The organism is Rhizobium sp. 1399, from assembly GCF_031455475.1.
GTDB lineage: Bacteria > Pseudomonadota > Alphaproteobacteria > Rhizobiales > Rhizobiaceae > Rhizobium.
In genome coordinates this window covers 1-165800 of the sequence record NZ_JAVDSU010000014.1, presented here as the reverse complement: position 1 = coordinate 165800, position 165800 = coordinate 1, and the positions used below count along the sequence as shown (strand labels likewise).

At 60.8% G+C, this 165800-nt stretch carries 176 protein-coding genes and 7 pseudogenes; 99 read left to right on the top strand and 84 right to left on the bottom strand.

Annotated elements, in window-relative coordinates:
- Nucleotides 1-257 precede the first annotated feature (257 nt).
- Entirely contained in the window at nucleotides 258-1328 is a 1071-nt protein-coding gene (locus tag J2X71_RS31805; RefSeq protein WP_310388656.1) for a class I SAM-dependent methyltransferase, read from the bottom strand.
- Nucleotides 1329-1507: 179 nt separating this feature from the next.
- On the opposite strand from J2X71_RS31805, the gene tnpB reads away from it, so the two are divergent.
- Nucleotides 1508-1960 carry an IS66 family insertion sequence element accessory protein TnpB gene (gene tnpB, locus J2X71_RS31800; RefSeq protein WP_310388632.1) on the top strand — a complete coding sequence of 151 codons (453 nt, stop codon included), beginning with the start codon at nucleotides 1508-1510 and terminating at the stop codon, nucleotides 1958-1960.
- Here tnpB and J2X71_RS31795 read toward each other — a convergent pair.
- Nucleotides 1952-2698, bottom strand: a complete 747-nt coding sequence (locus J2X71_RS31795; RefSeq protein ID WP_405049776.1) for an NADPH-dependent F420 reductase — start codon at nucleotides 2696-2698, stop codon at nucleotides 1952-1954. The genes tnpB and J2X71_RS31795 overlap by 9 nt on opposite strands.
- A gap of 94 nt (nucleotides 2699-2792) precedes the next feature.
- On the opposite strand from J2X71_RS31795, the gene J2X71_RS31790 reads away from it, so the two are divergent.
- Nucleotides 2793-3170, top strand: a complete 378-nt coding sequence (locus J2X71_RS31790; protein ID WP_310388630.1) for a helix-turn-helix domain-containing protein — start codon at nucleotides 2793-2795, stop codon at nucleotides 3168-3170.
- A 119-nt stretch (nucleotides 3171-3289) separates the two neighbouring features.
- Nucleotides 3290-3814, top strand: a complete 525-nt coding sequence (locus J2X71_RS31785) for a BA14K family protein (RefSeq protein ID WP_310388628.1) — start codon at nucleotides 3290-3292, stop codon at nucleotides 3812-3814.
- A gap of 61 nt (nucleotides 3815-3875) precedes the next feature.
- On the opposite strand, the gene J2X71_RS31780 is transcribed toward J2X71_RS31785, so the two are convergent.
- Nucleotides 3876-4067, bottom strand: coding sequence for a DUF6494 family protein (locus J2X71_RS31780; protein WP_310388626.1), 192 nt, complete (start codon nucleotides 4065-4067; stop codon nucleotides 3876-3878).
- A gap of 241 nt (nucleotides 4068-4308) precedes the next feature.
- Here J2X71_RS31780 and J2X71_RS31775 point away from each other — a divergent pair, with 241 nt between their 5' ends.
- Nucleotides 4309-5514, top strand: coding sequence for an MFS transporter (locus tag J2X71_RS31775; protein WP_310388624.1), 1206 nt, complete (start codon nucleotides 4309-4311; stop codon nucleotides 5512-5514).
- Here J2X71_RS31775 and J2X71_RS31770 read toward each other — a convergent pair.
- A complete protein-coding gene (locus J2X71_RS31770; protein WP_310388622.1) occupies nucleotides 5511-5888 on the bottom strand; it encodes a helix-turn-helix domain-containing protein in 378 nt (125 codons plus the stop codon). The two genes, J2X71_RS31775 and J2X71_RS31770, sit on opposite strands and share 4 nt — an antisense overlap.
- Nucleotides 5889-6012: 124 nt before the next feature.
- Here J2X71_RS31770 and J2X71_RS31765 point away from each other — a divergent pair, with 124 nt between their 5' ends.
- Entirely contained in the window at nucleotides 6013-6597 is a 585-nt protein-coding gene (locus J2X71_RS31765; protein ID WP_310388620.1) for a glutathione binding-like protein, read from the top strand.
- Between the two features lie 87 nt (nucleotides 6598-6684).
- Here the strand turns inward: J2X71_RS31765 and J2X71_RS31760 are convergent.
- The 3 genes and pseudogenes from J2X71_RS31760 to J2X71_RS31750 form a co-directional block, all read right to left on the bottom strand.
- Nucleotides 6685-7069: pseudogene (locus J2X71_RS31760) on the bottom strand (RidA family protein).
- Nucleotides 7070-7130: 61 nt separating this feature from the next.
- Nucleotides 7131-8024 carry an NAD(P)/FAD-dependent oxidoreductase gene (locus J2X71_RS31755; RefSeq protein WP_113325721.1) on the bottom strand — a complete coding sequence of 298 codons (894 nt, stop codon included), beginning with the start codon at nucleotides 8022-8024 and terminating at the stop codon, nucleotides 7131-7133.
- Nucleotides 8017-8232: a hypothetical protein gene (locus J2X71_RS31750; RefSeq protein WP_162748203.1), complete on the bottom strand. Its 216-nt coding sequence runs from the start codon at nucleotides 8230-8232 to the stop codon at nucleotides 8017-8019. The genes J2X71_RS31755 and J2X71_RS31750 overlap by 8 nt, the downstream gene beginning before the upstream one ends.
- 73 nt (nucleotides 8233-8305) lie before the next feature.
- Here J2X71_RS31750 and J2X71_RS31745 point away from each other — a divergent pair, with 73 nt between their 5' ends.
- The 3 genes and pseudogenes from J2X71_RS31745 to J2X71_RS31735 form a co-directional block, all read left to right on the top strand.
- A complete protein-coding gene (locus J2X71_RS31745) occupies nucleotides 8306-8953 on the top strand; it encodes a TetR/AcrR family transcriptional regulator (protein WP_113325720.1) in 648 nt (215 codons plus the stop codon).
- Between the two features lie 35 nt (nucleotides 8954-8988).
- The gene (locus tag J2X71_RS31740; protein WP_310388615.1) at nucleotides 8989-9852 is read left to right on the top strand and encodes a class I SAM-dependent methyltransferase; all 864 of its coding nucleotides are present in this window, start codon (nucleotides 8989-8991) and stop codon (nucleotides 9850-9852) included.
- Between the two features lie 91 nt (nucleotides 9853-9943).
- Nucleotides 9944-10229 (top strand): annotated as a pseudogene (locus J2X71_RS31735) (transposase); the annotation flags it as partial.
- A gap of 203 nt (nucleotides 10230-10432) precedes the next feature.
- On the opposite strand, the gene J2X71_RS31730 reads toward J2X71_RS31735, so the two are convergent.
- Nucleotides 10433-10864, bottom strand: a complete 432-nt coding sequence (locus J2X71_RS31730; protein ID WP_310388613.1) for a RidA family protein — start codon at nucleotides 10862-10864, stop codon at nucleotides 10433-10435.
- A gap of 84 nt (nucleotides 10865-10948) precedes the next feature.
- Between J2X71_RS31730 and J2X71_RS31725 the strand changes: the two genes are divergently transcribed.
- Nucleotides 10949-11668, top strand: coding sequence for a WYL domain-containing protein (locus J2X71_RS31725; RefSeq protein WP_310388611.1), 720 nt, complete (start codon nucleotides 10949-10951; stop codon nucleotides 11666-11668).
- 9 nt (nucleotides 11669-11677) lie between these two features.
- On the opposite strand, the pseudogene J2X71_RS31720 reads toward J2X71_RS31725, so the two are convergent.
- A pseudogene (locus J2X71_RS31720) lies at nucleotides 11678-12436 on the bottom strand (IS5 family transposase).
- A gap of 106 nt (nucleotides 12437-12542) precedes the next feature.
- Nucleotides 12543-13139 carry a nucleotidyltransferase domain-containing protein gene (locus J2X71_RS31715; RefSeq protein ID WP_310388609.1) on the bottom strand — a complete coding sequence of 199 codons (597 nt, stop codon included), beginning with the start codon at nucleotides 13137-13139 and terminating at the stop codon, nucleotides 12543-12545.
- A gap of 368 nt (nucleotides 13140-13507) precedes the next feature.
- Here J2X71_RS31715 and J2X71_RS31710 point away from each other — a divergent pair, with 368 nt between their 5' ends.
- Nucleotides 13508-13912, top strand: coding sequence for a PAS domain-containing protein (locus J2X71_RS31710; RefSeq protein ID WP_310388607.1), 405 nt, complete (start codon nucleotides 13508-13510; stop codon nucleotides 13910-13912).
- A gap of 260 nt (nucleotides 13913-14172) precedes the next feature.
- Here the strand turns inward: J2X71_RS31710 and J2X71_RS31705 are convergent, their stop codons facing one another.
- Nucleotides 14173-14550 (bottom strand): VOC family protein, encoded by a 378-nt coding sequence (locus J2X71_RS31705; protein WP_113325099.1) that lies wholly within the window; start codon nucleotides 14548-14550, stop codon nucleotides 14173-14175.
- Between the two features lie 214 nt (nucleotides 14551-14764).
- Between J2X71_RS31705 and J2X71_RS31700 the strand changes: the two genes are divergently transcribed.
- A complete protein-coding gene (locus tag J2X71_RS31700; RefSeq protein WP_310388604.1) occupies nucleotides 14765-15484 on the top strand; it encodes a transposase in 720 nt (239 codons plus the stop codon).
- A gap of 152 nt (nucleotides 15485-15636) precedes the next feature.
- Here the strand turns inward: J2X71_RS31700 and J2X71_RS31695 are convergent, their stop codons facing one another.
- Nucleotides 15637-16761, bottom strand: a complete 1125-nt coding sequence (locus J2X71_RS31695; protein ID WP_310388652.1) for an alpha-hydroxy acid oxidase — start codon at nucleotides 16759-16761, stop codon at nucleotides 15637-15639.
- Nucleotides 16762-17042: 281 nt separating this feature from the next.
- Complete coding sequence (locus J2X71_RS31690; RefSeq protein WP_310388602.1) at nucleotides 17043-17984, bottom strand: NmrA family NAD(P)-binding protein; 942 nt, start codon at nucleotides 17982-17984, stop codon at nucleotides 17043-17045.
- 73 nt (nucleotides 17985-18057) lie between these two features.
- On the opposite strand from J2X71_RS31690, the gene J2X71_RS31685 reads away from it, so the two are divergent.
- A complete protein-coding gene (locus J2X71_RS31685) occupies nucleotides 18058-18867 on the top strand; it encodes a helix-turn-helix transcriptional regulator (RefSeq protein WP_310388599.1) in 810 nt (269 codons plus the stop codon).
- Between the two features lie 9 nt (nucleotides 18868-18876).
- Here J2X71_RS31685 and J2X71_RS31680 read toward each other — a convergent pair whose 3' ends face one another.
- Nucleotides 18877-19761 (bottom strand): LysR family transcriptional regulator, encoded by an 885-nt coding sequence (locus J2X71_RS31680; protein ID WP_310388596.1) that lies wholly within the window; start codon nucleotides 19759-19761, stop codon nucleotides 18877-18879.
- Between the two features lie 175 nt (nucleotides 19762-19936).
- Here J2X71_RS31680 and J2X71_RS31675 point away from each other — a divergent pair, with 175 nt between their 5' ends.
- The gene (locus tag J2X71_RS31675; RefSeq protein WP_310388594.1) at nucleotides 19937-20395 is read left to right on the top strand and encodes a DUF3237 domain-containing protein; all 459 of its coding nucleotides are present in this window, start codon (nucleotides 19937-19939) and stop codon (nucleotides 20393-20395) included.
- 82 nt (nucleotides 20396-20477) lie between these two features.
- Here J2X71_RS31675 and J2X71_RS31670 read toward each other — a convergent pair whose 3' ends face one another.
- The 3 genes from J2X71_RS31670 to J2X71_RS31660 all read right to left on the bottom strand — a co-directional run bounded on the left by J2X71_RS31670 (nucleotide 20478) and on the right by J2X71_RS31660 (nucleotide 23103).
- A complete protein-coding gene (locus J2X71_RS31670) occupies nucleotides 20478-21053 on the bottom strand; it encodes an AAA family ATPase (RefSeq protein ID WP_310388592.1) in 576 nt (191 codons plus the stop codon).
- Nucleotides 21054-21247: 194 nt separating this feature from the next.
- Entirely contained in the window at nucleotides 21248-21982 is a 735-nt protein-coding gene (locus J2X71_RS31665; RefSeq protein WP_310388590.1) for a phosphotransferase, read from the bottom strand.
- Nucleotides 21983-22110: 128 nt separating this feature from the next.
- Entirely contained in the window at nucleotides 22111-23103 is a 993-nt protein-coding gene (locus J2X71_RS31660) for an NADPH:quinone oxidoreductase family protein (RefSeq protein ID WP_310388588.1), read from the bottom strand.
- 124 nt (nucleotides 23104-23227) lie between these two features.
- Between J2X71_RS31660 and J2X71_RS31655 the strand changes: the two genes are divergently transcribed.
- Nucleotides 23228-23860: a helix-turn-helix domain-containing protein gene (locus tag J2X71_RS31655; protein WP_310388586.1), complete on the top strand. Its 633-nt coding sequence runs from the start codon at nucleotides 23228-23230 to the stop codon at nucleotides 23858-23860.
- A 111-nt stretch (nucleotides 23861-23971) separates the two neighbouring features.
- On the opposite strand, the gene J2X71_RS31650 is transcribed toward J2X71_RS31655, so the two are convergent.
- The 3 genes from J2X71_RS31650 to J2X71_RS31640 form a co-directional block, all read right to left on the bottom strand.
- Nucleotides 23972-24475: an AAA family ATPase gene (locus J2X71_RS31650; RefSeq protein WP_310388584.1), complete on the bottom strand. Its 504-nt coding sequence runs from the start codon at nucleotides 24473-24475 to the stop codon at nucleotides 23972-23974.
- A gap of 107 nt (nucleotides 24476-24582) precedes the next feature.
- Nucleotides 24583-25488, bottom strand: a complete 906-nt coding sequence (locus J2X71_RS31645) for an alpha/beta hydrolase (protein WP_310388582.1) — start codon at nucleotides 25486-25488, stop codon at nucleotides 24583-24585.
- Between the two features lie 254 nt (nucleotides 25489-25742).
- Entirely contained in the window at nucleotides 25743-26189 is a 447-nt protein-coding gene (locus J2X71_RS31640) for a MarR family winged helix-turn-helix transcriptional regulator (protein ID WP_007819006.1), read from the bottom strand.
- Nucleotides 26190-26257: 68 nt separating this feature from the next.
- Here J2X71_RS31640 and J2X71_RS31635 point away from each other — a divergent pair, with 68 nt between their 5' ends.
- Nucleotides 26258-26632, top strand: coding sequence for a VOC family protein (locus J2X71_RS31635; protein ID WP_310388578.1), 375 nt, complete (start codon nucleotides 26258-26260; stop codon nucleotides 26630-26632).
- A gap of 25 nt (nucleotides 26633-26657) precedes the next feature.
- On the opposite strand, the gene aac(6') is transcribed toward J2X71_RS31635, so the two are convergent.
- From aac(6') to J2X71_RS31620, 3 genes are all read right to left on the bottom strand, one after another.
- The gene (gene aac(6'), locus J2X71_RS31630; protein ID WP_405049777.1) at nucleotides 26658-27134 is read right to left on the bottom strand and encodes an aminoglycoside 6'-N-acetyltransferase; all 477 of its coding nucleotides are present in this window, start codon (nucleotides 27132-27134) and stop codon (nucleotides 26658-26660) included.
- A gap of 77 nt (nucleotides 27135-27211) precedes the next feature.
- Nucleotides 27212-28417 carry a sodium/glutamate symporter gene (gene gltS / locus J2X71_RS31625; RefSeq protein ID WP_310388574.1) on the bottom strand — a complete coding sequence of 402 codons (1206 nt, stop codon included), beginning with the start codon at nucleotides 28415-28417 and terminating at the stop codon, nucleotides 27212-27214.
- Between the two features lie 135 nt (nucleotides 28418-28552).
- Entirely contained in the window at nucleotides 28553-29233 is a 681-nt protein-coding gene (locus J2X71_RS31620) for an LssY C-terminal domain-containing protein (protein WP_310388572.1), read from the bottom strand.
- 287 nt (nucleotides 29234-29520) lie between these two features.
- On the opposite strand from J2X71_RS31620, the gene J2X71_RS31615 reads away from it, so the two are divergent.
- Nucleotides 29521-29994 (top strand): hypothetical protein, encoded by a 474-nt coding sequence (locus J2X71_RS31615; protein WP_007818989.1) that lies wholly within the window; start codon nucleotides 29521-29523, stop codon nucleotides 29992-29994.
- A 49-nt stretch (nucleotides 29995-30043) separates the two neighbouring features.
- Here the strand turns inward: J2X71_RS31615 and J2X71_RS31610 are convergent, their stop codons facing one another.
- Nucleotides 30044-30700, bottom strand: coding sequence for a glutathione S-transferase family protein (locus J2X71_RS31610; RefSeq protein ID WP_007818982.1), 657 nt, complete (start codon nucleotides 30698-30700; stop codon nucleotides 30044-30046).
- Between the two features lie 393 nt (nucleotides 30701-31093).
- On the opposite strand from J2X71_RS31610, the gene napE reads away from it, so the two are divergent.
- The 7 genes from napE (at nucleotide 31094) to J2X71_RS31575 (ending at nucleotide 36810) form a co-directional block, all read left to right on the top strand.
- Nucleotides 31094-31303 (top strand): periplasmic nitrate reductase, NapE protein, encoded by a 210-nt coding sequence (napE, locus tag J2X71_RS31605; RefSeq protein WP_029868513.1) that lies wholly within the window; start codon nucleotides 31094-31096, stop codon nucleotides 31301-31303.
- A 10-nt stretch (nucleotides 31304-31313) separates the two neighbouring features.
- Nucleotides 31314-31814 (top strand): ferredoxin-type protein NapF, encoded by a 501-nt coding sequence (locus tag J2X71_RS31600; protein ID WP_310388566.1) that lies wholly within the window; start codon nucleotides 31314-31316, stop codon nucleotides 31812-31814.
- The gene (locus J2X71_RS31595) at nucleotides 31807-32088 is read left to right on the top strand and encodes a chaperone NapD (protein ID WP_310388564.1); all 282 of its coding nucleotides are present in this window, start codon (nucleotides 31807-31809) and stop codon (nucleotides 32086-32088) included. Before J2X71_RS31600 ends, J2X71_RS31595 begins: the two co-directional genes overlap by 8 nt.
- Nucleotides 32063-34567, top strand: a complete 2505-nt coding sequence (napA, locus tag J2X71_RS31590) for a periplasmic nitrate reductase subunit alpha (RefSeq protein ID WP_310388562.1) — start codon at nucleotides 32063-32065, stop codon at nucleotides 34565-34567. The genes J2X71_RS31595 and napA overlap by 26 nt, the downstream gene beginning before the upstream one ends.
- A complete protein-coding gene (locus J2X71_RS31585) occupies nucleotides 34537-35031 on the top strand; it encodes a nitrate reductase cytochrome c-type subunit (protein WP_310388560.1) in 495 nt (164 codons plus the stop codon). The genes napA and J2X71_RS31585 overlap by 31 nt, the downstream gene beginning before the upstream one ends.
- Nucleotides 35028-35735 carry a NapC/NirT family cytochrome c gene (locus J2X71_RS31580; protein WP_113323512.1) on the top strand — a complete coding sequence of 236 codons (708 nt, stop codon included), beginning with the start codon at nucleotides 35028-35030 and terminating at the stop codon, nucleotides 35733-35735. Before J2X71_RS31585 ends, J2X71_RS31580 begins: the two co-directional genes overlap by 4 nt.
- A gap of 139 nt (nucleotides 35736-35874) precedes the next feature.
- Nucleotides 35875-36810 carry an alpha/beta fold hydrolase gene (locus J2X71_RS31575; RefSeq protein ID WP_405049775.1) on the top strand — a complete coding sequence of 312 codons (936 nt, stop codon included), beginning with the start codon at nucleotides 35875-35877 and terminating at the stop codon, nucleotides 36808-36810.
- A gap of 77 nt (nucleotides 36811-36887) precedes the next feature.
- On the opposite strand, the gene J2X71_RS31570 is transcribed toward J2X71_RS31575, so the two are convergent.
- Nucleotides 36888-37088, bottom strand: a complete 201-nt coding sequence (locus tag J2X71_RS31570; protein WP_310388556.1) for a hypothetical protein — start codon at nucleotides 37086-37088, stop codon at nucleotides 36888-36890.
- Between the two features lie 12 nt (nucleotides 37089-37100).
- On the opposite strand from J2X71_RS31570, the gene J2X71_RS31565 reads away from it, so the two are divergent.
- Nucleotides 37101-37304, top strand: a complete 204-nt coding sequence (locus J2X71_RS31565) for a hypothetical protein (RefSeq protein ID WP_310388554.1) — start codon at nucleotides 37101-37103, stop codon at nucleotides 37302-37304.
- A gap of 155 nt (nucleotides 37305-37459) precedes the next feature.
- Here J2X71_RS31565 and J2X71_RS31560 read toward each other — a convergent pair whose 3' ends face one another.
- Nucleotides 37460-38035 (bottom strand): hypothetical protein, encoded by a 576-nt coding sequence (locus J2X71_RS31560; protein ID WP_310388553.1) that lies wholly within the window; start codon nucleotides 38033-38035, stop codon nucleotides 37460-37462.
- Between the two features lie 218 nt (nucleotides 38036-38253).
- Between J2X71_RS31560 and J2X71_RS31555 the strand changes: the two genes are divergently transcribed.
- A complete protein-coding gene (locus tag J2X71_RS31555) occupies nucleotides 38254-38511 on the top strand; it encodes an MliC family protein (RefSeq protein WP_310388551.1) in 258 nt (85 codons plus the stop codon).
- 216 nt (nucleotides 38512-38727) lie between these two features.
- Here the strand turns inward: J2X71_RS31555 and J2X71_RS31550 are convergent, their stop codons facing one another.
- Nucleotides 38728-39099, bottom strand: a complete 372-nt coding sequence (locus tag J2X71_RS31550; RefSeq protein ID WP_310388549.1) for a hypothetical protein — start codon at nucleotides 39097-39099, stop codon at nucleotides 38728-38730.
- Nucleotides 39100-39110: 11 nt separating this feature from the next.
- Nucleotides 39111-39974: a LysR family transcriptional regulator gene (locus J2X71_RS31545; RefSeq protein WP_310388547.1), complete on the bottom strand. Its 864-nt coding sequence runs from the start codon at nucleotides 39972-39974 to the stop codon at nucleotides 39111-39113.
- An 82-nt stretch (nucleotides 39975-40056) separates the two neighbouring features.
- On the opposite strand from J2X71_RS31545, the gene J2X71_RS31540 reads away from it, so the two are divergent.
- Complete coding sequence (locus J2X71_RS31540) at nucleotides 40057-41028, top strand: quinone oxidoreductase (RefSeq protein WP_310388545.1); 972 nt, start codon at nucleotides 40057-40059, stop codon at nucleotides 41026-41028.
- Nucleotides 41029-41089: 61 nt separating this feature from the next.
- Here the strand turns inward: J2X71_RS31540 and J2X71_RS31535 are convergent, their stop codons facing one another.
- Entirely contained in the window at nucleotides 41090-41623 is a 534-nt protein-coding gene (locus J2X71_RS31535; protein ID WP_310388543.1) for an alpha/beta fold hydrolase, read from the bottom strand.
- Between the two features lie 103 nt (nucleotides 41624-41726).
- Between J2X71_RS31535 and J2X71_RS31530 the strand changes: the two genes are divergently transcribed.
- A complete protein-coding gene (locus J2X71_RS31530; RefSeq protein ID WP_310388541.1) occupies nucleotides 41727-42200 on the top strand; it encodes an Lrp/AsnC family transcriptional regulator in 474 nt (157 codons plus the stop codon).
- Between the two features lie 43 nt (nucleotides 42201-42243).
- Nucleotides 42244-42372: pseudogene (locus tag J2X71_RS31525) on the top strand (IS5/IS1182 family transposase); the annotation flags it as partial.
- A gap of 18 nt (nucleotides 42373-42390) precedes the next feature.
- Here J2X71_RS31525 and J2X71_RS31520 read toward each other — a convergent pair.
- Complete coding sequence (locus J2X71_RS31520; protein ID WP_113323520.1) at nucleotides 42391-42591, bottom strand: hypothetical protein; 201 nt, start codon at nucleotides 42589-42591, stop codon at nucleotides 42391-42393.
- Between the two features lie 669 nt (nucleotides 42592-43260).
- Between J2X71_RS31520 and J2X71_RS31515 the strand changes: the two genes are divergently transcribed.
- Nucleotides 43261-44409 (top strand): helix-turn-helix domain-containing protein, encoded by a 1149-nt coding sequence (locus J2X71_RS31515; protein WP_310388539.1) that lies wholly within the window; start codon nucleotides 43261-43263, stop codon nucleotides 44407-44409.
- A gap of 300 nt (nucleotides 44410-44709) precedes the next feature.
- Entirely contained in the window at nucleotides 44710-45159 is a 450-nt protein-coding gene (locus tag J2X71_RS31510; RefSeq protein ID WP_310388537.1) for a DUF4168 domain-containing protein, read from the top strand.
- Between the two features lie 190 nt (nucleotides 45160-45349).
- Here J2X71_RS31510 and J2X71_RS31505 read toward each other — a convergent pair whose 3' ends face one another.
- On the bottom strand, nucleotides 45350-46114 hold the full coding sequence (locus tag J2X71_RS31505) for a serine aminopeptidase domain-containing protein (protein WP_310388534.1): 765 nt from the start codon (nucleotides 46112-46114) through the stop codon (nucleotides 45350-45352).
- Between the two features lie 147 nt (nucleotides 46115-46261).
- On the opposite strand from J2X71_RS31505, the gene J2X71_RS31500 reads away from it, so the two are divergent.
- Entirely contained in the window at nucleotides 46262-46816 is a 555-nt protein-coding gene (locus tag J2X71_RS31500; protein ID WP_310388532.1) for an NUDIX hydrolase, read from the top strand.
- A 215-nt stretch (nucleotides 46817-47031) separates the two neighbouring features.
- Here J2X71_RS31500 and J2X71_RS31495 read toward each other — a convergent pair whose 3' ends face one another.
- Entirely contained in the window at nucleotides 47032-48627 is a 1596-nt protein-coding gene (locus J2X71_RS31495) for a serine hydrolase domain-containing protein (RefSeq protein WP_310388531.1), read from the bottom strand.
- Between the two features lie 251 nt (nucleotides 48628-48878).
- On the opposite strand from J2X71_RS31495, the gene J2X71_RS31490 reads away from it, so the two are divergent.
- The gene (locus tag J2X71_RS31490) at nucleotides 48879-49379 is read left to right on the top strand and encodes a GNAT family N-acetyltransferase (RefSeq protein ID WP_113323526.1); all 501 of its coding nucleotides are present in this window, start codon (nucleotides 48879-48881) and stop codon (nucleotides 49377-49379) included.
- 86 nt (nucleotides 49380-49465) lie between these two features.
- Here J2X71_RS31490 and J2X71_RS31485 read toward each other — a convergent pair whose 3' ends face one another.
- Complete coding sequence (locus J2X71_RS31485) at nucleotides 49466-50212, bottom strand: glucose 1-dehydrogenase (RefSeq protein WP_113323527.1); 747 nt, start codon at nucleotides 50210-50212, stop codon at nucleotides 49466-49468.
- Nucleotides 50213-50318: 106 nt separating this feature from the next.
- On the opposite strand from J2X71_RS31485, the gene J2X71_RS31480 reads away from it, so the two are divergent.
- Nucleotides 50319-50663, top strand: a complete 345-nt coding sequence (locus J2X71_RS31480) for a helix-turn-helix domain-containing protein (protein WP_310388527.1) — start codon at nucleotides 50319-50321, stop codon at nucleotides 50661-50663.
- Nucleotides 50664-50722: 59 nt separating this feature from the next.
- Here J2X71_RS31480 and J2X71_RS31475 read toward each other — a convergent pair whose 3' ends face one another.
- The 5 genes from J2X71_RS31475 to J2X71_RS31455 form a co-directional block, all read right to left on the bottom strand.
- On the bottom strand, nucleotides 50723-51373 hold the full coding sequence (locus J2X71_RS31475) for a LysE family translocator (RefSeq protein ID WP_310388525.1): 651 nt from the start codon (nucleotides 51371-51373) through the stop codon (nucleotides 50723-50725).
- A 126-nt stretch (nucleotides 51374-51499) separates the two neighbouring features.
- A complete protein-coding gene (locus tag J2X71_RS31470) occupies nucleotides 51500-52198 on the bottom strand; it encodes an HAD family phosphatase (protein ID WP_310388523.1) in 699 nt (232 codons plus the stop codon).
- 101 nt (nucleotides 52199-52299) lie between these two features.
- Nucleotides 52300-53052 (bottom strand): SDR family oxidoreductase, encoded by a 753-nt coding sequence (locus J2X71_RS31465; protein ID WP_310388521.1) that lies wholly within the window; start codon nucleotides 53050-53052, stop codon nucleotides 52300-52302.
- A gap of 112 nt (nucleotides 53053-53164) precedes the next feature.
- On the bottom strand, nucleotides 53165-53542 hold the full coding sequence (locus J2X71_RS31460) for a cupin domain-containing protein (RefSeq protein WP_310388519.1): 378 nt from the start codon (nucleotides 53540-53542) through the stop codon (nucleotides 53165-53167).
- 78 nt (nucleotides 53543-53620) lie between these two features.
- A complete protein-coding gene (locus tag J2X71_RS31455; protein ID WP_310388517.1) occupies nucleotides 53621-54376 on the bottom strand; it encodes an SDR family oxidoreductase in 756 nt (251 codons plus the stop codon).
- A gap of 281 nt (nucleotides 54377-54657) precedes the next feature.
- Between J2X71_RS31455 and J2X71_RS31450 the strand changes: the two genes are divergently transcribed.
- Nucleotides 54658-55011 carry a helix-turn-helix domain-containing protein gene (locus tag J2X71_RS31450; protein WP_310388515.1) on the top strand — a complete coding sequence of 118 codons (354 nt, stop codon included), beginning with the start codon at nucleotides 54658-54660 and terminating at the stop codon, nucleotides 55009-55011.
- Nucleotides 55001-55498, top strand: coding sequence for an SRPBCC family protein (locus tag J2X71_RS31445; RefSeq protein WP_310388513.1), 498 nt, complete (start codon nucleotides 55001-55003; stop codon nucleotides 55496-55498). The genes J2X71_RS31450 and J2X71_RS31445 overlap by 11 nt, the downstream gene beginning before the upstream one ends.
- 95 nt (nucleotides 55499-55593) lie before the next feature.
- Here J2X71_RS31445 and J2X71_RS31440 read toward each other — a convergent pair whose 3' ends face one another.
- From J2X71_RS31440 to J2X71_RS31415, 6 genes are all read right to left on the bottom strand, one after another.
- A complete protein-coding gene (locus tag J2X71_RS31440; protein ID WP_310388512.1) occupies nucleotides 55594-55977 on the bottom strand; it encodes a VOC family protein in 384 nt (127 codons plus the stop codon).
- A 338-nt stretch (nucleotides 55978-56315) separates the two neighbouring features.
- The gene (locus J2X71_RS31435; RefSeq protein ID WP_310388510.1) at nucleotides 56316-57035 is read right to left on the bottom strand and encodes a hypothetical protein; all 720 of its coding nucleotides are present in this window, start codon (nucleotides 57033-57035) and stop codon (nucleotides 56316-56318) included.
- Between the two features lie 12 nt (nucleotides 57036-57047).
- Nucleotides 57048-57467, bottom strand: coding sequence for a heme-binding protein (locus tag J2X71_RS31430; protein ID WP_310388507.1), 420 nt, complete (start codon nucleotides 57465-57467; stop codon nucleotides 57048-57050).
- A 6-nt stretch (nucleotides 57468-57473) separates the two neighbouring features.
- Nucleotides 57474-58193 (bottom strand): hypothetical protein, encoded by a 720-nt coding sequence (locus tag J2X71_RS31425; RefSeq protein ID WP_310388505.1) that lies wholly within the window; start codon nucleotides 58191-58193, stop codon nucleotides 57474-57476.
- A gap of 27 nt (nucleotides 58194-58220) precedes the next feature.
- Entirely contained in the window at nucleotides 58221-59051 is an 831-nt protein-coding gene (locus tag J2X71_RS31420; RefSeq protein WP_310388503.1) for an alpha/beta hydrolase, read from the bottom strand.
- A 141-nt stretch (nucleotides 59052-59192) separates the two neighbouring features.
- On the bottom strand, nucleotides 59193-60176 hold the full coding sequence (locus tag J2X71_RS31415) for an MDR family oxidoreductase (RefSeq protein WP_310388501.1): 984 nt from the start codon (nucleotides 60174-60176) through the stop codon (nucleotides 59193-59195).
- A 121-nt stretch (nucleotides 60177-60297) separates the two neighbouring features.
- Between J2X71_RS31415 and J2X71_RS31410 the strand changes: the two genes are divergently transcribed.
- Both J2X71_RS31410 and J2X71_RS31405 read left to right on the top strand, forming a co-directional pair.
- The gene (locus J2X71_RS31410; RefSeq protein WP_310388499.1) at nucleotides 60298-60708 is read left to right on the top strand and encodes a helix-turn-helix domain-containing protein; all 411 of its coding nucleotides are present in this window, start codon (nucleotides 60298-60300) and stop codon (nucleotides 60706-60708) included.
- A 291-nt stretch (nucleotides 60709-60999) separates the two neighbouring features.
- Nucleotides 61000-61707 (top strand): annotated as a pseudogene (locus J2X71_RS31405) (adenylate/guanylate cyclase domain-containing protein); the annotation flags it as partial.
- 38 nt (nucleotides 61708-61745) lie between these two features.
- On the opposite strand, the gene J2X71_RS31400 reads toward J2X71_RS31405, so the two are convergent.
- Both J2X71_RS31400 and J2X71_RS31395 read right to left on the bottom strand, forming a co-directional pair.
- Nucleotides 61746-62813 carry a D-alanine--D-alanine ligase family protein gene (locus J2X71_RS31400; protein ID WP_310388497.1) on the bottom strand — a complete coding sequence of 356 codons (1068 nt, stop codon included), beginning with the start codon at nucleotides 62811-62813 and terminating at the stop codon, nucleotides 61746-61748.
- Between the two features lie 26 nt (nucleotides 62814-62839).
- Nucleotides 62840-63460 carry a C39 family peptidase gene (locus J2X71_RS31395; protein ID WP_310388496.1) on the bottom strand — a complete coding sequence of 207 codons (621 nt, stop codon included), beginning with the start codon at nucleotides 63458-63460 and terminating at the stop codon, nucleotides 62840-62842.
- Between the two features lie 133 nt (nucleotides 63461-63593).
- Here J2X71_RS31395 and J2X71_RS31390 point away from each other — a divergent pair, with 133 nt between their 5' ends.
- A complete protein-coding gene (locus tag J2X71_RS31390) occupies nucleotides 63594-65093 on the top strand; it encodes a PLP-dependent aminotransferase family protein (RefSeq protein ID WP_310388494.1) in 1500 nt (499 codons plus the stop codon).
- A gap of 253 nt (nucleotides 65094-65346) precedes the next feature.
- Here J2X71_RS31390 and J2X71_RS31385 read toward each other — a convergent pair whose 3' ends face one another.
- Complete coding sequence (locus J2X71_RS31385; RefSeq protein ID WP_310388492.1) at nucleotides 65347-67728, bottom strand: autotransporter outer membrane beta-barrel domain-containing protein; 2382 nt, start codon at nucleotides 67726-67728, stop codon at nucleotides 65347-65349.
- 480 nt (nucleotides 67729-68208) lie between these two features.
- Nucleotides 68209-68565, bottom strand: coding sequence for an antibiotic biosynthesis monooxygenase (locus J2X71_RS31380; protein ID WP_310388491.1), 357 nt, complete (start codon nucleotides 68563-68565; stop codon nucleotides 68209-68211).
- 115 nt (nucleotides 68566-68680) lie between these two features.
- On the opposite strand from J2X71_RS31380, the gene J2X71_RS31375 reads away from it, so the two are divergent.
- A complete protein-coding gene (locus J2X71_RS31375) occupies nucleotides 68681-69568 on the top strand; it encodes a LysR family transcriptional regulator (protein WP_310388489.1) in 888 nt (295 codons plus the stop codon).
- Between the two features lie 72 nt (nucleotides 69569-69640).
- On the opposite strand, the gene J2X71_RS31370 is transcribed toward J2X71_RS31375, so the two are convergent.
- Nucleotides 69641-70111, bottom strand: a complete 471-nt coding sequence (locus J2X71_RS31370) for a hypothetical protein (protein ID WP_037071742.1) — start codon at nucleotides 70109-70111, stop codon at nucleotides 69641-69643.
- Between the two features lie 193 nt (nucleotides 70112-70304).
- On the opposite strand from J2X71_RS31370, the gene J2X71_RS31365 reads away from it, so the two are divergent.
- The 3 genes from J2X71_RS31365 (at nucleotide 70305) to J2X71_RS31355 (ending at nucleotide 71942) form a co-directional block, all read left to right on the top strand.
- On the top strand, nucleotides 70305-70502 hold the full coding sequence (locus J2X71_RS31365) for a hypothetical protein (RefSeq protein WP_310388486.1): 198 nt from the start codon (nucleotides 70305-70307) through the stop codon (nucleotides 70500-70502).
- A gap of 140 nt (nucleotides 70503-70642) precedes the next feature.
- Nucleotides 70643-71293, top strand: coding sequence for a pyridoxamine 5'-phosphate oxidase family protein (locus J2X71_RS31360; protein ID WP_310388485.1), 651 nt, complete (start codon nucleotides 70643-70645; stop codon nucleotides 71291-71293).
- Nucleotides 71294-71372: 79 nt separating this feature from the next.
- Nucleotides 71373-71942 carry a GNAT family N-acetyltransferase gene (locus tag J2X71_RS31355; RefSeq protein ID WP_310388483.1) on the top strand — a complete coding sequence of 190 codons (570 nt, stop codon included), beginning with the start codon at nucleotides 71373-71375 and terminating at the stop codon, nucleotides 71940-71942.
- 106 nt (nucleotides 71943-72048) lie between these two features.
- On the opposite strand, the gene J2X71_RS31350 is transcribed toward J2X71_RS31355, so the two are convergent.
- Together J2X71_RS31350 and J2X71_RS31345 are read right to left on the bottom strand one after the other, a co-directional pair.
- Entirely contained in the window at nucleotides 72049-73044 is a 996-nt protein-coding gene (locus tag J2X71_RS31350; protein ID WP_310388481.1) for an alpha/beta hydrolase, read from the bottom strand.
- Nucleotides 73045-73210: 166 nt separating this feature from the next.
- Nucleotides 73211-76030 (bottom strand): AAA family ATPase, encoded by a 2820-nt coding sequence (locus J2X71_RS31345; RefSeq protein ID WP_310388479.1) that lies wholly within the window; start codon nucleotides 76028-76030, stop codon nucleotides 73211-73213.
- Nucleotides 76031-76347: 317 nt separating this feature from the next.
- Here J2X71_RS31345 and J2X71_RS31340 point away from each other — a divergent pair, with 317 nt between their 5' ends.
- Nucleotides 76348-77586, top strand: a complete 1239-nt coding sequence (locus J2X71_RS31340) for an alpha-D-ribose 1-methylphosphonate 5-triphosphate diphosphatase (RefSeq protein WP_310388477.1) — start codon at nucleotides 76348-76350, stop codon at nucleotides 77584-77586.
- A gap of 58 nt (nucleotides 77587-77644) precedes the next feature.
- On the top strand, nucleotides 77645-77812 hold the full coding sequence (locus tag J2X71_RS31335) for a hypothetical protein (RefSeq protein ID WP_310388476.1): 168 nt from the start codon (nucleotides 77645-77647) through the stop codon (nucleotides 77810-77812).
- A 12-nt stretch (nucleotides 77813-77824) separates the two neighbouring features.
- On the opposite strand, the gene J2X71_RS31330 is transcribed toward J2X71_RS31335, so the two are convergent.
- Nucleotides 77825-78421 (bottom strand): TetR/AcrR family transcriptional regulator, encoded by a 597-nt coding sequence (locus J2X71_RS31330; RefSeq protein ID WP_310388473.1) that lies wholly within the window; start codon nucleotides 78419-78421, stop codon nucleotides 77825-77827.
- A gap of 89 nt (nucleotides 78422-78510) precedes the next feature.
- On the opposite strand from J2X71_RS31330, the gene J2X71_RS31325 reads away from it, so the two are divergent.
- Entirely contained in the window at nucleotides 78511-79386 is an 876-nt protein-coding gene (locus J2X71_RS31325; protein ID WP_310388471.1) for an alpha/beta hydrolase, read from the top strand.
- Between the two features lie 224 nt (nucleotides 79387-79610).
- Here J2X71_RS31325 and J2X71_RS31320 read toward each other — a convergent pair whose 3' ends face one another.
- Nucleotides 79611-80129: a DUF4440 domain-containing protein gene (locus J2X71_RS31320; protein WP_310388470.1), complete on the bottom strand. Its 519-nt coding sequence runs from the start codon at nucleotides 80127-80129 to the stop codon at nucleotides 79611-79613.
- Between the two features lie 106 nt (nucleotides 80130-80235).
- Here J2X71_RS31320 and J2X71_RS31315 point away from each other — a divergent pair, with 106 nt between their 5' ends.
- On the top strand, nucleotides 80236-81201 hold the full coding sequence (locus J2X71_RS31315; protein WP_310388468.1) for a LysR family transcriptional regulator: 966 nt from the start codon (nucleotides 80236-80238) through the stop codon (nucleotides 81199-81201).
- A gap of 43 nt (nucleotides 81202-81244) precedes the next feature.
- Here J2X71_RS31315 and J2X71_RS31310 read toward each other — a convergent pair whose 3' ends face one another.
- On the bottom strand, nucleotides 81245-82579 hold the full coding sequence (locus J2X71_RS31310; protein ID WP_310388648.1) for an MFS transporter: 1335 nt from the start codon (nucleotides 82577-82579) through the stop codon (nucleotides 81245-81247).
- A 179-nt stretch (nucleotides 82580-82758) separates the two neighbouring features.
- Here J2X71_RS31310 and J2X71_RS31305 point away from each other — a divergent pair, with 179 nt between their 5' ends.
- The 3 genes from J2X71_RS31305 (at nucleotide 82759) to J2X71_RS31295 (ending at nucleotide 85253) form a co-directional block, all read left to right on the top strand.
- A complete protein-coding gene (locus J2X71_RS31305) occupies nucleotides 82759-83658 on the top strand; it encodes a LysR family transcriptional regulator (protein ID WP_310388466.1) in 900 nt (299 codons plus the stop codon).
- Between the two features lie 227 nt (nucleotides 83659-83885).
- On the top strand, nucleotides 83886-84281 hold the full coding sequence (locus J2X71_RS31300; RefSeq protein WP_310388465.1) for a hypothetical protein: 396 nt from the start codon (nucleotides 83886-83888) through the stop codon (nucleotides 84279-84281).
- 45 nt (nucleotides 84282-84326) lie between these two features.
- A complete protein-coding gene (locus J2X71_RS31295; protein WP_310388463.1) occupies nucleotides 84327-85253 on the top strand; it encodes a helix-turn-helix transcriptional regulator in 927 nt (308 codons plus the stop codon).
- Between the two features lie 31 nt (nucleotides 85254-85284).
- Here the strand turns inward: J2X71_RS31295 and J2X71_RS31290 are convergent, their stop codons facing one another.
- Nucleotides 85285-86079 (bottom strand): metallophosphoesterase, encoded by a 795-nt coding sequence (locus tag J2X71_RS31290; protein WP_310388461.1) that lies wholly within the window; start codon nucleotides 86077-86079, stop codon nucleotides 85285-85287.
- 264 nt (nucleotides 86080-86343) lie between these two features.
- Between J2X71_RS31290 and J2X71_RS31285 the strand changes: the two genes are divergently transcribed.
- Nucleotides 86344-86979, top strand: a complete 636-nt coding sequence (locus J2X71_RS31285; RefSeq protein WP_310388459.1) for a glutathione S-transferase N-terminal domain-containing protein — start codon at nucleotides 86344-86346, stop codon at nucleotides 86977-86979.
- 131 nt (nucleotides 86980-87110) lie between these two features.
- Here J2X71_RS31285 and J2X71_RS31280 read toward each other — a convergent pair whose 3' ends face one another.
- On the bottom strand, nucleotides 87111-88238 hold the full coding sequence (locus J2X71_RS31280; RefSeq protein ID WP_310388457.1) for an alpha/beta hydrolase: 1128 nt from the start codon (nucleotides 88236-88238) through the stop codon (nucleotides 87111-87113).
- Nucleotides 88239-88632: 394 nt separating this feature from the next.
- Here J2X71_RS31280 and J2X71_RS31275 point away from each other — a divergent pair, with 394 nt between their 5' ends.
- Together J2X71_RS31275 and J2X71_RS31270 are read left to right on the top strand one after the other, a co-directional pair.
- Nucleotides 88633-89133, top strand: coding sequence for a GFA family protein (locus J2X71_RS31275; RefSeq protein WP_310388455.1), 501 nt, complete (start codon nucleotides 88633-88635; stop codon nucleotides 89131-89133).
- Nucleotides 89134-89398: 265 nt separating this feature from the next.
- Nucleotides 89399-90577, top strand: a complete 1179-nt coding sequence (locus J2X71_RS31270) for a sulfite oxidase (RefSeq protein ID WP_310388453.1) — start codon at nucleotides 89399-89401, stop codon at nucleotides 90575-90577.
- A gap of 66 nt (nucleotides 90578-90643) precedes the next feature.
- Here the strand turns inward: J2X71_RS31270 and J2X71_RS31265 are convergent, their stop codons facing one another.
- Nucleotides 90644-91540: a LysR family transcriptional regulator ArgP gene (locus J2X71_RS31265; protein WP_310388451.1), complete on the bottom strand. Its 897-nt coding sequence runs from the start codon at nucleotides 91538-91540 to the stop codon at nucleotides 90644-90646.
- A 100-nt stretch (nucleotides 91541-91640) separates the two neighbouring features.
- Here J2X71_RS31265 and J2X71_RS31260 point away from each other — a divergent pair, with 100 nt between their 5' ends.
- Genes J2X71_RS31260 through J2X71_RS31250 form a run of 3 tightly spaced genes read left to right on the top strand, consistent with a single transcriptional unit; the run spans nucleotide 91641 to nucleotide 93845 of the window.
- On the top strand, nucleotides 91641-92249 hold the full coding sequence (locus J2X71_RS31260; RefSeq protein WP_310388449.1) for a LysE/ArgO family amino acid transporter: 609 nt from the start codon (nucleotides 91641-91643) through the stop codon (nucleotides 92247-92249).
- Nucleotides 92250-92292: 43 nt separating this feature from the next.
- Nucleotides 92293-92928: a LysE family translocator gene (locus J2X71_RS31255; RefSeq protein ID WP_310388447.1), complete on the top strand. Its 636-nt coding sequence runs from the start codon at nucleotides 92293-92295 to the stop codon at nucleotides 92926-92928.
- Nucleotides 92929-92942: 14 nt separating this feature from the next.
- Nucleotides 92943-93845, top strand: a complete 903-nt coding sequence (locus J2X71_RS31250) for a dihydrodipicolinate synthase family protein (RefSeq protein WP_310388445.1) — start codon at nucleotides 92943-92945, stop codon at nucleotides 93843-93845.
- Between the two features lie 200 nt (nucleotides 93846-94045).
- On the opposite strand, the gene J2X71_RS31245 is transcribed toward J2X71_RS31250, so the two are convergent.
- Nucleotides 94046-94969: an NADP-dependent oxidoreductase gene (locus J2X71_RS31245; protein WP_310388443.1), complete on the bottom strand. Its 924-nt coding sequence runs from the start codon at nucleotides 94967-94969 to the stop codon at nucleotides 94046-94048.
- A complete protein-coding gene (locus J2X71_RS31240; RefSeq protein WP_310388441.1) occupies nucleotides 94966-95433 on the bottom strand; it encodes an ester cyclase in 468 nt (155 codons plus the stop codon). Before J2X71_RS31240 ends, J2X71_RS31245 begins: the two co-directional genes overlap by 4 nt.
- 96 nt (nucleotides 95434-95529) lie before the next feature.
- Here J2X71_RS31240 and J2X71_RS31235 point away from each other — a divergent pair, with 96 nt between their 5' ends.
- The 3 genes and pseudogenes from J2X71_RS31235 to J2X71_RS31225 all read left to right on the top strand — a co-directional run.
- Entirely contained in the window at nucleotides 95530-96468 is a 939-nt protein-coding gene (locus tag J2X71_RS31235; protein WP_113322115.1) for a LysR family transcriptional regulator, read from the top strand.
- Nucleotides 96469-96758: 290 nt separating this feature from the next.
- A complete protein-coding gene (locus J2X71_RS31230) occupies nucleotides 96759-97766 on the top strand; it encodes an MBL fold metallo-hydrolase (RefSeq protein WP_310388438.1) in 1008 nt (335 codons plus the stop codon).
- Nucleotides 97767-97996: 230 nt separating this feature from the next.
- Nucleotides 97997-98104: pseudogene (locus J2X71_RS31225) on the top strand (LysR family transcriptional regulator); the annotation flags it as partial.
- Nucleotides 98105-98191: 87 nt separating this feature from the next.
- On the opposite strand, the gene J2X71_RS31220 reads toward J2X71_RS31225, so the two are convergent.
- The 3 genes from J2X71_RS31220 to J2X71_RS31210 are packed head-to-tail and all read right to left on the bottom strand — an operon-like array spanning nucleotide 98192 to nucleotide 103389.
- Entirely contained in the window at nucleotides 98192-101233 is a 3042-nt protein-coding gene (locus tag J2X71_RS31220; RefSeq protein WP_310388436.1) for an efflux RND transporter permease subunit, read from the bottom strand.
- 12 nt (nucleotides 101234-101245) lie between these two features.
- Entirely contained in the window at nucleotides 101246-102316 is a 1071-nt protein-coding gene (locus J2X71_RS31215; protein WP_310388434.1) for an efflux RND transporter periplasmic adaptor subunit, read from the bottom strand.
- Nucleotides 102313-103389: an efflux RND transporter periplasmic adaptor subunit gene (locus tag J2X71_RS31210; RefSeq protein WP_310388431.1), complete on the bottom strand. Its 1077-nt coding sequence runs from the start codon at nucleotides 103387-103389 to the stop codon at nucleotides 102313-102315. The genes J2X71_RS31215 and J2X71_RS31210 overlap by 4 nt, the downstream gene beginning before the upstream one ends.
- A 103-nt stretch (nucleotides 103390-103492) precedes the next feature.
- Between J2X71_RS31210 and J2X71_RS31205 the strand changes: the two genes are divergently transcribed.
- Nucleotides 103493-104110, top strand: coding sequence for a TetR/AcrR family transcriptional regulator (locus tag J2X71_RS31205; RefSeq protein ID WP_310388429.1), 618 nt, complete (start codon nucleotides 103493-103495; stop codon nucleotides 104108-104110).
- Nucleotides 104111-104350: 240 nt separating this feature from the next.
- Here the strand turns inward: J2X71_RS31205 and J2X71_RS31200 are convergent, their stop codons facing one another.
- A complete protein-coding gene (locus J2X71_RS31200) occupies nucleotides 104351-104701 on the bottom strand; it encodes a DUF2200 domain-containing protein (RefSeq protein WP_310388427.1) in 351 nt (116 codons plus the stop codon).
- 62 nt (nucleotides 104702-104763) lie between these two features.
- Entirely contained in the window at nucleotides 104764-105729 is a 966-nt protein-coding gene (locus J2X71_RS31195) for an MBL fold metallo-hydrolase (protein WP_310388425.1), read from the bottom strand.
- Nucleotides 105730-106266: 537 nt separating this feature from the next.
- Between J2X71_RS31195 and J2X71_RS31190 the strand changes: the two genes are divergently transcribed.
- Both J2X71_RS31190 and J2X71_RS31185 read left to right on the top strand, forming a co-directional pair.
- Nucleotides 106267-107010: an SDR family NAD(P)-dependent oxidoreductase gene (locus J2X71_RS31190; protein WP_310388423.1), complete on the top strand. Its 744-nt coding sequence runs from the start codon at nucleotides 106267-106269 to the stop codon at nucleotides 107008-107010.
- Nucleotides 107007-107915: an RNA polymerase sigma factor gene (locus tag J2X71_RS31185; RefSeq protein ID WP_310388421.1), complete on the top strand. Its 909-nt coding sequence runs from the start codon at nucleotides 107007-107009 to the stop codon at nucleotides 107913-107915. The genes J2X71_RS31190 and J2X71_RS31185 overlap by 4 nt, the downstream gene beginning before the upstream one ends.
- 156 nt (nucleotides 107916-108071) lie before the next feature.
- Here J2X71_RS31185 and J2X71_RS31180 read toward each other — a convergent pair whose 3' ends face one another.
- Entirely contained in the window at nucleotides 108072-108902 is an 831-nt protein-coding gene (locus J2X71_RS31180) for an SDR family NAD(P)-dependent oxidoreductase (RefSeq protein WP_310388418.1), read from the bottom strand.
- A 65-nt stretch (nucleotides 108903-108967) separates the two neighbouring features.
- Nucleotides 108968-109537 (bottom strand): TetR/AcrR family transcriptional regulator, encoded by a 570-nt coding sequence (locus J2X71_RS31175; RefSeq protein ID WP_310388417.1) that lies wholly within the window; start codon nucleotides 109535-109537, stop codon nucleotides 108968-108970.
- 560 nt (nucleotides 109538-110097) lie between these two features.
- Here J2X71_RS31175 and J2X71_RS31170 point away from each other — a divergent pair.
- Both J2X71_RS31170 and J2X71_RS31165 read left to right on the top strand, forming a co-directional pair.
- Nucleotides 110098-110451: an antibiotic biosynthesis monooxygenase gene (locus J2X71_RS31170; RefSeq protein WP_029868635.1), complete on the top strand. Its 354-nt coding sequence runs from the start codon at nucleotides 110098-110100 to the stop codon at nucleotides 110449-110451.
- Nucleotides 110452-110618: 167 nt separating this feature from the next.
- Nucleotides 110619-112625, top strand: coding sequence for an ABC transporter ATP-binding protein/permease (locus tag J2X71_RS31165; RefSeq protein ID WP_310388414.1), 2007 nt, complete (start codon nucleotides 110619-110621; stop codon nucleotides 112623-112625).
- A 66-nt stretch (nucleotides 112626-112691) separates the two neighbouring features.
- Here J2X71_RS31165 and J2X71_RS31160 read toward each other — a convergent pair whose 3' ends face one another.
- From J2X71_RS31160 to J2X71_RS31150, 3 genes are all read right to left on the bottom strand, one after another.
- On the bottom strand, nucleotides 112692-113318 hold the full coding sequence (locus J2X71_RS31160; protein WP_310388412.1) for a cysteine hydrolase: 627 nt from the start codon (nucleotides 113316-113318) through the stop codon (nucleotides 112692-112694).
- A gap of 395 nt (nucleotides 113319-113713) precedes the next feature.
- Nucleotides 113714-113860 (bottom strand): hypothetical protein, encoded by a 147-nt coding sequence (locus tag J2X71_RS31155; protein ID WP_310388409.1) that lies wholly within the window; start codon nucleotides 113858-113860, stop codon nucleotides 113714-113716.
- Nucleotides 113861-114018: 158 nt separating this feature from the next.
- Nucleotides 114019-116766: an autotransporter domain-containing protein gene (locus tag J2X71_RS31150; RefSeq protein WP_310388407.1), complete on the bottom strand. Its 2748-nt coding sequence runs from the start codon at nucleotides 116764-116766 to the stop codon at nucleotides 114019-114021.
- Nucleotides 116767-117112: 346 nt separating this feature from the next.
- Here J2X71_RS31150 and J2X71_RS31145 point away from each other — a divergent pair, with 346 nt between their 5' ends.
- The 3 genes from J2X71_RS31145 (at nucleotide 117113) to J2X71_RS31135 (ending at nucleotide 119067) form a co-directional block, all read left to right on the top strand.
- A complete protein-coding gene (locus J2X71_RS31145; RefSeq protein ID WP_310388405.1) occupies nucleotides 117113-117949 on the top strand; it encodes a helix-turn-helix domain-containing protein in 837 nt (278 codons plus the stop codon).
- 80 nt (nucleotides 117950-118029) lie between these two features.
- Nucleotides 118030-118431 (top strand): hypothetical protein, encoded by a 402-nt coding sequence (locus J2X71_RS31140; RefSeq protein ID WP_310388403.1) that lies wholly within the window; start codon nucleotides 118030-118032, stop codon nucleotides 118429-118431.
- A gap of 198 nt (nucleotides 118432-118629) precedes the next feature.
- Nucleotides 118630-119067 carry a VOC family protein gene (locus tag J2X71_RS31135; protein ID WP_310388401.1) on the top strand — a complete coding sequence of 146 codons (438 nt, stop codon included), beginning with the start codon at nucleotides 118630-118632 and terminating at the stop codon, nucleotides 119065-119067.
- Between the two features lie 79 nt (nucleotides 119068-119146).
- Here the strand turns inward: J2X71_RS31135 and J2X71_RS31130 are convergent, their stop codons facing one another.
- Nucleotides 119147-120031 carry an AraC family transcriptional regulator gene (locus J2X71_RS31130; RefSeq protein WP_310388399.1) on the bottom strand — a complete coding sequence of 295 codons (885 nt, stop codon included), beginning with the start codon at nucleotides 120029-120031 and terminating at the stop codon, nucleotides 119147-119149.
- Between the two features lie 301 nt (nucleotides 120032-120332).
- On the opposite strand from J2X71_RS31130, the gene J2X71_RS31125 reads away from it, so the two are divergent.
- The gene (locus tag J2X71_RS31125) at nucleotides 120333-120803 is read left to right on the top strand and encodes a nucleoside deaminase (protein WP_113324838.1); all 471 of its coding nucleotides are present in this window, start codon (nucleotides 120333-120335) and stop codon (nucleotides 120801-120803) included.
- A 14-nt stretch (nucleotides 120804-120817) separates the two neighbouring features.
- Here J2X71_RS31125 and J2X71_RS31120 read toward each other — a convergent pair whose 3' ends face one another.
- A complete protein-coding gene (locus tag J2X71_RS31120) occupies nucleotides 120818-122638 on the bottom strand; it encodes a heavy metal translocating P-type ATPase (RefSeq protein ID WP_310388646.1) in 1821 nt (606 codons plus the stop codon).
- Between the two features lie 463 nt (nucleotides 122639-123101).
- On the opposite strand from J2X71_RS31120, the gene J2X71_RS31115 reads away from it, so the two are divergent.
- From J2X71_RS31115 to J2X71_RS31100, 4 genes are all read left to right on the top strand, one after another.
- Nucleotides 123102-123614 carry an adenylate kinase gene (locus tag J2X71_RS31115; protein WP_310388396.1) on the top strand — a complete coding sequence of 171 codons (513 nt, stop codon included), beginning with the start codon at nucleotides 123102-123104 and terminating at the stop codon, nucleotides 123612-123614.
- A 338-nt stretch (nucleotides 123615-123952) separates the two neighbouring features.
- Entirely contained in the window at nucleotides 123953-125185 is a 1233-nt protein-coding gene (locus J2X71_RS31110; RefSeq protein WP_310388644.1) for an HlyD family efflux transporter periplasmic adaptor subunit, read from the top strand.
- Nucleotides 125167-127161 carry a glycosyltransferase gene (locus J2X71_RS31105; protein ID WP_310388394.1) on the top strand — a complete coding sequence of 665 codons (1995 nt, stop codon included), beginning with the start codon at nucleotides 125167-125169 and terminating at the stop codon, nucleotides 127159-127161. Before J2X71_RS31110 ends, J2X71_RS31105 begins: the two co-directional genes overlap by 19 nt.
- 193 nt (nucleotides 127162-127354) lie before the next feature.
- Nucleotides 127355-129115 carry an adenylate/guanylate cyclase domain-containing protein gene (locus J2X71_RS31100; RefSeq protein WP_310388392.1) on the top strand — a complete coding sequence of 587 codons (1761 nt, stop codon included), beginning with the start codon at nucleotides 127355-127357 and terminating at the stop codon, nucleotides 129113-129115.
- A gap of 68 nt (nucleotides 129116-129183) precedes the next feature.
- Here the strand turns inward: J2X71_RS31100 and J2X71_RS31095 are convergent, their stop codons facing one another.
- On the bottom strand, nucleotides 129184-129756 hold the full coding sequence (locus tag J2X71_RS31095) for a TetR/AcrR family transcriptional regulator (protein ID WP_310388390.1): 573 nt from the start codon (nucleotides 129754-129756) through the stop codon (nucleotides 129184-129186).
- A gap of 156 nt (nucleotides 129757-129912) precedes the next feature.
- Between J2X71_RS31095 and J2X71_RS31090 the strand changes: the two genes are divergently transcribed.
- The 6 genes from J2X71_RS31090 to J2X71_RS31065 all read left to right on the top strand — a co-directional run bounded on the left by J2X71_RS31090 (nucleotide 129913) and on the right by J2X71_RS31065 (nucleotide 135903).
- Entirely contained in the window at nucleotides 129913-130482 is a 570-nt protein-coding gene (locus J2X71_RS31090) for a DUF308 domain-containing protein (protein ID WP_310388388.1), read from the top strand.
- A gap of 298 nt (nucleotides 130483-130780) precedes the next feature.
- On the top strand, nucleotides 130781-132199 hold the full coding sequence (locus J2X71_RS31085; protein WP_310388386.1) for a calcium-binding protein: 1419 nt from the start codon (nucleotides 130781-130783) through the stop codon (nucleotides 132197-132199).
- 351 nt (nucleotides 132200-132550) lie between these two features.
- Nucleotides 132551-133714, top strand: coding sequence for a M20 aminoacylase family protein (locus J2X71_RS31080; protein ID WP_310388384.1), 1164 nt, complete (start codon nucleotides 132551-132553; stop codon nucleotides 133712-133714).
- A 211-nt stretch (nucleotides 133715-133925) separates the two neighbouring features.
- Entirely contained in the window at nucleotides 133926-134099 is a 174-nt protein-coding gene (locus J2X71_RS31075; RefSeq protein ID WP_310388382.1) for a hypothetical protein, read from the top strand.
- Nucleotides 134100-134466: 367 nt separating this feature from the next.
- Nucleotides 134467-135393, top strand: a complete 927-nt coding sequence (locus J2X71_RS31070) for a PhnA-like protein (RefSeq protein WP_310388642.1) — start codon at nucleotides 134467-134469, stop codon at nucleotides 135391-135393.
- A gap of 24 nt (nucleotides 135394-135417) precedes the next feature.
- Nucleotides 135418-135903, top strand: a complete 486-nt coding sequence (locus tag J2X71_RS31065; RefSeq protein WP_113184288.1) for a ferritin-like domain-containing protein — start codon at nucleotides 135418-135420, stop codon at nucleotides 135901-135903.
- Nucleotides 135904-135986: 83 nt separating this feature from the next.
- On the opposite strand, the gene J2X71_RS31060 is transcribed toward J2X71_RS31065, so the two are convergent.
- Together J2X71_RS31060 and J2X71_RS31055 are read right to left on the bottom strand one after the other, a co-directional pair.
- Nucleotides 135987-136565 carry a TIGR00730 family Rossman fold protein gene (locus tag J2X71_RS31060; protein ID WP_310388379.1) on the bottom strand — a complete coding sequence of 193 codons (579 nt, stop codon included), beginning with the start codon at nucleotides 136563-136565 and terminating at the stop codon, nucleotides 135987-135989.
- Between the two features lie 123 nt (nucleotides 136566-136688).
- On the bottom strand, nucleotides 136689-137984 hold the full coding sequence (locus J2X71_RS31055; protein ID WP_310388377.1) for an ATP-binding protein: 1296 nt from the start codon (nucleotides 137982-137984) through the stop codon (nucleotides 136689-136691).
- Between the two features lie 260 nt (nucleotides 137985-138244).
- Between J2X71_RS31055 and J2X71_RS31050 the strand changes: the two genes are divergently transcribed.
- Together J2X71_RS31050 and J2X71_RS31045 are read left to right on the top strand one after the other, a co-directional pair.
- Nucleotides 138245-139171: a LysR family transcriptional regulator gene (locus J2X71_RS31050; RefSeq protein WP_310388374.1), complete on the top strand. Its 927-nt coding sequence runs from the start codon at nucleotides 138245-138247 to the stop codon at nucleotides 139169-139171.
- Nucleotides 139172-139295: 124 nt separating this feature from the next.
- Nucleotides 139296-139868 carry an EF-hand domain-containing protein gene (locus J2X71_RS31045; RefSeq protein ID WP_310388372.1) on the top strand — a complete coding sequence of 191 codons (573 nt, stop codon included), beginning with the start codon at nucleotides 139296-139298 and terminating at the stop codon, nucleotides 139866-139868.
- Between the two features lie 91 nt (nucleotides 139869-139959).
- Here the strand turns inward: J2X71_RS31045 and J2X71_RS31040 are convergent, their stop codons facing one another.
- The 4 genes from J2X71_RS31040 to J2X71_RS31025 all read right to left on the bottom strand — a co-directional run bounded on the left by J2X71_RS31040 (nucleotide 139960) and on the right by J2X71_RS31025 (nucleotide 144581).
- Complete coding sequence (locus J2X71_RS31040) at nucleotides 139960-142344, bottom strand: calcium-binding protein (RefSeq protein ID WP_310388370.1); 2385 nt, start codon at nucleotides 142342-142344, stop codon at nucleotides 139960-139962.
- A 309-nt stretch (nucleotides 142345-142653) separates the two neighbouring features.
- Entirely contained in the window at nucleotides 142654-142968 is a 315-nt protein-coding gene (locus J2X71_RS31035; RefSeq protein ID WP_310388367.1) for a hypothetical protein, read from the bottom strand.
- 15 nt (nucleotides 142969-142983) lie between these two features.
- Nucleotides 142984-143643, bottom strand: coding sequence for a L,D-transpeptidase (locus J2X71_RS31030; RefSeq protein ID WP_310388365.1), 660 nt, complete (start codon nucleotides 143641-143643; stop codon nucleotides 142984-142986).
- The gene (locus tag J2X71_RS31025) at nucleotides 143640-144581 is read right to left on the bottom strand and encodes a glycine betaine ABC transporter substrate-binding protein (RefSeq protein ID WP_310388641.1); all 942 of its coding nucleotides are present in this window, start codon (nucleotides 144579-144581) and stop codon (nucleotides 143640-143642) included. Before J2X71_RS31025 ends, J2X71_RS31030 begins: the two co-directional genes overlap by 4 nt.
- 465 nt (nucleotides 144582-145046) lie before the next feature.
- Between J2X71_RS31025 and J2X71_RS31020 the strand changes: the two genes are divergently transcribed.
- Nucleotides 145047-145832 (top strand): YdcF family protein, encoded by a 786-nt coding sequence (locus tag J2X71_RS31020; RefSeq protein ID WP_310388364.1) that lies wholly within the window; start codon nucleotides 145047-145049, stop codon nucleotides 145830-145832.
- A 44-nt stretch (nucleotides 145833-145876) separates the two neighbouring features.
- Here the strand turns inward: J2X71_RS31020 and J2X71_RS31015 are convergent, their stop codons facing one another.
- The gene (locus J2X71_RS31015; protein ID WP_310388639.1) at nucleotides 145877-147805 is read right to left on the bottom strand and encodes an adenylate/guanylate cyclase domain-containing protein; all 1929 of its coding nucleotides are present in this window, start codon (nucleotides 147803-147805) and stop codon (nucleotides 145877-145879) included.
- Between the two features lie 223 nt (nucleotides 147806-148028).
- On the opposite strand from J2X71_RS31015, the gene J2X71_RS31010 reads away from it, so the two are divergent.
- From J2X71_RS31010 to J2X71_RS30965, 10 genes and pseudogenes are all read left to right on the top strand, one after another.
- Nucleotides 148029-148826, top strand: a complete 798-nt coding sequence (locus tag J2X71_RS31010; RefSeq protein WP_310388363.1) for a glycosyltransferase family 25 protein — start codon at nucleotides 148029-148031, stop codon at nucleotides 148824-148826.
- Between the two features lie 111 nt (nucleotides 148827-148937).
- Nucleotides 148938-149468: a GNAT family N-acetyltransferase gene (locus tag J2X71_RS31005; protein ID WP_310388361.1), complete on the top strand. Its 531-nt coding sequence runs from the start codon at nucleotides 148938-148940 to the stop codon at nucleotides 149466-149468.
- Between the two features lie 101 nt (nucleotides 149469-149569).
- Nucleotides 149570-150049 (top strand): GNAT family N-acetyltransferase, encoded by a 480-nt coding sequence (locus J2X71_RS31000; protein WP_310388359.1) that lies wholly within the window; start codon nucleotides 149570-149572, stop codon nucleotides 150047-150049.
- Nucleotides 150050-150259: 210 nt separating this feature from the next.
- Nucleotides 150260-151447: an arabinose transporter gene (locus J2X71_RS30995; protein ID WP_310388356.1), complete on the top strand. Its 1188-nt coding sequence runs from the start codon at nucleotides 150260-150262 to the stop codon at nucleotides 151445-151447.
- A gap of 436 nt (nucleotides 151448-151883) precedes the next feature.
- A complete protein-coding gene (locus J2X71_RS30990; RefSeq protein ID WP_310388354.1) occupies nucleotides 151884-152156 on the top strand; it encodes a hypothetical protein in 273 nt (90 codons plus the stop codon).
- A gap of 39 nt (nucleotides 152157-152195) precedes the next feature.
- Nucleotides 152196-152750 (top strand): alpha/beta fold hydrolase, encoded by a 555-nt coding sequence (locus J2X71_RS30985; RefSeq protein WP_310388352.1) that lies wholly within the window; start codon nucleotides 152196-152198, stop codon nucleotides 152748-152750.
- Between the two features lie 86 nt (nucleotides 152751-152836).
- Nucleotides 152837-153046, top strand: a complete 210-nt coding sequence (locus J2X71_RS30980) for a hypothetical protein (protein WP_310388350.1) — start codon at nucleotides 152837-152839, stop codon at nucleotides 153044-153046.
- Nucleotides 153043-153360: a hypothetical protein gene (locus tag J2X71_RS30975; protein WP_310388348.1), complete on the top strand. Its 318-nt coding sequence runs from the start codon at nucleotides 153043-153045 to the stop codon at nucleotides 153358-153360. Before J2X71_RS30980 ends, J2X71_RS30975 begins: the two co-directional genes overlap by 4 nt.
- Before the next feature lie 358 nt (nucleotides 153361-153718).
- The gene (locus tag J2X71_RS30970) at nucleotides 153719-154219 is read left to right on the top strand and encodes a hypothetical protein (RefSeq protein WP_310388346.1); all 501 of its coding nucleotides are present in this window, start codon (nucleotides 153719-153721) and stop codon (nucleotides 154217-154219) included.
- Nucleotides 154220-154259: 40 nt separating this feature from the next.
- Nucleotides 154260-155144 (top strand): annotated as a pseudogene (locus J2X71_RS30965) (LysR family transcriptional regulator); the annotation flags it as partial.
- Nucleotides 155145-155270: 126 nt separating this feature from the next.
- Here J2X71_RS30965 and J2X71_RS30960 read toward each other — a convergent pair.
- Together J2X71_RS30960 and J2X71_RS30955 are read right to left on the bottom strand one after the other, a co-directional pair.
- The gene (locus J2X71_RS30960; RefSeq protein WP_310388344.1) at nucleotides 155271-155747 is read right to left on the bottom strand and encodes an NUDIX domain-containing protein; all 477 of its coding nucleotides are present in this window, start codon (nucleotides 155745-155747) and stop codon (nucleotides 155271-155273) included.
- A gap of 201 nt (nucleotides 155748-155948) precedes the next feature.
- Complete coding sequence (locus J2X71_RS30955) at nucleotides 155949-156758, bottom strand: SDR family NAD(P)-dependent oxidoreductase (protein WP_310388342.1); 810 nt, start codon at nucleotides 156756-156758, stop codon at nucleotides 155949-155951.
- A 48-nt stretch (nucleotides 156759-156806) separates the two neighbouring features.
- Between J2X71_RS30955 and J2X71_RS30950 the strand changes: the two genes are divergently transcribed.
- Nucleotides 156807-157199 (top strand): helix-turn-helix domain-containing protein, encoded by a 393-nt coding sequence (locus J2X71_RS30950; protein ID WP_310388340.1) that lies wholly within the window; start codon nucleotides 156807-156809, stop codon nucleotides 157197-157199.
- 82 nt (nucleotides 157200-157281) lie between these two features.
- Here J2X71_RS30950 and J2X71_RS30945 read toward each other — a convergent pair whose 3' ends face one another.
- Nucleotides 157282-157494 carry a cold-shock protein gene (locus J2X71_RS30945; RefSeq protein ID WP_007818490.1) on the bottom strand — a complete coding sequence of 71 codons (213 nt, stop codon included), beginning with the start codon at nucleotides 157492-157494 and terminating at the stop codon, nucleotides 157282-157284.
- A gap of 910 nt (nucleotides 157495-158404) precedes the next feature.
- Here J2X71_RS30945 and J2X71_RS30940 point away from each other — a divergent pair.
- From J2X71_RS30940 to J2X71_RS30930, 3 genes are all read left to right on the top strand, one after another.
- Nucleotides 158405-160087: an arylsulfatase gene (locus J2X71_RS30940; RefSeq protein WP_310388337.1), complete on the top strand. Its 1683-nt coding sequence runs from the start codon at nucleotides 158405-158407 to the stop codon at nucleotides 160085-160087.
- A 262-nt stretch (nucleotides 160088-160349) separates the two neighbouring features.
- Nucleotides 160350-160949, top strand: coding sequence for a J domain-containing protein (locus J2X71_RS30935; RefSeq protein WP_244430578.1), 600 nt, complete (start codon nucleotides 160350-160352; stop codon nucleotides 160947-160949).
- 144 nt (nucleotides 160950-161093) lie between these two features.
- Nucleotides 161094-161309, top strand: coding sequence for a hypothetical protein (locus J2X71_RS30930; RefSeq protein ID WP_310388335.1), 216 nt, complete (start codon nucleotides 161094-161096; stop codon nucleotides 161307-161309).
- Nucleotides 161310-161318: 9 nt separating this feature from the next.
- On the opposite strand, the gene J2X71_RS30925 is transcribed toward J2X71_RS30930, so the two are convergent.
- Both J2X71_RS30925 and J2X71_RS30920 read right to left on the bottom strand, forming a co-directional pair.
- A complete protein-coding gene (locus J2X71_RS30925) occupies nucleotides 161319-161597 on the bottom strand; it encodes a hypothetical protein (RefSeq protein ID WP_310388333.1) in 279 nt (92 codons plus the stop codon).
- A gap of 411 nt (nucleotides 161598-162008) precedes the next feature.
- Complete coding sequence (locus tag J2X71_RS30920) at nucleotides 162009-162359, bottom strand: hypothetical protein (RefSeq protein ID WP_007818485.1); 351 nt, start codon at nucleotides 162357-162359, stop codon at nucleotides 162009-162011.
- A gap of 362 nt (nucleotides 162360-162721) precedes the next feature.
- Between J2X71_RS30920 and J2X71_RS30915 the strand changes: the two genes are divergently transcribed.
- From J2X71_RS30915 to J2X71_RS30895, 5 genes are all read left to right on the top strand, one after another.
- Entirely contained in the window at nucleotides 162722-163015 is a 294-nt protein-coding gene (locus J2X71_RS30915) for a hypothetical protein (protein ID WP_310388330.1), read from the top strand.
- Entirely contained in the window at nucleotides 163012-163326 is a 315-nt protein-coding gene (locus J2X71_RS30910; RefSeq protein WP_310388329.1) for a DUF1476 domain-containing protein, read from the top strand. The genes J2X71_RS30915 and J2X71_RS30910 overlap by 4 nt, the downstream gene beginning before the upstream one ends.
- Before the next feature lie 232 nt (nucleotides 163327-163558).
- Nucleotides 163559-164395 (top strand): dienelactone hydrolase family protein, encoded by an 837-nt coding sequence (locus J2X71_RS30905; protein WP_405049774.1) that lies wholly within the window; start codon nucleotides 163559-163561, stop codon nucleotides 164393-164395.
- 310 nt (nucleotides 164396-164705) lie between these two features.
- Nucleotides 164706-165038 carry a hypothetical protein gene (locus J2X71_RS30900; protein ID WP_310388327.1) on the top strand — a complete coding sequence of 111 codons (333 nt, stop codon included), beginning with the start codon at nucleotides 164706-164708 and terminating at the stop codon, nucleotides 165036-165038.
- Between the two features lie 162 nt (nucleotides 165039-165200).
- Nucleotides 165201-165491: a GIY-YIG nuclease family protein gene (locus tag J2X71_RS30895; protein ID WP_310388634.1), complete on the top strand. Its 291-nt coding sequence runs from the start codon at nucleotides 165201-165203 to the stop codon at nucleotides 165489-165491.
- Nucleotides 165492-165800 lie beyond the last annotated feature (309 nt).

Sequence of the window (165800 nt, the reverse complement as noted above, 5' to 3'; positions counted from 1 at the left end):
TCCCCGGGGCGGCCACCTCGGGGATCATCCATGCTTCCCATCCAGTAAAGCACGAAACCAACAGACAATTCCTGTGCTTGTCACAGGAATCCAGCCACCGCGCGTCTGCGCGGTGAATGACTCATGCAGTGAGAAGAAAAGTCTCTCCTGCCCAAGGACTTGGGCAGGCTGGATTCCTGTGACATCCCTCGTGCCGGCACGAGGAGGGAATGAGGGAGTGGTGGTGACTGCGCCGTACTAGCTCGACCCAACCCCACTCAATTCCGCACCTCGAAGATCATGTTGAACGGCGTTTCACTCGAGCGGCGGAAGTGGTGATATCCCGCATCCATCGCCACCTTGCGCAGTTTCATCTCGCCCGCCTGCGCGCCAAGCCCGAGGCCGACTTCCTGGGCCATGGAGGCTGGCGTGCAGATCATTGTCGAGGCGCCGTAATAGACGCGGCCGACGGGGTTGAGGTTGTCCTTCAGGCCGTCATGGGCGAAGGGTTCGACGATCATCCAGGTGCCGTCCTTTTTCATCGTCTCGCGGATATGGCGGCCGGCGCCGACAGGGTCGCCCATGTCGTGCAGGCAGTCGAACATCGCCACCAGATCATAGTCGCCGGCCGGAAAATCCTTGGCCGATGCCTTGCTGAAGGTCACCCGGTCGGCGACACCCGCCTCCTTTGCGGCGCGCTTTGCCCGCTCGATCGACGGACCGTGATAATCGAAGCCGTGGAAATGCGATTTCGGGAAGGCCTGGGCCATCAGGATCGTCGAGGCGCCGTGGCCGCAGCCGACATCGGCGACTTCGGCCCCGCGTTCCAGCTTTTCCTTCATGCCCTTCAGCGCCGGGATCCACTCCGTCACGAGATGGCTGTTATAGCCCGGCCGGAAGAAGCGCTCGGTGCCGCGGAAGAGGCAGGTGCTGTGCTCATGCCAGCCAAGACCGCGCCCCGTTTTGAAGGCTTCCTCCACCTTCGGCTCGTCCATCCACATGGATTGCACGATCTCGAAGGCGCCGCCGAAGAAGGCGGGGCTGTCCTCATTGGCAAAGACCAGCGCCTGTTCGGGCGTCATGGCAAACTTGTTGGACGCTTCGTGATAGGTGATGTAATCGGAGGCCGCCATGGCGGCCAACCATTCGCGCACATTGCGTTCCGTGAGGCTGGTCGTTTCCGCAAGCTCCATCGAGGAGCGCGGCCGCCCATCCATCATCGCCTTGAACAGACCGAGATGATCACCGAGCACGACGAGAACGCCGGAGACACCAGCCCCGAGATCGCCGACGAGACGACCGACGAGTGCATCGACTTTCTGCATGTCAGGTTGCATGCCGTTCGGCATATCGGTTTTTGGCTTGGCCTGTTTTGATTTCCCAGCTTTCGGCAGATCAGTATTAGGCATGGCATCCTCCTCAAGATGCGCTAACCTCAGCCCGATAGATCGACCCTGTGGAGATTCTAGGCCGAGGCGCGGGGCAGTCAATGCTGCATTCGGGTGACACGGGCGGGTGACGGGAGCGGGTGACGGGAGCGGGTGAGGGCGGGGTGGAGAGCCTAGAGGCGGTTTCGTTACTATCCGCCTGGAAGAGGGAGCGTCTGTCGACCGGATTGCTGCTATCGCGCGTGCTTGCGCGGTTCCAGTATGATCTCTCCGTCGAACTGTGTGCGATCATGGTGGCGACCAAGCCGGTCGACTTTCGCAAAGGCCATGATGGTCTGGCGGCACTGGTCAAGAACGAGCTGGACAAAGACCCATTTACTGGAACGGTCTTCGTATTCCGATCTCGCAAAGCAGACCGACTGAAGCTGATCTATTGGGACGGCGGCGGATTGGTGATGGCCTACAAGCGGCTGGAGGAACACACCTTCACCTGGCCGGGTGTCAGAGACGGCTTGATGGCGGACCCGCGCGGATATGATCCTCCTACTGGTTTTCTGACACGACTTTTTGTCATGGTGTCCACCTCAGGTTAGTGGGTTGAGCGAGCGGTTCATTGCCACGACATCATCATGGGTGGGGCTCGTGCCTAGCGTTGCCATTTTGCTCATGAGTTGGTCTCGCTTTTTGGGCGCTTCACCCTTAACCGCTGCATCGAGCGCCTTGCGCATGGTGACCGCGTCGTAATCGCAGCAATATCCCGGCGTCGACGGCTGCTGCCGCCATGACTCTGCAAGCGGTCCACCATCAACGGGGTCGAATCCAACCTCGTTTACGATCCCCATGACAAGCTGCTTCGCTGCGTCATCATCTCCGGCGACCGCTACGGCCAGCCGACCGTCCGTCCCTTCAGGTTGACCGAGTTCCGCCAGAGAATGCGCAAGGATGTTGTTGTACGCCTTGATGACGGGGCGGCCGAGTTGCCTGGAGACCCATACGCTTTCGACCTCGCCCGCATTAAGCTCGGTGATTTGAGGGTCTCGCAGACCCGGATAGTAGTTGCTGGTGTCAACGACAGGGACGCTCGCAGGCACGTCTTTGAAGAGGTCTTTCGGCAGCTTCTCGATAGCGGGAAGCGGAATGGACATGATGACCAAATCCGCGCCATAGACAGCTCCGTTCGTGTCAGTCGCCGTGGCTCCGATCTCCTCCGCGAAGGGCCGAACAGCGTCAGCGCCCTGGGAATTTGCTACCCTGACCTCATGCCCCGCGGATGCGAGCTTGCGGGCCAAGGTGCCCCCAATATTGCCAATGCCGATGATGCCGATTTTCATGCTGAGGCTCCTGTTGTCCTGGCCACCAAGATAATAGATGCTACGATATCAACAAGAACCGACAGATAAGTGGGTTACCCACTAAAAGGTAAGTATGGCGCAGGATCGGGACTGGAAGTGCGGAGACCCTCAGCAGCATCGCAAATGGGCGGAAGCGACCACGGACGCGCTGCGCGTGCTGGAAGGCAAGTGGAAGATCGTCATCATCTGCCAGTTGTTCGGAGCCAAGGAGCCACTTCGCTTTTCCGAACTCGAAAGGCGCTGCGAAGGCGTGAACCAGAAGATGCTGATCCAGCAACTGAAGGAACTGGAGAAGGACGGCATACTAACCCGAACCGTCTATCCCCAAGTGCCGCCGAAGGTGGAGTACGAGCTGACCGAGATGGGCAAAGCCCTGGGACCCTCGATGGCCGAACTTATTGACTGGGCCTACATGCGCAGGGAGCGACTGGCGAATCAAGAAGCGACGTGACCAAATTGTGGGGTTAGGACGCCGCTTACGGAACACCGTCCCGGCTTGGAAATTAAGTGCCACGCCGTCCTTTTCGCGTTATAATAATCGGCTGCGATTTAGACGGAAAGGTGAAGCCAATGAAGAGGCTCGCAATCATTGCCCTGTCGCTCACGGCGGCGCTGACGAGCGCCCCGCCGGCCGAGGCGTTTCCCACCATTGTCGCCCCTGATGTCGAGGCGCTGCAGGCGCAACCGGTGCGCTACCGTGGCGGCTATGGCGGCTACTATGGCGGCTATCACGGCGGATACTATCGCCACAATGGTGGCGATGGCTGGGGTTGGGCGCTCGGCGGCCTGGCCGCAGGCGCGATCATCGGCGGAATGCTGGCGCAGCCTAGATATTATGGCCCCGGCTACTACGGTCAGGGCTACTACGATCGGGGCTACTACGGCTCGACCTATGACGGTCCGTACTACTACGGCTCGACGCGATATTACGCGCCACGCTATTATGCGCCACGCAGTTACCGCCGGACCTACTACTATGGCGGCAATTCACATGCACGCTGGTGCTTTGCGCGTTACCGGTCCTACAGAGCTTACGACAACACGTTCCAGCCCTATCACGGTCCACGACAGGCGTGCGTCTCGCCGCGCTATTGATGGCCGCGTCGAGCGGCTGACGTTACATCATCGCGTTGCTTTGATCGCGTCGTTCGCCTGCCTACGGAAGTTCGATTTCGCCGTCCACGACGTGGTTGAGGCCGGTGCCTTCCGATGTCAGCGTCATGCGGACTTTCAGCTTTTTACCACCGATCTGCCCGTCACGCACCGTCTCCTCGATCTTGCGCTGTGAGGTCACGCCGACTTCTTTCAGAAACTTGCGGATCGACATGTTGAAGGCGTCTTCGCTCATGATGGAATCCTCTGTGTCCGGAAGGGATTGTAAGGGAAGGCGAGCGATCAGGAAAGCTGGGGGAGGTGCGGTGTCGATAATCAACCCGAGCAGGGAGATCGACTGGTTTCGTGGGCATGCTAAAGGCGGCGCAGAACAAACCTTCCAAAACCGGTACCCATCACCGCATTAGGGATTCGCTGTCACAAAACTGAAGCAGTTAAGTTGCTAGTGATTTGCAATTGCAAATCAGGAATCATGTATGACCGAGTCCGGATCGGAGACGAAGATTCTGCTGCCCTTGATCGCGCTGTCGGTCGCCCAGCTGATAGGGTGGGGCGCGGTCAGTTTCCCGGCGGTCGTCAGCCGGGACATGGCGGCGGATCTCAACGTCGATATATCGACGGTCTTTGTGGGGACCACCGTTTTCTACGTTACGATGGGTGCCTGTGCTCCTTTCCTCTCGCGCCTTTTTACGAGCGTTGGAGCGCGTCCGGTCATGATCGGCGGAACGATCATGTCAGCCTTTGGCCTGGCGCTCGTGTCATTGTCGCATTCGCCCATCACTTATTTCCTGGGCTGGCTGGTTCTCGGAGCCGCAGGAAGCGCCAGTCTCACCACGCCGGCACATATCCTTCTCAACGAGATCGCCGGCCGGAATGCCGCGCGGGCGATTGCGAGCCTGGCGCTGGTTTCCGGCTTGTCCGGCACAGTGTTCTGGCCTCTCACCTCGTTCCTGTCGGAAGAGATTGGATGGCGCGGCACGTGCGAAGCCTATGCCGTGGTCATGATCACGGCCTGCCTGCCGCTCTACATTTTCGGCCTGCCGCGCCGGAGCAAAGCCACAGCGGCTACCAAGGCGACGAGATCTCAGGGTTCGGCAAAATCATATGACCGGACATTTTATCTCATCGTCGCTGCCATCGCGTTCAATGCGTTCATCACGTTCGGCTTCAGCTCCATTCTGATCGAGCTCTTGAAGGCCGAGGGCCTGAGCCCTGCACAGGCGCTCACTTACGGCTCTGCGCTCGGCATCGTGCAGATCTGTGCCCGGGGGCTTAATATCATCGGCGAAAAACGGTGGGACGGCGTGACGACGGGGGTCGCTTCGTCGGCAATTCTGTGCGTATCGCTGGCCATCCTTTCGATCGCTCAGGGCTCGCCGGTGGCCATCGCCGTTTTCCTTGTGCTCTATGGAATGGGCAGCGGGGCGCTCGCCGTCGCAAGGTCGACCATTCCGCTCGTTTTCTATGACAAGGGTGAGTTTGCAAAGGCGCTCTCGCGGATCGCCCTGCCATTGAACTGGATCTCCGCCATCTCTCCACCCCTGTTGATTTCCCTGATGACCAATCTCGGGAGCAGGGCGGTGTTGATCCTGTGTCTGGTCTGCTCCTGCAGCGCTATCCTCGTCCTGCTTCTGCTCAGGGGCCGCCGCCCTGTCAGTGAAGCAGTCGCCGGCGCATCCTAGAATTTCTCCTCCCGACTGGTGTCGTAGCTCAGGCGGTTATCCTCGATATTTTGCCTGTTTTCGGCCGCCCAGTCGGCGAGCTGCCGCACGGTTTCCGACAGGGAGTGCCCGAGCGGTGTCAGCGTGTATTCGACCTGCGGCGGCGTGCTGGGGTGAACGGTTCTTTTGATCATGCCGTCGCGTTCCAGCGTCTTGAGCGTCCGCGTCAGCATCTGCTGCGAAATGCCGCCGACCTCGCGCTTGAGCCCGTTGAAGCGCAGCGCGCCCAGCCGAAGTGCGACGACGACCTGGATCGTCCATTTGTCGCCGACCCGGCTCAATATCTCGCTGACACCCCTGCAGTCGGCTCCTGCCGGCCTGGCAGTCACATCCATCTGACCAGCTCCCAAAGATATGCTTTTGACGGATAATTTTAGGTCTCATAAATGGCCGTGGTCAACATTGTAGACCTTATCTCCCGGCGCAAAAGCGGAGATGGGTCACCACCAGGAGACCATCATGAACCTCTTCTACTATCCCGGCGCCTGCAGCCTGGCCGATCATATCGCGCTCATCGAGACCGGGCTTTCCTACAGGCTCATCAGCATCAAGCATGACAAGAAGACGGAGGACGGCCGCGATTTCCTTTCGATCAATCCGAAGGGCTATATTCCCACGCTCGAACTCGAGGACGGAACGATCCTGACCGAGAACCAGGTCATCCTGAACTATATCGCCGAGAAGAGCGGCAAGCTCCTGCCGGGAGATCCCATCCTTCGGTGGCGGGCGCTCGAGGCGCTCGCCTTCATGTCCTCCGAGATCCATTCAAGGTACCAGCCCTTCTTCAGGAATTTCCCCGAGCTGGAAAAGGAGCGTGCTCGCGAAAAGCTCGCGCAGGCCTTCGCGATCCTGGCCGAGCAGATGGGCGACAAGACGTTCCTTGTCAGCGACGAGATGACGGTTGCCGATTGCTACCTGTTCTGGGTGCTGATGGTCGCGCCCAGGAGCGGCGTCGAACTGCCGGAGGCGCTCAGCAGGTCCTTCGATCACATGCGGGCGCTGCCTTCGGTGATCCGGGCGTTTTCGGAGGAGGGGCTCGGCTGACGCTCCCCGGCCGCGCGTCGCTCGACAGGCGGTCCGGCTGGCCGGGAAAGGCGCAGCCGGCCAGCCATTATTTGCACGGGCGGGGGCTCAATCCAGGAGAACCACAGCCTCAACCTCGAAGAGCATGGGATCGATGGCGAGCTTCGGCACCGGAACCAGCGTCAGGAAGCGTATCGCCGAACATCCGCGTTACATTCTCCGTCAGTACGCCCAACTTCGACATATCGTGGTCGACCACGTAAACCGTCAGTTTCACCACTTGGTCCAGGCGGGCGCCAAGCGCGTCGAGCACGGCGGCGAGGTTCGCGTAGGCCTGTCCCACCTGTGTGGCGAAGTCCGGCGAGAGAGCGCCGGTCTGGTCCTGACCGCCACGGCGGCCGAGCTCGGCAAGGAAGGGCTTCGCGGTCGGCGGATGGTCCGGGAAGCCGTGCAAGACGATCGTCGGTTGACCATCGGGATCATCACCCTGCAGCGCGTGAAAGGTGCCGTGTGGTAGGTCGAAAGTGACGTGTTCGAACTCCACGTGTGTCTTCTCAAACCAGCATCGACTGCTGGGCGGAGATACCCGCCGTCGCGCCGTACGATGTTGCCGTGGTGACCGAGGCCATGGCTGGGTTGGCGAGGTCGCCGGCGGCGTAGATGCCGGGCGTGCTGGTTTCGCGGCGCTCGTCGACCTTGAGGGCGATGCCGAGGGGCGTATCGACCGTGGCGAGTCCCAGTGATTCATGCAGGCTTGCGGACGGCTTGTTGCGCGGATGCGCGAACAAAATATCGACTGCGACATTGGGGGCGGTATCGAGCTTGACGGTGGCATTATGGCCCCCGTGACGGGCGATTTCGGTGATCCGGCCATCAACGACAGGTATGTTGCGGCGCGCGAGATCGGCCCGGATATCGGGTGCAATGTCGTGACCATCGGCGAAGACGGTCAACGTGTCGGTCCAATCGTGGTACAGCCTGACATAATTGTGCGACGGCGGGCCGGACCAGACGAGGCCCCAATGCTGGCCGGCGACTTCAAAGCCATCGCAATAGGGGCAGGGCACGATGGATGTGCCCCAGCTTTCGGCAAAGCCCGGAACGTCAGGCATCTGGTCGGCAACGCCATAGCTCAGGATCAGGCGGCGCGCCCCGAGGCTTTCGCCATCGCCAGTGAGGACGGAGAAATTGTCGATGGTGCCGGAGATGCTGTCGGCCCGGGCATTGACCAGCTTGACCGTGGGATAACGCGCCAGTTGCTGCCGCGCCTCGGCCAGGATGTCCAGCGGTGGCTTGTGATCGTGGCCGAGCAGGCCATGCGAGTGGCCGGCGAAGCGGTTGCGCGGCAGGCCGGTATCGAGAACGGTGACCTTGCGGCGGGCGCGGCCGAGCTGCAGGGCGGCGGCGAGACCGGCAAAGCTGCCGCCGATGATGATGACGTCATCCATGGTGATGAGCTCCGTGGTGTGGATGGAAGGGGTTGGGCTGGGCCTGGCGCGAAATATCGTCCAGCGATACGCGCTCGAGACGGGCAGCGAGCAGGGCTTCGGCATCGACGAGAAAGTCGCCCATCACTGTGTTGACCGGCCGGACGATGCCGCATTCGATATCGCCGGGCGGCCCAAGGGAAGCTTGATTTGGAGGGCACCTACGCATTGGCTTGCACCTTTTAGATACTATATGGTATCGTAAGTCAAGAATTAGGATACTGTCAAGGACTGGATTTGTCGTGACCGAAAACAGCCAGGGCCGGCGCGGCCGGCCCGCCAACGAGGCGCTTGGCCAAACGATAGTCGACGCCGCGTGCGAACTCTTTGTGGAATTGGGTTTCCAAGCGACGACATTGGACAAGGTCGCCCAGCGAGCGAGGATATCCAAGCTCAGCATCTATCGGCACTTCGAGAACAAGGAGGCGCTGTTCAGTGCGGCCATCGCGGCCCACTGCCATCAGTTTGCACCACAGGCTCTTATTGAAGGCGTCGACGGTTCGGCAGAAGATCAGCTGATGGCGGTGGGAACATCCCTGCTTCGCACGCTGTTGAGCCCGGACGTCCGCAGTGTCGAAGCCATGATCATGGCCGACAAGACGAATCAAAAGTCGTTAAGCAAGCTCCACTACGAAGCCGGCCCCGCCTATGTCATTGCCCAAATCGAGGCCCTGTTGCGTCAGTTGCACGCGAAGGCGGTTCTGAACGTGCCCGATCCTCTCCGGTCCGCCCGCTTGTTTGCCGCGCTTATCAAAGGATCCGATCTCTTGATTATCGCACGCTTCGATCAGGCGAGAGCAGAGGACGACAACGAAATCGAATCCTATTGCCGGTCCGCCGTCGCCATGTTCGTCGCCGCACACGGTGGGAACGACCACGCGGGCGGATAGCCTGGTTAAGAACGGATCAGAACAAAGGATATGGCATGACGGAGAAAAATGTTTATCAGGTGGCCGACTGGAAAGGCCAAAGCGGGGAGCGCTGGGTCACTTACCAGGCCCGGCTCGATGCCATGATGGCGGTGTTCGGCCAGGCCGCGATAGAAGCCGCCGGGCCCGCCATGGGCGAACGCGTGCTGGACGTCGGCTGCGGCGCGGGGGCGTCTAGTCTGGATCTGGCCGCCCGCGTCGGCGCGGGGGGCCATGTGCTGGGCGTGGACATATCCGAACCGCTGATCGGCAGAGCGCGCGCGCGAGCGCCGCAGGATACGCCGGCCGTGTTCCAGGTCGCCGACGCCAGCAGCACCGAATTGCCCCAGGGCGCGTTCGACATCCTGTTCTCGCGCTTCGGAGTGATGTTCTTTGACGATCCTACGGCGGTCTTCACTCATATGCGCCGTGCGCTCAAGCCGCGCGCGCGGGTCGCTTTCGTCTGCTGGCGCGGCATGGCCGAGAACGATTGGGTGCGCTTGCCGATGGGGGCGATGAAGGGCATCCTCCCGCCGATGACGCCGCCCGGTCCCGAAGCCCCCGGCCCGTTCTCGTTTGGCGACCAGGGGCGGGTGGCGCGTATTCTAACTGTGGCTGGCTTCACCGATGTCGCTATCGCGCCATTCGATGCCTCCATCCCGTTCGGCAAGGGGGAGACGCGGGACGCGGCGCTCGACGACGCGGTGAAGATGACACTCGAGGTCGGCCCGCTGGCGCGCTCTCTCGCTGATCAGCCCGACGATATCCGCGCCCGCGCCTCGGCTGCGGTTCGTGCCGTCTTCGCGGGCTGCCCCGGTGAGCGGTCGGTGATGATCGACGGCGCGGCGTGGATCGTCACGGCGCGCAATCCGGCAAGCTGACAGGGATTAATACGCCCTCTTGCTGAGTTAGACACTTGAGCTTCCCAAATGACGATGAATCAGAATCTCTGTTGCAAACGGGACGTTTGCGATGGGAGCAGCGATTTCATTACGGGCGGATTTTGACGCGGAAGGTCTTCGGCGTCTGGCCCGCAAGAGCAAGCATGCGGCGCAGGCGCGTTGTCTTTTGGCGCTTGCCTTGATCTATGGCGGAGGCTCGCGCTGCGGATGCAGCGCGTCTTGGCGATGTCACCCTTCAGATCGTGCGTGACTGGGTCTTGCGGTTCAATGCGAATGCCCCCGACGGGCTGATCGATGGCAAGGTTCCCGGACCCAAGTCACGCTTGAACGATGCGCAGCGGACGGCGCTGGGTGCTGATGGTCGCGCCCAGGAGCGGCGTCGAACTGCCGGAGGCGCTCAGCAGGTCCTTCGATCACATGCGGGCGCTGCCTTCGGTGATCCGGGCGTTTGCGGAGGAGGGGCTCGGCTGACGTTCCCCCGGCCGCGCGTCGCTCGACAGGCGGTCCGGCTGGCCGGGAAAGGCGCAGCCGGCCAGCCATTATTTGCACGGGCGGGGGCTCAATCCAGGAGAACCACAGCCTCAACCTCGAAGAGCATGGGATCGATGGCGAGCTTCGGCACTGGAACCAGCGTCTGTGCCGGAAGCGTATCGCCGAACATCCGCGTTACATTCTCCGTCAGTACGCCCAACTTCGACATATCGTGGCCGACCACGTAAACCGTCAGTTTCACCACCTGGTCCAGGCGGGCGCCAAGCGCGTCGAGCACGGCGGCGAGGTTCGCGTAGGCCTGTCCCACCTGTTTGGCGAAGTCCGGCGAGAGAGCGCCGGTTTGGTCCTGCCCGCCTTGCCCTGAGATAAAGGCCAGCCGACCAGCAGCAGGGGTGATGACCGCTGTGCTGTAGCCATTCGGTGTCGGGTCGTGCAGGTGGGAAGGGTTCACGATGATCGGCTTTGCAGCGGTCGTGCGTGTTTGATCTAGGGATGTCATGATCTGTATCCTTGTCGGGTTGCCATGACCTGCCTAGAGTGAATCGGTGCCAAATTTTGGCACTGAATGTGCTAGGGTGCGCAAATGAACATCCGCCTCAGACACGACGCCATCGTGCGCATCCTCCGGCGCAACGGAAGCTCGACGGTCAATGATCTGGCGGAGGAAGTTGGCGCTTCCAGGCGAACGGTGCTGCGCGACATCGGAGCGCTGCGTGACCAGGGCTTCCTCATCCATTCCGAATCCGGCCGAGGTGGCGGGCTGCAGCTCGACCCGGAGTCGGTGCAGACCACTACCCGGCTCTCCGTGATCGAGGTGTTCGCGCTCCTGATCAGCGTAGCGGCCGTGCGCGCGGCCCGGTCCCTTCCTTTTTCCGATCTCGCCGATGCGGGGCTCGCGAAGATCGAAAGGGCGCTTTCGGCAGACAAGGTGCGAGACCTGCGCCGGCTTCTCGACTGCCTGTATGTCGGGCAATTGTCGCCCAGGCAGGACGTTTCGGACATAGGTTCGATCGACTCCGGGCTGCTGCCGGCCTTCGAGACGACATTTCTCCAGCGGCTGCATCTTCGGTTCCGCTACCATGACGCCAAGGGGATGGAAACACTGCGCGAGGTTGAACCGCAGGCCATGCTCATCCTGCCGCCACTTTGGTATCTCGTCGCCTGGGATGCCGCCCGCGAGGATTTCCGCCACTTTCGCATGGACCGGATCAGGAAGCCGGAGATTGTGGAGGGCACGCAGTTTCGTCGACGGCACGTACCCTTCGAAGATGATGTTTGCCCTTTCGGCGAAATGGCACGCTAGGCTCAGGACTCATTTGCCGAGCCAGAAGATGACTGTGGCGGCGATGCAGATGGCGCTAAAGAAGGCGTGTGCGGAGCGGTCGTAACGGGTTGAGATGCGTCTCCAATCTTTGAGCTTGGCGAACATGTTCTCGACCTTGTGCCGCTCCCTGTACTGAGACTTGCAATATTTTGCGGGCGATCTGCGTTTGGCTCGTGGTGGAATGCAGGGCGTGATACCTCGTTCCGCGAGAGCTTTTCGGAAGGAGTCACTGTCATAGCCTTTGTCTGCAATGAGTGTTTCGGCGTCTGGTAGCATCGGGTAGATCAGAGCGGCCCTTGTAGTCGCTCATTTGGCCTTCGGTGAGAAGAAAGATGACTGGTCGGCCGGCGCCATCGCATACTGCATGAAGCTTGGAGTTCAGCCCGCCTTTCGTGCGACCGATGCGACGGGGCGAATCTCCTTTTTCGAGCAAACTGGCGGCAGTCCGGTGCGCCTTGAGATGGGTGCTGTCAATCATCATCCGGCGGGCGGCCCGCTCTCAGCCGCAAGGTTAGCGAAGACGCGGTCGAAGACCCCCATACGGGACCAGCGAACGAACCGGTTGTAAAGCGTCTTGTGGGGTCCATAGGACTCAGGCGCATCCCGCCATCGCAGACCATTTCGGATAACATGGATTATCCCACTGCCGATGCGGAGGTCGTCCACACGCGGAACCCCACGAGACTTCGGAAAGTAGGGGACTATGCGCTTCAGCTGTGTCTCGGTGAGCCTGAATTGATCGGACATCGGCAGATCCTCCTGCCGCGCTTGAAGCACGACGCTACATCGGATGGAATCCAGCTGTTCAGTCAAGATTCGCTCTGCGGACGGAGCCTGCGTTTGTAGTGTTCCCTTATAAACGCGCTATCCATTCATGCTCGGGATGCAGGGCCTCTAGCCAGAGGCGCAGATCAAGCTTTTCTTGGAAATTGAGTTTGGGGAGCGCGGCCTCGAAGTCGCGCTCGTCTTTCTCTCTACGGTACTTTGCCTTGAAGAGCAGAACGTTGGCCGGTGCGAGATAGGGAGTACCCAGTTCGTTCCTTCGAACAGCGGCCGCTCTGGGCATTTGGATCGAACGATCACGTTTGTACGCCCAGACTTCCGGCGTTCCCCGCTCCACCATCATATCAATACGCCAGAAACCGGCGGCTGTGTCAGCGCCCCAAAGCTGCCACAGGTCTGCCGGTGACCCAGCGTTTGGGGCGAGGTAGGAGAGCTTCCCCTCCCTTACCTCAAAGAAATCCAGCTCGGACAAGATTTTGCGGCAACCATCTATACCGGCAGGTAGAACGGCGAATTCCAGATCTTCATGCGCCCGGGTCTGATGGCCGTGCCACAGGTCCAAAGCCCAACCACCGACGACATACCACTCTGATCTCCAGTGTCCAAGACGTGCATGCAGCTCATCTGGCGACCAGGCATTCCAAGAATCTTCTGGGAGAGGGTTCATACGGAGGACCAGACTCGGGTTGGGACGGCTTCAGGCGTCTTGTTGGGCCAACGTCCGATCTGACGCAATAGGATCGAGACCGTCATCCGGGTCTTTCGCCCGGTTTATAGGTCCTGACCCTAGGCATCAGCGAGGTCGAAACATTCTATACGTGAAGCGCAAAGGACCTTCTCCGAGGTTCTAAGGGCGCAGAGAAAAACATAGTCATCCAGCAGGCCGATCCGTGCAGTCTCGGCGGCACGGGCATCATCTCCAGGTCGCTGACCTGATTGCGCCGGCGACCTGCGCCGTATTGCGGTCAATCCTGCCTTGAAGTTGTCCGGCAAACCTTTAGTTTTAACTAAAACAGTCGCGGGAACATGCAGGCAATGACTGGGCAATCCGTTCACTCGGTCGGGATATTCGAGGAAGTAGCTTGCGATGCCGGGATCTATACCTGGGATATCGTCAGGAACCTCGTCTTCGCAGACAGCGCGCTCGCCGAGCTTTTCGGCCTCGATGCTGCCGCCACCGTGCGCGGCCTGCCGCTGGAAGACTATCTTGCGCGCGTCCATCCCGATGACCGGCCGGAACTGGCAAAGAAGATCTCAGAAGTGCTCGTTGCCGATATCGCACAGCAGAATACCTACCGTGTCTGGGGCAGGGACGGGCGGTACCGGATGGTCGCTGCCTTCGGCCGAGCCTTTCGCGATCAGAGCGGATCACCCATTCTCTACTCCGGCATCGTCGTGCCGGTGGCCGAGCGCGAGCAGGATGGATCGCTGGCGCATTAGGCGGCTTTGCCGTCAATTCGCACTCGACCGATCTTGCGGTTTTGCCACGGGTCGCAGACGACGCGAAGCTCCAACTTCTGCGCAGGGATATTCGGGACAGTTAGAAGTTGCCTGAACCGACAGCCTGCCGATCTGTCGCGAAACTCAGGCAGACCGTCCCAAAGCCTCCTGGCGATTACTCATCGGAGTTTTCGGGACGGTCTGTGGGAGTTTTGCGAACGCCGGACAGAAGCCATTCCGCCCGGCCTCGGAAAGCGGCCTTAGATCACTTGGCCTACATCGATACGATTCCCGTCCGGGTCCTCGAATACAAATGATCGCAGGCCGTAATCCTTGTCCTGAAGGCTTTTGATGATCCTTGCCCCATGTCGCTTGCAAATAGCATGGAGAGCATCAATGTCATCCACCATCAGGTGGGCAACATTGAAATCCGCAGCTTTGTGGCCCGGCTGTAAGGTCAGGTGCAGTTCACCCTGATCGCGCTTCAGGATCATGAAGCCGACAGGATTGCCGTTCTCGAAAATCTTCTGGAAACCGAGAACCTGGGTATAAAAATTATGGGACTTGCTCATGTCCCTTACGGGGAGCGTGGCGGCAATTCGTCCAAAACGGACACCGTGACCGGCGATATCGTTCATCGCAGAGCCTCTGATTGCAAAGCCGCGATCCCATCTCCAGACGGTGCTGGTCGATGTGGCGCGCTTCGTTGTTTGAATCAGCAGGACGGTGCCTACAAAGTATATCTAACTTACGTCGGTCCGTGGCGGAATAGGGAAATTGTCGAAAAAGTCCCGGTGACCGCCCCAAAACGCTGACGACCAGATCTCGCTGACCGATCCGGATGCCCGTGCCATGGCGCGCATGACGAAGGTCGGCGTCGGCTACAACATCCAGCTTGCCGTGGATGTGAAGCACAAGCTGATCGCCGAACAGGTCTGCAATCAGGTGCTGGATATGGGGCTTCTTGCGCCGACGGTCGAGGCGGCGATGGACACGCTCGGTGTTGAGACGATCGAGGCGGTGGCAGACCGAGGCTACTTCAAGATCGAGGATATCGAGGCTTGCGAGAAGGCCGGTATCACCGCCTATGTTCCCAAACCGATCCGCGGTCTGGCCGTGGCCGAGGGTTTCTTCTCCAAGGAGCAATTCCGCTACGATCCGGACAAGGACATTTACATTTGCCCCGCAGACCAGGAGCTCTCACCCCGTCACTTTGGCAAGTCACGTGACAATGTGAAGATCGACTACGTCAACCGCGACGCCTGCAAGGCTTGCAACCTGCGCGAACGCTGCACCAAAAGCTTCCGTCGTGTGTCCCGCCTGGAGAACGAAGCGGTGCTTGACCGCATGGCGTTGCGTCTCGCCGCACGACCCGACATCCTCGACCGGCGGCGCGAAAGCGTCGAGCATCCATTCGGCACGATAAAACAGTGGATGTATCAAGGCGCGTTCCTGATGCGCAGGCTGAAAAACGTGCGAGGGGAGTTCAGTCTGACGGTGCTCACCTACAACATCAAAAGGGCCATCGCCCTTGTCGGTGTGCCGGGTCTGATCGCCGCCGTGAGGGCGTGATCGGTGAGAATCCGCCTTCTAGACGCACGAAAACCACTGAAAGTACGCAATTGAGGCCACATGCCGCCCCAAGGAACTGATGATCGGAAAATCTCCGGGAAATCTTCACCGACCAGCGCCGAGCGCCCACAAAACCTCATGCGCGCCGCGTTTTAAGACAGTCTGCTGGAAATTCGCGACAGATCAATCAGCGGAAAAGCGCTCAAGGCGCTTGGTATGGCGACCGGGGCTGCCGGGTGCAGATACGATCGACCCAGTTCCCCAATGGTCGGGACGCCAAGCAGAGCCATCGAACGAAGCATTTCGTCTTCCAACAGCTCGAGCATGCGAATGATTGCCGCTTCGCCTCCCGCAGCGAGGGCATAGCACTGCATGCGGCCAAGACCTACCAAGTCCGCGCCTATCGCGAGAGCCTTGATGATATCCGATCCCCGACAGAAACCTCCATCGACCATCACCCTTGCCCGGCCGGCTATGGCGTCGATAATTTCAGGCAGGGCGTCGATTGTACCACGCCCATGGTCGAGCTGACGGCCCCCGTGGTTTGAAACATAAATCCAATCCACTCCATGATCGACCGCAATACGAGCATCCTCGGCCGTAGCAATACCTTTGAGCGCGAGCGGTATATTGTAGCTGTCCTTGATCAACTTGACGGTTCGCCAATCAAGGGCGGCCTGGTGGGACTGATCGGGCCGCTTTGCTAATCCGGCCGTGCGATAGCGGTTGGCAATGTCTCGATCGCGGCGAGCGAGAACGGCGCTATCGACAGTCAGGCAGATTGCGGCGCAGCCACATGCAAGCGCGCGCCCCACGTATTCATGCACGAAGCCATCGTCGCCTCTGACATAGAGCTGCGCCATTCGTAGGGCCGATGATGCGGCCTCGGCAACGGCCTCAAGCGGCGTGCAGCCTGAGCTGAGCATGTGGCCTATGTCAAAAGCTTGAGCGGCCTTTGCAACGGTTGCGCCGCCGCCATCGCCAAATAGGTTCAATGGGCCGGTTGGCGCGAGAAATACTGGCAGTCGCAGCTTGCGGCCGAAGTACTCGACCGAGAGATCGACGGTGCTGACGTTGCGTAACACGCGCGGTTTGAACGCGATCGAATCAATGGCCAGACGGTTGCGTTTGAGCGTCGTCTCCGTTTCCGCGCCTCCTATGAGGCTGTCCCACTTTTCTTTTGGCAGAACCTGGTGCGCTTTTACGACGATCTCGTGCAAATTCTCGAATTCGTCAGAAATGGAGACAGCTCCTGCAACCTCATTTCCTGCACTCATCGCGCCTCCTAGACGGTGGTTTTCGCAAAAGTCCCGATTAGAGCGATACTTGTTTTCCTGATTTCTGCGGCATCCCAGAGTAAGCCGTTTAGGAACAACCGCAATGACTGCTTGCCGCGCCAAGCGGTTGAGGCTTTCGTCGGTCTTCATGCCGCCCCTTGGAGCACCGTGCGTCCATTCGGACGCACGGTACCCGCATGTTCCTTTGCCAAGCGTCGCTCGACAGGCGGGTCCGCCTGGCCAGGGAAACGTTACTGATGGGCCGATACTCGGCTTCCCAACTATTCCTTTGCGCTCCACATATGAAATGTCTCGGGTTCGTCTCCGTCCGCAACCGACTCCAGGTAACGCGGCTTCCAGACGTCTCTGATGAACGTTTCCATCGTGGTGGGCAGCGACGGGCGAACCTCACGCTCACCCTGGAACCGCACCAGGCCATCGTTCAGAGCGTCGGCGGTCAGGGTGTCATAGTGCCATCTCTCTGAAGTCCCGAAGCGCTTGAGAAATTCAGCTTCCACGTCCTTGCGCGTTCTTTCGATGTACCGGTACTCCACCGGCCGGCCGATCTCTCTGTCGATGATCGCGGCCAATTCATTCATCGAGATATCTTCCGAGCCGACCTCGCGGATCACCCGGTGCTTGCCCGTCGGATTTGTCAGTTCCCTGGCCGCAAGCCATGCGATGTCATCCGTCGCCACCCAGGGCATCTTCAGATCGGGCTTACAGGACCAGGCGATGCGACCATATCTGGCAACCGGCGCCGTCCACGCCAGCGCATTCTCCATGAACCAGGCAGCGCGCAGATGGACCAGGTCGATATTGGTAAGTTCGTTCAGCTTCTGGTCCAGATGGTAGAAACACTCGAAATGGCCGGTCTTCCCGTTCACGTCCGATCCCATGGCCGACAGGCTCACAGCCAGCTTGACGGGGGAATTGCCAAGCGCATCGACGAAGCGTTGGGCAACCACGGGATAGTGGCCTTCAAGGTTGTTCCAGTCGGTCTTGACCATCAGGAACGCGGCATCGGCATCCTGAAAGAACTTGTCGAGCGCTCCCGCACCCGTGTCAAAGCTTCCGAGGAATGGCTCCGCGCCGATTTCGGCCAGTGCCTCAAGGGCTGGACCGCCCCTCGACAGGGCCTTTACCTGATGCCCTGCGCTCAGCAGGTTTCGGGTGAGTTGGGCGCCGATCCTGCCGGTTGCGCCGACGACAGCAATTCGCATGATAGTCTCCATCGGGTTGTTGATGCCCGCTTGTAGCGAATTGCAGTGCACGCGAATTTGGAGATAATGCCATATGATCTCCAAATCGGGCCAATCCGCTAGGACGCTGCGCCCCTGCAGCGTGGACTTCGATCCCGACCCCGACCGGTTGGGTCGCCCGGCGGTCGCCCTGCATGTCGACTTCAGCGACTACCAAGCCGAGGTGCCGCAGCACCAGCACCGGCAGGGGCAGCTCATCCTTGCCTTGCACGGGGCCGTCACCTGCAGGGCCGCAAACGGCCTCTGGATTGTCCCGCCGGACTGCGGGATCTGGATCCCGGGCGGCGTGCCGCACAGCAATCAGGTCACGTCCAACGCTCGCCTGTCCTACCTGTTTGTCGAACCGGATGCTGCGGCCCTGCCGCAGGAATGCTGCACGCTGTCCGTTTCGCCGATGCTGCGCGAGATGATCCTGCGCCTGGCGGATGTGCAGGGCAGCTATGCTCCTGATGACCATGTCGGCCGTCTCGTGCGGGTCTTGCTGGACGAACTGGCGCTCATGCCGAAAGAGGGGCTGGAGCTGCCGGTGTCCAGCCACCCGAAGATCGCCATGATCGCCGCTGCCCTGACGGCAGAGCCGAGCGACCGCCGCACCCTGGCGGAATGGGCCGCCCATGTCGCCATGAGCGAGCGATCCCTGAAGCGGCTGATGGTTCAGGAAACGGGGCTGACCTTCGGCCGGTGGCGGCGGCAGCTGCACCTGGTCATCGCGCTGCGCGAACTCGCCAGCGGCGCGACGGTCCAGAGGGTGTCGAGCGACCTCGGCTACGAGTCCGTCACCGCCTTCATCGTGATGTTCAAGAAGGCACTCGGGACAACACCGACGCGCTATTTCGCAACGTGACCGACGGGCCTAGCTCGGCAGGCGGTCAGTCTGGCTCAAGAGCGGCGCGTAAGCCTCCTCGTGAAGCCAGGCGCAGAGCTGGCGAGGCGCGAGACGGGGGTCGTCGGCACGCATCAACGCAAAATGCCAGGCCGGCCCGCTCAGGACATAGGGGAAAGGGGCGATGAGGAGGCCCTTTTCCAGGAGCGGGCGAAACAACAAGGGCGACAGAAGCGCGACACCTGCGCCTGCCACCGCTGCATTGGCGTCAAGCTCGTGCGTGGGGTAATCGACTGCCGCAAACCGCAGAGCCTGCGGAATCTCGCTTTGAGCGGCCCTGAACCATGCCTGCCAATCCGGATGCGGCAACAGCTCGAAATCGGCGAGCGCCTCCGGCCTGTCCAGGGTCCGCGTTCCGAGCAGAAAGGGGGCCAGCATGGGCGTCACTTCAACCGGCGCGAGCCGGTATTCGTCAAACCCTTCCCAGCCGCCACGACCCGTCCTGATGGCGACGTCAAACGCGCTCGGGTCGCGAATATCGGCGGAGACGTCGACCTCGATCGGCGATCCGCCTGCCGAAGGATAGCGCGCCAGCCTAGGTGCCAGCCAGCGAGAGGCGAATGTCGGAGGCGCCGTCAATCTGAGTGGCGGCGTCGCAGCCTGAAATTCATCGAGCGCGCCGGCAATGCCATCCAGTGCGTGGCGAATTCGGCCCGCCAGTTGAGCGGCCGCAGCCGTCGGCACGACGCGTCGCCCCGCGCGCACGAACAATGGCTGGCCAAGCTCGGCCTCCAGTGTGCGGATACGGAGACTGACGGCCGCAGGTGTCAGACACAGCCTTTCGGCGGCGCGGGCAAAGCTGGAGGCGGAAACGCATGCTTCCAGAATTCGCAGAGATTCCAACGGCGGCCGCATGATCTCTTCTCTCTTGATGAGTTTTGCTTGTGAAGGTGCCAAGCAAAGCGCGTTTTGGGAGCAGGGCGCCTTCAGCTAGAGCTTGTCGCGCAAACCCGAAGACCTGAGGCGCGGCGAGCGGATCTGAAGGATCGCGACACGCTCCAGGGCTCAAACAAACAATAGGCGATCCGATATGGCCCTGCAATCTCGGCACTTAATGACACTCTTCATGACACTTCATCCGGCGCTTGAGCTCGGCCAGACGCCAGCCGGTAGCCGGCGTATATTTCCCGTCTCCGGTGGACATTTCCGGGGTGAGCGACTGAAAGGAGAGGTATCGCCGCTGATCGGCTCCGATCTCCTGCTCGGCCGCGGGGACGGCACATTTCAGCAGGATGTCAGGCTCCTGCTCGCCGCTGACGACGGCGGTCTGATCCTTATGACCTATCGCGGCGTCAGGCGCTCCTCCCAGAGCGTCGACGAGCGTCTTGCGAATGGCGAGGCGGTCGACCCCTCGGAATATTATCTGCGAACAACACCCTATTTCGAGACGGCCGCACCACGGCACGCGTGGCTCAACCAAATTGTCGCGGTTGCGCAAGGCGGCCGGCACGCGGGTGGTGTCGAGTACGATATATTCGAGATTCTATGAATTCAGCCGTCCGCTTCCGGCGCATTTCCCGTGCATTCCGGAATGGGTAGACGACAGCTCTCGGGCCGTCGCGGTCATTGCGTTATCGAGCGATAGGTCTGCCCGAGAGTTGAAGGAGCCGGTCCATCTCGCGATGAGAGTTGAGCACGGCTACCGGAACGTCCGGCCCGTAACGCTCGATTTGCATCACAAAAAGCGGGGCGTATTTTTTCTCGAAGTTCCAGATGTATGACAGGAAGTCTCGATCTGGCAGTGGCTCGGGGCACCCTTCAGCCATCGCCGGGCGAACTGAACCATAGAAACGAGATACGCGCTTCAACAGACCAATCAGTGCAACCCATCTCGGCAATCGAACCCACAGAACCAGATCAGTTCGCGGCAATCTCAGGTCGAAGGAAGACGCTCCACTGCCGTCCATGACCCATCGGTCACGTTGGACCATATCCGATATGATTGCTCTTTGCTCGCTACGATCACGCTCTATCCAGCCTGGCAGCCACCGCACATCTCGGTCGAGTGATTGGAATTCCAGGCGGTGCAAATCCGCGATCTTTGCAGAGAAGGTTGTCTTGCCGCCTCCCGAACATCCAATAACGAGAACACGCTCGACTGTCGCCAAAAGGCTGGCCGCATCCATCAAAGAAACATATCGAGGCATCGAAGCGTCATCTTGCCGAACTTGGACCAATATGTTGGGGATGCCAGTATCCCAGCGACGTAAACCCGCAGAATCGCAGTGGTGCAAGCGCAAAGGTTGCACTCCGCTGAGCCCGGCGTAAAGGCTGCTTGTGGTGCAATGCCGTAGCCCGCGAGGTTCCGGCATGGATACGACCCGTCGATCCGCCGAACTGCTCAGACCGCTCGAACTTCGGCAAGCCGCTTGACTGCGTACTCGTCCTGCCAGCAGACGGCGGCTTCCCATGCGGCTGACGCTTGCGCGGCGATGTCATGCGCGCCGTCGTCGAGATCGGCAGCGTTGCCGGGCAGTACCAGGTCAAGGTCGGGGACGTCGACGTGTGACTCATCCCAGTCGATCAACGCGACCCGATCTGCGCTCATGCGGACGTTGCCAGGGTTGTTCGGGTTGCCGTGGACGACGCATGTCTGACGCCCGATTAGCCGCGCCCAGGCTGCTCGGCATCTGACAACACCCTCAGGCGGCATCGCGGAAAGGTTGATCCTCGTTCCGGTTTCGGCATGCAGGAGATCGGTCGACGATCGCCAGCATGGGCGCTGCGGCCAGCCCTGCGTCAAGCGATGCAGCTCGCGGAGCGTATCGGCCACGCGACGCCAGTCGGACTCCGTCTCGGGCGGTCCGCCCTCCACGTATTTCATCACCACCAGACCGTCCACGAACAGCCGGCCGTCAGCCGTCGGGATCGGCACTGGAACGGTCATGCATTCACGGTCGAGGTGTCGGAGTAGCTCGGTTTCCCACGCGAGATCAGCATCGGTCCTGGAGCCGAGACGGCCGACTGCAATCTGCCCGTGGATGCGAACGCTCCACACGTCGTTGGCAACTCCACCCGTAAGTGGTTCGATGCGAACCGCATCTTCACCCCATTGCCCGAGTGCTTCCCATCCCATTGGCGGTATCCTTGGCGGCCACAATGAAATTGACGGAAGAGATAGGGAAGGTTTGCGACGCCACGATGTCCTCTGGTGGCGCAATGCGGTCGAGGCTTGAGGGACCACTATGGCCCACGTTAGTGGGTTCAGAGCCGCAGCGCCAACTTGCCGACGCTGGAGCGGCTCTCCAATGCCGCGAGCGCCTTTGGCCCGTCGGTAAGTTCGTAGACGGTTGGCTGGACGGGGGCCAATACGCCTGCGCCGATAAGCGCGAACAGTTCGCCCATGACTGCACCGAACATCTGCGGCGCGGCCCGGATCAGCACCCCCATGTTAAAGCCGATAATGTGGACCTGATGTTTATAGACGAGGTCCCAATTGGTGAGCGGTGCTTCGCCGGCGGGCAGCCCTGTCACCACGACGCGGCCGGTGACGCGTCGCGCGGATGCCAGGCTGGCCTCGAAGGTCTTACCGCCGACCGACTCGATGACCAGATCGGCGCCGGCGTTGCCGGTCAGACGAAGCACTTCGGCGGCGATATCGGCGGTACGGGAGTCGAGGATGTGATCGGCACCTAGGGATTGCACGATCTCGTGCTTCTCCGATGAGGCCGCCGCAATCACCGTTGCGCCGTAGTGCTTGGCGATCTTGACTGCAGCTTGGCCGGTAGCGCCTGCCGCTGCATGGATCAGCACGGTCTCACCCTTCTCGATCTGCCCGAGCAGCTTTAGCGCTGCCACTGCCGTTGGCAAGTTCACGACCAGGCCAAGCGCCTGCTCGTCCGACCATCCCTTGGGTACTGGTACTGCGGCAATCGCCGGAAGCACCATGTAGTCGGCAAAGGCACCATATCCGACCCCGATGACATGAGCGCCAGGCGCCACTGTCGTCACGCCTTCACCCAGAGCCACGACTTCACCCACCCCCTCGAAACCCGCAATGTATGGAGGCTGCGGGCCTGCGCGAAACTTGCCGTAGGCCTGGGAGATGTCGGCCATGTTGACACCACCGGCGGCGACGCGGATGAGGATTTCGCCTCGACCGGCAACCGGCACCGGCGCATCGGTGATCATCCGCAGATCCCGCGGGCCATTTAGGGATGTCTGCTGTAACGCACGCATGAAGGCGGGGACGGTCATGGGACTGGTCCTTGTTCAAGGCTATAGCGAGAATTTTTTGTCGATCGATAAATAAATAAAATGCATGGCGGTTCGACATCCGTCAAGTTATAGTTTGTCGATCGACAAACAAATCGGAGAAGAGATGGCGACGCGTGGCAGGCCACTGACATTTGACCGGGACGTCGCTTTGCGCAGCGCAATGGATCTGTTTTGGGAGCGCGGCTACGAAGGAACCTCCATGAAGGACCTGAGCGAGGCCATGGGAATTGCTTCGGCCAGCATCTATGCGTCCTTCGGAAGCAAGGAAGCCTTGTTCCGCGAAGCCGTGGCCCTCAATGCCGCGACCCAGGGGCAGCCCCCGAGGGTAGCGCTTCGCGAGCAGACCACGGCCTACAAGGCGATACACGCGATGCTGCGCGCCGTGGCCGATACAATCACCATTCCCGGCTCGCCGCGTGGATGCATGCTGGTCCTTGCGGCGCCGACCGGCGCGATAGAAAACCACCCGGTACGCGAATTCCTCGCCGACATTCGCAGGGCGCAATTCGAGGAGATCAGGGAGCGGCTGGTCAGAGGGGTCCATGACGGCGACCTCGCTGCCTCGACTGACAGCCTGACGGCCATCGCTCGCTACTATACCACCGTGATGCACGGTCTTTCAGTGCAGGCGCGCGACGGCGCAAGCCGTGCCGAACTTGAGACAGTCATCACCATGGCCATGGCCGCCTGGAAGACGCTGGCACCGGATGCTCCAGAACGTCATCAACCGAATTAGGCCGCGGGCACAGCAAGGGCACCGGGGAGGGTAGGTACGCCCGCTTTTGGCGCGTTCCGGCCGATATACTCGTCTGGTGTCGCCTCTAAGTGGTCATCGCACGGACACTCTCTACATATGCGCGCCGATCTCAGCCCTGTTCCTGAGGATTATTTTGGAACCTGCATATGCGTCGAATAGCTTCTGATGCCCTGAATAGGAGGTCGAAGAATTCTCGCGCTGGCGATATTCTTTTATCCACTCGATCAGTTCTTTGAAACCTTCCTCGCTGCCGCCACCTTGAGTGCCCCTAGCTGTTGCATTCGCGACGCATTCATCTTCGGGAAGGTCGATCCACACCAACGTCGTCACTCGTCCCAGCACACCCTCTGCCAGCCAGCCATAGACCCCTTCCATCAACCAGGCCTCTGCTTTTGCAGCTTCAACGACCTCGTTGAACACGAGTCGATTGTTTCGCGCTACGCCATACTGACCGGGAGCCCAACGCAGATCATCGAGATGGATCACTGGACGGCCGATCAAGATACCAATCTGACGAGCGAGCCAGCTTTTACCGGTCCCGCCATTCCCGAAGATCAATATCCGCTGTAGTTGTTCTTGCTGGATTGGACACATGGTTCTCCCCGGACAGGCGCAGTTGGCGAGAAAAGATCATGAAATAAATATGACCGCAATCGGCGCGAAGCGGCCGAAGTCATTCGTCTGCCTCCGGTCTGAAGCGGTCATAGCGAAGTCGTCGAGGCTGTCTTTGATAAATCGAGGATAGCTGATGCGAAGGCATAAGGTGCCTCCTGCGGTAAATTGTGGCCAGCACCGGGTATAATCCGCCGCTCGTATGTCGCTTTGAAGTGGCGTTCATCGAGGTCGATCTCCGCCGGAGGATCGACTCCATCGTCCCCACCTTGAAGAACAATAGTCGGCACCATGATGTCCGGCTGCCTTGCCAATCGACCTTCTATAGCAGCAACACTAGGATCGCCGGGGCTGTTGCCGAAGCGATGCGTGTAAGAGTGAATGACAACATCGACGAAATCGGGATTATCGAAAGATGAAGCAGTGCGGTCGAAGGTTGCGCTATCGAACATCCATGTCGGTGACCAGATTTTCCAAATGAATTCGCAGACGCCCCGGCGGTTTTGTTCCAACGCCTTGCGACCGCGCTCCGAGTGAAAATAATACTGATACCAATATCGAGCTTCTTCCTCCGGCGGCACGGGCTCTCCAGCTTGAGCGATGTTCTGAATGTTGTAGCCCACTCCGCAGCTTACCAAACCGCATACCCGAGTTGGCCAGAGAGCCGCTACGATGCAAGCTGCACGCCCGCCCCAGTCATACCCGCCAAGAAAAGCGGCCTCTATTGAGAGTGCCTCCAACAGTGCCATCAAGTCCGTGCCTAGAGCAGCTTGTTCACCGGAACGCGGGGTGTTTTCGGAGATAAACCTCGTGGCTCCGAAGCCTCTGAGAAAGGGCACAATGCAGCGATGGCCAGAAGCTGCCAGTATTTCTGCCGTCTTTTCGTAGGCGTATGCGTCGTAAGGGAAACCATGTAACAATATGGTTGTTACCCCATCCGCCGGGCCTGTGTCGAAATAGGCAATATCCAGCGTTCCAGCACGGACTTTTTTCATCTCAATGTCCCTTTGGAGAGAATCTCACCTAGAACAACATCGCGCCTCTTTCAATCCTGCAGAATAGGGGGTTGGACGGACGCAATGACCGCTTTTAGCGCCAAGTGATCAAGGCTTTCATCGGCTTTCGGCCTCAATCGGACGATTGCCCGCCAGCTGATACGGCCAGGAACACTGCCTTCTGCGCCTCGAAAGCGCGCTTATATGCGAGGCTCGACCGTGAAGCCTCTTCTGCCGTTTATCAGCGGCGGACTTCACGGCATGGCCTCTGCTATCCGCAGCAAGGCTGAATAGATGATCTCGGGATCATCGGGTGCAACGGCATTTCGGACCAGGCCTTCGGCGTTGGCGACAATCTCGTGGGCCGCACGCAAGGCCGACCGGCCGTCCGGCGTCAGTTCGGTCGTAAGGACCCGCCCATGTACCGGGTGGGCCATTCGCTTGATGAGGCCGTCCCGTTCGAGTGTCGCTATGATGGACTGCATCGTCTGCGGTGTTACGAAGGCCCGCCGCGCGAGCTCCGCACTTGACAGGCCTGCGCTGACCTCAAGCCCCGCCAGCACCGAGTATTGCGGGGTCGTCAATCCGATGTTTCTAAGTTCGGTGTCGAGATGGCCCCGCAGCGCTTGCTGCGCCCGCTTCAGCGCATATCCGAGCGAGCGGTAGGTGTCATCAACAGGCGGATCAATCAGGCTGGACATATCAGGGTCCTTATATTATATCAGGGCCCTGACGATACTGCGTCAGGTATAAAAAGGAAAGATAGCTCATGCCTCGCCTCATTGGACCGGATTTCATCGGGATACAGACAAAGGATCTGGACGCCGCACGGAGCTTCTATCGGGACATTGTCGGGCTTACGCCATCGGCAAAAGCCCCTCCAGGTGCGGTTGTTTTCGAAACGCACCCCATCCCATTCGCCGTCCGCACGCCGATCGAGGACTTTGACGACACGGCGAAGCTAGGGGTTGGCATCGCGATCTGGTTTGGCTGCGACGACGCTGACGAATTGCACGCTCATCTGTGCGAGCGCGACGTGCGGATAGCTTTCCCGCCGAAGGACGGTCCCTTCGGACGCTATTTCGCCTTCGTCGATCCATTTGGCTATACGATAACCGCGCATACCCTTCCGACAAGTGACTGAAACGGCCCCGGAAGGGCAAGACGGACTACAGGGTTTTTCGGAAGAACACGACGCGCTGGGTCTCCGCAAATCCTAATGCAGCATGGAGCGCATGGCTGGCTGCGTTCTCAAGCGGCGCGTCGGAGCCAAATTCGACGCATCCAAGCGATTTTCCCCATTCGGCAACCGCGTTGCACAGCAACCGCGCAATACCCCTTCGCCTGTCAGCGGGCCGGACATAGATCCCTTCAAGGAACAGGACTGGTGAGCTACTGCATCCGTTCACATAATCATGACGTAAAGTGGCCTCTGCAAGCCCGATAGCTTCATTCGCATCATTTCGAGCGATGAACGCGGCTGCTTTTCCATTTCCTGAAAGAAACGACCGAACCAGCTCGGCACAATGGTCTTCAAGTGAATGATGCGGCCATAGCGCAATGCGAAGCTGCGCCCATGGCTCAACATCTTTTATGGTCCCAATCTCAATAATCGATTCCATATCGCGGCTCCTTCCTTGTCGCAAAAATCCCAATTAAAGCGACAGTTTTTGCGACAAGTGAGTGCGCAGAACGCTTCACGACGATATTTCCGCGGGACCAATCACCGAACAAGGAACCCAAGCACTGCCGCGTTTGCAAGGTCGATGAAGAATGCGGAAACGAGCGGCAGGATGATGAACGCGATGGTCGCTGCTCCGTGGATCTTGGTGACCGCCGTCATGTTGGCTATTGCCGTCGGGGTTGCTCCGAGCGAAATCCCGCAAAAGCCGGCGGAAATGACCGCCGCATTGTAGTTGCGCCCCATGGCCGGGAACACAACCAGGATGATGTAGACGACGGCCACAAGCGTCTGCACGGCCAGCACGATCGCGAGCGAAAGGCCGAGCCCGCTCAGGCCCCATAACTGCATGCTCATCAAGGACATCGCCAGGAATATGTTCAGCGAGAGATCGGATATGAGCGCGAGACCTCGGGTGTGCGTCGGCCAGGGCAGGCGCGGCGCCAGGATCGGAATGCTGTTCGTCATCACAATGGCGGTCAGCAGACAGACGACGAACAGCGGAAGATTGATCCCGGCTTCGAGGATAATCTCGTGTAGGGCGTAGCCAATGATGATCGCGATATTTGTCACCAGCAATGTGCGCAACAGGCTGATGTAACTGACATCATCTTCGTGGTCACCAACGGCATCCCGCGGCACCCCGATCGTCAACTCCTCGTCCTTGGGGCCGCTCAAGCCATTCCGGGTGATCAGATACTGTGCGATTGGTCCCCCGACGAGGCTGGCGACGACCAGGCCGAGCGTAGCGCTGGCAATGCCGATTTCGAGAGCATTTGTGAGGCCGAAACGGCTCGACACGATCGGAGCCCAGGCAATCGTCGTGCCGTGTCCGCCGATCAGCGAGGTCGAACCGAGAAGGATTGCCATGCCTTGTGGAAGACCGAGCACCTCGCTGGCCCCCATGGAAACGAGGTTCTGGATCACAAGAAACGCAAGCGTGACGGCCAGCAGGATGAGAAACGGCTTGCCTCCGGCAAGAAGATCGGAGAGCCGCGCGTTCAGGCCAACGCCGGTGAAAAAGTAAAGCAGCAACAGGTCGCGAGCGCCAAGCGCGAAGCTGATCTCCATGCCAAGGAACTCATAGGCGACGAGCGTCACGAACGCTGCCAGGAGCCCGCCGGTGACTGCCTCCGGGATGCTCCAGCGGGTGAGGGCGGGGATGAGCCGATTGAGGTTCGCGCCCGCGAAGAACACGAGGATCGCTATGGTGAACGACAGCAGTCCCGGGACCTGTATTGTCGACATGTGCCACCTTCACCGCCAGACGCGCCTTGTCGGTTGCAAAACACTGACACACGCGCTTTGACTGAACCAGCGAAAATATTGGTTCGCCCCTCGCTGCTCCCAGGACACCATCTCGCACCTGGCTTCTGCGGCCTGCTACTGGTTTCGAAGCACGCCGACGAGAGCCTTTCCGTCGGTGAAATAGGGATCGCCGCCTCCGTTGCGGCCGTCTTTGGTCGCTCCGATGCCATTGATCTCATAGCTCGACAAAAGTTGCCCGGCCTTGAGAAGATCGCTGATGACAAGGTCTCGCTCTGCGTCGACATCAGGGCCGATATGATGCGTGATTTGACCGGTATCGTGGCTGAAGCCGACGCCCCGATCAAAACTTGCCGAGCCTAGCCAGTGCGGGCGGCCATTTGGGCCGGTTTGTTCGGTCAGCCAAAAACGAACATGGTTGCGTTCGTCGGCGCTTTTGCCCACGGGCTTTTCGAAAGCCAGATCCTGTTTTCTGCCCTCAAAAAACAGTGGGCTGACCGGCGCATCGAGATCAGGCCGATCAAGCACCACGCTCAGTCCGATATCGATCGATGTGCGCAAGGTAATCTTATCGGCAGGATCCCATCCGGCAGCCGCGAACGCCCGGATGACCTCTTCCTTCGAACCGACAAGACCGACATTGATGGGGTCGCCGGGAATACCCTGCTCGGTGGTCGTGACCATGTTGCCAACCTTGGCAACGCGGTCGGCATCGTGAAAAATCCATATTTCGGGAATGACGAAATAGGCAAGCAGCAAATATGTGAACAGCAGGGCAGCCACGGTGCTCGTCGCCATGCGGATTTTCGTGCGATGAAGCATTGGAAATCCCCCGATTGCCAGGGAGGATCATACGCCGAACATGCGGCGGCGACATTCATATTTTGCAGTTGGCTTCGGCAGCAACTGCCACCGACCGCTTGTGGCGCAAAGCGGTCAAGGCTTTCGCTAGCTTTCGGCCCGAAGCGAACATAGAAGCCCGGATTTTTTAGGACGGCTTTGTGCTCCCAGGTCGGTCGTTCGTTTGCCACCACCTCAACCGAGTCTATGAACAAGGTATTGCCAGATAATCAGGCGAGGGGCTCATGGAAAGCTACCGGAAATTGCTGGTCTTAGGGATGAACGAGGCAATTAAGCAGGGCAGGATATCCCTTGCTGCCCCGCCCGATGATGGTCCAAGCGACGAGGATGGTCACCTGTTTGCCGGTATTGCCGGACATCCGTCCGTGGTACTCTGGGAAAGCATCAGCTTCGGCGAGCTGCGTGTTTCGGTTTGGTGGAACTACGACCACTCGAAACACCCTCAAGCCGAATGCTCAGGAAACGCACGCGAGCGGTTCGGTCACAGCAGGCCCTTAGCCGAGAAAGTCCATTACCCGAAATTTGTAGGCGCGACCGCAAGCGCCTGGCTTGAACGGAAAACCGGGAAGCATCTTCAGGGAAATGGCAAACACTATGTATTCGACACCTATCTTCGGGCTGACATGAAGGAAAAGCTTCATGCTATTCCCGATCCAAAACCGGAAGGCTACGAAGCCGAGGGGCGATTTTTCCTGTAGATTTCGCCGCGCTCTGCAACGGCTTCGCCGCCCATCGACCCTATCAGGACTATTGCCCGCCAGCCGATACAGCCAGGAATACCGCCTTCTGCGCCTCGAAGGCGCGCTTATATGCCGGCCGCGACTGCCCGCGTGTGATATAGGCGCAGAGGTTTGGATATTCATCCAGCAGGGTCGACCCCTCCAGCCTCAGCAGCACCGAGATCATCTGCAGGTCGCCGGCGGTGAAGTTTCCGTCCAGCCAGTCGGCGTCGCCAAGCCGGGCGGAGAGTTCGCCGAGCCGCTTGCGGATGCGGTCGTTGACGTAGGCCAGACGCTCTTCGTACCAGCTCTCCTTGCCCTCCAGATATCTAGCGGTTTCGCGGTCGACGATGACGGGTTCCATCGTGGAGACGGCGGCGAAGATCCAGGCGATGGCGCGGGCGCGGCCATTTTCATCCTTCGGCAGCAGGCCGGCATGATGCTTGGCGATATGAAGGACGATAGCGCCGGATTCGAAGAGGGCGAGATCGCCTTCCTCATAGGTCGGAATCTGCCCGAAAGGCTGAAGGGCAAGATGGGCCGCCTGCTTCATCGCCTTGAACGAGACAAGGCGAACTTCGTAGGGCTGCCCGACTTCTTCGAGCGCCCAGCGAACGCGCATGTCACGCGCCAGACCCTTGCCGCGATCGGGCGAGCGTTCAAAGGCGGTAATGGTAATCGTCATGATCGTTCTCCTTCCTGTCCGTCTGGAAGACGAGCGGGCGGGCGGGAATCCGACAGCGGGATGATGGAAATAATCCCCGCGCGCGGGCCAAGCGTAGCCCGACCGTGCGCCATCGCTCACCCTTGGAACGATAGCGCGTGCCGGTCACAAAGAACGAGGCCTGGCAGGGTGCGTTGGTCCGGCAAGGCCGGGTCGGCCGCTCGGTGGATTCAATCCGTCGACTGCCTGCTTTGATCTCTGTCAAGGACTGCCGAGCGGGCGTGCGATACACCGTTCTCGCATAGCCGATTTCCCGATCGCGAAGCGCTGGCGCAAGTCGCGATAACAGATGGAGATTGGCTGGACACGCTTAAGGGGTTATACCGGTAGCGTCAGCAACTCTGGGGAGGCGTTGTGGCTCAAATCACGGATACTGGTGGAGAGTTCAGGAAGAAGCGCCGGCGGGAGCTGTTGACCTTCGCCGTGCTTGCTTTCGGCATCTGGCCCGTTGTCGCTGTCGGGGTCGTCGGCGGTTATGGCTTCCTGGTCTGGATGTACCAGATCGTCAATGGGCCGCCGGGACCTCATGAGGTCAAGCCCGCGCCTTCGGCCTCGGTAGAGTGAGGATCGGGTCATGGTTCTCGCAACGCGCACCCGACGTGGCTTTCTGACCGGCAGATCCCCGGAGGATCTGGATAGGATCTTGCCTCCCGGAGCGAGTGAGACATCCGTTCAAAACTGTTCGGGCTGCGGCGCCTGCGTCGATGCCTGTCCCACGAAGATCATTTCGATCCGTTCGGGCATTCCGGCCGTGGATTTTCGGCAGGGAGGATGCACCTTTTGCGGCAAGTGCGCGGAACGATGTCCCGAGAATGTCTTTCCGGCTGGTTCTGCAGGCGGCTTTGCCCATTATGCGGCAATTGGCGATGGGTGCCTGGCCAATAATTACGTCGACTGTCAGGCCTGCCGTGATTGTTGTCCGGCTGGTGCGATCCGGTTTCGGCCGCGGCTCGGCGGACCGTTCGTTCCCGAACTCGCTGCGGCGGCATGTACGGGATGCGGCGCCTGCATTTCGGTCTGCCCGGCCGATGCAATCACGATGAATCCCCGTCATCCGGAGGCTGCTCATGTCTAACAGCCGGCATCACGTCTCCAGTGCCGTCGTCATCACGCGCCCGGAACTGACCGAAGATGTCGCAGCGCGTCTCGCTGCAATCGAAGGGGTCGAGGTTCACGCGACGGGACCGGGCAAGATCGTCGTCGTGATCGAGGGGCCGCATTCCGGCGTGCTCGGGGAAACGCTCATCGGCATCTCGGGGATGGACGGCGTGCTCGCCGCCCACATGGTTTTCGAACAGGCATTGGAAATAGAGGAGACGATCGATGACGACCGAACTCACGCGGCGTGATCTCCTGAAGGCGCAGGCGGCGGCAATCGCCGCTGCGACCGCAGGCCTTGCCGCGCCCGCCTCGGCACAGTCGGTGCCCGGCGGAGTGGCGGCGCTGGAGATCAAATGGTCGAAGGCGCCTTGCCGCTTCTGCGGCACCGGCTGCGGCGTCATGGTGGGCGTGAAGGAGAACCAGGTCGTCGCGACCCATGGCGACATGGAGGCCGAGGTCAATCGCGGCCTCAACTGCGTCAAGGGCTACTTCCTCTCCAAGATCATGTACGGCAAGGACAGGCTTACGAGCCCGCTCCTGCGCAAGCGGGACGGCGTCTACGCCAAGGACGGCGAGTTCGAACCCGTTACCTGGGAAGAGGCCTTCGATGTGATGGCGGCGCAGGCCAAGCGCGTGCTGAAGGAAAAGGGGCCGACGGCACTCGGCATGTTCGGCTCCGGCCAATGGACCATCTTCGAAGGATATGCCGCGACCAAACTGATGCGGGCGGGCTTCCGCTCCAATAACCTCGATCCCAACGCGCGTCACTGCATGGCTTCGGCAGCGGTGGCTTTCATGCGCACCTTCGGCATGGACGAGCCGATGGGATGCTACGACGATTTCGAGAACGCAGACGCCTTCGTGCTCTGGGGTTCGAACATGGCCGAGATGCATCCTATCCTCTGGACGCGCGTCGCCGACAGGCGGCTCGGGCACGAGCATGTGAAGGTCGCGGTCTTGTCCACGTTCACGCATCGCAGCATGGACCTTGCCGACATACCCCTGATCTTCAAGCCGGGTACGGATCTCGCGATCCTGAACTACATTGCCAACCACATCATCCAGACCGGCCGCGTCAACCAGGATTTCGTCGACAAGCATACCAAGTTCATGAAGGGGACGACCGACATCGGCTACGGCCTGCGTCCCGACAATCCGCTTGAAATGAAGGCCAAGGGGGTGGCGGACGCTGCCAAGATGGAGCCGATCGATTTCGAGGCGTTCAAGGAGATGGTCTCCGAATACACGCTCGAAAAGGCCGTCGAGCTTTCGGGCGTCGACAGCGCCTTCCTGGAACAGCTCGCCGAACTCTACGCCGATCCCAAGACCAAGGTCATGTCGCTGTGGACCATGGGCTTCAACCAGCATGTCCGGGGCGTGTGGGCCAATCAGATGGTCTATAACCTGCATCTGCTCACGGGCAAGATTTCCGAGCCGGGAAACAGTCCGTTTTCGCTGACGGGACAGCCGTCCGCCTGCGGTACGGCCCGCGAGGTCGGCACCTTTGCCCACCGCCTGCCGGCCGACATGGTCGTCACCAATCCGGAGCACCGCAAGCATGCCGAGGAAATATGGAAGCTGCCGGACGGGCTGATCCCGGAGAAGCCCGGTTATCACGCCGTCGAGCAGGATCGCATGCTCCATGACGGGAAGCTGAATTTCTACTGGGTGCAGGTCAACAACAACGTCCAGGCCGCGCCGAACACCAGCAACGAGACCTATAAGGGATATCGCAATCCGGACAATTTCATCGTCGTCTCGGACGCCTATCCGACAGTCACCGCCATGAGCGCCGATCTGGTGCTGCCGGCGGCCATGTGGGTGGAGAAGGAGGGCGCCTACGGCAATGCCGAACGGCGCACGCATGTCTGGCACCAGCTGGTCAATGCTCCGGGCGAAGCCCGCTCCGACCTCTGGCAGCTGGTGGAATTCTCCAAGCGCTTCACGACCGACGAGGTCTGGCCTGCCGAGATCCTCGCGAAGAACCCGGAATACAAGGGTAAGACGCTCTACCAGGTGCTCTACCAGAACGGAAAGGTGGACGAATTTCCCCTGTCGGACGTCTCGCCCGAATATGAGAACCGGGAGGCCAAGGCCTTCGGCTTTTACCTCCAGAAGGGGCTGTTTGAGGAATATGCCGAGTTCGGTCGCGGGCATGGACACGATCTTGCGCCCTACGACATGTACCATCAGGTGCGCGGCATGCGCTGGCCGGTCGTCGACGGCAAGGAGACGCGCTGGCGCTACCGCGAAGGCTACGACCCCTATGTCAAGCCAGGCGAGGGGCTGAAATTCTACGGGCAGAAGGACGGCCGCGCGGTCATTCTGGCGGTGCCCTACGAACCGCCCGCCGAGTCGCCTGATGACGAGTTCAATTTCTGGCTCGTGACGGGCCGTGTTCTCGAACACTGGCATTCAGGCTCGATGACGATGCGTGTTCCCGAGCTCTACAGGGCGTTTCCCGGCGCGCGCTGTTTCATGAACGGAGACGACGCCAGGAAAATGGGCATCAATCAGGGGGCGGAGGTCCGGATCCGGTCGCGGCGCGGCGAGATCATCAGCCGCGTGGAAATTCGCGGGCGCAATCGAATGCCGCATGGCGTGATCTTTGTCCCGTGGTTCGACGCCAGCCAGTTGATCAACAAGGTCACGCTCGACGCCACCGACCCCATCTCCAAGCAAGCGGATTTCAAAAAATGCGCAGTCAAGATTCTTCCCGTCGCCTAATATCAAGGCGCGTCTGGGCGATCGCGGCCGTCGCCCTTCTCCTGTTCACAGGCACCGTCACCGTGGCGCAGATGGTGCCCTCGTTGTCGGGCAACGAGAATCCGATGGAGAGCAAGGAGGCGAAGCCGGTTCCCAAATGGGTCGTCGATGACGTCAGGAAGATGCGGAATTATCCGGACCAGCCTCCCATCATCCCGCATTCGATCGAGGGCTACCAGCTGACGGTGAACGCTAATCGCTGTCTTTCCTGCCATCGCCGCGAGCTGACCGAAGGCTCCGGCGCGCCGATGATCAGTGTTACGCACTTCATGACCCGCGAAGGGCAGATGCTGGCCGACGTCTCGCCTCGGCGATACTTCTGCACCGCCTGCCACGTGCCTCAGGCGGATGCGAAGCCCCTGGTGCCGAACAGCTTCAAGGACATGAGCGAGCTGGGCTTCAAACCTGCGGGAAGCGAGCAATGATCGGCAAGATAAAGGCGATAGTACTCTGGTGCTGGCGCTTGTTGAGCTCGCCGGCAACGACACTCAGTCTGGCTTTCCTGACGCTTGGCGGCTTCGTCGGCGGCGTCATGTTCTGGGGTGCATTCAACACCGCGCTGGAGACCACCAACACCGAGGCCTTCTGCACCGGCTGCCATGAAATGCGAACGAATGTCTACGAGGAGCTGAGCCGCACGGTTCACTTCTCGAACCGCTCGGGCGTTCGCGCCACATGCCCGGACTGCCATGTGCCGCACCAATGGACCGACAAGATCGCCCGCAAGATGCAGGCGTCGAAGGAAGTCTGGGGCAAGATATTCGGGACGATCAACACGCGCGAGAAGTTCCTCGACAAGCGGCTGGAACTTGCCCAGCACGAATGGGCGCGGCTGAAGGCCAATGACAGCCTGGAATGCCGGAACTGCCACTCGATGGGCGCTATGGACCTGACGAAACAGACCGTGCGCGCCGCTGACATCCACACGCGATACCTGCTCCCGGGCAAGGCGACCTGCATCGATTGCCACAAGGGCATCGCGCATGAACTTCCTGACATGAAAGGCGTCGATCCGGGCTGGAAGGTTCCGGCGGAGCTGATGGGCAGGAATGCCGATCCTGGTTGGCATGAGCGGGCCAAACTCGCGGCCTATCTCGGCACAGCGGATGCGGTGGCCGTCGATTACTGACGGCTGCCGCCTTTGCCGGAATATCCTGAGGAGGGCAGGGCAGGTGTCCGACTGATGGTCCGGTGCCCTAACCATCTGAAAGCGGCCTGATTTTCAGGGGCGGGGGGAACGTTTTTCCGGCGTTTGCGTTTGGCCCGGCATGATCTACGTCCAGCCTCTCCCTCCACCGACCGTCTCCCCGCAGGTTGGCAAAATCATTCAAACCGGTCGCGAGCAGATCCATATGCTCGAAAGTGGAGGCGCAAATGGAAATCCCGTCGTGCTGCTGCATGGCTGCGGCAGTATCGCCGAGGAGGTGATGATGCCGTTTTCGGGCAGCGGCCTACACATCATCGCGCCCGACAGGCCGGGCTACGGTTTCAGCCAGGCACTGCCCGCCGGTGAGCGCGGCCCGCGTGGCCAGTCCTTCTGGCTGGAGCGTTTCCTTGAGGCGCTGGAGCTGGACAAGGTCGTGGTGGCCGCCCATTCGATCGGTTGTGCGGCAGCACTGCATCTGGCCGCCCGCCGGCCGGATCTCCTGAAGGGCCTGTTTCTCATCTCGCCCTGCTGCCGGCCCGTTCCCTTCAAGCCGTTCATCGTGCTGCGCAGCGCCGTGGCACCCTTCGTCGGCCCGGTCATCCGCCAGCATGTGATTGCCCGCTGGTCGTCCTATTTCCTCGAGCGCGGCTTGCGCGCCTCGTCCTATCCCAATCCCGTGACAGCAGAGCTTTCCACCCTGCCGGCCATTCATATGGTCAATGCCGCGTCGATCGCCACCATGGCCGAGGAGCTCTGGGCCTTCAACGGCGACATGCAGCCGCCCGAGGGCCTGCCTGCCGATCTGCCGGTCTCCGTTCTCTTCGGGCGCGAAGACCGGATCATCGACCCCGGCTGGCATCTCGACTGGCTCCATGAGCGGCATCCGGCGCTCACCGTCGAACTGCTCGACGATGTCGGCCACATGCCGCACCATGTCGCGCCCGATCTGGCCCTGACGATGCTCTGCGATCTTGCGGGCAAGACGCCTGCCGATATTGCGGGCAAGACGTCTGACGAAACCGGGGAGGCTAGCCAGCCTGTAATTGCGGTGGCTTAGCCCGAAGGGCCGCGCAAAAAAAGACCCGCCTGGCTAAGGCGAGCCGAAAGTTCCTGCCCTGGTCGGGCATGGGGATGTCAAACGGAGGAAAGAGCCTCGCTGCTCCGGGCCTGCGGAGCCGCAGGCTGGGGAGGAACGCTTTCGCCGGCGCGGCGGGCCTGCCGCCGGCTGGCGGTATCGAGCAGGGTCGCGAAGGACGCAAGGCTGATCCTGTCGGCGCGCAGCATCTGGCGGATCAGCGGATCCCTCAGCATGTCCGATGCGGTCATCTCATTCATCGCAGGTCCTCCATGTCCGAACCTATGGTAGGTGTTATTTGTAAAGAATACATGTCAGGGTGGTGGCAAAAACATGGCAAGGGCGGCGAGCGTTCAAAGACGGTAATGGAAATCCTCATGGCTGTTCTCCTTGAGCTCTCTGTCAAGAAGACGCGCGAGCGGGCGCGAATTCGACAGCCGGTGCCATTTTTCGCCATCGCTCACGCAGAAAAATGACCGTCAGCCCTGGGCGCCGAGCCAGGTCGCAGCGCGCCTAGCTCTGGCCAGATGGGAGCTTTGACGGCGGCGAGCCTGTCGCGGCAGAGAATCCTTCCGGAGGTGCATCGATGTCGCCATCGAATGCCAGTCAGCTCGCACGCCAGGCGATGGCTCTAGGGATTATAGAAATATCCCACCGCTGCCAGATTGTTCAGATTGTCTTGCAGGTGCGAGACCTGCAACAGGATCAGGGCCTTGCCATCGGTCGAATAGTAGTTGCCTGCCTTCTGGGCGTTGGCGCGCCACTCCTTTTCCCAGGTCCCGCCGCTGCAATCCAGTCCAACCGGAGGATGGGCGGTATTCAGAACATATCGCTCGAGAATATCCTTGGGCACCGGGGTATTTGCCCAGTCCCCATACTTCAATCCATCAGGCCCTTTCAGACCAGCCGGTAGTGCTGCGATGCCATTGTGTCGGATGTCCTGGGTTTGCGACCAAGACAATTGATAAATCACTGCTCCGCACTCTCCGGCACCATCCGGCAGTTGCGTCGAACCGTGGGCCTGCCGCTGATTTATATTATATTCTGACGGCAATACCGAGGTCCATTGACGTCCCCTGGCCGTAGGCAGCGAGGCCAGAATAACGATCGCAAAGAAGGAAACGACGGACCATGAGATCAGGGTATAGGGTCGCACGCTCAAACGCTTTCTCTCAAGCTCAAACGCTGCATGTAAAACATTGATCAACGCATGCCTTGACGTGAGCCCGCGACGAAAACATCCGCACAGGGTATGAAATCTGCGATCAGGTGGCAATGTGCCCTTGGGGCCGCAGGCTTTGCCAGAACGGACGTCGAAGCCACGGCCGTCATCTGCTGATAGCCTCACACATGTTCCAACCGAGGGAGACGGGCACGAGCAGAATGAAGAATGGTATTTTGGCATTGGCAGGTGCGGTGTTCTTGATGAGCCTCACTCCGGTATCTGCGGAGGACAAGACGGGCGTGATCTATCGCTGCGACGATGGCAAGGGTGTCACCACAAGTTTCCTGACTGCGAGCAACGAGGCGCTGATCACCACGGACGGGCAGACCTTCCGCCTGCCGCAGGGCTTCTCCGGTTCGGGTGCGCGTTACACCGACGGGACCGCGCTGTTCTGGATCAAGGGTAACGACGCCCAGCTGGAAGTGCCTGGACGGTCGACCAGCTGTCACGTGCAGTAATCCGGAATGCAATAAGAGAGGCGCCCGAAAGGGCGCCTTCCCGCAATCAGCTTCCGGGGCAGGGCGGTCAGTTGGCAACAGCCATGCCGGCCTCCACCTCGACGATCGCCCGGTTGAGCAGGTCAATCTCGTTGAGGCGGTGGCCGCCCTTGTTCGCGGCGCCCTTCCGCAGTGAGGATTTCGCCGCCAGTAGCGAATTGAGTGCCGATTTCGATGTCAGAAGCTAAACCTGGTTTGGACGAGGACCGGTTTGCCGCTGCGATCATCGATCCCGAACTTTCCGACAGTTCCGGTCTTCGGCAGGCCGAAACACGAGCTACGCAGCACATAGGCGGTGATCGCAGTCGCCTTGTTCTGCAGGCGGTAATCGGTCAGGATCTCGAATGTGACAGTGGCCCCGACGCCGGCATCGGTATCGGCCCCAGCCATTTCCTCGACCGCGACGATACGGCCGATGAAATACCAGTATTCGCCACGCAGTGCCCTCGGATCGGCGCCAGGATTTGCTAGATCATAGGTGATCAGGCCCTGACATGCCCAGGCTGTGGCCGGCAGCAGGGCCAGAAGCAATGCGATCGCCCATTTCATCGGCCAGCCTCTCACCACGCCACCGTCTTCAACGCTTCCATCACCACCCGCACCGAGGGAATATCCCTAATCTCATTGTGCACGACAAGCCAGATTTCCCGCCTGAGCGGGTTTTCATCCTCGATGCGCTCTAGCCCAGTGATGCCCGAAACCGCGAAATCCGGCAGCAACACCACACCGCCGCCAAGCCTTGCGGCGGCGGCCTGAAACTCCAGAACCGATGAACGGATCGCGATCGGCCGGCCGGCGGCGAGTTCGAAGAGGCGCAATTGCTGCGGCGAGGCATTCATGCCTTCGTCATAGCCGATGAAGGTCCATTGCGCCTCCGGCACGGTTTCGAGATAGGCCTTCGATGCATAGAGGTGGAAGGCCATTTCGCCGAGCTTGGTGATGGCATAATCGCCATCTTCGGGGCGCGACATGCGCACGGCGATATCGGCCTCGCGGCGGTTCAGCGAGGCGAGGCGCTTTTCGCCCACCAGCGTGATCTCGACGCCCGGATGCTCACGCCTGATGGCGGCCACGGGCTTTGCGAGAAGCACGCTCGAAAGCGCTGGCGGGGCGCTGATCCTCACATGGCCGCGCGTCTCCGTGGCGCTCGCCCGGCCGAGCTGCTCGATGGCTGCCATCTGCTGGGCGACGAGGGTGGCGTGCCTGGCAATCTGCTCACCATCCGCGGTCAGAATGATGCGCCGCCCGCGGCGGTCGACGAGCTTGCGGCCAAGGCCTTTCTCAAGGGCGCTGACGCGCCGGCTGATCGTCGCGTGCTCGACGCCGATCTGTCTTGCGGCGCCGAGAAAGGTTCCTGCCTGCGCCAGCGCCAGGAAATGCCTCAGGTCGTCCCAGTCTATTTGTGTGAATTCTTTCCCAATCATTGTGCGACAATAGGGAATTTTCACACATAAGGCTATCGGCTAGTTTGCTTGCATCAAGTTGCTCCATAGAGGAAAACGACCGATGCCCGACCAGATCATCCTGCTGAATGCCCCCGGCGACATCTCCCAGTTCCGGCTGCAGGATCAGCCGTCGGAGTCCCCCGGTCCCGGCGAGGTCAAGATCCGCCATCAGGCGGTCGGCACCAATTTCCTCGATATCTATCACCGCAAGGGCCTCTATGCGCTGCCCTCCTATCCCGCCGTCATCGGCGTGGAGGCCGCGGGTGTCGTCGAAGAGGTCGGTGCCGATGTCTCGGGCTTCAAGCCGGGCGACCGCGTCGCCTATGCCGGACCGCCCGCCGGCGCTTATGCCTCCACCCGCATCATCGCGGCCGAAAGGGTGATTGCGCTTCCCGATGCGGTATCGGCCAAGGTGGCAGCAAGCTCGCTGCTCAAGGGCATGACGGCCTATATGCTCCTGAGGAAAGTCACCAATGTCGGGCGGGGCAGCACCGTGCTGATCCATGCCGCCGCCGGCGGGCTCGGCAGCATTCTCGTGCGCTGGGCGAAATCGCTCGAAGCCACCGTCATCGGCACGGTCAGTTCGCCCGAAAAGGCGGCCCTTGCCACCTCCTATGGCGCCGATGACCTGATCATCGGGCGAGGGGCCGATATCGTCGCCGAGGTGAAGCGGCTGACGGGCGGAAACGGCGTCGATGTCGCCTATGACGGTATCGGCGGCGACATGCTGTTGAAGAGCATCCGCGCCGTGCGCCCCTTCGGCACGGCGATCACCATCGGCCAGGCCGCCGGCCCCATTCCGCCCGTTGCCGTGGAAGAGCTTCGGCCCGGCAAGTCGCTCTCGCATCCGAGCATCATGGCCTGGTGCGCCGATGTCGGACGATACCGCGAGGCGGCAGAGGCTGCGATCGCCGCGATGGAAAGGGGCATCGTCTGCGAGATCGCTGCGGAATATGGCTTGGCGGAGGTTGCGAAGGCGCATGAGGAGATGGAAACCGGGCGGTCGGCCGGCAGCATATTGCTCCTGCCGTGATGCTTGCCGAGGGTTGGGTGGCGAGCGTCGCCACCTCATTCCTCTCTAGAGGCGACGCGGGTTACAGGCGGCTTGCGAAGTTTCTCAGGAGCGCCAGGCCTTCCGGCCAATCGCCGAGTTCGCTTTGGCCGTTGATGTGGCCAGCCGCACCGATCACCTTCAATTCGCTTCCCCATTGCCCAGCCCGTGTCTCGACATAGGGCAACGAACCATAGGGATCATCGGTGCTTGCCACGATGAGAGACGGAAATCGAAACCGTTTCCGGGGTACCTCTGCGAAGCTTACAGCCTCTGAGGGAAAAGCCGGAGACGCCGGATCCGGCACGGCGACCAGCATTGCCCCCTTGATCGGCAGATCAGAAACCTGATGCCAATGTGCGACGAGCAGGCAGGCGAGGCTATGAGCCACGAGAACGGGTGGCGTCCGCGCGGCATGCACGGCCTGCTCCAGCGCCGCGATCCAGTCGGAAAGATCCGGCTCGTCCCAGTTCGCAGGGTCGAAACGACGGATGGAGGGATCGGCGCTCTCCCAACGGCTTTGCCAATGGAACTCGCCGGAATTGCCGATACCCGGCAGATGGATGATTTCGGTCATGTCTGGCCTCTCGTGATTATCGCGCCAACATGACCGTTTACTCAGAGTGGATAAATTGGCATTCATCGGAAAAACTCGTCGCAAACCGATGGATTCAAAGTCGATGGCGAAATTCGATAGTCGTGCCGAGCTCGATCCAACCGACATTGCCATGATCGAAACCCTGCAAGGCGACGGGCGCATCAGCGTTTCCGAACTTGGGAGAAGGGTCGGCCTCTCGCAGCCGGCAGCATCGGAACGCCTGAAGCGGCTTGAAGAACGCGGCATCATCAGCGGCTACAGGGCTGTCATCGACCCTGCTTCGGTCGGGCTTGGAATGATGGCGATCATCCGCCTGCGCACCACGCACGAATATATCAAGACTTGCTTGAAGCAATTTTCGGAAATGCCTGAAGTCATTGAGGTTCTCAGGCTGACGGGAGAAGACTGTTTTCACCTGAAAGTCATCGTGCCGTCGCCGGCGGAGCTGGAAAGCATCGTCGATGCCGTTGCCCGCTACGGCTCGGTCAACACTGCGATCGTTTTACGCAGCGAGCCCAGCAAACGGATCGGGCGCGAGCTCATGATGAAGGGCTGATTTCGCAGTAATCGCGATAGAGGTGCCGTAGCGAAAGCTGGGGCGATGGCGCGACGAGAGCTTCTTTGCCAAGCTCAAACAGCGGCGTCGTATCGCAACGCGATACGACGTACTCGCCGCCAACTTCCCCGGCTTCATCAAGCTCGCCAGCAGAATGATGTGGCTTACATGACGAATTCGTCACTGCAGTCTAGTTCGATCTCACCGTTTTGCTGGCGATCAGCATGACGAGCTCTTCGGAGGCATCCGCAAGCGCCAGTGCCAATTCCGCTGCTGACCATCCGTGTTTCTGCAGATTGGTGAGCATTCCCATCATTGCGATTTCGACGTCCCTTCTGCAGTTCGAAGTCTGTTTCAATTCGATGTGGTTCTGGTCTTCCGTCGTGATCATCTTAGCCTCCGTTTGCCCATAAGAGGGCAGTTCGCATCAGAATTCTCCAGGTTCGATAGAATGGGGTTGCGCGTCAGCATCAGGCTCATACGCATCGACTCAATGGCGCCTGAATTTGCGCGCAACCCCTCGCTTCGTCCCACTTGGCCTTGCTAACGATCGCCTCAATCCTCCCCCAGTTGAGTGATCAAGGAAGCCTCCGCAGCCGGTTATAAGTATTCTTTTTGGCGGCTGCAGGTTGTGTGACGAAGAGTCTCTGCAATGGGCCGAAGCTTATGCAGAAAACGCACGAATATTGCCCGGGTAGTTCACGACTACCTTCTCGTATTATCGTGTTTTTTCTTGAGTTCTTGCCGTTTCACCTGGAATTGCTCCATCTCTATGGGGCGCTGGCAGGTGAAGTATTCTGGTCTATTCCGTTCTCATTCGGGAATTAACCGTGCTTATTTAAATACAGCCATGGGACGCAATTGTCGTTATCCGCGCGTCCTGAAAATTATCGTTGCGTACATTTCTGATCCAAAGGGATTATGATAAACAACTTATGGAGGTGGCTGCTTGCCGATTCCCGGCTAGGGCGGTTTCTGGCGGCGATTTTGCCGCAAAAACGATTGTTCACTCTCAATTTCAACGGCCCGGTCGGATCGATTGGCACGCTGGAGGGATTGGATGGCTACGGGTTCTGGATCTGGAGATCACCCCGCTGCGGGGCAGGCATGGCCGGCCCATCTGGAGCGGCGGCGCTGGCCGCGCGAACCGGCCATGGAGAAGGAGCGACTTCAGGATGTCGCGCCTGCGCTGGTGCCCCTGCGTTTCTCGACGAGGGATCTGCCGGCGAAAGACCAGTTCCAGGCCTGGCGTGCGCATATGGCGCCGCTCGTGGATGTCCATCTGCCGGATGGAAAATCACCCGACGACGGGTTTCTTGCCGAACAGATCGGCTGGCATCTCGGCAGCGTGCTCATCGTCCAGCAGCACACACAGGCGCATAGCTATATTCGCGATCAATCCATGCTCCGTTCGAGCCCGATAGACCATTGGAACGTCGGCCTGCTTCGCAGCGGCCGGATCTGGACCGAGGTCAGCCGTCACGTTACGGAAACCGGTGCCGGCGAGGTATTTTTCAGATCTCTCAGCTATCCCTATCGCGGGCGGATGACCGATTGCGCCGCCGTGCTTGTCTTCCTGCCCTATGAATTGCTGGCCGTGGATGCAAGCCTTCTCCAGGGTGCCAACAATACGCTTCTGTCCGGTAGCCTGGCTGAATTGCTCGTCAGCTATATCACCGGTCTGGAAACGAAGCTGGGCAACCTGACGGCTGGGGAGGTGCCGCGGATCATACAAACGATCGCCGACATGGTCGTTGCATGTGCTGCCTCGTCCATAAGGTCGGATACGGGTCAAGTCCAAGGCAGCATGGGAATGATGGAGCGGGCGCATCGCTACATTCACCTCAACCTGCAATCAGACAATGTGACGCCCGACTCCATCTGCCGCGCCCTGGGCATCTCGCGCACGCGGCTCTACCAGCTGTTCGAAGCGAGCGGGGGAGTGCTGAATTATATCCGCAAGCGGCGACTGCTGCAGGCCTATGCGGATCTCAGCAACCCGGCCGATAACAGGCCAATCTCCGAGATCGCGGAGGCCGCCGGTTTCGTCGTCGCTGCCAATTTTACGCGCGCTTTCAGCCACGAATTCGGATTGAGCCCGCGTGAAATCCGAAGAACCGTGGCAACCGAGCGCCCGGCTGTTCCGGCTGCGCGTTCCACACGGCATCACGGGACAACGATCGGCGATTGGCTGACGCTTGCAGGCTGATCCGATGTCATGGCGGAGGCCTTGGCTCAGCCAAGTCTGAGATCCACCTCCGGATGCAACTTCCCGGCGGGAGACCTCCAAGAACGCCAGCCTCGTCAACTAGCACCGGATTTATCCGCGCCGAGCCGGCATGTCGATGGTCACAAAGCTGCCGCTCAATCGTCAGCAAATTGCCCCGCCACCGCCGCACAGTGCCCTCTTAACGGTCCATCGTTGCGACCTCGCCAGCCTCAAGCGGCTGAGCGATCGACCGAGGCGGTCCTGCTGCCGATCAAATCATGCACGTGAAAAGGAATGACTATGATCACTCGTTACACACCCGTCGCAACGATGACCGCTGCGGTCTTCAGCCTGCTTGCTCTCAGCCCGGCATCCGCCGTGGACCTAGCCCAGGCGCAACAGCAGCCGCCGGCGCAGGGCCAGGCGCCGATGCAGGGGCAGACTGGCGACAATGGTGCAGCCGCCCCTGTCAGCGATCAGAAAATCGAGGCCTTTGCCGTTGCCTATCAGCAGGTCGACAAGGTCAGGCAGGAATATTCGGCCAAAATCGGCGCGACGAAGGACGAGGCTGCGAAGCAAAAGCTGCAGGAAGAAGCCAAAAAGCAGATGGTCGACACCGTCGAAGCCTCTAACGGCATCTCTGTCGAGGAATACTCGTCGATTCTGACGGCAGCACAGAGCGACCCGGCTCTCGCCAAGAAGGTTCTGGAAAAGATCGGCACCCCGCCGCCGGCGCAGCAGCAGCAATAGGGTTGCGCGCTTCTGCATAATCCTTAAATCGGAGAGGATTACGTCGAGGAGTACACCTCGATCACTGGGTCAAGGTCAGCACCATCCTGGCCTGGCCCCCCCCGATCGCTGAGTATCGCTTTGCGCCTTTGGTACAGCGCGTCAACAAAGGGAGGAGCTACATCCCTGCTTGGCGGCCTAAGAACAGCGGTTACAGACTATCCAGGTAGTGATCGAGATGGTTCGACCACAATGCCGGCTTGTACATCAGGGCATGGCCCGCGGCCGCCGCAATGAACTTCCCCTGTCCGCCCGCCGAGCGGAACCTTTCGAAATTTCCCCGGCAGTGCTCAATCCGATAGTACTGGTCATGCGTGCCGTGCAGCCAGAGCGTCGAAATTCCGGCCGATGCTCCGCGTTCGAAGATGGCCGGGTTGACGATTTCATGGTTGGCGCAACCTCGGCCGAGCCAGCCACCGTTGAAATTGACAGCACCCCGGAAGATCGCCGGCCGCATGCCCGCATAGGCGATCGACAGGATGCCGCCGCGCGAGACGCCCGCGATGACAAGTCGGCTCTGATCCACATCCGACCGCTCGCGCAGATGGCGCACGACAGCATCCACATCCTCAACGGCCCGCTCGAAGCCCGCAATCGCAATCTCGACATTGCAGGAATAGCCGGAACCATCAGGAGCAAGTCCCTCTCCATAATTTCCGCCTGATTTGCCTCTGCCCCGGCGTTGCAGAAAGAGGATCATCCAGCCCCGTTCGACGAAATGGTTTGCCACGACAGCCGGAGACAGCGTCCTTGAGTAGAGGGACTTATTGTGGCCCCGTCCGGTAGAACCATGGTTGAAGACGATGGTCGGATATGGTCCTTCGTGCCGGGGCCTGGCCGCAACAATTTCCAGTCGGGCATCTGGCTCGCCGGAGGGGATGAAATATTTCTCAAGCCTGGTGAGAGCTGTCGCCATCTGGATTCGCGCCCGATTTCCGCCGACGCAAATTCCCACAGGCCATTCGAAAACTGCAATGAATTTCGCAAGGCATGTGCCATGGCCGACCGGCGTGCATTGAACTAGTCTTCGGAATCGGAGAGTTCGAAACGGGAGAATTTTCGAATGGACGATGGCTGGAAGGTGGTTGAATCCAGGACGATCCTGCAGGATCGGTGGCTGAATTTGCGGGCCGACGATTGCCTGACTTCAGGTGGAGTGACGATCTCTCCCTATTACGTGCTGTCCTATCCCGACTGGATCAATATCGTTGCGATCACCCCGGACGATCGCCTCTTGCTTGTTCGCCAATATCGACATGCGGCCGGCAAGTTCTTCCTGGAAATACCGGGAGGCGGCCTCGACGAGCGGGACGCGGATAGCGAAAAGGCAGCCCGTCGCGAACTGGAAGAGGAAACCGGCTACATTGCCCAAAACTGGCAATTGATCAGCACGCTTTATCCGAACCCGGCCTCTCACACGAACCGTCTTCACACCTATCTCGCAACCGGCGCCGAGCAAAAATATCAGCAACGCCTCGATGCGGGCGAGGAGGGCCTGACCGTTCATGCCCTTCCCATTGCGGAGGTGCTGGACGGATTGCAGACCGGCCTCATCGGCCAAGCCCTTCACGTGTCGTCCATCCTCCTTGCGCTCCGGGCTGCCGGACGGTTAGAGTAACAGCCAGGGCGCGCCGGTGCGAGATGGCAAGGTCGGAGAAAGCGCCTTGCGATGGTCACTGATATCAGAAGCTCTGCAGACTGATCCCCTTCGCAACACTATCGATGTAATGATCGAGATGGTTCTTCCACAATGCCGGCTTGAACAGCAAGGCGTGGCCCGTGGCGGCGGCAACGAATTTCCCCTGCTTACGTTGTATGTCACGAGCGAGCAGATCAAAGCCGGTCGAAGCGGAAATTGCGGATGCGACCGCTGTTCATCAGCAGGCCGTTCACCCGGCCGTCTCCGTCGCGGGTGAAGGTGAACCGGTCGCCATCACCGAGAAAATGGTCCGGAGCGACGGCTGTCAGTGTGATTTCTCGGGACTTCACTGATTTGAATACCAGGCGCGCCTCCCTGACATTAACCTCATAGGGCATGTCGTTTTCGACCGGACGATAGGAGCCGGCCAAATCGGCAAGCTCTGTTGGCGAAGGCGTATATGCCGGCAATCGCCGGTATTGATATCCGCGCTTGCCGTCGAGATAGGACGTCAGCTCGGTCGCGGGCTCACCTTTCTGTTGCTCCAACTCGATCTCATAGTTCGGGAAATCGCTGAAGCGGAAACGACGATCATCGACTGCTTCAAGGGCATAGCTGCCATACTCGATGTCATAGCCTACCAGCAACTTCCCTTCATGCGGCGCGAGACGGGCAACGCGGCCGGCTAGTCGCGGCTCGGCGTAATAGCCGGTGAGCAGTTCCAATGCATCCGCGTCGGGCTGTGGGAACGCGCTCGGCGCAGGTTCTGGTACCGGCTGCAACACATCCGCGAGGTAGATATCGGCGATCTGTCGAACGAGATTGCTGGGTACGATCGACCCGAAATTCGCGAGGATCGCCACGGAGAAATGCTGCTCGGGAAAGCGAATGAGATCGGAGCGGAAGCCGGCATCGCCGCCGGTATGTTCGACGATCGTTATGCCGCGATAGCTACCGATGCCGAGGCCCGAGGCATAGCCGATTTCACTCCCATCGTTCAGCCGGCCGCGTTTGAGCATCTCTGCGATGACATCCGGACCTCCCACACGCGAATGGTAGAAATTTTCGTCCCAAAGCGCGAGATCTTCGACGGTGGTCAGCAGGCTGGTCGCGCCCACAGTGTTGAAATTGGTGTTCGAGATCTCCACCCCGAACTCCGTCTTCACATAACCGTCGGCGACATTCCTGACGACCTCGGCGTAGTTGTCGCGAAAGAACGTATTGCGCATGCCGAGGGGTTCGAAAATCCGGGCCGAGGTAAAGGCACGCAGGGACTGGCCGCTGACCGCCTTCACGACTTGTGCCAGCAAGGCATAACCCGTGTTACAATAGAGATGTTCGTCGCCGGGCTGGAAATTCAGATCTTGCTGGCGGGAGACGACGGCGAGGATGTCGTCGTCGGTGATCAAGTCCTTGGAGTAACGCCAGCCTGCGAGGGCCAGCAATTCCCAATGATCGCGGATACCGCTGGTATGGTGGAGCAGATGTCGCAGCGTGATCGGCGCGCCGAAATCAGGCAGGTCGGGCACGTATTTCCGCACGGCATCATCGAGCGACAATTTTCCTTCTGATGACAGCAGCAGGATTGCAAATGCCGTGAACTGTTTGGAGACGGATGCCGAATGGAAGACAGTGGACGGCCCGATCGCGATGCCATAGGCCAGATTGGCCATGCCGAAGCCGCGCTTATAGACAACATCGCCATCGCGTATGACCGCAACCGCGCAGCCGGGCGATTCTTGATTATTCCAGGCCTCGAATAGTTGATCGACGCGTTCGGCTTCCGTCATCCGTTTCTCCCAGATCATTTTCATATGGCAAGGAAGCGGAGAGCTGAATCTTTCGATCGTAAGTTTGTCGAAGCATCACTATCCATCTTCGCACTAAACGCAACTATGGAGGGTCAATTCGATCCTTGCAATGGACGATCGTACATAGCGATGTGATTGCGACACCGCTTACGCTTCTTCTCCGCAGGCCATGTGAGACGTCGATTTCATGAACCGGGTCTGCTATCGATCGGCAGTTGTTGAGTCCCCGCATGGTCCGTCTTCTCGTCACATATATGGAACAGCTTGCGCCCCCGCAGGGCGGTGCATTGTCGTCTCCGCTTGCGGCCGCTGGCATCGCGGAGGAGCGTCCTGATGCGGACGACTATCTCAGCCTCTATCAATCCATAGGGGTGCCCCTGCAATGGGACGAGCGTCTCCGGATGACAAGGGAAGGGCTTCTGGCGTTTCTGCGCAGCCGTTCCACAGCGCTCTACATTTTGCGGCACGACGGACAATCGGTCGGGCTCTGCGAATTCGTGGGCGTGGGCGAAAGGGATGTGGAGCTGAAGCATTTTGGCCTCGTTCCCGAGGTCCAGGGCCGTCGTCTCGGGCCCTATCTGTTGGATTGGTCCCTCAGGGCGATATGGGCTCATCGGCCTGATCGCGTGTGGCTCCACACCGACACCTGGGATCATCCTAAAGCCAAAGCCACCTACGAGCGCATCGGCTTCAAGGCCTATGCCGAAGTCTGGGAAGAGTTTCCGGGCTGATCCCGCCTCGCAAGCCAGCGCATGCACCGGCAACCGGGGCAGGGTGCGTGCTCCCTGAGAGAGCACGCAGCAGCATCAATCGTCAATCAGCGGAAACCGCCGGCGGCGACCAGTCGCTCGCCAGTCAGCCAACCGGCATCATCAGAAGCGAGGAAGGTCGCGACCGTGGCGATGTCGTTGGGCTGGCCGATGCGCCCGAGCGGGGTCTGTGCCACCGCGGTGTGCTCGAAATCCGAACCGATGACGCCTGCAGTGTGCGTGCCTTCGGTCTCGACGATGCCGGGAAGGATGGCGTTGACGCGGATCTTGCGCGGACCGAGCTCCTTGGCGAGCACGCCGGTGATGGCGTCCACGGCTCCCTTGGTGCCGGTATAGACGGCCGAGGCGGGGGGAGTGAGGCTCGTTACCACGGACGAGATGTTGATGACGCTGCCGCCCTCGCCAATGTGTTTGACAGCGGCCTGGGTGGTCAGCAGCAGGCCCAGAACGTTCACGTTGAACTGGCGGTGGTAGTGTTCCTCGGTGATCTCTTCGATCGCCCCGAATTCGTAGACGCCGGAATTATTGACCAGCACGTCCAGACGGCCGTATTCCCTGACTGCGGCGTCGATCAACCCTTGCGCCTGTGCCGCCTTGGAAACATCGCCCTGTACCGCGACGGCCTTGCCGCCGGCGGCAGTGATCGTCTCGACGACAGCGTCTGCACCCGCCTTGCTCGACGCGTAGTTCACCACCACCTTTGCACCTTCAGCGGCGAACGCCTTGGCAATCGCAGCGCCGATCCCCTTGGAGGCCCCTGTCACGACGGCGACTTTTCCAGCAAGCTTAGACATATCAATTCCTTTCGACCTGGATTGCCGCCGGGGTTGACGGCATTGTTCCATAGTTCAGAAATTCGGAACTGTTGATCTCGATTTCAAGTAGCCCTATATAAAATTCATGAGACCGCTTTTTCATCCAGCCGTCGAGGATTTGAAGCCGGAAGCGATCCTGTATGCGCTCTCCGATCCGGAGCGTGTGGCGATCTTCGCGCAAATCGCAGGCCTCGGCTCCAGCGGCACATGCACTGCGCTTTCCAATCTCGGGGGCCGAGTCATCCCCAAATCATCGCTGTCGCAGCATATGAAAGTGCTGCGCGAGGCCGGGCTTATCCGGGGCGAGCGTCAAGGAGTGGAGATGCGCAACCATTCGCGCTGCCAGGAGGTGGATAGCCGTTTCCCCGGTCTCATCGGGGCCATCCTGAGCGCCTACGGACGGCCACCGGCAGCAACGAACGCAGGCTGATCACCTGATGACATCGCGGTCTGGCCGCCGCCAGCGACTTTCAAGGGAAGCCAGACGGGCTATTTTTTCTGATTGCCCGCAAAAGCGGCCGTCAAGCCAAGGCCGATGTAGACGAAGCCACTAACCCAGCGTTCAGCCTTGAGATAGACGGGACTGCGCTTTAGCCAGGTGCCGGCGGTGCCGGCAGCAAGGGCATAGGAGCTATCCGTCAGAACGCCGATCGCCGTGTAGAGAATCCCGAGAAAAGCGACCTGCATTGCCACATGGCCACGGTCGATCTCAACGAACTGCGGCAGGAAAGCCAGAAAGAACAGCGCTGTCTTCGGATTGAGGAGGTTGACTATAAAGCCCTCACGAAAGATGCGCATACGGCTGCGCGTCGGTAAACCTCCCTTGACGTCGGGAATGCCCGACGGGCCGAAGAGCTTCTTGAGGCCAAGCCAAATCAGGTAGGCCGCGCCGGCATATTTCACGACGCTGAAGGCGAGCGCAGACGATGCCAGGAGAGCCGACAACCCCACAGCGGCGGCGACGACATGAACAAGTGTGGCCGTGTGGATGCCAAGGATGGAAACGAGGCCGGCAGAACGGCCCTGCTCGACCGAGCGCGCGAAGATGTAAAGGACGGCGGGTCCAGGTACGAGAAGCAGCACGAGCGTGGCGCTGACGAACAGGCTGAGATTGGTTGCGCTGGGAATTGCCAAATCCATGATTGTCTTGCTCCGTTTCCTATGACAGTAACGATAGCATTGGGCTGCGTGCAAGGCGAGGTATGCGTATCCGACAGCGCGCCGCGCTGTGGTTCAGCTCGCCTCAATGCGGCTTTGGCTCCGCGCTTATGAGTCTGCGGCCCAGCCGACGAGGTCAATCAAACTGTTCGAGATCAATTCCCGTACAACATGAAGATCGGCCACTATGCATTCGCACAGGCCGGAAATATCTCGATCAGGCTGAACGAGGTCCGGCACCATGATGGTCATGGCTCCCGCACTCGACGCGGAAAGAACCCCGTTGCGGGAGTCCTCAAGTGCTACGCAATCACCAATGGGCAAGCCTAGCCGCTCAGCGGCCAGCAGATAAGGGGCGGGGTGTGGTTTTCCCGCGATGTAGTCGCCATACGCAACAATGGTTTTGAAGCGACCTTGCAGGCCGGCTGCGGAGAGGTGCGCCTCTACAAGAGCCCGATTTGAAGAGGTGACAATCGCTGAAGGTATCTGTTCGGCTTCGAGGAGAGAGAGAATTTCCGGCAAGCCTGGCTTTGTTCGCAAATCCGTTTGAGCCATCTCTTCAAACAGCTCCGAAGCATGCCTCCAAAAATCCTCTAAAGGAGCGTCCTTTCCGAATTGCGCCAGCAAAAGTTCGCGAACAGCGGGAGCGGGTAAACCAATTGTTTCAAGATAGACGGATTGAGGCAATTGAAAGCCGGCGTGTCGAGCAGCCGCTATCGTCGCATCGCGATACAGAGTTTCGGTGTCAAAAATCACCCCGTCCATGTCGAACAAGACGGCTTGGGGGATACGGGGCAGGCGCATCATCTATGAACCTGACAAGAGCGAGGTTTCCTTGGTCGCATCCGTATTGCCACGACGGCCATGAAAACACAAAAGCGCTGTCAGCCTCGGGCCGGAATTGCCCCCTAACTGGCCATGGACTGGTTCAGCCAGTCTTCGAACCTTATAGGACCGACATGGGCGAGGTGAAGCGGCAGCAATGTGTCGTCGTTCAGTTCGACGCCATAGTAGCGCGCGGTCTCGTCGGTGATTACCGGGCGCATGTCTTCGTTGGCTGCGACAAGCATGCGGGCGATCTCATCGAGGGCGAACTGCTCCGGTCCCGCTATTTCCACCGTATCGTTCACCGGAGGTTCCAACGCCAACCGGGTGAGCACCTCCGCGACGTCATCGGCAGCTATCGGCCGCACGGAGGCGGAAGGAAGCCGGATACCGTCATCACCTGCCGCCATGTCGATCACGCCGCTGATGAACTCGAAGAATTGTGTCGAGTGGACAAGCGTATAGGGGCGCCGGGCCGCCTTGATCAGGTTCTCCTGCACCATCTTTGCGCGGAAGTAGTCGCTCTCGACAAGGCGAGGGGTCCCGACGATCGACAGGGCGAGATAGTGGCCGACCCCTGAATCTGCGGAGGCGGCCAGCAGATTTCGCGTGGATGTCCTGAAGAACTCCAACGCGGAATTGTCTCCGAAGGATGCAGCGTTCGTGACGTCGATGATGGCGTTCGCGCCCGTGAGCGAGGTCCTCAGGCCTTCCCTTGTCACGCTGTTCACTCCGAAAGTGGGGGATGCCAGGACGACTTCGGCCCCCGCCTGCCGGAGGCTTTCAACGAGGCGCGTCCCGATGCGCCCGCTCGCTCCCATGACCGTTACTTTCATCGATCCGCTCCATATTTTCGCCCCTAACCTCGGTCGCAACGATCAAAAGCCGGGACGATGCCGGCGCTGGCTCGGCCGGTACCGCAAAAATTCGGCGCTTGGAGTGCCTGCGTCATTTTACCGGCATCACCACCGGTGCGCCCTTTTTCTTGACCAGCACGACGATGAATTTCGCCGGTTTCGTCTTGCTCGCGTTGCGGCTGATCAGGTGGATGTCGGAAGGGCTTTCGTAGAACGTATCCCCTGGAGACAAGGTAACCTCTTTTTCTCCCTTGACCTGCATCACGATCGAACCTTCCAGCACGTAGACGAAGGCGTCTGCCTCATGCTTGTGAATCGGCGAGGAGCCTCCCGGCCCGTAATCGACCGAAATCATGAGACCCTCCTTGCCCGGATAGTGCGGAAGATCCTTGCTCATGAGCGATTTTACCTTCGCTGTGTCCTCGGCGGCGATAGCCAAGGTGCCGGAGAGGCAGATGCTGGCTGCCACCAGCGATGCGGATAGGGCGGAATTCATCGTCGTAACCCTCTTCGTTGCCGTGCAAGAATGCGTGTCGGGAGCTTCGAGCTACCTGGACTGCTGGGACTGGCGAAACCAGTCTGCAAAGCCGATCTTGCCGAGCCGCGCGCCCTCGTCGGGCACGAGCGAGCGATCGTCCAGTTCCGACCCGAAATAGCGCGCGTGAACATCCGCCTCGACTGTCCGCGGATCATGGATCGCCTTCAGATAACGGCCGATGATCTCGTTCATGCGGAAGCGCTCCGGACCTGCAATTTCGATCATCCCGTTGACCGGCCGTGCAAGGGCAACATCCGCCACGATGTCGGCAACGTCGTCCGAGGCTATGGGTTGGAAGGCTGCAGGCGAGAGCCTGGCCACAGTGCCGACGGTCGCCTCATCGGCGATGCCCTTCAGGAATTCCATGAACTGGGTGGAATGAATGATCGTGTACGGGATCGGCGATCCCTTGATGAGCCTCTCCTGGGCCAGCTTGGCCCGGAAATAGCCGTTCTCCGGCAGCCGTTCCGATCCGACGATAGACAGGGCGATATGGTGTTTCACGCCGGCGTCGCGTCCTGCGGCGAGCAGATTGCGGCCCGATGTCTCGAAGAAGTCCAGGACTGCCTGGTCTTCCCAGGACGGCGCGTTTGAGAGATCGACGACCACGTCGGCGCCGGCGAGCGCGCTCGCCAGTCCTTCCCCTGTGATGGTGTTGACGCCGGTTTTCGGGGATGCGGCCAGTACCTCGTGGCCCTTGTCGCGCAGACGCGCTGCGGTCTTCGATCCGATGAGGCCGGTGCCTCCGATAAGTACGATTTTCATAACGGGTTCTCCTCCCGCGACCCTCTTGGGCCGGAGTTCCAGGTTACGATCGCGAAAGCCGACACAGCCGCGAGAAATTCCATGCTTGGATTAAGTGAAACACATCGACTGTCGTCGCCACGGTCGGCTTAGGCCGAGGGGCGATCTCGCATCGCGCGGGTATATTGTTCCCATATGAGATCGGGGGCAACCATAATTGGCGAAAGGCAGAGGCGCTCGATCAGGCAAGATCGCCCGGTCCCCTTGCGCGCCGATCGTCCCTGCGCTATACACTGAACCAAATGGTTCAGTATTCGAAAGCCCGCCTCGATGCCTCGTTTGCCGCGCTCTCGGACGCCACACGACGCGGCGTTCTGGAGCAGCTCGGACGTGCGGATGCCTCGATCACAGACCTTGCCGAGAAGTTCCACATGACGCTGACCGGCATGAAGAAGCATGTCGGCGTGTTGGAGCAGGCGGGGTTTGTCATCACGGAGAAGGTCGGGCGCGTGCGCACCTGCAAGCTCGGCTTGCGCCGGCTGGAGGAAGAGGCGGCATGGATCGAGGCGTACCGCCAGCTCTGGGACGCACGTTTCGACGAATTGGACAAGATTGTCGAGGAACTGAAACGGAAGGAGAAGGACGATGGAGAGTAAGCCTACCCCCATGAAGAACCCCACGACGGTGGAACGGACGTCCGAGCGTGAGCTCGTCGTTGTCAGAACCTTCAACGGCCCGGCACATATCGTGTTTGCGGCGTGGACCAAGCCCGAGCTGTTCATGCGGTGGTGGGCGCCGAAGTCGATGGGCGTGCCCATGCTTTCCTGCGATATGGATGTTCGCGTCGGAGGTGGCTACCGTGTTGCGTTTGGCCACGATGCCTCGAGCGCCATGGAATTCTTCGGCAAGTATCTCGAAGTGATACCGAACGCGCGCCTGGTCTGGACGAATGAGGAAAGTGATGACGCTGCCATCACCACGGTGACCTTCGAGGAAAAAGGCGGCAAGACGCTGCTGGTGCTGCACGAACTCTATCCCTCGAAGGAAGCGTTCGACGCCAATTCCGGGGCGGAGGGCGGGATGCCCGAGCAGTTCGAGCAACTGGACGAGCTTCTCGTTGCCCTCGGCGCGGGAGGGGCATGACGTCGCCGATCTCGCGGGTGGCGCGGCGAAGACTGAGACAGTGCAGTCCAGCCTGAAGACCACGCCCTATAAATTTCAGGGCCGCCGCTGCGCAGCTACTTTTTCGGCGGCTCGAACAATTCGACGGCATTGCCCGCGGGGTCTTCGACGAGGACCTGCTTGCCGCCAAACCCGGTGACGATATCGTTGCGAAATCTGGCGCCTGATGTCTTCAGGCGTTGGACCTCGTCTTCGATATTGTCGACCTCTATCTGGATGCGGTTCCATCCGCCGGGTTCGGGCCGGCGTCCATCCGGCATGGGCTGGGAGGCGCCGCCTTGCCCCGTCGTGCCGTTCACGAGCAGGCGAAGATCGCCCCTGGTGAGCATGGCGAAGCTCGGAGCCGGATGCATGGTGAGCGCGAAGCCGAGCGACTGCGTATAGAATGCAATCGCTGCATCGACGTCGTCGACGATATAACGAACGCTGACGGTAGCCATATCAATTCCTCCTTCGGACAAAGTAGGGTGGTGGCAGCGGCAGCAAAGAGTTCGGCAGGAGTTTGGCTTGCAACCGCCAAGCGGATCGTCGGTCCATCGAAACATCGACCCATGGGAGAATATCTCTCGTCAGTGCAGTCGATCATGATCCGCGCCACCATACTCAGAAGATGCAGACGCGCTTCACGACATCATGGACCATTTGCGAGGAGACATCGAGAAGGTCGATGAGCCGCAACTCAAGGCCATGCTCGACGCTTGCCTTGAAATTCAAGGCGCGCTGCTCATTTGCAGCCTCAAGCCTGCAGCGCGCGCGAACACGCGCTGCGGAATTTTCGTTACTCGAAACGGAAGTCGGACAGGTCGACGGAGACGATCAACGGTTCGGTCAGCGCGATGCCGTCGCTTCCACGCGGAAAGATGCGCATCTTCCCGGGCAGGAGAATTCCTTCGACAGACACGTAATCGCTCAGGTACCGGGCCGCTGCATTCCTGCCCTGGATGTCCACTTCGTAGTCATGCCGGACCAGAATCCCGGCGTCGTCGAAATAGAAGATCTGCTCGGCGCTGTGTGTCGCGATCTCGTCCGGAAAGGTGACATGCAGCCGCCGCCAGGTCTTTCCGTTCTCATGCCACGGCTCGATCTCCCTCGATGTAACCCCTGAGCGCTTCAGGATGAAGGGCGACGTCAGGTAGGTCCACATCGTGTAGCCAGCAAAATAGGCCACCTGGGGATCGCTCCACGGCGTCTCCATCAGATAGCCTTCAAAAGACTGCCGTGGGTTGATCAGTTCTTCGACGACGGTTCCATCAGCCGTTTCAATCGCCACACGATCAGGCGTGAATGCAGACCGGTGCTGCGTGGGGGCGAAAGGCCAGTGCGAGACCCGCTCGCGCTTGAGGTCCACCTTGACGTTGCAGTTCTCCAGGACCGTCGGCTTCCCCTTCAGGCCCCATAGCACGCCGCCCTGATACAGCCTGGCCGTCAGGGAGGAGAACTGGTTGAAACGGTTCAGGCCGCCATGCGCTTCGATCGCCAGATTGACGAGATCGGTCATTATGTACTCCAGTCACTTGCTGAGATTGAAGGCGGCGAGCGCCGCCTCGGCGATTGCGATGTCCTGTTCGACCGAGCCGCCGCTCACGCCGATGGCGCCGATGACATTGCCGTCAAGTTCGACAGGAAACCCGCCGCCGAGGATCACGTATCGTCCGCCTCCCACGTTGCTTACCGAAAACAGCGGCTGGCCGGGCTGGATCAGCGGAACGAAGGCGGAGGAGGGCGCGTGGAAGGATCGGGCGGTCGTGGCCTTTCCGAGGGCGAGGTCGAACCCGCCAGGCCATGCGCCGTCCATCCTGATCATGGCGAGGAGATCGCCCCCGCCGTCGAGGATGGCGATGGTCGCCCTGACGCCGGTCTCCCCGGCACGCGTTTCCGCGGCCGCGATCATCCTGCGTGCGGCCGCCAGATCGAGTCTTGGATGTCGCATGACGTGTCAGGCCAGACTTATATCAGAGAGGTCGATGGAGACGACCAGCGGTTCGGACAGGCTGGAACCATCCGGCAGGCGTGGATAGATCCGGCGCTCGGTCGGGAACATCAGGCCCTGAACATTGACGTAACCGCCGATATAGTGGGCGCCCGGCGTGTTGCCGGCGATCTCGACGTCGTAGTCATGGCGCTTGAGAAGCCCGGCCTCGTCGACATAGAGGGTCTGCACCGTGCTATGGGTCGCGATGCTCTTGGGGAAGGTCACCCTGAGACGCCGCCACGTTTCGCCATTCTCATGCCAGTCCGCAATCTTTTCGCTTTCAATGCCCGGTTGAGCAAGAAGGAAAGGCATGTTGAGGTAGGTCCACATGGCAATGCCGGCAAAATAGGCGAGCTGAAGCTCCGTCCACGGCGTTTCGAGTGCATGGCCCGCAAAGGAGCTGCGCGGGTCGGAAAGCGTGTCGAGATCGCTGCCGGCGGAATCCCTGAGAACGACCCTGCCGGGCTCGAAGCGGCTGACCTTGCCCTCGGGGCCAAACGGCGCGTGCGATGCCCATTCTTCCCGCAGACCGACCGTGACATCAGTCTCGTCGAGCTTCCCAGGATGACCCTTCAACCCCCAGAGTGCGCCGCCCTGCCTGAGGTGGGCCGTGAGCGAAGAGAACCTGTTCCAGGTCTCGAGACCGCCGTGAGCGTCGATGATCTTCTGCGCCAATGCATTCATTTTGGTACTCCTTAAAAGAGATGACGCTCAGGCGTCGAGGAAGGTCTTGACGTGCGAGACGAATGTCTCCGGATACTGGAAAAGCGCGCCGTGGCCGGAATCCGGGTAGATGATCAGCGTTGCGTTGCTCATCGCCTTGAACATCTCGTAGGCGTTGACCGACGGAAACATCGTGTCGTCGCTGCCGTGGACGATGAGCGTCGGCTGCCCGATCGCCTTTAGCGAGGCATGATGCGGGTCGCGCTCAGAGCACCATGCGATGATCGACGCTGCTTGCGGATCGCTGACGGTATCTGCGCTATCGGGATCGCGGTCCTGCCTCCGGGCGAGGGCGCGGTCGACGAAGGCCTCGCCGGCTCGCTGGCTTTGCGCCGACGGGGTGAAGAACAGCGGAAGCCTTACGTCCTGCGCATCTTTTGCGAAAGCCTCCCCGACCACCTGCAGCAGATGTTCCTCGCCACCTTTCGGCGCGGTGCCGGCCAGGATGATCCTGCGAACCTTGACCTTCGGCCGGACTGCCATCAGCTGGGCAAGGAAGCCACCGAGGGAAAAACCGAGCAGATCGACCTCGTCGAAGCCGAGCGCGGCTATGAAGGATTCCGCGTCCGCCGTCTGTTGCTCGACATTGTCAGGCGTGGCGCCTGACGATCTGCCGACGCCCGCATTGTCGAAGACGATGACGGTGCGCTCCGCCGCCAGCGCATCGACCAGCGCAGGATCCCAGGAATCCATCGTGCCGGTGAAGTGCTGCAGAAGGATCAGCGGCGTGCCTGCATCAGGGCCGAGGCGGCGGTAAGCGAAGCGGATTCCATCCGCTTCGAGATACTGCGTGGGCGCAGTCTGCAGTGAATCGGTCATGTCAGTTCCTTTCGGGGGAGGTTTTCAAGTATCGGGGCGCGCGTCATCGCCGTCCGGTTCCAGGGGAGCCATCCGCCATGCTGCGCGAATTGTTGGGGCCGACCCGGAGCGGTTCGGCGGTTGAGGGGATTGCGGAACCGCTCAGCTGTTCACGTCGACCAGCGTGCGGCCGCGGACGCGGCCTTCCAGCATCTCTGACGCAATCCTCGGCACATCGGAGAGACTGGCCTGCGTGATCGTGGATGCCAGCTTGTCGAGGTCGAGATCCGTCGCAAGCCTTGCCCATGCCTTCTGGCGGATCGCCATCGGCGCGTTCACGGAATCGATGCCGGCGAGCGTGACGCCTCGCAGGATGAACGGGAGGACGCTGGCCGGAAGGTCGCGTCCGCCCACGAAGCCGCAGTTCGTCACCACGCCTGCGTATTTCGTCTGGGCAAGCACGTTTGCGAGCGTCCGGCCGCCGACGGCGTCGACCGCTCCCGCCCACCGCTCGGCAGCGATCGGCGCACCCTCCTGCGCAAGCATTGCCCGGTCGATCACTTCGCCGGCGCCGAGCCGCTGGAGATAATCGGTCTCGTTCCTCTTGCCGGTGGAGGCGACGACGCGGTAGCCGAGCCTGGACAGAATGGCGATCGCGATGGAGCCGACGCCGCCGGACGCGCCCGTGACGAGGACTTCTCCTCGTTCAGGCTCCACATCTCCATGCTCCAGGGCAAGCACGCTCAGCATCGCGGTGAAGCCAGCCGTGCCGATCGCCATGGCGTCCCGCGTCGAGATCGAGGCCGGAAGCTTGATCAGCCAGTCCGCCGGCACGCGCGCTTTCTGCGCGAACCCGCCATGATGCGTCTGGCTCAGTCCCCAACCTGTCGCGACGACCTTGTCGCCGGGGGCGAAGCGGGCGTCGCGCGAGCTTTCGACGGTTCCCGAAAAGTCGATGCCTGATATCAGCGGAAAGGTCTGGATGATCCTCTGCCCGGCGAGAGCGAAGGCGTCCTTGTAGTTTACCGTCGACCAGTCGATCGCGACCGTGACACTGCCCTCCATCAGGATATCGTCCTCAACCGTCTCGACGGTTGCCGTTACGCCGTCTGCCGATTGCCTTGCGAGGATTGCTTGAAAAGACACGAAATCGTTCCTTCTTGAAATGATTTCGCTGTTGTATGTGCACTCGGAAGTCATTGAAAGAACGCACAATTACAGCCTATACTATCAATTATGTGCGTGAGGACCGAAGAGGACACCGTCGATGCGACCCAAGCGACTCCAGCCCAAGAGCGGATGTTCCGTCGAACTCACCGTCTCCATCATCGGCGGAATCTGGAAGCCGACGATCCTGGCCAACCTTCTGATGGGCAAGAAGCGTTTCATGGAACTGAACCGTCTCATGCCGGACGCGACCCACCGGGTTCTGACGCTCCAGCTGCGGGAGCTGGAGGCTGATGGCCTGATAACGCGCCACGTCTTTCCGGAGGTCCCGCCGCGCGTCGAATACGAGGCGACGCAGCTTGCGCGCTCGCTGGTGCCGATCCTTGGCAACCTCAGGGACTGGGGGGACCGATATCGCGAGGAACAGCAGAAACTTCCAGAACTGGATCCGCTCTGCCCGGCCGATGAAGCGCCGGTTTCCGCTGGTCGCAGAGCCGCGGCAGCCCGCTAGATCAGGAGCAAAACTCGGGAGACGTTCAGGCAATCGGCAGCTTTCTGCGCGGTAGTCTGCAAACGCCTGTTGCCGGTTGCTCCGAAAACGGTGCGCAGCTTCGCTCGCTTGTCTCCAATGCCGGAATGTGATGCACTGCTTGAGGGGAAAACCCGGGCTTTTGCCGCGAGCACCCAACTCACAGGTACGGTTCTATGCGCAAACTGGCTGCCGTTCTCTGTATCGATGTCGCCGGCTACAGCAAGCTGATGGGGCGCGGAGGCTGGCACGCTTTCCCGCGTCAAGGCGGCGTTTGCGGCATTTGATCCTGCATTGGCGCGCCACCATGGTCGCATCGTCAAGCTGATGGGCGACGGCGCCCTCATCGAGTTCGCGAGCGCAGTCGATGCGGCAGTCTGCGCCATTGCGCTTCAAGGCACGGCTTCAGCAACCGATCTGACGCTTCGTTTCCGCATGGGGCTTAATCTCGGAGACGTGATCGTCGATGACGGCGATCTCTTCGGGGAGGGGGTCAACATCGCAGCGCGGCTGCAGGCGCTCGCCCAGCCTGGCGGTATCGTGCTCTCCGAAACGGTGCGCGAACACGTGGCGGGAAAATTGAATGTCGCTCTTGAAGACCTCGGGACGATCTCGCTCAAGAATATCGAGCGCCCCGTCCGTGCCTTCGCCGTCCAGGGTGAGGCGCCGGCACAAGCTTCCGCCAGCCGCGAGCGGATCGGGATCTGCGTCCTGCCTTTCGCCAATATCGGCGGCGATCCGGAGCAGGACTATTTCAGCGCAGGCGTTACCGAGGATATCATCATCGATCTCAGCAAGCTCTCGTCGCTGACGGTCGTTTCCCGCGCGACATCGTTCAGCATCAAGGCTCAGAGCGCACGCGCCATCGCCCAGCAGCTCAATGTGGCCTATATCCTCGAAGGCAATGTGCGCAAGGCCGGTGAACGCATCCGCCTCTCCGCCCAGCTGATCGACGGAGCGAACGACGGTGCCGCGAGTTAGCCCCTCCCACCCGTGGGGAGGGGTTTAAGGCTGAAAGCTCAAGCGCCCCTTGCCAACCCATGCTCCACCAGCCGGTCGATGACCTCCGCATAGGCCACACCGCTGGCGGCCATCGCCTTGGAATACATGCTGATATCGGTAAAGCCCGGAATGGTGTTCACCTCGTTGACGACGAAGCGCATGTCTTCCATCACGAAGAAATCGACGCGGGCCATGCCGTCGCAGCCGAGTGCGCGGAAGGCGCGGGCGGCCATGTCGCGGATCCTGGCTTCGACATCGGCGGGAAGCTCGGCGGGCACTTTCAGGGCTGCACCATTTTCATCGAGATATTTGGCGGTGTAGCTGTAGAAGCCGTGGCTTTCGGCGGGCGCGATCTCGCCGGGGCGGGAGACGAAGAGGCCGCCTTTTGTATCTTCCAGCACGCTGCATTCGATCTCGCGCCCGGCAATGAATTCTTCGGCGATGAGCTTTCGGTCGTGGCTGAAGGCTTCGGCAAGGGCGGGGGCGAATTCCTGGCTGCCCGAGACTTTTCGCACGCCGACCGAGGAGCCCTGGCGGGCCGGCTTGATGAAGAGCGGCAGGCCGAGCGCGCCTTCGAGCGCCTCAAGCGCGGGCGGCGCTTCCTGATCGAGTGTCACCGAACGGGCAACGGGCAGGCCGGCGGCCTTCAGCAGCTGCTTGGCGATATCCTTGTCGAGCGCCGTTGCCGAGCCCAGAATACCGCAGCCGGCAAGCGGCACGCGCGCCACCTGGCAGAGGCCCTGGACCGCGCCGTCTTCGCCATGCAGACCATGCAGCACCGGGAAGACGATATCGATCCTGCCGGCTTCGGCCGCCTTTCCATCGGGCGCGATCGCCAGCAACCGTCCACGCCCGCCGGGCACGAGGCAAAGCTCGGTGCCGGAGGAGGGCTTGTCGAGTTCGCCATCGGCAAAGCGGCTTTGCAGCCAGCGCCCGTCCTTGCTCACATAGACGGGCAGGGCGTCATAACGTTCCGGATCGAGGGCGCGCATCACATTGGTCGCCGACATGATGGATACGTCGTGCTCGCTGGAGCGGCCGCCGAAGAGCACGGCAATGCGCAGCCTGGATTGGGAAGAGCTCATGAAAATCTCCTTGAAAACAAAAGCCTCTAAAGGCCGACCGCGATGCCTCTGTTGGCAAAGAAGCGGTCGAAGGTAGGAAGCGGCAGGATGACATCGGCCTGGCTGGCGCGGTCATGGCCGGAGGGATTGTGGAAGCGCACGCTCTCCTCATCGGCCGCCGTCACCAGCACCAGATGGCCGCCCTTGCCAGGCGGTTCGCGCTCCGGCCAGCGGATGGCGCTGCTGACCGAGGCGATGAAGAAGCTGTTCTCTGCGAGGATCTCGGGAATGGTTTCCACCTGCACCTGTGTCCTCACATCGGCGACAAGCCCAAAGCGTTCGTGCACGAAGGTCACGAAGGGCGCATAGATCAGCCCCTTGATCGAGGCGTCCGCCTCGTTGATCACATAGCCGCCATAGCTGGTGCAGGCCCTTGCGAGCGACAGGATCGGATGCGCCTCGCCGCGGGCGGCCAGGATCATCTTCAGGCAGGCCATGCCGCAGACATTCACCGCCCAGCGCGCATATTCCTCAATCGTCTCGGCGCCGGAATTCTTCCACCTGACATCGCGATGCAGGGCGGCAGCACCTTCGGCCAGCACCGGCAAGGTCATCTCGGGCGTTTCCCACTGGCTGAAATAGGGCACGTCGAGGCTCAGTTGGTTCATGTCGTCTCCGTCAGGCACTGCGATTGCGAATCCGCTTGAAAGTGGCTCAATCTAAATGCAGTTTAGTGTATCTTTGAAGATCCACTTTGCTTGTCGCGCGTGGGCCACTTGAACCAGCCATTGGGGAGCTTTGATGACGCTGACGAGAAGACGCGAAGGGCCATCGGCTTCGTTCCGGCCCACGATCGATCCGTCGTCATCGGCGCCTTTGCCGCGCCAGCTTTATCTCTCGCTGCGCAACGCCGTCGCCGAAGGCCGGCTGACGGGCGGGCAGCGGCTGCCCTCGACGCGGCTCGCCTCGGCGGAATGGACGATCTCGCGCGGCGTCATTGCCGAGGCCTATGAAATCCTGATGTCAGAGGGTTTTGCGGTCGCCCGCCACGGCTCCGGCACCTATATCGCCTCGTCCATTCCCGAGGGTGCGGCGCGCATGGATCCATCAGGTGCAGGCAGCGCGCAGGCGATCCGCCGCGGCGTCTCGGCCGCCGCCACTGCTATCCTCACGCGCGGGCCAAGCCTCGAGCCGCAGAAGGCACTGCCATTCGTCACCGGCCGCATCGCCCATGACGAGCGCACGGCGCGGCTGCTCAACCGCATTGCCGTCAGGCATATGAACTATGCTTTCGAAGGCTATGGCGATATCCAGGGCGAGAGGGCGCTAAGGGCGGCGATCAGCGCGCATCTCGCGGTGTCGCGCGGCGTGCGCTGCAGCCCCGACCAGATCTTCATCACGGCGGGAACCCAGCAGGCGCTCGACCTTGCCTTCCGCGTGCTGATGACGCCGGGCGATAGGGCCGTCGTCGAAGATCCGTGCTATCCGCCGGCCCGGCAATGCCTGGCGCTGAATGGCATCGATGTCGTCGGACTGCCGGTCGATCGTGATGGCATCGACATCGCGCGGCTGCTCGACGGCACGCTGCCTCCGCCTGCCGCCTTCTATGTGACGCCCTCGAACCAATATCCGGTCGGTTCCGTTCTCTCGCTCTCGCGCCGTCTCGGGCTTCTCTCTTATGCAGAGGAGAACGACTGCTGGATCATCGAGGATGATTACGACAGCGAATTCCGCTACCAGGGCCACCCGATCGCCTCGCTGCACGGCCTCGATAAGGCGGGCCGCGTTCTCTACACCGGCACCTTCAGCAAGGCGCTGCTGCCGAGCCTGCGCATCGGCTACCTCGTCGTCCCCGCCGATCTCGTGCCCGCCTTCCGCGCGGTACGCCCCGCCGTCGATCGCTGCCCGCCAAGCTTCCAGCAGCGGGTGATCGCCGATTTTCTGGAGGAGGGCTATTTCCCGGCGCATCTGCGGCGACTGAGGGAGCGGCTCCGGGCCTCGCGCGATATGCTGGCCGGGTTTCTGGGGGAGCGTTTGGCGGAGCATGTGGCGGTGCTGTTGCCGGACCAGGGGATCAATCTCACGGTTCGCAGCGTGGGCAGCTGGAATGACGACACCGCTGTGTCCGCTGCAGCGCTGAAGAAGGGTGTCGTGGTGATGCCGCTGTCGCGGATGAATGTGGTTTCGACGGACAGGTCGCGGCTGCTGCTCGGGTTTTCGGGGCTTTCCGAGGAGGAGGCGGATATGGGGACGCGGGTGCTTGCCGAGGTGTTCAGGGGCGGGGCGTTTGTGAAGGGGTAGGTTCGAGCTCCTGCGGTGCTGAAGACCTCGCCCCAAACCCCTCCGCACAAGGGGGAGGGGCTTAATCTGCCGCACCCGCTTTCCACATCTTCAACGTTTCGGGAGGAGGGCAGCGGTGCCCCAGGTTAGCCCCTCCCCCTTGTGGGGAGGGGTTGGGGAGGGGTTTTGACGCGGTAAAGACCTGATGGTCGACAAATTATAAGGTGTCGGAGGCTTCCTACGCCATATGGAGATTGGCCGCTTCCGCCCCCCTTCACCACTTCACGCGCAATCCGGCGGTTCCGCTGACGGCATAGCTATCGCCGAAGTCCTTCAGCGAGGATTTTGCCGCGACTTCGCCATAGAGCGAATAGCGCTCGTCGTTCCAGATATACGAGCCGCCAAGCGTCAGGCCTGCCCAGACCGGATCGTTCTTCGTTTCGAAACCAGTGCCGGAGACATCGACTGCCGTGCCATCCAGGAACTCGCCGTAGAGATTGGCAATGCCGTAGATTTTTGCGCGCGCCGTCTGGCCATCGGCCCGCTGCCAGCTCTCCTCGCGGTCGAGCGCCACGCCGAGCCGGCCGACCAGACTGTCGCCGTCATCAAGCGAAACCCGTGCGCCGAACCGGTCGTCGAAGCTGTCGAAGTCGACGGAGGAATAGACGAGTTGCGCCTGGGGCGTGATCGACCAGGACCCGGAGGTTGCGAAGCGCCTGCCGGCTTCGAGGCTCAGCGCATAGCCGAAGCCATTGTTGCCGTTCTCCATGGCGCCATCGACGAGATCGGATTTCAGGTCGCTGTCATACCAGGTGAGCTGGCTCTGGGCGTCGACGTAGAAATCGTTTTCGCCATACCAGGTGAGCGTCGCGCCCACCCCATAGCCTCTCGTGTCGATATCGCCATCGCCGTAGACCGAGCCAATATCGCCGGAAACCGTGCCGTAATGGACGGTCAGGCCGCCGATCAGCCGGCCGGCCTGGTCCTGGTAGAGCTCGCCATCGAGACCTCCCTCCAGCTTGAACAGATCGTAGTCATAGGTGGTGCCGCTCGTGCTTGTGTCCGGCTGGAGGCCGGCATGGGTCCCCTCGGTGCGAAGCCAGATATTGTCAGGACCGCTCGTCGGCGTCGCTTTGCCTTCGTCCGGCCAGGTGCGGTCGCCGATGCGCTGCTGCAGCGTGGAAAGTCCGTTGAGAGCGAGCAGGAGTCGCGGATAGGCTTCGTAAAGCGGAACGCCGGGCTGATAGAGTGGGGCTGCGGATGCGCCTGATGCGGCCGGATTGACCAGTGCCGAGCGAAGATACCAGTCGCCATCGGCCGGGGTTGCGATGCCGTTCTGGTAGAGCCGATAGGCGTATGCACCGCCGACCACGGCCTGATCTCCCTGAAAAACATAGTCGCCGAGCAGCGAAAAATTTCCGGCCGAGCTGCCGCCGACATCGACGATCTTGATGCCCTCGACGGTTTGCGCCCCGCCGCCGCCGAGATTGGTGACCTTGACGTTGGTGGTGCCCGACGTGTTGCCCGTGACGACAAGGCGGTCGGTCGGCGAGGCATCGCCGCCGAGCACGCTTTCGATAAGAAGCGTGCCGCCATTGCCGATATAGTTGCCCGATATCGTCAGCGTGCCGATCGAATTGCCGGGGGAGACCGTGCCCGAGTTCGTGACGTCACCAAAGATGGTACCGCTGCCGCCCAGCGTGCCGAAGTTGGTGATATCGCCGATGATGCTCGAAGCGGCGCTGTGGTCGCCGATCAGCAGTGTTCCGTCATAGATCGTCCAGTCCGTCGCGGTGGTGCCGACACCAGTGAGCAGCCAGGTGCCGGTGCCGGTCTTCTCGAAGATGTCGAAGTTCTGGTATTGCGCGGCGGCGCCGATCGCGGAGACGTCGAAGCTGTCGCTGCCGGTGCCGCCGAGACGCAGCGTGTCAGTGGTGGGCGTGATACCGGCAACGACGTTACCTTCGATCACCGACCCGGCCCGCAGCTCAAGGGTGAGTGTGCCCGTCGTCGCCGCAACTGAATGCGTGATCGCATTCGGCTGGCCCGCGCCGGCCCGGATTGTGCCGCTGTTGATGATGGAGAGATTTGTGTTAGCTGCGTTGCCGAGGATGGCGGCCGCGCCCGTTCCGCCCTCGATTGTACCTGTGTTGGTAATGGTGCCCGCGCGGTAGCGAATCCCGGGGCCACCGGCAGCTCCGCTTCCGCCGCGGATCGTTCCGTTGTTGACCAAAACAGGCGCGGCGCCGGGTCCTCCGAACTCGAGACCGGCCCCCCCGGGGCCACTCACGCTGCCTCCTCCCAGGATAGCGCCATTGTTGATGACCGATGCCCCAAAAGCTAGGCGCACCGACCCCCCGCTTCCCGCAGCCGCGTCGCCGCCTTTGAAAGTCCCCTTCAATATATAGGTCCCACCGCTGTTCCCCTGCAGGGCCACCGTGGTGCCAGTGGTTGCGCCAGAACCATTCAAGCCGGAAACGGTAAACCCCTGCGTATCGATCGTGATAGGCTTGGTGGAATTAGCCAGGCTGGTTGAGTTCACGAAGAAGCTGCCCGTCAACCTGATGGTTGCACTGGCATCACCATCGAGATTCGCGGCGCGGATGGCGTCGTCCAATTGCCCCTGGGTGCCGGCGGTGTATTCCCCCGCCGCCACGAGAGTCGGCAGACAGCAGGCAATAGCCAAGGCCGTGGCGCTAACGCCGGCAAGGAGGGTTCGTTTTCCGATAGTTGCTATGCCCGCAGCGCCGCCGCCCATGTCTGTCACCGATAAGTTGTTTCTAATATATGCATACGCTTACAGGATGTGTCTGCGCGGGTTCGGCCTGTCCCGCAAGCGATCAGCCGATCATAAAGCAGGGCGTGATGTTCCAAAAGCGACGGGTTGTTGCCGGGCGGCAACAGGAGTTTCAAATGCGACAGTTTTATAAATCAATATGTTAGGGTTTTGGTAACTTCCGGCTGTCGCCGTCGCAAAACGGGCAAGCAGGCTCTGCGGTTCCCCGGAGGCGATTCGGTCAGGATTTTGACAAACCGGAGGGCGCGAGCGTGGTCAGCGCCGGCAAAGGGAGGGTCCCTCCGCCGGATTTCTGTCGGCCGGGCGCATTCCATCCGGAAATGGACCCGGTCATCATGCTCACCCGGCCGTTTCGCGCTTCGGGAGCACAAGGTCCGCGACCGTATAGGTGTGGAATTCGCTGCTGGAAACCGTGTCCAGCCGCTTGAACTTTTCGGCGAAATCAGGATCGGAGAAGAACTCGCCGACATTGCCGGCTTCCTGGATCGCCTCGATGTTGACGACCGTCAGGCCATCGCTGCTCTTCGCCAGGCTGCTCCAGAGAAAACCTTCCTTCCGCTCGGCGACGTAATGCACCACGTCCTGGATGATCTCGAAGGCTTCCTCCTGCTTTCCGGGATGGGCATGAATGACGTTGACGATAAAGGTCGTGGGAACGGGAGCGTCTGCAAAGGCGGCGATCGCTTTGGTGTTCATGAAGATCTCCATTTGAAGCGCACGGACGAAATGGCCGCGGCAAGGTCTGGATATCGGACGGCAAATATCGGAGAAATGGGCCGGTATTCTCAACAGATCGGATATTTTTTCCGCAATGGACAGGCTCGGCACATCAGGCATTTTCGTTCAAGTCGCGGAGGCCGGGAGTTTCGTGGCTGCCGGCCATCGCTTGGGCATCTCGGGCTCGGCAGTCGGCAAGGCGATCGCGCGGCTGGAGGAAGAGCTCGGCGTGCGCCTGTTCAACCGCTCGACCCGCAGCATGGCCCTGACGGAGGAGGGCAGCTTCTTCCTCGAAACATGCAGGCGCATTCAGGCCGAATATGAAGAGGCACGGGCGAGGCTTTCGAGATCGCATTCTGTGCCGCGGGGCCAGCTGCGTGTCAGCCTGCCGCTCGCCGGCATGCTTCTCATGCCGACCATATCGTCCTTCATGGCAGCCTATCCGGAGATCAATCTCGATCTCGATTTCACCGACCGCCTCGTCGATGTCATCGAGGAGGGATTCGACGCGGTTATCCGGACCGGAGAGGTCAGGGATACGCGACTGATGAGCCGCAAGCTCGGCACATTCCGGCACGTGATCGTGGCCTCGCCCGAATATCTCGCGACCTACAGTCGTCCTGATGTGCCTGAGGATCTGCTCGATCACCGGTGCCTGCACCATCGCTTCGCCAATTCCGGCAGGCTGGAACCCTGGCCGCTGGTGCGCGACGGCATTGCGCTCAAGCTCGATCTGCCGGTGACCACGGTGGCGAGTACGCTGGAGCCGCTGATCTATCTTGCCGAACGCTCATTCGGCATCACATGCCTTCCGCCTTTCGCCGTGGCGTCGGAGATCGCCGAAGGCAAGCTCGTCCGGCTGCTGGACGATCATCTTGACGATACGGGAACCTTCAGGGTTCTCTGGCCGAGCAGCCGGTATCTGTCACCCAAGGTCAGGGCCTTCGTCGACTATATGGCCGCCAACCTGTTCAGCGCATGAGGTGTTCATGGGCGCTTTGATCCATTCGGCAGGCTGCTATGCAGCTCTTGCAGGAGCAGTTGCCGCCGAACCTCAGGACTGTCTGCCCATGCTCTGCGACATGCGACGGCTATGTACGGATTGCGCATGCCAGATGGCCGCTCCAACCCAAAAGATCGAGAACAACGCCAATGGCAGCAATGACCGGAGAGATAACCAGGCCGCCGTGTCCAGGAACGGCGCTGTCGTGCCGATGATTATCACGCTGACGAACGAGCACAGGGATAATCCGAGATAGGTCTGTCGCCATTGCGACGATGACAGCAACGATCGGCGCTCGAACAAGAGGTTTTGAACGAGGCTGGATTGCGCAGCCAAGGCTGCAAATATGATGGCAGCCGGCAGGAGCGATAGCGACAGCCGAAACTTGACGGAAAATTCAGTTTGTACAAACAGGGAATATGCCGATGCGTATATTCCGTAGGTGATGCCGGCATTCAGCGCCAGAACAACAATCGAGCGCCAGAAGATATTCCAGAAAACGCGAACAAGAACGATCGGCATTCTTTCATTCCTTTTGTCGTAAATTTCCGGCTGAAACGAGACCTGTTTTCCTGACTCTGCAACTTCGCAGAATAGGGAACTTGGCGGTGACCGCAATGACGCTCCCGTCACTCGACTGCCGAAGAAGGCGGCTTTTGCTTGCTGCGCAGGAAGAGCGCACTTACTTTCCCTCGGGCAGACGAAGGAGCCCGCAATGACCCGAGGCAAGCCGAGCATAGAGGCCGAGCAATATGCCGTACCCGGCAAGCCGGGAGCGGACGGCAAGCTGGCACTTCATTCCTTTCGTTACGAGGTCTTTGATCTGCCTGCACTGGTGGGGCACACCGAACAATGTCACGATGCGGGAGAAATGATGACGGTTGCCGTTAGCGCTGCGAGAGACGGGGACTGAGGGCAGGGCAGATACCTGCATTCACGAACCTACTTCGCTTCCCAGGATACCGCGGCTTGACGAACGCCTCAAATCTGAGGTACGTACGTCATTACCTCGGACGCGATCCGTCCGACAGGGGGCTGCGGGAGGAAAATGGAATGAAGGAGTTCAGTGTCGATCCAAAATTTGTCGTGAGGGATGAACAGGCTCTTCGAGAACTGTTTCAACCGACGCATGCTCTGGCAGCTCAGAAGTGTATGGGCGCGCTCGACAAGCACGCTGAGGAGTTCATCAGGCGATCGCCATTCCTGTGCATCGGCACCCAGAACCAGGATGGCAAAGCCGATGTCAGCCCTCGCGGCGATCCGGTCGGCTTCGTGAAAATCCTCGATCCGCACACATTGGCGATCCCGGACCGACCGGGCAACAATCGCCTCGATACGCTGGCCAATATTCTCACCAATCCCAGCGTTGGACTGCTCTTCATCATTCCGGGATTTGACGACACGCTTCGCGTGAATGGCGAGGCCAGGCTCGTGACCGACCCTGATATTCTTGGGGATATGGGCGTCGGCGATCGTGTGCCCAAGCTTGCTATATTGGTCAAGGTGGGCGAGGTTTTCCTGCATTGCGCCAAGGCATTCAGGCGCTCTCATCTGTGGAACCCGGAGCACTTTCAGGATCGCAGCGAGATGCCCTCGCTTTCAAAGATCATCCTGGATCAGACGACGGGCGCTCCGACCGATGATATCGAAATGCGCAAGATAGATGACGCACTCGAAGACGCCTACAGGAAGTCGCTCTATTGACGGCTCCTGACTGGACTGTCGGTATCGGCTGAACCGCGGCTGCGATCTGGCCGGTCTATTCGAGTTGGTTGGAATTTGGATGTTGGACGGACGCCCAATCCTGGTCATGCCGGACCTTGAGAAGCTCTCGGGGTATGAAGCGGCGCTGGCGAAGGGCTGGTCGCCCGACCCGCGGCGCATTGGAGATACTGGCTTCATCGAAGCCGAACTTCAGGACCTTCGTAATGATCCCGCGGCATATCTCGACAAGCTGATGGGGCGACATGCTTCGGCCAAACCGCAGATCAGCGATACGGCCATGGCGCTCACCAATCACACGTTCTGGATTTGGGATGGGGAGTTCTGCGGCAGGATCGACCTGCGCTATCTGCCCGTCACCTGGACGGTTCCCGACAGCATTCCGGGACATGTCGGATACTCGGTGGTGCCCTGGAAACAAGGCCGGGGCTACGCCACAGCCGCGCTCGATGCTCTGCTCCAGTTCGCAAAATCCCTGGGGCTGAGTGAGATCGACATTCTCTGCAACGAAGAGAATGTCATTTCCCGCGCCGTCATAGAGCGAGTTGGCGGTCAGCTGATGCGACGCGCGCCCCATCCCTCAGACAGGCCCGAGCAGCAGAAGCTGTTTTTTAAGGTTCCACTGATCTAGAGCCATTCCGTTTTCTTCGAACTACCGGGACCGTCACCTGGGACAGGCAAGGATCAATGCAAGCCAGCGACGCGGCGCGCTGATGGCCGCCGCGTCGCCGCATCGATCAATGCGTTGCGGGTTCGAGATAGCGGCGCAGATTGTCGCTGATCTGTTCGATCGCGGCTTCCGTGGAAGGCACATTGCGGATTGCGTTCAACAGCACGAAGTCATGGATCGTGCCGTTGTAGCGGGCCGCAGCCACGGTCACGCCGGCTTCCTTCAGTTTGCGGGCATAGGCCTCGCCCTCGTCGCGCAGCGGGTCGTTCTCGGCAGTGATGACGAGTGCCGGCGGCAGGCCCTTGAGCTGATCGATGCTGGCGCGCAGCGGCGATACATAGGGGTTGTCGCGGGTCTTGGCGTCGGGCGCGTAGAGATCCCAGCCGTATTTCATGAATGCGCGCGCCAGGAAGCGCTGCTCTCCATATTCGTGATAGGAGCCCGTATCGACGCTGGCATCGGTCGCGGGGATGAGAAGGGCCTGGAAGCTGATCTTTGGGCCGTTGCGGTCCTTGGCCATCAGCGTCAGGGCCGCGGTCATGTTGCCGCCGACCGAATTGCCGGCAACCGCGATCCTGCTGCCATCCGCGCCGAATTCACCGGCGTGAGCCGCCACCCATTTCAGCACGGCATAGGATTGATCGAGCTGAGTGGGAAAGCGTGCTTCTGGCAGGGACGTATATTCGACGAACACGCCGACCTGGCCGGAGCCGACCACAAGATCACGCAGCAGGCGCTGGTGGTTTTCAAAATTGCCGACGATCCAGACGCCGCCATGAATGAAGAGCAGCACGCCGGGTTCGCCGGTAATGTGCTCGGGCTTCATGATGTAGATCTTCACGCTCAGACCGTCCTGGGTGATGGTCTGCTCGGTCGTGGTCACGCCTGACATGTCGACCGGCGTCATGTTCTGAAGCCCGGTAAGGATCTCCTGGGGCTTGGGCTGCGGCAGTTCCCAGAACGGGCTCGGATCCTTGTTGATTTCGGTGAGGAAGGCGCGGACCTGGGGGTCGATCCGCGGGTCGGTCGCGGCGTCGGGCGCCGCTTGAGCGGGCTGAATCATGAGAGTTGCTCCGAGGCTGAGGGTTGCGAGTAGGGGCAAGAATTTCACGGTCTTTCTCTCCGGGAAGGTTGCACGCAGCCGCATTGGTAGCCCCCGGCCGGAAGCTTCCGCTTCTGTCAAATGACCAGTCTGGCGACTGGTGGCCACTCCGGTGACAGGTCGGTGGTCAGCTTTCAGGCGTGATGGCGTCAGTCAGAATGGGACGCAGCCCCGAGCGCGACGTGACGCCGGTCTTCGCAAAGATGCGATGAAGGTGGTAGCCGACCGTGCGGTGCGACAGATAGAGTCTGGCGCCGATTTCCTTGTTCGACAGACCCTCGGCGGCAAGCTGGGCGATATGAAGCTCCTGTGGGGTCAGCGTCTCCCAGACATATTCGGTTCGCTTGCGGCTCGCTTCTCCCGAAGCGCGCAGTTCCTCGCGCGCACGCTCGCTCCAGGGCAGGGCGCTCAGCGCATCGAAGATGTCACGGGCCTCGCGTAGCGGCGCTCTCGCATCGGCGGACCGCCGCTGGCGGCGCAGCCATATGCCGTAGGCGAGCAGAAGACGTCCCCTCAGGAAAGGCCATTTGCTTGCGCAGGGCCCGAGACCCTGCAGGTAGAACCGCTCGGCCTCCGCAGGTGTTGCGAGCAGTGCCTTGCCGTAGGAGAGCATCGTTTCGACCCACGGCACTGGCGACGGACCGGCGACACGCTGCATCTCCTCGATCACTTCCTCGGCCGTTTGGGCATGTCCGGAGAAGACTGCGGCCTCCACGAAATCAGCAAGACCGAAGAATTGCAGACCGGAGTTGAAAGCCGGATCGGCGGGGATAAAAAGACGCCGCAGATGCTCGTAGGCCTCCCAATGCCGGCCTGCGCCGATGGCGGCCGTGCCGCGTGCAATCTGCAGCATTGCCAGCAGGAAACTCGCGCCGACCGAGACGACCAGGCGTTCTGCCTGGGCCGCATAGGCCTGTGACTGGTCCAGATTGCCCATCATGCCCGCAAGCCTCGCCTTGACGATCGTGGCCGCGGCAATCCAGAGCGTTCCTCCCGTTTCTTCGGCGAAGCGAACGGATTCCTCGGCCTCCCGCATCGCGCCCGTCCAGTCGCCGACTTCCATCTCTGCCCAGGCTTGAGCAAAAAGCACGCGCGCGAGGTCGCTGAGCCGCCCCTGATCGCGCAGGGCGGCAGCCGAATAGGTGAGCAAACCGACGCCAAGGTCGAAGGCGCCGATGACATTGGCCGTACTGCCGAGAATGCGCGCCGCGACCGGGTTGCCGCCGCTCGTGCCGGCAAGCTGCTGGAGCTTGCCTGATATCTCGCCCCCGAGGTGAAGCGGCTCGACGTAAGCGGATATGGCGATCAGGCGTGGATCGGTGTCGGGCAATTCGAGCCTGTTTGCCGCCATCAGGATGGTTTTGCGAAGATCCCCATCCGCATTGCTCCACCAGCAGCGTTGCGCGGCGCGCCAGAGCAGGTTGCTTGCCAGATCCGTGGCGCCGGCAGCATTGGCCTCAGCGGCGAGGCCAACCAGACTGGGGATTTTCGCGGGGTCGTTGACCATCGGAGGCTGACCCATCTCGCGGCACCAGCCGATCCGCGCCGATGCGACAGGATCGGGCTCGCTGACATTGGCCTGGCGCAGCAGTCGCTCCAGCAAGTCCGGCTGGCCGAGATCGGCGGCAAGCTCGGCGGCGCGCAAGAAACGGTCGCTCCTGGCTCGCGGTGTACCGCTCAGCGCCGCCGCCTTTTCGAGAACCTCGATTGCCATGGCGACGGCACCTTTGCGCAAGGCGCGGCCGGCCATGACATCATATTCGCCCGCCAGTTCCTCATCCGGTCCGATCGTTGCCGCCGCACGATGCCATAAATGCCGGTCCAGCTCTTCATGAACGATCTCGGCAAGAGCGGCATGGATCCGGTGCCGCGTCGCCAGATCTGCCGCCTGGTGCATTGCCGAACGCACCAACGGATGCCGGAACCGCACCTCCGTTTCGTCAAGGTCGATCAGCCTGGCGGCAATGGCGGGCGTCAGAGTACTGACATCCACTTCTTCGCCCAACACGGCTTTGCCCGCGCGCAGGATTTCGTGGAGCGATGTCCCGTCGTTTTCCGCCGCCACGAACAGCAGCATCCGGGTTGCAGCGGGAAGATCGGTCAGCCGGGACGAGAAGGCGCGTTCCAGGCGTTCCGTCAGTGGAAGCCATGTCGTATCCTTGATATCAGCCGCTCGCCTGTCGCGCGGCAGTTCCAGGAGGGCGAGGGGATTGCCCGCGGCCTCCTGGAGGAAGCGGCTGCGCAGGTCGGCCGAAAGATCAGGCGCATGGGCGTCCAGCAGGTGCTCGGCATCGGCTTCGCCGAGCCCCGAAAGCCGAAGCCGCAGATGGGAGGGATCGTCGAACAGGCGGTCGAAGCCATCGCGCATGGCCACGAACAGGACGATAGGATCCGAACTCAGCCTGCGTGAGATGAAGGCCAGCACCTCATAGGTCGCCTCGTCCAGCCACTGGACGTCGTCGGCGATGAGCAGGATGGGCCTGCGCGCAGCACTTTCCGTCAGAAGGGACAGTGCGGCGAGCGCCACCAGAAAGATGTCGGGTGCGCCCGTGTCATCATGCATGCCGAAAGCGGAGAACAAGGCAGATCGCTGACGGGGAACCAGGTTGACGGCCTCCTTCATCAGCGGGCGGAGCGCCTGCTCGAGCGCTGCGAAGGGCAGATGAACCTCGGCCAGAACGCCGGTCATGCTCAAGACCGTCAGATCGCGTTCGCGGGCCTGATGCCTGGCCCGTTCGAGGAGGGCGGATTTTCCAATCCCGGGCTCGCCGCTGATCACGAGCGTCGATCCGCCCTGATCGATCCGCGCGATCATCTGGTCGATCAGGGCAATGTCGCGATCCCGGCCCTTCAGGAATTCGGGCCCGGAGACGTGTGCAGACCGGGCGGGCGCGCCCTTGCTTTGCCTGCGCCGTGACGACCCGATCTTTTCCGACTGCTTGGCCATTAATTTAACGCTGCTTGCTCTGATCCGCGCGGAGGAATGCAAACGAATCGAATCCCGGACTATGGTTCAGCAACTGCCGACGCGTCGCCTTGTCATTGAGCGTGCCATTCGCAGACATATCCGTAAAGCAGCTTCCACCCGGGCAAGAAGAGCCCGGATTGAGGCGAGGAGGAGGGAGCGCTGCCGCATGCGATCAAATAGTGCCAACGCACAGCGACGTTCGCAAATTTGTCATATCCGCTGGTTAGAAGCGGCGGCCTGCGCGCAGCCTGTCGAGGGACTCAGCTGCTGCGCCTCTTTTTTTCGGAATGAGACCCATGCAAAACAATCCGGCAGTGATTATCGAGGGTGCAACCGTGGTTTTTGGCGACCGTCTGGAGACCGCCTCCGTGCGTGTCGAAGACGGCCGGATCACTGATATCGACGGTGCGCGCGACGGGGCGGATCCTATCGATGGACGAGGCCATCTGCTCGGCCCGGCTTTCGTGGACATTCATGGCGATGCCTTCGAGCGGCAAGTCATGCCGCGGCCCGGCACGATGCTGCCGGTCGCGGCCGCGCTGCTCGAAACCGACCGCCAGCTTGCCGCCAACGGCATCGCCACGGCCTATCATGCGCTGACGCTCAGCTGGGAGCCGGGGCTGCGTTCGGTCGAAACCGGTTATGCCATCGTGCGTGCGCTCGACGCGCTCACGCCCCGGCTGACGGTGGACAATCGCGTGCAGCTGCGCTGGGAGACCTTCTGCTTCGAGGCGATCGACCTCATTCGCGAGGCGCTTGCCGGTCCGCGCCTGCCGTCGATTGCCTTCAACGACCACACCTCGATGGCGATGCTGCATCCTTCGACGCCGCTGCAGGAACGGCCGTTCGACCTCGATCCGGCCTTCCCGACAGTCGATCCCGAAACGCCTGCCTTCGCCGAGAAGATGGGGGAGCGCGCCAAGCGGGCGAAAATCCCGGTGGCGGACATGGTGGCACTCGTGCGCAACATGTGGGCGCGCCGTCCGCAGGTGCCAGATGCAATCGAGGAAGTGGCAGCGCTCGGCCAGGCCTCGGGCGCACCGATGCTGTCGCATGACGACAGCCAGATCGAAACGCGCGACTTCTTCCGTCTCCGCGGTGCCAGGATCTGCGAATTCCCGATGAACCGGCGGGTGGCGCGGGCCGCCCGCGATGCCGGCGACTTCATCGTCTTCGGCGCACCGAACGCGACGCGCGGCGGCAGCCATCTCGCGTCGATCGGTGCGGCCGACATGATCCGCGAAGGGCTCTGCGATATTCTCGCCTCGGACTATTATTATCCGGCGATGCTGCTCGGCCTTGCAAGGCTCAAGGCCGATGGCGTGGCACCGCTCCACGCGCTCTGGCCGCTCGTCTCTGGCAATCCGGCGCGCGCCTCCGGTCTTGCCGATCGCGGCGTCATCGAGGTCGGGAAGCGGGCGGATCTCGTGCTGGTCGATTGGCCTGATGGTGCTGCACCCGCCGTTCGCCGCACCTGGGTCGGCGGCCGGGAAGCCTATCGCGCAGCACCTGCGGGTGAGTTGGCAATGGCCTGACCGCGGCGACCTATCGCCGTAAGCTGTCCAACGGATTGCTACGCGCTATATCGCAGATATGGAAACGCTCTATGTCCTGCTCATCTTCGCAGTAGCCATCGCCATCATCTATCTGGCCGGCAAATGGAACACGTCCGACGTCGACCATTATATGGGCTTCGACAATCTGCGTTCGCCCAACAAATCGAAAGCGTCTGATGGCGACAAGGATGCGGAGAAGGAATGAGGCCGCTGGCGCCTAGCTGAAGCCTCTCGCCTGCACACCAGCGATGACCTCGTCCGAGACCTGCCGCAGTTCCTGCCGCGAGGCGCCGTCATATGCCTGGACGGACAATCCCTGCAGGACGGCCACAAGATAGCGGGCGAGCGAAACCGCATTTTCCTGATCCAGCCATCGCCCGAGCGTCTCTGCGATCATCTCCCGCATTGTGTTTCGCCGCTCTGCCGTTTCGCGCGCCAGGTCCGCATGATCAGGCCCGCACTGGATCAAGCCGCTTGATATCATGCAGCCGCGCTCCCCGGCTGGGTCGGTAACGGCGTCGATCGCCTTGTGCAGCAGCGTCTCGATCGTCTCCTGAAGGGTCGTGGCCGTTCTGATATCCCACACCGGCCCCCGCAGGCCGAAATAGCGATCGAGCGCCTCGCGGTAGAGCCCCGCCTTGCTGCCGAAAGCCGCATAGAGGCTTGGGGGCGCGACGCCGATTGCGGCCGTCAGGTCGTTCAGCGAGACCCCCTCGTATCCATGCCTCCAGAAGAGGCGCATGGCGATATCGATCGCCTGATCCCTGTCGAAGGTTCGCGGGCCGCCGCGACGTGTTTTCACAACCTTATCCATAGTGATCACTAAAGACCGCTTGACAGCAAAAAGCAAGCCGTTAGTTTGTAGTGATCACTAAACATAAGGATTTTGGCATGATACGAATAATGCGCGGAATTTGGGTGGTGGTCCTGCTGATGGGCCTGTCTTCCATGGCGATGGGCGCGGAGAAGAATTACACGGTGAAGGCGCCTGATGGCGTCGAGATCGCGGTTCAGGAATCGGGCGATCCCGCCGGGCTGGCGATCGTTTTCATCCACGGCCTGCTTGGCAGCCATCTGAACTGGGACATGCAGGTAGGCAGCGCCAATCTGCAGAAATATCGGCTGATCACCTATGACCTGCGCGGCCACGGCCTGTCGGGCAAGCCAGATGATGCAGAGGCCTATCATGACGGGCGCCGCTGGGCCGACGATCTCTCGGCCGTCCTCAAGGAGACAGGCGCGAAAAATCCCGTTCTGGTCGGCTGGTCGCTCGGCGGTGTCGTGCTCTCCAACTATCTTGCCGCCTATGGAGACGATGGCCTTGGCGGCATCGTCTATGTCGACGGCGTCATCGAACTCAACGCCGCGCTGATCACATCGCATCCTGATGTCTATGCGGGCATGGCTTCGGATGATCTGACAGTGCACCTCGATGCCGTCAGGACGTTCCTTGGCCTGTGTTTCGAAACCAAGCCGGATACGGCGACGTTCGAACGGCTGCTGTCAAATGCCGCGATGGCCTCGTGGATCATGACGCGGACCGTCCCGTCGATGACCGTTTCTGCCGGTTTGCCTAAAGCGCGTGTGCCGGTTCTGTTGCTCTATGGCGGCAAGGACGTTCTGGTCAATGTCGAGCCGAGCATCGCAAGAGCGCGGGAGCTCAATCCGGCCGTTCAGACCAAGATCTATCCAAAGTCGGGGCATGCGCCATTCCTGGAAGAGGCGCAGCGCTTCAATGGCGATCTGGCGAAGTTCAGAGATGCGATTGCCAGCGAGTGAATTTGGAGAGAGGGGGCAGGGCTGGTGGCGCGGCCCACCCCAACCTCCTCATTCCTGTGCCCTCGTGCTAGCACAAGGGATGTCACAGGAATCCAGTCTGCCCAAGTCCTTGGGCAGGAGAGACTTTTTTCTTTTGAGGCGTATGAGTCATTCGCCGCGCAGACGCGCGGCGGCTGGATTCCTTCGACAAGCACAGGAATGAGGGAGCTGGGGAGATCGCTCCCCTATGCCCCGCGCCCGAGTGCCGCCGATTGCTCCAACGTGATGGCATGGCCGAGCGGATCGGCGTGGCGGTGGGCAAGCCGCCACTCTCCGCCCTCCCGCCGGTAGACGAGCGTCACCCGCAGCGCCCAGTCCTGCGCGGGCAGGCCGCCGACTTCGACATGGGCGCGCTCGATGACGGCGAGCACGATCATATCGGTGCCGGCATAGGTCTCGACAACTTCCTGTTTCAGCGTGCCGTTCCTGAAAAACTGCCGCATGCCATCCCAGGTCTTCTCGGTGAAGCCGGTCTCGTGAGACGGCGTGCCACCGAAGGGTGACATCAGTGTGAAGTCCTGCGTACGTGGCACAAGCGCCCGGTAGGTATCGACATCGCCGCGCATCAGCGCGGCATTGGCCTCTTCCGATATCCGGGCAAGATTTGCTGCCGGCATATCCGCGTTGCTGTCGCCGACATTACCGGCAAGGGACGCAAGACCAGCGGTGCCGGCAACGAGAAGGGATCGTCGAGACGGTGACATGAGATTTCCTTTGCCAGCCTGGAGTTCGGAGACGCGGCTGCGGCGCCCGCATGCTCCAGAAATGCCAGTTCCCCGATGCTGAAGCCAATGATATGATTTCAGCAATATGCTGAATGAAACTGATCTCTCGCGCGCCGATCTCAATCTCCTCGTGCTTTTCGAAGCCGTTATCGAGGAGGGCCATGTCGGCCGCGCCGCCGACCGGCTGAATATCTCAGCGTCAGCCGTCAGCCACGGGCTTGGACGCCTGCGGCGGATGCTCAATGATCCGCTGTTCGTAAGGACGCCCAGAGGCGTGGTGGCGACGGCCCGGGCGATGGAGCTTGCCGCGCCGGTTGCCGAGATCCTCGCCAGGGTGCGAAGCGTGATTGCGACCGCCGAGCCGTTCGATCCGGTAAGGTCGAGCCGCCGGTTCACGCTCGGGGCGCCGGATGGCGTTTCCGCGGTCTTCCTGTCCGCGCTGCTTGCCGGATTGGAAAAGGCGGCGCCGCAGATCGATATCAGCATACGCCAGCTGCTGCCGGAACAGGGCGAAAGCGCGCCTGCGCGGGCCTGGCGCAATGCTTTTGGCGATCTGGAAGCCCGCGCCATGGATATCGCGGTGGTGCCCGCCGATGATATCCCGGCGCGCTTTCACAGTCTCACGCTCTACGAAGAGGATTTCGTCATCGCCATGCGCGCCGGCCATCCTTTCGCGCGGGAGGCGACGCTCGACCGCTATATCGGGATGCGCCACCTCGTCGTTTCGCTTGGTGGTGATCCGCACGGCTTCGTCGACACGGCGCTTGAACAGCGGGGCTTGAACAGGCGGATGGCGCTGACGGTGCCGAACTTCATGTTCGCGCTCGCCATCGCCGGCGAGAGCGACATGCTTGCTGCCGTCCCCCGTCGCTTCGCCGCACTCTACGCGCCGCGCTTCGACCTGGTGACGGTGGATGCGCCTTTGCCGCTGCCGCGTTTCCGGCTGAGCGCCGTTGCCCCGCGCGCGGCGATGATGGATGCCGGTCTGAGCTGGTTGTTCGGGATGCTGCTATCGGCATGTGAGGTCGGGCGTTCTGCGGGATCGGTCTGACCAGGAACGAACGAATGCTTTCGGCCCCTGGCGAACAGAATGCTCATCGACTGCTCTCTCCAGATTGTCCCGCCAGTTCGTAGCGGGCGCGGCTCAGGCTGACCAGGCTGGCAATTGCCGCGCAGCCAGCCGACAGGACGACCGCAAATTCGAGCGCGGCGGAGAGCGGCAATGTCGCGAAGATGAGCGACATGAAGATTCCGCCCAGGGTCTGGCCGAGAAGCCGTGCGGTGCCCTGCATGGCACCTGCCGCGCCGCTTCTGGATTTCGGAGCCGAGAGAAGCAGAATGCGGTTGTTCGGCGTCTGGAACAGGCCGAAACCCAGGCCGGCAATCACCGTGCCGACCAGAAAGGCAATACCTCTCGGATCGGGTGGGCAGAGAGCTGCCACAAGGAGGCCGACACCCAGCAGTGCGCCGCCTGTCGCGCAAAGCCATGCGGTCTTGACGCGGTTTGCCAGACGTCCCGAAAATGGCGCGATGATCGCGGTCGCAACCGGCCAGGGCATCATGTAGAGACCGGCCAGAACCGGAGTCATGTGCAACCTGTGCTGGAGATAAAAGGGTAGCGCGATGTAGCTCAGCATCTGGCCGCAGAAGCAGGATACCGATGCGATCACCGCCACGCGGAATGCAGGTGCCGCCAGGAGATCGGTCGGAATGATCGGGGCGTCGCTGTTGCGTTCCAGGCGCAGCAGTATGACAAGGCAAGCTACCGAGGCGGCAATGAGGACCGCGCCACTTGCCGGCGCAGTCGCTATCCGGTCGGTGCCGCAGAAGAAGAGGATGAACATCGATGTGTTGGCCAGCAAGGCCTTGGTGTTCAGCTTTCGGTTCGTGCCCTGCATCTTGCCCAGCAGACCGCCGCTGAGAAGTACAATGATGCCGAGCGGTATGTTGACCGCAAAGAGCCAGGGCCAGGTCGTGACGGAAAGAATGGCGCCGGCAATGCCTGGACCGGCAGCGGAAGAAATTGCGATGACCATTGCATTGATTCCGATGATCGGACCCAGCATGTGCTGCGGCAAGGCTGAGCGCAGGTTCATCATGGCAAGCGCCATGATCGCGCCCGCGCCGAGGCCTTGCGCGAAACGGGCAAGGACCAGCAAGGAAAGGTCACCGGCGAAGGCGCAGGCAGCCGAAGCCGCGGTGAACAGTGCGACGCCGATCAGGAAGACCCGCCGCGCGCCATAGATTTCCCCGAGCGCGCCACACGGAAGAAGGGCGACCAGCACGGCCAGCTGATAGGCTGAGACGACCCATACGGTGCTGCCCGCTTCCACGTGCAGCGAGAGCGCGATCGAGGGCAAGGCGACGTTGGCAATGGCGCCGTCCAGAACGACAAGAACAGCTGAGAGAAGGATGAGTGCGATGGCCATGTACTGTCTAGGCGATGCCGGGCCATCCTGAGAAATCGGTACGGTGGAGGCGAGGGACATTGAGAAACTCCCAATCGTTATCGGATGGACGACTAGTTAGGCCTTGCCGACTGCGAGCGCCAGACGCAACGAAATCAAACAACTGTTGCATGAAACGCCATGCGTGAGTAAATGGAGTCATGCCCGATCTCGACCTCAACCTCCTGGTGGCACTGGATGCGCTGTTGCGCGAGAGAAGCGTATCGGCCGCCGCGCGTCGGCTTGGCCTCAGTACATCAGCCATGAGCCGGACGCTGTCACGCTTGAGGACTGCGCTCGGCGATCCGATCCTTGTGCCGGCCGGGCGCGGCATGGTCGCAACGCCCCATGCCCTGGCGATTGCCGAAGACGTGCATTCGTTGAAAGAAGCTGTGAAAGCGGTGCTCAGTCCGCCGTCGACCGTGGAAATCCGCGAGGTGCGCCGCGATTTCACCATCCGTGCCAATGAGGCGTTCGTGCTTATTTTTGCCGCGGGCCTGAGCGCTGCTGTGGCGAACGCGGCACCAGGGATAAGGCTTCGATTTGCGCCGCGATCGGACAAGGACGTTCAATCCTTGAGAGACGCGGCCGTGGATCTGGATATCGGCGTCCTGCCGACGGAGAGCGGGGAACTGCGTTGCCAGACCCTTTTCGAAGACCGGTATGTGGGTCTTGCAAGGACAGGACACCCGATTTTCGATGCAGATGAGATCACGGTCGAGAGCTATGCCGCCTGGGGCCACGTACTTTTTTCACCGCACGCGGATTTTGCCGGTCCGGTCGACAGGGCGCTCGCCGAACTCGGCGTCCACCGCGATGTCAGACTGATCGTGCCAAGCTTTCCAGCGGTGATCGCAGTTGCGGCGGCATCCGATTTGATCGGCGCGATTCCGAATTCTTATCGTAAATCCGCCGCAACAAGCCAGATCAGGACGTTTGACCTGCCGGTAGCCGTGCCGGGATTCGACATCGTCCAGGCGTGGCACCCGCGGATGGATGCAGATCCCGTTCATCGTTGGCTGAGAGCGCTGATCTTTCAGACGTTCAAGTCAATGAACTGAGTGCGCATTCGATAATTGAAGAAGGACCGCTATCGGCGCAAGGCAGACGCTGTCAGTCGCCATGTGCGCCTTGCTCTCCACGGGCTCATGCGTCACGGCAAGCTTCACCCATCGCAGTTGCCCAAACTTGGCCGATCCCCGGCATTTGTTGGCAGCTTCGCGAAATCCGGCTCCCGTCCGGAATGCTAGTCTGGCCTCACTTGCTTCCATTTCGAAAGGCCGCTGCCGTGCTTCTGGATCGTTCCCGCCTGCCTGTCGTCTTCATCCGCACCAATGCCGATGCAGAAACCTCCATCAATGACCAGATCGAGGCTCTCTTGGAGGAGCGGCGGCCGTTCGTGCTGGTCACGGATCACGCGCCTGACGATCACGAGGAGGAGACGCAGGAGGAGCGCAAGGAGCGGGCGCTGTTTTTCAAGAGGATCAAGGATCGGATGAGGGCCTATTGCCGGGGCATGATCGTCATCGATGGCGGCAGGCCGACATCGGCCGCGATCAAGATTGCGGCGGCCACGGCCGGAAAGGCGTTTGGTTTCGCGATCATCTTTGCGGCAAACGAAGACGAGGCGGAGCGCAAGGGGCGGAGCCTGCTCGGCAGCAGGGACGATGCGTGGCTTCTGTGATAGAGCGAGGTGCCTTCGGTGTGAATTTACCGACGAGGATCGACAATGGATATTCCAGAGACATTTGACCCGTCGGCGATCGATGAGGTGTTGCGCCCGGCCTTCAGTTTCATCACCGAGGCGAGTTTCGTCGGCGAGACGGAGCCGCATCGTCATGGCAAGGCGCAGCTGCTTTACGTGATGAGCGGCGTGCTGACGATGAGGGCGGCCGGCGGTGTCTGGACGGTGCCGCCGAATTGCGCGCTGTGGATTCCGGGCGGCACTTCCCATAGCGGGCGTGCCTGCGGCCATATCAAGATCGGCAATCTCTATGTCGACGCGAAACTGACCGGTGACCTGAAGGACGAATGCGGCATTCTCTTCGTCCAGCCTTTCCTGCGCGAGTTGATTTTTCGCCTGGAGCCGCGCCCGGATAGTCCGGATATGGCGCAAGACCGTCTTCACCGTCTGGTCGGCGTGCTTCTCGATGAGCTGAGGGCAGCACCGCTCGAGCCGATCCATCTGCCGATGCCCACCGATCGCAGGCTGCAGCGGCTCGCCGAAGCGATGGTCGCCGAACCTGGCCTGCGGTTCACCATAGACGAATGGGGTGCGCGGGTTGGCGCAAGCAACCGGACGCTCAGCCGCCTGTTCCAGCGGGAAACGGGAATGTCCTTCCTGCGCTGGCGACAGCAGCTGCATATCGGCGTCGCCCTTCAGCGCCTGGCGGCGGGGCAGCTCGTGACCGTCATTGCCGGCGATCTCGGCTACGAGAGCGTCAGCGCCTTCATTGCCATGTTCCGCCGCATGCTCGGCACGACGCCGACGCGCTATTTCAGCGACCAGTTGCCGGCAAGCCCGCACAGGCTGGAAATCACGGCGGATTGGCGCGCGGAACCGGGCGAAGGCGATCGCCGGAATGAAGAGACGGGCCGGGATATTGCGAAGGGTTCCACGTCCAATCTGGTGCCATTCAGACGAGAGCCGAATTGATCCCGTTTAGCCCGTCTCGCTCTGCCCAATCCTAGAAAAGCATATCCGCATTATCATGAGACCGGTGGAGGGGCCGGCCTTCCTGAAAACGGCACGGACCGGGGCGGACTTCCGTTGCCTGCAGCACCGCCACATCGCCGGATGGGCTGATGTGGAGCGCAGAGAGGATATTCGTCGCGAAGGCGCCGGTATCGATGGCAATCCGGTTCGGGAAGATCTCGACGCGTTCGCTTGCGGTAATCGTGTGCCCATGGACGACGATCTTGCCGAATGAGGTGCTGGCGTTCAGGAATTCGCCGCGAATCCACATCAGCGTATGCGCATCCTGCTCGGCCAGGGGAATGCCGGGTTTCAGGCCGGCATGGACGAGGATGTGGTGGTCGAGTTCGACATAGCGTTCCGCCGCGCGCAGGCATTGCAGGCGCTCGTCTCCAAACCTGCTGCTGATCTCATCTGCGGTGATGGCTGCCTCAAGGGGCAGGCCGTAGGACAGCATCGTCTCGCTGCCTCCGAGGTCCCGCCAGTGGTTTACGAGATCTGCCTGAACGGCCGGGTCCGTCTCGTCGAGGATCTGAAGAGGGAGGGCGTCGTGGTTGCCGCGTATCAGCTTCGAGCCCGGTCTGTCGCGCAGCGTCCGGATGACGAGATCCATCGCTTTGCGGCTCTCCGGCCCGCGGTCCATGATGTCGCCGAGGAAGACGATCCGGTAGTCGATCGTCTCGTCGCGCGCCTTGCCGGCAATGCCGGAGAGCATCTTCTCCAGCAGGTCGGCACGCCCGTGGACATCGCCGATGGCGAATGTGTGCAGAGAAGCGTTCCCGGTCATCGATGACTCCCTTGTCGCACTCGGTATGGCATTGTTTATGAGCTGCGCCCAGCCCCCAACTGAAATGTGGAATCGAACTCGATACTGCCGGAGAATCCCCTGCGGTGCGGGGGTATTTTGGGCGATTTATCTTGATGGAGATATCTTCGCGAAGCAGTCTGCGCACTTATTCGTCGCGAAACGCTGATTTTTACGGCGTCGCGGAATTCATCTGTAAAACTGTCGCTTTCATTGGGACTTTCACCGCATTCATTCGAGGATCAGATGCTATACACACTACATGCCGCACCGGGCTCATGCTCTTTCGCGCCTCACATCGTACTGGAGGAAATCGGCGAACCCTACTCACTTGCTTTGATGTCTCCGGGGCATCCAGAAACTAAAACTGATCAATTCCGCCGACTAAACCCGAAAGGCCGCATTCCCGTCCTCACCGCTGACAATTTTATCCTGACGGAAGCGCCGGCAATCCTCGTCCATCTCGGGCTAACCAACCCTGGTGCCAAGCTCTTGAGCGCAGATCCGGAAGCAATCGTTCGATCGATCGAATGGTTTAACTGGCTGTCAGGCACGGTGCATGCCGTCGCTGTTCGAATGATTTGGCGACCGGACTATTTCACCGACGATGGCGAGTATGATTCGTTGATCGCCAAGGGCAAGCAGCATCTTTCTTCAGCCTTCGCGCTTATCGAAAGCAGACTGAACGAGCGTCTCTGGGCCGTGGGAGACCACTATTCCGTGGTCGATCCATATCTGCTGGTGTTCTATCGATGGGGAAATCGGATGCACATAGACATGCAGAATAGCTATCCAGCGTGGACCAGACATGCCCGCCGTCTTGAAGACAGACCGGCCGTTCAAAACGCGCTTTCTCAAGAAGGTATCTCACTATGGGAATGAGGTACTTTCTCGGAACTTGTTTGTCGTGCATCGCCTGATTTCCGGCTAGTGGTTGGGGAGGGGTTTTGATCGGACAGAAGCTTCGCGCGAACGCCGGCTTCAGGTTCAAAACCCGGCCGAATTGATCCCGTTCATCCGCTTCTCCCGGCCCTCCTGACGATCCGCCACCTGGATTGCCCGATTGCCTGGCGATTGGCGATCTTTTCGGCCGGGGTGCCGGTGAGGACCGCCTTTATGTCGTCGCGCATCTGCGGGAAGACGCGGTAATATTGATGGTTCTCCGGCTCTGAGAGCTCGAGTATGGCGCTGACGTCGACCGCCGATACCTTGTCGCTGATCGTGCCCATATTGTCGGGGCCGTCTGCGCCGAGGCGCGGTCCGTTGAATTTTGTGCCGCTGCTGAGCGTGCTGAGAATCCAGTCCTTCTCGGAATAATAGACGGTGATCGACCGGCAGATCCGCGGCAGGAACTTGAATTTCTGGGGATCGTCGAAGGCATCGGCATCCTCGTCCGCGGCAGCCAGGATCACCTTGTCGAAATAGCGGCGAAGGGGCGATGACGATGTGCCATCGAGCGAGGTCATGGCACTAACGGTCGAGAGTGTCGGGGAGGGCGGTTCGGGCAGTTTCATCAGCGCCTGCAGCGCGTTTCGCATCACATAATTGCCCATGCTGTGGCAGATGAGGTGAATGGCCTGGTTGCAGCGCTCTTCCTCGCTGAGCTTGTCGACGAAATCGCTGAGGCGACGCAGGGTTCGGGCGATCGCGATGCCTGATGCCGCCGCGGTCTTGCGATCATGGGCGTAATCGCCAAACGGTGTGGGTATGGGCAGGAGCGAGGCAATCGACGGCCAGGAGAAAACGAACATGTTGACGTCGAGGCCGTAGAAGGCGCTCAGCCAGCCGGCGCGCTCGATGGAATCGACGAAACTGTTGCTGAAGCCATGGATGAAGGCGATGGTTGGCTTGTCATCGGCCTTCATCGAGGCGCGGATGGCATCGAAGATCGTGTCGCTGCCAAGCGTCGGCGCCTCGCCTTCGGCAAAGAGAAGCTGCTGGTTGGCGACGGCGAGCGAGCCCGGCACGAGCACGTTCGTCTTCCTCGACAGATTGACGTTGACCTTGGCGCTGCCGTAGCGGACATCGATGCCGCTGGTCGGCCCGAGTTCGGAACCGAAGCCGATGATCCGCTGATGCTGCGGATCCGTGGGGTCAAGGAGGGGCTGACGATTGGTTGCGAAGTAAACCGTCTGAATCATGATCCTCTCCACGTCCAGATGGCACGACCGCCTCAGAGATCGCTACCGACAGCATAACTATCAGGCCACGCTCCCGTTGCACGAAGAGCGCATAGCAAACAGACAGTAAATCTCGCTAGGCCACGCGTATTAATTGCGCCAAGACCAAGTGGATTTTGCAGTTTCCAAGTTTTACGTGAATATTTCCTCAAGAATTAGCTAATACAATTTTTTGGCGATTGCAACAGGAATCGGGTTATCCCGGAGTTCGTCCGAGAATTCATGTGGTTCCGGCATGATCCATGCGAAGAACCGTTCGACGATCCACCGAGAGAGTATTCCTCTGGCTGGACGATCAAAAGACGAAAATCTAAAAGAAATTAAACCCAACCCGCCTCTTGAAGGAGGAGAAAAAATGAAACGCATCGAGATGGAGGTGAGCGGCGGCTGCCAGTGCGGCGCCGTGCGCTATCACGCAACCGCTATGCTCGACAATTCGCATCTCTGCCATTGCCGCATGTGCCAGAAGGCCTCGGGCAACATCTTTGCCGCGCTTGTCGCCGCGCCCGATGATGCACTCACCTGGACACGCGGCAAGCCTGATGTCTGGAAGAGCTCGGAGCTTGTCGAGCGCGGATTCTGCGCCAATTGCGGCACGCCATTGTTTTTCCACCACCTCGAAAACGGTCGCACCAACCTGATGATCGGTTCGCTTGATGACCCGCACGCCTTCTCGCCGCGTGCCAATACCTGCACCGAGAACATGGTGAAATGGTTCGATACGATCACCGGCATAGAAAATACCGGTGCGACCGAAAACAACGGCGCCGACTGGGCCGCGGCAATCAAGGAGAGCAGCAACCAGCACCCCGATCACGATACCACCGCATGGGTGGTGAGGGGGCGTGATGGCTGAGGCCTATTCCGGCGGCTGCCAGTGCGGCGCTGTCCGTTGCCGCTATTCAGGCTGAGCGCGGTTTGATGATAGATGGCGGGCTGGGCCGGCTGTTGGCATTCTGCTCCGGCATGCGAAGTCTGGCGTTCTGGTGGACTGGTCTGACTTGGAGCGAATGACCGCTTTCGGCCCTTTGCTGCCGTTCGAGGTCGATCCGAGAGACGTACGGTATGTGCTAGAATGCGGCCCGAAGGCGGAATGCGACAGACGCACTGCGAGGGGCGGTGTGATCGAACCGGAGTTCGTGCGACCGAGAGCCGACGTTGTGCTCTTTGAAGGGGGAGACGAGTACGCGATGCCGACACCACAGCAGCCCAGTCTAATAGTTCGACAGAAATCCCCAGAGAATATCGAGTTTCCGTTTGCGTCGCTCTCCGATTGGCTGATCCCAACCGAGCTGTTTTTCGTGCGAAATCATTTCCCGTCGCCGGACCTCAATGCGCGAGACTGGAGATTGCGGGTTGGCGGGGCGGTGGAGCGGCCGATCGAACTTGACCTCGACAGCATCAAGGCGATGCGGAGCACGACTTTCACCGCCGTCGTCGAGTGCGCGGGGAACGGGCGCGTCTACTATGAGCCGCCGAAGGAGGGATTGCAGTGGCAGAATGGAGCCGTCGGCAATGCTGCCTGGACAGGTGTTCTTCTGCGCGAGATTTTGGAAATGGCGGGCGTCAAGCGAACCGCATGTGAGGTCCTGCTCGCAGGCGCCGACAGCGGCGTCGTCGACGCGAACAAGAAAACGGCTTCTCCCGGCCCCATCGCTTTTGCGCGCAGTTTGCCGCTTGAGAAGGCCATCGCTGACAGCACGATCCTTGCCTATTCGATGAACGAGCAGCCGTTGACGCGCGATCACGGCTACCCGCTACGCGCGGTCGTGGGTGGCTGGTTCGGCATGGCTTGGGTCAAGTGGGTCACTGATATCACGGTTGTGGAGCAACCGTTCCTTGGCTACTGGCAGGCGCGCGACTATTTCCGTTGGGAGCGCAGCCTCGGGGAACCCAGGCTGGTCCCCCTTGCGGAGATGGAGGTCAAAGCGCAGATCGCGCGTCCCGTACAGGGGGCGCGTCTCATCGTCGGCCAACCGTACCGGATTTTCGGAGCCGCCTGGAGCGGAGAGGCTGCTGTCCGGCAGGTGCAGGTCTGCACCGGGGATGGCAGGGGCTGGCGCGAGGGAAAGCTCCTCGAAACAGAACGTCCCTTTGCATGGCGCTTGTGGGAATACATGTGGACCCCTGAAGAAGTGGGGCGATATATACTGCGATGTCGCGCGATCGATGGGGCCGGGTCCGCGCAGCCCGACCTCCAGCGTTCCGACTGCGAGAGCTACGTGGCCAATTGGATCATTCCGGTGGAGATCACGGTCGTTCCCGAGCCACAGACGTACGAGGAGGAATTCGTGATCTAATCACCGCATGGGGCGGAATGGCGGCTTTTGGCCCAAAGCAGACGCTGTTGTCCCCACGCGTCACCCTCACACCAGCGACCGCCTCGCCACATCGATCACTTTTTGCGTCAAACCCGCAAGCCGGTCTGCAGCAAGCCGGCTGATCTGCCAGTAGAGCACGACATCAAGCGGTGTGTCGGGGATCAGTTCGACGAGGCGGCCGGCTTTGATGTGGTCCTCAATCAGCTGGATCGGGCTCATGCCCCAGCCCATGCCGAGCAGGCTCGCATCGAGAAAGCCCTGTGTGGCCGGCAGCCAGTGCGTCGGCACGTTGACGTCGGTCGCCAGTGTGCGGCGGATCCATTGCGCCTGCAGGCGGTCCTTCTGGTTAAAGGTGAAGGAAGGGGCGCGGGCAAGCGCTTCAGGAGTGACGCCATCAGGGAAATAGCGGCGGACGAATTCGGGGCTCGCGGTCGCATGGTAGCGCAGCGCGCCGAGCGAGTAGCGGCGGCAGCCGGAGACCGGCTTTTCCATGCTTGTGACGGCGGCGATGACGCGACCGCGCTCCAGCCATTCGGCCGTGTGGTCCTGATCGTCGACGGAAATGTTCAGGAGATAGTTCGAGCTTTTCGAGAAATCCGCCATCGCCTCCAGAAACCAGGTGCCGAGGCTGTCGGCGCTGGTGGCGATCTGCAGCGTGACGCGCTGTTCGGGACTGTCGCGGTCGCTCAGCGCCGGCAGGTGTTCGAGCAACTCGCTCTCCAGCATGCCGACATTTTCCATGTGCCGGCAGAGCCAGTCGCCCTTTTCCGTCGCCGTGCATGGCGTACCGCGCACGACGAGGGCGGCACCCAGCCGCTCTTCCAGCTGCTTGATGCGCTGCGAGACTGCCGATGGCGTGACGTTCAGGACGGCGGCGGCCTTTTCGAAGCTGCCGGTCTGGACCACGGCAAGCAGCACGCGAAGGGCGGGATAATCGATCATGGGTAAGCTGCGCTTAATTGACGTAAGGATGATTAATTAGCTTAATGTCGCCGATCAGTCTACGGAGCGGCTCAACAACGCGACGGAAGCCTCTGATATCATGAATTTTACGACCTATTTCACCGGCTTGGCCGCCGGCCTCAGCCTGATCGTGGCGATCGGCGCGCAGAATGCCTTCATCCTGCGCCAGGGGCTGCGCAATGAATATGTTTTCGCCGTCTGTCTTGCCTGCGCTCTATCAGATGCGATCCTGATCGTCGTCGGCGTCACCAGCCTGGCGCAGGTGGTGAACCTCATGCCCTGGCTCGATCCGGTCATGCGCTATGGCGGGGCGGCATTCCTCATCTGGTATGGGGCAAAAAGCCTTTATTCGGCGGTGTGGTCTTCGGGCGCATTGCAGGTTTCAAACGGGGCGGGGGCAAGCTTCGGCAAGACCATGGCCATGTGCCTGGCGCTCACCTGGCTCAATCCGCATGTCTATCTCGATACGGTGATCCTGCTCGGCACGATCTCGACGCGCTTTGCCGGCCATCAGGCGGCTTTTGCCGCGGGGGCCGTGAGCGGCTCCTTCCTGTTCTTTTTTTCGCTGGGATATGGTGCGGCCTGGCTTCGTCCCATCTTTTCACGGCCGGTTTCCTGGCGCATTCTCGAAACCATCATCGCTTGCGTGATGTGGCTGATCGCGTTCAAGCTCCTGAACGGCATGTGACGGCCGCATACGCTCCAAGCGCATTCGAATTTGGGAAATCAGAATGTCCGTCGATCCGCATCATCTCGCCCTCGTCTTCACCGCCTATATCATCGCCGCAGCCAGCCCAGGCCCCAGCAATATGCGCATCATGGGCGTGGCCATGCATCAAGGGCGCCAGTCCGCATTGATGATTGCCGCCGGTGTGGTCAGCGGCTCGCTCTTCTGGGGCTCGATGGCGGCGACCGGCGTTTCCGCCATTCTGGCGCAATATGCCCAGGCGCTTGTTATCCTGAAGATAGCAGGCGGTTTGTACCTGCTGTTCCTTGCCTACAAGGCCGGCAAATCCGCCATGACCTCTGACGAGAAGCAGGGCAGGCCGCTCGATGCCATCAGGCCGGCTTTGGGCTTCAGCCTCTATCGCCGCGGCCTCCTGATGCATCTGACCAACCCGAAGGCGCTGCTCGGCTGGATCGCGACCATGACGCTCGGCCTCGGCCCGGGTGCGACGCCGACGACGGTTGCCGTCATCCTCGCAGGCTGCGCTGTTCTGAGCATCACGATCTTCTGCGGTTATGCGCTGGTTTTCTCCACCGCGCCGATGATCCGCATGTATCGCCACGCGCGGCGCTGGATCGAGGGCACACTGGCGCTCGTCTTCGGGGCGGCCGGCATGAAGCTCCTGCTGTCGCGCGCATAAAGAGGACGTTCCCGATGCCGCTTTTTCACGGTCTTTCCGCATTTCCGATCACGCCATCAGATGCTTCCGGCATTGTCGATACCGACGCGCTCGCCACCCTGCTTGCCCGCATCCAGGCCGCGGGCGCCGATTCCATCGGCCTGCTCGGCAGCACCGGCGGTTACGCCTTCCTGTCGCGCGATCAGCGGCGCCGGGCGGTTGAAACGGCGATGTCTGCCGTCGGCGGCAAGATCCCAGTCATCGTCGGCGTCGGAGCGCTTCGAACAGACGAGGCGCAGGCGCTCGCAAAAGATGCGCGGGAGCTCGGGGCGGATGGCCTGCTGCTGGCGCCGGTCTCCTACACGCCGCTCACCGATGATGAGGTCTACGAGCATTTTGCAGCTGTGGCCGATGTCGGGCAGTTGCCGCTCTGCATCTACAACAATCCGGGCACGACGAAATTTACCTTCAGCGTCGAGCTGATCGCCCGGCTCTCCAGGCTCGGCACCGTCAAGGCGGTGAAGATGCCGCTGCCCGCCAATGGCGATATCGCAGCAGAGATTGCAAGTCTCCGTTCGGTGATACCTGATAATTTCGCTGTCGGCTATAGCGGCGACTGGGGTGCTGCGGATGCGCTGCTGGCGGGTGCCGATGGCTGGTATAGCGTGGCGGGAGGCCTGCTGCCCGCCGAGGCCCTGAGACTGACGAGGGCGGCGCAGGCGGGCGACACTAAAGAGGCGGGACGCATCAACGAAGCCTTCGCGCCGCTCTGGGCGCTATTCAAGGAATTCGGCAGTTTCCGCGTCATGTACACCATTGCCGATCTCATCGGCCTCGGTCGGTTTGCGCCACCGCGGCCGGTGCTTGGCCTTCCGGAATCGGCGCGTGGGCGCGTGCGCGAGGCGCTTGAACGCCTCGGCGCCGCAGTCGGCCGCTAGGGTCCCGTACCCAACAGGCTTGCGTGCTTGGCGAAGCGTCGCGACAAGATATGACAGCTCGACCGAAGCTTTCTTGCTGCCGCGTCATCAGCAACAATCAGCGGTTCTTGAAGCGCCGGTCGCCGGTCTGGGCGAGGGACTTGATCGTCGATAATGCACTGAGGGAAACGCCACCGCGGTATGCAGTGGCGTTGCTGTGTCTAGTCGAATGCGACGATGATCTTGCCGCGAGCGCGACCTGATGCCTGATGCTCAAAGGCGTGGGCAAGGTCGAGCGACGACACTTTCTGATCGACGAGAACCTTCAGCGAACTCGCGTCAATAGCTTCGACGATCTTTTCAAGACGGCTTCGGTCGGAAGCATGGAAAACGAAGCTCGCCGCTACATTATGCGCCTTCGCGAGCGCTTCATCCGGTGGCGCGGAGGTAGCCAGGAGATATCCGCCCGAGCGCAGGACGTTGAACGATCGCTGCTGGGTTTCACCGCCGATCGTGTCGAGCACCACATCGATGTCAGACACCTTGTTCACAAAGTTCTCCGACCGATAATCGATCACCTGATCCGCGCCGAGCCGGCGGGCGATGTCGATCCCCGTTCCCGATGCTGTCGCAATCACGTGTGCGCCGACAGAACGGGCAAACTGAATGGCAAAACTACCGACGCCACCGGCACCCGCATGCACCAGGACGCGTTGACCGCGTTTCAGATCCGCGACTTCGAACAGTGCCTGCCACGCGGTGCCCGCCGCTGTCGGAATGCCTGCTGCTTCTTCGAACGATACCTTTTTCGGCACGCTGACCAAATAGTCATCTCTGACGACAGCGAATTCGGCAAACGCGCCGCCGCTTGTCGTGTCGAGGCGAGCCAGGACTTCGTCGCCTTTGCGCCAACGGGTGACGTCGCTTCCTGCGTATTCGACGGTGCCCACAAGGTCGGTGCCCAAGATGTAGGGGAATGCCAGCGGGAAGAACGCATGCATAAACCCACGCTGCAGCTTTACATCGAGCGGATTGAGGCTTGCCGCCTTGATACGCACGAGAACCTCGCCCGGGCTGATATCTGGCGTCGGTACGTCATCGACGACCGGCGCAGCGTTATAATTGCCAATGCGGAAGGCTTTCATCGGGTCGTCTCCTCCGCTTGGACAGGCCATGCGCCAACCTGAAACAGCCAGCCGAACCAGTCCTCGAGATGCCAGGTGTGCGTAAGCATGCCGTTGTCGATGTGGTGGAATTCGTGAATGGGCATCCGAAAGGATCTACCGGTTGGAGCGATGCCGAACCATTCGCCGGTATGGGTCCCAGTAATGACTGCACGGACGGCAGCGCGACCTGGTGCGCCGATGATCTCCAGGATCTGGATCCTGATGTCCGGAAAGGCCGCGACAAATTCTCGGATAAGGGGTTTCATGCCATCGCGACCCGGCTGCTGGTGCGGTGCAAGAGGGATATCCTGCCAGTCCGCCGTAACGGCTTTGTCGAGAAGGTCCGGGTTCCCTTCGCTGAAGGCCCGGTAGAGCGTCTCCACGGCTCGCAGTTCTTCCGGCGAAATGCCGAAAACACTCGGTTTATTTTCGGTAGTTTCCATAGTTGCTTCCCTTGCTGAGGATGTGGCGTGGGAAGACGTTATCCGACGGCGCGTCATGCTTGAAATCGATATTGAGTATGTGTAATTATCCATTCTATGGATTTGCACGGTATCGATCTTAACCTGCTCGTTGCCTTCGACGCTCTGATGGCCGAGCGAAGCGTCACCCGCGCCGGCACACGGATCGGGCGCACACAGCCGGCCATGAGCGCGGCCCTTTCAAGGCTACGAACCTTATTGAAAGACGAGTTGTTTATTCGCGGGCCGAATGGGCTGCAGCCGACGCCGCGCGCCCTCGATTTAGCCGAGCCGCTCAGTCATGCACTGGCCGAGATTCAGCGGACGCTTGAATTCACCCAAGGCTTCGACCCATCCACCTCGACGGTCAGTTTTTCTCTGGGTCTATCCGATCACCCAACCTTCGTCCTGCTGCCAAGTCTTCTTGAAGCCCTGCGCGAACAGGCGCCAGGGATTACATTGCGCATCCGCAACTTCACGGCGCGTGACGACGCCATCAGCATGCTTGATTCCGGGGAGGTCGATCTCACCATCGGCGTGCCGCCTTCGCCGACGGGCAGAATTCTCAATCGACCTCTGTTTCAGGAAGGGTTCGTCTGCATCGTTCGAAAAGGGCACGCCGTCGCGTCGGCGCCGTTCGACCTCAAGACGTTCCTCGGACTTTCTCACCTGTTGGTCTCGCCGGAGAACGACCGATTTGGACTAGTCGATGCGGCCCTGGCGAAGCAAGGCCTGAAGCGGCGCCTTGCGCTGACGCTCCCGCATATGTACGCAGCGCCCCTGTTGATTGCTCGTTCCGATATGATCGCGACGCTGATGGGAGGCGTGGTTCTCGCATCTGGACACTCGCACGAACTCTCGATCCTGCCACTACCGCTCGAGCTGGAGCCTGTCCAGTTCGTCCTGTCGTGGCATCGGCGCAACGATGTTCATCCTGCCCAACGATGGTTCAGGGACTGCATCGCATCCCTCTCGATGTCACTGCCTGCCCTCGGTGACCGTTCAACGGCTGACTGACGGTCGACCCATAATTCGGGGCGTTACGCCTGGCATTTAGGGCGCGCTCCAGCCCGCTACAGGACTACGCTCGGCATCTTGCAAGCATCAATTTTCTCAATTCATTCAATCCTGTAGTTCAGGAGTAGGGCATCTACGCCAAGCACTCATCATAAAGGCCGTGGATGGCAACAAATACAGGAAATCAATTTGCCGAATGGTTGGGTGCTGCTCATCCTGCAAAATGTGCAGACGCGGCTTTTCTCCGATTTGGAGAGGCGGCGCGATTGGAACATAGATGAGGAAAATCGATGGAACCCGCAGACCCTAAAACAAGCAGCCTGGTTGATAGACGGCTCTTGCTGAAGCTCTCCATGGCCGGTGGCTTGGCCGCCGTCGTTTCGCCGCCAGGCGGGGCGCAGGCGCAAGACGCGCAGCCGCTTCTGGCCGCGCGGCCTATGCCGATCGTCGATACACGCTTCCCCGCTGAGATGGCGCCTGGCGTGTTTGTCCTGCCTGACAAACGGATACCACTCGTCCCAAATATCGGCATCATCGTCGGTCGCGAAAAGGTGCTCGTCGTCGATTGTGGGATGGGCGTCGAAAACGCAGAGAAGGTGATGCGACTCGCGGGGCAACTTGCTCCAGGCCGGCAGATCGTCCTGACGGTCACGCACGCACATCCCGAGCACGGTTTCGGAGCGCAGGTGTTCAAACCGGACGGACGAATCTACTACAACGCCACCCAGCGCGATTACCTCCAGCGCTCCGGTGCGACATTGCTTGATGGCTTTCGTACCGGCGTTCTTCCGCCTACGCAGAAGCACCTGCTGGACGGCGTCGTGCTTACCCCTCCCGACGAAACTTATGACGGCGCCCAGGCAGTATTGGACCTTGGCGGTCGGATGGTCGAATTCCGCACCTGGGGCACAGCGCATACTCCGGGTGACCAGATCATATACCTTCCCCAGGAAGGCATCGTCTTTGCTGGCGACCTACTTGAGGAAAGGATGTTTCCGATCGTTCCTCTATTCCCGCCAATGATCACCTCAGGCGACATCGATGTCGCGCGGTGGGAGATTGTCTTGAATGATATTCGGCGCCTCGAACCACGGCTGATCGTGCCCGGTCACGGCAATCTGGGCGGCGTGGAAATCGCCGAGGATGTGCTCGCCTACTTCTCGGCGATGCGCAGCCTCGTTCGGGCTGGTGGGCGTTCCGTCAGCGATCTCCAAAGCGAGATCCGCGCGAAGTATCCGACTTGGGAAAACAGCGAGTTCATCTCTCCGGCCTTGCAGTATTTCCAACAGGGCGCCTGACAGCCAAACGCATCATACGCCGAGCCATGTCGGATCAGACCGAATACCATGTGGCTTATTGGTTGCCGCCGCCACTCGTGCGGCGGCACATCATCGGCGAAGGGGCATGCTCGTCGCAATCCGCCGCCGCTTCATCCCTGTGTCTTCTTGCGGACGTCAGGGACGAGGCGGATATGTGCCAGCGCCTGGGTGACGATCAGACGGCCGGTTGCGCCGAGGATCAGGATCTTCCATCGCGGCGGCTGCTGAGCACCCGCGTATCGGCCTTTCTCGATTATCTGAAGGAAGCCTTTCCGATGGGAACGCCCGACGAACTGGCGGCCTATATTGGAGGATGAAAGGGAGGCGTTAACGAGATGGATTGCAACGCGTTTTAGTCAGCGGGAGGGGGCCCGTCCGGAGTGATCCGGACGGGCCTTATGTTGTCAGGCCTCGCGGGGTATTCGAAACCAGGCAACATACAAAGCAGGCAGGAAGAGCAGCGTCAGGACCGTGCCGACGACAATGCCGCCCATCATCGCGTAGGCCATCGGCCCCCAGAATATCTCCCTGGAGATCGGGATCAGCGCGAGCGTGGCTGCGGCCGCTGTCAGCATGATTGGACGCATTCGATGCTCCGTCGCTTCGATAACGGCTTGCCAGGGTGGCATGCCCTCGCTTCGAAGATGCTCTATCTGCACGACAAGGATGACCGAGTTGCGGATCAGAATGCCGATCAGCGCCAGGACGCCGAGGATTGCGACGAACCCCATGGGCGAATTGCTGAACAGCAGCGCTGCAACAACGCCGATCAGCGCGGTGGGGGCAACGGCGAAGACCAGGAACAGCCTGCTGAAACTTTGCAGCTGGATCATCAGGATCGTCGCCATGATGAACAGCATCAGCGGTGCGACGGCCACGATCGGCCCCTGCGCTTTGGCGCTTTCCTCGACCGAACCGCCGTCAACAATGCGGTAACCGCTCGGAAGGCCCTTGCGGAACTCATCGACTTTCGGCTGCAGTTCGGCGACGATCGTTGCCGGCTGGGTCGGTCCCACCACCGCGGCCTTGATGGTGATGGTCGGCGTGCGTGTGCGCCGCCATATCGTCGGCTGCTCCAGTTCGTAATGGAAATTCGCAACCGCAGACAAGGGCACGGACTTGCCATTGGAGCCGGCAAGCTGAAGGTTCTGCAGCGTCTCGATCGAACCTCGCTCCGAGGTCTGGGCTCGGCCGATCACATCGACGAGATAGATGTCATCGCGGATCTGCGTGGCAGCCGATCCCTCGACGATGCTGTTCAGGGCCGTTGCAATATCCTGCGACGAGACACCCAGCTGGCGCGCCTTGTCCTGGAGCACATCGACCTTGACCACGCGCGATGGTTCGTTCCAGTCGAAGGTCATGTTGGACAGCAGCGGATGCGGGCCGACGATGCCGGCAAGCTGGTGGGCGATGTCACGGACCTTCTGGATATCCGGCCCGCTGACGCGATATTGCACGGGCTTGCCGACCGGCGGGCCGATGTCGAGAAGCTTTACGAAGGCGTCGGTTCCGGGGAAGGTTTTCGTCAGATATGCCTGAAGCTCGCTTTTCACCTTGTCGCGAACGTCGAGCCCCTTGGTGACGATCACCGTCTGGCCGAACGAGACGTCGGGGGTCTGCACATCATAGGACAGGATGAAGCGGGGAGCCCCTTGTCCGACATAGCTCGTCCAGTGATCGATATCCCCGTTGTTGGCCAGCATCTCGCTTTCGAACCTGGCCATCTGCCTGTTCGTCTCCGAAATGGAGCTGTTCTGCGGCAGGTTCCAGTCGACGATCAGTTCGGGCCGGTCGGAGGAGGGAAAGAACTGTTGCTGCACCAGGCTCATGCCGCCGATCGAGAGGGCAAACACTGCCAGCGTTGCGCCAATGGTTATCCAGCGCCAGCGCAGGGCCAGGCCGAGGAGCCATGCGAAGATGCGTGCAAAACGGCCTTTCTGCTCATGATGCGATTTCATGGTCTTCGGAAGGATGGTCACGCCGAGCAAGGGTGTGAACAGGACCGCGACGACCCATGAAACCAGGAGCGATACGGCGATCACCACGAAAAGGGTGAACGTAAACTCGCCGGCAGCACTGGTATTGAGGCCGACGGGGATAAAGCCCGCGACCGTCACCAGCGTGCCTGTCAGCATCGGGAAGGCGGTCGAGGTGTAGACGTGTGTCGCCGCCTTTCGGAGATCATCACCCACCTCCAGGCGGGCCACCATCATCTCCACGGCAATCATTGCATCGTCGACCAGAAGACCAAGGGCGATGATCAGTGCGCCCAGCGAAATGCGCTGCATCGAAATGCCGGTATAGGCCATGACGAGGAAGGTGATCGCCAGCACGAGCGGAATGGAGATGGCAACCACGAGTCCCGCCCGAACGCCGAGGCTGATGAAGCTGATCGCAAGCACGATGACGATCGCCTCGAACAGCGCACGCGTGAAGCCCGACACGGCCTCGTCCACGACGGCGGGCTGATCGGAAACGCGTTCCACGTCTACGCCGATGGGAAGGTCGGCAGTGACCTGCTCGATCTCCTTGTCGAGCGCTTCACCGAATTCAAGCAGGTTTGCGCCGGTCTTCATGCCGATCGCGAGCCCGATCGCCGGCTGGCCGTTATAGCGGAACAGTGCGGAGGGCGGATCGACGTAGCCGCGCTTGATCGTGGCGACATCGGTCAGCGGAAAGAAGCGATCGTTGACACGAAGATTGATCGCCTTGAGGCTTTCCTCTGAAGTGAACTGGCCGCTGACCCGCAAGGCGATACGCTCGGGACCGGCGTCGACGAAGCCCGACTGCGTCACGGCATTCTGCGCCTGCAGCGTCTCGATCACCGATTGCTGGTTAAGCCCGAGAGCGGCGATCTTTCGCGTCGAAAATTCGAGATAGATGGCCTCATCCTGCGCGCCGATAATGTCCACCTTGCCGACATTGGGAACGGTCAGCACTTTTGCGCGCGCGTCCTCGACGAGATCGCGAAGCTGGCGCTGTGTCAGCCCGTCGCTCGTAAAGGCGTAGATATTGCCGAAGACATCGCCGAAACGATCGTTGAAAAACGGCCCGATAACGCCGCTCGGGAAATCTCCCTTGATGTCGCCGATCATGTTGCGTACGCGCATCCAGATGGCATTCACATCCTTGGCCTTGGTCGTCGGCAGCAATTCCACGAAGATCGTCGTCTTCCCGGCAACCGTCTCGCTGCGGGTGAAATCGAGCGATTCCAGTTCCTCGAGTTTCTTTTCGACGCGGTCGGTGACTTGCTTGGTCACTTCCTCGGCTGATGCACCAGGCCACTGCACCTGGATGATCATGGTCTTGATAGTGAAGTTGGGATCTTCCTCGCGGCCGAGACCGATATAGGAAAAGGCGCCGGCCAGAATGAAGACGATCATGAAGTACCAGACGAGTGAACGATGTTCGAGCGCCCAGTCGGACAGGTTAAATTTTTTCACGGGGATTTTTCCTCAGTCTACTCTGACGGCCTGGCCATCGACTAGTTTGTGAACGCCGGCAATGACGACGCGTTCGCCCGGGCTGATGCCCCCGGCGATGCGAACGGAGCCTCCCTCGCCGACGTCTCCGTCGATCCCGATCGCGCGGATGGAAACCTTGGCGGCAGCGGGATCGACCACCCAGACGTTCGGCTTTCCGTCCTTGATCAGGATGGAGGAGGAGGGGAGCAGGATCGTCGGCTGAGCGTCGACGGTTGCGGTTGCGGTTACGACCGAGCCCAGGCGAAACGCGGCGGGAGGATCGATGAGCGTTATTTTTGTGCGTCGCGTGCGGGTCGTCGCCTCGGCTTCCGGTGCGATCTCCCTGACGGCGCCGCTCGCACGGATGGTCGGGTCCAGCTGGAGAGCAATCTCGAAGGGCGATCCCACCTTGAGGCCGTCGAAGCTTGCGACCGGTATGTCGATCACCGCATCGCTCTGTTCAGGGCGGGCGATGGTCGCAATGCTCTGGCCCGCGGCCACGACCTGGCCGACTTCGGCCGAAGTCGCCGTCACGACGCCGTCGAATTCCGCCCTGAGCTGCGCGTATCCGAGCTGCTCCTCGGCCTTGTCCAGATTGGCTTGGGCCTTGGCAACCGCGGCAGCGGCACTCTTGCGCCCAAGTTCGGCCTCTTCGTAGGCCGCCTCGCTTCCCGATCTGCTCTGGAGCAGGGACCGCTGGCGTTCCTCGGTGGATGCGGCATTCGCGAGCTGCGCCTGCGCATTGGAAAGCTCGGATTGCGAACTTCTGACCGCAAGTTCCAGCGCCAGCGGATCGATGGCAGCAACGACATCGCCCTTCTTCACGACGTCGCCGACGCTGACCTTGCGGGCGATGACCCGTCCGAGGACCCGAAATGCCAGCTGGGTCTCGATCTTGGCCTGGACCGTGCCTGGCAGGGTCAGTGCGGAGGCTGCGGTCGACTTGACGACAACGGAAAGGACGGGACGCGGCGGCTGCTCATGTGCTTCTTCCTGCTTCTGGCAGGAGGTCAGCAGCAGTGATCCGACGATCGCAAGGCCGGCTGTGATACGGATATTCATTCTGCGGCTCCCTTGCCGTATGCGACGACCTCGCCTGGTCGCAGGAACTTCGTGCCGTCGACGACGACGATGTCTCCCGGGGAGACACCCGCGCGCACCGCAAAGCGGCCGGTCTCATAGTTGGAGACATCGATCGGGTGGAGCGACACGCTCGATGAGGCGGGGTCGACGATCCAGACGGCCGGCTGGCCGCTCTTCGAGGCCATGGCCGACCACGGCAATTCGATTGCATCCTGCGCTACGGAGCGGAAGGAGCCGACAACAGGTGCGCCAAGCTGCATGTCCGCCGTGCCTTCGAGACCCACCTTGACCCTGATCGTTCCGGTCGACGGGTCGATCGTCGGCGAGATCTCGCGCACGGAGGCTTCTATTCTGTGAGATGGCGCCGAGAGGGTGCTGACGGCGACCGTGTTTTCAAGGTTGCGGCCGAGATAAAGGGACTCGAAGACATTGAAGACGGCGTCGCGCGGTCCATCATGGGCAAGCGTGAAGATGAGTTGCGCCGCCTGAGCAACCTGGCCAACCTCGGCATTTCTAGCGGTGATGACGCCATCGGCATCGGCGCGCAGTTCCGTATAGGAGAGCGCGTCTTGTGCCGTATCGAATTGCGCCTGCGCCAGTTTCACGCCGCCCTCAGCCGTCAGCAGCGCCTCCTGGGCTTGATCGAGTGCCGCGCGGGTCGCAACCTGCGTCTTGAAAAGGTTCTGCTGCCGGTCGAACGCGAGCTGGGCCTGCGTCTGCTGGGCAAGCGCCGATTGCAGGTTGGCGGTGGCGACGCCGAGATCGGCTTTCTGTTCTTCGGCGTCCATGCGCGCGAGCACCTGTCCCGCCTTCACCGATGAGCCGACATCGACGAGACGCTCGACAATGCGCCCGCTGACCCTGAAGGAAAGGTCGCTTTCGACGCGTGCGCTGACTTCGCCTGTTATGGCGTTGTTTTCGACTGTTGGCGTGACCTTGGCCACGACAGCCTCCACATTCTTTGGCTTTGCCTCACTCGCGCTTTGCTTTTCGCATGAGGCAAGCGCGACTGCGCTGACGCCCAGCCAGGCGGCAACAAGGACAGTTTTCATGATTTACCTCTTGCATCGGTTCGGCAGACGAATAATATTGACTAACCCATTAGTCAATGAAAATTTCTTGACGCCCGACCACGAAAAACGCTCAAGGTGAGCCGTGCCTGATACGAAGAAATTGACGCGCGCCGAGCAGAAGGCTCGCCGACCCATAGAGATCCTGGACGCTGCGTTTGAAGAATTCGTCGAGCGCGGCTATGTCGCGACACGTGTCGAAGACATCGCCAGCCGGATCGGGGTCACGAAGGGAACCGTCTATGTTTACTTCGAAACCAAGGAACAGCTTTTCGAAGCGATGATCGGGCATATTTCGACGCCGCTGGAAGGCCTGTTGGCGCGCGCAAACGAACAGCAGGGGACTGCTGCGGAGCGGCTTCAGAAGACGATCGAGCTGATCTACGATCTCGTGGTCAGGGACCGCAGATTGCGCGAACTGATGCGGTTCATTATCGCCGAAGGTTCACGCTTCCCCCAGATCGTCGACAGGCATCACGAGGCATTCATCGATCCTCTCGACTGGCAAATGCAGTCCCTCATCGATGACGGCGTAAGGCTTGGCGAATTCCGCTCGGCGCCGGCTGCATTCTCCGATGCAGTCGTGGCGCCAGCCATCACCTTCCTGTTCTTCAAGCTTCTCTTCGACGAGCGGCGGCCCCTGGACAGGGATGCCTACCTGAAGGCGCATGTCGATCTCGTGCTGCATGGACTGTTGGCCTGATCGGCAAGGCCGGCGCGAAATCCATTCGAAGTCGATCACCGTCGAATTTCGGTCGAGTCACACTTTTAGACGCTGGCCCGCCATAAATCGCAGATGGCGATAACTCTTTTAATCTCGTTGGAACGTTGTTGTTGCGACCGTCGTCGAACGGTCGAATCCGGCCAGAATGAAGACTGAAAGCCCGCCGTTATCCTTCTGAGATGCGGATTGGTCGACTGAAGCCGCGGGCCGCGGCCGCGGCTATGCCCGCAGGATCTTCTCCATCGTCTTTCCCTTGGCGAGCTCGTCGACCAGCTTGTCCAGGTAGCGGATCTCCCGCATGGTCGGCTCCTCGATCTCCTCGACGCGCACGCCGCAGACGACACCTGTTATCAGCGACCGGGAAGGGTTCATCGCCGGCGCCTGCGCAAAGAAATCCTCGAAACTGGTTTTCTGCGACAGCTCATCGTCCAGGCTCTCCGGGCTGTGCCCCGTCAGCCAGCAGATAATCTCATCGACCTCCGCTTTGGTGCGGCCCTTCTTCTCGGCCTTGGCGATATAATGGGGGTAAACGCTTGCGACGCTGATCGAATAGATACGATGCTTCGTCATGCCTCCTCCCAGACGTTGCGCATCTCGCGACGGCGCGGGCAGCTTCCCGTTGCACGATCTTTTCAGACGCCATGATAGACGAGGCGCGTGAACAATTCGGGGGTAACGAGGAACTGCCCCCATTTCGCATCGAACTCGGCCGTAGGCTTTGCGGCAATGACCTCGTCGATCGGCTTTCCGGCGGCTTTCAGTTTGGCGACGTTCCCACGGATATCGACCAGCATCGTCCTGTACTCGACCAGCTCCGGCTTGTTGCTGACGGGATGACCGTGACCGGGGATGACGATCGTGTCGTTGGCGACATTGGCCAGGATGTCCTCGACCGCCTTGATCATTCCGTCGATCCCGCCGCCGGTCGAATAGTCGATGAACGGATAGATGCCGTACCAATAGAGGTCTCCGGCGTGGACGATGTTTGCTTCGCCGAAGGTGACAGAGATGTCGCCATCGGTGTGAGCATTCGGATGATGCTTCAGCATCAGGGTGGATTTGTCGAGCTTGAGGGACATCTCGTCGGTGACGGTTTCCGACGGCACGGCGGCGAGCGGCGGTCGCGGGAACTCGTAATCCCAGTCTTCGACCCTCACGACTGACATCAGGTGTTTGCAAGTGTTTTCATGCGCCAGAATGGCCGCGCCCTCGGCGTTCAGCCATGCGTTTCCATCCGTATGATCGAAATGCCAGTGCGTGTTGATGAGATGACTGATCGGCTGTTTGCCAAGTCGGGCCAGGGCCTCGAGTATCCGGGGCCGGGACGCGGTGATGCCGCCATCGATGAGGACCTTTCCGTCCGCCCCCGTCAGGACGGCGATGTTTCCGCCCGATCCTTCAAGGATCGATACGCCGGCCCTTGCCTTATGTACCTTGATCGGGTCCTTGGCGGCGGAGTCGCGGATCAGGTCGACAATGCCCTGAGCCTTCGCGAATACCTGTCTTGGGGTGAGCCAGCCTCCCGATGCAGCGAATGTCGAGGCGGCCATGCAGCAGAGACAAAACCCGCGACGGGAAAGTCTGAAATCCTGGGTCATCTGGCAGGTCCTTTCCGGAATGGCGGCGGGGCTGCAGGGGTCAGGATGAAGACGCTTCCCCGCCTGGGGTGATGATTTCGGGATGCGTGGAGCACATGCCGTAGAGCAGCCGATTGCACGGTTTGAGCGTGCTGTTTTTCTTGATCAGCTTGATAGACGAAAAAGCGGAGCCGGCGATGGGAACGCTCTGGTCGTCATCGTCGCGCCTGGGGGCCGCAGATGCCCCATCAGATCGTTGTTCCCCCTCGCATGATAAACCCCGGACGGAAGCTCTCAATGCAGTTGCGCGAATGTACAATATCAGAAAATTGCGCGCAATCATCCGCGCCTTCGCGGATGCCGTTGTTTCGGGAGGGCGAAATCCATGGCCGCTTCCGTTCCAGGCCGATATCGATCACCGCCGAATTTCGGTCGAGCCAGATCTTTAAACGCCGGCCGCCACAAATCGCAGATGGCAGTGACTCTTTTTGCCTCGCTGGAACGTCGTAGTTGCGACCGTCGTCGAACGGTTGGACCGACCCGAATGAGGACTGAGAGATGGATCTGGACGGAAAGCGAATTGTGGTCGTCGGCGGGAGCCGCGGTTTGGGGAGGGGACTCGCCGAGGCGTTCGTGGCTCGCGCAGCCGACGTCACCGTGGTCGCCCGAAATGCGACGGCCGCGCAGGGGGCAGGCGAGCAAGGGACCGTCACCGCCATATCGGCCGAGGCAACCGATGTCGACGCGGCATGGCGGATCATGGAGCAGGCGCGACCCGATCTCGTCATCATGAATGCCGGTGCGGAACCGCCCATGGAACGCATCGACCGGATTGGCTGGGAGGCATTTGCGACCAACTGGAATGTGGACGTCAAGGCCGCGCTGCACTGGGTACAAGCGGCTCTTACGTTGCCGATGGCGCCGGGCGGGCTTGTCGTGCTGGTCTCCAGCGGAGCCGCCGTGCAGGGGTCGCCGCTATCGGGCGGCTATGCGGGAGCCAAGCGCGCGCAGTGGTTCATTGCAAAATATGCCGAGGGCCTGTCGGCGCAACTCGGCCTGGGTCTGCGGTTCCGGGTCATCGTTCCCCGGCAGATGTTTGCAGGAACCGGTGTGGGCGATACCGGCATCGCGGCCTATGCCGCGGCGGCGGGTCGGACATTTGCCGAACAGGCCGCCACCTGGCCGGACATGACGCCGCGGGCTTTTGGCGATATGGTCGCCGACCTGGTCGGCAGGACGGGTCTTACCGAGGCCATGGTCTACGCGGTGCGTGGGGATACGGGTGTGACGGTCATCGAATGACAGAAGACGCTGCTCTCGAAGACGAAGAGAGGAAAACTCTGCTCGCAGCGCTCGCGAGCGAAGCGGACGCGCTTCGCCCCGAACTGCACCGCTATGCTGCCCGTCTGGTGGGTTCTGTCATCGACGGCGAGGATGTGATTCAGGACGCGTTTGCCAGGGTATTTGCGACGGCTGGCTCGATCCCGCCGGGCACGCCGCTGCGACCCTGGCTGTTTCGCATTGTCCATAACAGAGCCATAGATGCCCTGCGCCAGCGCAGTACGCTCCGGTCGGAGCCCCTTGAGATGGCTTTCGGTCTGGCCGATATCAGCGCCGTCGGTCCGGAGGACGCGCTGATCCGGCAGGACGCGGTGCGGGTGGCCCTCGGCCACTTTGCAGAATTGCCGGTGCCGCAACGCAGCGCTGTCATCCTCAAGGATGTGTTGGGAGAGTCGCTTGCCGACATCGCAGCGCTGCTGGAACTGAGTGTCGATGCCGTCAAGGCCCATCTGTCGCGCGGTCGGGCGAGATTGCGCGCCATCTCCGACGTGCGCTCCGAGGTTCCTCCACCACCGAGTCCCGAGGTCCTGAACTTTGCAGCGCTATTCAACGCCCGAGACTGGGATGCTTTGCGCCGCATGCTGGCGCAGGATGTTCGGCTTCGTCAGGCGCGACGGCCGGAAATCTCCGGTGCCGCCGACGTCGGTCGATTTTTCACCTACTATGCCGAATATCCGCCGGTCAGGATCGAACCGGCCTGGCTGGAAGGCCGGGAAATCTTGCTGGTATCAGCCGAACCGCCTGATGGTCCTTCCTATTTCATGCTGCTCGAATGGCGGGAGCAAAAGATAAGCCTGATCCGCGACCATCGCTATGCGAACTATGTCATTGAAGGTGCTGAGGTCATGCTGGCCGCATCGCGGTGACCGGCATTGATCGAGACGCGCTTTCTTAAGGTCCGCACTGCGCCCTCATATCAGACGTGGAGCCCCGGTTATCGTTTCCTGAAAGCGGACGTCGTCGGGGGCTACCCGACGCTCGCTTTCTTAGTGAGCGGGCGCCGGCATTGCCGGCGCCACTCGTTAATCAATGTCGGTCGAGCGACTGATCGCGGCCCATTGATTTGCTATCGCAGTACGGGCCGCTTCGGCTTCCTCGATGCGCGTGATCGCGTCGCTGCCGAGGATCAAATGCTCGGGCAGGTCGTCGCGTCGCGAGAGGTCGAAGATGACTTGGGCGACCTTGGAAGGGTCGCCAGGTTCGTTGCCGGCATAGTTCTCGGTCATCTTCATGATCAGGCCGATAGTGGGGACGTACTCAGGCAAAAGTTCGGGTACGTGGCCTCGGGCTACGCGCGTCCAATTGGTCCTGATGCTACCGGGTTCGATCGCCACGGCCTTGACGCCGAAGTTGGCTACTTCCTTGGCGATGGATTCTGTGAAGCCGCTCACCGCCCATTTCGCCGCGCTGTAAGCACTCGAACCGGCACCGCCAAAGCGTCCCGAGCTCGAGGATATGTTGATGATGTGTCCAGACCGTTGCGCGCGCATGACTGGCAAGGCCGCTCGGGTAAGGTTCACGACGCCATAGAAGTTGGTATCGATCTCGGCTTTGAAATCTTCCGCTGAGGTCTGCTCAAATGGGGACAGATGGCCGTACCCCGCATTGTTGAGCAGGACGTCGAGGCCGCCGAATGCATCGACCGCCCTGCGTGTTGCGCCACCCGCTGCGTCGGCATCGGTGACGTCGAGCTCGAACAGTTCGACATTGGCGCCATATGCTTCCTTGAGATCGGCGAGCCGGTCCACGTTACGAGCCGTTGCGACCAGCCGGTCGCCGCGTTCAAGAACCAATTCGGCCGTGGCGCGGCCGATGCCGTTTGCACTGCCGGTAATCAACCAGGTTTTCGTCATTTCATTATCTCCTGTAAACAAAGTGAGTACGCACTCATTTAAAGATCAAAAGTAGCGGCCCGTCCTCAGCGTGAAATCGAGCTCCAAAGGGAGGACCAGCCGAGGTCCTTATATTCGGCGAGGCGGTCGGGTGAGCCTTCCGCCATGTCGAGCACCATGGCCGCAAGGTTGTCTATGGTCGCGACGAGGAACTCGACGGGTTGCGGCCTCAGGACTTTGCTTTGAAATCCTTCGGCAAAGATGGTTTCGATGTTGCGGCAATCCGCGTCGGTCGCCGTTTCCCTGGCCGGCTGCAGCTTCTCGGAAACTGCCAATTGTCGCAGGGCCTTCTGCTTGATGGGGCTGGTCGCGCCCCAATTGATACGGCGGTCCCAAATATGGGCAAAGCGGTCCTTGACGCTTGCGGTGGCTGGATAATCCGAAGTGATTGCGTCCCGCAGGTCGGCCTTGAGTGTGAGAAAGACCTGGTTGAGGAGCTCATCCTTCGTCTGGAAGTAGACGAACAACGTTCCCTCACCCAGACCCGCATCCTTTGCCACCTTGGCGGTCGACGCGGCGGTGCCGAGCGTGGCGATTGCTGCGACGGCAGCATTCAGCAGGGCAGTGCGTTTGTCTTCACTAAGGGGGCGAGCCATGATCAGCCTATAATGAGCGAGTGCTCACGCTGGTATAAACGGCCCGGATCTTTTGTCAAGGCTTGCAGATTGTGGGGCAGCGTGAAGCCGATACGCAACGTAAGTGATTGATGTCGTTACGGCGGTTGATCGGAAACTTGATGCCGACTTACACACAGGCTTCAGCGGACGGGCCAAGTCGACCGCTTTGCGCCCCCGAAGCCGCCATTTTTATGGGCTACGCGGGTGATTTCCGACGAGTGGCGTGTAAGCTGACAAACCATTGAGCATAGGAGGTAGTGCCGCGGCTATCTCGTGGTTCAGGCGGAAACCGCTGATGCCGCCGCACGAATGTTCGAGGACCATCCGCACATCACCGTGTTTCCTGGTGACGGAGTCGATATCATGCCCTTCTTAACCTGAACTCTTGCGGGCAAGCATCACCCACTTCCGATCATCTCTCCAGGGGCGGAGGCAGCGGATATCTGCTTCGGGCCCGAAAGCGGACTTAGCGGTCCTGCCGAAATGGATGGGGAATGGATTGCGCAAGTAGCTTCTGACTCGAAAACAGAGGAAATCACATGCAGATAGCCGTGCTACCAGAACCACCATACTATATGGTTAGCTTCACCTCACAGCGAACAAACCTGGACGATGGTTATGGCGAGATTGGTTACGCAATGACCAAACTTGCTAGTCAACAACCGGGGTATCTCGGCTTCGAAAGCGCTCGCGGCGCAGATGGCTTCGGAATACTGGTATCGTTCTGGAAAGACGAAGACAGTATCCGCGCATGGAAGGCCGTCGTCGATCATGTTGAAGCACAACGAAGAGGCCGCAAAGACTGGTACTCGAAGTACGAAATTCGCGTCGCTCTCGTGCAGCGAGCCTACGGGTTTGACAGCGAGAGCCAACAGATGGCGAGTGCCACATAATGGAAGCGCCGAATAGCGGATTTTCGCGTGCCGATTGTGTCCTGGTTCAGGTTTCTCCCCGACATATCGGTCCGGTCGAAGCCGTCGATCCACCTTCCGGTTTCCGGCAAGCATCAAGCTTGGCCCCGCTCGTGAAACCTTTCGATCGGTAATCCGTTTTCGCTGGCATGACCGACGCAAAATTGAAGCCGAAATCGGTCGACGGCGCCAGGCCTGATGGTGCCGAGGAGACACCCCAGGGGAAGGCATCGACTGTCGAGGTCGCGCCGCCGCCAGATGTTATCGAACCCGATCCGGATCTGACACCGGAGGAGGCCGAGCAGGCGCGCAAGAAATATCTGCTGAAGCGTTTCTGGATCAGCGCCCGCGGCTATTGGGGCCGCAGCGGCGATGGCTTCGCTTGGCCGTGTTCCATCGGGCTGCTGGTTATGATCGGCATGAATGTCGGGTTCCAGTATGGGATCAACAGGTGGAACCGCGGCATATTCGACGCCATAGAACGGCACGATGCCGCCACCGTCTATTATCTGAGCGCCGTCTTCCTGCCGCTCGTGGCCGGCAGTGTCGTTCTCGTGACGTCGCAAGTCTATGTCCGCATGATGATCCAGCGACACTGGCGCCGATGGCTGGCGACTGCACTGATTGCGCGCTGGCTGGCCAACGGCCGTTACTATCAGCTGAACCTCATCGGCGGCGATCACAAAAACCCCGAGGCGCGTATTTCCGAGGATCTGCGGATCGCGACGGAATCGCCCGTCGATTTCACCGCCGGCGTCATCTCGGCCTTTCTCTCGGCCTCGACCTTCATCGTGGTGTTGTGGGCGATCGGTGGTGCCCTGACCCTGCCGATCGGCGGGACGTCGATCACCATTCCCGGCTTTCTTGTCGTTACGGCAGTGCTCTACGCTGCGATCACCTCCACGACGATTGCCGTCATCGGCCGGCATTTCGTCAAGGTCTCCGAGGTCAAGAACCAGGTGGAGGCCGAGTTCCGTTATACGCTGACGCATGTGCGCGAAAACGGCGAGAGCATAGCACTTCTCGGCGGCGAGGAGGAGGAGCGCAACGACCTCGACAAGACATTCACCAATGTGCTGAAGCAATGGGCGCAGCTGTCCCACCAGTATATGCGCACGACCTTCGTGTCGCATGGGTCGATGCTGATTGCGCCTGTCGTGCCGGTGCTGCTCTGCGCGCCGAAATTTCTGGAAGGCAGCATGACGCTGGGTGAAGTGATGCAGGCTGCGTCAGCCTTCGCCATCGTTCAGACCGCCTTCGGATGGCTGGTCGACAACTATCCGCGGCTTGCCGACTGGAACGCCTGTGCGCGTCGTGTCGCCTCGCTGATGATGTCGCTCGACGGGCTGGAGCGGGCCGAACAGAGTGACGCGCTCGGGCGCATCCAGCATGGCGAAACGGAAGGCGAGACGATGCTGAGCCTCAACGATCTCGCCGTATCGCTGGATGACGGCACGGCCGTGGTCACGGAAACACAGGTCGAGATCGAGCCGGGCGAGCGGGTGCTCGTGGCGGGCGAATCCGGTTCGGGCAAGAGCACGCTGGTCCGCGCCATTTCAGGTCTCTGGCCCTGGGGTCGCGGCAGCGTCGATTTCCATGCCGACAGGCGGTTGTTCATGCTGCCGCAGCGGCCCTATATCCCCTCGGGCACGCTGCGCCGCGCCGTCGCCTATCCCAATGCCGCCGACGGCTGGCCGCTGGATGAGATCAACGTGGCCCTTCAGAAGGTCGGGCTCGAATATCTGAACGAGAAGCTCGAGGAAGAGGCGCCGTGGGACCAGATCCTGTCGGGCGGCGAGAAGCAGCGGCTGGCCTTCGCGCGTCTGCTACTCCACAACCCTGACATTATCGTGCTCGATGAGGCAACCTCGGCGCTCGATGAGAAGAGCCAGGACAGGATGATGGAGATGGTGATTGAGGAATTGCCCAAAGTCACCATCGTGAGTGTGGCGCATCGCGCCGAGCTCGAAGCCTTCCATAGCCGCAAGATCACCCTGGAGCGGCGCGAGGGCGGCGCAAAGCTGGTGAGCGACATCGATCTCATCCCGCGCAAGAGAAAAGGAAACGTGCTTTCGCGCCTTTTGGAGAGCCCGCGCTCCCTGGCGAAAGGCAGCACGGATTTGAGCAAGGCGGAATTGTCCAGGAATAAGAAGTGACATCCGCCTTCGGGGCAAATCGCGGCCTTCGCGCAGATGGCCTGCCGGAGTTCCGTGCCCGGGCCGCTATTGCGGACGCGCGACGGCTGACAGGAATTCCTGCGTATTCGACAGAATGGTGTCGCCCATGAAGCGAAGGGCGTCGACGGATCGTCTGGCGGCTTCCTCGTCTCCATATCCGCATGCGTCTTCGATCAGGATCGGGACGATGCCGAGGTCGGCGGCGTGGCGGCAGGTCGGCTCTATGCCGATCTCCATCGCAATTCCGCAGATCGCCAATGCCGAAAGGCCGGCATCCCGCATGGCGATTTCGAGCGGCGTCCCCTCGAAAGCCGACATTCCGAGCTTGTCGAACACGAAATCCTGCTCCTGCGGATAGAGTTCCGGAATGATCTGAACCGCTTCGCTATCCCTCAGGAACCAGGGTTTTACAGCCTCGGGGTCATCGGTGCGTTGCCATGCCATTGCCATGCGCGTCGCAAACAGCCCCATCCACGGCTTCGGCAGAGAAAGATGGCGGCAGAAGGCGATTCTCATCCCGGTGCGTCTGGCCGCAGCGACGATATCGGCGATGCGACGGCTCGTTTCTTCCGCTCCCGGGACCTGTCGGGCGATGCCGATCTGCATATCGTAGATCAGCAATGCGGTTCGATCGGGAGAAAGCCAGTCTGCAAGTGCCGTGGGTATCGTCATTGGCGCGTTCCCTGACAATGGTGACCGCCCTTAAGTAGGGCATGGATGTCCATTTGAACAGCGATCCACCGCTCGCGCGGTCTGGTTGCCGCAATCGGCGAAAAGAAAATGCTCTGACGCTTCCGATGCCATCAGGGTTTCAGCCGTCTCCAGAATTCAAAGGCACGGCCGCATTGGCTCGCGTGCCGCTGATCGGCAGATGACCGCAAGGGCGCATTTCTGCCTGCCACACATTGATCTATAGCAATGTATTGAGTACAAATTATTATTAACTGCTAATAATAAAGCATTCACCGATTTACTTTATAAAAAGAGATAAGCGAAAGAGGGAGGGGCCTCTGTTTATTGTATCGGTATTGGATGAAGGCGAAGAGAGAAACTTCGTTGCCGTCGGCTTACACATTAGCGGCAACCAGATTCACATCGACGTTGGCGGCTGCGAGCACCATTTCAAACTCGCCGACCTGATCGACATTCTCTCGGTCGAACATCATCGCGCCCATGATATCGAAGGGCGCGTACGCGCTCTTGCGCTGTGCCATTGACGGTGCTGGCGCCCGCCGTTGAGCCGGCGCTGGCGGTTTTATCGCCGCCCTTGCTAAAGCGTGTCGCGATCTCCAAGATTCGCTAGCCGCGCTTTATCTCTTTGTTTATGCATGTCGTTAGCGCAAAACCGCTGCACAGTTTTGCGCGATATGCTCTAGAATTCACTCCTCACCCTCACGCCGATGGCGTGGTCCTGCCTTCCGCTGCCGACAGCCGCCCGGTATTCCACGCCGACCGCCCAGTTGTTCAGCAATGCGGCATCGAGCGAGAGCCCGAGTGTGGAATAGTCATCCCCGAGTTCCTCCGCTTCGAGTTCGTACGGAAGCGTGCCGATGTCGGCATATCCGAGCCGCAGCCGGCTGGAGCTGGCGAAATCATGGGTATATTCCGCCCGCACGCCGGGTGTCAGCGCTCCCCAGTCCATCAGCACGGTATAGCTCAGGCGAAGGCCGATAGCGCCCGCGGCCGTATCGACCGTCTGATCGCCATAGGTCAGGCCGTAGATGCCCCCGCCGTTCTCGGTGAACCCGTCGAGCCATGACCTGGACAATTCGAACCGGCCGTATGGAGAGACGAGCCATGTCTTGTCCCGGAATTCGTAGGCGGCGGTGAGGGAGCCGAACATCTGCCGCCCATCCCTGTTGCCCGTGGCGAGATCTCCGGTAGAGGCGACGTAGCGGCTTGAATCGAAATCGAGCCGCCCCGCGCCGATCAGGCCGTCGAGGAACAGATTCTCGGCGGCCTTGAAGGAGCCGTAGATCGCAGCGCTGTAAGCCGCGCCGCGGCTTTCCGTGCCGCTATCGCCGACATCGCTCCTGTCGTGGCCATATCCCAGACCGAAGCCACCGACGAAGCGATCGGAAAACCGGTAATCCACGCCGGCGCTCACGCCGACCGTAGTCGAGCCGATGTCCAGACCGCTGTTGCCCGTATCGGCGAAATCGACGAAGCCGCCGGACCAGATTGCAAACGGCCCGAGATCCGGCCCTTGGATCTCCGGGTTTGAGCCGTTGCCTTGCCGGCCGGATACGGAGGGATTGATGAGGTCGGGGGCGCTGCTGCCTGGCCAGCCGAACTGGCGCTCGGCATTGACGATCCCGCCACCGGGGCCACCATTGTCGGAGCGGCGAAGCCCGAGGCGGATATCAAGCGATCGGCGCTGGCGCTCGCCCTCATCGTGCAGCTGCTCCAGGCGGCTGTTAAAGTTGCGCGTCTGATATTGGGCAAAATGCCTGGCGGCATCCACCTGCGCATTGAGAAGGCCGACCACATCGGGATCGTCAGTCGGATCGGGACGGGCAGTAACGGCAAATGTGATCGTTGCCTGAACCGACGTGCCGGAGGCATTCGACAGCGTATAGCCAACCTCTGCCGATCCTGCGAATGAAGGGCTCGCCGAGAAGGTGAGCCGCTTCTGCGGTGCGTCGAGATATACGCTTCCTGCTTCCGGGTTCGACTGGAAGGTGAACGCCGCTGTGGTGAAGGGTCCCCCGGTCGCGCCCGCCGTAAGATCGACTGCGACAGTGGTGCCCGCCATCACATTGATGGTGCGGGACGTGGCTGTCGGCCCCGGAGCGGACCTGATCACGTCGATGAGGTAGCTCCGGAGCGTGCCATTCTGCGCCGCGACGACGACGGATACGTAGTTCGACCCGACCGACAGCGCAATCGAGCTGCTTGCTGTCCCTGACGGTACGAGGCTGCCGTTCACGGAGATGATCGCCGTGGGATCGGCAGCCGTCGGCGTAAACGCAATGCTGGCAACCGCATTGGCCAGTCTGAGGTCATAAGTCGGGATGCTCGGGTTGAAGCCGGGGTCGAGCGTTCCGCTGCTCGGAACCAGCGAAGCGAGATCGGCTATCGCGGAGGCGGCACGCGTCACGGTGACATTGTAGGTCTTCACCGTTCCGTCCTGCGCGGTGACGACGACGGTGATCGCCGTGGCGCCTACAGCAAGGGTAACGGAACTGCTGGCGCTTCCGGATGCGACCGGAGAACCATTGACCGTGACCGTCGCGTTCGGCTCGGAGACGACAGGTGTCAGCGTAATCGCGGTGACATTGTTGGCCACCGAGATCGCATAGGTCAGCGTATTCGCATTGAAAGCCGGGCTGAGGCTCCCCTGGTTGGGCTGCAACTGCGACAGATCGGCATTGGACGAGGCGCTGACGGTCCATGGCGCTCCGGTCCCTGCCAGGTTGCCGTTGCCTCCGATATTCTGAGCGGAACCTGCCGGGATATCGAGACGGAGAGTGCCCGAGCCGGAAATATTCTGGGCAAGAATCGTATACTTGATGTTGTCAGAGGTTTGGAGGTTGGCCAGCGTGGCGCTGGCGGTTCCTGTCGTGGCCAAGATTATGTCTGCCGCTGTGAAGCCTGTCACGGCCTCGGAAAATACGATCTGGAACATCACCTGCGTGTCGTTGGACGACGGATTGCCGTCGACGGCGGTCACGACAGCTGGGTTCTGCGTATTGACGAAGACGCCGGTCGTCGGAGCGACATTGCTGAGGCCGAGGCCGGCCGTTTCACCTCCGGCGTTCTCGATGGTGCCGCCGTTCAGGCTGATCACGGCTCCAAGCTGCACGCCGTCCATGTCCCTGTCGCCGGATTGGACCGTGTAGCCGAACAGGAGCAAACTCGTCCCGCTTCCTGACAGATAGCTTGCCTGACGCGACGTGCTGCCGACCACCACGGAGAGGTACGGTGTGCCGCCGACTATTACGTTCTCGCTGAATTGCACGGCAAAGGTCAGGTTGTTTCCGCCGTTGTAATATCCATTGGCGGGGACCGAAACGGAGGTGACGACCGGGGCGGACTGGGCGGAAGACGTTAGCGCGCAGAACAGCACGATCATCGAAAGAAGAATCAGGGAAAGTGGGCCAACCATGACGCGCTGCATGAACGTCCTGCCCGGAGAAGCCCGATCATGCCGGTTGTTCCCGCTGCTTTCCGGCGTCTCGGACAGCCGTCGAAAGGTTGGGGCCGGACGGCCGGGCAGGGAGAGGGCCATGAAAAAAACTCGCAGTGGTTTAAAATATCGCACAGGAATGCGCTTCTCTACACGGAAGACGCGTCCGCTGACTTGATAAAACTTGCGGTGAGGCTAAGGTTGGCCCCTTATCCAACCGTAGTCTTTGATATTTTCAATGAACGATGATTTCGAAAGTTCCGATCGGGAGCCGGCTTACGATCCGCCCCCGGCGGGTTACAATGCATCTTCGCTCCGGAAGGCGCCGCCCCCGCGAATGCTCGACCATCCCCGCATTGCGCGCGCTGTGCGCATGATCGAGCGTACTCCCGCCGCGTCAACGACCTTGCAGGACATTTCGGCCCATCTCGGCCTCAGTCCGTTTCACTTCCAGCGGCAGTTCCAGGAGGTCATGGGGGAATCGCCAAGCGCCTACATGCGCCGCACACGGCTCGACCGTGCGGCGATGAATCTGCAGATGAGCGGGCAGCCAATCACGCACATCGCGTTCAATGCCGGCTATGCCAGCCATGAGGCTTTCATCCGCGCTTTCCAAAGGCAATTCGGATTGACGCCTTCGGATTACCGTGTCGCGGCCCAGAAGGTGCTGCCGGCTCGGCCGAGACCGGAAAAGACGGACCTGGCGCGGGTGAAGGTCGGCCAGCGTCCGGAATTGAGGCTTTTGGCCATGCGGTTCTATGGATCCTATGCACTGGTCGAGGACAACTGGCGGAAATTTGCCGACTATCTGGAGCGGATCGGCTTTCCACTTGAAGAAGCGCGGCCGGTCGGCATCACCCTCGACACGCCGCTGATCACGCCAGGGGAACTCGTCCGCTACGACTGTGCTGTCGTGGATCAGGGTTTTCCCACTGACAATACCGCCCTGTCGCCGCTGCGGTTTCGGGCGGGCCGCTATGTCTCGATGAACCATTCAGGTTCTTACGCCGAGATCCTTCGGACCTACGAATTCGTCAGCGTCGATTGGCTCGCGGCATCCAGCGAAATGTTCCTGCCTGATGGCAACGGGGGATATGAATTCTACAATTCGCTGCCCTGGAACCATGTCGGCACCATGCAGAATCTCGACATCGTCCTTCCTTTGGCAAGCTGAAACTTATTTGTCCTGAGCGGAACTTCGCGCCGAGCCTCAGGTTGAGCCTGATGACCAATGAAGCACTATGGAGGTTTCTCATGCTTCTGAAGCTCATCACGGCATCCATCCTTTCCATCGGGCTCGCCACTTCGGCAATGGCGCAGTCATCGGGCGGCGTTGGTGGCGGCGCGGGCGGTGCGGCCAATGGCACAGGTGGTGTTGGCGGCATTTCCGGCGGCGGCACTATCGGCTCCGGCGCATCCGGTGGCGTGGGGACCGGCACGGGTGCCGGCACCGGCAATACGATGTCGCCGAACGCAACCGGCAGCATCAACACCCTGCCCAATCCCGACACGACGAATCCGGCAGCGCGCGGCACGTCCGGCACCGGCAATGGCATGGGCAAGGGAACACCCGATTGCAACGGAATGACCGGCACCGGCGCCTCGGCCGGGCTTCCCGGATCGGACACGTCCGCACAGGTGCGCCCGAACTGCTAGAGCAATTCCAGCAAAAGTGCGCAGCGGTTTTGCGTGCGGAATTGCGTGAAACAGGAGAGCAATTCCAGCAAAAGTGCGCAGCGGTTTTGCGTGCGGAATTGCGTGCAAACGGCTGTCGGTGTTGATGCACCTTAAACGTCCTATGTTCGACGAGGCGACACCTTGTCGATTGAAACGACAGTTTGGAGATTGGAAAACATGGCGCTCAAGCGGATGGACAATGTAGGAATCGTCGTCGAAGACCTCGGAGCGGCGATTGATTTCTTTGGCGAACTCGGCCTTGAGCTCGAAGGGCGGGCCATGGTTGAAGGAGAATGGGCCGGGCGCATCACCGGACTGGGCGATCAGCATGTCGAGATTGCCATGATGCGCACACCTGATGGCCACAGCCGGCTCGAGCTCTCCCGATTCCTCAAGCCTGATGTCGTCGCAGATCACCGCAACGCCCCGGTCAACGCGCTCGGCTACCTTCGTGTCATGTTCGCCGTCGATGATATCGACGAGACGCTTGAGAGGCTGTGCACGCGCGGCGCGCAGCTCGTCGGCGAAGTCGTCCAGTATAAAGACGCGTATCGGCTCTGCTACATCCGTGGGCCTGAAGGGATTCTCATCGGAATCGCCCAGGAACTCGGCTGAGCGCATCCTCCACGGTCGGCTGGATCGCGGCCTGCCCATTTCCCTGCGATCGGAAGGGACAGGCCGCTGTCGCAGGGCGTTACTTCAACGGCAGAAACAATTCCACGACGACCTCATGGACCGGCACATTCGGAGGGAAGGAAAAATGCCGCTGGCAATAGATCGGGAAGTCGCGCGCCTCCTGGCCGCTGGCCGGAAGCCAGTCACGATAAAGGTAGAGTGCGGCGGGCTCCAGATTGTGGGTATCGTGGACGACGCGGATGACCGCGCAGCGTCCGCCTGGGATCACGCCGGCCTTCATCACCTCTTCATCGGCATCGATCGGCCGGTCGGTCCCGACACACAGGTCCATGCTATATTCGGCGGGAATCGCGGGGGTTCTCGGCGATCGGAAGATGTTGAAGGTAGGGCTTGTCTCCGGTGACAGGCCGGCGGCTTTGCGCCAGGCGATGAACCGCTCAATGCTGGCGCCGAGGGTCGCCCGGTCGCCCCGGTGCTCCAGGATCGCCACCGGCGTGGGCGGCACATCGCGGATCGTCACATCGTCTTCTTCATAGGTTATCTGCATGAGCTTGCTCCTTGCGTTTTCGAGGGGCCTGAAGGCGGCAAGCCACGGAGCCCAGTCGGGAGACTTCCGGAACGACGAAGGCGATTGCCCGAGCCGTTGCCGAAAGGCGCGGGCGAAGGCATCAGGCGCACAGTAACCGGCGTCCATCGCTATGTCGGTGACGCTCTGATCGTCCTTTGCGGCCAGCTTGTGTGAGGCGCGCTTCAAACGGGCGAGCTGGACATAGCGATGCACCGACAAGCCGAAGGTTGCCGAGAACTGCCGGTGAAAGTGAAACTTCGAGAAGGCTGCGACGCTGCTCAGCGCGTCCAGGTCCAGATCGTCGTCCAGATGCCGGTCGATGTGATCCAGCACCCGCTGCATCCGGGCATGGTAGGCTTGAAGCGCCGCCTTCATCGTTCCGTCCTCCGTGGCCGCACCAACTAAGCGCAGGCAGACATGACGCGCTCGACCGATCTTGCGGTTTTGTCACGGGTCGCAGACCGTCGACAATGGCGAAAAGGGGGAAGCCATCCGAGATCCGGTTGACGGCGACGTCGTCTGTCCTCGGTAACCCAGGCTCAGGACTCATTGACTGGAGCCGGACGATGACGGCGCGGCGATACGGATCGGCGCCTTGTACCCCATTTGTAGCCCTTGGAAATCTCTCCGATCCAAGAGAAGATCATCCCGCTCTAGCTTTAGAGGGGAGGCGCTGATGGAAAACCACGAGCCGTTTTTACGTGAGGCGATTGCGCTCTCGAAATCCGCGGTGGAACAGGGAGACGAACCGTTCGGCTCCGTGCTGGTGAAGGACGGCAAAGTCATCCTGCGCGCCGAAAACAGCGTCTTCACCGGCCACGATATGACGAACCACGCCGAGATGAACCTGATCAAACTGGCGGCACAGCATTACGACACTGCATATCTTGCTGACTGCACGCTCTACACCAGCACGGAGCCGTGCGCGATGTGCTCCGGGGCGATTTATTGGTCGGGCATCGGCCGTATGGTGTTTGCGTGCTCCGAAGCGCGGCTTGGTGAGATTGCCGGGATCGGGTTGAACGTGCCGAGCCGGGCGGTGCTGCAGACCGGCGCGCGCATTGTCACCGTCGACGGCCCGAACATCGAAGAAGAAGCCGCCGAGGTACATAAAGCATTCTGGCCGAAGCATCTGGGCAAGGCCTAGGACTCGTTGATTGACTAGCGCAGCGCCCGCAGCGCATTCAGGATCACGGCCACATCGATGACTTCCTGCAGCATGGCCCCCGTGACCGGCGGCAGGAAGCCGGCGCCGGCGAAGATCATGGCGACGAGCGAGAGGCCGATGCCCGCGAAAATGCTCTGGACCGCGATGGCGCGGGAGCGTCTGGCTATTTCGATGGCAGAGGCGATCCTGCCCAGATCGTTGCGGATCAGGACGATGTCGGCGGCTTCGGCAGCGGCCGCAAGATTGGTGGCTCCGACGGCGATGCCGACATCGGCGGCTGCGAGTGCTGGAGCATCGTTGACGCCATCGCCGACCATGAGAACCTTTCCGCCCAGGCGTTTACTCGCCGCGCGTTCCCTGGCGATGACCTCGACCTTCTCGACGGGGGACAATCGCGCCTCGACGGCATCCAGCGACAGCGAGCCGGCAATGGCGGCAGCGACGCTGCGCTCATCGCCGCTCGCAAGCACGATCCGGCCGAAACCCAACTTGCGGAGCTTGGCCACAAGTTCGACGGCATCGCCGCGCAGGCGATCCTCGAAGCCGATTTCGCCTGCAAGCCGGCCATCGATGAAGACACTTGCCTGCATTGTGCCTTTTCTCTCGGGGGCACGCGGCGGCTTGCCCTCGGGCGTGAAATAGGTATCGCCGCCAACGCTCACCCTGATACCGTCGACAAGCCCGGAGATGCCGGCGCCCGGAAGCTCCGATACATCAGTCGGGCGTGACAGCGTCAGCTGGCGTCTCTGGGCCTCCCTGACGATCGCGCGGCCGACGACATGCGAGGATGCCTGGTCCAGCGAGGCGGCAAGCCGCAAGATCCTGTCTGGTCCTTCCGGCCCGTCGATCGAGACGACCTCGGGATCGCCGGCCGTCAGCGTGCCGGTCTTGTCGAAGACCGCGACGGAGGCATCCGCCAGGATCTCCAGCGGACCTGCGCCCTTCACCAGCACACCCGCCTTTGCAGCCTTCGAGGTTCCGGCCGCAAGGGCGACGGGAACGGCCAGGATCAGCGGGCAGGGGGTTGCAACGACGAGAACCGCGACGATGCGCGCCATGTCGCCCGACAGGATGGCGGCTCCGGCCGCGATTGCCAGCGTCAGCAGAAGAAAGGCGATCGCATATCGATCGGCCAGCCGCGCTATCCGCGCCTTGGAACGCTTCGATGCCTCGACCAGTTTGACGATGCCGGAATAGGTGCTGTCCTCGGCGCGGCTTTCCACCCTGATCTCGATCGCGTCCCCGGCATTGGTGGCGCCGCTCGAAATCCGCTCGCCACTGGAGACGGCGACCGGAAAGGCCTCGCCGGTCAGGACGGATTGATCGATCGATGCATGGCCTGTCATCAGCGTGCCGTCTGCGGGGATGACGTCGCCTCTGCGGATCATCAGGACATCACCCACCGCAAGTTCAGGAATGGGGACTTCTTCGATACCATTCTGGCGCAGGCGAAGTGCCGTTCGCGGCACCTGCGCCAGCAAGGCCGTCATGCCTTCGTCGGCACGCCGATGCGCATAGGCTTCCAGAAACTGGCCGCCGGCATACATGAGGGCGACGATCGCTCCGGCAAGATATTCGCCGAACCAGAGGGTCGCGGCCATTGCGAGCGCGGCGATCAGGTCGAGACCGAGATCGCCGTTTCTGAGTTTTGCAAAGATGTCGATCAACAGGAATGCGAGAGCAGTGCAGGTGCTTGCCGCCAGCACGAACCGGCTTGCAGAACCGTAGCCCAGCAGGAACAGACAGAGAGCTACCAACAGACCGATGAGGGATGCCGACGCCATCATCGTCGACCTCAATCCGATGCTGGGCATCCAGGCGGGCAATTCCCCGAAAATGCGAATTCGGGGTTGAGCCTTCGGCTCGTCCAGAACGCTCATGGTCGCACGCCTCCCATTTTCCTTTCGGGTGCGCAGGATCGATGCTTTGAAATCGTCGCCTGAGATCCGTTACGCGCCCGGGAATTTGGCACAATAACAGGATTTTTCCTTGATCTCTCTCAAGCTGCGCCTGCCTGGCAGGAGCGGGTCGGCAATCGGGCTGACCGGTAGCCGCGCTCGCGATGCCGCAAGTGCCATAAAGAGCTGGCGTAAGCGGTGTGCCGTCGCAGGTTGACAGAAAAACCTGGATTCGGCCTTGATGTCCGGAACCCTTAATGGGCATGGCGGCTATGTGCCAACTGCGGTCATTGCGTGGGGAAGGGTAACCCCTATGGTGGAGTCTTAACGGCACACTCGAAATCCTCCGCGGAGGCTATTTTTTCCTGGGAACTCGGAGATGGCTCGGATTGCGATAATTGGAAATGCTGGAGGCGGTAAATCTACACTCGCACGCCAGCTTGCTAACAAACTCGGAACACGGCACACGGAAATCGATAGCCTGCTTTGGCAGGAGGGGTGGATCGACACGCCCCTCGAAGTTTATAGGCAGCGGCATGCTGACATTATAGCCGAAGATCACTGGGTAATAGATGGCCTTGGTCGCGCAGATTCCATACCCGAGCGACTGGATCGCGCCACGGATATCGTGCTTATTGATATGCCACTGTGGATGCACTTTTGGTTGGCGGCTGAGCGGCAGATTGCTTGGGGTGCTGGATTACTCGAGCACCGCCCCGGTGGCCTCACAACAATGCCCCCCACCAAAGCCCTATTTCAAGCGATGTGGGATGTTGAGCAATCTTGGATGGCCAAGATTCGCGCCTTGTGCGTCGAGGCAGAGCAACAAGGGAAAGCAGTGGTCCGTTTGACAAGCGTCGAGGAGATCGACGCTTTCGCCGCTTCAGCGTGATATCCGTGCCGAAACCCGATCTCCGGCTAGGCCCTACTATGCCGCAATGTCAGGGGCACCTGATTTAGAAAAACCTCCGAACGCTTTCTGATCGATGAGTATCAGAGTGTTTGCCAAGGAAGGCGTGGTTTCCTTGATCGCCTTAAGCCTCCGATCGAACAGGCGCTGCAGGCTTTCAATGCAGCGTTTCGTCCATGGCTGACCTGTTTCTGCCGAACGTATACGACCATCACTTGTCTATTAGGTTTCGCTGCGTTAAATTATGCAAGATTTAGTTGCATTCATTGTACCAGATCGATAGGTCAATGGATGGCGAAGCGATACCTTCGGATGACACCATGATCTGGAACAATCGCATCACACGCATCACCGTTGGTCTGCTGCTGCTGGCAATCATCGCTGTCGTCTCATTGCCAGCGATTACCGGCTTTACGAGCCTTGATGGCACCGTCAATGCGCGGTTCGCTTTTGTCAATGCTCCTATCGACGGCACGATTGCGGAAGAACCCCTCAAGGTCGGCAGCCCGGTCAGAGCGGGACAATCCCTCGCAGAAATCAAAAATACGCGCGTCAATCGCGCAATCCTCGCTTCGCTCGAGGCAGATCGCAACACCGCACTCGACCGCGTCGCAGCACTAAAAAAGGAACGGGAGGAGCTTTCCGCGCTTCGCGGAGAATTATCTGCCAGATTGGAAGTCTACAAGCAGACTACCATTGCCAATCTCGAACGCGAAGTCGAAATCCTACGGAAGAAAGTCGAGGTGTCGCAAGCGCAGGATCTGGTCGCGCAGGTCGACCTGAACCGTCGGATGGAGCTCGAGTCAAAAGGCATACTTACGCAGAAGCTGGTTGAGGCCGCGCGCGCCGCGGGAGCTGCAACCGGCGGCGAAGTCGAAATCAGCAATCTAACCGTCGATCAATTGCAACAAAGGCTCAATGCGGTCCGCCAGGGAATCTTTGTCTTCGGCGACGGACAGAATGACGTGCCTTATTCGCGACAGCGCGAGGACGAGGTTGTCGTTCGCATCAACGACTTGAACTCACGCATAGCGGAAAATGAGACAAAAGCCACTGAAGTTCAAAAGCAGTTGGTCGAAGAGGGAAACCGTGTCGGCAGCCTTGAATCCGCAACCGCGATAGCGCCGTTCGACGGCGTTGTTTGGAGCAGGAGTATCGTCAATGGTTCGAACGTCGTGCTGAACGACGAGCTGATGCGCCTCCTCGACTGTCGAGAGCTGTTTGTGGATATCCTTGTTCCCGAGGTCAATTATGACGAGATCTATCCTGGTCTTGTCGCGCAGGTGCGCTTATTCGGCCGCAGCGATGTCTTCAAGGGCACGGTCATTTCTGTCAGAGGCAACTCGGCTTCGGTCGAGACCGATTCCTTTGCCGCAAGTTTGCCGCCGTCGACACAGCGCAATGCCCGTATTTTGGTTCGCCTTGATCCATCCGTCATGAACGACGATTTTGCGAATTCCTGCCAAGTGGGGCGCACAGTGCAGGTACGGTTTTCCAAGCATGGCATCGACGTGTCCAACTGGGTCAAAAGCCTGTGGTTCAGTATCTTGTAGCGCTGGCTCCGACCTTTCTCGTTTTAGCCTTCTTTTTCCTGGGGCCGTTCAATTGGTCGCGCCATCACACCTGGACACGGGCGGTGACCTGCGCGTTTGTCGCAGCAGTCGCATTGCGATACATGTTCTGGCGCTTGACGGAGACAGTGCTTCCCTATCCCAACGACGGTGCGAATTTCTACTGGGTTTGGATCCTCTTCGCGGTGGAGATTCTCGCGTGCGTCGAGGTCATCCTTTTTCTGGTATTGATGAGCCGCTACGTCGACCGGAGCGCAGAAGCGGACAGGCTGGCGCGCGTTTTCTTTGCGCGAGAGCAGTGTGAACTTCCGACTGTCGATGTTTTCATTCCCACCTATAATGAGCCGCTCGACGTGCTCGAGCGAACCATCATCGGCGCTCTGTCGCTGGATTATCCTTCGGATAAATTGAATGTGTATGTGCTTGACGATCAACGCCGAGACTGGCTGAAGGCCTATTGCGAGGAGAAGAACGCCATCCACGTCACTCGCGGCGACAACAGCCATGCCAAAGCGGGCAATATGAACAATGGGCTGAAGGTCAGCTCGGGCGAGTTTATTGCAGTCTTCGACGCCGATTTTGTTCCCTATCGACATTTTCTTCGCCGGACTCTGCCCTTCTTCAGCGATGAAAGCATCGGCATCGTCCAGACACCTCAACATTTCTTCAATGTCGATCCGGTGCAATCGAACCTGGGTTTGGAGAATATCTGGCCGGACGAGCAGCGCTTGTTCTTCGACGAGATCGCGCCCAGCAGAGACGCCTGGGACGTCAGCTTCTGCTGCGGGTCATGCTCGATTGCCCGCCGCAAGTCCGTCGACGCAATAGGCGGTTTTCCGACGGAGTCGATCACGGAAGACCTGCTGACAACTCTTTCGATGCTCAACAAAGGCTACAAGACCCGCTACCTGAATGAGCGGCTGTCGATGGGACTGGCTGCCGAAAACCTGACCGGTTATTTTGTGCAGCGCGAACGGTGGTGTCAGGGGGGAATTCAAACCCTTTACCTTTATAACGGCCCGCTGCGCGGCCCGGGATTGACGCTCTTTCAACGGATCATGTTCCTGCCAGCATCATGGCTCGTGCAATATCTGGTTCGCTTCATGATATTGCTCGTTCCCATCGCCTATCTCTGGCTCGGCCTGATCCCGCTTTATTTCACTGATATAGCCGATTATGTGGCTCATCAGGTGCCGCTGCTGGCGGCCTATTTTCTGCTTATGCTGTGGATCACCCCGACGCGCTATCTGCCTGTGATTTCCAGTGCCGTCGGGACCTTTGCGACATTTCGCATGTTGCCTACCGTGGTCTCCAGCCTGGTGCGACCATTTGGCAAGCCGTTCAGGGTGACGCCAAAGGGCAGCGGCAACGAGTCGAACCAGTTCGACCGCTACAGCTTCGCCTGGATCGCAAGCATGATTACGGTCACCGTTCTTGGTCTGCTGGTCAACATCGTACCGGAAACGTCGCACGTACAAGGCCAGTTTTCACCGGTCGCGGCCTGGTGGTCAGGTATCAATATCGTCGTCTTGCTCATCGCGTCACTCATCTGCTTTGAGAAACCCCGGCGCCTGTTTCATGCGTTCAAGCTCGATGAACCCGCGATCGTAGACGATGTCCCTGGCCAAATCGTAAGTTTGGCACTGGACAAGGCGGTCGTTGCAGTCCCGACCATGGCCCGATTTCAATCCAAATCCGTCGTGCTTAAACTGCCCGGCTTTGCTCCGTTCAAATCAGAACTCAGACAGGTCACCCAACGACGCAGGACCATAAGTCGCAGCGGTGACAAGCAATCCTACTACCTGCACCTGCATTTCGAACTCAGTGACTCTGCTCGCGACAGCATGATTGTGAAACTCTACACTGGTCAATATTCGCAGGACATTCGCGACATCGATAAAGTCGCGGTCTCTCTCAATCTTCTTCTGCGGTCGTTCGGGCGGACGCGCACGTTGTAATCGACCGTCAAAGCGCGGATCGTCCGGCCGGCGTCCTCTTGAGGTCCAGAAGCCTTAATAGGCACGGCGATCATGCGCCAGAAGCGGCCAATGGCCCACCGGCTTGCCACCGCGTTGCCAATCGCAAAACATCCGCGCCCGCGAATGTGCTACATTGCGTCATCGCGTGCTTCTGTTGCGGGAGGGATCGAGAATGCAGCGCAAGCTGGCTACGATCATGGTCGGGGATTTCGTCGGCTCCACCACCGCAATGGAATCGGATGAGGAAGGCGCGATTGCCCGGATCGACACTATCCTCGAGACTGTTCGCATGGTCGTCCAGCGCCATGACGGCCGTGTCTTCGGCACGGCGGGTGATGGCCTGCTTGCCGAGTTCGGGAGCCCTGTCAATGCGCTGAGGTCCGCCATCGAGGCGCGCGCCGAGATCGCTGCCCTTCCTGGGGCGAGCGGCGGCGACATGCGGTTCGGCCTCCATCTCGCAGATGTCGTCGTCGTAGGCTCGGACCTGCGCGGCGATGGGGTCAACATCGCCGCGCGCATCGAGGCGTCTGCGCCACCCGGCGCAATCGAGGTTTCAGGGCTGCTTTACGACCAGGTCCGGCGGGTCTCGCCTTGCGGATTCGAAGACATCGGCGAACGGCAACTGAAGGGAATTTTGGAGCCGATCCGGATCTATCGGGTCACCGAACTGGTGGACCGTCACGTCTTCCAGTTCGCTCCAACGCGATCCACTCCCAATGCTGCCCAATCTCCCCGGACCAACTCGATCGCAGTGGCGCGGTTCGACGTGGCGCCCGGCGCTATCGCAGATCAATTTTTCCTGGCGGAGGGCATTACCGACGACCTGACGCTCGAACTCAGCCGCCTGAGGGGGCTGTTTGTCAGTTCGCGCTCGGCGGCAACCGCGCTGACGACGAAAGATCCCGTCGAAATCGGCCGCCTTCTCGGCGTCGGCTACGTCATCAGCGGCTCGATCCGGCAAGTGGGCGACGACCTGCGGGTCAACATCGCGCTTACCGAGACGGGAGAGGGGCTCGTCATCTGGTCGGATCGTATCAGGCGTCCGTTTCGCGAGTTGCTCGATGTGCTGGACGAGATCATCGCTCGTGTTGCAGCAACCGTGTCCGGACGGATCGAGCAGTCGGAACTTGCGGCAGCACGGCTGAAGCGCCCGGAGAATATGACCGCCTATGAGTATTATCTGCGCGGTCTGGACCATCACCGCCTGGTTGGCGTGTCGGATATTCACGTCCACGAAGCCATGGCCTGGTTTGAGCGATCAATGGCGGCTGACCCCGGTTTCGGCCGTCCCTTCGCAATGCATGTCTGCTCGTGGAGCAACCTGCCAAGCTTTGACCTCAATAGGGCCGAACAGCAGGTCGCGCACGCACTCGCCCTCGACCCGTCCGACCCGGAAGCGCATCGCATCATGGGCGCGATCAAGATGAAATCGGGCGACTTCGTTTCGTCGCGTTACCATCACATTCGTGCCCACGAACTTGCTCCGAACGACGCCTATATTCTCGGCCGCAGCGCGGCGTTCTATGTCTATGTCGGGGAGGCTGAGCGCGCCCTCGAAATGCTTGATCGCGCCGAGACGCTTGATCCCTTCCTGCCGGTCTGGATCACCGAAGAGCGGGTGGCGGCCCTATACGCGTTGGGCCGTTTCGAAGAGATGATGCGCGTCGCCCTGACGCTGCCCTTCCAGACAAGGCGCAAGTCGCTCTACCAGATTGCTGCAAGCATGGCCTGCGGCGACGCTGGAAAGGCTGAATTCCTGGTTCGGCAAGCACTTTCCCTCGATCCGAGCCTGTCGGCGGTCTACATCCGGATGCAGGAGACCTATGCAGACGAGTCCGTCACTGACACCCTTGTTGAGCGGAATTGCGATGCCGGCCTGCCGCTGACGCCGCGCAAGCCCGTAGCCCGGAAGAAGTCACTCTCGCTGAGATGATGATCGCCGGATCGCAGAGCCATCAGGCTTTACGCATGTGGTCCATCGGGATGACGCGGCGGCCGCTTCTACGCTTTAAGTCTGGCGATCTGCGGGCCGACAATCGCGGCAAAGAGGCTGGGCTCGCCAAGCGCTCGGGCCGACAGCATGGCGCCGTGAACCGACGCCATCAGGATCTGCGCTTCCTCTTCGGGCGATCTGGCGAGCCGGAAGAGCTTCTTCTCTACGCCGGCCTTCAGCACCGATGTCAGCCAGGCCGCCAGGTTCTCGAAATGCCGGCGCACATGGGCTGCCACCGGCTCCGGCAGCATCTGTATTTCGGCCGCGAGCATGGCGCAGACGCAGAACGGCTCCGACGCGTCGAGGATGCATTTCTGCCAGTAGTCCAGATAGGCCTGCAGCTGTTCGACAGGGCCGGGGACGTGCTCGCGTAGCGACTTCAGGCCGGATTCGGCGCGCTGCGTATAGCGGTCGACCAGGACCTGCACCAGCTCGGCCTTGGTGGGGAAATGGTGGTGGATGCTCGCCTTGCGGATGCCGACCGCATCGGAAATATCGGCATAGCTGAAGCCGTTATAGCCTCCCGCCACGACGAGGGACTGCGCTACATCAAGGATCTTTTCCGAGGTCGTCTGTTCCATGCAGCTTGCCTATCTGCGGGTAGGAAGGCTGTCAAGTTTGGCACAGCGGGCTCGCTCACGCGCATGTGTTCCAGCCGGCAGAGGGCAGCGGCGTTTGACGGTTGACTCTCTAACTATAGCTACCTACTAGTAGGAAGACAAAACAAGGAACCTGTCATGCAAAACCAATCTTCTCCGCAATCGAGCTGGTTGCGATCCTACTACTTCATCCGCGCGCTGTTCTCGATCGGCTGGATCATCGCCGCCATCCTCTCGGCCACTCTGTCGGGAAGCCAATCGGCGCTCGCCTCCGTGCTGCTCGTCATCTATCCGGCCTGGGATGCGGTGGCGAACCTGGTGGACGCCCGCTCGAACGGTGGCCTGAAGGCGAACCCCGCCCAGACGTTCAACGTCGCCGTCAGCACGATCACCACGCTTGCCGTCATCATAGCCGTCCTGAACAGCACCTATGCCGTCCTCGCGGTCTTCGGCGTCTGGGCGATCCTTTCCGGCCTGTTGCAGCTTTCGGCCGGCGTGCGGCGCTGGCGCATCTACGGCGCGCAATGGGCGATGATCCTCAGCGGTGCGCAATCCACGCTCGCCGGCGGTTTCATGATCAGCCAGTCCTTCGGCTCCACGCCGCCGAGCATCCTCGACATTGCGCCCTATGCCGGGTTCGGTGCCTTCTATTTCCTGCTCTCGGCTGTGTGGATGACGGTTGCTGCATATCGAAAGGCGAATGCGTGATGGGTGAGGGGCGCCAGCCCCAAACCGGAATGTGAAATATTTTCCGCGAATGTCTCGCGCGAAACTCCCCTTGCAAAGGAATTCACGGAGCGCTTCGTGCTGATGGCATGGGCGCGCGGAGAATTGCTCATCGTCATCCTTCCCGCGGATTCCAAAGCCGAAGGTTGTGGAATTCCGCTGATGCGACCGAGCGCAATGCCCGCGCAAGTTTATACATGCATATGAGTGCTCAACTTTGGTGAGGGATGCGGGGGCGCATCCCTCAACACCTGCATTTGCGTCGGCAAGGGGAGCACGCATGACGGTTACCAATTCGATTATGTCAGCAATCTACCAATCCTCGACATACCGGTCTTCAAAGACGACGGTTGAGGAGTGGCGGGCTGCAAAGTCCGGTGCCGGGGCGGGCAATGACGAGGTGTCGGCCTATTCCAACGCGACGGTTGATGGCGGCGACGGCAGCGATTACATCAGCGCCTATGATCATGCGACCGTCAGTGGCGGGCGGGGCGACGACGTCATCGATACCTACGATTATTCCATCATCGACGGCGGTGACGGCAATGAGGAGATCTGGACCTATGCCAATTCCACGGTGGATGGCGGTGCCGGTGACGATAGCATCAGTGGCTACGGCAACTCCGATGTCAGAGGCGGCGCCGGCAACGACCACGTATCCGTCTACGATCATTCGAAGGTGAATGCCGGGGCGGGCAACGACTGGGTGAGCGGCTACGATTATTCTACCGTCGATGGCGGAGACGGCAATGACTACATCTCTGTCTATCGCGACTCCACTGTTGATGGCGGGGCCGGCAACGATGTCATCGAGACCTACGAACGGTCGGTCATCACCGGCGGCAAGGGCGCCGACCGGATCCAGACCGGCGGCGGCTCGATCCTCAAATATGCCGCGGGCGACGGGCGCGACCAGATCATGGTCTCCGGCTCCGCCACGCTGGAGCTCGGCGAAGGCATTTCCGCCGATGCGGTGCAGGTCACCGTCAATGGCCGCACGGCGACCATCAGCATCAATGGCAATCCCGACGATGTCATCACTGTCGAGCTTTACGCCGGAGCGTCGTCATCGCTGACGATCGCCTTTGCGGATGGCAGCACGCGGCAGGTCACCGCCCAGCCGGCAAGCGGAGGCGGCATGCCGCATCTGCCGCAAGGCCCCGTCGTCTTGCCGCCCGGCGAGCCACCGATGTCGAAGGAGGCGTTTGAAGCAATGATCCGTGACCCGAACATGTCGCAGGCGCAAAGGGAATATCTTGTCGGTTCGTTGGCGCCGGCGATCTACGGCATTCCTAAGTACGATCTCTCCAATGCCGTGCGGTTGACACTGCCGCCCGGTGCCATCAAGCCCATGTCGCCGGAGGTCAAGGGCCAGCTTGCTGCCAACGAAGAGCTGGCGCGCCAGCTGCAGGCGGAACGTGATGCTGAGAGGGCTGCCAATCCGGAGCTCTACAATCCGCAGACCGAGAGCAATGACATGTATGAAACCAATGTCGCGACATTGCCCGATGACGCCATCAAGCCGCGGATCGAATATATCACCTATCTCATTCAGAGCGGCGAGGCTGACAAATATTCGTTCCACGCCGGAAACGGCGACCAGACCACCAACTCGATCCACCAGTTTCTCTTCTGGCTGCAGCAGCGCGCTCAGGAGACGGAAAGCGACGGCACCTATTCGCCCGGCATGTTCGGGTAAACAGGGGCCGAACTGTTAATCGAGTTTCCGTGCTGGGAGGCTTGCGTGGTTGCGGTGGAGCTGCTGGATAAGCGGCGGGATGGATGCTGTTGGGTGAGGCATCCATATACCTCCCTCATCCCTGTGTCCTCGTGCCAGCACGAGGACACAGGGATGAGGGAGTGGGGAGGAGGGCGTTGGTGCCCAAAGCAACCTCTGCATTCGAGGGGTGTCGATCGAGGATAGGTCTGTTCTCTCATCGCTATTCCATTCCCCGGTTGGCAAATCGCCGCCGCAGCGGCTAGTCTCGCGCCACCCCACCTTCGGCGTCAGGCGCATTCGTCCGGCCAGCCACATCACGAGGATACCATCATGAGCACTATCGAAGCCGTTGCCGAAGAGGCCAAGGGCTGGCGCCGTCATATCCATCAGAATCCCGAGTTGCTCTTCGATCTACCGGAGACGGCGGCCTTCGTGGCGGGTAAGCTCGCCGATTTCGGCTGCGATGACGTCACGACCGGGCTTGCCAAGACCGGCGTCGTTGCCGTTATCGAGGGCGCCAAGGGTCCCGGCAAGACGATAGCGCTGCGCTGCGACATGGATGCGCTGCCGATGTCGGAGCAGACCAATCTTCCCTATGCCTCCAGAAATGCAAACCGCATGCATGCCTGCGGCCATGATGGGCATACGGCCATGCTGCTTGCCACCGCCAAGTGCCTTGTCGAAAGCCGGGATTTCTCCGGCAAGGTCGTGCTGATCTTCCAGCCGGCGGAGGAGGGCGGCGGCGGAGCGCGGGTGATGATCGAGGAGGGGTTGCTCGAAAGTTTCGGCATTGACGAGGTCTATGGCATGCACAATGAGCCGGGCCTTGAGATCGGTTCCTTTGCCACACGCGCCGGCCCGTTCATGGCGGGTGCCGACCGTTTCGTCATCACCATCAACGGCAAGGGCGGGCATGCGGCTGCGCCGAACATGACGCACGATCCGGTTCTCGTCAGCGCCCATATGGTCACCGCGCTGCAATCGATCACCTCGCGCTTTACCGATCCCTTCGATCCCGTCGTCGTCTCCATCACCTTCTCGGAGGCTGGCAACGACAAGGCGCTGAACGTCATCCCGGCCTCCGTGCGCCTCGGCGGCACGATCCGAACCATGCAGGCAGATACGAGGAAAGCCGTCGAACAGCGGTTCCGCGAGATCGTGCATGGGACGGCGAAACTGTTTGAGACGGAAGCCGAGATCGACTGGCGGCCGGGTTATCCGGTGACTGTCAACGATCCCGGCAAGACCTCAGCGATCGTTTCTGCGGCTGCAAAGGTGGCCGGCGAGAGCCAGGTGGATGCGGCTTACGAGCAGTCGATGGGGGCGGAGGATTTCTCTTACATGCTGGAAAAGCGGCCCGGCGCGATGATCCTGATCGGCAATGGGGATAGTGCGGGTCTGCACCACCCGGCCTATGATTTCAATGACAAGGCGATTGCGCATGGGGTGCGCTATTGGCTGTCGCTGGTCAGCCAGGAGCTTGGGGGAAAGTAGAGCATGCCGGCAGTGGGGCCGCGGAGCATCCCGGTCTGCTGCCCACGCAATGGACAGCAGCTTTCCAGTCACTCGCTTTCCGGCTCAAGCCCAAATGCGTCACGAATGCCGATCCCGGTCGCTGATTGCCTTAATTGATTTTGGAACAGAGCTGCGTCCCGAGGGTTGAGGTGCGAGGCCGATCCCGGCTTCAACCCTTAAGGAGAATATCATGCCGAACCAAAACGCCTCCAACGACAGCGGCAAATCCGGCCAGTCGAGCAAGAGCAGCGACGTCAAGTCCACCAAGAAGGCTGCGGACACGAAGGGCAGCTCGAGCACACGCGGCGGCACTCACGAGCAGCACGTCAAGGCTGGCGAGCAGAGCCATAAAAGCAGCAAGTAGATCGGAAACGATCAGGGAAGGGCCCGCAGCAAGCGGGCTTTTTTTGTGCCCACGCCACGCCGGTTGCGGGGATTGCGGCAACCTTCATTTCTGCATCCGATCAATAAGACGCGCCCGGCGCGGAACTATTGGGCTCCGCGTCTGTTAGGGATTCACCCACCGACCCATCAGATCCTCGGCAGGTCGTGAGAGACCCTCTCTCTGAAACATCTCGGGGCTTTCCGTGCTCTCCACCGCCCATCCCAGGATGGGGCGCGAATGCCGGCAGGCCACCACGCAAACACCCGAGCGGAATCTGTAGTCAGCACGCTGCATCGATGCAGGCGTGAACCAAAGGAATATGCCTATGCCCACCTCCCAGCCAACGATGGCCCAGCCATCGATCTCCCGGCCGCGCGGCGATGCCGTGACCGCCGATACCAGGGTCTTCGATCCCTCGCTTACCGGCGCCCTCAACAAGATCTCGTGGGGAGCGGTGTTTGCCGGCGTCGTTCTCGCGCTTGCCGCCCAGTTTCTTCTGAACCTGCTTGGTGTCGGTATCGGCGCTGCCGTGCTTGATCCCGTCAGATCGGACAATCCGGCCGCCAGCACCTTTTCCATCATCGGCGGCCTCTGGTTCGTCGTTGCCGGCATTATCGCCGCCTTCATCGGCGCCTATGTCGCGAGCCGCCTCTCGGGCCGTCCCAGCCAATCCACGGGCGGTTTTCACGGCATCACCTCCTGGGCGGTGACGACGCTCGTCATTCTCTATCTTCTGACAACCTCCGTCGGTGCTCTCGTCGGCGGCGCATTCAGCGGCCTTTCGGGCGTCGTCAGCGGCGTCGGCACCAGTGCGGCGACTGTTGTGACCGCTGCCGTACCGGCAATTGCCTCGGCCACCGATCCGATGGGCGATATCGAACGCCAGATCCGCGATGCGAGCGGTGGCAACGAGCCGCAGGCCCTGCAGACTGCCGCAGTCTCCGCCATGCGGGCCGTGGCAACAGGCAACCAGGCCGGCGTCGATGATGCCAAGGCCCATGCTGCCGATGCTCTGGCCAAGGCCCAGAACATCCCCGTCGATCAGGCGCGCACCAAGGTCGATCAATATGAAGCCAACTACAAGGCTACGGTCGAGGCTGCCCGCCAGCAGGCGCTCGTTGCAGCGCAGGCCACGACCACGGCCGTTTCCAGAGGTGCACTCCTCGGCTTCCTCGCGCTCGTGCTCGGCGTCGTTGCAGCCTGGTTCGGCGGTGTTGCCGGCACCAAGCCTGCCGTCGTCGTCGAAGAATACACGCTTGGCAGAAATACCTGATCCAACCCCTGAAGGGACAAGACCATGCCAAAGAATCTCAACGATCTTCTCTATGAAACGCTCAAGGATATCTACTTCGCAGAAAAGCAGATCCTGACAGCCCTGCCGAGACTGGCGGAAGCGGCCCAGGCGACCGAGCTGAGAGAGGCCTTCCAAACCCATGCCACCCAGACCGCCACCCATGTGGAGCGTCTGGAACAGATCTTCGACATCATCGACAAGCCCGCCGAGCAGAAGCCCTGCAAGGCAATTCTCGGCATCATCGAGGAAGGCAAGGAAGTGATGTCGGAATTCGAGGGAACGGCTGCACTCGATGCCGGCCTGCTCGCCGGCGCCCAGGCCGTCGAACACTACGAGATCAGCCGCTACGGCACGATGCTCGCCTGGGCCGAACGTCTCGGCCTCGATGAGGTCGCAGCCCTGCTTGCCGAAACCCTCGACGAGGAGGAGGCAACCGACGAGTTGCTGTCCGAGATCGCCGAGACGACGGTGAATGCCGAAGCTGCCTGATACTGGTCGTCATTGGCCGGCGTGCTTTTAACGGAGCACGCCGGCTTTCGTTTGCCCGGCGAACGTCCGGTTGGGAGCGCGCCTTACAGCCACTTCGGCACTTCAACCCGCTGAAACGCGCGTAGCTCCTCGATCAATCCATCCGCATCCGCATTGACCGAAATCGAATATCGATGGGCCGGCGGCAGGAATTTCGTTTCCACCATATGGTCGATGAATTGCAGAAACGCGTCGAAAAATCCGGCGGAGTTCAGCAGGCCGACCGGTTTGTCGATTTCGGAGAGCTGGTTCATCGTCCAGACCTCCATCAGTTCCTCCATGGTGCCGATGCCGCCCGGCAGCGCGATGAAGGCATCGGCGAGTTCGGCCATACGCTGTTTGCGCAGGCGCAGGGTCGGCGTGATTTCGTCTGTCGTCAGGCGCGGGTGGGAATGGCCGCGCTGATGCAGGCTTTCGGTGATGACGCCATGCGCCGTGCCGCCGGCTTCGAGCACGGCATCGGCGACGACGCCCATCAGGCCCTTTGTCGTGCCGCCATAGACGAGGCCGATGCCCTCACGGGCCATGGCCCGACCGAGCGCCCGGGCGCCATCGGCGAAATCTTCGGTTGCGCCGAAGTTCGATCCGCAGAATACCGCGATGGACTTGATGGAACGTGTCATGATCGGGCGCGCCTTTCCTGTGCTTTTGCTCACACGCATTAGCGGCCGGCTGCCGCAAAGGAAAGCTGTCGGGAGGCTCTGTGCGGTGTCAGTCCCGATATGCACAACGCCGATCACGCAATGTCAGCCCGCCGGCAGCGAGACGCGGAAGAGGGCACCGCCATCGCCGGCATTGGCGGCGCTGATATCGCCGCCGTGGTTGAGGACGATGGACTGGCAGATGGAGAGGCCGACGCCGACGCCGTCCTGCTTCGTCGTATAGAAGCAATCGAAGATGCGGCCGAGATCGGCAGCTGAGATGCCGTCACCGCTGTCGCGGATGGAGAATTGGACCCTCCCGTCCGCCTCGCTGGTGGCAATCTCGATGCGTCGCGGCCGCTTGCCACTGCTGACGACGGCTTCGATGGCATTGACGAGCAGGTTGACGACGACCTGCTGCATCTGGATGCGGTCTCCGAGGAAGGCAGGCAGGCCGGGCCTGCACGCAACCGAAAGGCGGATCGCGTGCATATCGGTCTCATGGCCGACGAAGGACAGCGCGTCCTTGACGATGTCGTTCAGATCGAGCGGCATGCGTGTGTTCGTCTGGCCGCTCGCCATGCCCCGGACGCGCTTGACGATTTCGCTTGCCCTATGGGCGCTCGCCGCCATGCGCGCAGCAAGCTCGCCGAGTTTGGTGAGATTCGGCTCGTCGCGCGAGAGGTGCCGCATGGTGGTTTCGCAGTCGGTGACGATGGCGGCAAGCGGCTGGTTCACCTCATGGGCAATCGAGGTCGCAAGCCTGCCGAGCATGGAAAGGCGCGCCGTATGCAGCGGGTCGACCTCGTGTTCGTGTGGCTGTCTCCGCCCGGTGATATTCTCCAGCACGACGAGCAATGTGTCGAGACTTTCGGCCGAGGGGAAGGTAACCGACAGTTTGACATCGAGGACGGCGCCCTTGAAACTGCGCATCTTCATTGGCTCCGAGAAGAGCTTGGTTCCGTCAAACCAGGCGCGCATCAGCCTTTTGATGGTCTCGGGCGAAGCCGCAAACAGGTAGCTCGCCGGCCCCACGAGATCATCTGATGAAGAGGCCTGTAAAAGAGAAACAGCCATCTCGTTGGCATCGGCGACAAAAAGACCCGCCTTTGAAATACCCCCTTGCCACATGCCCTTCGCAAACAGGTGCTCGGCATTGCCCCTGGCTTTCAATCCTGCAAAGAGCGCCCGCAGGCCGGTGGCGTCGAGCTGCAGGACCGGAACCGGAAGGTGATGGATGGAGGCCGCGTGATGTGCGTCGCCGCGCGGGCGCCTTGCCGGCAGGTCGCTTCCGACACCGCCTTTGATGACGACGATCGGCGCCTGTTCGGCAGATCGCTCGCTGCGTCTGGCGTCATTCCATCGAGCAGCGATGTTTCTCGCTATCGGCGTGTCGGCCATGCGCTCTTCCTATGTGTTCAGCCAATATGTTTCGGCCCATATGTTTCAGCGGGGGCAATAGTTTGCTTGAGACAATAGTTTCCCGTTGTGGGCGCGCGCCGTTTTTGAGCGCGCATCCACCTCGCGGCCGCCATTGGCGACACCACATCCGTCATGATAGTAGCCATCAGGCTGAATAGAGTCGCGGCAGCTTAGAGCGGGGGCAAGGGCGGCACAATGCCCGCTTCCGTCAACAGGGTGTTGCGCTCAGTGGAACGCAGATGATCGACCTGGATGATATCAGAAGCTTCGTGGCGGTGGTCGAAAGCGGCGGCTTCAACCGCGCCGCCCAGCAGCTCGGCGTCTCGAAATCGATCGTCAGCCGGCGCATCGCACGCATGGAAACGGATCTCGGCGCGCAGCTGATCAACCGCAGCACGCGCGGCATCAGCGCAACGGAGGCCGGGCTTGAATTCAAGCTGCGCTGCGGGCGGATTCTGGCCGAACTCGAGGAAGCGCGGGATGCGGTCGCCACCTATGCCGGCGGCGATGTCACCGGGCGTCTGAGGCTTGCCGCACCGCTTGCCTTCGGCCAGCGCTATCTCGGGCCGATCCTGACCGAGCTTGCCGGCCGCCATCCGCGCCTCGAGCTCGACGTGTCCTTTTCCGACCGCGCCGTCGATCTCATCGGCGAGCATTACGATGCGGCGATCCGGCTCTTCGAGCTGCGCGACCCCTCGCTGATTGCGCGCCGCATCGCGCCGGTCAGGCCCTTCATCGTCGCCAGCCCGGATTATATCGCCCGCCATGGCCGCCCGGGGAGGCCCGAAGACCTGCTTTCGCATGACTGCATCATCTATTCCGGGCGCCATATTCCGGAATGGAAGTTCCGTGTCGGCGAGCGCATGGTGTCGATCCGCCCGAACGGGCGGCTTCTGACCGATAATGCCGAGGTGCATCTGAGCTGGACGCTCGCCGGGCTCGGCGTCGCGGAACTGCCGTCTTTCATCGTCGCCGATGAGATCCGCAAGGGCACGCTCGTGCCGGTGCTTGTCGATTATTATCTGGATGAGGGCGCGATCTACGTCGTGCGCCCGCCGGGGCCGCATGTGCCGGCCAAGGTGCGGGCGCTGATCGATATCATGCTGGAGCGGCTTGGCGGGGAGGGCAGTGCTGCCTATCCCTCGGTTCTGCAGGCAGGAGAATAGCCCTCTCCGGGAATTTCGTTACGGTTGTAACATAGGGATCAAATACCCGTTTTTGGCCAGTTTCAAGCAAGCTCTGCTTTCCAGTTTGCGCGCATCCACACGCCAAACAAAAGGATGAAACACCGTGATCGTCGGCTCCGATAATTCAACTCGCAACCTGTTCAGCTATATGCCCAGAGTCTCCGTCAGTGTTTTTGGCGAGGGGAAATACGAAAAGACAACCGGGGAGCTGGTGAATACGGTTCCGGCAAAAACGGATGATCAGCTGCTGGCCGAACTTTACGATCGCACCGCCCAGCAGACGCTCGACGATGCCGATATCGATGGCGACGGGCTGATGAGCAAGGATGAGTACATGGCCGCTCAAAAGCGGCTGGCTGATGCCGATAACAGGATCTTCGATATCGATGCCGCCGAAGAACGCTGGTCGACCTTCGATCCCACCGGCAAGGGAGCGATCGACAAGGATGAGATCATCGAGGGCCTGAAGATCCTGCTGCCGCTCAATGTCGGCCATCTCGACGCTGACATGGCCGAGCGCATCCGCGCGCAGGCCCTGGAAGCCTCCAAGGAGGCGCTGCAGAATTTCCAGGACGCCATCGACGCGGAAAGCAAGAAGCCTGCAATGGCGGAAACGATCAAGACGACGATTGCCGGGCAAGCCTCGCTGCTCTCGCTCTATGACGAGTTCAAATAGGAGAGCAGCGCCGGCGGGGCGACGAATGCCACGTCGGCGCCCCGTCAAGCAACAGGAAGTCAAGCAAACAGGAAGTCAGGCAAACAGGAAGTCAGGCAAACAGGAAGTCGCCGGACTGCAGGACATAGGCTCCGTTGAGCATCGCGACTCCAACGGCGCCGTCTCCTCCGGTACCATCCTCGTCCCAATAGAGCGTGCGGTCCGAGGTATTGAAGTAGAACTGGGCGTCTGCGCCGATGGCGGTTTTGCCGACATGATAATCCAGGGTGGCCGTGGTCATGCCCTGGAAATCGCTGGACTGGAACGACAGGAAATCGTCCGAGCCGAAATCGTTGATGGAAGCGAAGTTGGACGGGCTCGGTGCGGCGAGGACGAAAGTATCGGCGCCGCCGCCGCCGGTCAGGCCATCACTGCCGCCGCCGCTGACGAGCGTGTTGGCGGCGGTATTGCCTGTTATCAGGTTGTTGCCGCTATCGCCGATCCCGGTAACGGCGCCCGTCTGAAGGATCAGAGTTTCAGCTCCGGTTCCCGCGAGCGAATAGGTTTCGGCCGTGGAATAGATGATATCGTTCCAATCCCAGATGCTGTCACCGGTATCGTGGACGACGTCGCTGGCGTTGTCGACCTTGTATTTGTCGTTTCCATCCCCGCCATCCATCGTGTCGTTGCCGGTACCGCCTGCGAGTATGTCATCGCCGGAGCCGCCGTACAGCGTATCATTGTCGGCGCCGCCATCGAGATAATCGTTGCCATCGAGACCGGAAAGCGTATCGCTTCCGGCAGCGCCGCCGAGCGTATTGTTGCCGCTATTGCCCGTGATGACGTTATCGAGCGCGTTGCCGCTCGCATACAGGTTACCCTCCGCGACAAAGGCGAGGTTCTCGACATTGGCCCCCAGCGAATAGCTCACCTGGGCGAGGATCGTATCGGTACCCTGTCCTGCCAGCTCCACGACCCTGTCGGCCGAGGTGTCGACGATGTAGGTATCGTCGCCCAGGCCGCCCGTCATCCGGTCGCGGCCGTATCCTCCGTCCAGATGGTCATTGCCCGCAAGGCCTGTAAGCGTATCGTTGCCGGAGCTTGCATATATGGCGTCGTCGCCGGCCGTGCCAACGAGGTTCTTGTCGGGATAGGTGCCGTAGATGCGGTTGCTCGGAAGTTCCACCGCATGGGCGTCGGTATCGAAGCGGACCTGAAAGATGCCGGAGTCATATCCCTGGACATCGGTATAATCACTGTCGGACGCCCAGCTGACGACCCAGCCGCCGTCATCGAGCGCCGCCACCTGGGGTATATCCTTATAGCTGTGGGTCAGCGTGTTGATGAGCGCCTCATCGCCGTTTTTCGTCCCGTCGGCGTTAAACGCCTGCTGGTAGACGTGATAGAAGGTGTCGGTGAATCCCATCACCGTCCAGGTCACCACCCAGCCGCCGTCGGCCAGAGCCGTCACCTTCTGGTTCGATGCATATGTCCCGTCGGTATCGACCTGGGCCTCGCCGCCTTGCGGCGTCCCGTTCGCGTTGTAGGCCTGCTGCATGATATGGCCGTCGTCGCCCGAAAGCCAAATCACCACCCAGCCGCCGTCGCTCAATGCTGCGGAGCCATGATAGGCTTGGTTGCCGTCCGTCGTGGTATTGACGCGTGTCTCCGTGCCGAGCCGTGTTCCGTCGGCATTATAGGCCTGCTGATAGATCCCGCCGCTCGAACCGTCCTGGCCATTCGATTCCCAGATGACGACCCAACCGCCGTCGCGTGCCAGCACGGTCGGGCTGTCCTGATAGGAATTGGTGTAGGTATTGACGAGGGTTTCCCCGCCGTGCGGCGTGCCGTCGGCATTGTAGATCTGCTGGAATACGCCGGTTTCGGAACCGTCCTGCCCGGGCGATGACCAGGTGGCGACCCAGCCGCCGCCATCGACTGGCGCCATTGAGCCCAGCCACTGGTTTCCATCGGTGAAAGTGTTGACCCGGGTTTCTCCGGCGACCTTGGAGCCGTCGGCAGCGAAGGCCTGCTGGTAGATCCCATATCCGGAACCGTCCTGGCCTACAGACAGCCAACTGACGACCCAGCCTCCATCGGCTAGCCCCATGACCGACCGCGACCCCTGTCCGGCGCCTTCAAAAGTGTTGACCTGGGTCTCGCCGCCGCGCGGAGTGCCGTCCGCATTGAATGCCTGCTGATAGACCCCGGGGGTGGAAATCCCCTGGTCTCCCCAGGTCACCACCCAACCGCCATCTGCAAGGACCGTCACAGCCGGCATGTCCTGATTGCCCTCGACGGTAGTGTTGACGCGGGTTTCGGGTCCGACGAGGGCGCCTGTCGAGTCGTAGACCTGCTGGTAGACTCCGGAACCGCTGCCGTCCTCCAGCATGGAGGCCCATGTGATCACCCATCCGCCGTTCGGCAGCTGGGTGGTCGCTGCATTGTACTGAAAGTTGACCGTGAACGTGTTGACCTGAGATTCCACAAACGGCATTTACCTTCCTCCTCAGATAGATAGTAACCGAAAAAATGAAATGCGTTGCTGCAGATCCGATGCATATTATTACTATACCGTTCTCTTTTGACGATTAGCCGACAATCCCGATAATCTTCAAAAATCTTCAGAAGAGAACGGATATGCCCGTGCAACGGCATGGCGGTTTCTTCGAGAATGCCTCGTTCTACAGCAATCAGGAACGCGAGATCGGCATAAAAAGAGTCGTTCCCGGCAAAAGGCGACCGCTGGCAGCCGGGGCCCTTTTCGGCAGGACAAAGTGGCGGGCACCGGGAGCGGCCGGCGCGCTTACGCAGCCTGAACGCTCCTCACCACGCCCGTGCGGTCGATGACGCAGGCGAACTTGCGGCCCGAGGCGTCGAGATCGACGGTGAAGCCGCCGGCTTCGACCGGGCGCGAACTCGTCGGCAGGACTTTCGCCCTGTCGAGGCCGGCCTGTTTGGCGGCGGCATCGGCGCAGAGCAGCTGCAGGTCGGCAGGGGCGGTTTCGACCGCCGTGCGCGACATCTGGTCGGGTGGCGGGGCCGACTGGCAGGCGGCAAGTGCCGATAGCGAGCAAAGGAACAGGGCCGGGAGCGACCGGCTCTTCAAGAACATGCGCATACTAATTCCCCCATTTCAGACGCCTTTATAGAGGGCCGCGCCCTGCATCAGGACGATGACTTTGGCGCCGACCTTTATCCGCGAGTGCAGATCGATGATGTCGTCATTGTTCATGCGAATGCAGCCCGAGGATACGTCGAGGCCGATCGACCAGGATTCCGGCGTGCCGTGGATGCGGTAGATCGTGTCGGCATCGCCAGCATAGAGATAGAGCGCGCGCGCGCCGAGCGGATTGTCGGGGCCGCCCGGCTGGCCGGCTGCCCATTTGCGGGCATTCGGGTCGCGGGCCACCATCTCGGCGGGCGGCGTCCAGGTCGGCCATTCGGCGGTGCGCCCCACGCGGACGATGCCGGCCCAGCCGAAGCCTTCGCGACCGACCCCGATGCCGTAGCGGATCGCCTGGCCGCCCGGCTGTACGAGGTAGAGAAAATGCTGGTTGCCGTCGATGATGATCGTGCCCGGCTCCTCCGCCGTGCGGAAGGTCACGACCTGCCGGCGGAAGGCATCCGGAACCTGCTTGTTGCGGGCGAAATATTTGCGTGCCGTATTCTTGTCGTAGTCGACCCACTGGCGCGTCTTGGGATCGTAGATCTGCGTGCCGGCCGCAAGGGCGACATAGGCGGCGAGGCTAAGCGCCAGCGCGGTCAGCGCAGCTTTCTGCAATGTCCGGTTCATGGTTTTGCCCATCCCTGTATGCGGGCGGCATTCTCGGCCACCCATTTTTCCGCGTAATCGGCGGGCGGCGTCCGTTCCACCTGCAGCGCGTAGGTCATGGCAGTCACTTCCTCAGGCGTCAGATCGACCTTCTCCAGAAAGGCGGCGACATCGGCATGCTTGGCGCCGAAAGACGTCGACCAGGCGATGTGGAATTCGGATGGCGGCCAGGCGACATCGGCCTTCGAATGTTCGATCCAGAGCGGATCGCTGCCGGGCGCGATCTTCCATCGTGCGGGGTCGTAAGCCGGCTCTTCCAGCCGCGTCACCTTGTGCAGTTCGAAGACATTGTGCGGCGCGTAGCAGGCAAAGACCATCGGCCGGCCGGTGGCAACGGCTGCATCGACGGCGGCCATGCCGACATCCTCTTCCGCCTCCACCAGCGTGAGGTTGCTGGCGTAACCGTAGCTCAAGGCGCGCACCCGCTCGATGCTCGCCGAGGTCCAGGTTGCCGCTCCGATCCAGAGCTCGCCGCGGCCATCGCCATCGGTATCGAGCAGGGCGCCCTTTTCAGGATCCGAGAGATCCTTGACGCTCTTGATGCCAGCCTTTTCGGCGTCCTCGGTAGCGCAGAGGCCCTGCCAGGCGGCAACGGCGCGTTTGGCCAGAACCACCGCCTTCTTCTCATCGACATATTTTTCGATTGCCGCATCGAGGTTCGGTCGCCAGACCTCCGGGTGGATATCGAGCTCGCCGGATTCCAGCCCGGCAAAGGCATTGAGCTCGCCCATCTCGAGCAGGTCGGCCTCGAGGCCGAAGTTCTTGCCGATCGCGACCTTCAGGATATTGGCCGTCGCCTGTCCCGACGGCCAGTTCGGCACGGCGATCACGAGATCGGCGGCCTGGAGGTTGCCAAGGGATGCCGAGGCGATGAAAAGCGATACCGTAGCGGCAAGCATGGCCGCAGGTCGCTTGAAACTTTGCGGCGGTCCGGCGGGCGTGCGCCTCGCATGTTTCGGACTGTCTTCGTGATGATGTCTCACAGAAACCCCTCCGTTTCCGATCCTCGATGCTGTCGCGGAGCCGCGCGACGAACCCGATACCACCTATCATGGCACTCGCCATGTCCGGGGCTCCGGCGCATATACGATGCCGAACGCCGGCGGGCCCGATGTCTGCGCTCCTCTGCTGCACACGTCCTAAACACACCACGCGCATGCCGGGGAAGTACGTTACCGTAAATGCGGCCGTAAATTCGTGCGGCGAGCGGCGAAGCGGAAAGGAGGAGTGGGACTTGCGCGCCACTCGCCTCATCAATTGACCTGATCGGCTGGAGAAGGCAGAACGTCTCCCAAAAACCAGACTTGCCTCGAATCCAACCATAGGCTTTCGTGGCTGCATTTCAGTAGGATACCGGCACGCCCATGTTTTTCTTCGCGAAGGTTTTCTGGCTCACGTCCCAACCCGTCACGATCGGCTTCCTGCTGATCGCGCTCAGCGTCATCCTGATGATCTTCCGTATCCGGCGGCTCGCTATCGCGGCCGGGCTCCTGTCGCTCACGCTCATCTTCGTGAGCTTTTACACCACATCGGGTGCGCTGATCGTACAGGAGCTGGAGGATCGTTTTCCGCGGCCGGCCGCACCTGCCGATGTCGCCTGCATTGTCCTTCTCGGCGGCGGGATCGCGACAAAGGTCGATGGCGTGCGCGGTGGCTACAACCTGGATGACGCGGCTGATCGCTATATCGAAACGGTGCGGCTGGCCGGCGTCTATCCCAATGCCAGGATCATCATGTCTGGCGGCGATGGCAGTCTCACCGGAGGCTACGTCAAGGAAGCGGATATCATCCGCAGGATGTTCGACGATTTCCATATCGACCCGACCCGTGTCGAATATGACGCGGAGTCGCGCGATACCTATGAGAACGCCATCAATACAAGGGTGATCCTGCAGCGGCTGAACCTTAACCACTGCCTGCTCGTGACATCGGGTTTCCACATGCCGCGGGCGGTGGCAATCTTCCGCAATCTCGGCATGGACGTCACGCCCTGGGTCGCCGATTACCGTACGACTGGAAAACAGGGCCTGACGCTGTCGGCCGGCCATCCGATTGACAATGCCGACCTGTTGACGACGGGCCTGCGGGAATGGATCGGCATCGTCGCCTACTATTTCGCCGGGCGCGTCTCGACCCTTTATCCGCAGTGAGGGCAGACGGCTTGCGCCTCGCAGGCGTGTTGCACAGGGCTGTTCTATGGCTGCGCGAGAGGGTCCGCCTTCGCCGCCCCACATTCCGGCAGTCGCACGGGTTTGGCGAGTTTCGCAAGCGCCTCGGGCTTAGCGCATGCCGGGAAGCCGGCTAACGGCATCGTCTCTATGAACCGACTGCGTTCTATTGAGCTTAGGCCGGGTTCATTGATCATTCCCTCCACAGTCAGGTCCGGGTGCTGCTTGAGGGCTTCTCTGGCCGAAGCATTCGCCTCGTCGGTTCGACCGAGTGCCGCAAGCGAGCTGCTGCGCACTACCCAGGTCCACTTTTGGTAGCTGTCAGGCGTCATGCGCTCGAGCATCTTCACGGCGTCCTCATATCGACCCGCCATGAAGTAGGCGGGTGAGAAGAAGTTGGACGTCCACATCGGATAGTTCGGGTCGAGCCGCTTTACCTGGTCGACCATTTGAGCGCCGCGCTCGGGTTCGCCGAAGCGTGCTGCATAGCCGGTATAGAAAGTCAGGATTTCGGACGAACCCGGCGCCAGGCGAAGGGCCGTGTCCAGCTCAGACTTGGCGCGGCCCATGTCGCCTTTGTTGGCAAGGCTCATGCCAAACACCGCATGTGCTTCGGCGTCGCTCGGATCAAGCCGCACCGCGCGTTCGGCCACATCGTCGGCCGCGTTGCGGTTGCTCTCGGGATCGACGCCAAACAAACTCAATATTTCATGCGCATGGTAAAGTTCTACCCAGGCCCGTGCCAGCCCTGGGTCCAGCTCGATGGCGCGGTTGAGAAACGTGATGGCCTCCTCCTCATCGGCTTTGGTGAGCTTTTCAATCTTCTCGGACCCGAGCAGATAATAATCATAGGCATTCAGGTTTTCAGGCCGTTTGCGTTTGGCTGCGGCCCGCCCGGCCTCTTGAATCAGTCCCACGCCGCCGCCGAGGCGGTTGGCGACCTGCTCTGCGATTTCGGTCTGAACGGCGAACACGTCCTCGGCGGGCCGGTCCCAATTCTCCGACCAGAGATGGTGGCCGGTTTTTGCATCGATCAACTGTGCTGTGATCCGTACCCGGCCACTCTGCCGCTGGATCGAGCCTTCCAGCACAAAGCCGACATCGAGTGCGGTTGCTACCTGGCGGGCATCCACCGGCTTGCCTTTAAAAACTTCCGTCGAATTGCGCGCCACCACCTCGAATTCGGGAAACCGCGCGAGGTCGGTGATGATGTCCTCCATCAGGCCATCAGCCAGACGCCCGCTCGCCTCGTCGCCGCCAAAATTGTCGAAGGGCAGCACCGCCACCGACGGCTTGCCGCTCGAAGGTTCGGGCTGCAGGAACCACCAGGCCGCGCCGCCCGCCAGAGCAAGCGCAATGATTACCGCCGCAGCCGTCCCGGCCCAGCGCGGTATCATTCCGAGAAGCGGGCGACGCGCCCGTTTGCCGTCGAGCCTCAGCCGATACATCCGCACGGGGCGGCTGATGTTCTTGACCTGCTGCTCGCCGGCGAAATCGAGCGGCCAGTCGAGTTTGCCCTGGAGATGATCGTATGCCGTCCCCGACACCATCACGCCGCCCGGCTCGGCCAAATGCTCCAGCCGCGCGGCGACATTCACCCCATCCCCGTAGAGGTCGCCATCCACCAAGGCCACATCGCCCAGATTGATCCCGACGCGGAAGATGATGCGCTCTGGCTCCGGCAGGTCGGCGTTGCGCGCTGCCACGCTATTCTGGAACTCCGCGGCGCAGGCAACCGCATCGACCACGCTGTCGAAGGCGACAAGCGTGCCGTCGCCCATCAGCTTGATAACGGTGCCGTGGCGCTCAGATATGGCGGGATTGATCAGGTCGGTGCGGATGGCCTTCAGTCGCCTGATGGTGCCGGCCTCATCGGCCTCCATCGCCTTCGAGTAGCCTACCATATCCGCCGCCAGGATCGCGAGCAGCTTCCGGTCGAGTGCGGGGGTACTCATCATCGTTGCCCTGTATGAACATGCAACAGTGCCGGCAGTCTACACCCACGGAACCACCGCAACCAGCACACCGCCAAAACGGCATCTCTGATTGTCGCGCAAAGCGGCCACGAACTCGCTTCGGCCGGTGGCATCTGCTCGCGAATTCCGCGCTTTTGCTTGCATCGGAACACGGTTATATGCTTGCGCTGACGGGGCAGGCATCGGGCGCCAGGGAGTTCACTTGAGAATTTTGATCATCAGCCGCAAGGCGGAGGAGGTTCGGCGGAGCTTCCAGATCCGGCAGATGGCCGCACTCGGCCTGTCCTTCGAGTTTCTCGACGCATTCGAAGCTGGCGATCTCACGGCCGAGGAATGCCAGACGGCTGCCAGTAACTGGCCGAGCCCGACGCGGCGGCAGGACATCGGTTGCTTCCTGTCCCACCGCAAGGCCTGGCAGGCGGTGATCGCGCATGGCGCGAAGATGCTCATCCTCGAAGACGATGCGGTGCTGTCAGACGATATCACGGCCGTCCTCGCCAATATCGAAGCCCGCAACGATGCGTGGAACAGCGTCTACGATCTCGAATTCGCGCCGCGTCGCCATATCCTCAACCGCAAGCGCGCATGGCAGGACGAGGCCGGCCGTTTTGGAGCGACCCGCGTCTATCAGAACCGCGTGGGGCTGGCCGGTTATGTCATCGGCCCCGAGGCGGCAAAACGCATGCTTGCAGAGACCACCACCTATTCGCTGATCGATGCGCATTTCTGGCACCGCTCCTGGCTTGCCGCCTACCAGATCGAGCCGGCGCCCGTCATCCAGCAGCGGTTTCTGGAGGGTGAGGGCGAGAGCGCCGATTTCGTGCGCCCGGAAAAGGATCTGGTCTTCCTGCCGCTCAGCAAGGTGCGCAAGCAGTTGCGCCGGCTGGAGCTCGAAAGCATCAAGGCGAGAAACCTCGTTGCCGGCCTGTTGTGGGGGCAGAAGAGGGATGTTCTCGTCGATCGCTCCAGGTTCAATGCAGGTACTGTGAAATCCGGTTAGGTGGGGTTGTTGCCGGCGCTGGTGCAGGTGATCGGATAGGGGCTGCCTGGAATAGTGGCGCCGGTATGCGGTCACGATCGGGCGGATTGTCCGGCAAGGATAAGGCGGGAGATGTATGATATTTCGATCAGAGTCGCAGGCATCGCCGACGCTCAGTCGATTGCCGAGTTCCATGTGAAGGTCTGGCGGCATACTTACGCAACCCTTGCGCCGGCTGTGGCCCACGCGACGCTCGACGAAGCCTATCGCGGTCAGCGCTGGCGGGAGAAGCTCGCGTCTGCCGACGCCGACCAGATGGTGCTGATTGCCGAAGCGAACGGGCAGATCGTCGGAATCGGCGCCGCCGGCCGACCTTCGGAACCGATCTTCGGGGATCGCGGCGAAATCAAATTTCTCTATGTCGATCCGGACAGCCAGCGCCGCGGCATAGGCCGGGCGCTGCTTGCGCGGCTGGCGCAGCATCTCAAGGCGAGGGAGTTTCGGGGAGCTGCGCTCGGCGTCGTGAAGGGGAATGCGGCGGCGATTGCGTTTTATCGGGCGCTGGATGGCGATCTTGCCGGCGGATTCATCGATCCCGGCCCGGTCTGGCGATCGGAAAACCTCGTCTTCGTCTGGGATGATGTGACGCCGCTCATGGCCTGATACGGGCGGCGTTTCAGCTCTGGGTATCGAGCTAGTTGACAAGCTGCGGCAGCCGTATTCACCTGCGCTTGTCTGATGTTGACGAGGTGAGTGCTGGCGTGATGTCTGAAGTTGCCGTCAATATCGAACCTGCGCTGCAGCACGAAGTCTCGGCGCTTCTGTCGCAGTCGGATTCTGTCGCCGCGGCGCTCTATCCGGGTGAATACCGTCGGCCGATCACCGCGGGGTCGCTGGCAAAACCTGGCACGTATGTCCTCATCGCGCGTCTTGCTGACAGAGCGGTCGGACTTTGCGTGCTGTTTGAGCGAGGTGACGGCACCACGGAGCTGAAGCGCATGATCGTGGATGCCGGTGTGCGGGGTGCCGGTATTGGTATGGCACTGCTTCGGCGAGCGGAAGTTCAGGCGCTGACGCTCGGAGCGCAGGCCATGCTGCTCGAAGTTGGAACACGCAACATCGAAGCACAACAGCTATATCGCCGCGGCGGATACAAGCCATGTGAGCCTTTTGCACCCTATACGGCGACACCCATAAGCCTCTTCATGAGGCGGTCGCTGATAGAGGCCGTATCAGGACGATAGTGGGGTACCGCCGTCCGACATAGGAGAGGACGAAGCGGGTGGTGTGGCGGCACAGCCATCGTTGACACTCCTGCACATATCCCGTATTTCCCAACGCACGCCAGTCCTCTGGCCGTAAGCGTTTGACGTCAAGCAACGCACTTATCGATCCTCGCCGGTCGGAGTGCGTTTTTTGTGCCCGTCGGACGAGGGAATAGCCAGGAGGTTTTCATGGCTTTCCGTCTTACTGGTGATCGCGAGCAGGCCCGGCTTTACCTGCTGACCGCGATCCTCTTCATCTCCTATCTCTGCGTTGCGGTTGCCCTTCCGGTCGTGCCCGTATTCGTGACCGGCGCGCTTGGTCTCGGCAATGGCTGGGCGGGCCTTGGCGTCGGCATTGCCTTTCTCGCCACCATCCTCACCCGCAGCTATGCCGGCGGGCTTGCCGATGGCAGGGGCGCCAAGCTTGCCGTGCAGCGCGGCCTGCTTTTCTATGTGGCGGGCGCGCTGATCTCGCTCGCCGCGGGGCTCTCGCTGCAGGCGCCGGTTGCGGCTTTCGCCATTCTCGTTGCCGGGCGGCTGTTGATCGGGCTTGGCGAAAGCCTTGTTGCCGTCGGCATCATTGCCTGGGGTATCGGGCTTGTCGGGCCGCAGCGTTCCGGCCGGGTGCTGGCGCTCATCGGTGCGGCGATCTACGGCGCGCTCGGCCTCGGCGGGCCTGTTGGGCTGCTGCTGCTCGATCATCTCGGCTTTGCCGGCACGATGGCCGTCAGCGCCGTGCTGCCCTTGCTGGGGCTTGCCGCAATCCGCAGCGTGCCCGCCGTTGCCGCCCATCCAGGCAGGGAGCGCCCGCCGCTTGCCGCTGTCATCGGCCGCATCTGGGTGCATGGGCTGATCGTCTGCCTGCAGGGCATGGGCTTTGCCGCAATCGGCTCCTTCTTCACTCTCTATTTCCGCGATCTCGGCTGGGATCATGCAGGTCTCGGCCTGACCGCCTTCGGCTGCGGCTTCGTGCTGGTGCGCCTGCTCTTCGGCCACTTGCCGGATCGCTACGGCGGGCTCGCGGTCGCCGTCGTCTCGCTTGCGGTCGAGGCCATCGGCCAGTTGCTGATCTGGAGTGCCGGCGATCCCACCGTCGCCCTGATCGGCGCCTTCATGACCGGCCTCGGCTGCTCGATGATCTTTCCCGCCATGGGGCGTGAAGTCGTGCATCTCGTGGCACCGCATCTGCGCGGCACGGCGCTCGGCGGATTTTCGGCCTTTCAGGATCTGGCTTACGGGCTCACCGGACCGCTGGCGGGCGTGCTGGCGGATCGGGCGGGTTACGGGAGCGTGTTTCTCGTCGGTGGGGTGACGGCGGTTTGCGGGTTTGTGATCGCTGTCGTGTTGAGGCGAGGGAAGGTGGTTGCGGCGAGGTGAGGGTGCATGGATGAGTAGGGGGTGTGTCGGAAGCCCCCTCCGTTCGGCCAGGGTCGAGCCACGGGTCCCGACCCTGGCCGGTCCTCAATATGCCTGTGGTTAACCGAATGGGGAGCGGAGACGGCTCGTTCTGACGCGACCCTCTATCGCTCCTATCCCCACGGTTGTATAATTCCGCCGGCAAACGAGTATGGTGTATTCAGACCCCGTTACCCAAGGGAGGATGCCTTGTCCAGATCGTCGTTTTTTCTGTCACTCGTGCTGGCCGTCGGCCTGTCAGTCCCAACAATAACCGCGCCGACTGAAGCAAGCGCACAGGCCCAGATCTCCATTAGCGTTGGCACCAATCTCAACAGAGGCAGAGGGATTACCTGTAGTCAGGGCGAGAGGCTGCTCCGCAGCCGCGGTTTCCGCGACGTCAGGCGGATCGACTGCCGTGGTCGCTTCTTCGTTTATCATGCCCGGAGAGGCAACAGCCGGTTCGAAATTTCCATACGGCAGCGTGATGGCCGCGTTGTGGATATGCGCCGCATCGGTGGAAGGCGATAGCGCCGAAAAGGTGAGCCACGCGCTCGTCCGGTTCTGGCGCAAAGCTGGCCTGAACGACGCCACCAAGGTTAGTGGCATCCGCTGGCGAATTCCGCACCTGTCGACCTCCCTCCTTGTCGAGGGCGAAGGACGGGTCGAGGCCCTTGCCCTGTTCCCGTAACGACCCATCTCCCTGACGGTCACAACGGGAACATTACCCATGCCAACACAGATCCTCTTCATCCAGGGCGCCGGCGAAACAACCCACGACCAGTGGGACAACAAGCTCGTCGACAGCCTCGCACGCGAACTCGGCGAGGCCTATGCCATCCGCTATCCCCGCATGCCCGATGAAGCGGACCCGCATTATCAGGCCTGGAAAGCCGCAGTCGTCGCCGAGTTCCAGACCCTCGAAGACGGCGCCATCCTGATCGGCCATTCCTTCGGCGGCACGGTGCTTCTCCACGCACTTGCCGAAGAGTGGCCGGCATTCGAGCCCGGTGCCGTCATCCTGATCGCGCCGCCCTTCATGGGTGCCGGCGGATGGGAGAGCGATGAGATCGCAGGGAGCGACGACTTTTCCGAAAGCCTGCCGGAGGGGCTGCCCGTGCTCATCTATCACGGCAGCGAGGATGACACCGTGCCCTTTGCCCATATCGAGGCCTACGCCAGGGCGATCCCGGATGCCGTCCTCTGCTCGCTGCCGGGGCGCGATCACCAGCTCGACAATGATCTCGCCGACGTGGCCAAGGATATACGCTCGCTTGCCGCATAGGCGCCCGTCGACCCGTTCCATCACTCAACCATTGGCATCGCATCCTCCCGCATCGCCGAAATCAAAGCCGATGCAGGAGCTGCCGCATGATATCTGACTATTTTGAAGCAAGGGGCGAGGCGCCTTTCCGCGCGCCTGCGCTGACGCCGGGCGTCCGTCGCCTTGATGCCGTCGACGTGCTTCCGCCGCTCGCCGGCTTGCTCCTTGCCGCCGGCTTCGTGATCTCGCTCGCCAGCCGCTATGAGGCCCAGCTCATCCGTGCGGAGCGCCTCCAGCAGGAGGTCATCGGCCGATGAACACCTTCAGCCTGCGGTTCGATTTCGACGAACTCGTCATCCCCATCCTCGGCCGGAACGATAACGGCCTGCTGCTATATGGATCGGCAGAGCTCTCGGGAGATCATGAGGGCTTCGGCGTCGAGATGATCCATCTTGCCGAGGGCACGGTACTGCGCCCGGCCGGCAATGCCGAATCCGGCAGGCCCGCGCCCTTTGCCGACGAACTCTTCCGGCGTATCGCCGCCGTCATCGGGAACGACAAGACGGTGCTCGGCCGCCACGCGGCAATGGAATGGGCCGAGCTCGTGGAACGCCACAGCGAGGCGGCCTGAGCGCCGCCTGCCGGTGCGGAACATAAACCTATCTTTGTTTGCTTTCGCGCGTTCTTGGTCCCCGAAAAGTCTCGTCTGATATGGATCGTGATCGAATATAGGAATAATTTCCTTGATTGTTGCCAGCATTGGCGGGTACAACCCTATGACGGCAGCGATATCCAACAGGAGAGTTTTGCATGCATGCCTGCCCGCTCGAAAGGAGCGACATCACCATCATCAAGGCATTCGGGCACGGTGCGCCATCATGGCGGATCGCAGCATTGTCGGCGGTGTCTGACGGCGTCTCTCACCGGTCGGTGACATGCTTCCAGCCGGCAGAAACGCCAGCCATTCTTGCGCCCAACGGGTGGTCTTCTTGAAGGATATTCCCGAAGACCTGATGGTGCTGGTTCGGGCCGCGCAGCTTTCGGGCGGCTTCTGCCAGGAAAGGGCAATTGCTTCGGCGATCGGCCAGGAACGTGCGCGGTGTAGGCAGGCGGTCGAGGCATGGCGGACGAGACTGATGGCTGGTGACGATCTCGGGCGCAGTATCGAACTGTTGCTTTCGGAGATCGAGGCGGGTGGCGGCATGATGGAGCAGGCGCCGGCCGACGATGACGATGCGGTGCTTACTGTGCTCAGGCGCAAGCTGCATGAGGCCGCAAGGGTGGCGGAGCGGCAACTGCTGGCGATGTCTGATTGCGCTGATATCGCGCAGGAGGCAGCCGCCATCGAGGCGATCCTGCAGCCGGGGGAGGTGATTGCCGACTGCATGCTGTGTCTTAGCCCGGTGACATCCGGGGGTGTCGAGACCCGGCTGCGCGCCGAGCTCTGGAAGCGGGGGGAGTATATCGGGACCTATCTGGGTGGGGAATGAATGCGAGGGTTGGTCAATCTACAAATGACGCCTTCCGGCTGAAGAACTCAGGACATTCGTCGAGGTCGCCGATGCCGGAGGCGTTTCGCCCGCCGCGCGACGGCTGGGCGTCACCAAGTCGATCGTTAGGCGGCGGCTCGCCCGGCTCGAAGCGGACCTCGGCGTCCAGCTTCTGGCACGTACGACCCGCGGCGCTGCCCTGACTGAGGCTGGGATAACGTTTCGGGATCATGCGGCGAGGGTCTGTGCCGAGATCGACATCGCCAGGGAAACGATCCTGCCCACCGGCGATCTTCGTGGCCGCCTGAGAGTGGCCGTTCCGCTGTCCTTCGGCCCGACCCACTTCGCGCCCGTGCTCGCGGACATGGCGCAGCGCCACCCGCAGCTCCAACTCCAAACCGTCTATAGCGATCGTTTCGTCGACCTCATCGCCGAGGGCTTCGATTGCGCGATCCGCGTCGGCTATCTGCAGGATTCCAACATGATTGCGAGGCGCGTCGGGCCGATCTACGGGAAGCTGGTCGCAAGCCCCGATTATATCAGGACGCATGGGTCTCCCGAAAAGCCGGAGGATCTCTCCACCCACGAGGCCCTCATGCAGGGAACGGAAGCCTGGCAATTCATGGATGGCGAGGAGATTGTCACGGTTTACCCGCGGGGGCGCTTCAAGGCTGACAACGCCTTGGCTCTCCTTGCGGCGGCCTTGAAAGGGCTAGGCATCGCCTGGATTCCCGATGGCGTCATCGATGATCATGTCGCCTCCGGCGCGCTGGTTCCGGTCATGACACGCCATCCGCCCCCTCTGGCAGGCGTTTATGTCATTCGCCCGCCGGGTCAGTATCCCGCGCGGAAGGTGCGTGTGCTGACCGACATGCTGATCGACCGTTTTCAGCAGGCGCATGACCCTGCGGACGAAGGTCGCTGAGGCCCGGGTGGCGGGAAGCCCCCGACCGGTCTCGCTCGATGTCAGGGCGCCGGGGTGACCGCTTTTGGCGACCCTAAGCGGACATCTCTTGAAGATCAGGGGTGTCGAGTTTCTTTGCGTCGAAAATCAGGATTCATACGACGACTTGTGGATGAGAAGGTGCTTAACAGGTTCGCGCTGCACAAACTCGGCGTCCACATGCTTCAAAACATGGCGCTGGCCCGCAAACGGCACCATGTTCAGTGCCGTCGCTAATGAAGTCCAGCAGAACTCGCTGTGTTCTTCGTTAAGGATGACTTGCGCCCCCGCATCTACGAAGCCAACGAAAACTGGAACCATGGTAATAGCATCGCGGTCAGCCTCATAGAACTGCTCGCATATATCTGCTGAATATAGGCGAACACACGTCAATCCCGTTTCTTCCTTCACCTCACGCAGCGCTGTCTCCCACGCCTTTTCGTCGTCCTCAATGCCACCGGCGATTTGGCACCATTCGCCAACAAGAGTGTGATTCCGGCGCAGCAACAAGACTTCGGTTTCAGTTTCGGCGTTGCGAAGAAGAACAACGGACACGCCAAAGCTACGGATTGGGATTTCAGCCATGAAAGTCGATCCAGCTTATGAAAACAACGGTTAGTCGCAGAATTCCCGATTAAATCGATACTCGTTCTTCTGATTTTTACGACGCAGAGTAGGGAGTCTTGTGGCAACCGCAATGACCGCAATTGGCGGGCGCGAAGCGGCCACCAACTTCCTTCGGCTGGCGGCACTGCTACCGAATTCCGGTCTTCTGCCGCACCTACGCTAAATCGCCGGCAGCATCCCGCCATCGACCCTGAGATTCACGCCCGTAATATAACCGGCCCGTGGGCTGACGAGGAAGGAGACGGCGTCGGCGATTTCGTCCAGCGTTCCCACCCGGCCAAGCGGCACCTCGGCGAAGAGCGGCAGCACCGCCTGTTCGATCGCCTCCCATGCGGCATCCGCAGCCACGCCGCGCTCACCCGCCACCTCGCGGAAGCGGGCGTCCAAGCGGGCGCTGCGGATCGTGCCCGGCGAGATCGTATTGACGGTCACGCCCTCGGCCGCCACCGCCTTGGCCATGGAAGAGGTCATGGCGTTCATGGCGGCCTTGCAGGCGGAGTAATCAGGCCTGCCGGCAGGCGGCATCAGGCCGGCGAGGCTGGAAATATTGATGACGCGGCCGAAGCCTGCCTTGCGCATGTCAGGCAGCAGCCTTGTGGTTACCCGGACTGCGGCCAGGACATTGCGGTCGTAGGCTGCGGCCCAGGAGGCGGGGCGGCTGGTTGCCCAGTCCTCCGGCTCGCCCGAGCCGCCGGCATTGTTGACGAGGATGTCGATTCGGCCGGCAAGCGCCCGCGCTTCGTCGATCAGGCGCTCCACCTCGTCATCGATGGTGAGGTCGCCGGTCACCGCATGGGCGCGGCCGCCTTCGGCAATGATCTCGTGGGCAACGCGCTCCGTTTCGGCCCTGTTGCGACCGTGGACGATGACCGTGGCCTTCTCGCGGGCGAGCCCTCTGGCGATCGCTTCGCCTATGCCCCTGCTGCTGCCGGTGACGAGCGCCGTCTTGCCGTCGAGTTTCAAATCCATCGCAGTGTTCCTATCTTGGAGTGGAGGAAAGCACAGAAGAACAGGACGATGCTCGACACAATTACGCACTTAAAAGTGCCTGTAGGACAGGAAGAACGCTCCGTCTGCCTCGGGCCTGACGGCTCCGTCGCGCATGTGACGCGGGTGCTCAAAATGATCAGCGGGCGCTGGAAGCTGCCGATCCTGTTCCGGCTCTTTGCCGAGCCTTCGATGCGCACCCTGCAATTGAAACGGGACATGCCGGGCATTTCGCAGAAGATGCTGACCCAGCATCTGCGGGAACTGGAACAGGACGGGCTTGTCGAACGGCGGGATTTCGGCGAGCAGCCGCCGCGTGTGGAATATCAGCTGACGGAGGCGGGCAGGGCGCTGATGCCGGTGCTGATGGCGGCGCGGGAATTTTCGCGGGGGCATGGGGTCGCAGCTTCAAAGGCTGGCTGAATGCCGCTAGCCCCTAACAAACAAAAACGGCGCCCCTTACGGAGCGCCGTCGCCTGCTTGACGCAGAAAGACCTGAATCAGATCAGAAGGCCTGGATGTTGACAGCCTTCGGGCCCTTGCCCATGCGATCCGGCTCGGTGTCGAAAGAAACCTGCTGACCTTCGCGGAGCGACTGGATGCCAGAAGCCTGGAGAGCGGAGATGTGGACGAAAACGTCCTTCGCGCCGCCTTCCGGCGTGATGAAACCAAAACCCTTGTCCTGGTTGAAGAATTTTACGGTGCCCTTAGTGGCCATGGGGGATAGTCCTTTTCCCATTGGTAGTTAGTTTATCCGCACCCCCGGCGGTGGGGAGGCGGACGGCTTTAGCTTTCGCGTTTCGGCCCTGGAGCCCGGCGCGAAGGGTCAGTCGAGACGTCACGTACGGGGAAAGAACATCTACGCGCATGGGTGTCACCCATACCGCCCTACCGGAGTTGGCGCTCCGAAAGGGCATTACCACTTCAGTCCAGTCACCGGCATGCGAAATGCCCGAGTGTTGCAGTTCGTGCCAGCATTTCGGGCAAAAAGCAAGCGGCAATATTGTGGCATGTCTTTCGCGGTTGCGAGAATGGGTGATGATTCAAATGGTTGGCGAAAGATTAGCAGAGCCTTGCAAGGTTGTGTCATTACGGGACGAGGCGAGATTTGCAACCTGAAGGCGGCGGCCTGCATCTTCCGGCTGACGGACTCCCGGTTCCCTTGGAATCCCTTTTATCAGCCTGCGGAGAGAAGGGTGGAGAAAGGCGGTATGATGTGGCAAATGCCGCACGCCGCTTCACAGCGGTTCCAGCGGTCATTTTGCGCGCAAAACGGCCATGACGTGGCGGGTCCCGACCATCGGAGTGTGGCGACGAGAGTCTTCAATCTGGTGGTGAAGGCAAAGATGTGCGATTATCCGCTAAGGCGGCTGCTGACACCTAGGCAGACGCCAGGGCAATTATTTCATTGCTGGCCATCGACGCTTCGATAGCGGGTACGCCTGTCGCCACTCTATGGCGAATGATCAGCGCGGCATTCATCTGGCCAACTACCCGACTTCCCACAACATCATGCCGCGAACTGTCACGACATCAGATCGTCTTCGGCCGAGAGGATGGCATCCTTTTACTCTGAGAGGCCGCGCCAATGGGGCCGAGCAACGAGCAAACTCAACGGAGGATATGCCATGAGTGCCATGAGAAACCTTTGCTTTGGTCTGCTGGCTTCCGCATGCGCGACCGCGCTCGGCGCACCGGCAGTCGCACAGCAGCAGTCGAAACCCAACATCCTCGTCATCATGGGCGACGATGTTGGCTGGTTCAACATCGGTGCCTATCACCGGGGCATCATGTCCGGGAAGACGCCGAACCTCGACAAGCTGGCGTCTGAGGGCATGATGTTCACCGACTATTATGCCGAGGCGAGCTGCACGGCTGGCCGGGCGAGTTTCATTACCGGCGAAATCCCGTTGCGCACCGGCCTGACGACTGTGGGTCAGGCGGGTGCAGATGTTGGTATGCCGGACAAGGCCGCAACCATCGCCGCCGTCCTCAAAACCGAGGGCTACGCCACGGGTCAGTTTGGCAAGAACCACCTCGGCGATTTGAACAAGTTTCTGCCAACTCTGCATGGCTTTGATGAGTTCTTCGGGTACTTGTACCACCTCGATGCGATGTCGGACCCCTACTGGTATTCGTTCCCGGATGACCAGTCGTACCGTGACAAGGTCGGGCCGCGCAATCTGGTGCACAGCTTTGCCACTGATACTGATGACGCGACCCAGCAGCCGCGCTGGGGCAAGATCGGCAAGCAGCGGATCATCGACGAAGGCCCGCTGGCGCCATACCCTGATATGTCCAACGTGCCGAACATGCATGACATAACGCCCAAGGCCAAGTACGACATGGGAACGTTCGACGAAGTGCTGGTCAAGGCTTCCTGCGACTTCATGGACAAGGCCAAGACCGAGGGCAAGCCGTTCTTCGTCTGGCACAACACGACGCGCATGCACGTCTGGACGTTCCTGTCTCCCAAGTACCAGGCTTTGATGAACAGCCAGACCAATTATGGTCTCGAAGAAGCCGGCATCGCGCAGCTGGACGATAGCGTCGGTGCCATCCTGAAATGCGTGGAGGACGCCGACGAGACCGACAACACCATCGTCGTCTTCACGACCGACAATGGCGCAGAAGTATTTACCTGGCCCGACGGCGGCATGACCCCGTTCAAGGGCACCAAGGGCACTGTGATGGAGGGCGGATTCCGCGCACCCGCAATCATCCGCTGGCCGGGCAAGGTCAAGGCGGGCACCGTCGAGAATGGTATTTTCTCCGCCCTGGATTGGTTCCCGACGCTGGTGGCTGCGGCTGGTAACCCCAACATCACCGACCAGTTGCTCAAGGGCGTGAAACTGGGTGACGTGACCTACAAGAACCACCTGGATGGCTACAATCAGCTGGACCTGCTGGAGGGCAATTCGCCGTCCGCACGTCATGAGTTCTTCTACTTCGGTGGCCCGGCTCTGGGTGCTGTACGCCTCGACAATTTCAAGTTTCAGTTCTTTCAACAGCCGCAGGGTTGGCCCGGTGCGAAGGTAACGACGGATATGCCCACCATGGTCAATATCCGCCAGGATCCCTTCGAGCGAACTCCGTCGATCGGCCAGCAAAGCCTCAATGACCAGGGTGGAGGCTACATGAATGACTTCTTTGCTCGCGAGTTCTGGCGCTTCGTGAGTGTTCAGCAGGAGGTCGCCAAACTCGCTCTTACGGCGGTTGACTATCCGCCAATGCAGGATCCGGCCTCCTTCAACCTGGATGCTGTGAAGAGGCAAATAGACGCGGCGATCAAGAACAAGTCAGGCAACTGATCGATAACGGGTCAAGACGACGGGTGGCCGGAAGGGCTGCCCGTTTGCTCTTTTGCCTGGCTTTAGCCAACCAGCGCAGCAGAAATCGCGCCCCGTTAACCCCTTGCCTGTGGGAAAATCCGCCCCGTTCCACAATTTCGTCCCGAGCGGCCGCAATTATGGCAGGGTGTTTCGGGGCTTGATGCGGCGCGAGCCAGCCGGTAGGTCTCGGAGGGACGAAGCAGTGAATGAAGGAAGTGCCGGCGTGATCGATCCCTATGCCATGCTTGGACTGGAGCGTGACGCCAATGGCGAGGCGATCAGGCTTGCCTGGCGCAAGGCCGCCAAGGGCGCACATCCGGATGCCGGCGGCGACACCGATCATTTCAACAGGCTGCAGATCGCCTACGAACTCCTGCAGGATCCCGTGCGCCGGCGCGTCTATGATGATACCGGCTACGATCCGCAACTGGCCGACCCCAAGGATCTCGAAGGCGTGTTGATGCTGGAATCGCTCGTCAACGAGGTGATCCTCGACGAGCGCGAACCCGGCAGCTTCGACCCGGTCGCCGCCATGCGCCGCAAACTGTCGGACGATATCGTCAAGAGCCGATTCCACATCCTGGAGCTCGAACGCCACCGCGCCCGCGTGCGCAAACACATAGACCGCCTCGGCCGGCGCCCGGAAACCGACGTGCTCGGCTCCATGCTGCGCGCCCGCAGCGAGGCCATCGCCGACGCCATCCGCAAGACGGAAAAGCAGATCCAGACGATCGAGCATACCTATACGATGCTCGAGGGCTATTCGTATGAGGTGGAGGTTCTGGCGCCGCTGGAAGAGGTGGATGCGGTGGAGCCGCAGCGCGGAGAGGCTGCGGAATAGGGGAACCATCGCCGCAGGAGATCATCCGGCCTTGCTCGCGCGCATGATTCCGATTTTCGGGCCGATGTTGCAGCCACTCGGATGGCAGAGGCGTGAGCCCAAAGGATTTCCGTACAGCATGTCCGGCATGTGGTATGATTATCGATGACCTATTCTCTGAAGGATCTGGACGTTGCGCGCCGGCAAGTTGTTGCCGACCGGCAGATGATTTCGGCGCAGGAGATCCTGATCGACGGGATGCTTACGCGGGGAGAGCCGGCGGGGCTGGCGCGGGAAAGGCTGCTCACGATGACCGAGGACCTGCGCAACCATCGATTCCATCAGGATCTGATCCAGGCGGCGATCCGGCTGCAGCGCTGAGCCTGCCGTTCATACCGCGGGCTTCCATCGGGCGCGGATTATGCGCGCCCCGGTTTTTCCTTTGGATTTATGGTTTTTCGCATCAGCTGCGCGGGCTTTCTTGTAGGCTTCGCGTGCTCTCCCGTCGGCTTCCCTCTCGGTGGCGATCTTCTTTTTGTGGTCGTCGCGCGCTTCCTCGAGTTCTTCAATCGTCGGAAGATCATCGCCGGCTGGAGCCTTGTCTTGCGGTCCGGGCTGGTGGCCGTTCAGGATGGCACGGGCAGCGGTGGCCTGGGCGATCAGCTCCACGGCCGAGGGGCTCCTTGCCGGGCGCTTCGCATTGGCGTTGTGGTGCCTTCCATCCCTATGAGAGGCGGGTTTGTCGGGAGTGTTTCCAGGCATGTTGCATGCCTCCTGTTCGTGTCTTGAAGCCGCCACCCTTCCTCGGTCCTGCGCCGGCGCTGCATGGAGTGCCGTATCGCTATCGAAGGCGGGTATCGTATCCCCATGGTTTCAGCGGTCTGCCGCTGCCGGACGGAGATTGACGGTCATGGCGCCTGGTCGCAGCCGGAGATCGTCGCGCTCGTGGCGCCGGCGAATTTCTGTCTGTGCATGATCATCCTGCGGGAAGGATTGGCGAGCGGTTGGCTTGGGTGAGCGGTCGGTGGGGCAAGCGGCCGGGGATTTCTCGCCGGCCTCGTTTTTGCGGGGGCGAAACGCTCAGCTCGGCTTTCCAAGCGCGATCTGGCAGGCCTGCGCAAGGTCCGCGTTCGGTTCGGTGGTGCCGAGCGGCGTAGCCCAGCCGGCCTTCTTGATGATGTCACTGCGTCCATAGGTGCCGGCCGCGTTCAGCTCGGCCATGATCTGCGCCGAGGCCGGATCGCTCTTGGCGCGGTCGAGACAGTAGGGCGTCAGCGCGGCGGCGATCGCCGAGGTGCGCTCGATGCCGGCGGCTTTCTGGGCGCTGCCGCTGGTCACCCAGCCTCCCCAGCTGAAGCCCACGATCGCCAATGCGGCCGCGCCGCACACGGCGCCCCACAGGCCGGGGCGAAGCCATGTTATATTTTGCATCACGAATTCCAATCTTTAAAAAAGCACGCGATTTCGCGTACTTAAATAATAACACAATAAAAAATCTTCGCTTTGTTTATTATTTTATTCGCCATTTCTGTTGTAATCGTTCAATTATATTAAAAAAATTCTTGTGAAGTGAATATGAAAACCCAATAAAACTATTGTTTTATCTTTTCGTCCCAATCGCGACTCAATTGGAGCGCAATGATATCCGGTCGTCGTTTGGCCATATGGCTCTCGCCGGTGTCAGAGACTTGAAGGCAGCCACGCTTCCGAATTCCGATTGCCAGACCGATGCCGTAGCCCGATGAGGCTTTCACCCGGCTGCGGTCAACCGCCTTCACCTGGAGCCTGTCACCATGTCAGCCTACGAATCGTCAACACGCACGACCAACACCATCGTCCATTTCTCCGCCTCCTTCACGCTGCCCGATCTCGTTGGTGAGATCCATCCGGCCGGCGACTACAAGATCGTGCAGGATGAGGAGCCGATCGAGGGGCTTTCGCGCATTGCCTACCGGCGCGTCGGAACCTTCATCCATCTGCCCTCGATTGCGGAAGGCAGCCGCTTGCGCCGGATCGTGAGGATCGAGCCTGCGCTTCTCCACCATCTGCTGGAGACCACGAATGCGACAGGGGAGCTTTCCTCATGACCGTATTCGAAGATCGCGAGAAGGCGCTGGAGCAGATGTATTTCCTGGATTCCGACATGGCCTTCAGGGTGCGATCGCGCCGCGACCGACTACTCGCCCGCTGGGTCTGCGGCATGACGGGCGCAGACAGCGACGCCTATATCGGCGAGATCATCACTCTCAGGGTGACCGGAGCCGATGATGAAGGCTTGATCGCCAAGATGGTTGCGGATATCCGCGCCGCCGGCAAGGATGTGGACGAGAAGGCGCTCAGGGCGCGGATGGAAACGCTGACGGCCGACGCCATGCGGGATCTCGCGCGACCTCTGTGATTTTCTCGGTGATCGGGCTGTCATCCACGCCAAACCCGGCAGTCGCCACGATCCGAGCAGCGAAGGCGTGGAACTGAACCGCAATCACGGTCACCCACCGCGACACCGCTCTGCACCAGCAGCGGTCGCCGGATGGTGCGCCTCTCCGCCGCATTGCCTTGACCGTCGCTTCACCCAAATTGCGTCGTGAAAGTGTCAACGTCGTGCCATCCATCCGGCAAGAGGTCGTTCAGTGAAAATCGCGCGATTCTTCTTCTGCTTCGTCGTCTCCCTGAGCTTCATGCCGCAGGCCCAGGCCGACGAGCTGGTTCACTTCGACAGTGCCTCGGTCAAGCCAAGTCCGTTTCTTGAGCGCAAGGCGAAAGAACAGGGCGTAGCGCTGCCATCACCGCAGGCGACGCCGCTCATCGGATATCTCACCCGTCCGCCGGGCGATGGGCCGTTTCCGGCCGTGGTGTTGATGCACGGATGCGGCGGTATCCATGCCCATGTGAAAGAGGTCTGGCCGGAGCGACTGGTCTCCTGGGGTTATGTCACGCTCGTGGTCGACAGTTTCACTACCCGCAACATCGAGAATAGCTGCAAGACCTATCTTCCCGATCGGGTGTTCGATGCCTATGGGGCGCTGGACTTCCTGACGAAGAGCGGCTTCGTCGATGCCAGGCGCGTCGCGCTGATGGGCTTCTCGGCGGGTGGGATTGCGACGCTGGAGGCGACGAAGATCGAGGGCAATGAGCAGCTGATGGACGAGAAATTCAGGGCGGCGGTTGCCTATTATCCGGTCTGTGCGCCGCATGAGAGCGACGCGACGGTGCCGACGCTGATCCTGAATGGCGATCTTGATGACTGGAGCCCGGCGGAGCGCTGCCGGCAGCGGGTGTCGCGGCTCAGCGGCAAGGGGCCACCGGTCGAGCTGCATATCTATCCCGGCGCGCGTCACGATTTCGATGATGAGGCCATGATCAAGCCGAAGACGGTGTTCGGGCATGTGGAGGAATATAACGCGGCTGCGGCGGAACAATCGATCGCCAGCATTCGCGGCTTCCTGCAGAAATATCTGGCGAACTGAAGCCAGGGCGCCCACTATTTCTCCCGCAAACCCGCCGACGGCGCAGGAAAAAAGCCCGGCGGGGTTTTCCGGGCCTGAGGTCGAATGTGGGCGTGGCGGATCGTTTCCGCTGCGCCTCTTTATTCGGCCTTTGCCCCTCTGGCCGTTTCGAATGAAGCGGTCACCGGCCGAACCGATTGAAGCTTAAGATGGCGCACGCTCGGAGATTGAAAAGGGGAAGGGAGCGCGGCAAGTGAAAATTGCCGGGAACAATCTCGGCCACGGGCGGTTCCCTAGAGATCAGCAACCGAATGCTCTCAGGAGAAGACCAATGCGCATGAAAATTGTCGCAGCGTCGCTGCTTGCCCTCGGCATGGCCACATCCGCCTTCGCCCAGTCCAACCCGGCCCCGACGGCCCACACGATGGACAAGAGCACCGTCGATTCCGGCGGCGGCGCCGGCACGACGCATACCAAGAAGCCGGTGATGGACAAGACGACCACCGGCAGCACGAAGGCCGGCAGCGCCATGAAGATGAAGAGACCCGACTGCCCCGGCGAAGCCGCCAGCAGCAGCGGCACCGGCCCCGGCAAGTTGCAGACCCAGGGCGGCACCAGCAACGCTACCCCTACGGACGAAGCCTGCGCGGCGCATAATAATTGATCCCCATCGCCTGACACGGCGCGGGTCGAGGATGCCTGGTCATCATGGGTGGCCGGGCGTTTTCTCGTGGGGGTGGTTTGCCAGGATGGCTCGCAGCGGCTGATGGGTGGCACGCGAGCAATCCTCTTGAAAAGCAACACCGCCATAGGCCACTCTTCAGTCATGAAGGGCTACGTCTATATCCTCGCATCAAAGAGAAACGACACGCTCTATACCGGCGTGACGCGCGATCTTCCGGGCCGTTTGTACGAGCATCAGAACGAGCTGACGCCTGGCTTTACCTCACGCTACGGTGTGAAGATGCTCGTATGGTTCGAGGAGTATGATCTGCTGACGACCGCGATCACGCGCGAGAAGACGATCAAGAAATGGCCGAGGCAATGGAAGCTCAATCTCATCGAAGAGAACAACCCGGAGTGGGAGGATATTTCCTGGCACTTGATGGGGTTGTAAGGCTGTTTGAGGAAAAGAGTCTCTCGCCGCGTAGACACGCGGCTGCTGGATTCCTGTGACAAGCACAGGAATGAGGGAGGTTGGGGTGGGCGCCTCGTGCCCAAATGACTGTTTCTATTTGCGATTCTACTTCGGATGGATACTATTCCAACCTCAGTACGCCCTCTTCTTGCGGATCCGCCGCTGCTGATTGGAGCAACGGCTAAACAAACTCCCCTCATCAAGTCAGTTGCTGACAGGATCGTTGAGTGCTCTCAGTCTTGCATTGGCGACGACGATGATGTGTCGCATGACGGCATTGATGGCGAG

Coding starts and splice junctions, on each gene's coding strand:
- J2X71_RS31195 (WP_310388425.1), bottom strand. CDS start 105,729: ATGACCCAGGATTTCAGACTTTCCCGTCGCGGGTTTTGTCTCTGCTGC.
- J2X71_RS31660 (WP_310388588.1), bottom strand. CDS start 23,103: ATGACCGTCCCCGCCTTCATGCGTGCGTTACAGCAGACATCCCTAAAT.
- J2X71_RS31290 (WP_310388461.1), bottom strand. CDS start 86,079: ATGACCGGGAACGCTTCTCTGCACACATTCGCCATCGGCGATGTCCAC.
- J2X71_RS30895 (WP_310388634.1), top strand. CDS start 165,201: ATGAAGGGCTACGTCTATATCCTCGCATCAAAGAGAAACGACACGCTC.
- J2X71_RS31475 (WP_310388525.1), bottom strand. CDS start 51,373: ATGGATTTGGCAATTCCCAGCGCAACCAATCTCAGCCTGTTCGTCAGC.
- J2X71_RS31790 (WP_310388630.1), top strand. CDS start 2,793: ATGGCGCAGGATCGGGACTGGAAGTGCGGAGACCCTCAGCAGCATCGC.
- J2X71_RS31545 (WP_310388547.1), bottom strand. CDS start 39,974: ATGATTGGGAAAGAATTCACACAAATAGACTGGGACGACCTGAGGCAT.
- J2X71_RS31365 (WP_310388486.1), top strand. CDS start 70,305: ATGACCCGAGGCAAGCCGAGCATAGAGGCCGAGCAATATGCCGTACCC.
- J2X71_RS31360 (WP_310388485.1), top strand. CDS start 70,643: ATGAAGGAGTTCAGTGTCGATCCAAAATTTGTCGTGAGGGATGAACAG.
- J2X71_RS31370 (WP_037071742.1), bottom strand. CDS start 70,111: ATGCCGATCGTTCTTGTTCGCGTTTTCTGGAATATCTTCTGGCGCTCG.
- J2X71_RS31455 (WP_310388517.1), bottom strand. CDS start 54,376: ATGAAAATCGTACTTATCGGAGGCACCGGCCTCATCGGATCGAAGACC.
- J2X71_RS31000 (WP_310388359.1), top strand. CDS start 149,570: ATGTCTGAAGTTGCCGTCAATATCGAACCTGCGCTGCAGCACGAAGTC.
- napA (WP_310388562.1), top strand. CDS start 32,063: ATGACGACCGAACTCACGCGGCGTGATCTCCTGAAGGCGCAGGCGGCG.
- J2X71_RS31750 (WP_162748203.1), bottom strand. CDS start 8,232: ATGCGTAGGTGCCCTCCAAATCAAGCTTCCCTTGGGCCGCCCGGCGAT.
- J2X71_RS31255 (WP_310388447.1), top strand. CDS start 92,293: ATGTCCGTCGATCCGCATCATCTCGCCCTCGTCTTCACCGCCTATATC.
- J2X71_RS31340 (WP_310388477.1), top strand. CDS start 76,348: ATGCAAAACAATCCGGCAGTGATTATCGAGGGTGCAACCGTGGTTTTT.
- J2X71_RS31425 (WP_310388505.1), bottom strand. CDS start 58,193: ATGAATGCATTGGCGCAGAAGATCATCGACGCTCACGGCGGTCTCGAG.
- J2X71_RS31185 (WP_310388421.1), top strand. CDS start 107,007: ATGACAGAAGACGCTGCTCTCGAAGACGAAGAGAGGAAAACTCTGCTC.
- J2X71_RS31680 (WP_310388596.1), bottom strand. CDS start 19,761: ATGCGGCCGCCGTTGGAATCTCTGCGAATTCTGGAAGCATGCGTTTCC.
- J2X71_RS31215 (WP_310388434.1), bottom strand. CDS start 102,316: ATGAATATCCGTATCACAGCCGGCCTTGCGATCGTCGGATCACTGCTG.
- J2X71_RS31050 (WP_310388374.1), top strand. CDS start 138,245: ATGATCGACCTGGATGATATCAGAAGCTTCGTGGCGGTGGTCGAAAGC.
- J2X71_RS31040 (WP_310388370.1), bottom strand. CDS start 142,344: ATGCCGTTTGTGGAATCTCAGGTCAACACGTTCACGGTCAACTTTCAG.
- J2X71_RS31070 (WP_310388642.1), top strand. CDS start 134,467: ATGGCCCAGCCATCGATCTCCCGGCCGCGCGGCGATGCCGTGACCGCC.
- J2X71_RS31780 (WP_310388626.1), bottom strand. CDS start 4,067: ATGAGCGAAGACGCCTTCAACATGTCGATCCGCAAGTTTCTGAAAGAA.
- J2X71_RS31175 (WP_310388417.1), bottom strand. CDS start 109,537: ATGGCTCGCCCCCTTAGTGAAGACAAACGCACTGCCCTGCTGAATGCT.
- J2X71_RS31075 (WP_310388382.1), top strand. CDS start 133,926: ATGCCGAACCAAAACGCCTCCAACGACAGCGGCAAATCCGGCCAGTCG.
- J2X71_RS31130 (WP_310388399.1), bottom strand. CDS start 120,031: ATGAAGGCGGCGCTTCAAGCCTACCATGCCCGGATGCAGCGGGTGCTG.
- J2X71_RS31575 (WP_405049775.1), top strand. CDS start 35,875: ATGATCTACGTCCAGCCTCTCCCTCCACCGACCGTCTCCCCGCAGGTT.
- J2X71_RS31445 (WP_310388513.1), top strand. CDS start 55,001: ATGGAGAGTAAGCCTACCCCCATGAAGAACCCCACGACGGTGGAACGG.
- J2X71_RS31180 (WP_310388418.1), bottom strand. CDS start 108,902: ATGACGAAAACCTGGTTGATTACCGGCAGTGCAAACGGCATCGGCCGC.
- J2X71_RS31520 (WP_113323520.1), bottom strand. CDS start 42,591: ATGATCACGACGGAAGACCAGAACCACATCGAATTGAAACAGACTTCG.
- J2X71_RS31055 (WP_310388377.1), bottom strand. CDS start 137,984: ATGGCCGACACGCCGATAGCGAGAAACATCGCTGCTCGATGGAATGAC.
- J2X71_RS30955 (WP_310388342.1), bottom strand. CDS start 156,758: ATGGATTTGAAACTCGACGGCAAGACGGCGCTCGTCACCGGCAGCAGC.
- gltS (WP_310388574.1), bottom strand. CDS start 28,417: ATGTCGACAATACAGGTCCCGGGACTGCTGTCGTTCACCATAGCGATC.
- J2X71_RS31495 (WP_310388531.1), bottom strand. CDS start 48,627: ATGACGGAAGCCGAACGCGTCGATCAACTATTCGAGGCCTGGAATAAT.
- J2X71_RS31005 (WP_310388361.1), top strand. CDS start 148,938: ATGTATGATATTTCGATCAGAGTCGCAGGCATCGCCGACGCTCAGTCG.
- J2X71_RS31715 (WP_310388609.1), bottom strand. CDS start 13,139: ATGAACCCTCTCCCAGAAGATTCTTGGAATGCCTGGTCGCCAGATGAG.
- J2X71_RS31145 (WP_310388405.1), top strand. CDS start 117,113: ATGCTCGACCATCCCCGCATTGCGCGCGCTGTGCGCATGATCGAGCGT.
- J2X71_RS31060 (WP_310388379.1), bottom strand. CDS start 136,565: ATGACACGTTCCATCAAGTCCATCGCGGTATTCTGCGGATCGAACTTC.
- J2X71_RS31250 (WP_310388445.1), top strand. CDS start 92,943: ATGCCGCTTTTTCACGGTCTTTCCGCATTTCCGATCACGCCATCAGAT.
- J2X71_RS30910 (WP_310388329.1), top strand. CDS start 163,012: ATGACCGTATTCGAAGATCGCGAGAAGGCGCTGGAGCAGATGTATTTC.
- J2X71_RS31765 (WP_310388620.1), top strand. CDS start 6,013: ATGAACCTCTTCTACTATCCCGGCGCCTGCAGCCTGGCCGATCATATC.
- J2X71_RS31555 (WP_310388551.1), top strand. CDS start 38,254: ATGAGCCTCACTCCGGTATCTGCGGAGGACAAGACGGGCGTGATCTAT.
- J2X71_RS31480 (WP_310388527.1), top strand. CDS start 50,319: ATGAGACCGCTTTTTCATCCAGCCGTCGAGGATTTGAAGCCGGAAGCG.
- J2X71_RS31335 (WP_310388476.1), top strand. CDS start 77,645: ATGGAAACGCTCTATGTCCTGCTCATCTTCGCAGTAGCCATCGCCATC.
- J2X71_RS31025 (WP_310388641.1), bottom strand. CDS start 144,581: ATGCTTGCCGCTACGGTATCGCTTTTCATCGCCTCGGCATCCCTTGGC.
- J2X71_RS31355 (WP_310388483.1), top strand. CDS start 71,373: ATGTTGGACGGACGCCCAATCCTGGTCATGCCGGACCTTGAGAAGCTC.
- J2X71_RS31550 (WP_310388549.1), bottom strand. CDS start 39,099: ATGAAATGGGCGATCGCATTGCTTCTGGCCCTGCTGCCGGCCACAGCC.
- J2X71_RS31095 (WP_310388390.1), bottom strand. CDS start 129,756: ATGGAACAGACGACCTCGGAAAAGATCCTTGATGTAGCGCAGTCCCTC.
- J2X71_RS31635 (WP_310388578.1), top strand. CDS start 26,258: ATGCCTCGCCTCATTGGACCGGATTTCATCGGGATACAGACAAAGGAT.
- J2X71_RS31775 (WP_310388624.1), top strand. CDS start 4,309: ATGACCGAGTCCGGATCGGAGACGAAGATTCTGCTGCCCTTGATCGCG.
- J2X71_RS30995 (WP_310388356.1), top strand. CDS start 150,260: ATGGCTTTCCGTCTTACTGGTGATCGCGAGCAGGCCCGGCTTTACCTG.
- J2X71_RS31610 (WP_007818982.1), bottom strand. CDS start 30,700: ATGACGATTACCATTACCGCCTTTGAACGCTCGCCCGATCGCGGCAAG.
- J2X71_RS31785 (WP_310388628.1), top strand. CDS start 3,290: ATGAAGAGGCTCGCAATCATTGCCCTGTCGCTCACGGCGGCGCTGACG.
- J2X71_RS31190 (WP_310388423.1), top strand. CDS start 106,267: ATGGATCTGGACGGAAAGCGAATTGTGGTCGTCGGCGGGAGCCGCGGT.
- J2X71_RS31470 (WP_310388523.1), bottom strand. CDS start 52,198: ATGATGCGCCTGCCCCGTATCCCCCAAGCCGTCTTGTTCGACATGGAC.
- J2X71_RS31065 (WP_113184288.1), top strand. CDS start 135,418: ATGCCAAAGAATCTCAACGATCTTCTCTATGAAACGCTCAAGGATATC.
- J2X71_RS31770 (WP_310388622.1), bottom strand. CDS start 5,888: ATGGATGTGACTGCCAGGCCGGCAGGAGCCGACTGCAGGGGTGTCAGC.
- J2X71_RS30920 (WP_007818485.1), bottom strand. CDS start 162,359: ATGCAAAATATAACATGGCTTCGCCCCGGCCTGTGGGGCGCCGTGTGC.
- J2X71_RS30900 (WP_310388327.1), top strand. CDS start 164,706: ATGCGCATGAAAATTGTCGCAGCGTCGCTGCTTGCCCTCGGCATGGCC.
- J2X71_RS31235 (WP_113322115.1), top strand. CDS start 95,530: ATGGATTTGCACGGTATCGATCTTAACCTGCTCGTTGCCTTCGACGCT.
- J2X71_RS31600 (WP_310388566.1), top strand. CDS start 31,314: ATGGTTCTCGCAACGCGCACCCGACGTGGCTTTCTGACCGGCAGATCC.
- J2X71_RS31325 (WP_310388471.1), top strand. CDS start 78,511: ATGCGCGGAATTTGGGTGGTGGTCCTGCTGATGGGCCTGTCTTCCATG.
- J2X71_RS31390 (WP_310388494.1), top strand. CDS start 63,594: ATGACGCTGACGAGAAGACGCGAAGGGCCATCGGCTTCGTTCCGGCCC.
- J2X71_RS31310 (WP_310388648.1), bottom strand. CDS start 82,579: ATGGCCATCGCACTCATCCTTCTCTCAGCTGTTCTTGTCGTTCTGGAC.
- J2X71_RS31020 (WP_310388364.1), top strand. CDS start 145,047: ATGTTTTTCTTCGCGAAGGTTTTCTGGCTCACGTCCCAACCCGTCACG.
- J2X71_RS31030 (WP_310388365.1), bottom strand. CDS start 143,643: ATGAACCGGACATTGCAGAAAGCTGCGCTGACCGCGCTGGCGCTTAGC.
- J2X71_RS31510 (WP_310388537.1), top strand. CDS start 44,710: ATGATCACTCGTTACACACCCGTCGCAACGATGACCGCTGCGGTCTTC.
- J2X71_RS31120 (WP_310388646.1), bottom strand. CDS start 122,638: ATGCCCAGCATCGGATTGAGGTCGACGATGATGGCGTCGGCATCCCTC.
- J2X71_RS30960 (WP_310388344.1), bottom strand. CDS start 155,747: ATGGCTGAAATCCCAATCCGTAGCTTTGGCGTGTCCGTTGTTCTTCTT.
- J2X71_RS30935 (WP_244430578.1), top strand. CDS start 160,350: ATGCTTGGACTGGAGCGTGACGCCAATGGCGAGGCGATCAGGCTTGCC.
- J2X71_RS31755 (WP_113325721.1), bottom strand. CDS start 8,024: ATGGATGACGTCATCATCATCGGCGGCAGCTTTGCCGGTCTCGCCGCC.
- J2X71_RS31420 (WP_310388503.1), bottom strand. CDS start 59,051: ATGACCGATTCACTGCAGACTGCGCCCACGCAGTATCTCGAAGCGGAT.
- J2X71_RS31795 (WP_405049776.1), bottom strand. CDS start 2,698: ATGAAAATCGGCATCATCGGCATTGGCAATATTGGGGGCACCTTGGCC.
- J2X71_RS31015 (WP_310388639.1), bottom strand. CDS start 147,805: ATGAGTACCCCCGCACTCGACCGGAAGCTGCTCGCGATCCTGGCGGCG.
- J2X71_RS31260 (WP_310388449.1), top strand. CDS start 91,641: ATGAATTTTACGACCTATTTCACCGGCTTGGCCGCCGGCCTCAGCCTG.
- J2X71_RS31490 (WP_113323526.1), top strand. CDS start 48,879: ATGGTCCGTCTTCTCGTCACATATATGGAACAGCTTGCGCCCCCGCAG.
- J2X71_RS31350 (WP_310388481.1), bottom strand. CDS start 73,044: ATGATTCAGCCCGCTCAAGCGGCGCCCGACGCCGCGACCGACCCGCGG.
- J2X71_RS31500 (WP_310388532.1), top strand. CDS start 46,262: ATGGACGATGGCTGGAAGGTGGTTGAATCCAGGACGATCCTGCAGGAT.
- J2X71_RS31450 (WP_310388515.1), top strand. CDS start 54,658: ATGGTTCAGTATTCGAAAGCCCGCCTCGATGCCTCGTTTGCCGCGCTC.
- J2X71_RS31530 (WP_310388541.1), top strand. CDS start 41,727: ATGGCGAAATTCGATAGTCGTGCCGAGCTCGATCCAACCGACATTGCC.
- J2X71_RS31210 (WP_310388431.1), bottom strand. CDS start 103,389: ATGAAAACTGTCCTTGTTGCCGCCTGGCTGGGCGTCAGCGCAGTCGCG.
- J2X71_RS31240 (WP_310388441.1), bottom strand. CDS start 95,433: ATGGAAACTACCGAAAATAAACCGAGTGTTTTCGGCATTTCGCCGGAA.
- J2X71_RS31320 (WP_310388470.1), bottom strand. CDS start 80,129: ATGTCACCGTCTCGACGATCCCTTCTCGTTGCCGGCACCGCTGGTCTT.
- J2X71_RS31580 (WP_113323512.1), top strand. CDS start 35,028: ATGATCGGCAAGATAAAGGCGATAGTACTCTGGTGCTGGCGCTTGTTG.
- J2X71_RS30980 (WP_310388350.1), top strand. CDS start 152,837: ATGATATCTGACTATTTTGAAGCAAGGGGCGAGGCGCCTTTCCGCGCG.
- J2X71_RS31115 (WP_310388396.1), top strand. CDS start 123,102: ATGGCTCGGATTGCGATAATTGGAAATGCTGGAGGCGGTAAATCTACA.
- J2X71_RS30930 (WP_310388335.1), top strand. CDS start 161,094: ATGACCTATTCTCTGAAGGATCTGGACGTTGCGCGCCGGCAAGTTGTT.
- J2X71_RS31345 (WP_310388479.1), bottom strand. CDS start 76,030: ATGGCCAAGCAGTCGGAAAAGATCGGGTCGTCACGGCGCAGGCAAAGC.
- J2X71_RS31410 (WP_310388499.1), top strand. CDS start 60,298: ATGCGACCCAAGCGACTCCAGCCCAAGAGCGGATGTTCCGTCGAACTC.
- J2X71_RS31085 (WP_310388386.1), top strand. CDS start 130,781: ATGACGGTTACCAATTCGATTATGTCAGCAATCTACCAATCCTCGACA.
- J2X71_RS31100 (WP_310388392.1), top strand. CDS start 127,355: ATGCAGCGCAAGCTGGCTACGATCATGGTCGGGGATTTCGTCGGCTCC.
- J2X71_RS31330 (WP_310388473.1), bottom strand. CDS start 78,421: ATGGATAAGGTTGTGAAAACACGTCGCGGCGGCCCGCGAACCTTCGAC.
- J2X71_RS31245 (WP_310388443.1), bottom strand. CDS start 94,969: ATGAAAGCCTTCCGCATTGGCAATTATAACGCTGCGCCGGTCGTCGAT.
- J2X71_RS31705 (WP_113325099.1), bottom strand. CDS start 14,550: ATGAACGATATCGCCGGTCACGGTGTCCGTTTTGGACGAATTGCCGCC.
- J2X71_RS30975 (WP_310388348.1), top strand. CDS start 153,043: ATGAACACCTTCAGCCTGCGGTTCGATTTCGACGAACTCGTCATCCCC.
- J2X71_RS31125 (WP_113324838.1), top strand. CDS start 120,333: ATGGAAAACCACGAGCCGTTTTTACGTGAGGCGATTGCGCTCTCGAAA.
- J2X71_RS31295 (WP_310388463.1), top strand. CDS start 84,327: ATGGATATTCCAGAGACATTTGACCCGTCGGCGATCGATGAGGTGTTG.
- J2X71_RS31110 (WP_310388644.1), top strand. CDS start 123,953: ATGATCTGGAACAATCGCATCACACGCATCACCGTTGGTCTGCTGCTG.
- J2X71_RS31430 (WP_310388507.1), bottom strand. CDS start 57,467: ATGCGACATCCAAGACTCGATCTGGCGGCCGCACGCAGGATGATCGCG.
- J2X71_RS31485 (WP_113323527.1), bottom strand. CDS start 50,212: ATGTCTAAGCTTGCTGGAAAAGTCGCCGTCGTGACAGGGGCCTCCAAG.
- J2X71_RS30940 (WP_310388337.1), top strand. CDS start 158,405: ATGAGTGCCATGAGAAACCTTTGCTTTGGTCTGCTGGCTTCCGCATGC.
- J2X71_RS31665 (WP_310388590.1), bottom strand. CDS start 21,982: ATGGGATGGGAAGCACTCGGGCAATGGGGTGAAGATGCGGTTCGCATC.
- J2X71_RS31620 (WP_310388572.1), bottom strand. CDS start 29,233: ATGGCGACGAGCACCGTGGCTGCCCTGCTGTTCACATATTTGCTGCTT.
- J2X71_RS31615 (WP_007818989.1), top strand. CDS start 29,521: ATGGAAAGCTACCGGAAATTGCTGGTCTTAGGGATGAACGAGGCAATT.
- J2X71_RS31805 (WP_310388656.1), bottom strand. CDS start 1,328: ATGCCGAACGGCATGCAACCTGACATGCAGAAAGTCGATGCACTCGTC.
- J2X71_RS31535 (WP_310388543.1), bottom strand. CDS start 41,623: ATGACCGAAATCATCCATCTGCCGGGTATCGGCAATTCCGGCGAGTTC.
- J2X71_RS31585 (WP_310388560.1), top strand. CDS start 34,537: ATGCGCAGTCAAGATTCTTCCCGTCGCCTAATATCAAGGCGCGTCTGG.
- J2X71_RS30945 (WP_007818490.1), bottom strand. CDS start 157,494: ATGGCCACTAAGGGCACCGTAAAATTCTTCAACCAGGACAAGGGTTTT.
- J2X71_RS31730 (WP_310388613.1), bottom strand. CDS start 10,864: ATGACATCCCTAGATCAAACACGCACGACCGCTGCAAAGCCGATCATC.
- J2X71_RS30915 (WP_310388330.1), top strand. CDS start 162,722: ATGTCAGCCTACGAATCGTCAACACGCACGACCAACACCATCGTCCAT.
- J2X71_RS30985 (WP_310388352.1), top strand. CDS start 152,196: ATGCCAACACAGATCCTCTTCATCCAGGGCGCCGGCGAAACAACCCAC.
- J2X71_RS31700 (WP_310388604.1), top strand. CDS start 14,765: ATGGCGCGCATGACGAAGGTCGGCGTCGGCTACAACATCCAGCTTGCC.
- J2X71_RS31645 (WP_310388582.1), bottom strand. CDS start 25,488: ATGAAAAAAGTCCGTGCTGGAACGCTGGATATTGCCTATTTCGACACA.
- J2X71_RS31035 (WP_310388367.1), bottom strand. CDS start 142,968: ATGCGCATGTTCTTGAAGAGCCGGTCGCTCCCGGCCCTGTTCCTTTGC.
- J2X71_RS31540 (WP_310388545.1), top strand. CDS start 40,057: ATGCCCGACCAGATCATCCTGCTGAATGCCCCCGGCGACATCTCCCAG.
- J2X71_RS31695 (WP_310388652.1), bottom strand. CDS start 16,761: ATGAGTGCAGGAAATGAGGTTGCAGGAGCTGTCTCCATTTCTGACGAA.
- J2X71_RS31135 (WP_310388401.1), top strand. CDS start 118,630: ATGGCGCTCAAGCGGATGGACAATGTAGGAATCGTCGTCGAAGACCTC.
- J2X71_RS31515 (WP_310388539.1), top strand. CDS start 43,261: ATGGCTACGGGTTCTGGATCTGGAGATCACCCCGCTGCGGGGCAGGCA.
- J2X71_RS31305 (WP_310388466.1), top strand. CDS start 82,759: ATGCCCGATCTCGACCTCAACCTCCTGGTGGCACTGGATGCGCTGTTG.
- J2X71_RS31140 (WP_310388403.1), top strand. CDS start 118,030: ATGCTTCTGAAGCTCATCACGGCATCCATCCTTTCCATCGGGCTCGCC.
- J2X71_RS31395 (WP_310388496.1), bottom strand. CDS start 63,460: ATGAACCAACTGAGCCTCGACGTGCCCTATTTCAGCCAGTGGGAAACG.
- J2X71_RS31200 (WP_310388427.1), bottom strand. CDS start 104,701: ATGACGAAGCATCGTATCTATTCGATCAGCGTCGCAAGCGTTTACCCC.
- J2X71_RS31670 (WP_310388592.1), bottom strand. CDS start 21,053: ATGCCTCGATATGTTTCTTTGATGGATGCGGCCAGCCTTTTGGCGACA.
- J2X71_RS31435 (WP_310388510.1), bottom strand. CDS start 57,035: ATGACCGATCTCGTCAATCTGGCGATCGAAGCGCATGGCGGCCTGAAC.
- J2X71_RS31685 (WP_310388599.1), top strand. CDS start 18,058: ATGATCTCCAAATCGGGCCAATCCGCTAGGACGCTGCGCCCCTGCAGC.
- J2X71_RS31650 (WP_310388584.1), bottom strand. CDS start 24,475: ATGTGTCCAATCCAGCAAGAACAACTACAGCGGATATTGATCTTCGGG.
- J2X71_RS31640 (WP_007819006.1), bottom strand. CDS start 26,189: ATGTCCAGCCTGATTGATCCGCCTGTTGATGACACCTACCGCTCGCTC.
- J2X71_RS31170 (WP_029868635.1), top strand. CDS start 110,098: ATGCAGATAGCCGTGCTACCAGAACCACCATACTATATGGTTAGCTTC.
- J2X71_RS31155 (WP_310388409.1), bottom strand. CDS start 113,860: ATGGCACAGCGCAAGAGCGCGTACGCGCCCTTCGATATCATGGGCGCG.
- J2X71_RS31465 (WP_310388521.1), bottom strand. CDS start 53,052: ATGAAAGTAACGGTCATGGGAGCGAGCGGGCGCATCGGGACGCGCCTC.
- J2X71_RS31165 (WP_310388414.1), top strand. CDS start 110,619: ATGACCGACGCAAAATTGAAGCCGAAATCGGTCGACGGCGCCAGGCCT.
- J2X71_RS31160 (WP_310388412.1), bottom strand. CDS start 113,318: ATGACGATACCCACGGCACTTGCAGACTGGCTTTCTCCCGATCGAACC.
- J2X71_RS31740 (WP_310388615.1), top strand. CDS start 8,989: ATGACGGAGAAAAATGTTTATCAGGTGGCCGACTGGAAAGGCCAAAGC.
- J2X71_RS31690 (WP_310388602.1), bottom strand. CDS start 17,984: ATGCGAATTGCTGTCGTCGGCGCAACCGGCAGGATCGGCGCCCAACTC.
- J2X71_RS31440 (WP_310388512.1), bottom strand. CDS start 55,977: ATGGCTACCGTCAGCGTTCGTTATATCGTCGACGACGTCGATGCAGCG.
- J2X71_RS31725 (WP_310388611.1), top strand. CDS start 10,949: ATGAACATCCGCCTCAGACACGACGCCATCGTGCGCATCCTCCGGCGC.
- J2X71_RS31280 (WP_310388457.1), bottom strand. CDS start 88,238: ATGATTCAGACGGTTTACTTCGCAACCAATCGTCAGCCCCTCCTTGAC.
- J2X71_RS31275 (WP_310388455.1), top strand. CDS start 88,633: ATGAAACGCATCGAGATGGAGGTGAGCGGCGGCTGCCAGTGCGGCGCC.
- J2X71_RS31090 (WP_310388388.1), top strand. CDS start 129,913: ATGCAAAACCAATCTTCTCCGCAATCGAGCTGGTTGCGATCCTACTAC.
- J2X71_RS30950 (WP_310388340.1), top strand. CDS start 156,807: ATGCTCGACACAATTACGCACTTAAAAGTGCCTGTAGGACAGGAAGAA.
- J2X71_RS31505 (WP_310388534.1), bottom strand. CDS start 46,114: ATGGCGACAGCTCTCACCAGGCTTGAGAAATATTTCATCCCCTCCGGC.
- J2X71_RS31315 (WP_310388468.1), top strand. CDS start 80,236: ATGCTGAATGAAACTGATCTCTCGCGCGCCGATCTCAATCTCCTCGTG.
- J2X71_RS31570 (WP_310388556.1), bottom strand. CDS start 37,088: ATGAATGAGATGACCGCATCGGACATGCTGAGGGATCCGCTGATCCGC.
- J2X71_RS31080 (WP_310388384.1), top strand. CDS start 132,551: ATGAGCACTATCGAAGCCGTTGCCGAAGAGGCCAAGGGCTGGCGCCGT.
- J2X71_RS31675 (WP_310388594.1), top strand. CDS start 19,937: ATGGCCCTGCAATCTCGGCACTTAATGACACTCTTCATGACACTTCAT.
- J2X71_RS31380 (WP_310388491.1), bottom strand. CDS start 68,565: ATGAACACCAAAGCGATCGCCGCCTTTGCAGACGCTCCCGTTCCCACG.
- J2X71_RS31400 (WP_310388497.1), bottom strand. CDS start 62,813: ATGAGCTCTTCCCAATCCAGGCTGCGCATTGCCGTGCTCTTCGGCGGC.
- J2X71_RS31285 (WP_310388459.1), top strand. CDS start 86,344: ATGCTATACACACTACATGCCGCACCGGGCTCATGCTCTTTCGCGCCT.
- J2X71_RS31565 (WP_310388554.1), top strand. CDS start 37,101: ATGTCCGAACCTATGGTAGGTGTTATTTGTAAAGAATACATGTCAGGG.
- J2X71_RS31230 (WP_310388438.1), top strand. CDS start 96,759: ATGGAACCCGCAGACCCTAAAACAAGCAGCCTGGTTGATAGACGGCTC.
- J2X71_RS31265 (WP_310388451.1), bottom strand. CDS start 91,540: ATGATCGATTATCCCGCCCTTCGCGTGCTGCTTGCCGTGGTCCAGACC.
- J2X71_RS31595 (WP_310388564.1), top strand. CDS start 31,807: ATGTCTAACAGCCGGCATCACGTCTCCAGTGCCGTCGTCATCACGCGC.
- J2X71_RS31710 (WP_310388607.1), top strand. CDS start 13,508: ATGACTGGGCAATCCGTTCACTCGGTCGGGATATTCGAGGAAGTAGCT.
- J2X71_RS31150 (WP_310388407.1), bottom strand. CDS start 116,766: ATGCAGCGCGTCATGGTTGGCCCACTTTCCCTGATTCTTCTTTCGATG.
- J2X71_RS31655 (WP_310388586.1), top strand. CDS start 23,228: ATGGCGACGCGTGGCAGGCCACTGACATTTGACCGGGACGTCGCTTTG.
- J2X71_RS31375 (WP_310388489.1), top strand. CDS start 68,681: ATGGACAGGCTCGGCACATCAGGCATTTTCGTTCAAGTCGCGGAGGCC.